The 230,686-nt window shown below is 38.9% G+C and carries 259 protein-coding genes, 2 tRNA genes, 2 pseudogenes and 2 riboswitches (1 of these 265 only partly in view); of the genes and pseudogenes, 224 read left to right on the forward strand and 39 right to left on the reverse strand.

Features of this window, described 5'->3' with window-relative positions:
* Positions 1–453: 453 nt before the first annotated feature.
* The 55 genes from BMW45_RS14980 to BMW45_RS15225 all read left to right on the forward strand — a co-directional run bounded on the left by BMW45_RS14980 (position 454) and on the right by BMW45_RS15225 (position 27,590).
* Positions 454–672, forward strand: a complete 219-nt coding sequence (locus BMW45_RS14980) for a hypothetical protein (protein WP_092245157.1) — start codon at positions 454–456, stop codon at positions 670–672.
* The gene (locus tag BMW45_RS14985; protein WP_092245160.1) at positions 669–923 is read left to right on the forward strand and encodes a type II toxin-antitoxin system RelE family toxin; all 255 of its coding nucleotides are present in this window, start codon (positions 669–671) and stop codon (positions 921–923) included. Before BMW45_RS14980 ends, BMW45_RS14985 begins: the two co-directional genes overlap by 4 nt.
* 389 nt (positions 924–1,312) lie before the next feature.
* The gene (locus BMW45_RS14990) at positions 1,313–1,573 is read left to right on the forward strand and encodes a helix-turn-helix domain-containing protein (RefSeq protein ID WP_025234114.1); all 261 of its coding nucleotides are present in this window, start codon (positions 1,313–1,315) and stop codon (positions 1,571–1,573) included.
* Positions 1,574–2,693: 1,120 nt separating this feature from the next.
* Positions 2,694–2,921: a hypothetical protein gene (locus BMW45_RS14995; protein WP_092245162.1), complete on the forward strand. Its 228-nt coding sequence runs from the start codon at positions 2,694–2,696 to the stop codon at positions 2,919–2,921.
* 109 nt (positions 2,922–3,030) lie between these two features.
* The gene (locus BMW45_RS15000) at positions 3,031–3,927 is read left to right on the forward strand and encodes a hypothetical protein (protein WP_242883045.1); all 897 of its coding nucleotides are present in this window, start codon (positions 3,031–3,033) and stop codon (positions 3,925–3,927) included.
* Between the two features lie 77 nt (positions 3,928–4,004).
* Positions 4,005–4,253 (forward strand): hypothetical protein, encoded by a 249-nt coding sequence (locus BMW45_RS27510; RefSeq protein WP_143057044.1) that lies wholly within the window; start codon positions 4,005–4,007, stop codon positions 4,251–4,253.
* Between the two features lie 34 nt (positions 4,254–4,287).
* A complete protein-coding gene (locus tag BMW45_RS27870; protein ID WP_166433365.1) occupies positions 4,288–4,440 on the forward strand; it encodes a hypothetical protein in 153 nt (50 codons plus the stop codon).
* Positions 4,441–4,467: 27 nt separating this feature from the next.
* Complete coding sequence (locus BMW45_RS15005) at positions 4,468–4,683, forward strand: hypothetical protein (protein WP_092245168.1); 216 nt, start codon at positions 4,468–4,470, stop codon at positions 4,681–4,683.
* Positions 4,684–4,711: 28 nt separating this feature from the next.
* Entirely contained in the window at positions 4,712–5,065 is a 354-nt protein-coding gene (locus BMW45_RS15010) for a hypothetical protein (protein WP_092245171.1), read from the forward strand.
* 95 nt (positions 5,066–5,160) lie between these two features.
* A complete protein-coding gene (locus tag BMW45_RS15015) occupies positions 5,161–6,831 on the forward strand; it encodes a DUF2786 domain-containing protein (protein WP_092245174.1) in 1,671 nt (556 codons plus the stop codon).
* A gap of 12 nt (positions 6,832–6,843) precedes the next feature.
* On the forward strand, positions 6,844–8,490 hold the full coding sequence (locus tag BMW45_RS15020; protein WP_092245177.1) for a class I SAM-dependent methyltransferase: 1,647 nt from the start codon (positions 6,844–6,846) through the stop codon (positions 8,488–8,490).
* A gap of 45 nt (positions 8,491–8,535) precedes the next feature.
* Positions 8,536–8,841 carry a hypothetical protein gene (locus BMW45_RS15025; protein WP_092245180.1) on the forward strand — a complete coding sequence of 102 codons (306 nt, stop codon included), beginning with the start codon at positions 8,536–8,538 and terminating at the stop codon, positions 8,839–8,841.
* Positions 8,842–8,855: 14 nt separating this feature from the next.
* Positions 8,856–9,332, forward strand: coding sequence for a hypothetical protein (locus tag BMW45_RS15030; RefSeq protein ID WP_092245183.1), 477 nt, complete (start codon positions 8,856–8,858; stop codon positions 9,330–9,332).
* A gap of 49 nt (positions 9,333–9,381) precedes the next feature.
* Entirely contained in the window at positions 9,382–9,666 is a 285-nt protein-coding gene (locus tag BMW45_RS15035; RefSeq protein ID WP_092245186.1) for a hypothetical protein, read from the forward strand.
* 32 nt (positions 9,667–9,698) lie between these two features.
* Positions 9,699–9,935: a hypothetical protein gene (locus tag BMW45_RS15040; RefSeq protein ID WP_143057045.1), complete on the forward strand. Its 237-nt coding sequence runs from the start codon at positions 9,699–9,701 to the stop codon at positions 9,933–9,935.
* An 85-nt stretch (positions 9,936–10,020) separates the two neighbouring features.
* A complete protein-coding gene (locus BMW45_RS15045; RefSeq protein WP_092245192.1) occupies positions 10,021–10,407 on the forward strand; it encodes a hypothetical protein in 387 nt (128 codons plus the stop codon).
* Positions 10,408–10,456: 49 nt separating this feature from the next.
* Complete coding sequence (locus BMW45_RS15050) at positions 10,457–10,657, forward strand: hypothetical protein (protein ID WP_092245195.1); 201 nt, start codon at positions 10,457–10,459, stop codon at positions 10,655–10,657.
* Positions 10,658–10,708: 51 nt separating this feature from the next.
* A complete protein-coding gene (locus BMW45_RS15055; RefSeq protein ID WP_092245198.1) occupies positions 10,709–10,912 on the forward strand; it encodes a hypothetical protein in 204 nt (67 codons plus the stop codon).
* Positions 10,913–11,272: 360 nt separating this feature from the next.
* Positions 11,273–11,503, forward strand: coding sequence for a hypothetical protein (locus tag BMW45_RS15060; RefSeq protein ID WP_092245200.1), 231 nt, complete (start codon positions 11,273–11,275; stop codon positions 11,501–11,503).
* Positions 11,503–11,853, forward strand: coding sequence for a hypothetical protein (locus BMW45_RS15065; protein WP_092245203.1), 351 nt, complete (start codon positions 11,503–11,505; stop codon positions 11,851–11,853). Before BMW45_RS15060 ends, BMW45_RS15065 begins: the two co-directional genes overlap by 1 nt.
* Positions 11,854–11,863: 10 nt before the next feature.
* A complete protein-coding gene (locus BMW45_RS15070; RefSeq protein WP_092245206.1) occupies positions 11,864–12,100 on the forward strand; it encodes a hypothetical protein in 237 nt (78 codons plus the stop codon).
* A gap of 288 nt (positions 12,101–12,388) precedes the next feature.
* A complete protein-coding gene (locus tag BMW45_RS15075; RefSeq protein WP_092245208.1) occupies positions 12,389–12,580 on the forward strand; it encodes a hypothetical protein in 192 nt (63 codons plus the stop codon).
* Positions 12,581–12,653: 73 nt separating this feature from the next.
* On the forward strand, positions 12,654–13,097 hold the full coding sequence (locus tag BMW45_RS15080) for a hypothetical protein (RefSeq protein WP_092245211.1): 444 nt from the start codon (positions 12,654–12,656) through the stop codon (positions 13,095–13,097).
* 68 nt (positions 13,098–13,165) lie between these two features.
* Positions 13,166–13,357 carry a hypothetical protein gene (locus tag BMW45_RS15085; RefSeq protein WP_092245214.1) on the forward strand — a complete coding sequence of 64 codons (192 nt, stop codon included), beginning with the start codon at positions 13,166–13,168 and terminating at the stop codon, positions 13,355–13,357.
* Positions 13,358–13,373: 16 nt separating this feature from the next.
* Positions 13,374–13,565 carry a hypothetical protein gene (locus BMW45_RS15090; RefSeq protein ID WP_092245217.1) on the forward strand — a complete coding sequence of 64 codons (192 nt, stop codon included), beginning with the start codon at positions 13,374–13,376 and terminating at the stop codon, positions 13,563–13,565.
* 284 nt (positions 13,566–13,849) lie between these two features.
* Positions 13,850–14,077, forward strand: coding sequence for a hypothetical protein (locus BMW45_RS15095; RefSeq protein ID WP_092245220.1), 228 nt, complete (start codon positions 13,850–13,852; stop codon positions 14,075–14,077).
* The gene (locus tag BMW45_RS15100; RefSeq protein WP_092245223.1) at positions 14,074–14,406 is read left to right on the forward strand and encodes a hypothetical protein; all 333 of its coding nucleotides are present in this window, start codon (positions 14,074–14,076) and stop codon (positions 14,404–14,406) included. Before BMW45_RS15095 ends, BMW45_RS15100 begins: the two co-directional genes overlap by 4 nt.
* Before the next feature lie 31 nt (positions 14,407–14,437).
* Positions 14,438–14,677: a hypothetical protein gene (locus BMW45_RS15105; RefSeq protein ID WP_025232876.1), complete on the forward strand. Its 240-nt coding sequence runs from the start codon at positions 14,438–14,440 to the stop codon at positions 14,675–14,677.
* 29 nt (positions 14,678–14,706) lie between these two features.
* On the forward strand, positions 14,707–14,850 hold the full coding sequence (locus BMW45_RS27875; protein ID WP_166433366.1) for a hypothetical protein: 144 nt from the start codon (positions 14,707–14,709) through the stop codon (positions 14,848–14,850).
* A gap of 36 nt (positions 14,851–14,886) precedes the next feature.
* On the forward strand, positions 14,887–15,915 hold the full coding sequence (locus BMW45_RS15110) for a tyrosine-type recombinase/integrase (protein ID WP_092245225.1): 1,029 nt from the start codon (positions 14,887–14,889) through the stop codon (positions 15,913–15,915).
* A gap of 33 nt (positions 15,916–15,948) precedes the next feature.
* Positions 15,949–16,086 (forward strand): hypothetical protein, encoded by a 138-nt coding sequence (locus BMW45_RS27880; protein WP_166433367.1) that lies wholly within the window; start codon positions 15,949–15,951, stop codon positions 16,084–16,086.
* Entirely contained in the window at positions 16,086–16,331 is a 246-nt protein-coding gene (locus BMW45_RS15115) for a hypothetical protein (protein WP_092245229.1), read from the forward strand. Before BMW45_RS27880 ends, BMW45_RS15115 begins: the two co-directional genes overlap by 1 nt.
* A gap of 79 nt (positions 16,332–16,410) precedes the next feature.
* A complete protein-coding gene (locus BMW45_RS15120; RefSeq protein WP_092245231.1) occupies positions 16,411–17,103 on the forward strand; it encodes a hypothetical protein in 693 nt (230 codons plus the stop codon).
* A gap of 22 nt (positions 17,104–17,125) precedes the next feature.
* Positions 17,126–17,290, forward strand: a complete 165-nt coding sequence (locus BMW45_RS27885; RefSeq protein ID WP_166433368.1) for a hypothetical protein — start codon at positions 17,126–17,128, stop codon at positions 17,288–17,290.
* A gap of 103 nt (positions 17,291–17,393) precedes the next feature.
* The gene (locus BMW45_RS15125; RefSeq protein ID WP_092245234.1) at positions 17,394–17,834 is read left to right on the forward strand and encodes a hypothetical protein; all 441 of its coding nucleotides are present in this window, start codon (positions 17,394–17,396) and stop codon (positions 17,832–17,834) included.
* A gap of 10 nt (positions 17,835–17,844) precedes the next feature.
* Positions 17,845–18,063 carry a hypothetical protein gene (locus BMW45_RS15130; RefSeq protein ID WP_092245238.1) on the forward strand — a complete coding sequence of 73 codons (219 nt, stop codon included), beginning with the start codon at positions 17,845–17,847 and terminating at the stop codon, positions 18,061–18,063.
* Positions 18,064–18,090: 27 nt separating this feature from the next.
* On the forward strand, positions 18,091–18,297 hold the full coding sequence (locus tag BMW45_RS15135) for a hypothetical protein (RefSeq protein ID WP_092245241.1): 207 nt from the start codon (positions 18,091–18,093) through the stop codon (positions 18,295–18,297).
* A 25-nt stretch (positions 18,298–18,322) separates the two neighbouring features.
* Positions 18,323–18,673 carry a hypothetical protein gene (locus BMW45_RS15140; protein WP_092245244.1) on the forward strand — a complete coding sequence of 117 codons (351 nt, stop codon included), beginning with the start codon at positions 18,323–18,325 and terminating at the stop codon, positions 18,671–18,673.
* A gap of 164 nt (positions 18,674–18,837) precedes the next feature.
* Positions 18,838–19,389, forward strand: a complete 552-nt coding sequence (locus BMW45_RS15145) for a type II toxin-antitoxin system PemK/MazF family toxin (RefSeq protein ID WP_092245247.1) — start codon at positions 18,838–18,840, stop codon at positions 19,387–19,389.
* Positions 19,364–20,323, forward strand: a complete 960-nt coding sequence (locus tag BMW45_RS15150; RefSeq protein WP_092245250.1) for a hypothetical protein — start codon at positions 19,364–19,366, stop codon at positions 20,321–20,323. Before BMW45_RS15145 ends, BMW45_RS15150 begins: the two co-directional genes overlap by 26 nt.
* 81 nt (positions 20,324–20,404) lie before the next feature.
* Positions 20,405–20,731 (forward strand): hypothetical protein, encoded by a 327-nt coding sequence (locus BMW45_RS15155; protein WP_092245252.1) that lies wholly within the window; start codon positions 20,405–20,407, stop codon positions 20,729–20,731.
* 56 nt (positions 20,732–20,787) lie between these two features.
* Complete coding sequence (locus BMW45_RS15160) at positions 20,788–21,111, forward strand: hypothetical protein (RefSeq protein ID WP_092245255.1); 324 nt, start codon at positions 20,788–20,790, stop codon at positions 21,109–21,111.
* Between the two features lie 81 nt (positions 21,112–21,192).
* Positions 21,193–21,432 (forward strand): hypothetical protein, encoded by a 240-nt coding sequence (locus BMW45_RS15165; RefSeq protein WP_143057046.1) that lies wholly within the window; start codon positions 21,193–21,195, stop codon positions 21,430–21,432.
* The gene (locus tag BMW45_RS15170) at positions 21,429–21,746 is read left to right on the forward strand and encodes a hypothetical protein (protein WP_092245261.1); all 318 of its coding nucleotides are present in this window, start codon (positions 21,429–21,431) and stop codon (positions 21,744–21,746) included. The genes BMW45_RS15165 and BMW45_RS15170 overlap by 4 nt, the downstream gene beginning before the upstream one ends.
* 36 nt (positions 21,747–21,782) lie before the next feature.
* Positions 21,783–22,079 (forward strand): hypothetical protein, encoded by a 297-nt coding sequence (locus BMW45_RS15175; protein WP_092245264.1) that lies wholly within the window; start codon positions 21,783–21,785, stop codon positions 22,077–22,079.
* The gene (locus BMW45_RS15180) at positions 22,076–22,318 is read left to right on the forward strand and encodes a hypothetical protein (protein ID WP_092245268.1); all 243 of its coding nucleotides are present in this window, start codon (positions 22,076–22,078) and stop codon (positions 22,316–22,318) included. The genes BMW45_RS15175 and BMW45_RS15180 overlap by 4 nt, the downstream gene beginning before the upstream one ends.
* 46 nt (positions 22,319–22,364) lie before the next feature.
* On the forward strand, positions 22,365–22,655 hold the full coding sequence (locus BMW45_RS15185; protein WP_092245271.1) for a hypothetical protein: 291 nt from the start codon (positions 22,365–22,367) through the stop codon (positions 22,653–22,655).
* A 274-nt stretch (positions 22,656–22,929) separates the two neighbouring features.
* Positions 22,930–23,109 carry a hypothetical protein gene (locus tag BMW45_RS15190; RefSeq protein WP_092245274.1) on the forward strand — a complete coding sequence of 60 codons (180 nt, stop codon included), beginning with the start codon at positions 22,930–22,932 and terminating at the stop codon, positions 23,107–23,109.
* A 44-nt stretch (positions 23,110–23,153) separates the two neighbouring features.
* On the forward strand, positions 23,154–23,633 hold the full coding sequence (locus BMW45_RS15195; protein WP_092245276.1) for a hypothetical protein: 480 nt from the start codon (positions 23,154–23,156) through the stop codon (positions 23,631–23,633).
* Positions 23,634–23,903, forward strand: coding sequence for a hypothetical protein (locus BMW45_RS15200; RefSeq protein WP_092245279.1), 270 nt, complete (start codon positions 23,634–23,636; stop codon positions 23,901–23,903). It abuts the gene before it with no gap.
* Between the two features lie 32 nt (positions 23,904–23,935).
* A complete protein-coding gene (locus BMW45_RS15205) occupies positions 23,936–24,145 on the forward strand; it encodes a hypothetical protein (RefSeq protein ID WP_092245282.1) in 210 nt (69 codons plus the stop codon).
* A 17-nt stretch (positions 24,146–24,162) separates the two neighbouring features.
* Positions 24,163–24,591, forward strand: a complete 429-nt coding sequence (locus BMW45_RS15210; protein WP_092245285.1) for a hypothetical protein — start codon at positions 24,163–24,165, stop codon at positions 24,589–24,591.
* 216 nt (positions 24,592–24,807) lie between these two features.
* Positions 24,808–26,436: a DNA cytosine methyltransferase gene (locus tag BMW45_RS15215; protein WP_092245288.1), complete on the forward strand. Its 1,629-nt coding sequence runs from the start codon at positions 24,808–24,810 to the stop codon at positions 26,434–26,436.
* 23 nt (positions 26,437–26,459) lie between these two features.
* A complete protein-coding gene (locus BMW45_RS15220) occupies positions 26,460–26,744 on the forward strand; it encodes a hypothetical protein (RefSeq protein ID WP_092245292.1) in 285 nt (94 codons plus the stop codon).
* A gap of 270 nt (positions 26,745–27,014) precedes the next feature.
* Positions 27,015–27,590 carry a hypothetical protein gene (locus tag BMW45_RS15225; RefSeq protein ID WP_092245295.1) on the forward strand — a complete coding sequence of 192 codons (576 nt, stop codon included), beginning with the start codon at positions 27,015–27,017 and terminating at the stop codon, positions 27,588–27,590.
* A gap of 144 nt (positions 27,591–27,734) precedes the next feature.
* Here the strand turns inward: BMW45_RS15225 and BMW45_RS15230 are convergent, their stop codons facing one another.
* A complete protein-coding gene (locus BMW45_RS15230) occupies positions 27,735–27,941 on the reverse strand; it encodes a hypothetical protein (RefSeq protein WP_092245298.1) in 207 nt (68 codons plus the stop codon).
* Positions 27,942–28,077: 136 nt separating this feature from the next.
* Between BMW45_RS15230 and BMW45_RS15235 the strand changes: the two genes are divergently transcribed.
* The 6 genes from BMW45_RS15235 to BMW45_RS15260 all read left to right on the forward strand — a co-directional run bounded on the left by BMW45_RS15235 (position 28,078) and on the right by BMW45_RS15260 (position 30,984).
* Complete coding sequence (locus BMW45_RS15235) at positions 28,078–28,368, forward strand: hypothetical protein (RefSeq protein ID WP_092245302.1); 291 nt, start codon at positions 28,078–28,080, stop codon at positions 28,366–28,368.
* A gap of 70 nt (positions 28,369–28,438) precedes the next feature.
* Positions 28,439–28,798, forward strand: a complete 360-nt coding sequence (locus BMW45_RS15240; protein WP_092245305.1) for a hypothetical protein — start codon at positions 28,439–28,441, stop codon at positions 28,796–28,798.
* Between the two features lie 176 nt (positions 28,799–28,974).
* Positions 28,975–30,060, forward strand: coding sequence for a phosphoadenosine phosphosulfate reductase domain-containing protein (locus BMW45_RS15245; RefSeq protein ID WP_207649073.1), 1,086 nt, complete (start codon positions 28,975–28,977; stop codon positions 30,058–30,060).
* A gap of 21 nt (positions 30,061–30,081) precedes the next feature.
* The gene (locus BMW45_RS15250; protein ID WP_092245310.1) at positions 30,082–30,312 is read left to right on the forward strand and encodes a hypothetical protein; all 231 of its coding nucleotides are present in this window, start codon (positions 30,082–30,084) and stop codon (positions 30,310–30,312) included.
* Between the two features lie 229 nt (positions 30,313–30,541).
* Positions 30,542–30,757 carry a hypothetical protein gene (locus BMW45_RS15255; protein ID WP_092245313.1) on the forward strand — a complete coding sequence of 72 codons (216 nt, stop codon included), beginning with the start codon at positions 30,542–30,544 and terminating at the stop codon, positions 30,755–30,757.
* On the forward strand, positions 30,754–30,984 hold the full coding sequence (locus BMW45_RS15260) for a hypothetical protein (RefSeq protein ID WP_092245316.1): 231 nt from the start codon (positions 30,754–30,756) through the stop codon (positions 30,982–30,984). The genes BMW45_RS15255 and BMW45_RS15260 overlap by 4 nt, the downstream gene beginning before the upstream one ends.
* Positions 30,985–31,003: 19 nt before the next feature.
* On the opposite strand, the gene BMW45_RS15265 is transcribed toward BMW45_RS15260, so the two are convergent.
* A complete protein-coding gene (locus BMW45_RS15265; protein WP_092245319.1) occupies positions 31,004–31,534 on the reverse strand; it encodes a hypothetical protein in 531 nt (176 codons plus the stop codon).
* Positions 31,535–32,058: 524 nt separating this feature from the next.
* On the opposite strand from BMW45_RS15265, the gene BMW45_RS15270 reads away from it, so the two are divergent.
* From BMW45_RS15270 to BMW45_RS15465, 41 genes are all read left to right on the forward strand, one after another.
* Positions 32,059–32,247: a hypothetical protein gene (locus tag BMW45_RS15270; protein WP_092245321.1), complete on the forward strand. Its 189-nt coding sequence runs from the start codon at positions 32,059–32,061 to the stop codon at positions 32,245–32,247.
* 44 nt (positions 32,248–32,291) lie between these two features.
* Positions 32,292–32,588: a hypothetical protein gene (locus BMW45_RS15275; RefSeq protein ID WP_092245323.1), complete on the forward strand. Its 297-nt coding sequence runs from the start codon at positions 32,292–32,294 to the stop codon at positions 32,586–32,588.
* A gap of 11 nt (positions 32,589–32,599) precedes the next feature.
* The gene (locus BMW45_RS15280; RefSeq protein WP_092245326.1) at positions 32,600–32,944 is read left to right on the forward strand and encodes a hypothetical protein; all 345 of its coding nucleotides are present in this window, start codon (positions 32,600–32,602) and stop codon (positions 32,942–32,944) included.
* Positions 32,945–33,189: 245 nt separating this feature from the next.
* Positions 33,190–33,588, forward strand: a complete 399-nt coding sequence (locus tag BMW45_RS15285; protein ID WP_092245329.1) for a hypothetical protein — start codon at positions 33,190–33,192, stop codon at positions 33,586–33,588.
* Positions 33,589–33,602: 14 nt separating this feature from the next.
* Positions 33,603–34,223: a Sak single strand annealing protein gene (locus BMW45_RS15290; protein ID WP_092245332.1), complete on the forward strand. Its 621-nt coding sequence runs from the start codon at positions 33,603–33,605 to the stop codon at positions 34,221–34,223.
* Positions 34,224–34,237: 14 nt separating this feature from the next.
* Entirely contained in the window at positions 34,238–34,648 is a 411-nt protein-coding gene (locus BMW45_RS15295; protein ID WP_092245335.1) for a hypothetical protein, read from the forward strand.
* A gap of 10 nt (positions 34,649–34,658) precedes the next feature.
* Positions 34,659–35,147, forward strand: a complete 489-nt coding sequence (locus tag BMW45_RS15300; RefSeq protein WP_092245338.1) for a hypothetical protein — start codon at positions 34,659–34,661, stop codon at positions 35,145–35,147.
* The gene (locus BMW45_RS15305; protein WP_092245342.1) at positions 35,147–36,493 is read left to right on the forward strand and encodes a DnaB-like helicase C-terminal domain-containing protein; all 1,347 of its coding nucleotides are present in this window, start codon (positions 35,147–35,149) and stop codon (positions 36,491–36,493) included. Before BMW45_RS15300 ends, BMW45_RS15305 begins: the two co-directional genes overlap by 1 nt.
* 12 nt (positions 36,494–36,505) lie before the next feature.
* Positions 36,506–37,522: a CHC2 zinc finger domain-containing protein gene (locus tag BMW45_RS15310; protein WP_092245345.1), complete on the forward strand. Its 1,017-nt coding sequence runs from the start codon at positions 36,506–36,508 to the stop codon at positions 37,520–37,522.
* Positions 37,523–37,534: 12 nt separating this feature from the next.
* The gene (locus BMW45_RS15315; RefSeq protein WP_092245348.1) at positions 37,535–38,347 is read left to right on the forward strand and encodes a RecB family exonuclease; all 813 of its coding nucleotides are present in this window, start codon (positions 37,535–37,537) and stop codon (positions 38,345–38,347) included.
* Entirely contained in the window at positions 38,348–41,809 is a 3,462-nt protein-coding gene (locus BMW45_RS15320; protein ID WP_092245351.1) for a PHP domain-containing protein, read from the forward strand.
* 4 nt (positions 41,810–41,813) lie between these two features.
* Complete coding sequence (locus BMW45_RS15325; protein WP_143057047.1) at positions 41,814–42,359, forward strand: ERCC4 domain-containing protein; 546 nt, start codon at positions 41,814–41,816, stop codon at positions 42,357–42,359.
* Between the two features lie 11 nt (positions 42,360–42,370).
* Entirely contained in the window at positions 42,371–43,102 is a 732-nt protein-coding gene (locus BMW45_RS15330) for an HD domain-containing protein (protein WP_092245357.1), read from the forward strand.
* Between the two features lie 59 nt (positions 43,103–43,161).
* Positions 43,162–43,326: a hypothetical protein gene (locus tag BMW45_RS27890; RefSeq protein ID WP_166433369.1), complete on the forward strand. Its 165-nt coding sequence runs from the start codon at positions 43,162–43,164 to the stop codon at positions 43,324–43,326.
* Positions 43,323–45,272 (forward strand): NAD-dependent DNA ligase LigA, encoded by a 1,950-nt coding sequence (ligA, locus tag BMW45_RS15335; protein ID WP_092245359.1) that lies wholly within the window; start codon positions 43,323–43,325, stop codon positions 45,270–45,272. Before BMW45_RS27890 ends, ligA begins: the two co-directional genes overlap by 4 nt.
* 111 nt (positions 45,273–45,383) lie before the next feature.
* Positions 45,384–45,454, forward strand: a tRNA-Gln gene (locus BMW45_RS15340).
* 29 nt (positions 45,455–45,483) lie between these two features.
* Positions 45,484–45,699, forward strand: a complete 216-nt coding sequence (locus BMW45_RS15345; protein WP_092245362.1) for a hypothetical protein — start codon at positions 45,484–45,486, stop codon at positions 45,697–45,699.
* Positions 45,699–45,872 (forward strand): hypothetical protein, encoded by a 174-nt coding sequence (locus BMW45_RS27895; protein ID WP_166433370.1) that lies wholly within the window; start codon positions 45,699–45,701, stop codon positions 45,870–45,872. Before BMW45_RS15345 ends, BMW45_RS27895 begins: the two co-directional genes overlap by 1 nt.
* Positions 45,859–46,017 carry a hypothetical protein gene (locus tag BMW45_RS27900; RefSeq protein WP_166433371.1) on the forward strand — a complete coding sequence of 53 codons (159 nt, stop codon included), beginning with the start codon at positions 45,859–45,861 and terminating at the stop codon, positions 46,015–46,017. Before BMW45_RS27895 ends, BMW45_RS27900 begins: the two co-directional genes overlap by 14 nt.
* 22 nt (positions 46,018–46,039) lie before the next feature.
* Positions 46,040–46,378, forward strand: coding sequence for a hypothetical protein (locus tag BMW45_RS15350; RefSeq protein ID WP_092245365.1), 339 nt, complete (start codon positions 46,040–46,042; stop codon positions 46,376–46,378).
* Between the two features lie 47 nt (positions 46,379–46,425).
* A complete protein-coding gene (locus BMW45_RS15355; RefSeq protein WP_242883047.1) occupies positions 46,426–47,049 on the forward strand; it encodes a hypothetical protein in 624 nt (207 codons plus the stop codon).
* An 11-nt stretch (positions 47,050–47,060) separates the two neighbouring features.
* The gene (locus tag BMW45_RS15360; RefSeq protein WP_092245368.1) at positions 47,061–47,291 is read left to right on the forward strand and encodes a hypothetical protein; all 231 of its coding nucleotides are present in this window, start codon (positions 47,061–47,063) and stop codon (positions 47,289–47,291) included.
* 230 nt (positions 47,292–47,521) lie between these two features.
* Positions 47,522–47,860, forward strand: coding sequence for a hypothetical protein (locus BMW45_RS15365; RefSeq protein ID WP_092245371.1), 339 nt, complete (start codon positions 47,522–47,524; stop codon positions 47,858–47,860).
* 262 nt (positions 47,861–48,122) lie between these two features.
* The gene (locus BMW45_RS15375; RefSeq protein ID WP_092245377.1) at positions 48,123–48,455 is read left to right on the forward strand and encodes a hypothetical protein; all 333 of its coding nucleotides are present in this window, start codon (positions 48,123–48,125) and stop codon (positions 48,453–48,455) included.
* A complete protein-coding gene (locus tag BMW45_RS15380; RefSeq protein WP_092245380.1) occupies positions 48,452–48,727 on the forward strand; it encodes a hypothetical protein in 276 nt (91 codons plus the stop codon). The genes BMW45_RS15375 and BMW45_RS15380 overlap by 4 nt, the downstream gene beginning before the upstream one ends.
* A 37-nt stretch (positions 48,728–48,764) precedes the next feature.
* Positions 48,765–49,241, forward strand: coding sequence for a hypothetical protein (locus BMW45_RS15385; RefSeq protein WP_092245382.1), 477 nt, complete (start codon positions 48,765–48,767; stop codon positions 49,239–49,241).
* Between the two features lie 43 nt (positions 49,242–49,284).
* Positions 49,285–49,632, forward strand: a complete 348-nt coding sequence (locus tag BMW45_RS15390) for a hypothetical protein (RefSeq protein WP_092245385.1) — start codon at positions 49,285–49,287, stop codon at positions 49,630–49,632.
* A gap of 28 nt (positions 49,633–49,660) precedes the next feature.
* Positions 49,661–50,086, forward strand: coding sequence for a hypothetical protein (locus BMW45_RS15395; RefSeq protein ID WP_092245388.1), 426 nt, complete (start codon positions 49,661–49,663; stop codon positions 50,084–50,086).
* Positions 50,087–50,094: 8 nt separating this feature from the next.
* Positions 50,095–50,385, forward strand: a complete 291-nt coding sequence (locus tag BMW45_RS15400; RefSeq protein WP_092245390.1) for a hypothetical protein — start codon at positions 50,095–50,097, stop codon at positions 50,383–50,385.
* 127 nt (positions 50,386–50,512) lie between these two features.
* A complete protein-coding gene (locus tag BMW45_RS15405) occupies positions 50,513–50,743 on the forward strand; it encodes a hypothetical protein (protein ID WP_092245393.1) in 231 nt (76 codons plus the stop codon).
* Positions 50,744–51,094: 351 nt separating this feature from the next.
* The gene (locus BMW45_RS15410) at positions 51,095–51,652 is read left to right on the forward strand and encodes a hypothetical protein (protein ID WP_092245396.1); all 558 of its coding nucleotides are present in this window, start codon (positions 51,095–51,097) and stop codon (positions 51,650–51,652) included.
* Positions 51,653–51,756: 104 nt separating this feature from the next.
* On the forward strand, positions 51,757–52,098 hold the full coding sequence (locus BMW45_RS15415) for a hypothetical protein (protein ID WP_092245399.1): 342 nt from the start codon (positions 51,757–51,759) through the stop codon (positions 52,096–52,098).
* 15 nt (positions 52,099–52,113) lie between these two features.
* Positions 52,114–52,353: a hypothetical protein gene (locus tag BMW45_RS15420; protein ID WP_092245402.1), complete on the forward strand. Its 240-nt coding sequence runs from the start codon at positions 52,114–52,116 to the stop codon at positions 52,351–52,353.
* 280 nt (positions 52,354–52,633) lie between these two features.
* Entirely contained in the window at positions 52,634–53,110 is a 477-nt protein-coding gene (locus BMW45_RS29100; RefSeq protein WP_416388664.1) for an HAD domain-containing protein, read from the forward strand.
* Positions 53,111–53,170: 60 nt separating this feature from the next.
* Positions 53,171–53,401 (forward strand): hypothetical protein, encoded by a 231-nt coding sequence (locus BMW45_RS15430; RefSeq protein WP_143057048.1) that lies wholly within the window; start codon positions 53,171–53,173, stop codon positions 53,399–53,401.
* A gap of 38 nt (positions 53,402–53,439) precedes the next feature.
* Positions 53,440–56,733, forward strand: a complete 3,294-nt coding sequence (gene nrdD / locus BMW45_RS27515; RefSeq protein WP_242883048.1) for an anaerobic ribonucleoside-triphosphate reductase — start codon at positions 53,440–53,442, stop codon at positions 56,731–56,733.
* Complete coding sequence (gene nrdG, locus BMW45_RS15445; protein ID WP_242883049.1) at positions 56,720–57,274, forward strand: anaerobic ribonucleoside-triphosphate reductase activating protein; 555 nt, start codon at positions 56,720–56,722, stop codon at positions 57,272–57,274. Before nrdD ends, nrdG begins: the two co-directional genes overlap by 14 nt.
* Entirely contained in the window at positions 57,262–57,450 is a 189-nt protein-coding gene (locus BMW45_RS15450) for a hypothetical protein (protein ID WP_092245411.1), read from the forward strand. Before nrdG ends, BMW45_RS15450 begins: the two co-directional genes overlap by 13 nt.
* A 140-nt stretch (positions 57,451–57,590) precedes the next feature.
* Entirely contained in the window at positions 57,591–58,184 is a 594-nt protein-coding gene (locus tag BMW45_RS15455; RefSeq protein WP_092245414.1) for a dCTP deaminase/dUTPase family protein, read from the forward strand.
* A gap of 97 nt (positions 58,185–58,281) precedes the next feature.
* Positions 58,282–58,968, forward strand: a complete 687-nt coding sequence (locus BMW45_RS15460) for a hypothetical protein (protein ID WP_092245417.1) — start codon at positions 58,282–58,284, stop codon at positions 58,966–58,968.
* A gap of 37 nt (positions 58,969–59,005) precedes the next feature.
* Positions 59,006–60,334 carry a tyrosine-type recombinase/integrase gene (locus BMW45_RS15465; protein ID WP_143057050.1) on the forward strand — a complete coding sequence of 443 codons (1,329 nt, stop codon included), beginning with the start codon at positions 59,006–59,008 and terminating at the stop codon, positions 60,332–60,334.
* Between the two features lie 13 nt (positions 60,335–60,347).
* Here BMW45_RS15465 and BMW45_RS15470 read toward each other — a convergent pair.
* A tRNA-Pro gene (locus tag BMW45_RS15470) sits at positions 60,348–60,421 on the reverse strand.
* Between the two features lie 129 nt (positions 60,422–60,550).
* On the opposite strand from BMW45_RS15470, the gene BMW45_RS15475 reads away from it, so the two are divergent.
* Genes BMW45_RS15475 through BMW45_RS15485 form a run of 3 tightly spaced genes read left to right on the forward strand, consistent with a single transcriptional unit; the run spans position 60,551 to position 64,562 of the window.
* Complete coding sequence (locus tag BMW45_RS15475) at positions 60,551–61,342, forward strand: Cof-type HAD-IIB family hydrolase (RefSeq protein ID WP_207649074.1); 792 nt, start codon at positions 60,551–60,553, stop codon at positions 61,340–61,342.
* Positions 61,343–61,344: 2 nt separating this feature from the next.
* Entirely contained in the window at positions 61,345–62,778 is a 1,434-nt protein-coding gene (gene lpdA, locus BMW45_RS15480; RefSeq protein ID WP_092245420.1) for a dihydrolipoyl dehydrogenase, read from the forward strand.
* Positions 62,775–64,562, forward strand: coding sequence for an aminopeptidase P family protein (locus BMW45_RS15485; protein ID WP_092245423.1), 1,788 nt, complete (start codon positions 62,775–62,777; stop codon positions 64,560–64,562). The genes lpdA and BMW45_RS15485 overlap by 4 nt, the downstream gene beginning before the upstream one ends.
* A 26-nt stretch (positions 64,563–64,588) precedes the next feature.
* Here BMW45_RS15485 and BMW45_RS15490 read toward each other — a convergent pair whose 3' ends face one another.
* Positions 64,589–64,927: a helix-turn-helix domain-containing protein gene (locus tag BMW45_RS15490; protein ID WP_025234006.1), complete on the reverse strand. Its 339-nt coding sequence runs from the start codon at positions 64,925–64,927 to the stop codon at positions 64,589–64,591.
* A 174-nt stretch (positions 64,928–65,101) separates the two neighbouring features.
* On the opposite strand from BMW45_RS15490, the gene BMW45_RS15495 reads away from it, so the two are divergent.
* On the forward strand, positions 65,102–65,989 hold the full coding sequence (locus BMW45_RS15495) for a GGDEF domain-containing protein (RefSeq protein WP_166433372.1): 888 nt from the start codon (positions 65,102–65,104) through the stop codon (positions 65,987–65,989).
* Positions 65,990–66,098: 109 nt separating this feature from the next.
* Here BMW45_RS15495 and BMW45_RS15500 read toward each other — a convergent pair whose 3' ends face one another.
* Positions 66,099–66,680, reverse strand: coding sequence for a prolyl-tRNA synthetase associated domain-containing protein (locus BMW45_RS15500; RefSeq protein WP_092245428.1), 582 nt, complete (start codon positions 66,678–66,680; stop codon positions 66,099–66,101).
* Positions 66,681–67,510: 830 nt separating this feature from the next.
* Here BMW45_RS15500 and rlmD point away from each other — a divergent pair.
* From rlmD to BMW45_RS15565, 13 genes are all read left to right on the forward strand, one after another.
* Positions 67,511–69,145 (forward strand): 23S rRNA (uracil(1939)-C(5))-methyltransferase RlmD, encoded by a 1,635-nt coding sequence (rlmD, locus tag BMW45_RS28510; protein ID WP_416388665.1) that lies wholly within the window; start codon positions 67,511–67,513, stop codon positions 69,143–69,145.
* 136 nt (positions 69,146–69,281) lie between these two features.
* Entirely contained in the window at positions 69,282–70,529 is a 1,248-nt protein-coding gene (locus BMW45_RS15515) for a recombinase family protein (RefSeq protein WP_330390760.1), read from the forward strand.
* A gap of 304 nt (positions 70,530–70,833) precedes the next feature.
* Positions 70,834–71,094 carry a single-stranded DNA-binding protein gene (locus tag BMW45_RS15520; RefSeq protein ID WP_092245434.1) on the forward strand — a complete coding sequence of 87 codons (261 nt, stop codon included), beginning with the start codon at positions 70,834–70,836 and terminating at the stop codon, positions 71,092–71,094.
* The gene (locus BMW45_RS15525) at positions 71,075–72,577 is read left to right on the forward strand and encodes an ABC-three component system protein (RefSeq protein ID WP_092245437.1); all 1,503 of its coding nucleotides are present in this window, start codon (positions 71,075–71,077) and stop codon (positions 72,575–72,577) included. Before BMW45_RS15520 ends, BMW45_RS15525 begins: the two co-directional genes overlap by 20 nt.
* Positions 72,574–73,377: an ABC-three component system middle component 1 gene (locus tag BMW45_RS15530; protein ID WP_092245440.1), complete on the forward strand. Its 804-nt coding sequence runs from the start codon at positions 72,574–72,576 to the stop codon at positions 73,375–73,377. The genes BMW45_RS15525 and BMW45_RS15530 overlap by 4 nt, the downstream gene beginning before the upstream one ends.
* Positions 73,377–75,785 carry an AAA family ATPase gene (locus BMW45_RS15535; RefSeq protein WP_166433373.1) on the forward strand — a complete coding sequence of 803 codons (2,409 nt, stop codon included), beginning with the start codon at positions 73,377–73,379 and terminating at the stop codon, positions 75,783–75,785. The genes BMW45_RS15530 and BMW45_RS15535 overlap by 1 nt, the downstream gene beginning before the upstream one ends.
* A gap of 773 nt (positions 75,786–76,558) precedes the next feature.
* Complete coding sequence (locus BMW45_RS15540) at positions 76,559–77,878, forward strand: AAA family ATPase (RefSeq protein WP_092245447.1); 1,320 nt, start codon at positions 76,559–76,561, stop codon at positions 77,876–77,878.
* Between the two features lie 218 nt (positions 77,879–78,096).
* Positions 78,097–80,109: an ATP-dependent nuclease gene (locus BMW45_RS15545; RefSeq protein ID WP_092245450.1), complete on the forward strand. Its 2,013-nt coding sequence runs from the start codon at positions 78,097–78,099 to the stop codon at positions 80,107–80,109.
* Positions 80,088–82,025: a UvrD-helicase domain-containing protein gene (locus BMW45_RS15550; protein WP_207649075.1), complete on the forward strand. Its 1,938-nt coding sequence runs from the start codon at positions 80,088–80,090 to the stop codon at positions 82,023–82,025. Before BMW45_RS15545 ends, BMW45_RS15550 begins: the two co-directional genes overlap by 22 nt.
* Positions 82,026–82,424: 399 nt before the next feature.
* A complete protein-coding gene (locus tag BMW45_RS15555) occupies positions 82,425–83,024 on the forward strand; it encodes a hypothetical protein (RefSeq protein WP_092245453.1) in 600 nt (199 codons plus the stop codon).
* 147 nt (positions 83,025–83,171) lie between these two features.
* Positions 83,172–83,333, forward strand: coding sequence for a hypothetical protein (locus tag BMW45_RS27910; RefSeq protein WP_166433374.1), 162 nt, complete (start codon positions 83,172–83,174; stop codon positions 83,331–83,333).
* A 116-nt stretch (positions 83,334–83,449) separates the two neighbouring features.
* Positions 83,450–84,367, forward strand: coding sequence for an ATP-dependent DNA helicase (locus tag BMW45_RS15560; RefSeq protein ID WP_242883050.1), 918 nt, complete (start codon positions 83,450–83,452; stop codon positions 84,365–84,367).
* Entirely contained in the window at positions 84,364–84,765 is a 402-nt protein-coding gene (locus tag BMW45_RS15565; protein ID WP_092245457.1) for a HEPN domain-containing protein, read from the forward strand. The genes BMW45_RS15560 and BMW45_RS15565 overlap by 4 nt, the downstream gene beginning before the upstream one ends.
* 10 nt (positions 84,766–84,775) lie before the next feature.
* Here the strand turns inward: BMW45_RS15565 and tnpC are convergent, their stop codons facing one another.
* From tnpC to tnpA, 3 genes are all read right to left on the reverse strand, one after another.
* The gene (gene tnpC, locus BMW45_RS15570) at positions 84,776–86,314 is read right to left on the reverse strand and encodes an IS66 family transposase (protein ID WP_092242818.1); all 1,539 of its coding nucleotides are present in this window, start codon (positions 86,312–86,314) and stop codon (positions 84,776–84,778) included.
* Positions 86,315–86,400: 86 nt separating this feature from the next.
* Positions 86,401–86,757 (reverse strand): IS66 family insertion sequence element accessory protein TnpB, encoded by a 357-nt coding sequence (gene tnpB, locus BMW45_RS15575; protein WP_092241062.1) that lies wholly within the window; start codon positions 86,755–86,757, stop codon positions 86,401–86,403.
* A complete protein-coding gene (tnpA, locus tag BMW45_RS15580) occupies positions 86,751–87,125 on the reverse strand; it encodes an IS66 family insertion sequence element accessory protein TnpA (protein ID WP_092242820.1) in 375 nt (124 codons plus the stop codon). Before tnpA ends, tnpB begins: the two co-directional genes overlap by 7 nt.
* Before the next feature lie 428 nt (positions 87,126–87,553).
* On the opposite strand from tnpA, the gene BMW45_RS15585 reads away from it, so the two are divergent.
* The gene (locus BMW45_RS15585; RefSeq protein WP_092245460.1) at positions 87,554–87,763 is read left to right on the forward strand and encodes a hypothetical protein; all 210 of its coding nucleotides are present in this window, start codon (positions 87,554–87,556) and stop codon (positions 87,761–87,763) included.
* Positions 87,764–88,199: 436 nt separating this feature from the next.
* Here BMW45_RS15585 and BMW45_RS15590 read toward each other — a convergent pair whose 3' ends face one another.
* Positions 88,200–89,525 carry a sensor histidine kinase gene (locus BMW45_RS15590; RefSeq protein WP_092245462.1) on the reverse strand — a complete coding sequence of 442 codons (1,326 nt, stop codon included), beginning with the start codon at positions 89,523–89,525 and terminating at the stop codon, positions 88,200–88,202.
* Positions 89,522–90,196: a response regulator transcription factor gene (locus BMW45_RS15595; protein WP_092245466.1), complete on the reverse strand. Its 675-nt coding sequence runs from the start codon at positions 90,194–90,196 to the stop codon at positions 89,522–89,524. Before BMW45_RS15595 ends, BMW45_RS15590 begins: the two co-directional genes overlap by 4 nt.
* A gap of 146 nt (positions 90,197–90,342) precedes the next feature.
* Here BMW45_RS15595 and BMW45_RS15600 point away from each other — a divergent pair, with 146 nt between their 5' ends.
* The 18 genes from BMW45_RS15600 (at position 90,343) to BMW45_RS15680 (ending at position 108,583) form a co-directional block, all read left to right on the forward strand.
* Positions 90,343–91,503 (forward strand): COG4705 family protein, encoded by a 1,161-nt coding sequence (locus BMW45_RS15600; protein ID WP_092245469.1) that lies wholly within the window; start codon positions 90,343–90,345, stop codon positions 91,501–91,503.
* Between the two features lie 188 nt (positions 91,504–91,691).
* Entirely contained in the window at positions 91,692–92,420 is a 729-nt protein-coding gene (locus tag BMW45_RS15605) for an ABC transporter ATP-binding protein (protein ID WP_092245472.1), read from the forward strand.
* Positions 92,421–92,425: 5 nt separating this feature from the next.
* Positions 92,426–93,340, forward strand: a complete 915-nt coding sequence (locus tag BMW45_RS15610; protein WP_242883119.1) for an ABC transporter permease — start codon at positions 92,426–92,428, stop codon at positions 93,338–93,340.
* Positions 93,337–93,831, forward strand: a complete 495-nt coding sequence (locus tag BMW45_RS15615) for a COG1470 family protein (protein WP_092245478.1) — start codon at positions 93,337–93,339, stop codon at positions 93,829–93,831. Before BMW45_RS15610 ends, BMW45_RS15615 begins: the two co-directional genes overlap by 4 nt.
* Positions 93,832–93,835: 4 nt before the next feature.
* Positions 93,836–94,795, forward strand: coding sequence for an ABC transporter permease (locus BMW45_RS15620; RefSeq protein ID WP_166433375.1), 960 nt, complete (start codon positions 93,836–93,838; stop codon positions 94,793–94,795).
* A gap of 15 nt (positions 94,796–94,810) precedes the next feature.
* Positions 94,811–95,518, forward strand: coding sequence for a thrombospondin type 3 repeat-containing protein (locus tag BMW45_RS15625; protein WP_092245483.1), 708 nt, complete (start codon positions 94,811–94,813; stop codon positions 95,516–95,518).
* Between the two features lie 71 nt (positions 95,519–95,589).
* Positions 95,590–95,676: riboswitch (cyclic di-GMP riboswitch) on the forward strand.
* Between the two features lie 676 nt (positions 95,677–96,352).
* Positions 96,353–97,213 carry an alpha/beta hydrolase gene (locus tag BMW45_RS15630; protein ID WP_092245486.1) on the forward strand — a complete coding sequence of 287 codons (861 nt, stop codon included), beginning with the start codon at positions 96,353–96,355 and terminating at the stop codon, positions 97,211–97,213.
* A gap of 521 nt (positions 97,214–97,734) precedes the next feature.
* On the forward strand, positions 97,735–99,807 hold the full coding sequence (abc-f, locus tag BMW45_RS15635) for a ribosomal protection-like ABC-F family protein (RefSeq protein WP_092245489.1): 2,073 nt from the start codon (positions 97,735–97,737) through the stop codon (positions 99,805–99,807).
* Between the two features lie 516 nt (positions 99,808–100,323).
* Positions 100,324–100,734 (forward strand): VOC family protein, encoded by a 411-nt coding sequence (locus BMW45_RS15640; protein ID WP_092246554.1) that lies wholly within the window; start codon positions 100,324–100,326, stop codon positions 100,732–100,734.
* A gap of 189 nt (positions 100,735–100,923) precedes the next feature.
* Positions 100,924–101,085, forward strand: a complete 162-nt coding sequence (locus BMW45_RS27915; RefSeq protein WP_156961205.1) for a hypothetical protein — start codon at positions 100,924–100,926, stop codon at positions 101,083–101,085.
* 117 nt (positions 101,086–101,202) lie between these two features.
* Positions 101,203–103,164: an ATP-dependent DNA helicase gene (locus tag BMW45_RS15645; RefSeq protein ID WP_092245493.1), complete on the forward strand. Its 1,962-nt coding sequence runs from the start codon at positions 101,203–101,205 to the stop codon at positions 103,162–103,164.
* Positions 103,165–103,214: 50 nt separating this feature from the next.
* Entirely contained in the window at positions 103,215–103,448 is a 234-nt protein-coding gene (locus tag BMW45_RS15650; protein ID WP_092245496.1) for a hypothetical protein, read from the forward strand.
* 19 nt (positions 103,449–103,467) lie between these two features.
* Positions 103,468–104,307 carry a GIY-YIG nuclease family protein gene (locus BMW45_RS15655; RefSeq protein WP_242883051.1) on the forward strand — a complete coding sequence of 280 codons (840 nt, stop codon included), beginning with the start codon at positions 103,468–103,470 and terminating at the stop codon, positions 104,305–104,307.
* A 261-nt stretch (positions 104,308–104,568) separates the two neighbouring features.
* Entirely contained in the window at positions 104,569–104,979 is a 411-nt protein-coding gene (locus BMW45_RS15660) for a peptide deformylase (RefSeq protein WP_092245499.1), read from the forward strand.
* A 98-nt stretch (positions 104,980–105,077) separates the two neighbouring features.
* A complete protein-coding gene (gene bcp / locus BMW45_RS15665; RefSeq protein ID WP_092245502.1) occupies positions 105,078–105,530 on the forward strand; it encodes a thioredoxin-dependent thiol peroxidase in 453 nt (150 codons plus the stop codon).
* 3 nt (positions 105,531–105,533) lie between these two features.
* The gene (gene yaaA, locus BMW45_RS15670) at positions 105,534–106,274 is read left to right on the forward strand and encodes a peroxide stress protein YaaA (RefSeq protein ID WP_092245504.1); all 741 of its coding nucleotides are present in this window, start codon (positions 105,534–105,536) and stop codon (positions 106,272–106,274) included.
* Positions 106,275–106,571: 297 nt separating this feature from the next.
* Complete coding sequence (locus BMW45_RS15675; RefSeq protein ID WP_092245507.1) at positions 106,572–107,219, forward strand: hypothetical protein; 648 nt, start codon at positions 106,572–106,574, stop codon at positions 107,217–107,219.
* Positions 107,220–107,470: 251 nt separating this feature from the next.
* Entirely contained in the window at positions 107,471–108,583 is a 1,113-nt protein-coding gene (locus BMW45_RS15680; RefSeq protein WP_092245510.1) for an aldo/keto reductase, read from the forward strand.
* A gap of 496 nt (positions 108,584–109,079) precedes the next feature.
* Here the strand turns inward: BMW45_RS15680 and BMW45_RS15685 are convergent, their stop codons facing one another.
* The 4 genes from BMW45_RS15685 to BMW45_RS15700 all read right to left on the reverse strand — a co-directional run bounded on the left by BMW45_RS15685 (position 109,080) and on the right by BMW45_RS15700 (position 111,523).
* Complete coding sequence (locus BMW45_RS15685) at positions 109,080–109,358, reverse strand: hypothetical protein (protein ID WP_092245513.1); 279 nt, start codon at positions 109,356–109,358, stop codon at positions 109,080–109,082.
* The gene (locus BMW45_RS15690) at positions 109,359–110,057 is read right to left on the reverse strand and encodes an ABC-2 family transporter permease (RefSeq protein WP_092245516.1); all 699 of its coding nucleotides are present in this window, start codon (positions 110,055–110,057) and stop codon (positions 109,359–109,361) included. It lies immediately after the preceding gene.
* Entirely contained in the window at positions 110,054–110,785 is a 732-nt protein-coding gene (locus BMW45_RS15695) for an ABC transporter ATP-binding protein (RefSeq protein WP_092245519.1), read from the reverse strand. The genes BMW45_RS15690 and BMW45_RS15695 overlap by 4 nt, the downstream gene beginning before the upstream one ends.
* 90 nt (positions 110,786–110,875) lie before the next feature.
* A complete protein-coding gene (locus tag BMW45_RS15700; RefSeq protein WP_092245522.1) occupies positions 110,876–111,523 on the reverse strand; it encodes a TetR/AcrR family transcriptional regulator in 648 nt (215 codons plus the stop codon).
* Positions 111,524–111,776: 253 nt separating this feature from the next.
* On the opposite strand from BMW45_RS15700, the gene BMW45_RS15705 reads away from it, so the two are divergent.
* The gene (locus BMW45_RS15705) at positions 111,777–114,728 is read left to right on the forward strand and encodes an Ig domain-containing protein (protein ID WP_092245525.1); all 2,952 of its coding nucleotides are present in this window, start codon (positions 111,777–111,779) and stop codon (positions 114,726–114,728) included.
* 136 nt (positions 114,729–114,864) lie between these two features.
* Here the strand turns inward: BMW45_RS15705 and BMW45_RS15710 are convergent, their stop codons facing one another.
* Positions 114,865–116,433, reverse strand: coding sequence for a PucR family transcriptional regulator (locus tag BMW45_RS15710; RefSeq protein WP_092245528.1), 1,569 nt, complete (start codon positions 116,431–116,433; stop codon positions 114,865–114,867).
* A 191-nt stretch (positions 116,434–116,624) separates the two neighbouring features.
* Between BMW45_RS15710 and BMW45_RS15715 the strand changes: the two genes are divergently transcribed.
* The gene (locus tag BMW45_RS15715) at positions 116,625–119,438 is read left to right on the forward strand and encodes an oxidoreductase (protein ID WP_092245531.1); all 2,814 of its coding nucleotides are present in this window, start codon (positions 116,625–116,627) and stop codon (positions 119,436–119,438) included.
* Positions 119,439–119,500: 62 nt separating this feature from the next.
* Positions 119,501–120,277, forward strand: coding sequence for an SDR family NAD(P)-dependent oxidoreductase (locus tag BMW45_RS15720; protein WP_092245534.1), 777 nt, complete (start codon positions 119,501–119,503; stop codon positions 120,275–120,277).
* Between the two features lie 177 nt (positions 120,278–120,454).
* On the opposite strand, the gene BMW45_RS15725 is transcribed toward BMW45_RS15720, so the two are convergent.
* Positions 120,455–122,230, reverse strand: a complete 1,776-nt coding sequence (locus tag BMW45_RS15725; protein ID WP_092245536.1) for an oleate hydratase — start codon at positions 122,228–122,230, stop codon at positions 120,455–120,457.
* Positions 122,231–122,356: 126 nt separating this feature from the next.
* Complete coding sequence (locus BMW45_RS15730) at positions 122,357–122,941, reverse strand: TetR/AcrR family transcriptional regulator (RefSeq protein ID WP_092245539.1); 585 nt, start codon at positions 122,939–122,941, stop codon at positions 122,357–122,359.
* Between the two features lie 518 nt (positions 122,942–123,459).
* Here BMW45_RS15730 and BMW45_RS15735 point away from each other — a divergent pair.
* The 11 genes from BMW45_RS15735 to BMW45_RS15780 all read left to right on the forward strand — a co-directional run bounded on the left by BMW45_RS15735 (position 123,460) and on the right by BMW45_RS15780 (position 133,008).
* Positions 123,460–125,214: an ATP-binding cassette domain-containing protein gene (locus tag BMW45_RS15735; RefSeq protein ID WP_092245542.1), complete on the forward strand. Its 1,755-nt coding sequence runs from the start codon at positions 123,460–123,462 to the stop codon at positions 125,212–125,214.
* 108 nt (positions 125,215–125,322) lie between these two features.
* On the forward strand, positions 125,323–125,748 hold the full coding sequence (locus BMW45_RS15740) for a VOC family protein (RefSeq protein WP_092245545.1): 426 nt from the start codon (positions 125,323–125,325) through the stop codon (positions 125,746–125,748).
* Between the two features lie 617 nt (positions 125,749–126,365).
* Positions 126,366–127,163: a phosphate ABC transporter ATP-binding protein PstB gene (pstB, locus tag BMW45_RS15745; protein WP_092245548.1), complete on the forward strand. Its 798-nt coding sequence runs from the start codon at positions 126,366–126,368 to the stop codon at positions 127,161–127,163.
* 114 nt (positions 127,164–127,277) lie between these two features.
* On the forward strand, positions 127,278–128,126 hold the full coding sequence (locus BMW45_RS15750) for a phosphate ABC transporter substrate-binding protein (protein WP_092246560.1): 849 nt from the start codon (positions 127,278–127,280) through the stop codon (positions 128,124–128,126).
* A complete protein-coding gene (gene pstC, locus BMW45_RS15755; RefSeq protein WP_025233987.1) occupies positions 128,123–128,968 on the forward strand; it encodes a phosphate ABC transporter permease subunit PstC in 846 nt (281 codons plus the stop codon). The genes BMW45_RS15750 and pstC overlap by 4 nt, the downstream gene beginning before the upstream one ends.
* A 7-nt stretch (positions 128,969–128,975) precedes the next feature.
* Positions 128,976–129,812 (forward strand): phosphate ABC transporter permease PstA, encoded by an 837-nt coding sequence (pstA, locus tag BMW45_RS15760; RefSeq protein WP_092245552.1) that lies wholly within the window; start codon positions 128,976–128,978, stop codon positions 129,810–129,812.
* Between the two features lie 10 nt (positions 129,813–129,822).
* Positions 129,823–130,584, forward strand: a complete 762-nt coding sequence (locus BMW45_RS15765; RefSeq protein WP_025233985.1) for a phosphate ABC transporter ATP-binding protein — start codon at positions 129,823–129,825, stop codon at positions 130,582–130,584.
* 35 nt (positions 130,585–130,619) lie between these two features.
* Positions 130,620–131,282 carry a phosphate signaling complex protein PhoU gene (gene phoU, locus BMW45_RS15770; protein ID WP_035286750.1) on the forward strand — a complete coding sequence of 221 codons (663 nt, stop codon included), beginning with the start codon at positions 130,620–130,622 and terminating at the stop codon, positions 131,280–131,282.
* 429 nt (positions 131,283–131,711) lie between these two features.
* Positions 131,712–132,494: a TIM barrel protein gene (locus BMW45_RS15775; RefSeq protein ID WP_330390784.1), complete on the forward strand. Its 783-nt coding sequence runs from the start codon at positions 131,712–131,714 to the stop codon at positions 132,492–132,494.
* Between the two features lie 14 nt (positions 132,495–132,508).
* Positions 132,509–132,655, forward strand: coding sequence for a hypothetical protein (locus BMW45_RS27525; RefSeq protein ID WP_242883055.1), 147 nt, complete (start codon positions 132,509–132,511; stop codon positions 132,653–132,655).
* A 2-nt stretch (positions 132,656–132,657) separates the two neighbouring features.
* Entirely contained in the window at positions 132,658–133,008 is a 351-nt protein-coding gene (locus BMW45_RS15780) for a DUF2200 domain-containing protein (RefSeq protein WP_092245555.1), read from the forward strand.
* Positions 133,009–133,215: 207 nt separating this feature from the next.
* On the opposite strand, the gene BMW45_RS15785 is transcribed toward BMW45_RS15780, so the two are convergent.
* Positions 133,216–135,000 (reverse strand): sigma-54-dependent transcriptional regulator, encoded by a 1,785-nt coding sequence (locus BMW45_RS15785; RefSeq protein ID WP_092245558.1) that lies wholly within the window; start codon positions 134,998–135,000, stop codon positions 133,216–133,218.
* 246 nt (positions 135,001–135,246) lie between these two features.
* On the opposite strand from BMW45_RS15785, the gene BMW45_RS15790 reads away from it, so the two are divergent.
* From BMW45_RS15790 to BMW45_RS15820, 7 genes are all read left to right on the forward strand, one after another.
* Positions 135,247–136,488, forward strand: a complete 1,242-nt coding sequence (locus BMW45_RS15790) for a four-carbon acid sugar kinase family protein (protein WP_092245561.1) — start codon at positions 135,247–135,249, stop codon at positions 136,486–136,488.
* 31 nt (positions 136,489–136,519) lie between these two features.
* Positions 136,520–137,683: a sialidase family protein gene (locus BMW45_RS15795; RefSeq protein WP_092245564.1), complete on the forward strand. Its 1,164-nt coding sequence runs from the start codon at positions 136,520–136,522 to the stop codon at positions 137,681–137,683.
* 55 nt (positions 137,684–137,738) lie between these two features.
* The gene (locus tag BMW45_RS15800) at positions 137,739–138,902 is read left to right on the forward strand and encodes an iron-containing alcohol dehydrogenase (RefSeq protein ID WP_092245567.1); all 1,164 of its coding nucleotides are present in this window, start codon (positions 137,739–137,741) and stop codon (positions 138,900–138,902) included.
* 32 nt (positions 138,903–138,934) lie between these two features.
* Complete coding sequence (dapA, locus tag BMW45_RS15805) at positions 138,935–139,843, forward strand: 4-hydroxy-tetrahydrodipicolinate synthase (protein WP_092245570.1); 909 nt, start codon at positions 138,935–138,937, stop codon at positions 139,841–139,843.
* Between the two features lie 7 nt (positions 139,844–139,850).
* Positions 139,851–140,939 carry a PdxA family dehydrogenase gene (locus tag BMW45_RS15810; protein ID WP_092246566.1) on the forward strand — a complete coding sequence of 363 codons (1,089 nt, stop codon included), beginning with the start codon at positions 139,851–139,853 and terminating at the stop codon, positions 140,937–140,939.
* A 111-nt stretch (positions 140,940–141,050) separates the two neighbouring features.
* Complete coding sequence (locus tag BMW45_RS15815; RefSeq protein WP_092245573.1) at positions 141,051–142,331, forward strand: SLC13 family permease; 1,281 nt, start codon at positions 141,051–141,053, stop codon at positions 142,329–142,331.
* A gap of 121 nt (positions 142,332–142,452) precedes the next feature.
* Positions 142,453–142,800 (forward strand): VOC family protein, encoded by a 348-nt coding sequence (locus tag BMW45_RS15820; RefSeq protein WP_025233971.1) that lies wholly within the window; start codon positions 142,453–142,455, stop codon positions 142,798–142,800.
* A gap of 228 nt (positions 142,801–143,028) precedes the next feature.
* Here BMW45_RS15820 and BMW45_RS15825 read toward each other — a convergent pair whose 3' ends face one another.
* On the reverse strand, positions 143,029–144,612 hold the full coding sequence (locus BMW45_RS15825; protein ID WP_092245576.1) for a ClC family H(+)/Cl(-) exchange transporter: 1,584 nt from the start codon (positions 144,610–144,612) through the stop codon (positions 143,029–143,031).
* A gap of 355 nt (positions 144,613–144,967) precedes the next feature.
* Here BMW45_RS15825 and BMW45_RS15830 point away from each other — a divergent pair, with 355 nt between their 5' ends.
* The 11 genes from BMW45_RS15830 (at position 144,968) to BMW45_RS15880 (ending at position 153,334) form a co-directional block, all read left to right on the forward strand.
* The gene (locus tag BMW45_RS15830; RefSeq protein WP_092245578.1) at positions 144,968–145,267 is read left to right on the forward strand and encodes an MGMT family protein; all 300 of its coding nucleotides are present in this window, start codon (positions 144,968–144,970) and stop codon (positions 145,265–145,267) included.
* A 176-nt stretch (positions 145,268–145,443) separates the two neighbouring features.
* On the forward strand, positions 145,444–146,214 hold the full coding sequence (gene ygiD / locus BMW45_RS15835) for a 4,5-DOPA-extradiol-dioxygenase (protein ID WP_092245581.1): 771 nt from the start codon (positions 145,444–145,446) through the stop codon (positions 146,212–146,214).
* 85 nt (positions 146,215–146,299) lie between these two features.
* On the forward strand, positions 146,300–147,340 hold the full coding sequence (locus tag BMW45_RS15840; RefSeq protein WP_092245584.1) for a helix-turn-helix domain-containing protein: 1,041 nt from the start codon (positions 146,300–146,302) through the stop codon (positions 147,338–147,340).
* A gap of 204 nt (positions 147,341–147,544) precedes the next feature.
* Positions 147,545–148,576 carry an ABC transporter substrate-binding protein gene (locus BMW45_RS15845; protein ID WP_092245587.1) on the forward strand — a complete coding sequence of 344 codons (1,032 nt, stop codon included), beginning with the start codon at positions 147,545–147,547 and terminating at the stop codon, positions 148,574–148,576.
* Positions 148,577–148,578: 2 nt separating this feature from the next.
* Positions 148,579–149,694: a FecCD family ABC transporter permease gene (locus BMW45_RS15850; RefSeq protein WP_092245590.1), complete on the forward strand. Its 1,116-nt coding sequence runs from the start codon at positions 148,579–148,581 to the stop codon at positions 149,692–149,694.
* Positions 149,695–150,471, forward strand: a complete 777-nt coding sequence (locus tag BMW45_RS15855; protein ID WP_092245593.1) for an ABC transporter ATP-binding protein — start codon at positions 149,695–149,697, stop codon at positions 150,469–150,471.
* A gap of 13 nt (positions 150,472–150,484) precedes the next feature.
* Positions 150,485–151,810, forward strand: a complete 1,326-nt coding sequence (locus BMW45_RS15860) for an MATE family efflux transporter (protein ID WP_092245596.1) — start codon at positions 150,485–150,487, stop codon at positions 151,808–151,810.
* Positions 151,811–152,082: 272 nt separating this feature from the next.
* On the forward strand, positions 152,083–152,379 hold the full coding sequence (locus BMW45_RS15865; protein ID WP_092245598.1) for a hypothetical protein: 297 nt from the start codon (positions 152,083–152,085) through the stop codon (positions 152,377–152,379).
* Between the two features lie 5 nt (positions 152,380–152,384).
* Positions 152,385–152,588, forward strand: a complete 204-nt coding sequence (locus tag BMW45_RS15870) for a helix-turn-helix transcriptional regulator (protein ID WP_092245601.1) — start codon at positions 152,385–152,387, stop codon at positions 152,586–152,588.
* 76 nt (positions 152,589–152,664) lie between these two features.
* A complete protein-coding gene (locus BMW45_RS15875) occupies positions 152,665–152,850 on the forward strand; it encodes a hypothetical protein (RefSeq protein ID WP_092245604.1) in 186 nt (61 codons plus the stop codon).
* Between the two features lie 85 nt (positions 152,851–152,935).
* A complete protein-coding gene (locus BMW45_RS15880) occupies positions 152,936–153,334 on the forward strand; it encodes a GNAT family N-acetyltransferase (protein ID WP_092245607.1) in 399 nt (132 codons plus the stop codon).
* A 325-nt stretch (positions 153,335–153,659) separates the two neighbouring features.
* Here BMW45_RS15880 and rsmH read toward each other — a convergent pair whose 3' ends face one another.
* Positions 153,660–154,709: a 16S rRNA (cytosine(1402)-N(4))-methyltransferase RsmH gene (gene rsmH, locus BMW45_RS15885; protein ID WP_092245611.1), complete on the reverse strand. Its 1,050-nt coding sequence runs from the start codon at positions 154,707–154,709 to the stop codon at positions 153,660–153,662.
* 262 nt (positions 154,710–154,971) lie between these two features.
* On the opposite strand from rsmH, the gene BMW45_RS15890 reads away from it, so the two are divergent.
* The 8 genes and pseudogenes from BMW45_RS15890 (at position 154,972) to BMW45_RS15920 (ending at position 162,049) form a co-directional block, all read left to right on the forward strand.
* On the forward strand, positions 154,972–156,423 hold the full coding sequence (locus BMW45_RS15890; protein ID WP_092245614.1) for a DEAD/DEAH box helicase: 1,452 nt from the start codon (positions 154,972–154,974) through the stop codon (positions 156,421–156,423).
* A 346-nt stretch (positions 156,424–156,769) separates the two neighbouring features.
* Positions 156,770–157,735: pseudogene (locus tag BMW45_RS29105) on the forward strand (collagen-binding domain-containing protein); the annotation flags it as partial.
* Between the two features lie 20 nt (positions 157,736–157,755).
* On the forward strand, positions 157,756–158,310 hold the full coding sequence (locus BMW45_RS28515) for a hypothetical protein (RefSeq protein ID WP_242883057.1): 555 nt from the start codon (positions 157,756–157,758) through the stop codon (positions 158,308–158,310).
* Between the two features lie 437 nt (positions 158,311–158,747).
* Entirely contained in the window at positions 158,748–159,137 is a 390-nt protein-coding gene (locus tag BMW45_RS15900; RefSeq protein ID WP_242883059.1) for a hypothetical protein, read from the forward strand.
* Entirely contained in the window at positions 159,137–159,274 is a 138-nt protein-coding gene (locus BMW45_RS28520; protein WP_242883062.1) for a YciI family protein, read from the forward strand. Before BMW45_RS15900 ends, BMW45_RS28520 begins: the two co-directional genes overlap by 1 nt.
* Before the next feature lie 399 nt (positions 159,275–159,673).
* Positions 159,674–160,228, forward strand: a complete 555-nt coding sequence (locus BMW45_RS15910) for a PadR family transcriptional regulator (protein WP_092245619.1) — start codon at positions 159,674–159,676, stop codon at positions 160,226–160,228.
* Positions 160,225–161,472 carry a flavodoxin family protein gene (locus BMW45_RS15915; RefSeq protein WP_092245622.1) on the forward strand — a complete coding sequence of 416 codons (1,248 nt, stop codon included), beginning with the start codon at positions 160,225–160,227 and terminating at the stop codon, positions 161,470–161,472. Before BMW45_RS15910 ends, BMW45_RS15915 begins: the two co-directional genes overlap by 4 nt.
* Before the next feature lie 43 nt (positions 161,473–161,515).
* On the forward strand, positions 161,516–162,049 hold the full coding sequence (locus BMW45_RS15920; RefSeq protein ID WP_092245625.1) for a GNAT family N-acetyltransferase: 534 nt from the start codon (positions 161,516–161,518) through the stop codon (positions 162,047–162,049).
* Between the two features lie 202 nt (positions 162,050–162,251).
* On the opposite strand, the gene BMW45_RS15925 is transcribed toward BMW45_RS15920, so the two are convergent.
* Positions 162,252–163,415 (reverse strand): epoxide hydrolase family protein, encoded by a 1,164-nt coding sequence (locus tag BMW45_RS15925; RefSeq protein ID WP_092245628.1) that lies wholly within the window; start codon positions 163,413–163,415, stop codon positions 162,252–162,254.
* 154 nt (positions 163,416–163,569) lie between these two features.
* On the opposite strand from BMW45_RS15925, the gene BMW45_RS15930 reads away from it, so the two are divergent.
* Complete coding sequence (locus BMW45_RS15930; RefSeq protein WP_092245631.1) at positions 163,570–164,424, forward strand: AraC family transcriptional regulator; 855 nt, start codon at positions 163,570–163,572, stop codon at positions 164,422–164,424.
* A gap of 17 nt (positions 164,425–164,441) precedes the next feature.
* Here the strand turns inward: BMW45_RS15930 and BMW45_RS15935 are convergent, their stop codons facing one another.
* Entirely contained in the window at positions 164,442–165,068 is a 627-nt protein-coding gene (locus BMW45_RS15935) for a GNAT family N-acetyltransferase (protein WP_092245634.1), read from the reverse strand.
* 102 nt (positions 165,069–165,170) lie between these two features.
* On the opposite strand from BMW45_RS15935, the gene BMW45_RS15940 reads away from it, so the two are divergent.
* From BMW45_RS15940 to BMW45_RS15980, 9 genes are all read left to right on the forward strand, one after another.
* Complete coding sequence (locus tag BMW45_RS15940) at positions 165,171–165,998, forward strand: MerR family DNA-binding transcriptional regulator (RefSeq protein WP_092245637.1); 828 nt, start codon at positions 165,171–165,173, stop codon at positions 165,996–165,998.
* 83 nt (positions 165,999–166,081) lie between these two features.
* A complete protein-coding gene (locus tag BMW45_RS15945) occupies positions 166,082–166,468 on the forward strand; it encodes a (deoxy)nucleoside triphosphate pyrophosphohydrolase (protein ID WP_166433376.1) in 387 nt (128 codons plus the stop codon).
* Positions 166,447–166,674, forward strand: a complete 228-nt coding sequence (locus BMW45_RS28990; RefSeq protein WP_278320792.1) for a GNAT family N-acetyltransferase — start codon at positions 166,447–166,449, stop codon at positions 166,672–166,674. Before BMW45_RS15945 ends, BMW45_RS28990 begins: the two co-directional genes overlap by 22 nt.
* A 60-nt stretch (positions 166,675–166,734) precedes the next feature.
* Positions 166,735–167,244: a GNAT family N-acetyltransferase gene (locus BMW45_RS15950; protein WP_092245642.1), complete on the forward strand. Its 510-nt coding sequence runs from the start codon at positions 166,735–166,737 to the stop codon at positions 167,242–167,244.
* Positions 167,245–167,291: 47 nt separating this feature from the next.
* Positions 167,292–168,575 carry a 4Fe-4S dicluster domain-containing protein gene (locus BMW45_RS15955; RefSeq protein WP_092245645.1) on the forward strand — a complete coding sequence of 428 codons (1,284 nt, stop codon included), beginning with the start codon at positions 167,292–167,294 and terminating at the stop codon, positions 168,573–168,575.
* Positions 168,576–169,074: 499 nt separating this feature from the next.
* Entirely contained in the window at positions 169,075–169,464 is a 390-nt protein-coding gene (locus tag BMW45_RS15960) for a DUF2089 domain-containing protein (RefSeq protein ID WP_025233947.1), read from the forward strand.
* A 19-nt stretch (positions 169,465–169,483) separates the two neighbouring features.
* Positions 169,484–169,927 (forward strand): SHOCT-like domain-containing protein, encoded by a 444-nt coding sequence (locus BMW45_RS15965; protein WP_025233946.1) that lies wholly within the window; start codon positions 169,484–169,486, stop codon positions 169,925–169,927.
* A gap of 326 nt (positions 169,928–170,253) precedes the next feature.
* Positions 170,254–170,595: a phage holin family protein gene (locus tag BMW45_RS15975; protein ID WP_092245649.1), complete on the forward strand. Its 342-nt coding sequence runs from the start codon at positions 170,254–170,256 to the stop codon at positions 170,593–170,595.
* Between the two features lie 428 nt (positions 170,596–171,023).
* Positions 171,024–172,382, forward strand: a complete 1,359-nt coding sequence (locus tag BMW45_RS15980; protein WP_092245652.1) for an 8-oxoguanine deaminase — start codon at positions 171,024–171,026, stop codon at positions 172,380–172,382.
* Positions 172,383–172,682: 300 nt separating this feature from the next.
* Here the strand turns inward: BMW45_RS15980 and BMW45_RS15985 are convergent, their stop codons facing one another.
* Complete coding sequence (locus tag BMW45_RS15985) at positions 172,683–173,186, reverse strand: cupin domain-containing protein (protein WP_025233942.1); 504 nt, start codon at positions 173,184–173,186, stop codon at positions 172,683–172,685.
* 321 nt (positions 173,187–173,507) lie between these two features.
* On the opposite strand from BMW45_RS15985, the gene BMW45_RS15990 reads away from it, so the two are divergent.
* Positions 173,508–174,029: a nitroreductase family protein gene (locus tag BMW45_RS15990; RefSeq protein WP_092245655.1), complete on the forward strand. Its 522-nt coding sequence runs from the start codon at positions 173,508–173,510 to the stop codon at positions 174,027–174,029.
* Between the two features lie 130 nt (positions 174,030–174,159).
* Here BMW45_RS15990 and BMW45_RS15995 read toward each other — a convergent pair whose 3' ends face one another.
* Positions 174,160–174,696, reverse strand: a complete 537-nt coding sequence (locus BMW45_RS15995; protein WP_025233940.1) for a flavin reductase family protein — start codon at positions 174,694–174,696, stop codon at positions 174,160–174,162.
* Between the two features lie 211 nt (positions 174,697–174,907).
* Between BMW45_RS15995 and BMW45_RS16000 the strand changes: the two genes are divergently transcribed.
* Positions 174,908–175,120: a winged helix-turn-helix transcriptional regulator gene (locus tag BMW45_RS16000; protein WP_330390763.1), complete on the forward strand. Its 213-nt coding sequence runs from the start codon at positions 174,908–174,910 to the stop codon at positions 175,118–175,120.
* Between the two features lie 57 nt (positions 175,121–175,177).
* Positions 175,178–175,627 (forward strand): GNAT family N-acetyltransferase, encoded by a 450-nt coding sequence (locus BMW45_RS16005; RefSeq protein WP_051515292.1) that lies wholly within the window; start codon positions 175,178–175,180, stop codon positions 175,625–175,627.
* A 186-nt stretch (positions 175,628–175,813) separates the two neighbouring features.
* Here the strand turns inward: BMW45_RS16005 and BMW45_RS16010 are convergent, their stop codons facing one another.
* Positions 175,814–176,767, reverse strand: coding sequence for a CatA-like O-acetyltransferase (locus BMW45_RS16010; protein ID WP_242883064.1), 954 nt, complete (start codon positions 176,765–176,767; stop codon positions 175,814–175,816).
* A gap of 228 nt (positions 176,768–176,995) precedes the next feature.
* Here BMW45_RS16010 and BMW45_RS16015 point away from each other — a divergent pair, with 228 nt between their 5' ends.
* From BMW45_RS16015 to BMW45_RS16030, 4 genes are all read left to right on the forward strand, one after another.
* Complete coding sequence (locus tag BMW45_RS16015) at positions 176,996–177,844, forward strand: sialate O-acetylesterase (RefSeq protein ID WP_092245662.1); 849 nt, start codon at positions 176,996–176,998, stop codon at positions 177,842–177,844.
* Between the two features lie 49 nt (positions 177,845–177,893).
* The gene (locus BMW45_RS16020; RefSeq protein WP_092245666.1) at positions 177,894–178,424 is read left to right on the forward strand and encodes a PadR family transcriptional regulator; all 531 of its coding nucleotides are present in this window, start codon (positions 177,894–177,896) and stop codon (positions 178,422–178,424) included.
* A 105-nt stretch (positions 178,425–178,529) separates the two neighbouring features.
* Entirely contained in the window at positions 178,530–179,018 is a 489-nt protein-coding gene (locus BMW45_RS16025; RefSeq protein ID WP_025233934.1) for a MarR family winged helix-turn-helix transcriptional regulator, read from the forward strand.
* Positions 179,019–179,158: 140 nt separating this feature from the next.
* Positions 179,159–180,436, forward strand: coding sequence for an MFS transporter (locus BMW45_RS16030; protein WP_092245669.1), 1,278 nt, complete (start codon positions 179,159–179,161; stop codon positions 180,434–180,436).
* On the opposite strand, the gene ribH is transcribed toward BMW45_RS16030, so the two are convergent.
* From ribH to ribD, 4 genes are read right to left on the reverse strand one after another with little or no spacing between them, the layout of a single operon-like run.
* Complete coding sequence (gene ribH, locus BMW45_RS16035; protein WP_092245672.1) at positions 180,411–180,881, reverse strand: 6,7-dimethyl-8-ribityllumazine synthase; 471 nt, start codon at positions 180,879–180,881, stop codon at positions 180,411–180,413. The two genes, BMW45_RS16030 and ribH, sit on opposite strands and share 26 nt — an antisense overlap.
* A 25-nt stretch (positions 180,882–180,906) precedes the next feature.
* The gene (locus BMW45_RS16040; protein WP_092245675.1) at positions 180,907–182,106 is read right to left on the reverse strand and encodes a bifunctional 3,4-dihydroxy-2-butanone-4-phosphate synthase/GTP cyclohydrolase II; all 1,200 of its coding nucleotides are present in this window, start codon (positions 182,104–182,106) and stop codon (positions 180,907–180,909) included.
* A gap of 11 nt (positions 182,107–182,117) precedes the next feature.
* Positions 182,118–182,756, reverse strand: coding sequence for a riboflavin synthase (locus BMW45_RS16045; protein ID WP_092245678.1), 639 nt, complete (start codon positions 182,754–182,756; stop codon positions 182,118–182,120).
* On the reverse strand, positions 182,738–183,838 hold the full coding sequence (gene ribD / locus BMW45_RS16050; protein WP_092245681.1) for a bifunctional diaminohydroxyphosphoribosylaminopyrimidine deaminase/5-amino-6-(5-phosphoribosylamino)uracil reductase RibD: 1,101 nt from the start codon (positions 183,836–183,838) through the stop codon (positions 182,738–182,740). The genes BMW45_RS16045 and ribD overlap by 19 nt, the downstream gene beginning before the upstream one ends.
* Positions 183,839–183,990: 152 nt before the next feature.
* Positions 183,991–184,105: riboswitch (FMN riboswitch) on the reverse strand.
* Between the two features lie 296 nt (positions 184,106–184,401).
* On the opposite strand from ribD, the gene BMW45_RS16055 reads away from it, so the two are divergent.
* The 5 genes from BMW45_RS16055 (at position 184,402) to BMW45_RS16075 (ending at position 192,269) form a co-directional block, all read left to right on the forward strand.
* Complete coding sequence (locus tag BMW45_RS16055) at positions 184,402–185,838, forward strand: ABC transporter substrate-binding protein (RefSeq protein ID WP_242883066.1); 1,437 nt, start codon at positions 184,402–184,404, stop codon at positions 185,836–185,838.
* A gap of 84 nt (positions 185,839–185,922) precedes the next feature.
* Positions 185,923–186,834, forward strand: a complete 912-nt coding sequence (locus tag BMW45_RS16060; protein ID WP_242883068.1) for a carbohydrate ABC transporter permease — start codon at positions 185,923–185,925, stop codon at positions 186,832–186,834.
* A gap of 11 nt (positions 186,835–186,845) precedes the next feature.
* Positions 186,846–187,724 (forward strand): carbohydrate ABC transporter permease, encoded by an 879-nt coding sequence (locus BMW45_RS16065; RefSeq protein ID WP_025233926.1) that lies wholly within the window; start codon positions 186,846–186,848, stop codon positions 187,722–187,724.
* 3 nt (positions 187,725–187,727) lie between these two features.
* Positions 187,728–190,022, forward strand: a complete 2,295-nt coding sequence (locus BMW45_RS16070; RefSeq protein WP_092245684.1) for a glycoside hydrolase family 65 protein — start codon at positions 187,728–187,730, stop codon at positions 190,020–190,022.
* 75 nt (positions 190,023–190,097) lie between these two features.
* Complete coding sequence (locus BMW45_RS16075; protein ID WP_092245686.1) at positions 190,098–192,269, forward strand: glycosyl hydrolase family 65 domain-containing protein; 2,172 nt, start codon at positions 190,098–190,100, stop codon at positions 192,267–192,269.
* Between the two features lie 45 nt (positions 192,270–192,314).
* Here the strand turns inward: BMW45_RS16075 and BMW45_RS16080 are convergent, their stop codons facing one another.
* Positions 192,315–193,325, reverse strand: coding sequence for a LacI family DNA-binding transcriptional regulator (locus tag BMW45_RS16080; RefSeq protein WP_092245689.1), 1,011 nt, complete (start codon positions 193,323–193,325; stop codon positions 192,315–192,317).
* A gap of 117 nt (positions 193,326–193,442) precedes the next feature.
* Between BMW45_RS16080 and pgmB the strand changes: the two genes are divergently transcribed.
* Entirely contained in the window at positions 193,443–194,099 is a 657-nt protein-coding gene (gene pgmB / locus BMW45_RS16085) for a beta-phosphoglucomutase (protein WP_092245692.1), read from the forward strand.
* A 120-nt stretch (positions 194,100–194,219) separates the two neighbouring features.
* On the opposite strand, the gene BMW45_RS28840 is transcribed toward pgmB, so the two are convergent.
* The 3 genes and pseudogenes from BMW45_RS28840 to BMW45_RS28845 form a co-directional block, all read right to left on the reverse strand.
* A complete protein-coding gene (locus tag BMW45_RS28840; protein WP_330390764.1) occupies positions 194,220–194,366 on the reverse strand; it encodes a hypothetical protein in 147 nt (48 codons plus the stop codon).
* A gap of 78 nt (positions 194,367–194,444) precedes the next feature.
* Positions 194,445–194,540: pseudogene (locus BMW45_RS28995) on the reverse strand (NAD(P)H-dependent oxidoreductase); the annotation flags it as partial.
* 31 nt (positions 194,541–194,571) lie between these two features.
* A complete protein-coding gene (locus BMW45_RS28845) occupies positions 194,572–194,754 on the reverse strand; it encodes a flavodoxin family protein (protein WP_330390765.1) in 183 nt (60 codons plus the stop codon).
* A 177-nt stretch (positions 194,755–194,931) separates the two neighbouring features.
* On the opposite strand from BMW45_RS28845, the gene BMW45_RS16095 reads away from it, so the two are divergent.
* The 6 genes from BMW45_RS16095 (at position 194,932) to BMW45_RS16120 (ending at position 199,278) form a co-directional block, all read left to right on the forward strand.
* Positions 194,932–195,270 (forward strand): winged helix-turn-helix transcriptional regulator, encoded by a 339-nt coding sequence (locus BMW45_RS16095; protein WP_025233921.1) that lies wholly within the window; start codon positions 194,932–194,934, stop codon positions 195,268–195,270.
* Between the two features lie 10 nt (positions 195,271–195,280).
* Positions 195,281–195,826: a GNAT family N-acetyltransferase gene (locus tag BMW45_RS16100; RefSeq protein ID WP_143057053.1), complete on the forward strand. Its 546-nt coding sequence runs from the start codon at positions 195,281–195,283 to the stop codon at positions 195,824–195,826.
* A gap of 138 nt (positions 195,827–195,964) precedes the next feature.
* On the forward strand, positions 195,965–197,134 hold the full coding sequence (locus tag BMW45_RS16105; RefSeq protein ID WP_207649076.1) for a GGDEF domain-containing protein: 1,170 nt from the start codon (positions 195,965–195,967) through the stop codon (positions 197,132–197,134).
* 41 nt (positions 197,135–197,175) lie between these two features.
* Positions 197,176–198,042, forward strand: a complete 867-nt coding sequence (locus BMW45_RS16110) for a DUF2785 domain-containing protein (protein ID WP_166433378.1) — start codon at positions 197,176–197,178, stop codon at positions 198,040–198,042.
* Between the two features lie 123 nt (positions 198,043–198,165).
* Positions 198,166–198,798, forward strand: a complete 633-nt coding sequence (locus BMW45_RS16115; RefSeq protein WP_092245704.1) for a type 1 glutamine amidotransferase family protein — start codon at positions 198,166–198,168, stop codon at positions 198,796–198,798.
* 63 nt (positions 198,799–198,861) lie between these two features.
* Entirely contained in the window at positions 198,862–199,278 is a 417-nt protein-coding gene (locus BMW45_RS16120) for a RidA family protein (RefSeq protein ID WP_092245707.1), read from the forward strand.
* Positions 199,279–199,363: 85 nt separating this feature from the next.
* On the opposite strand, the gene BMW45_RS16125 is transcribed toward BMW45_RS16120, so the two are convergent.
* The 3 genes from BMW45_RS16125 to BMW45_RS16135 all read right to left on the reverse strand — a co-directional run bounded on the left by BMW45_RS16125 (position 199,364) and on the right by BMW45_RS16135 (position 202,137).
* Positions 199,364–200,524 (reverse strand): uroporphyrinogen decarboxylase/cobalamine-independent methonine synthase family protein, encoded by a 1,161-nt coding sequence (locus tag BMW45_RS16125; protein ID WP_092245710.1) that lies wholly within the window; start codon positions 200,522–200,524, stop codon positions 199,364–199,366.
* Positions 200,525–200,630: 106 nt separating this feature from the next.
* Positions 200,631–201,560, reverse strand: a complete 930-nt coding sequence (locus tag BMW45_RS16130) for a LysR family transcriptional regulator (protein ID WP_025233914.1) — start codon at positions 201,558–201,560, stop codon at positions 200,631–200,633.
* Between the two features lie 13 nt (positions 201,561–201,573).
* Positions 201,574–202,137: a TetR/AcrR family transcriptional regulator gene (locus BMW45_RS16135; protein ID WP_025233913.1), complete on the reverse strand. Its 564-nt coding sequence runs from the start codon at positions 202,135–202,137 to the stop codon at positions 201,574–201,576.
* Positions 202,138–202,316: 179 nt separating this feature from the next.
* On the opposite strand from BMW45_RS16135, the gene BMW45_RS16140 reads away from it, so the two are divergent.
* The 5 genes from BMW45_RS16140 (at position 202,317) to BMW45_RS28525 (ending at position 214,489) form a co-directional block, all read left to right on the forward strand.
* Entirely contained in the window at positions 202,317–204,212 is a 1,896-nt protein-coding gene (locus BMW45_RS16140; protein WP_092245713.1) for a heavy metal translocating P-type ATPase, read from the forward strand.
* Between the two features lie 372 nt (positions 204,213–204,584).
* The gene (locus BMW45_RS16145) at positions 204,585–210,710 is read left to right on the forward strand and encodes a glucoamylase family protein (protein ID WP_092245716.1); all 6,126 of its coding nucleotides are present in this window, start codon (positions 204,585–204,587) and stop codon (positions 210,708–210,710) included.
* A gap of 19 nt (positions 210,711–210,729) precedes the next feature.
* Complete coding sequence (locus BMW45_RS16150) at positions 210,730–213,162, forward strand: glycoside hydrolase family 94 protein (protein WP_092245719.1); 2,433 nt, start codon at positions 210,730–210,732, stop codon at positions 213,160–213,162.
* A gap of 71 nt (positions 213,163–213,233) precedes the next feature.
* Entirely contained in the window at positions 213,234–214,157 is a 924-nt protein-coding gene (locus BMW45_RS16155) for a metallophosphoesterase (protein ID WP_092245722.1), read from the forward strand.
* A gap of 158 nt (positions 214,158–214,315) precedes the next feature.
* Complete coding sequence (locus tag BMW45_RS28525; RefSeq protein WP_242883071.1) at positions 214,316–214,489, forward strand: SDR family NAD(P)-dependent oxidoreductase; 174 nt, start codon at positions 214,316–214,318, stop codon at positions 214,487–214,489.
* A gap of 196 nt (positions 214,490–214,685) precedes the next feature.
* Here the strand turns inward: BMW45_RS28525 and BMW45_RS16165 are convergent, their stop codons facing one another.
* On the reverse strand, positions 214,686–214,925 hold the full coding sequence (locus BMW45_RS16165) for a hypothetical protein (protein ID WP_025233908.1): 240 nt from the start codon (positions 214,923–214,925) through the stop codon (positions 214,686–214,688).
* A gap of 29 nt (positions 214,926–214,954) precedes the next feature.
* Positions 214,955–215,104, reverse strand: a complete 150-nt coding sequence (locus tag BMW45_RS27925) for a hypothetical protein (RefSeq protein WP_166429703.1) — start codon at positions 215,102–215,104, stop codon at positions 214,955–214,957.
* A gap of 346 nt (positions 215,105–215,450) precedes the next feature.
* Here BMW45_RS27925 and BMW45_RS16170 point away from each other — a divergent pair, with 346 nt between their 5' ends.
* The 4 genes from BMW45_RS16170 (at position 215,451) to BMW45_RS16185 (ending at position 220,118) form a co-directional block, all read left to right on the forward strand.
* The gene (locus BMW45_RS16170; protein WP_092245725.1) at positions 215,451–216,623 is read left to right on the forward strand and encodes an NAD(P)-dependent malic enzyme; all 1,173 of its coding nucleotides are present in this window, start codon (positions 215,451–215,453) and stop codon (positions 216,621–216,623) included.
* A 74-nt stretch (positions 216,624–216,697) separates the two neighbouring features.
* Positions 216,698–217,681, forward strand: a complete 984-nt coding sequence (locus BMW45_RS16175; RefSeq protein WP_025233906.1) for a 2-keto-3-deoxygluconate permease — start codon at positions 216,698–216,700, stop codon at positions 217,679–217,681.
* A gap of 162 nt (positions 217,682–217,843) precedes the next feature.
* A complete protein-coding gene (locus BMW45_RS16180) occupies positions 217,844–219,472 on the forward strand; it encodes an ATP-binding protein (protein WP_092245727.1) in 1,629 nt (542 codons plus the stop codon).
* A complete protein-coding gene (locus BMW45_RS16185; RefSeq protein WP_092245730.1) occupies positions 219,444–220,118 on the forward strand; it encodes a response regulator in 675 nt (224 codons plus the stop codon). The genes BMW45_RS16180 and BMW45_RS16185 overlap by 29 nt, the downstream gene beginning before the upstream one ends.
* Before the next feature lie 88 nt (positions 220,119–220,206).
* Here the strand turns inward: BMW45_RS16185 and BMW45_RS16190 are convergent, their stop codons facing one another.
* Positions 220,207–221,286: a lactonase family protein gene (locus tag BMW45_RS16190; RefSeq protein ID WP_092245733.1), complete on the reverse strand. Its 1,080-nt coding sequence runs from the start codon at positions 221,284–221,286 to the stop codon at positions 220,207–220,209.
* A 296-nt stretch (positions 221,287–221,582) separates the two neighbouring features.
* On the opposite strand from BMW45_RS16190, the gene BMW45_RS16195 reads away from it, so the two are divergent.
* The 8 genes from BMW45_RS16195 to BMW45_RS16230 all read left to right on the forward strand — a co-directional run.
* Complete coding sequence (locus BMW45_RS16195; RefSeq protein ID WP_092245736.1) at positions 221,583–222,710, forward strand: cysteine desulfurase family protein; 1,128 nt, start codon at positions 221,583–221,585, stop codon at positions 222,708–222,710.
* A 95-nt stretch (positions 222,711–222,805) separates the two neighbouring features.
* Positions 222,806–223,777, forward strand: coding sequence for a helix-turn-helix domain-containing protein (locus BMW45_RS16200; protein ID WP_092245739.1), 972 nt, complete (start codon positions 222,806–222,808; stop codon positions 223,775–223,777).
* Between the two features lie 149 nt (positions 223,778–223,926).
* The gene (locus BMW45_RS16205) at positions 223,927–224,868 is read left to right on the forward strand and encodes an ABC transporter permease (RefSeq protein ID WP_092245742.1); all 942 of its coding nucleotides are present in this window, start codon (positions 223,927–223,929) and stop codon (positions 224,866–224,868) included.
* Positions 224,869–225,669, forward strand: coding sequence for an ABC transporter permease (locus tag BMW45_RS16210; protein ID WP_092245746.1), 801 nt, complete (start codon positions 224,869–224,871; stop codon positions 225,667–225,669).
* Positions 225,666–226,460, forward strand: a complete 795-nt coding sequence (locus BMW45_RS16215) for an ATP-binding cassette domain-containing protein (RefSeq protein WP_242883072.1) — start codon at positions 225,666–225,668, stop codon at positions 226,458–226,460. The genes BMW45_RS16210 and BMW45_RS16215 overlap by 4 nt, the downstream gene beginning before the upstream one ends.
* Positions 226,460–227,173 carry an ATP-binding cassette domain-containing protein gene (locus BMW45_RS16220; protein ID WP_242883073.1) on the forward strand — a complete coding sequence of 238 codons (714 nt, stop codon included), beginning with the start codon at positions 226,460–226,462 and terminating at the stop codon, positions 227,171–227,173. Before BMW45_RS16215 ends, BMW45_RS16220 begins: the two co-directional genes overlap by 1 nt.
* Position 227,174: 1 nt before the next feature.
* Complete coding sequence (locus BMW45_RS16225) at positions 227,175–228,815, forward strand: nickel ABC transporter substrate-binding protein (RefSeq protein WP_092245752.1); 1,641 nt, start codon at positions 227,175–227,177, stop codon at positions 228,813–228,815.
* Positions 228,816–228,953: 138 nt separating this feature from the next.
* Positions 228,954–230,686: the 5' portion of an ABC transporter ATP-binding protein gene (locus BMW45_RS16230; RefSeq protein ID WP_092245755.1), read on the forward strand. The gene runs 7 nt beyond the window's last position; 1,733 of the gene's 1,740 nt are visible here — the first part of the coding sequence; the start codon lies at positions 228,954–228,956; its stop codon lies beyond the right edge, outside the window.

The following is a 230,686-nucleotide window of genomic DNA, read 5'->3' on the forward strand; positions in this document are numbered from 1 at the left end:
TGCAAACTTTTGTACAATGCCACGACATAAAATTATTTAATAAAAATGTAAATAAAACTATTTACAAACATAAAGCAATGTGATATACTTGTATCAAGTTAAGAGAAATAAGAGAAATAATGAAAGCGAGATAATCACCTATGAAACATATTATCACATACTACAAAAACGAAAAGGCAGTTAAAACTTTAAATTATGAATGCAATCCAAACGCCACAAAATCTGAGATTAGCAGCAAATGTCTTCAGTTTGCAAAACAGAATAAGCCAGCAAATTATGATTATTACGAGATAGCACAAGTCTAAACGACAAGCGTTCCGTCGGGTGCAATTCCTGACTAGGCTCTCAACAAGTGATGATACTTGTTTCCATCAGTGGCACATTGATAATTTAATAGACTTTACACTATCGCATATGATATAATAGGACTATATCAGAAAAGGATGTGATAGCATGAGTAACAAAGAACGCATTATGCAGTTAATAGATGGTGTACCAGACAGCAAACTTGTATTTGTGGTTGACATGCTGGAATCACTAAAAGCATATGCAGGGGAATCCATAGAACCTGATAGCTGGGATTTACAAATGATTAAACAGGCAGAATTATTAAACGATGGCGAAACAGTAACGTTTGATGATTTATGCAACGAATTAGGCATTAATCTATGAGTGGTTACAAGACTATTTTTGAGAAAGCAGCTATAAAGTTTCTAAAAAAACAAACCCCTAAAATGCAAAGTATGATTCTGATGGCAATTTCAAAATTACCTGAAGGTACAGATATTAAGAAGTTGCAAGGTTATGAATTATATCGTATGCGTGTTGGAAATGTAAGAGTGATTTATTCAATTGATAATGACGTAAAAATCATTAACATAGAAAACATTGACAACCGAGGACAAATATACAAAAGATATTAAAATCCAAAGGGTGTAAAGTCTGTTAGATTATCAACGGCTTTGCACTCTTTTTCTTATGAAGTCTATCAGGGCGAGCCTGTAGCGTCAAAGCAAATAGACGGTTTAACAAGTGGATGATCACTTGCACCAAAATGGACGGAATAACCAAAAAGAGCCTGACTACTCGCAATAGTCAGACCCTTGGGGAACACACTTGAAAATGTGATCACGTTACTAGTTTCATATCATATCACATTTCTATGATTTATTCAAGTGTTAATTCCAAACGTGCAAACTGTACCTTGAAAAGTGAATAGAAATGTATTAGATCAATTATTTTCATTTAATATATTCTGTTGGATTTACCATGAATGTGGTACAATGTTACTGAAATGACAGGAGGTGTTAAAATGATAACATACTATAAATTACTTGATATGCTCAACCGACAAGGAATGACAAGGGAACAGCTTAAAAATGCCGCTGGTTTATCTTCGGCGACTATGACAAAAATATCTAAGCAAGAGTCGGTTACACTAAAAACTATCGATTCTATTTGTAGAGTAATGAAATGTCAGCCAGGAGATATATTGCAGTACAATGATATGACCTATGATGATTATGCTATATTGCAAAAAGAAAAACAACTAAAAAATAGAGAAAATCTTTAGAAAACAGTTGACATTGATTTGAAATCATGATATACTTGTATTATCAAAAGGAAATAGAAAAGGCGGTCACAGACACCGACCAAAGTATCAGACCACCTTTTCACACAACTTGATATACAAGCGTATAATCATTCTAATACATTTTTATTCGCTTTTCAAGTGCAATCGCACACAAATTTCCTTTAAGTAATATCTTTTCCAGTCGTGGAACTGGCCACAAAATGAACGGATCACGCAACAGAGACTGAAACGTCCACGGAGCTTGTGATGGACAGGCCGTAAGGCTATAGCGAACCCTGACAACGCACATATGTAATAACGGTTTTATCTGGAGCAATTGGAGTAGTGTAACCATGTTATAGGTGAATCAATTAAGGAGAAAATACTTTTATCCGAAATTGTTACCTTGACAATAGTTGCATGAGGGCAAAGGGATATGAGGACAGATAAATAATTCCTGAAAAATATGAAACTGCGCAATAGGTGTACCCTAACTATACGGTTTCTACCCTAGCTAACTAGTGAATGATGTCACATGGGAGAAACAAGCAGACCTGTGAGAAGGTGGTCATTGACGGGAGCGAATAAAGCGAATAACCCCACAGAGGAATCATAAGGGAGCATACACCACTTAATTATATTACTTCCAGATAAAGAGACTGGACAAGCAGAGGACGGAACAACGAGCCTATGAAGCAGTAGGCAACCAAAGAGAACGGAAAGCAAAATCCTATTTGTTATAGGTAATTCAAATTAGTACGGAATAACGCAATTAAGATTTATTTGTAGCCATTAAAACATCATTCAGGCATCACAATGACAAGCCCTGAAATATCGTTGATATGGCTATTTTGTTATAGGTTTTATCAGTTACACCACGCACGTAAACTAGGCACTATATATCGGTTCTTGGATTGTATACTCCTCAATCCTTATTACTGATTGCGTGTAGTCAAATATATTCAGAACGTATGAAATCAAGTTGAATATTGGAAGCTCTTGACAACTACCCATCACGGGAGGCTCTGCTAGACAATCTTTCATTGATTGACTTTTCTTATTTTGAAATCATTGGCTTTTGTGTGCGTTAGTATCTGATAAAAAACAGGAGGAAAAGGAAATGGAATATTACAATAGCTTGGTTGATCGTATGGTAAGGGAAGCTAGAAGGTTATTGAGTAATAAGGGGTTAAGTTCAGAAAATGAGGTTATGACGATCTTAAAAGCGGCGCAGATTATTATTGTAACAAATGAAGTATTTGAAACATCTTTCTTTGATGAAAAAGACGATATCATAGACGATATTTCCATTCTATATAAAGAACGATTAAATGAAGCCTTTGTATAAAACAAAATTTAGTATCTATTATGCAGATGATTATATGTATATTCTTACATTGTATCGCCTGTATAAGTACTTACTAAAGTGAGTAATATTGCAGAAAGGAAATAAACATATGAAGGAAAATGAATTATTAGAAAGCAAGGAATTACGGGAAAAATTAGTTGCTAAAGTGGAAATTTTGGATAAGGTCAAAAAGTTGCTCCTTATTCCTGGCACTGAATTAGCAAATGCGCAGCAAGTAGCGGATTTTTACGAGGTAGAGAAGAATACCATTGAAGTCCTTTATTCACGTAACAAAGATGAACTGGACGAAGACGGAACAGGACTTGTAAGTTATAAAGATTTTCTAAACTTACAAAATGTCAGTTTAGAGAAAAGCAGAGGTAAGACAACATTCACATTCCAAAGTGGTGAAATTCTTAATGTTCCAAACAGGGGATTAAAAGTTTTCCCTCGTCGTGCAATTCTCCGCATAGGAATGCTACTTAGAGATTCAGCCATAGCGAAGGAGATCCGCACTCAATTACTTAATATAGAAGAAAAGACTTCTAATGAAACAAAAACAATGGACATCACAGAGGAACAGACTCTTGCCTTATCCGTCGGCATGGCATACGCAAGTGGAAACCCTGATGCAATCATGATAGCTACCACTAAAATGATGGACTTTAAAAACCGTCACATAGCAAAACTGAACGAGTCAAACAATGCTCTGGCAAACGGTATCCTAGCGTGGGACGATAGGGGACGAATTAATTTTGCAGTCCGTAAGATGGCAGCATACGCACATATCACAGTAGGTAAAGCCTGGAGCGAGTTGTACAAGCAATTAAAGAACGGCTTTCATATTGATTTACAGAGCAGAGGAAAACAGCCATGGATACAACACGTAGATGAAAAAGAATGGCAATGCGTGATTAAAGCATTTTCTGCCTTATGCAAGTATTATGAATTGGAACCTAGCGACATGTTTCATGACTTAAAAATTGAAGAAGAGGTTAAAGCATAAGCCGAGGATTTGTAACCGTAAAAAGTTGCAGATCCATTTTTAGTTAGGAAAGAATATCTAGGAAAGAAGGTGTAATTTTGAAAGTAAACATATACACAATAGGCAAGAAAACGTTAATCGGAACTTACAATGTAAAATACGTTTATGATTCAAGTTTTTATTTTAGAGGTATGCCTACATTGTCAGCAAAAAGGTGTAGAGAAATACTAAACATCGTATCGCCAAATTTCAAAATCGAATCGGAAACTTTGGTTATTGAAAACGTAGAAACAGGACATACCGGAATACAAAAGATACACAGAGGCGGTACTATTTTAAACTTTTAACAAGCAAATATCCATTTCATAGGGAGGTAGAAATATGATAAACAAAATTAATAAAATATTAGAGGAAAAGGGAAGTAAATTCAGAACTAAGGACGGTTTTACAATTTGCATGTACATCGGTCATTTAACATTTTTAAAAAGAAGTTTTGAAACACAAGAAGAGTGTTTACAATTTGTAAGCAGATAAAACGATTATTTTCTAGGAGGTTTGCATATGAGCAGAGAGCGTAAAGAAAAATGGGCAGTATGCGGCGAATACGGCGGTAATTTTACGAACCTTAAAGACGCTAAACAGTGCGCAAAAGAAGCCAGTAAAACTCCAGAACATGACTATGAAGCAAGTGTTACATTGATTGAAGAAGGTGCCCATTACATTGATTATAAAAATGGAAAATGTACTCGTGATGGCTGGACTATAAAACACAAATAAAAACCGAATTTTAAAGGAGGACTCCATCATGAGAAAGCAGGAAAATTTGAAGTGTGAAAAATTACTGAAAAGAGCTATAAGAGTAGCCAAACAGGCAGAAGAAGATTTTTCTCTATCCGAGAAATATAATGTAATTAAAACTATTCATTCATTTGGAAATGGAGGATCGCAAAACATGGAAAAAGAAATACAAAAATTATTAGAGGAAAACAGTTATTCGGTATCCGATGCAGAGGAAGCTATAAATTTTGTAGCTGCCTTACTAACAATCAGATTGGAAGATATTAAAAAGAATGAATCATATGCAACTAACAGCATTGATAGGTTAGATAAAGCTGTAACAGAAGTAAATGATCTACTTTGGTTAGAGGATTTACAATAACATATTTTATTCCCAGTTTGAAGCCATTAGATCATGTGTCTAGTGGCTTTTATAGTGGGAATAAAATATTCAATAATTAAACGGAGGTAATTACAATGTCAAATTATTATAATTATAGGGAAGTTAAAGTGATGATCGCCCATAGGTTGATGGCACTTGATGGTTGGAAAGTATATGACTATTCACCGGATCAGTCAGACAGTATGACAGACTATTATTGTCCTGCCACTTGGGGCGGTGTTGCAGAAAAGAACGGATATGTCCTTTGTGTTGACGTTTACGGAGCAAGGGAACCACAGGAAATTAGAAAATACAATCATACAGATTTTTCATATGATAGAAACATAGCAGACAAAATCAAGAAGCTGGAGGCAATGACAGTTGAGCGAGGCGCATCTGAAGCAGAAGCGGAAAGTGCAATAGTAATGATTGAACGATTGCAGAAGAAATCAGAAGCAGCAACAGAGAATAAAGAGAAATATGTAGTTGTTGGTATGATACCAGGACACCAGGCACACCCGAATAAATGTAACTGGCACATAGAAAAAGATGGTATTATTATTGCAAAGGGTAACGGGATTCTGAAATATAGTGAAGTTGATTCATATTTCAGTCATGAAAATTACACCAAAGATATGCAGAACTTTAAAAAACAGTCCAAAGATGAGTATATAAAAAAGAATGTTGATGATTTAATTTATCATAGATATTATTCAGACATTGAAAAGGCTACTAAATCAGCAGAAAGCCACTATGACGACATGATAAATAAAAGCAAATTAGTGGATCAGTTTAATACATTTATTAATAAGCTAGATACCACTTGCGGAGGTCTTCTTGGAGAAGGTGACGGTACTATATATGAAAAAGTTATCGTTACAGAATACAAGAACGAAACAAAGGCCGTAGAAGTGGAGACTGGAGAAATTAAAGAGGGTCAATGTTTTATTCTAAAAACCAGTTTTATGTATGGAAAATATAAGGGTCTTGTTTACCGCATTCATGAAAGAAAAACGGAAAACGGATCTTATTTTTATGCTTATAAACTCAATGGAAAACTTACAAAAGAGTGTACCGGAAGCGCCTCAAGTAATAACAAATGGGGAAGTTTTGGAGAAAGGTTTTTAAAGTGGATTGAAACAGGAGCTATTTCATGGTGTGAACTTAAGGAAGTAAAAACACCATATGAAGTGGAAAAGGTGGTTAAAAAGTCCATTGGCAATAGCAAGGTGGAGACAAAGAAAAAAGAAACCGCAACTACTACCTCAGAAGGAGAAGAACAGAGGGTAACTATTTCAACTACGTATACCTATGATATCTCAGAAGACATTGACACAAGAGACAATTCTAATATTTGGGTTGTAAAGGTAAAAGAGTCATTAAGCAGAGAAGAGTATAAACAGCTTAACCAATCAATGAACGATATAGGCGGATATTATTCACGCTTTAAGCATGGATTTATATTTAAAGAAAATCCAGAAGTTTTGTTAAACGTTGAGACGGTTGCAAAGGCCGATGATCCAACAGAAAGTAACCAAGAAGAGAAGAAGGGACCAGAAAAACAGAAACCCGCCATTGAATACGATATTACGGAAGATAAAAGTCCATCAGGTAAAATCAACTATTTACTAAAAATCAAAAATGAATTATCTAAAGATGATTTTTCAGAAGTCAAGCGTAAATTTGCGAAGATACAAGGGTATCATAGCAGCCAAAAGGACGGTTTTATATTCAAGTACAATCCAGCAGAAAAATTGATTATATAGGAGTGAATGACAATGTTTATATCAAATGCAGATTTTTACCCAACGCCAGGGCATCTTATTGAAAAGATGCTCTTTTCTTTGGACTTTAACAGGATCAAAAGTATCTTGGAGCCAGAGGCCGGGAAAGGGGACATAGTAGAAAGATTAAAGGAAAAAGAAAAGTCTATGTCTGACCGTTGGCAGAAGGTTTCCTTTGACATCGATTGCGTAGAGCAAGACGAAAATTTACGTCATATTCTCAAAGGTAAAGGATATCGGCTTGTACACAATGATTTTTTAACCTATGAGACTATGAAAGAATATGACCTTATAATCATGAATCCTCCTTTCTCTAATGGCTGTAAGCACCTTTTAAAAGCCTTAGAAATGCAGAAACGGAACGGCGGTGCTATTGTTTGTTTACTTAATGCTGAAACGCTTAAAAATCAGTGTAATAATGATCGGATAATGCTTACTAGGCTGTTAGAGGAATACAATTCAGATATTGAGTATATAAAAAATGCATTTACCGATGCAGAGCGAAAGACAGGCGTTGAAGTTGCCTTAATAAAGGTGCAGCTTCCAGTGGTCAAAAGACAATCATTCATCTTTGACGGACTTAAAAGGGCACAGGAACAAAGAGAGTGTGAACAAGCAGAAAGCGCCTATTTGGCTGAAAATGATTTGTTTAAATCTATAGTGGGGCAATACAAATTAGAGGTAGAAGCAGGCATAAAACTGATAAAAGAATACTACGCTATGTATCCTTATATTATGACTTCTTTCGGTAAAGATGAAAAAACTGGCGAGACAGTTCAGAAGGGCGGATGTATCCTGGATCTTGATTTGTCAATAAATACTGACAAATACAAAAGTGGTTTGTCTGTAAATGGCTATATCCGGGAAGTACGTGGCAAATACTGGACAGCGTTATTCCAAAATGAAAAATTTATTGGGCAGCTCACCGGAAACTTGCGGCAAGATTTTTATAATAGACTTGAAGATTTAAAAGACTATGACTTCTCTTTGTATAATATTTATGAATTAAAAATTGAGATGCAGAAGAAAGTAGTGACCGGGATAGAAGATACTATTATAGCTTTATTTGATGAACTAAGCCATAAACACTATTGGGATAAAGATACTTCTAGCAACATTCACTATTATAACGGCTGGAAGACAAATAAAAGCTGGTTTATTAATGAAAAGGTTATTATTCCATTATCCGGTTGGGATTCAATATGGAACCAATTCAGGATTAACGATTATCAGATTGTAGAGAAGTTGCAAGATATTGAAAAATGTTTCAACTATCTTGACGGTGGATTAACTGAGGCCATAGATCTAAAGGAAACGTTGGAGTTTTCTCAAGAATATGGAGAAACAAGAAATATCACGTTGAAGTATTTCAACATAACATTTTACAAAAAGGGAACTTGTCACATTATATTTACCAATCCTGAACTTTTAAAAAAGTTCAATATTTTTGGATCACAGAAGAAAGGCTGGCTCCCTCCTTCTTATGGCAAGAAGAAATATAAAGACATGACAGCGGAAGAAAAAACCGTTGTGAACGAATTTGAGGGAGAAAAAGAGTATGCCAAGGTAATGAATAACACAAAGTATTATTTGTTTGATGGAGACAGAAGCATGAACTTGCTAGAAGATAAAACAGCATAAAGAAATGAAAAGTAAGTTTCATTTGAGGATTGGAGGCCCAATAATATGGAAGTAAACAACTTATCACAGTTAAAGAAAACAATCGCAGAGGGTAAAGAATTTATCATTAAAGACCATAGAATAAAGGAATTTATAGGACAGAGGCGTAAAGGCAACGTAATACAGACCAATGCAGTATATTTGGTTGTTCCTGGCGAACCTGACAACAAAGTGTCTCAGGCAAATGGAAAGCGTGGTAGCTTCCTAGAATATGGTAAAGCTTCAGCGTGGGAATTCAATAATAGTTTGTGTACACTTTATAACGGAGAACATAAACCGGAAAATCTGGTGATGTCCTTCGTTTTTGAATGATTGGAGGAATTAGAATGATAAAATATAAAATGACAATTAATACAGACAAATATGTTTGTAGAAGATGCAGTAAGAAGAATTGGGAACCAGGTACAAGGAACGATTATATGCTTGCCATTAATGGTATTACAAGAACATTAAACAGTATGAAAGAGGTAATGTGGCAATTAGAATTATTTCGCGGAAATTCGTTTCTTTCTTCTGAATATGACGAAGAAAAGAACAAAGAAGAGAACTTTCACTTGTCGGATAAATATGTTGCATTTTTGAAAAAGAATACAATAACATATCATGATAGATTGTGCGGATTTGATAGAACACAATATTTGTCAGGATACGGGTGGATGCAAGGCTATTTTTGCATAGGCAATGTTTTGAGGGAATTAAAAGAAAATGGATCAGTTAAAGTACCTTTTGAATGGCTTTATGATATGAGGCAGTACTATAAAGGTATGAATGGTTGTTATATGGAAATTAAAAGAGTCAGTTAAAAGACGAATCAGGTTAAAAACGCAATTTCAAGTGAAGATGGAGGAAAATATGGTTAATATGAATATGAAAATTTTAGATGTAACTCATGCTGTGTTAGATTACCGGGCATATATTATTTCTGATAACATAGTGACGAATAAAATTGATATGTCTAAATTCGATAAAGATAAATTGACATTTGAATATTATTGTTCTTTACCGCTTCCTGATGGGATGAATAAGAACCACTCTGATTTTCAGAGAATTTTAAACTATAAGAATTGGGAACGGCTTACAGAATTAGACAATACAGAAGAAAAGGACTTGTGTCGTTATGTTTGGAAAATTGAATGATGTCTTTCATTAGAAATCTGGAGGTTGATTTTATGAAAAGAAAAACATATAACAATGTCCTTAAAGCTGGAAATCTTATTCAGAAAAAAGGATATGACGAAAAAGAAGCATTGGAACTTGCAGTAAGATTATTTGATAATTTACCAAAAGGGAAGGACGTTGAATTTATAATTGATAAGGTAGCGACTAAAGAAAAGTGGTTAGATGATCAACGGAAATATGGATATTTATTTCAGGGTGGTATGAAAAGTTATCCATCTGGATATTAGGATGAAATGCACGTTTGATGGTGAGCGATCGAAGAATATTTAACCGGTTGCTTTTATTATGCTCAAAATCAAGAAGGAGATTGTAATGGAGAAGTTTACAAATAAAGATCTGGAAATTATCAGCAATGGTTTATTATGCCTTATTGGGAATGCAGCGAAGGCAAAGGAGCTTGTGCTTGATAGCGCTTCACTGAATAGCATTGATGAATATATGAGAACTTTACAGGTGCTTAATTCAAAGGTTTGCAGATTTGACAGAAGTGAAGGTTATGATAAAACTGAGAAAAATATGCTGAAACATGAGCATGAACCATTATGTTGCCTAAATTGTAGATTTTATGATAAGAACGATCAGATCAATGCTTTTGGTACATGTGAGCCACAAGATGAGGATTTTCATTGTACGTATGAGTGCAACTTATCTCAAGAGGAAATTAAAGAATTGGAAGGCCTCACGGGACACAGTAGATAACATGAAATACATGATTTAACGGTTTATAGACCAGAAGGGAATTGATAATATGAAAAAATTATGGGCTAGGCTAGGTGTGATTTTTGAAGTAAACGACGAGGACTACAAATTGATTGATAAGGCAATGAAAAATAAAGATAATATAAAAGTAAGGGAAATTTTATCAAACAGTAAAAACTATGTTGGTGGAGATAGTTATTTTCCGTCTGACTGTGAAGACAATCCAAACGAGGAAGAGTATGATTTCTAAAATCAAATTGTAAATCGATAGTCTTTTTAAAAAGCCAGAAAGAGGGTAATTATGAAAATAAATATTAGAGGTAAAGAAACAAGCAACGGTACATTGGAAAAGGTTAAATTTGACACAGAAAAGAAAGTATATATGACTGGTAAATATAATGTTATCGGTGGAGATATTCTCATACAGGCAACGTCAAATAAGGAAGTAAAGGACATTATAAAAGATTTAAAAATACAAGGTTTTCAATTAGTAGATGAATTGTAATAGCAAATCAAAAATAGAATTGAAGGGAGCACGGATTATAAGAAACAATATATCACTTATATCTGTGAAAAGTGTAATAAGGAATCTAGGAACGCAAACGATATAGAAGAGTGTGAAGCAGGACATTTAGGACTTACGATTGACGAAAAATTAAAGTATGATGCTCTACAAGAAATTGTTAGAAGACGAAGCTATACTGTTAGCGTAACCAAAAATGAAAAGACTGATAAAGAATTTGAAGATGCAATTATTGAAATCCTTGCGTTTGAAAGAAAGCATGGAATAATCAAGTAGCTACATGAAAGACAGGTTTCAATCCTATAGTTATCGGTAAGCTTAAACCGTTAGAGAGGTGAGAATATGGATAGTCATTTAGCAGTACATTTTTATTCATTGAAAACAGGGGCTTATTGCGGAGAGGGATTTTTAATGCCAAATATGGATTTTTTTGAAACAGTATATGTACCAAAACATTTTCCAGAAGCCATTAAAATAGATACCAATAAATACAAAATTGATGATGGACAATATATTTGTTGTGAACCATCATTTATGGCACACATTTTAAAGGCGAAAGAGAGGGAAATGTAATGATCAAATGCAGCTATAAATTAAATGATGTATATGTTGATGGTTATGGATATGAACACTATATATCAAATAAGGAATTACTTATAGAAAAGTGTTGTAATCTTGAAGTAGGGGAAGGCTTTGACTGGAATGAATTTGACGATGGCGAAGTATTAACTAGTTATAGGGTTGATAAAATCGAATGGCACGACTCAGTGGTTATATTAATTGGAGGATACGGAGGATTCACATTAAGTTGTTATTGTGAAAGTGAAAAATGTTGTGATAAATATGATATCACTGAAACGATTAAAGAATTTTTCGATAACAGAGTTATAGATAGTGATGAAATTATTTTAATTAGTAAATAAGGAGGATTCTATGGTAAATACAATCAATGACTATGATAATTCATACAGTTATCAGCGCCTGAAACGGCGTAAGCAACGTAGAAATACAATCATATGGCAGCGAGTCATGGGAAGCATTTTAATTGTGCTTTCTATTTTTATACCTTATTTACTATCAGACCAGGATGGAAACGGTGCTATTGCACTTATAGCGTTAATTATAAGCGTAGTATTATTTACACAAACGGGAGGATATGAGCACAAATGAAATTTTATTATGAACTAGATAAAGATGGGCAAATCAAAATGTCTATAAATGGAAAGTACATAGGTACATTCAGTAATTTCACAGAAATATATGCTTTACATACTCTTATTTGAAAAATACATAGCCTTGTCGGTGATCTGGAAGGATAGATCGTGCTGCAAAAGTAAACAAGGCATTCCCGGCAGTCTGAAAGTGATTGCTGCTTACCACAGATAATTAGTGGTTGACCTGGCGTAAGCCACTAACCGCACATAATTAGCGGTATATTATTTATAGGAGGTGTTTCGTATGGAATATAGAGAATTAGAGCAATGTGAGGATTTTGACAAGCTGGAAGCAGTGTTTGACGATAATATGCTTAACTATTATGAAAAGCAGCTAGAAGGCTATTTGAGCGGATCAGAGGAGCGGCCGGTGGTTGCTTGTTGGTGGGAAGGTGCCATGAGTACAGAGGACTTTATAGAAATGTATGTATCTTAATGGAAAAAATTGGTAGTTAATTGTTAAGGAATAGATTGTATAATTAAGAAAAAACTACCAAGGAGAAGGTGCTATGAGAGTAGTAAGAACACTTGAGTATATTTACAATAAAGATTTAAACAATTATCTAGCATTAAAATTTGCTTATGCTTCCAATAAGGGGATGGAAGTGGAAATTGAGCTTACAGAACCAATTATTGATCTACTTATTGAATTTAAGGATTATAAAAAAATCTTAGACAAGGCATTCAAGTATGCATTTAGAACAGTTAAAAAGTGTGATGAAAAGAAACTAGTTTTTTGCATGTTTTATAATTATGGTCATTTATATTTGGCTATAATTTATCCTGCTTTTACTAAAACGGATAGAATGGTATTTGCGAAAGATATTGAAAAAAAGATGTATCGAGTTATAAAAAAATATGAAAACGTTCATCAACATATTGTAAATGAGAAATCTAAAATTGCACATCAAATAGCAATAGCATGTAACGATCAGGATATAGTTTTTTATTAAAGAGGAACCTTTGGGCTCCTTTTTTAGTGGGTAAAATTAATATTTTGGTAAGAAGAGGAGAAAATGATATGAGCATTAAATCTAATAGTAAAAGAAAAGAAGTTATTCGTTTAATATTGCAGGAAGGTTTTCTTCCACTGAATATGCAAATTATAAGAGAAGATTCAGATTTCAGAGCAGCCATGTACGAGATGATAGCGGAAGGCACGTTAAGATTTAGGAATTGTGAGGGTGCTGCCGTTGAATTAAATGAGGCGTAGTTGAAAGGAGAAAATAATGAACAAATATAACGTGCAAGTAATATTAAGACCTGTAAGGACAGATTTGGGTAGAGGAAGTAGGCGATTAAATATTATATTTGATGCTAAATCAAAAGAAGAAGCAGAAGATTTTGGAAAACAATATTTTGAAGGATTTTTACGTGATGGCGTTGAAATTATAACTAACGCCACTATCACAACTGGGTAAGTGAGATGCTACTGAATCAAAAGATATTCAGTTAAAAGAGATATTTTATAGAAAGGATTAAAATATGTGCAAAGATTGTTATTTTGTGGATAAAGGGGAAGATGGAAGATTTCTCTGTACGTGTGAATCTAGCGAGAAACTTTATAAATACGTATCAGATATTTTTGTTTGTGATGAGTATGTAACAAAAATCGCACATGATTATAGGACAATGAATCCATTTGAATTTGCATCAAAGTATTATGGATAAAAACAAGATTTGATCTTGAAGAGAGGTGACTACAATGTCGTTTTATTTTCCGATGATATCAAGCGATATCGAGAGAAAAGAATATAAGCAGAGGGTAGATGAAAAACTAGAAGATCTTTATGAGGATCTAAAATGGTTGATACATTGGGAAGATACTTTTAATTCAGAGGTTAGTTTTTATAGAGATGAAAACATGGTATCTGATTATACATATTTAAAAAATGTAATTGATAAAATATTAAAAAGGAGAATAAAAAAATGAGCAAATTAAGAGTGTGGTGGATTCCACAGATAGGTATTAAAGAGACATTTTATATCCCAGTAAACACACCGGAGGAAGGGAAGAAATTTTTAGATGCCTTGGCTGCATATGACGCTTTTCAGTTGCAGAATAATGTAAAACCAGATTATTGCAACGTCGGAGGGCTACAGATGTTTGATGAAAGCGAACAGGAATGGAATGATTGGTGCCTAGAGTACTACGATGATGTAGATGATTATTGTGAATCAAAAGATTGTCAACTAAGAGAAGAGCTGACACGGTTTAATCAGGAATTATTTGAACAAATTGATTGGAACAGATGCAAATAAATCCACAATTTAAAGCAGGAAAGGATAACACATGAATAAGAAATTTTACGAATATTCAAATGCGTCTAGATATCCGACTGTAAATGAAGTTGTATCTCCTCATTGTCCTACTGGTGAAGACGATCCTGTTACATTTCTAGCATATGCAGAAGGTAGGAAAGCAGCTTTTTATCTGGCTATGGCTCATATTTACGATGGGAAGCCTCTACAAAGGTTCTATGGAGAATATAATGGTGAGAATTACCACGGAGAGGTATCGTGTGTAATGTAAATGAAATCAGGATTTTAAAGGAGGTTTAAATGAAAATTGGAAAAGTAGACTTATCACCGCTATATGACTACTTGAATGGAAGCCAAATCGAGGGAGAAAGAGTAGTAGTTTATGACAACAGCAACGCTAAACATGTGTGGAACTATAGGGGTGGTAAATATATAACCGAATAAACCGAGATTAGTCGGAATAAATACGGAGGTAAAACAATGACATATCACGAACAGAATGATATCCAGAATATAAAAAAACTTAGAAGTATTATATCCGCTTTGCCAGCTTATTGTGAAGACTTCTTTCGAGGAATCGAGCCGAGAACTTCTTCCAAGACAAGGATTGCTTATGCCGGTTATTTAAGGCTCTTCTTTGATTATTTAATTAGAAGCAGTAAAGCTACAAATATGGAGTCAATTACTCTTGATGTGTTGGAAAACCTGAAAGTCATTGATTTTGAAAAATATATGGAATGGCTAAAATGTTGGAGTGATGATTCAGGGAATGAAAATACAAACGGGGAATATAGCCTAAAGAGCAAAATATCGGCATTAAGAGCATTCTACAAATATCTTTATCAGAATGAGAGGATAAAGAATAACGTAGCGTCGCTTGTGCAGCTTCCCAAATTGCATGACAAAGAAATAGTACGTCTTGACAGTGACGAAATGAAAGCATTTATCCAGGTTGTAGAAACTGGTGAAGGTTTAGAAGGAAGAGAACGTGCCTTCTTTGAATTGACCCGGAAGCGAGACTTAGCAATAATTATGTTGCTGCTCACTACGGGAATCCGTGTTTCAGAATGTGTTGGTTTAGACATCAAAGATGCGGATTTCAAAAAAAGCGGGATTAGAATATACCGGAAGGGAGGAAAAGAAGAAACCGTATATTTTAGCGATGATGCCAGAGAAGTCTTAGAATCTTATATAGAAGAAAGAAAACAAGCAGAGGCAATCAAAGGGCATGAAAATGCTCTATTTTTATCTTTGCAGAACAAACGGATATCAACCAGAAGCGTAGAAGATTTAATTCCTAAGTATGCAAGGTTGGCAGGAATCCAGAAGAAGGTTACTCCTCATACACTACGTAGAAGCTATGGAACGGCCTTATATAACGCCACAGGGGACATTTACCTAGTCGCTGGTACATTGGGCCACGCAGATGTGAACACCGCCAAACGGCACTATGTGGCATTAGAAGACGAGAAAAAAAGAGAAAATAGGAACGCTGTTAAACTGAGATAGAAGACATGTTAAATGAGAATGGAGAAAAATAATATGAACAAGAATAATCAGCTGGTATTAGATCCGGGAGATAAGATAATTTGTAATGAAAACGATCCACATGTATGGTATGATAATATGAAAGAAGCACTTGAAAACGCAGGATTTACACTATCGAAGGAGGTGGCATAATGGCAGGACTTATTGTTATTATTTTAATGGTTGCATATTACAAATATGCAACTCGTAGGCCGAGATATGGCACTCAAGAGTATCTTGATTGGAAATATAAGAATTATCCAGGCGGTGGCGAGTATATGAAATCATTAGAAAAGAAGAATATGACATGCTCATATGGGGATATCCTGATGACACCATCTGAAAAAGCGGCCTATAATAAGCACGAAAAAGAAAATGGAAGACCTGGAATTGAATAATCTAAAATTGCAAGTAATCCTAGATTTTACTGTGTTGCATGGTTAAAAGGATTGTTTTATTGTAAAAGGAGTAAATATTATGAGCGAATATAAAAAAGAGCAAACAAAATTTGGTGAAAAGACAACTCATCCTGCGTACGGTATGTTATCATTTAGCAGAAGAACCGGTAGTAAAACTCCCTTGTTTGGTAGCAGCATAGAACACAGAGATACGATTGCTATGACGCTTACACATGGAGATATTACCAGAGGTTTAAACTCAGATTGGTATCATGGTAACGAAATTATTGCTGAAGTTGAAATGAGTTATTCTCAATTTGCAGAAGCAATCACATCTATGAATATGGGAAGTGGAGTTCCAGTTACTGTACGACGAACTGAAAAAGACGGTAGGATACCAGAATGTGATTTTGTAAATAAGAAGGAACAGTTTCAAGATGAATTAAAAGAAAGATTATCAAATGCAACAAAAATGTCTCGCTGTTTGATTAAAGAAGTCCAAACGCTTTTTGATGAAGAGAAAACGTTGACTAAGTCAGACAAAGCAGAAATTATTAATAAACTCACGAAAGTATCTTCTGAAATTAATGGCAATGTTAATTTTACTTACGAGATGTTTAATGAGCAGATGGATAAGACGGTTATGGAAGCTAAAGGTGAGATCGAAGCATTTTATCAGAATAAGATAAATTCGATTGCACAAGCTACTTTGGTAGAGCATAAAGATTACTTAGTTGGATTAGAAAATCCGGTTGAAGTTGACTTGAAATGATTATTTGATTGGGGGATAAAGAGTGAAAGATCAGTTAAGCAGGATCAATAATAAAGTACAAGTAACTGGGAGTCTTGATAGGTTAAGACTAGCTCTTCTGCTTAATGATGTTAAAGAAAACCCAGATAAATATCCGCGTGATACAAATGATTGGGTAGAGTGGTTAAATAGAAGACAGTTGGGATAGAGTTAATCGAACATATCATTGAATCGGATAAGTTATTAGATGGATTATATAAAGATGAAGATCAGTTAAAATAATAGTTTTAAATCTAACGTGGAGGATTTATATGAGTAACAATATATTTACGAAGCCAGAGCGTCCATTTCTGCTAATATATGAAGATGAGGAGCATAATGTAAGTTATTCTTGGCTTGAAACAGTAGAAGAATTACTAGAAGTTGCAAAAGAAATTAGAGGTAGTGATGGAAGAATCATAAATTCTATAGAAATTGGAAGTAGTCGAGAGGTTAATAGTGAAGATGTTATCCGAGATGCAGGAAATTTTGTCGAAAATGTTATTTCTACTTATCAAAGAGCATGTGAGCTGGGATTTGATAGCATTGTGATTGCAATAGATACAGATATCGAAAAAGCATATTATATTAATGATACCGAAAATGGATTCCAGTGCGATAATTTTGACTATTACTTTGATGATATAGATTCAATTGCAGAAGAACTGTTTAATGAAATACATGGAAATGTCACAGAGATAAGAATAGAGTAGGAGAAATGAAATGGCAAGATATAGGGTAGGGGCTTTAGTAAGTTCTATGATTTATGACGAATTTGATGCAGATAATGAAGAACAGGCAAAGGAAATGATGTGTGATAAATATGGAGATATGTCTATTACCTTGTGTGCACATTGCTCAACTAAAATTGATGGTTTGTCAGTAAGTGAAAATACTGAAGATTATGAAGTTGAAGAAATAAATAAGCAGGATGAAATTTGAGTTTGAATTAGAAAGGTTGTGATTTATTTGCAAGAACAATATAGACTTGTTAAAGACTTAAATACAGAAGATACATGGGAATTTGATAAAGGAAATGCCACTCTTAAAAAAGGACTCATGTGTTATTTAGACACTTGGGAAAGATGTCCGACTATTATGTATGATGGAAAGGCTATTTGTGATTTTGATAGTAAGATGGCTAACGAATGTTTTGAAAAGGTTAATGAAATCTAAGATTCATATGGAGAAGGGGCATAATATGTACATAATTAAAGATAGCAACGACAGGTATTTTGTACAGTGGATTGGTAGCATACCGGTTTTTAATGGGGATATATCTTCTGCAAAAGTACTTAATGAGAAAGATGCAAATAAGGCAATAAGATCGTTGAAAATGATAATTAAAGGTAATTACGAAAAAATATTGTGCGATGAGGAATTTATAAAAAGGATGAATAGGGATAATCCTGAGTGGTATCGTCAACAGATAGAAGAATTACTGAAGCAATATGAACAGAAATCAAAAGACACCTATAATTCCAATGGAGGAGCGTATTTGATATACAAACAAATTATTGACGATTTGGAAACGGTTTTATATAGTAATTAGGACTTTGGAGGTGAATGGTATCTCGTAGTAAGGGTCATAGTAAAGTTTTTACAAATAAATAAAGAAAACTGTTGACATGGTGTGAAATTAGTGATATAGTTACGTCAGATGGAAATAAAGAAAACCAAAAAAACAGATTGGTATGAAAAGGAGGATATGTATAAGTGTCAACAGTAAAAGTGATTGGAAATAATGTGTGTTTATTAAATAATGATAGGGTGGTTCACAGCAGGAGCATAGCGGAAACTATATATTGCGGAGAGGTGAGATATGCATATCTTCCCAAAATGCCTACTGTTGAGGGATTAAAGTTCCACATTCAAGAGAAAGCAAGACCTGTTTTGATCGTATCAAACAACGCTAACAATAGAGCCACCAACGGTAACGTCCAAGTTATTCCGTTTACATCAAAAGACAAGACCAGTTTGCCAACTCATTTATCATTCAAGGCAGGAGAATTTGGGCTTGCAGAAGATTCAATTTTGATGGCCGAGTGTGAGACGCAGATTCCAGCAATGTTTGTTTTTGAAAAAATCGGCGAAGTAAATGATAATAAAATTATTGAAGATATCGTCCAAACGATAATTATTCAGCATGGCTTGTTTGCAAAACTTATGAAAAAGAGATATAATAAGTCGAATGTGAACCGATCAGTGTCTGATTATAAGGTTATCGAAGGGAGAAAACATAATGACTTCGAAAGAAATATTGGATAATTTTTCGAAAATAGACTCAAAATCTACAGCAGCAGCAAAATACATCAATGGACAGAATCCTTTTCAATATGAGGAAGAGTTTGGAGCAGACTTTATTCACTTTACTGATAAGATGATATCAGATATGTTGCTTGAAAAGAAGAGGTATTATAGATTATTCTATTTATCGAAAGCAATAACATATTACCGTCAATTCTACGACTACTGTAGGAGTTGTGGATATATTAATAATAATCCTGTAAGCGATAATTCCATATATTTTACTTATTCATATATGTTGCAAAAAATTGTTAAACTCGGAAACGTAGAATTATATTCAAGAAATTATATTACAAGTAAATGCAACGGGTTTGACGAAAATACTCCATATTACAAATCAATTGCACTGTCCATCTATGAAGGTGTTAAAGACTTTAACTCTCTATCTAAAATCAAGTACAGCGATATTGATTTTGAAAAAGGTATTATTAAAGTAGCCGATGATCATATAAAAATATCAGAAGAATTGCTTCAGACATATAAAGATATGTATGATATGAATTCCTTTAAGAATATGTCAAGACAAGAATACTTTTTATTTGATGATTCTATTGATTCTTTAATAAGGCAGTTTCAGAAAAGAGGAGAAGGAAAATCAAGTAATGACTTGGTTAGATTTGCAAGATTTATGAGTTTAAAAATTGTCGAAACAGGCTTAGACTGTAATTTCATTTATGATTCTGGATTGATATTTAGGTTATCAGAAATTCTTGGAAAAGAAAGATTATTAGAAATTCTTGAATATGATAGTGGCTTAAGTAAAAAAGAAAAAATAGAAAATAATAAGGCTATGCAAGCTGCCCTTATAAAAGCAGGAAGCAATCTTCTGTGCAAAAACTTCTTGTTTGACTATAGAGTATATGGCGTTTGTTTGAAAAATAATTTAATAAAGTAATCCTTGAGTCTAAACGTCTATTAATGGCGTTTAAATTCAAGGGATTGAAATAAATAAAGAAAACCATAATGGAGGAATATAATGGCTGAAATCGTTGAAGAGATTTTAAACAATCAATCAAGAGGTTGTATAATTAGTATATTTACACCAACCGATAGCGATAAATACTATATGAGAAAATATTGTGCATCAATTGACTGTAATGGTATGCATTTAATATTAAAAGATGATAAAAATAATGATTTAAGTATTAGCATTTCTATCGGCAATATTAAACTTCTGAATAAAGAGGAACTTTTTGAAAATTCAATATTACTGGATTTTTTGACGGAAGATAATATTAGATATGAAATGTACATAGCCGATTCATTTTACTCATCGGACATGCGGATCAAGCGCCATAATTAATGGTGTATTTTTTAATAGCATACACGAAAATAAAGAAAACCAAAAGCGAGGGTTAAATGATTTCTTTCAAAGAACTAATAATGTCAAATCAATTAAAGGACATAGTTATTCATGTGGATTATATGTCAGGTGAATGTGTGGAAGTTGATATAAAAAAATATAAGCTTTTTAAATGCGAAGAACCAGGACAAGCACTGGTGGTGGGCGATACACCGATTCCATCAATTAGAATATTTACAGATAATGTGGAGCTGTTGAGTAAGGAAGAAATGCTGGGAAAAGTAATTGCAATAGAAGCCAGGCACAAAGATACATATTATAACTTTTACATACATAGTGGGCTTGACTTTACGAAAACAACAATTGAAGATGTTGCTTGAAAATGCGTATTTGCTAGTGAGATATAGCAATTAAAAACAGAATCTTATTTGAAATAAAAATCTAAATAGAGAAAGGATATTATGGAGAAAAAGTTAATGTGCATTGATGCACTTGGAAGCAATACACCGGATGATTTGATTCCGATAGTAGAGAAATATCACAAAAAATTAAATGAGTTTACAGATGAGTTTGTAGACGATTGTATTAAGGAGAATATTGAATATTGTTCTGCCTTTGGCTTTCTGTTTTCTCACTTAGATCATCTGTTAGCTATGAAGTATGCCAAAAGAAATTATGAAATAAAAAAGGGGAATGTATGAACGCAGAAGAATACATGAAGCAATATGAACCCAATGCATATATTAGATATCTGAATTATCGCAGAAAAGATAATATTCCTAAACCTGGCACCATTATAAAAACACTGAAGGGCGGATTCGGCTCTTTATATGAAGGAAGAATATTTGTAATATATGAAATAAATGAACGGTACATAGTTCTTGTCTCTCCTAATTGGGAAGACGAACTTGATGATTGGGACATTGAAGCTGGGATTAATGAACCACAAGATTGCTACTTGTCTGACATAAATGAGTGGTGGGAAGAACTTGAAATTTTATCTGAGAAGAACTGATGAGTTGAACCTTTTAATGAGAGATGGGAGAAAATAATGGGATATTACGGTAATAATGTAGAGCCAGAAAAGAAAATAGTAAAGATCAAGGTTGAATTTGAAGCCATACCAATTAGACATATGGCTGTGCAATGCTCAGACTGCAAAAATTGGTTTCATGGGAATGATATTTACAAAGATGGCTGTAGCTATAAGCATGATATTTTTTGGAACGAATGTGAATGTCCAAAATGCGGAAACCGTTTTATAGTATCAGAGAACAGCGATTTAGGTAGCGCTAATTTTCCTGAGTTTTATAAAGAATGTCTTCAGAAGAAGGAGGTTTGGGAATGACTTTAGAAAAAGTGAACGAACTGATGGTGCTTTGTGAATTAGAACAGTCAATCTTATGTTTGGGAAAAATTGAAGAGGCGAAAGAAGGCTACTTTGCTGATGAAATTGAAAATCCTCGGCTAGAAAGGTTCTATCAGCTACAAAACAAATACCATTATGGTTGGTACATAGCTCGTGACGATATAGATGAACAGATAGTTCAAATCAATAAGTTTAAGGAGTATATTCTTAAACAATAATTGCGAACAAACTCGTGTTTGATAGTAAATGAAAGGAAGGCTTAAAATGAAAAAGGAATATGAAACCGAGCAATTTATAAAAGGGGCAATTGCCATAAGAGTAGTGTCCGATGAACAATCGAGATTTTTAATAAAACTCTCAGTAGAGAATGGTTTTGAAAACGGCGATAGTAATGATTACATTACTGAGGACACCTATAAAAGATATCCATATTATTACATAGAAGATGACTATCAATTACAGGCATCGCAGTATAAAGAAACCGCCATAGAGGAGTGTGGTGAAGTAATGGAATTTGAAACTTGGTTTGGGCAGATTTTGGACAAGGATAAGTAGATAAAATCTTTGTTTGGTGAGGAGGTATAATGCTTATAGAAAAGCGAATTTGTGATATATGTAAGAAAAATGATCAAGTAGAAGTTTTAAAATAAAACAGAGCCTTAAGGGTCACTATGAAAGGACTGGATATGGAGGGCGATGGAATCCATTATCTTGGACATCATATGAAACTATTGATATCTGCGGAGACTGCGCCGAGAAAATACTTGGATTGTCGTACAGGGATAGTAATGGCTATGGCAAAAGCCCTGGGTTAAAATAGGAGGTAAGCATGAATATATATTTAAAGTTGATTAAGCCAATTTTGGGATTGGATTGTAATAATTTTGAGTTTAGAGATGTTGATTCAATTTCAAATGACACGCATTTGGAAATTATAGATAAAGCAAGTATGCAGCTTGAATTTAAATGTAGGTTGGATAATATTGATAGTCTTGTAAAGGAAGAATAATTTACTATAGAAGGATAATTTTATAAAAAGATGGAGGAATATGAATGGGGAGTTTTAGTTGGTTAAAAGCAGACAATTTAACTAAAGTGGCGAATGTATTAGAAGGAAAGCCTTTCAAGTTTTTGATTCCAAAAGAGTTTGGTGGAGGTTTTATTAAAGATTATTACCAGGATTATGGTTATCTGGGTTCTAAGAAAGACGGTAAACCAAAATATGATATGTATGAGGTATTGGCATTTTGGAATAGTGTGAGAAATGTTCCATTTGGGAAATTATCAATTAAAAAAGAATTAAAATATGACGAAGAATTTCCGTTAATGAAAGAAATAGACCAATATACGGGCGATAATAGGCACTTAGGAATTGACATTGGTTGCCATAAGGAAGAAATTGATAAATTAAAATATCCTCTTAAATTAGTTTCGGCCTCATATAGTGGCACATATGAAGAATGTGAAGGTAGGAGTTACGGAGATCCTAATCAGGGGTGGGCACCAGTGTACAGAAAAGAAGAGGTTGTTTAAGTGAAGAGATTGACAAGAAGAAGTAACGTTGGAGAAGGGCTTCCTGCAAGTCACTTGAATTTAATGGTTATGGACACTACAAGTCAAGATACACTCACAGAAATTCTGGAATTATTAGCGGCCTATGAAGATACTGGATTATCACCAGAAGAGATAGAAACTGCTAAGAGTGCGGCGAAGCTGTTTTATAAGGATTTTCCTAAAAATGTTGGGAAAGCAACTGATATGTTACCGACAGCACTTTTCAATGCTGATCTAAAAACTGATTAAAGGTGCATTTGATGAGGAATGGAGGCAGGTAAGTGAAAAGAGAAAACTATGACATAAAACAGGGGGCTAAAATAAATACTATAAAATTTGAAGGTCTGATTGCTCTTATAAAGGAAATAAATGATTCGGAGAACGTAGATGTCGTACATGTGATAAATTCTTTGCCTACAGAATTGGGAAGGAATCTTGCGAGATATATACTTGTGAAAATGAGAAATATGGATAGAATCGGAATTCTCTAAAGAAAGGAGAGTTGTTAATGGACGTTGTAGTTCAGTCAGATTATCAGGACATATATAGAATTACTGGCGGTGTCTTACTTGTGGTAAATAAGTTTAAACAGATGGAGATAGATGGAGTAAAATATCCAAGGGTGGACTACTGTAGAAGGAATAACTCAAGATTATATAAACAAGGCTGCCAGAATCATTTAAAGATGTTGACAAAAGAATACGTAAAAGAGAAATCCTGTTTCGGGCCAGCATGGAGTGTACCATCAGGAACAGTATGTTATTGCGACATACCAGTTGAAATTGCTTCAAAAGATGAATGGGAGTATCAGATCAAGACAAGTGGAGAGTCGTTTTCTGGAAGAGATGAAAATATGATTGAATTTTTGAGGGAGATTGAATTGATAATTAAAAAGACAGGTGAAGGAAGTTTGGTCGCCAACTCCACCTGTCAGTAAGCAACACCTAGCGGATAGCATAAGTGTTATTTCTAATATAACATTTCTAATGGCTTATTTCAAGCCGGTTATCCATCTATGAAAATTACAATGAAACTCCGCTTTTATTCGGTGGTTGCAAACACTGAGTTTAAGCGTAACAAATAAAAAATAAGAAAGGTAAAACAGTAAATTCTAGGATAAAGAGAATGCGCATTCCCTGTATATAGGGAAAATTTGAATACAGAAAATAAATGCGGAGCTTTAAATAAAGTAAGGTTAACTGGAAATATTTTATTTTCAGGAATTGGTGCTCAGGAACGAGGATTTGAAGACTCAGGATTGTTTGAAATAGAAGTATTAACTACATCTGACATTTGTAAGGAAGCAGTTCTATCTTACGCTGCTATCCATTGTGGATTGACATGTAAAATGGTTGAAAACTACCCTGATTATCCAACTAGGGAAGAAATGGCACAGCATTTAACAAATATCAACTTGGGATATGAACCAGACAAAAATAAGTATTACGATTGGTTCAAACTAATAAAGAAGAAAAATAAAGAACTTGAAAAGTATTGGTTGGCATGTAAATTAAGTAACAATCTTGGTGATATTAGTAAAATTGAGGAATTACCATATGCTGACTTTTGGACAGTAAGTTTCTGTTGCCAAGATATTTCGGTGGCTGGAAAAATGAAGGGGTTAAAGCCCGACAGTGGAACGAGGAGTAGTTTGCTTTGGGATAATATTAAGTTATTAGAGAGAGCAAAAAATAATAGTACTCTTCCAAAATACATTATGTTTGAAAATGTAAAGAATTTGGTAAGCAAGAAGTTTATTAATGATTTTAATGATTTAATTGATGTGCTTGGAGAACTTGGATTCAATACATATTGGAAAGTGATTAATGGAAAAGACTGTGGGATTCCTCAAAATCGTGAAAGAGTTTTTGTTATCGCAATTCGTAAAGATATTGATACTGAGAAATTTGAGTTTCCGACTCCATTTGATAATGGATTAAGGCTCAGAGATATTCTTGATACTGTTGTCGATGAGAGGTTTTATCTATCAGATGAAAAGGTAAAAGATATGATCTCTAATATGAGTCCTTGTTGCAAAAATAAAAACTCTGTTATTCGAATTGGTAAAATCAATTCATCTCAGGACGGACTGGTTGTTGACATCAATGGATTGTCTCCAACCCATACATCTGGGCATGGAAATTCACCTAAGATTATAACAGTTGGTAATGTTAATCCGTCTGGTAACGGAATGAATGGTAATGTATTTTCTGACAATGGTTTGGCACCCACATTAACTACTAATAAAGGTGAAGGGAATAAGATTCTAATCAATAAGGAGTCGAATGAACTTCAGCAGGTTGGCTCCATAAACAATTATAACGATGATGCTAATCGTGTTTATAGTGATAATCTTGCAAGAACGCTAAAAAGTGAAGCTGGTGGAGGGGGTGCTAAAACTGGCTGGTGTCAAACCAGCGTAGAATGTAACCACACAGAATTTCCTTGTATTTATGATGATAGGGATAAGGGGTTTGGAGTAAAAACGTCTGATTATTGTCCCACTCAAAGAGCTGAAAGATTTGGAATTAAGTGTATTGAAGTAACCAAGAGGGTGAGAAAACTTATTCCTAAAGAATGCTGGAGACTCATGGGGTTCAGAGACTCAGATTGCGAAGCAGCTTCGAATATTGGAGTAGCAGATTCACATTTATATAAGGAAGCTGGCAATTCTATTATAACAAACTGCGTCAGACTTCTGGCGGAGCATTTGTATAAGGCTCAATATGATAATACATATAAGTGTACCGATGAAAATTTTACACAACCACAGGTGGATTAAATTCTGCTTGTGGAGATCAACCAGTGTTATTAGGCGGAGTTGGAGAAATAAACTTTGGGAAGCAATACAGACAAGGGAATCGAATTTATGATTCAAATCATATTGCAATGTGTGTTCTGTCTCAACCAGTGGGAAATGCGGGGGGATATAGTTACTTATATGCAGTATATGAACCAATTTGTGCTGCTATGAGAGGCAGATACGATGAAGATGGCAAGATTCAACAGCAATTAGAACCGAGATATGATGGTTTAACCAACACAATTACAACGGTTACTAAGGACAATTTAATTGTAGAGAACAGATGAAATTAAAGTTTGCTTCAGAATGGAGGTAATTAAAATAAAGAAAGGTATCGTCGGTTTTATCAAAAGAATTATTGGATATTGTGACGGTTGCAGAGACTGTAAGAATAGATTTTTTAAATATCCTAAGAGGTTTCGTATGAGAACTATGTACGAAGATGAAGAATCAAATTACATAACGTGTTGTAAGGGATATTTCGAAAATGTTATTAAACCATATTGGGACGAAAGATGGGAAGAGTTTTATTCTTCCAGATTGTAGGGAGGAATTGATTGAAAACTGTAGCTAACTTTAGATGTAAAGAATGTGATGATATTTTTTGGGCGGAATCCGGCAAATGGACGAAGTGTAAATGTGGAAAGTGCGAAGTTGAACCGCTTGAAATGGGTAGCACGGCGTATAGGGGTAAACAGTGCTTCGAGAGGCTTAAAGATGGTGAAGACCACACATATTACGATGAAAGCGATTTTTATATTATGGAAGGGGAGGTGCTAGATTTATTTAATAAGATGAAGCAGATGTGCGAAGAACTAGACTTTCACATATACGAATCATTCAAGAAAAGCGAAGATGGAGATGAATATTTATCTTATATAAATTACACAAACTCAGACCTGATTAATCATAATGAGATGAACGAAGTACAATTTTGCGTAAGATTTGATAAGTATTTTAATGCAGGGGACTATATTGGCAGACTAAATTCCTTTTACGAATTTCTTTTATATTTAAAAAATAATCCGGAGCTTCTAAAAAAGCGAAAAGAATTATTGGACTATTCTTATAAAAATGATGTTGAGTGGGATAGGAAACAAGTAAAAGATTATGATTATACGTTTTATTTTTAGAATAGAAACAGAGTTTAATTGGAGGGAAGACGTAAACATTAGAAGACTTGGTTTTGAGAGAATTATGAAATGACGATTTCAATTGGTAAACCCATATTTAGCCGAGAAAAGTGCGAGGGAATAAAACTCCCTCGCAGGTGAAAACTATCGAACAATGCTATATTTTCTATTACAATTTGGACAACAAAGACCTACACTAGGCCAGTCCTGTTCGAGTTTGTCCTTCCAATATGTGATTGGAACACGACCGCTGCAATTTGAATAATGGCATTCAAAAGTATCATCTTCATTTTGAACAGTACTTAATGGCCCAGCAATTGAGCGTTCTTCTTCTACTAATATCTCATGCATAATACCACCTCCATATTTGATTCTTAAATTATACAGGTTTTTAGCGGTGGTGGCAATGCATTATGAGAAAGGGATGCTTTATATGACTGTACATTTATTGTAAGAGTGTAAATTTTTGAAAACGGAGAAGTAAATTATGGAAGTTACTATCGGGGATAAGATTTATATTTCAAATGAAAAGAAGCCGTATACCGTAAAAGCTAGAGACAATAGATACATCATTTGTACAAAACCATTCAATCCTCAAAGAACAGTCTTATATTTCATAATTGATTTAGAAGCAAAACGTAGAGCACCAGATGATAGAGTATTTTGTTCTGGGTATGAGACAGATGAACATTGTATGGCAAGATTAAGAGAATTACAGAGTGGCAAGATTGGATTGAGTTGGCGGAGAGGTATTCCACTGGACGTTGATGTGGAATAGAAATTGAGATATTGCCAATAGAAGTAACGATTCAACGGAGAATTAAATTATTGAAAGGTGGTGAAAAGTAGTGCATCCGAACAAATTTTTTAAGGAAGTATCCTGCAAGACAGGGTTAGATATTTTTGAAATATTCGATGAAGATATTAAATTGAAATTGCAGAATGTTCATCCTAAGAACTTCCTTAAAACAAAAATAACGTTACCTGTCTATAAGGTCACACTAGATTATTATACAGAAAATGATAATCACAAGATTGTCGAGCGATATATGGTTATGGATAGCCCTGGTGAAGAAGAATTTTCTGATTTTTGGGCAGATATTTATTGCCGCGATTATAACCAAGAGAATCCGGATAGGCAAATGAAAAATTTGACTATAAATGATGTTGTACATATATGTGACGCTGTGCTACCAATTGGTTGTTGATAGATGTCGATTGTATTTAGAACCTTTATTTATTAAAGGTTGTCACGAGGTTGCAAAAATGGATCGTTGATTTAAAGCAATCGAAAAAGGAATGTGATAGTGACGTAAAAAGACACTCACTAAGTATGGCTTTACCTCATAAAAAGCGAAATTGATTTTTATGAGGAGAATACATATTGACATTAGAACTAGGTGAGATTTTTAATACATTGCCTAAAGACGTAATAATAACCAACAATTTTATAAAGGCATGGAAAATAATAAATAACCCAGATTACGAAAAGATAGTTTGCTCTATTTCCGGTGGCTCAGATAGCGATGATATGTTAGATATTTGCTATAAATGCGACATAAATAAAAAGATTGATTATGTGTGGTTCAATACCGGCCTGGAATATGAAGCTACCAAAGAACACTTAAAATACTTGGAAGAAAAATATGATGTTGTTATCAAGGAAATTAAAGCAATAAAGCCAATTCCAGTATCTTGTAAAGAATACGGGCAGCCGTTCATTTCTAAGCAGGTTAGTGAATTTATCGGACGATTGCAAAAATACGGGTTTAAGTGGGAGGATAGAACTTTTGATGAATTACTTGTTAAATATTGTGTTGAAATTCCTGAATCCGAAGCAGTTAAAAACGGGAAGATTAAAAAAGGAATTGCAAAACATCAGGATAAGTATTGGAGAGGTTGCGTTTCAGCTCTAGAGTGGTGGTGTAATACTAAGAAGTCTAAGAAATTAGGAATTACACAAAACAAATGGTTAAAGGAATTTTTAATTGCCTATCCTCCGTTAGATATACCAATATCAAATAAGTGTTGCATAGGAGCTAAAAAGGCTGTCATTCATAAATTACTCAAAGAAGGAGGTTATGGACTTAGCATCGTCGGAATTAGGAAAGCAGAAGGTGGAGCAAGAGCAACTGCTTATAAGAATTGCTTTGACGAAAACGATGATTCTTGTGATAATTATAGGCCATTATTCTTTTATAAGAATGATACGAAAACTGTCTATGAAAATCATTTTAATATTTGCCATAGTAAATGTTATATGGAGTATGGTCTGAAAAGAACTGGTTGTGCCGGTTGCCCCTTTGGTAGAGATTTTGAGTTTGAACTAGAAGTAATACAGAAATATGAGCCAAAACTATTTGCGGCGGTAAATTACATATTCGGCAAAAGTTATGAGTACACAAGACGCTATAGAGAATTCTGTAAGATGATGAATGAGCAAGAGAAACAAAATAAACCAAGGAAATAATTCTTTGATTGGAGGATAGATTTGAAAACCAAAATATACCGTCTAAACTATGCGCACGAAGAAAACATTATGGGTAAAAGGATTGAAATAAAAGCAAGTGATTATCCAAATACCTTACATATACCAACAGAACAAGAGTTGGTATCAGTTGTAAAGAAAAATGGAGAGCCGTGTGTCATAGATAAAATCAATGAAATAATTGACTATATTAAATTACCTTGGTATAAGAAGTTATTTTATAAAAGCCAATGAAACAGTACTTTGCTTGGAGGTGATAAGGTGTCATGTGATTTTTGCAATGTAAAATGTAATACGTGTATCCATAAGGGAGAGGAGTATGATATCTCTGATTCATGGGAGGATTCTGGCCCAATAATGGTATCATACTGTAGTAATGATGAGAACTGCAACGATTACGAAAGAGACGGTAACTTTTGTAAGATGTGTGGAAAAAAATTAAATTTGAATATTCGGAGGAGATATGAACAGAGAAGACGAATTAAAATTAGAAGCAACAATCAAAGAAAACATGGAGAAGGTAAGATTTGAAGGATTGGCTGCTGGAGCAAAAGGGATTGCCGGTGCCATCTTGGAAATTTGCAATGATAAGAATATTAAGAACGATACTGTCAGGATCAATAAGATTAGAGATTTCTGTGTGACAGGACTTGGATTGAAGAAAGGAAACAATCAGTGAATCTAGTTGAATGTTATATTGAAAAAGTATTATCTGTTGAGGATAATACCTCAGAATTTACTACATACATGCAAACAGAAGGGGATCACCCAGAATTTATTGCAAACGAGCCATACTTAAATGTAATTTGTGTGGTAAATTGCTATGGGAGAAGATCAACAGAATTACATTTATGGAGAAAATCAGAGTATGAAAAGTATTTAGAGCAAGGATATTATCTTGCATAGTTACCATAAAAACATTCTTCTATACAATAATAGAACCTTTACTCTCCTCTGGGCATTTTGCAACTAAAGTTTTTTGACCTTTATTAGTCGTAAATTTTAATTTTATCCTGTTATTCTCATCAAAAATAGTAACACCTCTTTCAATAGGGAAAGATATAAAACCTATAAAACACTGGTTCCCAGTTAGTTGAATCGGAAGATTTTCAGAAAAGAAACGCTCAGTCCGTGGAATATCTGATTCTGGGAATTTTGGATAATAACGTTCACCTATCCACTTATGATTTACATAACAGGGATATTCCTTATCTGAGGTGACTATTGAGATTCTTGTAATTGCAAATGGACTTGTTGAGTGGTTAATGATACATAAAAGGAAGGTATATTCATCTCTCAGAGATATATCGCTAAATTCATAATTTTGAATGTCTATAGAGAAACGAGTGAGTTTCCTTAATGCCGTGTAAATTATCTGAGATATGGATAGAAATAAACTTAAAATAGCAATTGTAAGTGTAACTAAATCTTTATGAGAAACCAAATAATTAATCATTAATATTCTCCTTAGATTTTATACACTGATTATATCACATTATTAAAAAAACTAAAAGAATAAAATATCAATTTGCTATACGATATCAAGAACGTAGAGACAATTAGTGCCAGGAAAAAGAAAGTTAAGACAATAACAATATTTCAATAATCACAAGCAAAGTGTAGTTTTATAAACTTAGAAATAAATAAAGAAAACTGTTGACATGCACCGAGATAGGTGTTATCATTATGAATGTACAGATAAATAAAGAAAACCAAGAAGGAGGTAACAAGATGAAAGGTAGTAAAACAGAGTATGCAAAATTCAAAAGTATCATGAGCAAGGTAAAGAAGAACAGGCCAGAGGTTGCAGCCAACGGAAAGGTTAAATGGGGAGCTGGTAAGTAGAGAGGGGTATTACATAATGATGATTAGTTTATTTGATGGATTCTTTGCTTTTAACATTGATTGGAAGGCAGTGGTGGCAATGTCGGCAGCACTGGCCGTAATTACATTATGGAGTTAGAGAGAGGAAAGAAGTCAATGGTTGCTATAATATGTATTTTACTTGGAGTGGCATTAGAGATCATTAAGGCTAATAACTGGTTTATTGTTCCAGATGTTGCCACATATGTTGTGTTTGGACTTGGCGGATTCTTAGCTTTGGTCAATGTTATCACATGGATTGGAGCAAAAAGATCTGTGAACAAAGTAGCAAAGAGGTTCAGATAGAATTGTGATTTAATCCTAAAAAGATAATAAAAAGAAGGTGAAGCATGTACGAAGAAATGGAAGAGGAGTTTCAACAGTTTCTAATTGATATGGAAGAAACTGAAAACGCAATGGTATTCGCCCGATACATGGACGAATACGATTATGAAGACAGCTATGGAAACAATGAAATTTACGAATATCAAGAAAAATTCGCTGAAAAGGTTGAGGATTGGTTAAGAGAAAATAAGCCTGGTAAGTACATAGTAACCCGTGGATATTATATTGGGATCATGATACCAGATGAAGCAAGACAACGCAGAATGTCACAAAATACAATTGAAGAAATGATTATAAGATAGGAGGTATTGCATTGGCAATCAATATTAACGGAAACAATTTTACAGATATGAAAAAAGCAACAGAGTATTTTGAGAAGAAGTTGGCAGAAAACAAAACTCCATTAAATATCATCAATATGGAAACGGCGAAACGTACTTCTTTTGATAATATTAGGAACAACAAGTTAGCGCCCGTTCTCGAAGTTGTAGATGAAATGGTTCGTGAATCTATTACCAAAGGGGAATTCAATTGCTTCTTGAAAAATGATATTTTCTCTGATGAAAGCGATGATTCGAGAAACTTGATAGATATATTAGAATCATTAGGATACCATGTAATTCAAAGTTGTCAGGGATTAAAAATCAAATGGGATTAATTAGTAACTCGTCAACAAGTCAACTTACATAATGGAGGAATTTAATAGTAACGCAAAAAGTATGGATAATACCGTTTTTGGTAGGGTATTTCGGATACCTTATTATTTTTGCACCTTTTTTAAGGTTTAATATAGATTTTCCATAGAGTGAGGCTCATGTTATCGCCGGTGAGAGCTGGTGTTTACATAAAAAATAATTTAAGAAAGAGGTGTTTACCATAGGAGGAGAATTAGGAATTAAGGTAATGAAAGTTAATCCCGATCGTGACATTGTAAGGCCATATAAAGGTATTGGAGTTAAGAGCATGATGGATTTATCTCTATTTGGAGATGACAATCACTGGTTGCATATTTGCGGAGATAATGATTGGGGATATTTGTCGTTGGAAGTAATTAAACCGATCTTACAAGAAGCAAACAGCATTTATTGTGAAATTCTTAAGAATATTGATGACTGTAAACCAGAAGTCATACTTGTTGGAAGAAACGAATTTAGAATGCTGGACATTTTACATATAGCTAGAGACGGTGAAGAGGGTATTTCTATTATCAAGGGCATACCCGTTGTTAAAGGAAATTTCGATAATGGAACCAAGTATCTGGGAACTAAGAATGAAGAAGATTCAGAATTACCATTTAAATAATAAGGAGAAATTGAATGTCAGAAAATTATTTTAAGGAACTTTACAATGTTGATGTTAAGGAAAAGGTAAAACAGAAAAATGGATTGAATTATTTATCCTGGGCTGCTTGCTGGGCAGAGGTAAAAAAACTCCACCCTGACGCTACTTATCGAATTTATGAGGAAGTGCTTTCTTATGCTCCAGATGGAACTACTCCAATGAAAACTCGTCCCTGGTTTGATGATGGGAGAACTGGTTGGGTAAAGACAGGAGTTACAATCAACGGTATTGAGCATGTTGAGGAATTGCCTATAATGGATTTTAAAAATAATTCCATTTCTTCAGAAAATATTAAATCTTCAGAAGCAAACAAATCTATTCAGAGGTCATTAACAAAAGCCTGTGCTCGACATGGGTTGGGATTATACATATATGAAGGTGAGGATCTCCCGGAAGAGAGTAAAGAGTTAGAAAAACTCAGAACTGAATGTTACAAGCTGGTCACTGAAAGAGCCAAATTATCAGAGGCGGCAAAGAATAAAGTTGCTGATTTCTGCAAGTCTGCTGATGAAAAAGCAAACGGAGATCCAAGAATTATGGAAGATATTGACACATTAAAGACACTGAAAACGCAGCTTATGGGAATTAGAAAATAGGAGGAATTTAGAATATGGGACTTAGATCAGGGAATCAGTATGGAACCTTAGCAACGGTATGGAAAGTAAATGCTCCAAGCTCAAATGGTAAAACGGTTGATGTACAGATTACAACAAGTAAGAAGAATAGGCAAACAGACCAGTATGAAACGGATTTTAATGGGTATGTAAGGTTCTGTGGTGATAGAATGGTTGAATTTGCTTCCAAGTTAAAAGAGAAAGATAAGATTGATATTGAGGCATTTGATGTAACAAATAAATACGATAAAGAGAAGAAGATTACTTATTATAACGTATCGGTATTTGCTGCAAAAATGCACGAGTATGATAACCAGAACAATTCTTCTCCATCAAATTCGGCAACCGGAGATGGATTTATGAGTATTCCAGACGGAGTAGAAGATGAGGGACTTCCATTTAACTAAGAGGTGAATTATGTCAGATAAAACATACAAATGCGCCTTTAAGCATTGTAAACATGAGTCCTGCGAAATACCGCAGGACGAAGCTATAAAAGTTGGCAATAGATATATGCACCCTGACTGTGCAAAAATCAGTGAGAATATAGCAAAGGTTAGAGATTTTTACTATGAAAACATTAGCAAAACTGTTGTCATGAAGCAGTTGGTAAGTGTCATTAACAACCTTGTATTTACAAAAGAAATTGACTCCGAATATTTACTATTTGCATTGACTCATTCGGTATCAGCAAAGATTCCTGTTAAAAGTCCATATGGACTTCATTATCTAGTGGACAATCAGAGAATCAAGGATTTATGGAAAAAGAAAAAGGCTACAGAGATTGCCAATGAGATAAAAAAAACTGCTGACTCTGCTGAGATGGAGCCAGTTAAGTCCACTGGATTTAATTATAGTTCATCTGGCAAGGTTGGTTTTGGAGGTATATTGAAGGGAGGAAATTAGTGGATTTAAGCGAAATTTCTGACTATAAAGCAGAAGCCGGTGTGATATCAACTTTAGTGTATCACCCAGAATTCATTTTACATAGCAACTATTTACATGAAAAGTATTTTTACAACGTTGACAATGCCTGTATTTATTGGGCGATTAAGGAACTTTTTGCTCAAAAGATCACAAACATAACAGCTTTGAATATTGAACAAATGCTTGATTCTAATAAGGCTGTGAGAAAGAAAGTTCAGGAATACAATTTGCCAAGTATCCAAGAGTACATTGACCTTTGCTTTAATACGAAGAGAGATAGTGTTGAAGAGTATCTACTTCTTGTTAATCGTGTTGTGGAGTTGGCGTTTAAACGTTCTTTTTATAAAAAAGCAAGTGACTGGCAGAGAATGTGTTCTAACGAAGACATTCATTTAGACGATATGAGTAACACCGTTTATAAGGAACTCAATGAACTGACAACGAGTTTTGTAACTGATGGAGAGATAACAACTTTTGGCTCAAAAATTAAAGATATTTGGCAGAAGATAAAAGAAAAGAAAGAACGTGGAGAATCTTATGGGCTACCTTCATTTTTTCCTAGTATAAATGAATTTTTTACATATGAAGAAACTGAATTGGTTGTAATAGAAGCAAGAATGAAAAAAGGTAAGAGCTGGCTGGCAATGATTGAAGCTCTACATAAAGCAATGAACGGGGTCCCCACATTCGTTCAGGATAGTGAGATGAGCGACGAAAACTGGTACGTAAGAGTTTTGTCTTACTTAAGTGGTATATCAGTCTATCGGATTAAGAATTCTATTTTAACAGAGGAAGAAGAATTAAAGGCAGAAGAAACCAACAATTATATTGAGTCGTTACCTTTGTTTCATAATTTTGACCCATATATTACAAAAGAGAAATTTTACTCTATCTGTGCACAAAAGAAAAGTGAAATGGATTTGAAGTTTGTTGTGTGGGATTATATCAAGTGCGCCGACTCTATTCTTAATTCTGCTGAAAGAAGTGCTTATATGGCAGGTATTACTAACTGGCTAAAAAACATTATTGCCGGTGATTTAAAAATGTCTGTTCTAGCATTCTGCCAATTGAGCCGCCAAAACGAGGTTGCTGAATCAGATGGTATAGAAAAGTATTGCTCAGTAGCCTGTAAGTGGGAAGAAAAAACGAATGAAGAGTTGGTTGCAGATGGTAAAGAATGTGGGACCCATAAGTTTACAGTGAAATTAAATAGATTAGGAAAGCCACATTCGGGAAGCGGAGATTATATTGATATGATGTTTACCTCTGAAAAAGTCGGAATCAGAGAAGCCAAGCAGCATACTGAAAGCACACCATTTAGTTAGGAGGTGAGTCCCGTGGCTCTATATGATGAAGATATGCTAGAAGAAATTAATAGCAACGTTGATCTGCTTGATTATATTGGAAACACCATGGAGTTAAAACAACGAGGTAAAGATTATTTTGGGCATTGTACTTTACATATAGACCGCACCTCTTCATTTTCGTTAACTCCATCTAAAAACAAGTTCTTTTGCTTTAGTTGTGGAGCAGGCGGAGGAATTATCCAATATCTGATGCTTTATGAGAAGTTAGGTTTTGATGATGCAGTACAAAAAGCTTCACGGTTAGCTGATGTAGATTTAAAGGCGATGTGCCAATCGGAGACAGTTAAGCTCAACAAGGTTATACGAAAAATTCGTAACAACAAGACAGAGGATATTTCTTCTCATGAGATTTTAGATATAGAGAAATTACTTAAATACCAAGATGTTGAGATTCATGAGTGGATAGAAGAGGGGATAGATTCAAGCGTATTAAGACTGTTTGGAGTCAGACTTGATAATCGTGGAAATAGAATCGTATATCCTGTTTTCGATATGGACGGAAATCTGATCAACATTAAGGGAAGAACCTTATGCAAAGAATTTAAGTTTTTTGGTATTCAAAAGTACATAAATTACTACCCTGTGGGAACGGTTGACTATTTCCAAGGAATGAATATTACATTTCAACACATTAAAGAATCTGGCGAAATAAAGATTTTTGAAAGCATAAAGAGCGTTATGAAACTTTTCACCTGGGGAATTAAAGACAGTGCTTCCGCTGAAAAGCACACTTTAACTCCAGAGCAGATAAAGATCTTGATCTCTACAAGAGAAATTAAAAATGTTGTTTTTTGTTATGACTCTGACGTGTCTTATAAGGAACGGAAAGTTAAGGAGAATATTGATCTGTTAAAGCGTTTTGTAAATGTGTACGTGATTATTGATAGAGAAAATCTACTGGGAGGAGTAGGAGCAAAAAATGCTCCGGTAGATTTGGGTCGAGATATATGGGAGTCGCTTTATGCAACAAAAGTGAAAATCAAATAAAGGAGGATATGATTGGGAGAATATAGAGAGAAGATACAAGATATGAGGTTTTCGTTTAGTAGATGCCACTCATTCGAAGGGTGTAAGTATGAGTGGTACTTAAACTATCTTTTGAAAGACGAAAATGGGAAAAGAATATATGAGAACGAACAGAATTTTTATGCAGCATTTGGACATTTCTGCCATAGTATTTTAGAAAAGATTTCCCTGAATGAAATTGGATTAGCTGAAGCAGTTGAATACTATAAAGAAAAATATGATGAAGAAATTCAATGTTGGGATATCCCTGAATCTACAAGAGAAAAGTACTTTTTTCAGGGGCTAGATTATTTTGCAACATTGGAGATGGATTGGCTTGAAAAATATAAAATTCTCGGGGTAGAGAAAAAATGTGAGTTCTCAATAGGAATCAGGAGCTTCGTGGGATATATAGATTTATTACTTCAAGATAAAGAAACTGGGGGAATTGTAGTCTTGGATCACAAATCAAGCGAATATCCCATTGGTAAAAAAGGTAAGGTATTAAAGAAAAAAATAGCTGATTATGAAAGTTATAAGAAGCAGTTATACATATATAGCATTCAAGTATTCAATGAATATGGCGTATATCCAGAAAAAATTGTCTGGAACTATTTTAGAGATAAGGAATGGCTTGAACTTCCTTTTATAAAAGAGGAATATGAAGAATCTTTATCATGGGCGAACAATTTGATTGATCTGATAGAGGAAGAGGAGAATTTTGTCCCAACAATGGATTATTTTTACTGCCGCAATCTGTGTGGTTTTAGAAACTCCTGTGATTACAAGTTGATGGGAGGCGAGTAATTGTCTTTACTGGAAGATGCAAAAAAAGCAGTAGGAAGACTCAACTTTAAATTCCCATATGCTTTAGAAACATGGATTAACGATATGAATATGCTTATGGAAAATTATCATAAGCACACTACTTGGTCTGATTTGATACAGATTGATTCTGCGACTGACATTCATGAGTTTATGGAACATTCTAATTCGTATGGTTGTCAATGCTACTTTTCAGGAGAACATGGTTATCCAGGAGAATGGCTATATGTATATGACGTATGTAAAAATTCACAAGACGTAGAATATCGCAAAAAACATAAGTTATCGAAAGAAATTAAGTTCAGGTATTCTGCTGAAGTGTATTGGGTCAAAGACATAAATGAGATTAACCGAGAAGAATATGTTGATAAAAAGGGTAAGACACAAGTAAGTGAAAAACGAGATAAGACAAATTGCCATATGGTAATTGTTGCTCGAACATATCATGCTATGAGAAAACTGAATTACATAATCTCATGCGCTCATGGTGAAGGATTTTACGCAAAACCAAGGATAGACTTAAACATGTTATTCCAGCTTGATAAAGATGATGTTTATATCACCTCTGCATGTGTTGCAGGTTGGAAATATGAAAACGCAGAAGATATATGGCTAAAAATATGGGAGCATTTTGGAGACAATTTCTTTCTTGAATATCAGACCCATAATACCATGCCACAGAAATTATTGAATGACAGAATATATAAAATGTCTAAAAAATATGGCATTCAAACGATTGTAGGACTGGACACTCATTACATAAATGAGGAGGATCGGATTAAAAGAGAAAATCTTCTTCAACGAAAAGGGCAACATTACGATGATGAAGAAGGCTGGTATATGGATTTTCCTATCGGCAAGGAGACATATAGGAGGTTAATTGAACAAGCAGTTTTGCCTTCAGAAGAAATTGTTTATGCGATGATGAATACCCATGTTTTCATTGACGGTTGCGAAGAACTAACATACAAGACAAATTTTAAAATACCAATTGCCCCAATGTACGAACAATATAATTATGATGAAAGAGTAAAAATTCTCAAGGATATTTTATATGAGAAATATGGCGAGGAAGATATAGATCATAGGACTAAAGATAGAGAAGAGGGCATGTTATATGAGCATGGAGAAATTGAGTCTAGTGGAACTACCGATTACTTTTTAACCAACTACGAGCTTGTAAAACTGGCCGTTAACAAATATGGTGGGCAGCTGACAACTACATCAAGAGGGAGTGCGAGTTCATATTATTCAAGCAAGTTGCTAGGGTTTACCACAATGGATAGATTCGAATCTGAAGTTCCGATATATCCAGAACGTTTTATTACAAAAGATAGGATATTATCTTCCCATCAAATGCCAGATATAGACTTTAATGTTTCAAATCAGGAACCTTTTGTTTTTGCTGGGAGAGAACTGGTGGGAGAACATGGTTGCTATCCCCTGTTGGCAGTCGGTAAATTGGGTGAAAAGTCGGGTTTTAAGCTATATGCAGATATAAAAGGACTTGAACCCAGTGTGGCAAATGAGATCACTTCTTCTATTGACCAGTACAACGAGGCTCTGAAACAGGTAGATGACGAAGAAGATAAAAAAGATATTCACATAGAAGACTATATTACCAATAAAGAGCATTTAAAGATATTTAATGATAGTAAGCCGTACCAAGGAATTATTGAACAAGCAAAGGTTCATGCTTGTGGGTTCTTCTTATTCAATGGAAATCTTGAAGAACAAGATGTTATCGGATATGGAGATATTCGTTATGAGATAGGGTTAATAAGGTGTCATTCTGAAAGCACTGGAAAATCCACTGTTGTAGCGAATATCGAGGGAGGTTTGCTTGATTCATATGGTTATGTAAAAGATGATTTTCTTATCGTAGATGTCGTAGGGATTATTCATAAATTATATGAGAGTATCGGAAGAAAAGTGCCAACGGTTGCAGAGTTGCGGAAGATGGTTTCTGAAGATGAAAAGGTTTGGAAGCTATATGAAATCGGAGCTACTTGTTGTCTAAATCAGTGTGAGAAAGCAAGCACCACAAAGAAAGTAATGAAGTTCAAACCTAAGAATATCAAAGAATTGGCTGCATTTATTGCAGGTATTCGCCCGGGATTTAAGTCCCTAATTGATGGTTTCCTAAATAGGATTGATTATAGCAACGGAGAAAAAGCTATCGATAAACTCCTAGAAGATTGTTTTCACTATATGCTGTATCAAGAAGCAGTTATGAAAATCTTCTCTTATCTAGGTATTCCGATGAAGGATAGTTATGACACCATCAAGAAAATCAGTAAGAAGAAGTTAAAAGGCGAAGCACTTGCAAAAGTCGAGACTAGCCTAAAAGAACATTGGTTGCAAAATATCGGAAATCTGGATAATTTCGAGCCAGTGTATAAAGTTATCAAAGATAGTGCCAGATATAGTTTTAATGCTCCTCATGCTTTGGCTATGGCAAATGATTCTCTCTATGAAGCATGGCCTAAAGCTCATTATCTTTCTAAATTCTATGAAGTGACATTAAATCATTATCAGGATAAGGGGGATAAGAATAAAGTAGCTGCCTTAACAAAAGAAGCTATGACAATGTTTGGGTATACTATGGGAACATATGAGTATGGTAAAGACAACACTAAATTCACGGTTGATGATGAAAGCAAGATTATTTATCCTAATCTGTCCAGTGTTAAGGGGATAGGAGAAAAAGCCGTTCGTGCAATTATGGATATTTATGAACAGGGGGTAGATGATTTTGTTGATATTTACGTATCCATTAAAGGTACAAATATAAATGTGACGGTATTTAAAGACTTAGTAAAGATAGGTTATTTTAATAAATTCGGTTCTATTAAAAAACTTCTTACCATTACTGGAATAGTTGATTATTGGAAGGGAAGTGAAGGAAAGGGAAGAAAAACTGTAAAGAAGGCAGAAATTCCCGATCTCCATATTGACGAAGAAATAGTCAAAAAATATGCCACAGACAGATTGGCTTCTGGAAAAATTAGCGACGCACAATACAGTAACTTGAACTGGGTTGGGCTATGTAAGGAACTGGCGAGTTACATTGACGAGGAGGAGTTTGGTGTAATTCAGCTTGTGAAATTCCAGTATGAAGTGTTGGGTTACGTTGATTATGTAGATGATACTCTTGAATGGAGATATGTAGTAATTACAGATATAAACACGACATATTCGCCTAAATTCAACGCTTATAGTATTGGCAAAGGTAAGACCACCGAAATGAAGATACATAAGACCATAAACAAAAGAGATAAAGCAATAAAGACGAGTTTTAATGAAATACCTGTTCAAGATGGAGACATTATTTACATAAAGGATGTTAAAAAACAGCCTAAAAAACAAAAGGTTAATGACGAGTGGCAAATAGTCCCCGATGTTTACGAATGGTGGATTAAAGATTATATAAAAATGGCATAGGACGGTGAATCGTATTAAAAATTATTACACAGATAAGAAATACAAGGAACTTTTATCTCACATGGTTATACTCTGCGATACGAAAGAAAAGAGCAATGAAAATATAATAAAATATTTTGATGAAAATGGAATTGCGTATAAAAAACGTTCTCTTAAAACAGGCGATTATTCAATTATGGTAGAGGCTTGCCCGGAGTTGGGGTTTCTTATAGACACATATTTTACCGATGAATTGGTGATTGAGCGTAAAAACGGATTAAAGGAACTGGCTGGTAATTTGTCGAACAATCAAGATGATGACCGATTTATGAAGGAATTAAACAGAATGATTAATGTCTCAAACGTTTATCTTGTGGTAGAGAACGATAGACTGGACGATATTATGGAACACAATTACGATTCCAAATATAATGAAGATTCGTTTTTGAGAACATTACTAACATGGCAAAAGCGGAGCAATTTCTATCTGAATTTTGTTAATCGTGAGAACATGGGAAAATTCATTTATGAGATTTGCAAAAACTGTTTAGATAATAGCATTTTAAAATAGGAGGATAAAATTTGAAGAAAGAAATGTTTGAGAAAGAATTGGGATATATTGCAACAGAAGAAGTAAGAAAATTGGTCGAAGTTGGTTTAGAGAATTTGCCAGACTATTTCTTTTCAATGGCCGCTTCCACCACCGGAAAATATCATCCGTCATATGCTCTTGGAGAAGGTGGACTTGTTAGGCATACAAAAGCAGTTGCGTTATTTGCTAACTATATTTGCCAGCTAGAACAGACACAAAATGATCTTACTCAGGAAGAACGAGATTGTATGATTGCAGGTTCTATCTTGCACGATGGATTTAAAGAGGGGACTGGTGGGAGTAAATTCACCGTACATGACCACCCACAAATTTGTGCGAATTGGATATTAAGCAATGAGATTTTCAATGATTTCAATATGGACTACAGGAATAAAATTGCGGAAGTTATTTCCTCTCATATGGGACAGTGGAATGAAAATAAAAGAAGCAAGGTTGTTTTGCAGAAGCCAACAACGTCCATGCAGAAAATTGTTCATCTTTGTGATTATCTGGCATCAAGGAAAGATATTGAAATCCTATTTGATTCCAATGTGGAAGTGACAAAGCCAGACATTAATACATATACGTTTTCTTTCGGTAAGTATAAAGGACAGTTGATTACAGAAGTGGCAAAAGAGCATAAAGATTACTTAGAGTGGATGAATGGGAACATGACTATGAAAGAGCCGTTGAAAACATTTGTTTCCGAACTGCTTAAATGAAATGTGAATATATAGGTGGATTACCTTTTTATGAACCAAGCAATGAAAGGAGAATTGAGTTGAATATCGGAGAGGTTGTTGAAGAACTGATTAACTATAAAAGAGAATTTGGCATCTCATATCCTAGAGATGCAGCCATAAACGATGCTTGCAATATATTAAGCAGGTTGCCAAGAGATAAGAAAGCGGTAGACTGGATAATCGAAAATGGAGGAACCGAATGACGGATATTGAAAGAATCAAGGAGCTGACAAATCTCCTGAATCACCACAGAAATCAATATTATAACAAAAATAACTCTGAAATCAGCGACCAGGAGTACGATAAGCTGTTTGATGAGTTAAAAGAAAAAGAAGATAAAACAGGTTTTTGCTTGGCAAATTCACCGACGCAATCGGTAGGATATTTGGTGCAGAGCAAGCTTCAGAAGAGTATTCATGAGTATCCGATGTTATCCCTGGACAAAACAAAATCACCAGATGAGTTGTTGAAATTTATTGGGAAAAGAGACGCTGTTCTTATGCTTAAACTTGATGGGCTGACTGTATGTCTTACATACGATAATGGAGTGTTGCTTAAAGCAGAATCTCGCGGAGATGGTGCAGTCGGAGAGGATATTACCGAAAATGCGAAAACATTTTGCAATATTCCTCTTACAATACCATACAAGAATAAGCTTGTAGTATTTGGAGAAGCAATTATTGATTATAATACTTTCTACAAGATTAATAGTGAACTGCCCGACGAAAAGAATTATAAGAATCCACGTAATTTATGTAGCGGTACCGTAAGACAGTTAGATAGTAAGATATGTGCTGATAGAAAAGTGAAATTTATAGCATGGAGACTGGTTGAGGGGAGTGACGAAAACAACTTTTTCACAAGGTTAAATAAACTTGATGAATATGGCTTCGACGTTGTTCCATGGAGATTGATAGGTGAAGATATTCTAAATCAGTTGCAAAACATGAGAGTTACTGCCGAATCTTACGATTACCCCATTGATGGTTGCGTGGTGTCGTTTACTGATATTTCCTACATGGAATCGCTTGGAGCCACATCACATCATTTAAGAGGACAGCTTGCGTTTAAGTATGCAGAAGACCAGGAGTCTACTATATTAAGAGAAATCGAGTGGTCTATGGGTAAGACTGGTAATTTAACACCTGTTGCTATATTCGATCCGGTAGAACTTGCAGGAACTACAGTCAGCCGTGCATCCCTACATAATATCAGTATAATGAAGGATTTGGATATTAAAGTTGGTGCCAACGTGACGGTAGTTAAGAAGAACGAGATCATTCCGCAGATTATTGAATGTGACGCTGATGTAGCAGAGTTTGAAATTCCTGACACATGTCCAATATGTGGTGGTAAAACAGCGATAGTTAAAGTTAACGATACAGAGGTGCTTACATGTACTGACGCTGACTGCAAAGGAAAATTGCTTGGTAGGCTTACACATTATTCTAGTAAAAATGCATTGAATATTGACGGGTTATCTGAAGCCACGTTAGAAAAGTTCATGGAATTAGGTTGGCTAAATCAACTATCAGATATTTACACATTAGATTCCCATAAAGAAAAAATGGTCAAATTAGACGGTTTTGGCAAGAAATCAGCAGAGAAGTTATTAGCAGCAATTGAAAAATCAAAGAATACTACACTTGAACGATATCTCTATGGACTATCTATAGCCCTGATTGGCAAGACGGCCAGCAAAACTATCAGTAAGCAATTCAATGGAGATTATTCAAAATTCATCGAGGCGTTAGAAGATGGCTTTGACTTTACGCAACTTAACGATTTTGGAGCAACTATGAATAGTAGTATCTATGCATGGTACGAAAAATATAGCGATTCTGAGGACGCTTATATTCCAACGCTACTTGATTTTGAGAAGCCAAAAGCAGTTATAGTTGCTGATAATAATAAAGATTTATCAGGAATGGTATTTGTAATCACTGGTAACTTGACGCATTATTCCAATAGGAACGAATTGGTAGAAGAAATTGAGCGACTTGGTGGTAAAGTATCAGGTTCAGTGTCAGTGAAAACTACATACCTCATCAATAATAGCTTAGAAAGTAATTCTGGGAAAAATAAAAAGGCAAAAGAACTTGGAGTATCTATTATAACAGAAGAACAATTTATTTCCATGATTAAATAAACTTGATAGATATAAATAAAGAAAACCATTGACAAGAGATTGTTATGGTGATATCATTAATTCGTAGTAATAAATAAAGAAAACCGAAAGCGCATTAAGTTGTACTTTCTAGCGGTATAGTGAACAGGTTATCACGCTGGTCTTTGACACCAGAGAAGATGGTTCGATACCATCTACCGCCGTTACTTAATATAGAAGGAAGGAGAGAGTCATGTTAAAAGAATTGTTGGTTTACTTACATATTTTATGGGCTACAGAAAAAGAATTACGGTTGGAATTGTCACTCCTTAAACATCAATCCAAAATGGTAGATATCCATGAAAAGTATAAGGAATTTGAATTTAAGAACGGCGCGGCAAGAAATGAGTTTGATTATTTGCACACCGAGATCATGAACCGATTTTATCGTCGAAAGGAGGACGACTGATGATTTGTACATCATGTGGAAGCAATGCAGTTATACAGGTAACACATTTTGAGAAAGATAAACAAAGTAAATACTACAAGTGTAAGAATTGTAAAGCCAGAACTAACGAAAGCAAAACGTCATTTTATGAGATTTTAAAGAGGGAGGAGGAAAAGAGAGATGCCTACATATGAAATTAAATTTTACAGAGATAATGAAGAGATAGAGATTGATGAAATTCCAGAAGAATACTTGAACGGCATAATTCAGTCTTGTAGAAGTGAAATTGCCAGTAGAGAAAGATTTGAAAAAGTATTTAAGAGAATGGTAGGCAAGTAACTAAGGTTTCGAGGAGGTAAAAATGGAGAGACTCACGACGGTTCCACAAGCGTCCATGATCAAATGTTGTGGTTGCATAGAAGAATCCAATTGCTATAGTGATATATCATGTGATGAAATATTTGAGGGAATTAAAAAACTGAAAGCATATGAAGATACAGGATTGGAACCGGAAGAAATTGGATTCTTAGAACGAGATTTGGAGAAAAAAGTATGTACGGGATGTTGGCTTAAGGAGGGCAAAAAAATAGCTGAGAAGATATCTATGTTAAAGGAATTGCTTGAAGCGGCATCAGAAGAGATAGAAAATGTGTACGGTCATGATACAGAACTTATGGAGCGAATCAGGAATGCACTTTAATTCAGAAAACTGTGGTTTTATAGTGAAACGGGAAAAGGAGATAATATTTGGAAGATATTTTAGGAAGAGAATTACATGATGGAGATATTTGTGTTGGTAAAGGAACCGGTAGAAATGTAAGGGGAATGGACATAGGAGTATGGTCTGGTAAATCAATTGCATTCAAGGGTGGCAATAAGCGTTCCATGGGAGATGTATTTCTTGTGGTTAATCCTACAGAAGAGGAAATGGCAATTAAAAGAGATATTGAATCATCTCTTCAGAAAATAGAAAATAAGCGACAAGAACGAGATTCTATGAATACCATTCCATTATCCAAGCTTGAAGTTGGTGGAATTTACAAATGCACAAATGGACATTGCTATGTGTATCTTGGTAAGCGAAAAGTGACACTGAAAGATTTAGGTTATCACGAGAAAAAAGAAGATGTTCAGGAAGGTCATTGTTTCGTGTTTGTCTGCGAGAGCTATACAGACAAAGAGGTCAAAGAAGCTATTTTAAGTATTGGTACATATCATGGGAATCATTCGATTGCAGTGTTAAAAGGCGGTAAGAAACTTACGGATTTTGTAAGAAAGGCTGATTTACAATTTCCAATGGAGAATGAAGTAGAAAACCATTCCAGTTCAAGATACAGTTTCAGTTATCATTATAAATTAATTGTTGAGTAAGGAGAGCCTGAATGCGTTGGAATAGTAATACTACTGACGAAAATATTCTTGAAGATTTTATGTCTCACTTTCCATATGATTACGATAATATTAAACAACGAAAATTTGTATTTGAAAGTCTGATGTTTAAAAGGTATTTATTGGCAGTAAGATGGCAAATCCTGAAAGATGTCATTGAGGAAGATTTTGAAGAGATAAGATGTTTTGTATATAAAATTGTTAAGAAATTTTCGGAAATATGAAAGGAGTAAAATGAGTCATAATAAGGCATTAAGTTATCGAGAAAAGATAGAGAATTGGCGAAGAGTAAATCAGCCTGTTTTTGATGAATGGAACAGAAAAATATGTAAGTATTTCGAGGACAATCCAGAAGTAAAATCTATTACATTTACTATCGGAGACTCTGCACCGATAACAATTTGCCGTTAATATTCTTTAGCAAATTATTGTTTTATAAGGAGGAACGACGAGTTTGAGATTTTACTATGAAAACAACATGGGCGATTCAGGATTCTTTACATTAAAGAAATCAGAGATTGTAAAAGCAATTCAGTCTGCATGGAATATTGAGGCAAACCTATATATGGTCCCATCTGGAACAAATAATAAGAATCTTTTGAATCAATTTATTCATGGTAATATAAAACCTATTTTACTGCCAGATGAGGATAATGAGGTTATTAACGATTACCTAGAAGAATTTGGATTATATTTGATCGATGGTGATGAATATAGAGAGCTACGTTATATTAAATCAGGAGAATTAGCAATTGATCCTAATGACTATTCAGATATTTTGAGATTAAATTAGGTGGAGGTGATATATATTAAGACATTTTTAAAAGGATTATTGGCAACGGCAATTGGAATTTTATTGACTACATTAGAATTTGTACTGGTGATTTCATTTATAGCAGCCATTGTAGCAGCAATCATATTTCTGGTAAGTTTACTACCGTCAATCATTATCGGACTCAGGTTGATTGGAATAATAATTTTGTTACTGATATTACTGTTGTGGATTGCTGCGAATTCAGTAGATGCCTATAGAAATTTAAAAATGAGGGTTGAAAATGATTGATAAAAGCAAATTAAAAGAGGGAGATATTGTATGGGCATGTGCTTTCAATATTGACTTAGATAGACAATCTCATTTTGGAGGCAAGGTAGTTCATTCGAAACAGGAACCTATCAAGGGAATCATACATAATAAATATTTCCATGTCTTAAAGCAAGATGGTACTCCAAGAGCAAACGGTGTCAGTTTATATAGTAGGGATTTTGCTGAAACATACGAGGAATGCGTGGAGATTTACAATAAAAAGATTGGTGAAAAGATTAATAAGTTATGTAGAACAGTAAAGGAATTAAGGAAGGAATTGATTGAACGGGAGGAGAATATTTGAAAACAATTTCAAAGGTGATTTTTGAGAAGCACTATACAAGTCCTTCAAAATGGGGGCAGAAAATAGAAACCTACATTAAGATTGAACGACATTTTGATTTTAAGGAAGGAATCAAATATTCCGTTTGCACTCCAAATCATTCATGCTGTAAGAAGAAATTATTTGACGCTATGGTTTGGGCAATGGAACACGAAAGTATAAAAGGTATGAAGTATGAAGGACTTAAAGAGAAGATCTATAAACATAAATTATGGAACAAAATTGCTGAGTAAATGTCCATTTGGTTAAAATTATAGGAGGATAAATAAAATGGCGTATTTAAGTTATAACAATAAGTATATTGATATCAGCGATGAACTGGCTGAAAGATTAGAATTAGTAAATGATATTTGCAAGATACATAACGATGATATTCCTAAAGTAATCGAGTCTATGGCAAAAGAACCAAATTATATGATGGAGACATTGGAGGAAAATGTTTTAAAGTTGAAGCTATTCTCTAAAGATATTGCCAAGAAGTATAAGGAAGCAGTTGTTGAAGAAACAAATGCCTTATATGAAATCTGGGATAGCTGCGAAGAAAAACGAACTGCGGCCTATAACAAAGCAAAAGAAGTAAATGAGGTGCTTTATCAGACCTCCGATGTTATTACCAGTATTAAAAAATCATTAGATGGTTTCAACATATATGGGGCAGAAAAGGTATTGAGTTTACTTGAAAAGTTTAACTCTATGTCTGAGAAAGAAAAAAGTTTGTTTGAAAAATTATTGGAGGTTTCAAGATAAAATGATTCATTGGTTGCAATTTTAAAAGAAAGGATAGTACATAATGGCAAAAGTATATTTAGTAGAAGAATCGTGGGGAATATGCTCTGACTGTAGTACCGTAGCCGCATTTTTAGACGAAGCAAAGTGCGATAAATTTATTGAAGAACATATGATTCCAAGAAATGAAGAGATGGAACGACTAGAAACGTGTCGTAGGTGTAGATGCCATGATAAAGAGGATTTTAGTTACACTCATAAATATGACGAAATATTTTTATTAGAGAATGAATGTCCTCTTGCAAAAATTGGTGTTGATAGAAATGGTAAATATTGTGAAAACGAAAATGCCGATTATTATTTAATGAGTACGAATGACTATTCAAAATGGTCTATTGATATAACAGAATGAGAGGAGAATTAATTGAAGATCTTTGATTATGCGGATTTGGGTGGAAAAATTCTCTTGGGATTATTCAAGGCTTGGGATTACACCAGAATCAGACGGTATAACACCCATCGCTGAAACTAATAAATCCATAGAAATGGGTGATGTACTTGTTATTGACGATATGGCTTATACAGTTTCTTCCATGTCTGGTAGAGGTGATACATATTATGCGGCCTATGTTCAAAAACTGAAGAATCAAGATATTTTCGTCGGGAACAAAGAGCCAGCAAATCAGAACTATAAATCAGAAATTACCTGCCCTTACTGTGGCTGTGAAACCGAAAGCTGGGAAATGGACGACGAAGAAGATGATTATACATGTGGGAACTGTGGAAGTACATTTTCCTATCAGAGACATGTAACTGTTGAATATTGTAGTCAGCCTAAATATAAGGCTGAATCTAAGAGGTTGTGAGGTAAATAATGGAGAAAACCAAAGAATGGCATTATCTTGAAAATGAAAACAGGTGGTTACTATTATTTTGTCCATATTATAATGAGGAGATCGTTGCTCAATTACATAAAGATCAATGTGGAGATTGGTTACTTGATTCAATAGTTTTGAGATTAAAAGATGAATATATTGATAATTTCAATGACCACGAATGTCTGGAAGTAATACAAAGCAAGGTAGAAGAAAAGATTCATGAGCACTATCTAGAAGAGGCCAAGTATTATAAAGAATTGGCGGACAAATTTATGGAGGCGGAATGATGGATTTATATTTCAAATTTAAGTTTGCTTTTGAATATCTGTTGCCACTACTCCTTATTGGGATGACTACACTATATTTTATGTTTAAGCATTTTAAGAAACGTAAGTAGAAGAAATTGGAGAAGATATGAGTAAAAGAACAAAATCGAATCTTGTTGGAATAGGAACTGTTTCACTATTGTCGATGTGTTTTGCCTTATCATTTGCTGCTCTTGCTACTAATTCATTACTATTAGCATTGATTAGCTTCACCACCGCAATTGTTCGGTCAGAAATGAAGGAGTGGTATGGTAAGTGCAGAATGGAAGAGATTGATGAGTTATTTGACGATATTAATAGTTCGGATTTATATTTGTGATTTACCATAAAACAGATATTTTATAAAGAAAATTAACAAGAAAGGAGATGTAGAAAATAGATAAATTAAAAGACAAGTTCTTGATATTTTGCAATGAATGTAGCTGGAAAGAAAATACAATTGGTTTAAAATATGAATTTTGCCCGAAATGTGGGCATGTAAATATTGGATTCAGTAAGATCAAAGAAGCATTAAAAGAGTCTGAAAACTAGAAGCTGTTATTTTTGTACCCAAAATTAAAGATGATACACAATATATAGCATTTAAAAAATATTAAAACACAATATATAGTAATGAAAATACTAGCAAATGGCTCTTTTATGAGCTTTGGATAAGAAAGGAGAATAACTATTGATACTCCTCATTGGAAAGACCTGTTCGGGAAAAGACACAATATTAAATGAAATAGTAAAACTTGGCTACAAGAAAATAGTAACTTATACAACACGCCCCATGCGTCCAGGCGAAGTCGACGGTGTCAATTATCATTACATATCAAGAGAGAGCTTCTTAGCAAAAGAAACTAATGGGTTCTTTGCTGAAACCACAAGTTATAATGTTGCTACCGGAGACACATGGTATTATGGTTCCGCTATTGAGGATTACGATAATGACAAAGTGATGATTGTTAATCCAGATGGTATTAAGCAAATCGCTAAGATTAAATCGTTGAATCCGGTTGTATCTTATATTCAAGCAAATGAAGATATTATCAGAAAGAGATTGTCCGAAAGAGGAGACAATCCTTTGGAAGCTGATAGGAGAATCGAAGCAGATGATAAGGATTTCTTTGAAATTGAAAAATATGTGGATTATTATGTTGTGAACAATGGAGAATTTACGCCATTGGAATTAGCTAAAGATATTATTGGTATATATAAATTTGCAAAGGGAGGTATTTTTTCATAGAAAACTATTACGTATATCTCGCCGGGAGCATGACTGCTTTTGGTGTAGATAGATATCATTAAGGAAACCAATGGAGAAAAGAAGCAAAGAGAAAGCTGTTTCGGTTGGCTGACTTATATGGAGCAATTAAAAAACCGGTGACTATCAATCCTAACGATCACTTTTCTTTCCTAGATGATACTGCATATAAAAGTCAAAGGGAAATTAAAGAACTAGACTTACATAAGGCAAAGAATAGTGATTTGATTATTGTTAATTTCAATACTAATAACAGCATTGGCACATCAAAGGAGATTGCCATTTGCCACGATAAGGGGGTTCCTGTTATCGGCTTGAATGAGCAGAACTTAGAGCTGCACCCATGGGATATTGACGATTGCAACAGGATATTTGATGATATGGACGAAATGCTTGAATATGTAGCTAAGCATTATTTGATGGATTAGGAGGTAAATACAAAAATGAAATATTCAATAGAAACAATTAAAGGTGGCTGTGTCGAAACCATTATTTTAAGTGACGGAAGTACATATTTAAAGAAACATGTGAAAACAGATTTCGGATCTGAATGCTGTGATAAAGATTTTTCGGAACAGATGGAGAGCGATGGGATTTGTCCTGAAATACTTGAAAAAGTATATGATTCGTTTGACGGATTCCTTGCAAGCGACTTCATGAGTATTGGCGAGTTAGATTGCTAAAAGCTAAATAATCGGAGATTTTGTGATGATTATTTGAATTAAAAATAGGAGTATAAAAATGGATATGTTTAAAGATATGTGCGTAAAACAAGGTTATGTGCCACCTACCTGCTTATTGGAAGGTCAGCTTTGTTGGCTACTAGTTCAAAGCCAAGGAGACCCGTGTAAAGGCTGTAATTGTGACCGAGAAAAGTGTAATGGAAGAAATAGAGAGTAACTAAATCTTAAGATAGAAGGGTTATTTTATTAGGAATGAGAGAGGAGCGATCATATAAAAATTATATTTTTAGATATTGATGGGGTCTTGAATTGTCAATCTTCAAAGTCTAAGTGTAACGGACTAATTGGGATTGATAATGATAAGGTTAATAACCTTGCTGACATAGTAAAGCATACTGAAGCCAAAATAGTTCTTTGCTCTTCGTGGAAAGATTGTTGGGAGAGGGTAAATAAAGAAGATCAACATGTGTTAGGTAACTACTTGGATAAAAAACTAAGAAGAAAAAAACTGTTTATATTCGATAAGACAACTGACGACGGAAGCAATCGAGGAGATGGTATAACAAACTGGCTTAATAATGTCAAGGCTCATCACAAAGTAGAATCGTGGATTGTCATAGATGATGAAATCTTCAAAGACTATGACCACTATGGAATTATGAAGCATTTGGTTAAGACGGAGTTCTATAACAGTAGCGGAGGACTTCAATGTGAGCATGTAGGTAAGGCGATCCAATTATTAAATAATTGCGACTAAAGGAGATTTCTATTAGATAAATGAAAGGATTAAAGAGTGAATAATTTTTAGATGATGGTAATGATTGATGATTTACACGCAGAATTAGAGAGAATTATAAAGAGAGACGGACACGGGAAGACATGGATTCTGTGTGGCAGTGAAAATGTATCTGATAACAATGACAAAGTGATTGATCACATTGCAAGAAAACCAATCGGATTTGATGAAAGTAATAGTTTTTGCTATGTGTTATGTACAAAAGAAGCAGGTAAAGGCTGCATGAAATATACCCGTGAAAATTCACGTTGATATAGATATTACATAAATGAATGGAGGAGCTTTATAGATTGAAAATTATTAAAAGAGATGGTAGTAAGGTTGACTTTGACAAGAGTAAGATTAAGAAAGCAATTTTAAAAGCGTTTATTGATGTTGACGGAGAAGAAAGCCCTTATGCAAAAGAGAAGGCAAGAGATATTGCGAATTACATAGAATCCTTAAGTAAAGAAATGTCAGTAGAGAATATCCAGGATGTTGTTGAAGAAAAGCTCATGTCCAGCAACCGGAAAGATGTGGCAAGAGCATATATTCAGTATCGACTTAAAAGAAGTTTGATCAGAGAAAGTAACACTACCGATAAAAGCATTCTGGAGTTGCTTGATGGAAATAGCGAGTATTGGAATACGGAAAATTCAAATAAAAATGCCAGATTAAACACAACCATTAGAGATTATACGGCAGGGGTAGTAAGCAAGGATTTAACAGAAAGAATTTTGCTTCCAAAAGATATTGTTGAAGCTCATAATGCTGGAATTATTCATTTTCATGATGAAGATTACTATATGCAACGAATGCATAACTGTGATCTGGTGAATCTAGAAGATATGCTCCAAAACGGAACTGTGATATCTGAGACATTGATTGAGAAACCGCATAGTTTTTCTACGGCATGTAATATTGCAACGCAAATTATTGCACAGGTTGCAAGTTCGCAATATGGCGGTCAGAGTATTTCTCTTGCACATTTAGCACCTTTTGTTGACATTAGTAGAAAGTCTATCAGGAATGATGTAATAAAAGAACGTACAGTTACCGGCGACGATTTAGATGAAGAGAAAATTAACACAACTGTCAAGATGAGACTTGCTAAAGAGATAAAGAAGGGCATTCAAACTATTCAATATCAGGTAATCACGTTGATGACAACAAATGGACAGGCCCCATTTTTATCAGTCAATATGTATCTTAACGAAGTTAAAGATAGTCAGACAAAGGAAGATCTGGCATTAATTATTGAGGAAGTATTGAAACAAAGATTGCAAGGTGTAAAAAATGAGGTGGGCGTATGGATAACGCCAGCATTTCCAAAGCTATTATATTTTCTTGAAGAAGATAATGTCTGTGAAAACAGCCCTTATTGGTATTTGACGGAATTGGCTGCAAAATGTACTGCAAAAAGAATGGTTCCAGACTACATATCTGAAAAAATTATGTTGAGAAATAAAATTGATAAGAATGGAAATGGAAATGCGTATCCATGCATGGGCTGCGTAGAAAGTAATGAAATAATTACATACAAACACAAAGGTAAATTATATGTAGAATCTTTTAAAAGAATGTGGACGAGGCTTTCCGACAATTTCTGCGCAAAAAGACAGTTTGAAGATAGCGAGGACTATCTATATATAGACTTAGATGATGTGCAGATTTATGACACCGAAAAGGGTTTTGTAAATACGAAAAGAATTATTCGTAATAAAAGTGATAAGTGGGTGAATGTAAAATTATCACATGGCAGATCTCTTATATGCACCCCTGATCATCCATTCCATACAGAGAGGGGGAGAATAAGGGCTGATAGTTTAAAAAATACAGATACTGTTAATATTAATTCTTCTCAGTATTTTGAAGAATCGCAATTATTTGATGATGACAAGGCGTGGCTGTTAGGTTTTATTTTGTGTGACGGTTGTTATGACGGACATGTATCCTCATCTATTGCATTTGACAGCGAAAACGATATTGAAGCAGCTTATATAGAAAGAATGAAAAATTGTTTTGATTCTAAGGTGGAAGTTGTTGAAAGACATCGGGGGGTAAAAGGAAAATATAAAGACTTGTGTTCTATCGGCAACGTATCGGATATAATTGATTATTTATCAATTAAATTCGAAGGGTTAACAAAATTGAGAAGACATATACCCAATGAAGTTTTTTCATGGAATTATACTGCCAAACTAAGCTTTCTAGCAGGAATGGTCGACGCCGATGGATACATTAATCCGACCACTCATAATGGCTCAGTAGTACAGATAGGCTCTACAAATAAAGAGCTTGCTTTGCAGCAAGCGGCGTTAGCGAGAGCACTTGGTATGCCAGCAGCGGTATACCAAAATCATTATTCAAAGAAAAATCCTAATGCAATCAGATATAGAGTAGAATTCGCCCCGTCCGAAGAATTGCTCACATATATCGTATCAAATAAAAAAGTTGATAATTACATAGAAAATGGCACTGATTATCATTTTTATAAGTCAAAGGTAAATAGTGTAGAAATAATTAATGGTATGTCAGACTATAGTTATGATGTTACTACAGACAGTGATCACTTTGAGGTTAGCGGTATTTATAGTCACAATTGTAGAAGCTTCTTAACTCCATATGTTGATGAAAATGGAAATCCGAAATACTATGGTAGATTTAATCAGGGCGTTGTAACTATTTCGCTTCCGGATATCGCATTGTCATCAAATGGTGATGTTGAAACATTCTGGACGATTTTTGAGGAGAGAATGGAATTGTGCCACAAAGCATTGCGATGTAGACATGAAAGATTAATGGGTACAACGTCAGATGTTGCACCAATACTATGGCAAAATGGTGCGTTAGCCAGGCTTAATAAGGGAGAAAAAATAGATAAATTGCTCTACGGAGGATATTCGACTTTATCACTTGGGTACGGTGGATTATATGAATGCGTAAAATTCATGACCGAACATTCTCATACTGATAATGGAATTGGCAAGGAATTCGGATTAGAAGTAATGAGAGCACTTAATCAGAAATGTAATCAATGGAAAGCCGAAGAGGACATTGATTATAGCATCTACGGTTCTCCGATTGAATCTACTACATATAAATTTGCTAAATGTCTTAAAAAGAGATTTGGCATCATTGAAGGAATCACCGATCGTGATTACATAACAAATTCATATCATGTTCCAGTATTTGAAGCAATTGACCCATTTGAAAAGTTGGCATTAGAAAGTGAATTTCAGGCATTAAGTCCAGGAGGAGCAATTAGCTATATCGAATGCGCTGATCTAACAAATAACACACAAGCCGTTCTGGAAGTTATGAAATTTATTTATGATCACATTATGTATGCAGAATTAAATACAAAGAGTGATTATTGTCAGGTTTGTGGTTACAATGGAGAAATAAAAATAGTAGATATCGATGGTAGCTTAGATTGGGAGTGTCCTAATTGTGGAAATCGCGACCACTCTAAAATGAATGTATCAAGACGTACCTGTGGATACATTGGAACAAACTTCTGGAATCCTGGACGCACAGATGAGATGAGATCGAGATATGTTCATCTTGACGATCACGAATTAAAAGAAGGTGATTGCAATTAGATATGCAAGCATAAGGCCACTAGATATCAGCAACGGAGAGGGAGTAGGTGTTTCTCTCTTCGTGCAAGGTTGTCATTTTCATTGTGAAAATTGCTTCAATCAGTCTACATGGGATTTTAATGGTGGCAAAGAATGGACTGAAGACAATGAGAACAAATTCTTTAAATTAATAGACAGACCACATATAAAGCGTGTGAGTATCCTCGGAGGCGAACCATTGGCTGATGAAAACACGTCGGAAGTCCTAAAAATTTGCAAGCAAATTCGTCTTTTATTTGGAAACACAAAAACAATATGGCTATATACGGGCTACTCTTGGAATGAAGTCTTTGATAAAGTCGGCTGTATTTACCAACAAAATTTTAGTACTGATAAAATTATAAGAAGAGAAATAATAAAACATTGTGATGTATTAGTTGATGGTAGATACTTAGATGAATTAAAAGACCAGTCTTATCCATATGCAGGTAGCACCAATCAAAGAGTTATTGACGTAACGAAATCATTACAGAGGAGCCAGATAGTTTTATGGAACAAGTAGACACTAATCTTTTAGAACAAGCAAAAAGATACTTTAATGATGAAATATATCAAATTAATATTATGCTTGGAGGTAGACTGTATGATGACTACAAAGAATTTATTCTAAACAAAAAAGAATATTATCGAATCGCTAGTGAATTAATAGAAAGGCTGCTATATGAAGACGACAAGTGAATGTAGTAAATGTAAGCATTGCGAAATTGATGATTCAGATAAGAAAAAGTGGATTATCACTTGTAAACTGACTGATAAGAAATACGTGTATGGACAAAAAATTCCATGTGATGAAAAGATTGAACGATAAGGAGAATTTAATGACGGTAAACGATAACAAGTTGTTGTGGGCAAAAGTTAAACCGGATGCAATTATTCCAACAAAGAGAACTGAAGATGCTGGATATGATATTTATCCTTGCTTTGAAGAAGATTATATTATAGTTCCCACTCATGAAACGAGATTAATTCCAACAGGAATTGCGAGTGCGTTTTCAAATGATTATGTTGCCGTATTAAAAGAGAGGGGGTCTACGGGGACAAAAGGAATCGCTCAGAGATGCGGAATTTTAGATTCAGGGTTCCGCAATGAGTGGTTTGTGCCTATTACAAATGCCTCCAATAGAGAGTTGATTATTTCAAAACTTTCAATTGCTGAGTTAATTAATAAATATTCTATGTCAGATGATGAAGGAGATAAATATATTCTTGATGGAAAGGTGAGGGTTTATTTGGATTTTGGAGAATTTACCGAAGAAGAGGATCTTCCAACTATCTATTCATATTCTAAAGCAATTTGTCAGGCGCTAATTTTACCAGTTCCAAAGATGAACTCAAAAGAAATCTCATATGAGGAATTAAAATCAGTTACCAGCGAACGAGGTATGGGAATGCTTGGTAGCAGCAACAAATAATCAGCAAACGTCTATGGTTGCAAACATAGGCTTTACATAAATTAATAAAAACTATAGGATACCGGTATCCTTCAAATCAAAAATTTGGAGGATTGTAATGAGAAAATTAATAACAGTAGGCATGACATCATTCTGTCTAGCCTTTACGATGCCCATGGTAACATGGGCGAATAATATAGGTGAAACCGTTACCACGGCACAGTTTGAGAAAGTATTACCTTATGTAACAGATATGACACCTAAATACACGGCAGGAAATGTGAACATTCGTAAAGAACCGAATATCAACTCAGAAGTTTATGGACAAACAATACTTAATGGAACGGTAGATGTGGTGGTCGAACTTGGTGGTTGGAGCATGATATTTGCTGAAGATGCCGAAGATAATTTCGCGTACATAAATTCAGAATATCTGTCTGACGCGGAGATTACATATTCTCAGGAAGATTTATTAGTATTTGCAAAGACTGCTTGTGGAGAAGCACAGTCATGTGACGATCAAGAACAAAGATATGTACTATCAGTATTAAAGAATAGGATTAATCATAAGGATTATCCGAATACAGCTATTGAGGTCGCAAAGGATAAAAGATGGGGAATACAGTATTTGTCTTGGTATGACGGAAATGTAGAAAGGGAGATACAGCAGAGCAACTGGGATAATGCAAGATATATCTTGCAATATGGTAGTATGTTACCTGATTATGTGATTGGGCAATCTCAGTCAGTGCCAAAAGGAAAAACATTGTATTTAAAAACAAAGTATCATTGTTATTGGTATTAAATTATATCCGTCCTTCGGGGCGGTATTTTCTTACAGAATGGAGATGAAAGTATTTAACAAAGAAGTTAGTGATTCACAGTTGTTGAATTATTTATTGAAAAATAGTAATATAGATATCAACGATGTGCGAAACAGTATTGTTGATATGGAAAAACAAAAAATATTAGACTCTCACAAGTATGAAATTTGGCAAGGGAAGGACGGGTATTGGAGAACATATTTGCCGAAAGAGGGTAAAAGGGTATTAGTTAAGAAAAAAACATTGGAAAAAATTAATGAGAAAGTTGTCGAATTTTACCAACAAGAAGATGAAGGTAAAAACAGAGTCACTTTTAAAGTTGCATATGACAGTTGGTTACAATCCTATTCCGTTAGATTCACAACTGAAAATACTCTAAATAAATATGCAACTGACTATGATAGATATTTTAAAAATACTGATTTTGAAGAATTAGACATAGCTAAAATTAACGAAGAAGTAATCACCGAGTTTATAATTACAATAGTTAAACAAAAGAAATTATGTCAAAAGGCTTGTAAGACATTATGTGGCTATATTAGAAACACTCTAAAAAGTGCAAAAATAAACAAATTAATTAATGATAATCCGTTTGACAATCTTGAAACCAAAAGTTTTTATCCCTATTGTACAAGAAAGATTAAAACAATTGAGGAAAGAACTATATCAAATGAAGAATACAAGTTATTATATGAAAAGTTTGAAGAAGATCATTTGAAACAGCCAAATTATATCCCAACGTATGCTGTAGAATTTGCAAGTTTAACTGGATTTAGAGTTAGTGAAATTGCGGCTTTAAAGTGGAGTGATATACAAAATGGAATGATTGTAGTTAATAAATCGGAAAAATACGTTAGAGATAAGAAAGAGTATTTTATTGGTGAAACTAAAAATGGGAAAACAAGATATATGCCAATGACCGAAGAAATAACCAAACTTTTAATAAGGCTGAGAAGAGTTGAAGAAGAATACGGATATCTTGGTGAATTTATTTTTTCTAATGAAAACGGAAGAATACATGCTCCGATAATATCTGATTGTGCCAGAAACAAATGTATTCAAGTAGGGATTCCAAATAAGAGTATTCATGCCTATAGACGTACATTCTCATCTAAATTAAAATGTAATGGCATATCATCAACAATAGTAAGTTCGTTAATGGGACACACGGAAGATGTTAACGAGCAATACTATACTTATGATGTAAGCAGTATGCACGAAAAACAGGTATTCGTTCAGATGATTACTAAAGAAATAGCTATGTCAAGATTTGAAAACAACTCTAATGAAAAGGTAATCAATAGTAATCAATATGATCCGACTCATATTATGCTTGAAACCCTTTAAATATAAGGAAAAATCGGAGTAACAGGATTTGAACCTGCGACCTCTCGGCCCCCAGCCGAGCGCGCTACCAAGCTACGCCATACTCCGTTTTCTTGACACATATGGTATTATAGCAGAAAGTTTCCGATTGGTAAAGTATATTTCTTGAAAAAATTTCAAATTTAATATATTATGGTAAGGAGACAATTATTTAGGAAGAAAAATAGGTGAAGATAGATGAAGCCAATTGTAAGCTTTGATGTAGATATGACACTGCTGGACCATAAAGACTGGACAATTCCTGCCAGTGCCTTAGAAACCATAGAAAAGTTGAGAGAAAATTATACCATCGTACTGGCAACAGGCAGAGACATGGATTCTATTTTCAGCACTGCCATCCGGGATCAGGTAAGACCGGATGCGATCATCCATCTCAATGGGACGAAGGTAACTGTGGGGGATAAGGCCATTTATGAACATACCTTTGATAAGGTACTGCTGAGAAATATTCTGGCTTATACTGAGAAAACTCCATATAGCGTTGGAACTACAGTTGGGGAATGGGACTATTATGTTAATCCCGAAGTGGTAAAAAGGCATGATGCAACGCTTTGGGGAGAATGCGGAAGAAGATTTGAAGATCCTGGAAAGCTTGTGGAGCTTGAAGTGAGGACTATGGCCTATATTGGAGATGAGGCTGGAGCAAAAGCCATGGAGGAGGAATTTCCGGAAATCCATGTACATATGTTTGCTGATAAACGGGGAGCAGATGTGGTGGAACGGAAGGCTTCAAAAGCTATGGGCCTGATGAGGCTTTGCGAATATTATAAAATACCACTTACGGATACAATAGCATTTGGAGACAGCATGAATGACTACGATATCATTAAAATAGCAGGCAAGGGAATTGCCATGGGCAATGCCATGACTGAATTAAAGAAAGCAGCCGATTACGTCACGGATCCCATTGATCAAGAGGGAATTAAAAATGCCTGCCTCCATTTTGGAATGATCCGGCAGGAGGACTAAAAATGGCAGAACATTACGATATACTTGTGATCGGCGGAGGGCCAGGCGGATACACAGCTGCTTTAAAAGCCGCCGGTCTGGGACTTAAGACTGCCATTGTGGAGAAGGAAAGACTGGGAGGTACCTGTATTAACAAAGGCTGCATTCCTACAAAGGCCTTACTTCATGCCTCCAGTATATTTGAATCTCTTCAAAACAGCGATGAATTCGGGGTGTCCACAGATTTTATTTCTTTTGATTTTAAAAAGATGCAGAATTATAAAAAACGTTCTGTAAAAGCGTATCGCAAGGAAGTGGAGGAGCTTGTTAAAGCAGCAGGAATAGCTATCATCTGCGGGACAGCAACCATACGCCGGGGGCGGACTATAGAGGTGAACGGCCTGGAAGGCAAGGATTATTATGAAGCAGATCACATCATCATTGCCACCGGGGCAAAACCGGTGATGCTGAAGATTCCGGGAGCGGACCTTTCCGGGGTTCTGACCAGTGACCGCCTGTTAGCTTCTGATACGTGGAATTACGACCGCCTCACGATCATTGGAGGCGGGGTGATCGGAGTGGAATTTGCTACTATTTTCAGCGCCCTCTGTTCCCATGTGACTATATTAGAGAACAAAGCTCATTTACTAGGGCCTATGGATTCTGAAGTCTCCCAGGCCCTGGAAGAGGAGCTTAAAAGAAAAGGAATCGCGATCCATTGCAGGGCAAATGTTAAGGAAATCCGGGAGGAATCCAATCAGGGGCTGACTTGCATCTTTGAAGTAAATGGAGAGGAACAAACCATCCGTTCCGGGCAGGTCCTCATGGCAGCAGGACGGGCTCCTTATCTGGATGGACTGATGGGACCGGATGTGAATCTTGAGATGGAAAATGGCCGTCTGAAAGTAGATACAGAATTCAGAACCAGTGAGCCGGGGATTTATGCCATCGGCGATGTAGCGGCTGATATCAAGCTTGCCCATGTGGCGGCCGCACAGGGGACCTATGTAATAGAAAAGATTGCAGGAGTTGAACATACCACCCGGCTTTCTGTGGTGCCAAACGGTATGTTTGTCAAGCTTCCTGTGGTACCGAGCTGCATTTACACGGAACCGGAAATCGCCTCCGTAGGGCTTACCAGGGAGGCGGCTATCGCCTGCAGCATGAAGGTGAGATGCGGACGCTACTCCATGAGCGGAAACGGAAAATCCATTATAGCCAGAGAGCAAAATGGGTTTATCCATCTGGTATTTGAAGAATATTCCGGTACTCTCGTGGGAGCCCAGATCGTATGCCCCAGGGCAACCGATATGATCAGTGAGATGGCGACGGCAATTGCGAACGGCCTGACAGCAGAACAGCTTATGCTTGCCATGCGAGCCCATCCTACCTACAGTGAAGGAATTGGGTCTGCTATAGAAAATTATTATGAAACCAAAGGAGAGATAAAGCGATGATTCAGGAAAGACTGGAACAGTTAAGAATACTGATGGCTGAGCATCATATGGATGCTTACATGATTCCAACCTCGGATTTTCATGAATCCGAGTATGTGGGAGAATATTTTAAATGCAGAGAATTTATAACCGGATTCAGCGGTTCAGCTGGTACGGCTGTAATTACGAAGGATGACGCAGGTTTATGGACCGATGGCCGTTATTTTGTACAGGCAGGCAAGCAGCTTGAGGGGACCGGAATCACCCTGCAGAGAATGGGACAGCCTGGAGTTCCTGAGATAGGGGAATATCTGGATCAGGTACTTCCGGAAGGCGGCTGCCTGGGATTTGACGGACGGGTAGTAAACTGTCAGCTAGGGCAGGACTTAGAAAAGCTTTTGGCGGAAAAACATGTGACCTTGGCCTATCAGGAAGACCTGGTGGAGGTTTTATGGAAAGAACGTCCGAAACAGTCCGCGGAGCCGGTATGGATCCTTGAGGAAAAGTATAGCGGAAAATCTTCAGCACTGAAAATAGAAGAATTAAGAAGCCAGATGAAGAAGGAAAAGGCAACGATTCATATCCTGACATCTCTGGATGACATTGCATGGCTTTTAAATATCCGCGGAAATGATGTGGAATGCAATCCGGTAGTTCTTTCTTATGCAATGATAACCCTGGACCGTTTTTATCTATTCATCAACGAAAAAGTGTTAAAGGATGAAGTGAAAGCTTACTTTAAGGAGCTTTCCGTAACTATTTGCCCTTATAATGACATTTATACAGCAGTTTCACAGTTAAGAGATCAGAAGGTTCTTGTAGAAACAGGTAAGACTAACTATGCCATTGTAAAAAATCTTGACAGCTCCAACAGCATCATTGATAAAATGAATCCTACCGCCCTTTCAAAAGCCATGAAGAATCCGGTAGAAGTGGAAAATATGAGAAAAGCTCACATCAAGGATGGCGTAGCCATGGTAAAATTCATCTACTGGCTGAAGCAAAATGTGGGAAAAGAAACGATCACAGAGGTCAGCGCCCAGGAGTATCTGGATCATCTGCGTTCCGAACAGAAGGGGAATCTGGGACTGAGCTTTGATACGATTTCCGCCTATGGCGCCAATGCAGCGATGTGCCATTATAAGGCTACAGCGGAAAGTGATGTGAAGATAGAACCCAGGGGACTTTATCTGGTGGATTCAGGCGGACAGTATTATGAAGGAACGACTGACGTGACCAGGACCATTGCGGTAGGGCCGCTGACAGAGAAAGAGAGAGAGCATTTTACCCTTACTGTCATCAGCATGCTGCGCCTGGGAGCTGTGAAATTTCTTTACGGATGCCGGGGACTGACCCTGGACTATGTAGCAAGGGAGCCGTTCTGGAGCCGTGGCATTAATTATGACCATGGGACCGGTCATGGAGTAGGATACCTGCTTAATGTCCATGAGCGCCCCAATGGGATCCGGTGGCGCATGGTACCGGAGCGTCAGGATAATGGTGTTCTGGAGGAAGGCATGATTACTTCCGACGAGCCTGGAGTCTATATTGAGGGCAGCCACGGCGTCCGTACAGAGAATCTGATTGTTAGTAAGAAGGCAGAAGAGAATGAGTATGGACAATTTATGGAATTTGAATTCCTGACCATGGTTCCCATTGATCTGGAAGCCATTGATCAATCCATTATGACAGAACATGATGTGAAGCTGTTAAATGATTATCACAAAGCCGTTTATGAAGCTCTTTCCCCGTATGTTACAGGAGAGGAAGCACTGTGGCTGAAAGAGAATACAAGAACTATTTAAACAAAATAATTAGGCAGAACCGTAAATTATGGTTCTGCCTGTTTTTGATTGTCCGCGTTTGCTTTAAGCCGCAATAATATGGGAAAAACCGCTTCCAGATCTTCTTTGCTTAAGTTTCTCATCAACGCAGCGGCTTCCCTTAAAAGAGGCTGTTCTTTTCTTTCCGTTTTAAAAAATTCTATGGGAGTAATTTCAAGATAATCGCAGATTTCAAAAAATTGTTTCATAGATGGCATGGAACGTCCTGAAGAAATTCCCTGGATATAGCTCTTATTTTTTCCCAAATCCAGGCTCATTTGATATTCTGAGATATTTTTTTTCAAGCGAAGCTCCGTGATTCGATTCCTGACAAACTGTTCATCCAACATTATCACCTCTAGGTTAATCATAAAGGATATTCTGTGCAGATGCTACGTATTGTATGCGTAATAATGGCAGAAAAACAGGTTGCATATACGGATGAAAAGCGTTATCATATACCATATACGAATGGAAAAGAAGCGGGATGAATGATTCCGGCAGGTACAGGGGGAAGGATCATGGCAGGTAATTCAGGAAGGCGGTTCGAAAGGTGGAATTCGGTGAACGAGCATGAGTTCTTCCGTTATGATGAGACGGAGCAATTGTACAGAAACATAAACTTATTTAAAGATACGGTTTTATTTGAGTATTCTTATGTAGATGAGAGGTTATATCTGTCACCAAACGCCAAAGGACAGATAGATTTGTTGAATTTTGAACGTATTCTTATTAAGCATAGAAGCAATGCCCCCCAGGTTGGTGAAATCCGTTCGTTTGAATTTTGTCTGGGGAAATCAGGGGAACCATACCACTGGTGCAGTTGCAAGTTGACTGCCCAATGGGAGGATCAGACAGAAAGCCCGGTCAAGCTTATTGGAAAGCTTCAGGATATTACCGGACTGAAGGCGAGGGAAGAGCAGCTGCTACTCCAGTCCTTAAAGGATGGACTCACCGGTTTATACAATAAAATGGCCTTTAAATACCGGGTAGAAGAGAAATTAAAGTCCGGCGGATCGGGTTGGCTCTGCATGATAGATATAGATAATTTCAAGGAAATCAATGACTGCTTCGGCCATCTGGCCGGCGACCGGATCTTGATGCAGGTAGGCGGAATGCTCTGTGATATTTATCCGGATCCGGATCTGGTGGGCAGGGCAGGCGGAGATGAATTTGTTGTTTTTACAACAAAAGATGACGTCCAGGAAAGGGCGGACAATCTGTTGGATCGAGTAGAAAAGATCATACCGGAAGAAAAGTGGTCCATTTCTGTCAGCATTGGAATTGCTCCTAGCACCGGAAAGCGCGGAGAGGATTATCAAAAGCTGTTTTCCAAAGCAGACCAGGCCATGTATCAAGCAAAACAGGCTGGAAAAAACCGGATTGCTTTTTTTTATGATGATTGTTGATTGATGGTTGATAGTTGATGGTTTAGGGATTATGGTGGTGGATTATATAGAATGGAAAGGTAAAATGGGGCAGGAGATGTTAATCCTGTCCCATTTTATTTTTGATTTGTTATTCCTGCTCGGTGGGTAAATCTACCAGAGTGTATTCACATTGGATTGCCGGGAGAAACTTGTCCAGAAGATCCTCGGTTTTAAACTTTAGGCTGGAAGTATTGATGCAGGGATGGCAGCCAAAGAATTCTTGAGATAGCACATCCTTATCAATCAGCAGCCTGACACGGCGGTTTTTATCGTTCATAAGCCCAATGACCGAGACAGAGCCGGGAGTGATATCCAGGAATTCTTCCATGAATTCCGGTTCTGCAAAAGAGAGTCTGGCGGAACCGATTTGCTTAGAAAGGGCAGCAGTACGGAATTTCTTTCCGCCGGGCAGCAGCAGGAGATAGAAATCAGTTTTCTGGGCATTGCGGAGAAATAAATTTTTGCAGATTTCTATTTTTAACAGTGCATCAACCTCCCGGCAGGCTTCTATGGTGGGAAGTGGGGAGTGATCCACCCGTTGATAGGATATATTCAATTTTTCCAGTAGGTCATAGGTGCGGATTTCCTTGGGAAGACGCCCGGTTTGATCATTGGGACTCCCGTCATAAAGGGTTTTATCCAGGTAAAAGGTTTCGTTTGTATGAACCATGAGTTGCACTTCCTTTTGTCTTTTTATGATTTATTATATATGAGAGAGGAAATAATTCAAGTATTTCTTGAGTGAGTGAAAGTATTTAGTGGTATTGGCGGTGGAGATGTATTATAATAGGTGTGAATAAAAATGGAAGCTAAAGGCCCGGCGGAAAGGTAGGATTGGAAGTATTTTTTGAGGCGGCCGGGATTTTATTGTGTAAAGGGATTAAAATAGAAATGGATTAAAGAATTGAGAGAGTTTAATAATAAGAAGAGTTTAAAGATAGGTGAGTATATTAATAGGAAGGGTAGATTGCATAAATGATAGATAACCGATTGAAGAAAGAGAAATTTAGAAGTGATAGAATGGTAAAAGGCAGTGATAATAGGAAGATAGAGGGGCAAAAAGGGAAGGAAAGCGGCTGGAGCGGTAGTAAGAACGATAGTAGGAATGGCAGTAAGGGCGGTAATAGCATCGGTGGCAGGAGCGACAGTAAAAACGGTAGTAAGAACGATAGTAGAAATGGCAGTAGGAGCGATAGTAGCATCGGTGGCAGGAGCGACAGTAAAAACGATAGTAGGGCCGATAGTAGGAACGGTAGTAGGTATGGTAACAGCATCGGCAGCAGGAACGGTAGTAAGAACGATAGTAGGAATAGCGGTAGGAACGACAAGAGTACTGACAGCAGGAACTACAGTAAGACCGATAGTAGAGCAGGTAGTAGGGGCAGTAACAGCATCGGCAGCAGAAGCGGCAGAAAGGCCGATAGTGGGGCCGGTGGTAGGAGTAACAACAGCATTGACAGTAAGGCCGATAGTAGGAACGGTGGTAGGAGTAGCAACAGCATAGACAGCAGAAGCGGCAGAAAGGCCGATAGTAGGAACGGCGGTAGGAACAGCAACAACTTCGACAGCAGGAACAGCAACAATGCGGGCGGCAGGAGTGGCAGTAATACCGATAGCAGGAACAACGGTAGGTATGGCAATAGCTCCGGCAGCAGGAACAGCGGTAGGAATGACAATAGCACTGACAGCAGGAACAGCGGTAGGAATAGCAATAGCACTGACAGCAGGAACAGCGGAAGGAATGGCAATAGCACTGACAGCAGGAACAGCGGTAGGAATGGCAATAGCACTGACAGCAGGAACAGCGGTAGGAATGGCTATGGCGTTGACAGCAGGGACAGTGGTAGGAATGGCTATAGCTCTGACAGCAGGAACAGTGGCAGGAACGGCAATAGTGCCGACAGTAGGAACAACAGCAGGAATGACAGTAGTTTTGGCAATAAGAAAGGGCATAGTGAAGATATGCCTAATAGGACAAGCGGAAGAGAAAAAAAATCATTATCCAAATGTTCGGTATCACGTAAATGCGGAGGTTGTCAGCTTTTGGACATGCCTTATGAAAAACAGTTGGAACAGAAACAGAAATATCTGGAAAAATTGCTGAAGCCATATTGCCACGTTGCACCGATTATTGGTATGGAGAATCCTTATCATTATCGCAATAAGGTTCATGCAGTATTTGACCATGACAAAAAAGGCAATCCGGTCTCAGGCGTATATGAGGTGAACTCCCATAGAGTTGTTCCGGTAGAGAACTGTATGATCGAGGACCAGAAGGCGGATGAGATTATCGGGACTATTAGAGGTATGTTGAAATCATTTAAGATACTTACCTATGATGAGGATACCGGGTATGGATTATTGCGCCACGTACTGATACGAAGGGGATTTGCCACAGGAGAGATCATGGTTGTTCTGGTAACCGCCTCACCGATTTTTCCTTCTAAGAAAAATTTTGTGAAAGCGCTGAGAGAGAAGCATCCGGAGATCACTACAATTATACAGAATGTTAACGGCAGGGAAACAAGCATGGTGCTGGGAGATAAAGAACATGTGCTTTATGGGAAAGGATACATTGAGGACATTCTGTGTGGCTGCCGTTTCCATATTTCTTCTAAATCTTTTTATCAGGTAAATCCGGTGCAGACGGAGATTCTCTATAATAAGGCCATTGAGGCTGCAGGGCTTACTGGCAAGGAGCGGGTAGTTGATGCTTATTGCGGGATTGGTACCATAGGTATTGTTGCCAGCAAGTATGCAAAGGAAGTTATTGGGGTTGAGCTAAACCGGGATGCTGTAAGGGATGCAGTGGAAAATGCCAAGATCAACGGTATTAAGAATGTCAAGTTCTTCTGTAATGATGCGGGGAAATTTATGGTGAGTATGGCGGAAGACGGAGAGCATGTTGATGTAGTGTTTATGGATCCGCCTAGGAGTGGGAGCACGGAGGAATTTATTGATTCCATGGCGAAAATGAAACCGGAAAGGGTTGTTTATGTGTCTTGCGGGCCGGAGACGCTGGCAAGAGATTTGGAGTATTTTAGAAAGAAAGGGTATGAGGCGAAAATGGGCTGGGGGGTTGATTTGTTTCCGGCGACGGAGCATATGGAATCCATAGTCCTGTTGCAAAGGTAAAACATTTAAAAAATAGCGAATTTACAGAATTATAGATGGCGACATGTTTTGACGTGAAAGGAAACTTTCACGTCTTTTCTTTTGGATAGGATCTTAATGTGCCACTATATTTTATATAGATAATGAAGGAATGAAAATGAAAATGAAAATTGTTAGGGTCATACCAGCTTTACCTAAAGAGAATAAGCAGCTCAGAGTAGCTGCTTATTGTCGTGTCAGTACATCAAATAAAGCGCAACTACGCAGTTTGGACATTCAGATAAAAACTTACACAAAGATGATCCGAAGCAATACAGATTGGCTATTTGCTGGTGCGTTTTATGACATCGAAAGCGGGTTGCGTCGAAGCGGTCGAACTGAGCTGGATAAAATGCTTAGAAAGGCTGCGAAAGGAAAAATAGATTATATCATCACAAAATCAATCAGCAGAGTATCAAGAGATACTGTAGAGCTGTTGAAAATAATCAAATTCTTGAGAGAAAGGAGTATCAATATGCATTTTGAAAATGAAAATTTGGATTCTATCAGAATGGACAAGGAATTTGAGATTACGCTTAGAGGTATGCTGGCACAGGCTGAAAGCCGAAATATGAGTGGAAATATTCAATGGGGATTCCAGCGGAAGTTTGAAAATGGTGATATTTTTACAAAGTACAGGAATTTTATGGGGTATGGCTGCGTAGATGGCGAAATTGTTATTGTGCCAGAACAAGCTGAGATTTTGAGGACGATATTCAATTTATATTTGCAGGGACTGACATTTTATCAGATTAAGACTTATCTGGAGTCTATGAGAGTACGAACTGTTACTGGCAAGAAACATTGGGATACTACAACAATTCAGAAGATGCTGAAGAATGAAAAATACAAAGGTGATACTATGTTACAAAAGACTTTTATACAGGATTTTATGACGGGTAAGAAAGCAAAGAATGTAGGACAGCGTAATCGATACTATGTAAGAAATAGTCATCCAGCTATAATATCTGATGAAGTTTTTGATAAGGTACAGCAAGAAATGGCTAGACGGGCAAGGCTAGTTTACAAAGAAGATGGTACAGTGGAATCTGGCATCAGCAAGTATAACGGAAAATATTTTTGGGGTAATTTGCTTGTGTGCGGTGATTGTGGAGCCTCTTATCGGAGAAGAATGGAAAGAGGCGAGGTGGTTTGGAGATGTGCCACTAGAATTGAAAAGGGCAAAGACGAATGTGCTCTACCTACGCTAAATGAAAAGTGGTTAAAGGAAGAGCTCTCAGAGCTGATTTGTCACGGTATTTACGATGAAAGTGTAGTGAAGAGTAAGGTGGATAGAATTGAAGTGTATGATGGGCATATTTTAATTAAAGGATATGACGGGTCAAATGTGAAAGTTTGTTTATAGTGAAATAAGAACCTGGAGATACAGTTTCACTCAGGAATAGTGGCTAAACAAGAGGTGGATGACTATGAATAAACATTAAAATAGAAGCAGTGTGTCTTCTCTGCTCCTGTTGAATTTAAACTGCCAATAATAAAGTCCTTTAAGTGCTAAGGGCTTTATTATTGGCGGTTTCGCTATTATGATTCTAAATATTCTGCAAAATTGTGTATAATGTGACGTTTTGCTGTTGTAAAAACATAGGAAGAGATATACAATTATAATAACAATATTGTTTATATTATTATCTCGATTAGGAGGTATCACTTTGTCAACAGTAAATGAATTATTAGATATGGTAAAAAGAGAATTAGCTAACCTTAAATCAGGTGAAATTTTCTTGGCTCGTGATCTTTTTAAAGGCTACGAGTGGAATAGAGTATTACGAAGTGACCGACTCCTCCTTGGCACCTTATTTCTCAATTATATTAAAAGTGATGATTTAGGGATTATCCCGATTGAAAAAACTTCATCTGGGCAGCAGAGATATATAAAGGAGGATATATATAATGTTAATACCGCCTTTTAGTGCTATTCCATCTTGGGAAGGTTTCGAATATCAAGGCTATTGTGCGCTATATTTTGCTTTAAAGCAGATTTATGATTTAATTCAAAATAACAAAGTAGAAAGTATCAATTACTTTAAATTAGGTTTAGAGGGTGAAGATGATTTTTCTATTATACAAAATGATGAGTATCTTAGTTTGCACCAAGTAAAGTATGGCAGTTTCTCTTTAAAAAATAAAGATAAGCTTTGTTTTATATTATCAATTTTACAATATAAGGCAAAGTATGGCTATTTCCACGTTAGTAAGCCAAAGACTTTATCATTAGATTTCATTGCAACTACTCAAAATTTAATTGATGAACTATTAGAAGAACTGAAAAAAGAAATTAAGGCTAAAAATGAAATACTTCCAAATGAATATGACAAATATTTGCTGATAGAAGATATTACTGCAGATACGACAAAAGGTTCTGTCTACAGCATAATTAAATTTGTGAGTAAGAAGCCAATTGATAAAACCAACTTACTAGAAGCGAAAACTGATATAGAAAAAGAATTAATTTGTTACAAAAAAGACCTTTCTACTAAAGATGATAAAGATTTATGGGCTGTGAATGAGGAGATCTTTGCATCAACAAGGGATGTCAAGATTGCAACATATAAATTAATTGAGAAAATATTAGAAATTCAGTATCCAAACAGAAAAATGTACTTAGACAATTGTGAAGTAAGGTTGATTTGTGATCAAGCATTTTTATTTATAAAAGAAAACGTTCAGGACTCTAATACAAAGAAAAGAAAAAATAATTGTAAAATTAACTTTAAAGATATATACGATAAAGTTGTATTTGACTATAAGACAGACAGTTATACAGTAGACTTCCAATATTATAAACTGTTGGAGCGTATAGAAGATGTATTCAATAAGTATCCGACTAGCACTAACAATAATTGCGATTTTGATAAATGTGAAGAATGCGAAAAATGTAATCTTTATGAGCAAATAGAAAAAGTGTTTCAACTTACATCCGAAGAACAAAAAGAATTTTTATATAAACTACTACTAAAAACACCTAATCACGACTTACCTAATGAGTCTCTTGTAAATAGATTGATTATCACTCTATTACGTAAAATTAATGGTTTAAAACTTGAAGAGTCAAATGCAATTTTAATGCAAAGTAAAGGCAAGTTTTTCAGGTTAACATTAGATTCAAGTGGTGAAAACTATGAACTATGCGAACAATTAAACCAAGAACTACATAGAGCAGATGGTGATAAATTACTAATATACGAAACAGATGTACTTATAACCGATCAGTTGAGTGAAGAAAGCTTTTTACATGATGGAAATAAGTTTAATATTATAGGTGAAAAAGAGTTAAAAGATATTGCTCAAATAAGTTCTGATACTATTGAAAAGAAAAAAATAAACATTAATAAACCTAAAATCATGAGACTAATTAATCGTATAGATGCTGAAAAGGAGCTAAAGAATAAATGATAAATATTTTAGATAATATATTTGACTATTATAAATACCAAAAAATAAATATTTCTGATTTACAAAATCAAAATAATATCTTATTTTATAAGCATCAAGATACTTCAATAGCTAACTATTTTTTGGTGTATGAAATAGATTGTAGAGAATTCGAAGACGATGAACAGAAAGTAAAACTTGCTTTAGATGAACTTGAAAAATTATATGCCACAAAATCAAAAGATAGCTATACTTTAAGAAGCAAAATATTGGAACAATTTAAAAGCACACAAGAGGCTAGTCAGATAGATAAAAATACTTCTGCGATATATCTTCTACTATTTAACAATATTGAACAGTTGAACAAATATAGAAATGAAGTCTATTCTATAGAAGAATCACCTAATTACTTCAAAAGATACGTTTTGCCCTACACACTGAAGCAGTTGAATCAATTGAATGATGCACTATCTCAATTTCCAGATAGATCATTAGATGAGGCATTATGCCAAATTATAGATAATGAAGACAATTATTTTAGATTAGTTGAAGGAAAAGATCTGGAAAGTACTTATGGACTTGTAATTCGGATGTTTTCTAAACTTCCATTTTTGCAGTATAAATTTAAGACTGAATTAGCACCTGAACCCATAGAAAAACAGGTTGAACGTAATTTAAAAGAAGAGCAAATCAATTATCATCGAATTTTGAATAATGATGAAATTAATATCGAGGAGATACTTCTATTAGAAGATAGTCTTGTCATTGCTGAAGATGAGATAGATAAAGAAATCAAAAAAAGGATGAAAGGGGTAAAATAGTGAGTTATAAAATTGAAAGTCTAAAAGTCCGCAATTTTAAGTGTTTTGATTCTAAAAAATTTTATGAATTCTACTTTATACAGGATGCAAATCCTACTATTTTATCAGGACCCAATGGATTTGGTAAAACAACATTTTTTGATGCCATTGAGCTGATTTTTACAAAAAGAATAACACGTTTAAATTCAGAGATTGAAGATGGAAGAACTAATCTTGGAAAAAATATTCTGTTAAATACATCAGATGAATGCGGATATTTGATATTAACATTGATAAATGTAAGACATGAAAAGATAACTATTATTGCGGAGATAGATAATGGTCTTACAAAGCTATTTATCGATACAGCTATTAAATTTACTTGTATTGAAGGAACAATTGATACAAATAATTTTGATGAATTTTTGAGTGGCAATATAAATTGGAAGGACGATATTTCAGAATATGAAAATTTAAATTACATAAAAGAGCATTTTAATATCTACTATTACGTTTCTCAAGCGGAATCTGTTCATTTTCTAAAAAATAGTATTTCCAGTAGAAAAGACAGTATGACTAAACTTCTTCAAACAGAAAGTATGCAAGAGAAAATCGATAAGATAGAGAATAATTTAATTGGAGCTACAAGGGCAAGAACAGGAGTTTTAATTAATGATGAAATAAAAACAACAAAAAGTGAGTTAGATATTAAAATATCAAATTTTAAGATGAAATTGGATGCTACTGGTGGAGAATATAAAGAAATCAGTTATACACCATTGTTAATGTATTCGCAAGATTGTGAAATGAAAAAATGGGATTTTGAGAATTTAGAGTTAAAGGATATTTCAGAGAAACAACTGTCAGCATATATTGATGAAATAAATGGCATTTATAATTTATATCAAGATTTACCTGACTATAGGAAGTTCCTGAAAAATAATGAAATATTGATGTTTTCAAATAACAATGAAGCAATCTTAAGCTACATAAAATTCAGTGAATTTATGAACGGTAATAAGTTTAATCTTAAACAGGTTGAAGATGAAGTTACAAAATTAAACAGATTGCTGGATGTTTTTAAATACAGTGCTTTCTTCCGCAGTGAATTGGATATTTCAAAATATAAAAAAGAAGATATGATTTCTTTGCAAGAAATAGGAATGATTCCTGATACGTTAGTAATTGCTGACATAGATAATCTTGTTAACGAAATAAAAGTACTAAACTCCAAACTTGGAGAGAACCAAAAGAAGGCAAATGAACTGATACAAGCGAGAGAAAAGCTACATTCAGTTAGAGAAAATAATGCAAATTTAAATCGTTGTCCTTATTGTAATAGCCATTATGACAATCCTGAGTTATTGGAAGCAGCATATAGCTCTTTAAGTACTCAGTTGAAAAACTCACAAGATAATATTTCTATAGAACTAAAAGGTAAGAAGGCGAAACTATCTAATTATGCTAAATCAATAGTTGATTCAATAGAAGCATTGTTCGCGCGAAAAGATGACAACGAAATTGAACAAATTCGTACAATTGCTAGTGAATATTCTATGCTTCTTAAGTCAGAAAAGAAAATCAGTGATATTTCAAAAATTCATGGATTGGTTGGAGAAGTTAATTCGTGGAGAGAACTTGATAAGACAAGCAAAATTGTTGAACTGAAAAGAATTATTGAGTCGAATATTTCTGACTATGAAAATAAGAGTTTTTTAGAGAATTTAAAACACTATAATTATGACAATATATTTATGGAAAATGCTGGCCTATTATCGATTGAGCAATCAAATTTAAAAGACAAAACTGCTACAGATAATAAAATTATGTTTGTAAGATACCAAAATAGTCTTCTGAAAAATAATGAAATCGATCAGATCAAAAATGATATTAAGACATTAATCATCAAATTGAAGAAACTTGAAAAAATCAGAAATAACTTTGATAATCTAAAGAACTTGTATAATACTACAATAGACGAATATAAAAATTTAGTTTTAAAGAAGTTGCGAGTGCCTCTCCTAATATACACAGGGAAAATATTGCAGGACTATCAAAATGGTCTAGGTGTATTTATTAATAAAGACGAAATGAGATTTGTTTCAAATGGTGATGCAAAACATGACATACTCAATACATTTAGCTCAGGACAACTATCTGGGTTTATTCTATCTTTTTTGTTTGCAATGAATAAGCGATATATTTCAGAACAAACAGATGATATAGGATTTATTCTAATTGATGACCCAGTACAAACTATGGATGATATTAATATAGCATCATTTATAGAAGTGCTAAGGAACGATTTTCCAAACAAGCAGATTATTTTATCTACACATGAGACTGACAAAGAAAATTATATATTATACAAATTTTTAAAATATAATCTAATAGGCCAATCGTTTAATGTAAAGGATAATATGTATTAATTTATCTTAGAAAATTAAACTACTGAAATTTGCAAGAGAAGTATGATGAAAGGCTTTAATCTACTTTTAAGAAAAATACCCTGCAGCCAAGGGGGTGCCAGGCTCGATGGTCATCAGAATTGCAGCAACAAGGCATACGGAGGTGATTGTCGAAATTTGTCGAATGAAAGTGTGAGACTTATGATATACCTTTTTTATATAATGTGGTAAAATGATAATTGAATTTTACTATAGAAGATTTACTATTAACAGGATTAGTATTATTTGTAGATAGGTGTTAAAGGTCTTCAATAGCAATGTCGAGGACCTTTTCCAAAATTAAAAAAAGGTACCGCTTATCGAAAGAGTATTGGCTCCCAGATTTTATTGCAAATAATTCTGGGGGTTTATTTTATATCTAGTGTCCGGGAGGTTTAGAGTATCTATATCTGAAACTATATATATTAACACATAAGTATTTTTAATTGCTGGAATATAGAAATTTGCATTGATCACATGAATAATATTATCAATATATTTATTAACTTTGTTATAATATTTTAACAGCAAGATAAGAAAGGCATGTTAATAATTGAACGCGGAATTAATAAGAAAAGTGTAGGCGATGGGAGGAAATTTGTTTGAATAGGTATGTGTAAATTTTAAAAAAACATAGAACTTAGATGATGTTGTCTTAGATGTGATAGGAATACACATTTGATATATTTATAAGAATATATTTTGATTTATATTAGATAAAAACTATAGAGATATGTACATAGGAGAAGCAAATTATGATTTCTGTTTTTCTATCATATTGTCAAAAGGATAGTCGATATGCTGATGAGATAGATTTTCATTTTAGAAATACAAATATTACTATAAAAAGAGATATAAGAGAAATAAGTAGTTGGAAAAGTATTCGTGAATATATGAAAACTATTCGAAATATGGAATATGCAATATTGATTATCACGGAAAATTATTTAAAATCTTTTAATTGTATGTATGAAGTAATGGAATTAATGAAAGAAAAGAATTATCAGAATAGGATATTTCCTGTTTTATATACAATTGATATTTATGAAACGACAGGAAAAATTTTATATATTAAATATTGGGAAAACGAATATTGTTCCTTAAAACGCCAAATTAGGCAACTTAAAATGGAAAATGCTATTTCTGTTATCAATAAATTAAAAGAGATTCAAAGTATTCAATCTTCAATAGATGAATTCTTGAGTTTGGTTACTGACATGAATAATCCAGACGTAAAGAATGTTAATAAAGAAATAGAAAAGCACTTGAAGTTGCAAAATATTTTGAAAGAAGAAACTGAAAAAGGATTATACTCAGGTATTATTGCTATTGTAAATCCGGCAGGTGGAGTAGGAAAGTCTACAGTAGCAGGTGGATTATCATATGCACTAAGAAAGGTTCTGAATAAAAAAGTACTTTGTATAAGCCTGGGTTCTTTGGATAATGCACAATATATTTTAGGCTTACATGAAGAAAATGAAGATAGAGTTTTTGTATACGAACAAACATGTGTTCACCAAACCCCATGTGAAGTGGATTTTATATATAATAAAGAGATGAAAGAGTTCCGCCTAATGCAAGAGCTGCAATACGGTAAATCAAATTGGGATGGGATATTAAGCGAAATAATAAATCAGAAAATATATGATTTTATAATTATAGATTGCGGAAGAGGCAACGACGGATTTAACCAAATAGAGATTCTTAATTTAGCAGATAACATTATTATTCCATTGGGAGATAATATTCAATCTATTAATGGTGTTAAGAATGTTGCCAATATTGTTAAAAATGAAAAAAGGGTAAAAAATATTTGGCTGCTTAATTCAATTGGACATTTTATTGGAAAAGGAAAATTAAATGAGGATTTGCAGCGCATATTTACCAAAACTATAAATGTACTTCAGAAGGAAAATATAGTGATAAGTGAGTTCACCACAATAATACCTAGAATTAATAAAATGGTAGAAGTTACTTGGGAAAGAGGTATTTTAATTGAATCATGTAAAATACGAAAAGTAAAGCAGGCTTATATTAATTTAGCAAAAGAGGTGGAAGAGAACTTTTGTGATTAACTGAATTATCTAAAATTTTGCTTGGTCTATTTGTTGAAAAAAAGTAGAATGGAAAATAAAAAATCACATAGATATTATGCACTAATTGTAAAGTAAAATAGAGGCATAACAATTCGAGGATTTATAATTTTACTATGATTTATGTTAGTTGGTCAATTTATAAGATTTACTATGTATTATAAAATACGAATTTAACAAAATAGAGTGGAGGTTAGTCAATGTATATACAGAGGGTTTCAATAAAGAACTATCGGAATTATAAGGATTTTACCATGAAGTTTCATAAGGGACTTAATGTCATAATCGGCGCGAACAACTCTGGCAAGACAGGGCTGCTTACTGCTGTGAAATTGTTGCGTGAGCCTTCTGTTTGTGCCGATGATTTCAATAAAAATGAATTACTCGAATTTGGAACAAAATATCGCGAGGACGCTCCGCAGATTGCGATTGAATATACCATTTGTCATACTATTTCGGAGGAAGATACAGAGGATGAAAGCATTATCAGATTGTTGCCATTCTTGGGCATGAACGAACTTACTGAATTTCAACAGGAAGCTGATGGGACAACAAATTACAATATTACCGCTATCATCAAAGCCGTTTGCACTCTTGATGAAAAGGCTCTTAGCGATTATAAGAGGGAAGTTTCCAAGATAGCTGATAATGACTTTGGAAAATATATGACCATTCTAAAATCGTTTGAGAATAGCTATTCGTGGTCTTATTACAACGCATCCAGTAATACCGCTGCTGATAAGAAGGCCGCTACCGAAATATTTGATATTCGCTTTATTGGTGCGGAACGAACCAGTGATGATGTCCACAAGGAGACCAAGCGTGAAATTGATGCCTTTGCAAAAGATCAGGGAAATGCTACTGCGATTGCAGAGTTGCGAGATTCTGTAGCCATCGACATGAAAGCCATTCTTCAATCTGTATTAGATAAGTTAGAAAAGTTATTTGAGGGCGAAAATAATGATATTGGACTGTCGCGTGGCAATGTGTCCATTTCTCAAAATCTTCGTCCAAATGTATCCGTGGGAGATTCATACATCACAGAAGTAAGGGATACCAAGGCTGATTATATTGTTCCGCTTGCTTATAACGGATTGGGCTATAATAATCTGATTAATATTTATATGCTGATAAAACTGACGGAAATCCGTCCGGGCAGGGACTTTCGAATTTTACTCCTTGAAGAACCCGAAGCACATTTGCATCCCGCTTTGCAATACAAGCTATTCAAATATCTGCGTCAGTTAGATCAAGAAAACAGCCTGAATCAGCAGATATTTGTTACTACGCATTCAAGCAACATTTCAGCTGTAGCAGGCATAGATAATATGTTTATGATTGCCTATGATAGGGATGGCGATTGTGCTGATTGTAAAGAACAGAGCCTTTCTGTGCAGTTTACTGACAGTGAGGGTGCAGAAAAGCATAAAGAGAAAGCCAAAAAGCACTTAACGAAATTTCTTGATGTCACCCGTTCAGATATGCTGTTTGCTGATAAGGTGATACTGGTTGAAGGCATCGCAGAGAGGCTTTTAATGCCCTTGTTTATGGAGAAGTGTGGCTGCTCTTACGAAGATGAGCATATCGCCGTGGTTGAAATTGGTGGTAAGCATTTCGAGCATTTTGTGGAGTTGTTTAATGGAAACGCTGTTAATAAAAAAGTTCTGTGTATAACTGACTGTGATTTTAAGTGGATTGCAGACGGCAAGGCAGAAAAAATTGAGGCATATCAGACGACCGTGCCTGAACATATACAGAAACTTGAGAACCGCTTTCCGATTGATAATTTTCATATATCAACACAGTCGATTGGTGGACGCACATTTGAGGATGAGTTGCTACTTAGCAACTTTGATAATCCAGAGATTTTATTAAAGATTTTTAAGCTGCCAGCAAGTCAGGTTATATCTGATTTTGTTGATGAACATGGGTTTGACTTTGCAAAGTGGGAAACACACTTACCTGAATTAGACGCACGCTCACAACCTCTTGTAAAGAAACGACTGGATGCATATAAGCAAGCGATTCAGGACGATACTGCTCACAAGACTGAGTATGAGAACTTGTTTTTTGCCAACTTATTTTTACATTATGCTAAGGGGTGTAAAGGTGATGTTGCTCTTGATATACTTGTGGATGAAGGATTGACGAGGGAGTTAACCGTTCCCGCTTACATACAGGAGGGGGTGAAATGGCTATGTCTATCGGAATAAATTCAAGTGATTTGCTAACTCCGGAACAGCTAGATAGTCATATCAAGATATATGCCGGACCGGGTGCAGGAAAAACACATTTTCTCGTGGAAAATGTTAAGAATATTGTTACTACTTATCCCCTTGTTGTGCAAAGCAGAGCAAGGAAGGTTCTTTGTATTACCTACACCAATGCGGCAGTTGATGAAATTAAGCATCGTCTTGATAGGTTTTCTTCATCTGTTGAAGCCTATACAATTCATGGGTTTATTATTGAGCATATCATCAAGCCGTTCCAAGAAGATTTGCGACAAATTATGCAGGAGGACTTTGGCATTACCGTAAATGGAAAAAGTAAGATTACGTCACAAGTCGAAGGAATGGGAATCCTGCATGGCATCGATAAAACAGATATATTTGAGTTCATAAAATCAGCGGTCGGAGATACCGAAGAACTGTCTTACAGTAAGAAAATATTAGGTGAAGTTGAGGTCGACCTTGCGGCATACCTTGCTGACAAAGCGGCAAAATTACGGGCATCAAGGCAGATTAATAATAATCACATCATTCCTATAAAGCAATATACTTGGTCGAAGGTAAGAAAGCTGACTCATAATGAAATCCTTTACTTTGGCTATCGTATACTTCAGAACAACCATACTGCCCTTTATGCTACAAGAGTCAAGTTCCCATTCATTTTTGTTGATGAGTTTCAGGATACAAACCCTCTGCAGACTTTGCTAATCAAGTTAATAGGAAGCAAGTCAACCGTTATTGGAACGATTGGTGATGTTGCACAGTCCATATATAGCTTTCAAGGGGCAAGGCCATCGCAGTTTTTAGCCCTAAATATAGATGGTAATCGGGCTTCAAGCGAATACGCAATTAGCGGTAACAGACGATCAACCGCTAATGTAGTTAATCTATGTAATTTTCTGCGCAAAGCGGATTCAACTGTCACTCAGAATAGCGAAAAGTGCTATAACAGTGATAAGGAAAAGCAATCGGCAGAGAAGACGAAAATCCATATTATTTCTGGTGAAGACGCGGCTGCCAAGCAACTGATAAACTCCGCAATTGCTGATGGTGCTGTAGTGCTTACCCGCACTTGGGCAGCAGCATTTTCCTATATCCAGGACATAAACGGAGAACAAGAGAGATATTTAAAAGCAATTTATAATGCCTATTATACTTCACCGATTGATATACGAAGCGATATTGTCGAACATAACTATGTAACTTGGGTGCGGGCTTTCAAATTTATTTTCAGACTCTGGAATGGGTATAAAACGGGTGCGTTTGTTGAAGTAATCGCTGCACTTGCACTCATAACAGACTTTGACACGAAGAAATTAACACCAAAAATCCTTACGCAATTAAAGTGGTTGACAGATGAAGTGTTTGGGGATCTTTCTGTAGAAGATTTGACCGTTGATATAATCAATGGATTCAGTTCTCAACTAAACGAAGAAAAGTATACCGATCTTGTATCGGTTATTGGTGGGGAACAATTTACCGTTCCGATTTTTGACGATGAAGATAGAGATGAAATTAAAACTAATGTTTCTTTGCTCAGTTGGTACACAGCGCATAAGCTCTTTACAGAAGTTTTTTCTGAAGATAGCCGCTATATGACCGTCCATCAAGCGAAAGGACGTGAATGGGAAAAGGTTATTGTAAGTCTTGAACCCAATAGCCGTAGGGATAGAGATAATACTACGTTAACCAGTATGTTTTTAAACCCGCAACTTCTTAATGAGGAGAATGCAGAGGAATTTACGAGAATGTACTATGTTGCATGTAGTCGCGCAAAAGTAGATTTGTATATTCACTTGAAAAAAGCTTCAGATGTAACTGCGTTACAGTCAGCATTGGATAATTATAATCAAGTTCACGAGGATAATCGAAGAATTGATTATGAAATACTCCCATTGTGAGCAGGGAAATGCTGTAACAGACCAATTAATTGAGGAACACTTTAGTAAACAGAATAAAGAAATTCGTTTTTGATGATTTTAGTATAAGGCTAAAAGAGCGTATTCTTGAAGATGAAAATTATAGCGTATTATTAAGTCGGGGAGCAAGACTGAACACAAGATTAGGAATAACGCCGAGTCAAATTGTACCGAATAAATCATTCGAAGGAATATTATGCTTTGGATTGTAAGTGCGGAAGAGGGTATTGAATCTCAAAAATGGTTTGCAAAGGAGCAAGATTTCAGAAATGTATCCTGACGTCAAGGGGGTGCCAGGCTCGACGGCCATCAGAATCACAGCAACAAGGCATGTGGAGAGTATATGTCTGCTAAGAAAAAAAGAAAAGATTTGATGCTGTCATGAATCTTACTAAAATTACAACTGACAACTTAATAGATATTATTGGAACCATTCTGGTCATAATTACAATAGGCATCTCTATTTTTCAATTTTTTGAAAACATTAAACATTCGATTGTGGAAGCAAAACAACAAATGGCATTAGACCAAACAAGTCAACTTCCTCTAGACGTTGCACAGTTTTGTACATCCTCCAGTAATGTTGCCGCCGGAATTTTTCTTGGGCCAAATACGCTTGATGATGTATCAAGAGAAGAGTTTGAACAGTCAAAGATAAAGCAAGATGAGCTTCAAGTAAAAATAAAAGAACAAATTATTGCCTATGGCTCAAATGATGCAATCAAAATCCTTGATAGATTTGAGACCCTTGTGAGAAATCCAATTAACGGCCTTATCACTATTGAGGTCTATTATCTACTTCCTCTTCTGATGACACAGGTGAAAGCAGATGTCACGGGGGAAGTGATAAATCCAATTACATTGTTTCATTTGTTAATGCCACAATTCAAAAGCCATGATGATAGGGCAATACACTATATCAATAATGCGATTGCTGATTTGGGACTAGATAGCAAACTAACTGCTACTAAAACAGACTGATGTACAAAAGTTATCATAATCTCCCACCAAGGGCGTTTTGCGCCTTTTCACCATCAGAATTGCAGCAACAAGGCATGTGGAGACGGTATGTCTACTTTCTAAGCAAATGTAAAAAGTTGAATTAATAATTAAATGGAGGAATATAAAATGTCAATGAAAGATATGGATAAAATGAAACAATTATTAGAGGAGAAGAAATCTCAAAGTAATTTCTTCTATGGTGAAAAAAAGATTGGTGTCGGAAAAGTTCAACAGAGACATAAGAATATCGGGACTGATTCAGAAAGAACTAAGAAAATATCCCAATAGTGTTAAAAAAAATAATCCTCTATCTCCTTTTAACAGGGGGGATAGAGGAATAAGTTCGTTAAAGCGGGTAGTAATACAAAAAGGTATAAGTTTAGCATTATAGGAGAAAAAGAAACATGTGTGCATTGTGTACAATTAACACAAGGGTAAAAGAGCCCTTTGATTATAGTAATAGAGAAGATTTTCAAGTTAAATTAGTTGAATGGATTGGTGACGTTTTGTATGATATCCTTCCTGAGCTTGGATACGAAGTTCGCGACGAACAAATATTTACAGCTTTTCAGATAGCTGATGCTGTTTGCAGCAAAAAAGTTCACTTAGCGGAAGCAGGACTTGGAACAGGCAAAACATTCGCTTATTTATTATCAGCAATTCCCTATGCTAGGTTTAGTGGAAAACCTGTAGTGATTGCGTGTGCTAGTACAGCACTTCAAGAACAACTTGCTGGTGACGCGGGGGATATTAAAACCCTTTCTAGGTTACTTGGATTAGAGATAGATGCTAGGATGGCAAAAGACTCACGTCAGTATATATGCGATGTTCGAGTAAATGAAAATTTAGAAGAATTCGATATGATGTCGGATGAGATTAATCAGTGGTTAAATAAAACAAATTTAGGTGAACGCTCAGAAATATCTACCGTACCAGATCGTATTTGGAAGAGGATTGGTTGGAATGAGTCTATGTCGTGTGATATTTGCATGAACCGTGGATATTGCAAACTTGTTAAAGCAAGAGAATATTATATACTTGCGAGAGATTTAATTATTGTAGATCATGAAACATTTTTTAATGACTTATGGACAAGGGAAGAACGATTAGCGAATGGACAATTGCCGATACTTCCAAATTATTCTGCAGTTATTTTCGATGAAGGGCATAAAATACTGCTTCCATCAGCCATGCAAGCAGGACAACAAATAAACAAGGAGGAGATTGACAACATAATCTTCACCCTTGGGGAAATACAGGGAGCAAGAGATTCATTGGTTTCAGAAACAGCTGCGATGGAACAGGCTTTTATTATAGCTTGAATGATTGGCCGGAGTTTAATTTAGAAGATAACGAAATATTAAAACTAGAAGAATTTTATGAACTATATAAGAAAATTGACAAAAATAAAAAGATAATTGATAGAATGATTGATTTGTGGATGACATCAAGAAGAACGCCTTCTTTTGATATAAAATTCATCTTGCATGTAACAATTTTAGAAATGTTTATTAATGGTAATACTAAATTAAGTTATAGATTATCAAGAAGTATTGCAGTATTGCTAGGAAATTCGAGGGAAAACTCTAAAGAGATATACAATAACGTGAAAAAATTATATAACGCTAGATCTAGGTTTCTTCATGATGGAGAAGAGAATAAAAGTAAGCGTCAAATAAGTTGGTGTATAGAAAAACAGACAACCTCTGTTTATAATTGAAGGTTGTCTGTTAGCGACAAAGTTTTTGAACCATTGGATCCCATGGCATATATTCTTCCAGATATTCTGGATATTCAAGAAATGCAGTTCCGGGAATATCGCTGAGAATGAATTGGATATACTTCCATGGATTTAATCCATTGGCTTTGGCGGTTTCAATTAAAGTATAAATACCTGCACTTGCTTCTGCCCCTTTGGGACTTCCTGAGAACAGCCAGTTCTTGCGGCCGATTGTAAATGGCCGGATGCTGTTCTCCGCCAGATTGTTTGATATGCTGCAGTTACCATCAAGAAGATAATTCAACAGTCCATCTTTTTGGTTATTCGCGTACTGAAAGGCTTTGCCCAGTTTGGAACTCGGAAGTACTTTAGGTGAGATTTCTTTTACCCATGACCAAAAGGCATCCAGTACAGGTTTTTCCTGTAGTAGACGCTGTTCTTTCCGCCCTACGGGGGATAGGATTTCCAGTTTTTTCTCAATCTCAAAAAGTTGGTTGATATATTTGACTGCCTGAGCTGGAATGGTTGCTTCTGGGCTGTCTACATCTTTGGGGAGAGTTTCAACAAAGTATCTCCGTAGATGGGTCCAGCAGATGCACCGGATAATACCAGATACTTTTTCATATCCTTTGTAAGCATCGGTATGAATGAATCCATGGTATCCCTCCAGATATTCCTGAGGATATTTTCCGCTTCGCCCTGGTTGATATACGAACTGGCGAATTGGCTGCTCAAAGCCTTTGATAGAGCAGTATACCCACATATAAGAATCCGTTGTATTCTTTCGATTTGGTTCATTCATGACCTGTACGGGTGTTTCATCTATGTGAAGGTATTGCTGCTCTAATAGTTTTTTATGAAGGAGTCCAACAACCGGGGAAAGCCAGTCCCGATAACTGGTAAGAATCCAGTTTGACATCGTTGCACGGCTTAAGGCTACTCCGAGGCTTTCCCATTCCTTTTCCTGACGGTATAAAGGAACAGCAAGTTCATACTTTTGATGAATGACCCATGCAACCGCTCCGGGGGAAGCATAAGAGTGTTGGATTACCGGATAAGGCATTGGAGATTTCTCCATGTATTCTTTTCCCTCCTTACGGCACTTTCTGCATTCAAAGGTCTCACGGTAATAATCGATGACACGCACTTTAGCAGGAATAAATTCAATTTCAGTACGGACGAATTCCTCCCCAACAGATTCAAGTGGAGTGCCGCAGGTTTCGCAGAAGCGGTCTTCTTCCGCAAGAGTACAAAGTTTCTTTTCATGGGGGAGATCCTTCAACAGTTCTTCTTTTTGCCCTTTGTGTTTGCGGCGGCGATAAGACGCAACATCTTTCAAATCTGGCTCTGCCGCCTTCGGGTCCGAGGAGGTTTCAGCTTCATCAAAAAGAGACATCTGTCCCTCGAGTCCAAGAGATGATGTCTGCTCCGTAGTCCTGCCATAAAGTTTTCTGGTCAGAAAAACAACCTTTTCGTGAAGAAGAAGGTTTTCTTTTTCTAACTCAGCGATGCGGTTTTCGAGATTTTCAACCTGATTGTTATGCGCCATTGATGACAGTCCCTTTGCTTTTTAACTGTCATAATTATACCATAAAAGCGCCGTAAAATCCAGTAAATACGGCACTTTTCGGCACTTTATATAATCATTTCTGGATAGGATTTTTTCACTGCTTTTGGTTGGTTGATGGACAGCCCTTCCATGAGCCACCGGAACTCCTGCCCCGATATTAGCCTCACTTCAGCCTGTGTCCTGGGCCACTGGAAAGTTCCATTCTCAAGTCTCTTATAAAGTAAGACAAAACCATCGCCCTCCCAGAAGAGAGCTTTGATGCGGTTGCATTTACGGCCACAGAACAAAAACAGGCTGTTGGAAAAAGGATCAAGTTTGAAGTTCTGTTGTACAATGGCGGACAGGCTATCAATGGATTTGCGCATATCCGTATAACCGCAGGCAAGATAGATATGTTCTGCCTTTGAAATGTCGCCTAACATAGATGCCTAATGGTACGAAGAGTATTTTCGATTGTTTCCTGGTTTGCCCCATTTTGAATTTCCAGAGTCATATTTCCAAGTCTGATGATGACAGCGGTTGATGAGCTGGATTTGGCAACTGCATACGGAACTTCAGCAAACATGGAGGGATGGGAGACAACTGTTGAAACTTTAGGTTTTCTTTCAGCAGGAATCGTATCAAACGCTTCATGCTTGATTTTGCGAAGCCAGTAATAATAGGATTTTATACTGACATCATGAGCGGTACACCAATCAGACACTTTCTGATTGCTTGCCCTGCATTTTTGAATCCGCTCTATCCAAAGGCTAAGTTTTTGGGAATGAGTCGCTACTGTTAAGCTATCCATAGATAAATCTCCAATCCCTTAAGGTACTTAAGTTCCTTAAGACTTTTAGAATTAGAGCTATTATCTCACAACTAAAAGTAAAAAAATACACACCGACTTATTTGACGCTTACGAATAAAAAGAATGAGAATGAGATAAATGCTCAAAATTATGCGAGGAAATTAATTGTAGAATTAATTATGTTAAGCTCAGAGTATAAAAAGTCTATAGATGATATAAGGGCAGAAATCGATAAATTCGGTTTTGGAGATTACAAATTATTAGTTGCAAGTTTAAATGATAATATTACGTAAGTATAATTGTGAAATGCTTATGCAATGCAATATAATATAGTCATTTTATTGCTTGTTTGGCCTGACTGCCATGTGTATACTATGGATAAAAGGAGATAACCACTCACCATACCCATTGAAGGTGAGAAATCAGAAGTGATTGTAGAGTTCTCTAGAGTTAGCGCAAACGATGTAACAATAGAAACCTGTTTTTGCGATAGACGTGCCAGTATCGCTTTTGCTGCCACTGAAAAGGGGGTGCCAGATTTAGATGTAAATAGTGAACCAATGAAATTTGTCTATACTTACAAAGCCTTTATTTTAGAATGTTATAAGGAGGAAGTTTCTCATAAAGGTTTTCAGTAATGTTTAAAGAAAAGATCGCCTGATTTTTTCAGTTATCTCAAATGGTGAGGATAGAGTATCTCAATTACGTTTAAGAGAGTTAGAACCAATAAAATAGTATTTTGATTCAGAGATATTAGCTAGTACATACAACGGAAGTCTTTTGGTGAATCATAATGCTGCCGCCAAGGTACAACTACGCCTTCCAGAAATCATTATCACACCCTCAACACATATGGAATCCATAGTCCTGTTGCAACGGAAAACACCTGATAAATAGAGGATTTACAGAATTACAAATGGGAATATATTTTGACGTGAGAGGATACTTTCACGTCTTTTCTTTTGAATCTTTGTCAAACAAATGGTGGGGGTGGGATTGATTGGAATACCACCCCTGAGAAATAAACTTCCTGGTACTACATCGTTACTACACAACGTAGTGCATATTTCAACTTTACATCCGTATCAGAAATATCGAGCCTTGGTCTGGTGTGCTTTCCGCTTCAATCTTCCATCCATGCACATCTACAATCCATTTAACAATTGATAGCCCAAGCCCGCTTCCGCTGCGGTCACGGGACTTGTCGGCGCGGTAAAACCGGTCAAAGATAAAAGGCAGCTCCTCCGGCATAATACCGATACCATCATCCGAAACAGAAATAAGGCAGCAGTCACCCTCTTGCTCTGCGTTTACCCTAACATGGCCTCCCGGTTTGCCGTATTTGATTGCGTTGCTAACCAGATTTAACATCATCTGAGTAATGAGGCTTTGATCAGCTTGCACCGTAACATCCGCAGTTTCGTTGACAAGTGAGATTTCCTTGCTTGCGGCTTCTTCCTGAAGCTGTTCCAATACGGCATCCGTCACAACCGGCAGAGATACTTCTTCGAGTTGTATCTGGTATTTCCCCTCAATGCCTCTGGTAAGCATTAGAAGCTGAGAAATTACCGTGCTCATTCGATGGCTTTCCGACAATATGACGCCCGCGGCACTACTTGTGTCGGCATCTTGTGTTGTGGCCAATATCGCCTCTGCGTTTGCCATGATAACCGCTACCGGCGTTCGTAGTTCATGGGAAGAGTCGGACGAAAAGCGTTTTTCTTTTTCAAAAGATTTTTCCAGCGAATCCAACATTTCATTGAAAGTGTCAGCCAGTTCGCCTACTTCATCCATACTCTCTATGCCGGTGATCCGTTTTGACAGATCACCGTGCCCAATTGCGCTGGCCAAATCGGTGATTTCGCTGACAGGAAACAATGCCCGTTTTGCAATGAATAACCCACCGATTATCGTAATGAAGAAAAAGAGTGGGATTATAACCAACATCAGGAACAGTGTTTGTTGCAGGACTGTTTCCATCTTGTCAAGAGAGCCACAAATTCGGATTTTTACAACATGATTATTCTCCTGAATTGTCTTATCAAGCACCAACCAATCTTCATCGTTGTAATAAATTCGGTAAAGGTTTCCCTCCGTAAATTGAATTGTATAAAATAGATTTTTCTGCGTGTTTGCATGAATTACTTGACCGCTTTTGTCCCAAATAATAATGAACGTATTTGCAGGTGTTTTTAATTCATCTCCTATGGACAAGTGACCGTTATCAAATTCGATGGCAGACTCAGCGACTGACATGGTAGCTCTAATGTTGTTCTTTTCACTGTCGAGCAAGGTCGCAGCTATGGTGTGATATAATACCGGGAGGAAAATGGCTAACAACACACCAGTGAGCAGGGTATACCACAACATCATTTTTGTGCGAATTTTCAGCTTTTTCATTCCTTGCACCTCAATGAGTATCCAACTCCCCGTATTGTTTGGAGGAGTTTTAGTCCGTATGCTTTATCAATTTTATTTCTCAGGTAACGGATATACACATCCACGATGTTGGAATCATATTCAAACTCATTGTTCCATACATGATCGGAAAGCTGTGTCCGGGTAAGTACACGCCCCTGATTGCGCATGAGATATTCCAGCAGGGCATATTCCTTAGAGGTCAGCTCAATTCGCTTTCCGGCGCGGGTAACGGAATGTTCGTTCACATCCATTAATAAATCCTCCAGGGCTAGCAGATTGTCCCGACTCTCCCCCGTACGGCGCATGATGGTGCGTATACGAGCGAGTAGCTCCTCGAACGCAAAGGGCTTGACCAGATAATCGTCCGCCCCCGCATTCAATCCCGCCACGCGGTCTTCAATGCTGTCCTTCGCGGTAAGCAAAAGAATATTTGATTTATTTCCTTCTGAGCGTAGTCTTTTTAATACTTCAAGCCCGCTTAATTTTGGTAGCATAATATCAAGAATCACACAGTCATATTCAAGCCCGGAGGCATAGTCATAGCCACTTTCGCCATCGGTACAGGAATCTACCGTATAGCCCTCCGCTTTCAGCCTTTTTGCAATAATGTCCCGCAAAGAAGCATCGTCCTCAATCAATAAAAGACGCATCGTTACCAACCTCCATTCTACATATATATTATAGCAAAAAAATGAAAATCTGATGAGAAAAATTCATTTCTCATCAGATTTTCATTTTTCTAGAGTACCCTTATTTATGAAACCTAACGATTTACTAGTGAACTGGAGGAAATAAAATGAACGAGAAAACCAAATCAATGATAAGCAAGGTGCCTGCGGTAACTATTTTTTTCTGGATTATCAAGGTCTTATGTACAACAGTTGGAGAAACCGCATCCGACTTTCTGAATGTCAATCTTGGGATGGGGCTTGTTGGCACATCCATTGTTATGGGCATCTTATTTTTGATTGTACTGTTTTTGCAATTTCGGACTACAAAATATACACCGGGGATTTACTGGCTTACTGTAGTTCACATCAGCATATTCGGAACGCTTGTAACGGATAACCTGACTGACGGCATGGGTGTCCCGCTTGAGTTTTCCACCATTTTATTCAGTGTTTGTTTGGCACTGACTTTTGTCGTATGGTATTTCAGTGAGAAAGATTTGTCCATCCATTCGGTTTATACCGTGCGTAGGGAAGCGTTTTATTGGCTGGCTATTTTGTTCACATTCGCTCTGGGCACAGCTAGCGGTGATTTAATGGCGGAAGGGCTTGGTCTGGGATATTTGACAACAGGTCTTATCATCTGCGCTTGTATCATCTGTGTGGCGATTGCTTGGCGGGCAGGGATTGATCCCGTGCTGAGCTTCTGGATGATTTATATCATGACACGACCCTTGGGTGCTTCGCTGGGTGATTTCTTATCACAATCCAAGGCAAATGGAGGACTCGGTCTTGGGGCTACGATTACAAGTGTTATTTTCCTTGCCGCTATCCTCGCAACGGTAATATTCCTGACCATCACGAAGAAGGATTTGTCACAAAAAGGGACACAGCCGAAAACAGAACCAAGGCGGTCCCACACAATGCTACAAACAGTTGTTGTCGTAGGGTTAATCATCATACTTTCGGGAACGGGCTATTCTATTCGTCACGCAAGCCTCGCCGACAGTTCATCTGATCCCTGGGCAGATTTGTCCAGCTTCCGAATAATCGAGGAGGATGTTCAGATACTTGTTGAAAAAGGCGATTTAGCTGGAGGCAAGGCGCGTGTCAAGGATTTGGAAATTGCATGGGATAATGCGGCTGCATCCATGAAAGCAGCGGATCAGGGAAGATGGAAAGAGGCGGACACCGGGATTGATGCTGTCCTTAGTGAATTACGAGCTTCCAATCCGGATGCGGGGGCGTGTAAATCGGCGCTCGACGAGTCTCTCGCACAATTAAAGTGATGGTTAGTATTTCGTGGTTTTTATTCTCATGCAAATCTATCGTGCATTCTCATGGAATTTTCATTTTGGATAGATAGAATGAAAAAGGAACTTGTAACGACAATGAGGAAAACGACGAATCTAATTAGTAATAACGGCAGGCGGGAAGTTGTACAGCTTTCCCATCTACTGTTCTTAGGAGGTGCGCTATGTTAAACGTAGAGAATTTGACAAAACAGTATAAGACATTTACCGCAGTTGACAACATCAGCTTCACGGTAAAACAGGGTGTGATTTTTGGTTTTTTAGGGCATAACGGAGCGGGTAAAACAACGACGCTCTCAATGCTTACAACTTTGCTGCTGCCCACATCAGGACGTGCGACCATTGATGGGCTGGATATTCAGAAAGACAATCTCAAGGTGAGGAATTTAATCGGGTATCTGCCGGAAAATGTCAGGCTGTACGGAGAGTTGACCACACGACAAAACCTGCGCTTTTTTGGAGAATTGTCTGGTGTTTCAAATATCGATAAAAACATCGATGAGGTTTTGGAGCTTTTAAACTTTACCGAATGGGCAAATCAAAAGGTAAAAACTTTGTCAAAAGGAATGCGGCAGAGGGTCGGCATCGCACAGGCAATTCTTCATAAACCCAAGCTTCTGTTTTTAGATGAACCGACCTCCGGGCTTGACCCGCAGGGTACGCTCGATATTCGTAATATTCTGCTGAAAGTCAATGCCGAGTGGGGTGCTACTATTTTTATGAATACGCATCTGCTGTCGGAGGTAACAAAACTATGTACTGATATAGGAATCCTCAGCCACGGCAAGCTGCTAATTTCCGACACTTTGCAAAATTTGGAGCAAAAATTCAGCGACTGCAAATCACTGGAGGAAATTTACTTCCGCATTGAGTCAGGGGGTGGTGTACATTGAACAAGGTGCTTGTGATTGCTAAAAAGGAATTTACCGCAGCCTTCAAGGATAGAGTCCTTCTCTTGATGGTGATTCTTTTTCTTGCCATGTCCATTGTTTCGGTGTATGTCGGTTCAACGACTAAAAATGCAGAACTTAAGGCTTATGGGGATATCGTTGCGGCAGCGAACGCACAAGGAGCGGAAGTTCCGGAAGCACCGCTAATTTTCCCACTGGAAATTCTTCACAACATGACGGAGTATATCGTTATGATTGGTGCGGTACTTGCGATTTTTTTAGGCTTTGATGCTTTTTCCGGCGAACGGGAGGGCGGAACGCTGCGTGTAATCTTCGCACGACCCATCTCTAGATTTGAATTTATTGCAGGGAAGCTTCTTGGTGCGGGATTTATGATTGGAGCCTTACTCTTGGCTGCTTTTATCTTTAATCTGCTTTTGTTCGCGGTATTTACAGGGCTGTTCCCGAACACAAACGAAATTCTGCGTCTTATCTTGTTTATGATCACTGCATTTCTGTACATGATCGGTTTTTATATGTTTTCTTTTTTGGCCTCCATCCATTCCCGGAATCGGACATTCAGTTTCCTTGTGATGATGGCGGCATGGACCTGCATTAGCTTTGTTATTCCGCAACTTGCGGAGACACAACGCAACTTTGCGTTTGCAGTCAATAATGTTGCTGGAACCGTCACACAAATACCCGATGATACAGCCATTTCAAGACTCATTGATTGGTTTTCGCCTGCTGTCCAATTCAAACACATCGGGGACGATTTGCTGCAAGTTCATTCCGAAAGTGCGTTAATCAGTGCGGGGACGGCTTTTGCAAAACAAATCGGACAGTTTCTGTATATCCTGAGCATGGGTGTGCTTCCTTTTTGCCTGTCAGCATTGACAGTAAAGAAGGAGGGTGTGCTATGAGGAATAAAATTCGCATGATATGCGGGATTATGATTGCTTTGCTGATAGGTTCTGCCGGAAGTGCTTTTGCCGCCGGCCCTGAAACTCCGCTTACTCTATCCTGTGAAACAAATACGCTCCGGGTGACAAATGGGAAATCTGTTTCCCTCACAGTTAAGGTGGAAAACACAGGGGCATCCCAGGTTTCCGGTATTCGTCCTAAAGTGGAGCTTCCGTATAAATGGGTTGTCGAAAGTATGAAGCCGGAAAATTTAGATTTACGGCCTGGTGAATCGGGGTCGTTTGTTTTAACATTAGCAGCACCTCCCTCACAAAACGCCGGCACCCATGAAATAAAGCTGGTCTGTCAGAATGAAGACTTGGAGAGCAATTCACTTGTGATACCCGCTGCGGTTTCTACTGATATACGTTATTTGTGGGTTATTACCGCCGGTGTCGTGGTTGTAGCAATGGTTGCACTTGTATATTTCAAAAAGCATGGAAGGAGGTAGGCTTATGTTTATATTAGCAAAAAAAGAAATGACAGATGCGTTTCTCAACAAACTATTTATCACCTTGCTTTCCATGCTGCTTCTTCTGATTATCGTATCAGTGGTGCTAGGCTCCATTCAGGTAAAAATTAATGTGGAAAGCTATAACCAGTCGATTAGTATTCTGAAAAGTTTAGGGAAGACAGAACTGCCACCACCGCCGTCTTTTAACCCGCTTTCGGCCTCAAAGAATTTTGCAAATTATATCGGGCTTTTGGGTGCGTTGATGGCGATTGTGTTGGGTAACGCCTCCATCGTCAAGGAGCGGCGGGGAGGAACCATACGCCTTATCCTATCCCGTCAGATTTATCGGGACGGTTTTCTGAACGGTAAGGTGATTGGAAATCTTGTTCTGTTGATGCTGATATCCGTGTTTTCATTTGTAATTACACTGTTGGCTGTGGTTATAATCAGTCATGCCCCCATAACAGCCGACGATATAGCGAGGCAAGGCTTGTTTTTCATAATCTCGTTTCTATACATGGCATTTTTCCTCTTGCTCGGCATCTTTATGGCGATACTCGTCCGAGATGGAAATAAGGCGCTATTGATTACTGTGATGATTTGGCTGATTATTTCGTTCATCTTTCCGCAGATTGGCGATACGATGGATATGGATAATCAGCTTCCCGGAGGCTTTTTTGCCTCTATGGGCATGAACAAGGCAGATTCTCAAAAGGTACTGGATCGCTTTAAGTTTTATGAAACGATCCGGGATGGAATTGAGGAATGTTCGCCTACAAAGCATTACGAACGTTCCGGTTTTGCACTTTTGAATGTAAAACCGGGATTTGACAAGAATACAGCGTTGGAAGTTGTGGCTATCAAATGGTTTGATGTTGCCGCGCTTTTGGCTCCATGTATTATATTGTGGCTTTGCGCGACTATGATACTTCTTAGGCGTGAAGATATATTTGAAGAATAAACAGGAGGATTCCCCATGAAGAAGAAATTCTATTTATTACCCTTGTGTATACTTTGCACCGTGTTGGCTCTGGCCGGATGCAGCAAAAACACATCAAACGTGCCAAGTGCATCCGACACACCAAAGGCATCAAATGCTCAGAACACAAATCCATCCACAGCGGGAAACGAGAAGGATACTGACGGCGACGGAGTTCCGGATGCCGCAGAGAAAGTGTTAGGTACAAACCCCTATGCTTCAGACACCAACGGAAATGGAATAAGTGACAAAGACGACCAGAATCCACTCTTTACCGAAAATCCGATCAAAGAGACCAGCACCATCGCCTTGCCAATCGAAATAAAAGATATACGTGTGGAAGATAATGTCGGTGCCGATAAAAAAGACGCCCCGGATCATCTTGAAATCACCATGAAGAATACCAGCACCAAAGTGCTAGATAAGTTTGAGGTCTATATTACCATTACCGATAAAAAAGAAACGAACAAAGCCGAAGGCTATTATGTGAAATTGGAGGGTTTGACAGTTGGCGCCGGGGAAAATAAGACCATTCATTTTGATAACAAGGTATCCGAGTCAGGACATTACCTTGGCAATCCGAACGGGCTATATGGCACTTCGTACAACGGCTTGACATTTAAGCTTCAGCTTCATGCCAATGGATATAAGCCAATGGATTTCACGGTCGATAAGTCCGAAGGGACAGCCGAAGTTGCGGACTAAAAGGAATGCAATTGCCAATCCTGTGAGATGAAGAAGGTGGCATAGTTATACTTATAGCTACAGCACAATAATTGAATCAAGGGCAAATCCATCAAAGGGTGGGGGCACAAAGTAAGAATCTAAGGTGCTTCCTGCACTATGATAATCTGGCTGCAAAATCATACAGGGTCTGTCCTTTCACAGAGGGCAGGCTTTTGTTATATGGTTCTTCTGGATACAGAGCATAAACTTACCGTATTTACCACAACAGTAGTTGGAGTTTTCTCTATGTGGCAGGCCGATTGAAGAAGTATTGACTCCCAGAATTTTTACAGAATGTTCTGGGAGTCTGTTTTTTTAAGTTTTTATTATTTTATGAAAATATGTGTATGACCTCTGTGCACACATATTAACGTAACTGTGGAGTTTGGGAGGAAATATCTAACAGCGGGGAACTTTGAAGTAATCAAAGATGCTTTTTATATTTGTACTGTGGAAAAAATTCGAAATGGCACATTCTCTTTTAATCTTGGCTCATTCTTATTTCTCAATGATTTTTGAGGTATCTGATTGCATCTACCAGGTGGTATAATTTTCTTATCAAAAATATGGGAAGTGATACCTGTGGTAAAATAGGTTACTTAAAAGGTTAGAATAGAAAATAAATTAATTAACATCAATTAGAGATAAAGTTGTGTAGATTGGAGAATAATATGGAAATAAAAAGCATACCTTGCTTGAACTGCATGAAGCCTTATACAGCTTTAAGTCACATCGGCAATGTAGACCGTTATATGATATATCGCGAAAAGCCGGGGTCATCCGAGTCGCAGATTAAAATGGGAGGATAATATCTTGGGATTAAATGATATAAAACTTTGGAAAAAAAATGTTCCTGATGCCGACTTAATTTCTACTAATGGGGACTTGAATAACGAAGGGTTACCTACCCTAACCCCTTATTTATTAAAAGGGGAGAAACCCCGCCCTGCAATTATTGTTTGCCCGGGCGGATCATTTCAAATTAGAGCGTCTAATGAAGGAAAACCAATTGCAAAATGGCTAAATCAAATAGGAATAAATGCTTTTGTTTTAAATTATCGGGTTGCTCCTTTTACTCCATTTACGTCAACCAAAGATGCAGTACGAGCGGTTAGGTATATTCGGTATCATGCCCTAGAATTTAATATTGATCCGGAACGGATCGGCATGATAGGATTTTCAGCTGGCGGTTATCTCACTGCTTTTGTAGGAACTCGTTTTGATAATGGAATTACAGAACCGGATAGCCGAAATGCGCAAATTATGTCGATGCTTTTGGGAGAACCAGATTTTAACGATCCGATTGATCAAACGAGTTCTAAACTTAATGCGATCATTTTATGTTATGCTGAGACATCCCCATTTTCTAAGGAAAAATTGCCGCCAGATTCTCTATTAACAAAAGATATTACAGTGGATGAATTTATAGACTTTACTTCAAATCATAAATATGTTACAGCGAAGACACCACCGACTTTTCTATGGATTACAGCGACCGATCACTGGAATTTTCAGCGTCAAAACTTACTTTTTGCTCAAGCGCTAAATGAGCTAAATCTACCATTTGATTTACATATATTCTCCCAAGGTCCCCATGGTTTAGGATTAGGTGAGGATGAACCTACGGTAGCAATCTGGCCAAAACTTTGTGAAAATTGGCTTCAAGGATTATAGTATTCCGTTTATTAATTTCAAACTCGGAATGGTTAGTTCAAACAACAGAAATAGTATCACGGTGAGTCATTGGAGAATTAAGCGTGGGGGAATATGGAGTATCTTAATAGACTTTTGCTTTATATTTGTTTTATTAGTACCATATATTGCCCCCCATGTATAGAACAGAAAAAACCAGAAAAACACCTTGACGGGAAATGTGTTTTCGCTTATTATAAAGGAAATATAGTATTTTTAAACTAGGAAAGGTAATAACAAATATGAACTCGATACTTAAATGGGTAAAATTGGAATCTATTATGATCGCAATATTTCAAGTTAAGGCTAGAAGTGCGTCCAAATTTAATAGATTCAAAGTTAACCATATAAGGATTTTGGAGTATTCAGATTAATATCATTTGTTATTACGGTGATAATTAAAAATTAGCAACCCAAAGCTTATTGGCTTTGGGCTTTTTTTCGTTCATTTTTAAGTAAAGGGTAAAGTCAGAGTTTAATTATAAGAAAGGTCAGGTAGAGTCATGATAGAATTAAGCATTAATAATTTAACGAAATTTTATGGAGCGAACAAGATATTTGAAACGATATGCTTTGAGGTGAAAACTGGGGAGAGGATTGGGTTAATTGGTAAGAATGGGTGTGGGAAGACTACAATTATGAAGATTATTATGGGCAGGTTTAAGGAAAGTAACTTAAATTTACAAGGGTGGTTTGAGGATACCGGGCAAGTGCAGGTTGGGGAAGCTTCGTATGGGGAGGAGGTTTCAGAAGATTATCAGGCAGGAGAGGTAAATCTTCGTAAAGGGATTAAGGTAGGGTATTTAAATCAGATACCTGTTTACAGTGAGGATACCAGAGCGATTGATGTAATCCGCATGGCTTTTCAAAAAGTCTTTGATTTGAAGAGACGGTTATCAGAGCTTGAAGGGGTGTTTCAGACTTCTTCGGGTGAGAAGCTTGAAAAAGCACTGTTAAGTTACGGACGGCTCACGGAGGAGTATGAGATAGCCGGAGGATATGAGCTGGAAACGAAGATTAACAAGATTACAGAGGGACTTAAAATTAATGATATTTTAAAGCAACTGCCATTTCACAGTTTAAGCGGCGGAGAAAAAACCAGAGTGATTTTGGCGAAGATACTTCTTGAGGAGCCAGATATTCTGCTTCTTGACGAACCTACCAACCATTTGGACTTAGAAACCACAGAATGGCTGGAGGGCTTTTTAAAGGATTATAAAGGTTCTGTTCTGATTATATCCCATGACAGATATTTTCTGGATAATGTTGCTATGAAAATCGTGGAGTTAGAGTTTAGCCGGGCTAATATTTACATGGGGAATTATAGTTATTATGTACTGGAAAAAGAGAGACGGTTCTTAATTGACTATAGGAATTATATCAACCAGCAGAAAAAGATCGAACAGATGGAAAAACAGATTGAGCGTTACCGTATCTGGGGAAATATGAGAGACAGTGAAACGATGTTTAAACGGGCAAAAGAATTGGAAAAACGTCTGGAAAAGATTGAAGTATTGGATAAACCGGTCCTTGAAGGCAGGAAGGTGCGCCTTAATCAGGATAGCGCAAACCGTTCCGGAAAAATGGTATTAGAAACCAAACACTTAAGTAAAAGTTTTGGTGATACGGTATTACTAAAAGACATTGATATGAAAGTTTATTATCAGGATAGTGCCTGCATTATCGGGAAAAACGGCTGCGGCAAATCTACCCTGCTTAAGCTGATATTAGGAGAATTAAAACCAGATTACGGTACGGTAAAAATTGGTGCTCAGGTTAAAATCGGTTATCTGCCTCAACAGGTTGTTTTTGAAGATGAAGACCAGACCATACTTGAGTACTTTTCTGGTCTTCACAATATTACTTATGAAGCTGCCAGAAACCAGCTAGCAAGAGTATTATTCTTTAAAGACGATGTTCATAAGAAAATAAGATTCTTATCCGGTGGGGAGAAGAGCCGGTTAAGGTTATGTTCTTTAACCTTTGAAAAAGTGAATTTTATGATTCTGGATGAGCCTACCAATCACTTGGATATTGATTCCAGGGAAGTGCTGGAGGAAACTTTAACCGCATTTGAAGGAACCCTGTTATTTGTATCCCATGACCGGTATTTTATAAATAAAGTTGCAGGTAAAATCATGTCATTAGAAAATAACCATCTTATTACTTATCCGGGAGATTATACGTATTATCAGGAAGAATATCAAAAGGCGGGAAAATTTGAGGACCAGCCAAACGAAAAGGCTAGGGATCTAAGCAACCTGTTAAAGGTTTATGAAGATGATAAGCGTTATAAGAAGGAACAGCCCCAAAAGCCATATGAAAATAAGCCTTCCATTGGGGTAGAAGTGAATCAACACAGCAGAACGGATAACAAATCCAGGAAGTTGAATACGCAAAAGTCAGATATTCTTGAGAATGAGATTGAAGCCATAGAAGCTGCATTAAAAGCCTTGGAACAAGAGATAAATAATAATAATTCCAATTTCGAATATTTACAGGAACTATTCTTAAAAAAAGAAACTATGGAAAAAGAACTGGATTTCGCTTATAATAAATGGGAGAACTGTCAGTAATACAGAAAAATTATCACCTAATTCTCGGTGAAGGAAATATTAATTTACTTGAAAAGCTTAATATTGCCAGGCGCAAACATTGCAGGTGTGTGATTGAAACAAAAACAGTTGCATCTTTGCAGGAGTCATTAAATTGGTTGGTAACCCATTGGAGTAATAAGTAAATGCAAGTAGATAAGCTCAAGGCTGCAACGGGTACCTTTTTTCTATAAGTATTAGTCGATATAATGTCTACGCCAAGGGCAAAATGCGTTTTTTAAGAATTTGTATTACAGCATCAACACATGTTGAAACAGTGATTCTGCTGGAGTGGAAAGCCCAGGAAGTCAAAGGGATTCGGAAATTTGGGCAGGATATGTAGGTGTGTTTTTGTAGTGTATCAGAGTAAAATATGTTTCCGAGTACCGTGGTGGTGTAAGTAAAATGAATGTTTTGGCAAAGGGTTTGAATTCCGCAGAAAGTAAAATAATTTATCCTAAACAATTAATTATATGATTATAGAGGAGAGGGATGACATTGAACGGAAAAGATGTAAGAGTAGGCGCATGCCTATTAGCTGGCAACATGGACAGCATGGTTCGATTTTACAGAGATACATTGGGCTTTGATACTCAATGGAATGGTGGGGATTTCGCAGAGTTTGAAACGGCAAGCGGTGAACTATCCTTGTTCATGTATAGCAGGAAAGCATTCGTGCAGGCAATTGGGGAGAGCTACGTTCCTCCAAAAGGAATCAATCAGACATTTGAAATTGCCCTTTGGTTGCCCTGTTTTGCCGATGTGGATGCGGAATATGAGCGACTATTGAAGCTGGGCGTGCAATTTCCAACTGGAGAACCCATAACCTTTTCTTTCGGCATCCGCAACTTTTACGTTGCAGATCCGGAGGGGAACCTACTAGAGATAGGCAGTACGAGCGAAACGTAGATCGGAAATTCGCTCCATCACAAAGGAAGGTGGGGTAAAGCCAGACTATCGCTAAAATATACCTTGATGCCAAGGGGGTACATGCTCTATAGTCATCCGAATTACAGCAACGACGCATGTGGAGACGGTATGTCTACTTTCTAAGCAAATCTAAAAAATTGAATTAATAATTAAATGGAGGAATATAAAATGTCAATGAAAGATATGGATAAAATGAAACAATTAATAGAGGAGAAGAAATCTAAAAGTAATTTCTTCTATGGTGAAAAAAAGATTGGTGTCGGAAAAGTTCAACAGAGACATAAGAATATCGGGACTGATTCAGAAAGAACTAAGAAAATATCCCAATAGTGTTTAAAATAAATAATCCTCTATCTCCTTTTAACAGGGGGGATAGAGGATTAAGTTCGTTAAAGCGGGTAGTAATACAAAAAGGTATAAGTTTAGCATTATAGGAGAAAAAGAAACATGTGTGCATTGTTTACAATTAACACAAGGGTAAAAGATCCCTTTGATTATAGTAATAGAGAAGATTTTCAAGTTAAATTAGTTGAATGGATTGGTGACGTTTTGTATGATATCCTTCCTGAGCATGGATACGAAGTTCGGGACGAACAAATATTTACAGCTTTTCAGATAGCTGATGCTGTTTGCAGCAAAAAAGTTCACTTAGCGGAAGCAGGACTTGGAACAGGCAAAACATTCGCTTATTTATTATCAGCAATTCCCTATGCTAGGTTTAGTGGAAAACCTGTAGTGATTGCGTGTGCTAGTACAGCACTTCAAGAACAACTTGCTGGTGACACGGGGGATATTAAAACCCTTTCTAGGTTACTTGGATTAGAGATAGATGCTAGGATGGCAAAAGACTCACGTCAGTATATATGCGATGTTCGAGTAAATGAAAATTTAGTAGAATTCGATATGATGTCGGATGAGATTAATCAGTGGTTAAATAAAACAAAATTAGGTGAACGCTCAGAAATATCTACCGTACCAGATCGTATTTGGAAGAGGATTGGTTGGAATGAGTCTATGTCGTGTGATATTTGCATGAACCGTGGATATTGCAAACTTGTTAAGGCAAGAGAATATTATAGACTTGCGAGAGATTTAATTATTGTAGATCATGAAACATTTTTTAATGACTTATGGACAAGGGAAGAACGATTAGCGAATGGACAATTGCCGATACTTCCAAATTATTCTGCAGTTATTTTCGATGAAGGGCATAAAATAATGCTTCCAGCAGCCATGCAAGCAGGACAACAAATAAACAAGGTGGAGATTGACAATATAATCTTCACCCTTGGGGAAATGCAGGGGGCAAGAGATTCATTGGTTTCAGTAACAGCTGCGATGGAACAGACTTCTTATGACTTTTTTGAAGAATTAAATAGGTCTGTGATAATAGCAGAAAGTTCAGAAAGACTATCCATTCGGAAGAATGAGACGTTGCAAAAGACGGCTAAAGTATTTCGAAAGACATTAGATCACCTTCATCTAGAGATGCAGATTGAGCAAGAACTATATATAGAGTCATTATCCGCAAACCAAATGCAAGCATATGAAGGGCAAATTGAAAGAGCCATAATGGCACTAGACAGATTCTGTAGAAATAACAGTACAGATATGATAGCTTGGATTGATAGAGGGGATGGTAGTTTTTGGGTTGTTCCTAGGAATTTAAATGAGATGTTAAACCGACATTTATTTCAGAAGGAATTACCAGTGATATTTACCTCAGCAACGTTAAGTAATGAAGGGGATTTTGATTATTTTATACGAACGCTTGGATTAAAGGAACCTTCCAAATCTACGGTGGAAAGTCCTTTTGATTTAGAAAAACAAGTTGTTGTCTACTTACCACAGTCCTCACACAGTTTAGAAGAAAAATCTACCCACGACATTGAAAAATTAGTATCCATATTAAATAATAATGAGGGACGAGCTCTCGTACTTACCAATTCGATGGAGGAAGTTCGTAAAATCAGAAAGAGATTGGAAGGATATCAATTTCCATTTGATATTCTATGGGAAGATAAAGGGGAGAGAGGGCACCTTGTACGAAGGTTTAAAGAGGAGGAATTCTCGGTATTGATTGGTGCAAATTTTTGGGAAGGAATCGATGTACCAGGTGATGCATTAACCTTGCTAATCGTCTGGCAGCTGCCTTTCCCAGCTCTAGATCCTCTCATTGAAGTACAACGTAAAGAGGCAAGAGAACATGGATTAGATCCCGTCATAACAGTTGATTATCCTGAGATGGGACTTAAATTAAAACAAGGATGTGGACGGTTAATTAGAACAGAGGAAGATAAAGGAGCAATCGTTGTCTTAGATTCTGTTATAGGAACACCTTGGGAAAAAGTTGTGATGGGGGCACTGCCTTTTGGAGCGGAGATTAGAGGGATAGAAGGGCTGGAATGAGATATGATTGAAGAGAAACTAATAGTACTATTATTTTGAACACGGGATTTATGGGAACTGGTGTATATGAAGATGAAGAAGTTCTTTTTGAATTGCTAAGTGAAAAGAAAGATAATATTAAACCTGACTTTTTTATTTTGCGTGCCTATGGATATGCTGATATAATAGAAATTAAGCTTCCAAATATAAAATCTAATTCTATTGTAGAAAAGAATAAACGAGAGTATTTTAATTTTGAACTTAACACATATATAACACAAACCAGAGTGCATGCAACATTTTAATGGCAAAGGAGAAATGATTATGCGGGGAAAAACAATTCGTCAATTTTTAATAGATGGAGTCGCAGAGGGGAGATGGGTAAGTGAACTCTCTAATTGGACAGGAAAGGCTTATAAAATTCCACGTACATATGTAAGTGCTTGTGGAGATAGAGAAGACCTAAGCAATACAGGAGTTTATTTTCTGTTTGGAAATGATGATAATACAGATAGTAAACAAGTTTACATTGGAGAAGCTGAAAACATTATTAACCGCATTAAACAGCATGTTGCAGAAAAAGATTTTTGGACTGAATGCGTTGTTTTTATTAGTAAAGACAATAACCTTAACAAGGCCCATATAAAATATTTGGAAAATCATTTGTATTTGCTTGCTAAAAAAAGCAAAAGGTATGAAATCTTAAATTTAAATGTACCATCTGAATCATCCATATCTGAAATGGACCAAGCTGAGATGGAGGAGTTTATTGATAATATGCGTTTGATTTTGAGCGTATTTGGCCATAAGGTCTTAGAACCTTCTGTAGGAACCTTACAATGGAAAAGTGAACCAGTTTTTCTTTTACAAGATCGTTCTGGTATTAAAGCTTTTGGAAAACCAACATCCGATGGATTTGCTGTTTTAAAAGGTTCCACCATTGCGCAGTCAGTAGCTTCATCATTATCGCAATCAATCTTAAATAAGCGTCAACAATTATTAGATAAGAGTATTGTTGATCAAAATTTTACGTTCACACAAGATTGGTCATTTAGTAGTTCATCCTTAGCGGCAGCTATTGTGGTGGGATACAGCATTAACGGACGAATCGCCTGGAAAAGCAAAAAAGGAATTTCGCTAAAAGAAATAGAAACAAAAGTTTGACTATCAAGGACTAGCTGCGTCTTTCGGGAATCCTTTTTACAGCCTCAACACATGTTGAGGTAATAACTCTGTTGCAGAAAGCCAGAGGAAGAAGTGCAGTAAAGTTATGCCAATTTGAGATATTAAAACGGATAAGTAAATAATACAGTAAATAAAGATAGGCATTAGCGTAATTGTACCGTAGGGTAAATATGCGTTAATGTCTTGTGAGAAGAATGCTCTGAAATACAACTATCTTGAGCAAATGAAAGAAGGTTTGTAATGATTAGACCAATAATGAAGGATGTCGTTTTCCTGAATCTGAAGTCAGAACCAGCAACGGAAGCGGACAAGCAGGTGGTTCAGGATTTGCTTGATACTTTAAAAGCGAATGAAGCAGGCTGTGTAGGAATGGCGGCTAACATGATTGGTGTCAAGAAGAGAATAATAGCAGTGAGTATGGGTTTTGCTAATATTGCTATGATTAATCCAGTGATTGTAAAGAAGTCTGGTGCGTACGAGACGGAGGAAGGCTGTCTTTCTTTGATTGGAGTTCGCAAGACCACCAGGTATAAGGATATCGAGGTGGAGTTTCAGGATATGAATTTCAATAAACAGTGCCAGAAGTTTTCCGGATGGATTGCACAGATTATACAACATGAGATCGACCACTGCGATGGCATAGTGATATAGAAGTATAGGCATTGATGGAAGTTGTAATAGTGAAATGAATACTAGAAAAGTTGAATAGAAGGATTTTAAGCTTAATATAAGAATCGGGAGGTCAGATCATGGTAGAGACAGGAACAAAAGCACCAGCATTTTCATTGCCGGATCAGAATGGATTGATGCACACGTTGGAGGAGTACAAGGGCAGGAAGGTTATTTTATATTTCTATCCAAAGGACAATACTCCGGGCTGCACCAAGCAGGCTTGCAACTTTGGAGAGTTGTATCCGCAGTTTCAGGAAAAGGGAGCTGTGGTTCTTGGGGTGAGTAAGGACAGTGTGGCATCTCATAAAAAATTTGAGGAAAAGTATGGACTACCATTTACATTGCTTTCTGATACGGAACTTACCTGTATTCAGGCATATGATGTCTGGCAGGAAAAAATGAATTATGGTAAGGTTAGCATGGGAGTGGTTCGAACCACATATCTCATCGATGAAGATGGGGTAATTGTAAAAGCCTTTGGTAAAGTGAAGGCAGAGGAGAATCCGGCACAAATGCTGGCGCAGTTATAGGATATGAAGATAATAATTTCTCCGGCAAAGAAGATGAATGAGGATACGGATTCCATTGAGGTTACCGGAATGCCCGGATTTATTAATGATACTATAATATTGATGCATGAAATGCAGTCCTTGTCCTTAACAGAGGGAAAAGCATTGTGGAAATGCAATGATAAATTAGCAGAATTAAACTATAAGCGCTACAAAGATATGGCTTTGATGCGTAGACTGACCCCGGCAGTAATAGCATATGAGGGCTTGCAGTATCAGCATATGGCTCCGGAAGTGCTTACAACCAGGGCACTTTCGTACCTATCAGATCATTTGCGGATTCTGTCAGGCTTCTATGGAGTACTGAGGCCCTTTGACGGGGTAACGCCATATCGGCTAGAAATGCAGGCAAAGCTATCCGTGAATGATTGTAAAGATTTATATGATTTCTGGGGAGACCGGTTGTATCATAGTCTAGTGGACGATGACAGAATTATCATTAACTTGGCTTCGAAGGAATACTCACAATGCATCGAGAAATATATCACACCGAAGGATCGATTTATTACGATTGAGTTTGGTGAGCTAGTGGAAGGGAAAGTGAAGCAAAAGGGAACAATATCGAAGATGGCTCGCGGTAATATGGTGCGGTTCATGGCAGAGAATAATATTTCTGATCTGAATGGTCTCAAGGAATTTCAGGAGCTAGGATTTGCTTATTCCAAAGAGCTTTCCAGCAATTCAAAATATGTATTTATAATGTGAGATGAGAGGTTGTCATGAGAACATACCTGTTTGGGCTTCATTGGCACCCAATGATAATATACATTTTGGAAAAAATGATTTTGAACAAGGGGCTGAGTCAGTATTGTGTGATGAGTATTTTATAAATGAAGATATGTTGGCTGGCCCTTTGGATACCTATGGTAGATGTGTGGTTTCTGCTGGTATCAATATGCATTATATTCAAGAATATCTTAACCGAGCTTTAGGGTATTGCCCTGATATACAAAATATAGTTATGATAAGATGTTTTTGTAATCAGCAATACAGAACACATTTATGATTAAACATAATACGCTGACTTATAATAAAGCTTCATGCCCGATATATGGCGGTGATGGTCTGTGGAGTAAGGAAATCCCATACTTTGTTTTGCCTTCACAACCACCTAGCCTCTATAATCCTCAGCAAGCCGAGTTATATAGAAACAAAGATGAATATAGGGCAATTACCTATCATATGGATGGATATCTATGTACACTACTAGATGGACATCACAAAGTTGTGGCGGCGGCTTTAGACAAGAAAAAAGTCAAATCACTTGTAATTATACCTGCGAGCTTTGTATCGATGCCGTATGATAAGCAGAATTATAATAGTGGAATATCAATAAATGGTGTATTTTTAAATGAAAACGAGATGATTACCCCTGTAAAGGAAGTCTCTAAGTTAATGGAGCTAAATCAGCTGAAAAGAGATGTTACAGAACGATATCTGGCATTAAGGAATGAAGATTTTGATAAAAATTACGAGTGGCCAAAAGAGATATTAGATGCTGAAAAGATTTTCCCGGACGCTGTAACCGTTGCAAGACAGCAATGGGCGGGCGACATATCAGACGAAAGACTAAGCTGTATATTGATGAATCAAGAAGTTATATCAGATCAAGATGCTTTGAATATTTCAATAGATGTCTGTTTGGTATAAGATTTATGAGTTACTTGCAGAAATTAAAGATGAAGAGGTTGAGAATTTCTTTGTAGATTATCTTATTGAGGACGATAAGGAGCATCCGGAGATAAAGAAAATTATTGATAAATACTTTTTAGCTTGACTTGCAACCCCTTTTTTAAGGAGGCAGGATGGCATCTTTTCTGTTATCATACTATCATATTGACATATAATTAAACAAGGATATATGATGTCTATAAACGAAGCAAGAAAGGTATGGTGTTATTATGCAAAAACGGCCATTTGGTAACACAGGTTTACACACTTCAATTCTTGGATTTGGTGGATTTCATTTGCTGGAAATTCCAGTAAGCGAGGCGAACTATCTATTAAACCGATATCTGGACGAAGGGGGGAATTATATTGAGACAGCTGCCAGTTATGGGGATGGTGAGTCAGAAAGAAAGATAGGACAATGTGTATCGGGTAGAAGAAAGGATTTCATTCTGGCAACAAAGTCGGGAGAACGTTCCAAGGACGGATTGTTAGCCTCGTTAGAGCGTAGCTTACATAATCTTAATACGGATTATGTGGATCTTCTCATTATGCATGCTGTGGGAACCATGGAGGAGTTGGATCAGATCCTTGCTCCCGGCGGGGCATTGGAAGGTGCGTTGCAAGCGAAAGAGGAAGGTCGCATTCGTCATATAGGAATCTCAATGCATGGGCAACCCGATGTCTTAATCCGTGCATTAAAGAAATATCCTTTTGAGGCTGTGATGACGACCATTAATTATTATGATCATTTCAACTTCCCCGAGATACAAGAGGTATTGCTACCTTTAGCACACAAGAATAATACTGCGATTATTTTAATGAAACCGGTAGCAGACGGTCTATTGTGGCGCTCAGCTCCGCAGGCGTTCCGTTATGCCTTCAGTCAGCCGGTATCTATTGTCGTTGCCGGTATCAATAATAGAGAATTACTAGAGGCGGATTTACGTTATGCGAATGAATTCAAATCAATGTCAGAGGAAGAGATGGAGGATATATATACGAACTCTACTGAGCTTGGTACCTATGTATGCAGACAATGTGGGAAATGTATGGTTTGCCCAGAGAACATTCCCCTTACTGATATCTTCCTGTATGAGGGCTATTTTGACCGGCAAATGGCGGATGGTATCGTGACCAATGCATCCGATTACGCCTTAAAGGAACGGCTGCGTTTTTGGTTTGGCAATCGAGATATGGCTATGAACCTTTATTCCAAACTGGAGGTTAAGGCTGACAGATGCACCGATTGCGGCAAATGTACGCCGGAATGTCCTTACAACATTGATGTAAGACGTAAGTTAGCAATTGCAGATTATAAATTGGCAAAGAAGGCTATTTATTAACATTAACTAACCCATCATGTTTTTTGTATGAGGGAGGCAGCCAAAGTAAGAGCCATGATGTAGATGGCATGATAGAGAGTCAGCCGGTGAGGCATCATCCTCACCGGCTGATCGAGCAATTATATCATTAGGCGTCTATCAGTAAACTCTTTAGCTTTAAGCATTCCTGCACCCCTGGCACTCCCAAGGCTTATATACAAGCATCAAGCAAATCATGAGGTGTGCGTTCGCCTATATAGCCAGAACATCTCGTAGATGGGATAGACTTTTTTTATTTGCTGAAGTTTATGGTCGTTATAGAAAGAAAAATGGGCACAGCGATACCTCCTACGATAATCCCGTATGCACAGAAATCGGCTAAACTAATACACCTACTAAGTTCTTCTTTTGAAAAAACAGTGGCTTAGGTTTTATCTCTGCATCAATTTAATTTCATTTAGAAATAGCGAATAAACAGCAGTTTACTTTTTGGTAAAGAAATTAAAATTAGCTATTTTCAATTCTTCTTTCTGTAGTAACTAATAAAATTTGATATGATAGTAGTAGTACCTGCAGTTAATGATCCAAGAGCCCAAAAAGGTTTCCCTACAAGCACTTGTACAGCTCCAGTAAATAATAAACCAACACCAACACAAACACCGATTGCCGTTCCTATTTTATTGACTTTTTCCGATGGATTTCGTAATTTCTTAGAGTACTCCATCACTGAGTTTGTAAACTCTAAAGGTACTTCCACAGCTCTTCTTGTCGCTTCAAATATCTTATCTTCTTTCATTTATTCAACCTCCATGTAATTTATTTTATTTGATAATGTAAGTAAGACCAGCAAAATAATAACGAGTGAAATGCCCACAACTGGCAAGGCAATAGCATAATTTTCAGATGCACTAATGGCTGCATTGCCATAAATTCCTGATAATACAAATGCACTGATAAGCGTAATGGAAACTGACCTTTTTAAAAATCCAATTCCCATAGAAAGCAATCCGATTGCTATAATAGCTACCGAGGATTCAAAGGTCATCCTTAATGTTTTCATAAATAAATTATTGGTCATTGTATCTGATACGATTGGTGCAATAGACTCCGTTGCTGCAAATACCAATATAGATATAGACATGCATAACAACATGGAAGTCAATACGATAAAAGACACAATCAGTACTTTAGCTGTAAATATTTTTTTGCGGCTTATGGGGTAAGAAAAGAGCAGTGCCACTCGTTTTCCCGAATATTCTGCAATTACTAATTTAGCGTACATAGTGGCTGATAAGATACCAAAAAGCATGATGCCGATTGCACTGGTAAATCGGAAAATATTTGCGTATGTCATAAATTGCACTTCTTGCTCTATCTGTGCTACATAAGCAACAAAATAGGTAAATACCAATAAAACAATACCCATAACGGCACTACTGATAAAGTAAGGACGTAGATTAATACGCTGCAACTCTAATTTTATAAGTTTCATCATAACGGTTTTCCTCCACTCATTAGGTTAAAGAAATAATCTTCTAAACTACCCTTGGATTCAGTCTTTATTTGTGCCAATTTGGATTCACACAAAATCCGACCATCCACAATTATACCGACTTTATCTGCAACATGCTCTATTTCGCTAATGATATGACTGGATAATAAGATTGTCATACCATTTTGCTGTGTGAGATTCAAAAACAATTCTCTCATATCCTTAATTCCCATCGGATCAAGTCCATTGAGTGGTTCGTCTAAAATAAGAATTTGAGGTTGATGAATCAATGCTCTGGCAATGCCAAGGCGTTGCCTCATACCCAACGAAAATTTTGAGACAGCTTTTTCACCAGTATTAGATAACCCTACCAATTTCAAGACATTATCCGAACTAATACCGGGAACGCCCATATAAGCCAAGTGGATTTCTAAGTTCTTTTTAGCAGAAAGATGTTCGTAAAATGTTGGTGATTCAATTAAGCTCCCTATTTTGGAAAGTAACTTATCTCGATTTCTCAGCATATCAGAACCTAAAATTTCAATACTGCCGGTATCTGGTGTTAATAAACCTGTGAGCATTTTTAAAATAGTGGTTTTTCCTGCGCCATTCTCTCCAAGAAAACCATAGATAGTACCTTGCTCGACACGCATACTGCAATCTGTAATGACCTGATTAGAGCCAAAGGATTTAGCTAAGTGGTTGATTTGTATTGCTGTTTTTAAGTTCATAGTGTCCTCCTTATAAAAATCGACTGTCGGTCTTTATGCTTTGAAAAAAAAGGCTGTTACAAGAACAACCATTTTTTACTGTAAAATCTCTTAATAGGCGCCCATTTTTTCATATCCAGATAGAATAGCATTGATTAGATTGTCGTCAATAATATCCAAACCAAGTAAAGACATGACAGACTGTAAGTAGTGTAATCGTTCCTTTGTCTCTAAATCGTTGCGCCCAAACAAAGCGGGGTTTGCCCAATAGTTTAATAGCAACAAAAAAACTTCTGCACAAAAAGCTGGTTGTGTTGTTTTCAGAGAGCCGTCTTTGATACCTTCCTCAATCAATCTACATATAATTGGTGCATCCTGTTTTACGCAAGTTTGTAAACCGCTGACCACAAAATAAGGATTGTTTATTTGGGAGGTTAAAACCATATCAAGCGAGTGGGTTTCGAGGTCAGTTCCCAGATGGTAAAGAATTTTTTTTAATTTCTCTTTCGCATTTAAAGCTTTTGTACCTTGAATGATGTCATGAAGCATATCAGTGACATACTGTGCACGTTTTTGCATTACAGCTTCTAAAATTTCCTCTTTCGACTTAAAGTGGTGGTATAAACCGCCTTTTGAAAGATTAAGGGCATCCAGAATGTCCTGTATACTGGTTTGCTCATAGCCCTTTTCAATAAATAACTTTGTCGATATATCGAGTATCCTTTCAAAGGTTTGTTCTGGATATTTATTTCTTCCCATTTCTTCCTCCTTATAAACCGACGGTTGGTCTGTAAAGAGATTATAATAAATCTATATGTTTTTGTCAATCCTTTTCTCAGACATAAATTATTAAATTTGGATGAGATATTCAGGATTAATACGAAAGCGTAAAACACCTGGACATACGAAAGTGATTGTCGAAATTCTGTCTGTAAGAAGTGACTTTTTTCCAGTTTTACCTTATAATGGGAAGTGATATCTAAGGGTAATTACAAATCAGGGGGGACATAAGATGAAAAATGAGAGAATGCTTAAATCAATGATTGCCAAGTGCCTGGTGTTGGCAATGGGCATTAGTTTTGTGCCTGGGAATATTTGGGCACAATCACGAAACAGCCCAATGTTAAAGGATCAGGTAATTGCTACACCATCCAATGCTGACGAATTTATAGGGGAGGAAGAGGAAGTAGAAATCACGGACGATTATGATTTAGCGACGGATTCTGATGCCAAAGGAAAGATTCCGGTTGAAAATTTGGTTTTATTAACAAATCCTGTTCCTTTTGAAGAGATAACACTGGATGGACGAGAGTTTTCTACAATAGTTTCCGGTAATGCGGTTCCATACTATCACGTCATTAAGTATACTGTTCCTGAAGGTAAGGGTGGGCACTATACAATAGATGCTGAATATATCGATAGTAGTTATGGTTCATTTACCTTTTATATTTGTAACGAAGAACAATATGAAACAATATGTAATAAAATTGAAACGAAAGGATATCCGGTTTATGCATCAACACCAACGGAGTGTCTTGCTTACAAGAGCTATGGATCTCTTGGTTATCGGCTGGAGGAGGGGCAGGATTACTACTTTATTTCAGCCCAGAGAAATGATGATGATGATGATTATAATTTAGCCCTGACACGTGACATAGACGTGACTCTCGATTGTTCAGATGCCGCAAGTGCAGGAACACAGGCATTATATTCTAAAGGTAGTGAGTGGCATTATTCCAGCAACAGAGATTCATTTTATGGGGAGAGAAACATTACTCGTCCGGAAAAATCAGGGTATCGATTTGAAGGATATTATATGGAGGCGAATGGACATGGAATACAGGTGATTGATGACCAGGGTGAGATTTTGCCGGAAATGAGTGCACTGTCAGAAGATTGCACAGTGTATGCTCATTGGAAACCATTTAGTCCGGTTTCCTTTCAGGTGATCAAACTGGAGGGGCGAAGATTTTCCATGATTGTATCCGGCGGTGAACGCCCATATTATCAAGCTTTAAAATTTACAGTTCCCGAAGATGGCGGCGGCTCTTATTCATTTTATCAATCCCGTATAAAAGATGAGATTGATGCGTCCGGCTATATTTGCACGCCAGAGCAATATGAAAGGATGTGCCATAAAATTGAGCAAAATAAATGCTCTATTTTCTCACCGGCACAAACAGATTATCTGATATATGATTATTATTTCTATGGCATTGATTATAAATTAGAGGCTGGAAAGGATTATTACTTTATCTCGGCCGGTAACAGCGATAAAGAAGGTAATTATAAGGTAGTCTTTGAGCGTAATATCACGGTCACTTTCGTAGCGTCAGATGCAGATCAGCCTGGAACTGCTGCAGTTTATTCGAAAGGTGGCAAATGGATTGAGAGGGGCGGTTCGTATTCTAATTTTAAAAAAATAAGTCGTCCGCAAAAAGATGGCTTTAAATTTGCCGGATATTTTACAGCGGCGAATGGACTGGGGATAAAGGTCATCGATTATGATGGGGAGATTCTTGCGGAAATGTCAGAGTTGAACAATGATACAACAGTCTATGCCCACTGGGAACGCTTCAGTCCGGTTGAGTATGAAGATATTTTGCTGTCAGATGGCAGATATTCAGTCAATTGCATTGCAGAGAACGCACCGTACTATAAGGTACTTAGATTTAAAGTACCTGTAAATGGCGACGGATATTATACCTTCTATTATAGCAGTGATGAAGATGTGCATATGTATGGCTATTTGTGCAATTCTGACCAATATGAAGAATTATGCAGGAAGATAGAGGCTGATGGTTGTGCTCAGCGGTTTCCAAATCCGGAGGATTATTATGTTAGCTACAGTTCTAATTTGAATGTATGTCATCAATTGGAAAGTGGACAGGAATATTTTTTTGTTGCAGCCAGAGATTCAAAGGAGGTTGAAGGCGAATATCAATTATTGTTTAGACGTGACATTGAAGTGGCACTGGATGCGGGAGAGGCAGATTATCAGGGAACTTCAGTGTTATACTCAAGTGGCAATCGATGGAATAAGAATGATGATCGAGAGTGGGAGACTAATGACATAATAACCCCAAGGAGAGAAGGATATCTGTTTGCTGGTTATTTTACGGAAAAAAACGGCCGGGGAAATATGGTAATTGATCAGGATGGCTATATTTACCATGAAAATATGCATGAATTTAAAGATAATACCACGATCTATGCTTTGTGGGAAGATAAAAATCTTGAATTTAAAACAAGTTACCTGACCAATGGAATAAAAGGTGTTTTGTACAAGCATCAACTGGAAATTGCATCTAAAATGACTTTTTTATGGTGGGTAAGTGAAGGAGAACTTCCGGGAGGGCTTTACCTGGATTTCTTTAATGGCTTTATTATTGGACTGCCGACTGAAACCGGCACTAAAACGGTCGTAATAACAGCAGGCAATTCACAGATTAAATTGCACAAAAAATTTACAATCACCATTAATGAGCCGACCCATTCAGACAGTGACGAGGAACATCCGGGTACTTGGATCATGGATGAAAACGGCAATTGGCGCTACTACAGCAGCGGCAGCAATTATTATTCAAACGAATGGAAATACCTCGAATACAATGGTACGTCTCACTGGTATTACTTTGGCAGTGACGGCTATCTAATAACCGGTTGGTTTGCTGACAATACCGGAAAATGGTATTATTTAAATCCTGTTTCCAATGGCACCAGAGGAGCGATGCAGATCGGCTGGCTGACAGATCCACTGGACGGATACTGCTATTATCTCGATCCACAGACCGGGCAGATGGCAATGAGTTGGGTTAATGTTGATGGCATTTGGTATTACTTTACCGAGTCGGGAGGAGAATATTCCGGTTGGAAATGGGATGCGGTTGCCGGAGCATGGCAATATGAGAATATCGGAAAACGTCCAACGGGGGCACTGGAACCGGATATGAAGCGAAATTAGTAATCTGATTGGTACAAGACACTTGTATCTCAAAAGATAAAAAGATTTAGTTCAATAAGAAAGCAAGGCAAAGATAATAATCGGAACCTTGCTTTTTTATTGCGATTTTAATCTGGAAGATAAGAGATCTCATTCCTCACGAGTATTTTAAATTGTTTGGCATTATATTATTTTGATAGACTTCTAATTTATTATTTCGCTTATTATACCGGTCTATGAGAAAAGAAAGCCGAAGCAGAAAAAGCGTGTTAATGTCTGTAAGATCTACCCGGCATATTTCCGTGATACGATTTAACCGGTAGACAAGGGAATTTCGATGGATATACAGACTTTCTGAAGTTAATTTAATGTTACACCCCTTTTCTATGTAGACATATAAGGTCTTATACAGCTGCGAACCATTTTCGTGGTCATACTGATTGAGTACTGCCAGAGCAGGATGACAGTACCACCCTAATTTATCTGGATTCTTTACTTCCGAAAACAAATCATAAATCTGATAATCTTGATAGAGGTATACCAATTCTTCCGGGTTTAATTTATGGCCCAACTCTAATGCTGCATGTGCTTGTTCATAGTGGCTTACAAAGTTTTCAATGCAGGAAAAAGAGTTACTGATTCCCATTCGTATGTGTTCCTTTTTAGAAAAATATTTCAACATTTCCAGTAACTCTAAGCCTGTTTCAGTATCTTCTTTTAACGGAATAACCGCAACAATCCCGTTATTATGATAAGTAATATGGGTACCGGGAATCTGTTTTTTTAGATTCTTGCATATAAAATTTTTTAAGTACGGTTGTCCAGGATATCTTGAAGGATGAATGAATAGAACCAGCATTTTCGCAGGAAATTGAAGTTCTGTCAGTCTTGGCATGATATCCTTTGATGGCGTTCCGATCAGCATATCATATAATACTTCATGATAAATGCTGTTTTTTTCAAATAAGTCCGATTTATAGTATGAAATGGTGTAGCTGATAACATGGCTTATTGTACTTAACATTTCAAAATGGGAAGGAAGAAAGTTGTTCTCTCCTTCAATCATCAATAAAAATCCAATCTGGGTTTGGTTATGAAAAACTTTACTGCTTAACTTACGGAATGGGGATTTGTTGCAGGTGACTTCTATGGCGGCTGTAGTCTGGGAAGCGTTGCGTATGGATTTTAATTCTTTTACTTCATTGATAAATTCATAACAGCAGTATCCCTTCTTTGTATTTTCTATCCAAAGAGGATCGAGGACAGGGATAGATGTAGAATTGGCAATGATTTTAAAGTTCATATCACAGAACAGCAAAGAATTTCCAAGCCTTACAGAGGCAGCATCAATAACAGCTTCAATGTTATGGGTTTTATCAGCGATAGCAGTAAGTTCCTCAAAAATTCCTTTTTGAGTCGCTTCAATCAAAGCTTTTGCATCGTTGAATATGGTAAATAAAGAGTCTTCTGCTACCAAAGCGATATTACTACCCACAGTGGGAAGGGGAGTCGCTGCAGAATCCGTGCGTGCAATTATGCATTGAAATGGTATAGATACTGCATGTTCTAATTGTTTATCATAACCAAAGTAAAGAGTATTCCTAATCGTATTATCATGCTTGTTGTCAATCAAAGCAACATCCTGTATTTCTAAATCTTCTCCTTGTGATAGGATATCAATTGAATATTCTTCTGAGATTTTTTCTACAAACTTTGTAAATTTCATAGTTTCCCCCATTTTAGAAATGATCTGTTTATAAGATATTTTTACTATAGTGCACGATGAACAAATTGTCAAATTTTTATCATTCATGGTACACATTGTTAAATTGCTGATTTTAACGTATTCTTATGGCATTATGAAGGTTATCGTTTCATGCAGATAATCTTATAAAGGAACATAGTAGGAGGGGAAAAATGTATAACAAATTATTTGAAGAGGGAAGAATTGGAAAGGTAACGATTAAGAATCGTTTGGTCATGTCTCCGATGGGGTGCGGACTTGCCAACCTTGATGGAACGCCTTCTGAAGATATGATTGCTTTTTACGAAGCAAGAGCGGTTGGCGGTGCAGGAATCATCATACCAGAGATTACCCGTATCAATGATACGCATGGAGCAGGGCTTATGAGACAGCTGTCAGTCACAAAAGACAGGCATATCGGACCACTGGCTGAACTTGCGGAAGCAGTACATAAGCATGGCAGCAAGATATTGATACAGCTGCATCATCCTGGACGTGAAACGGTGTCTGCACTTATTGGCGGGCAGCCGGTAGTTGCACCGTCCCCGATTCCTTGCAAATTAGTAAAACAGGAGACACGTGCACTTACCATAGATGAAATACAACAATTGATTTTGCAGTTTATTGAAGGTGCTGTCAGAGTTCAAAAAGCAGGTTGTGACGGCGTGGAATTACACGCAGCACATGGATATCTGTTGCATCAGTTTTTGTCTCCTTATACAAATAAAAGGGAAGACGAATATGGCGGAAGTTTTGAAAATCGTCTAAGAATGATTATTGAAATTATCGATGGAATACGGAAAGAATGTGGTCCGGATTTCCCGATCGGTGTCCGGTTAAGTGTAGAAGAATTTCTGGATAAGACAGGTGTAACAGAAGAGTATATCCATATTCAAGATGGTATAAAGATTGCCATGGCCTTAGAGCAGGCGGGTATTGATTTTATTGATACCAGCTGTGGATTATATGAAACAGGCATGACCTGCATAGAACCTATTTCTTTCCCTCAGGGTTGGAGACATGACATGCTTTTGGCAGTAAAAAGTCATGTGAAAATTCCTGTAATCGGTGTATCGGTATTTAGAGAACCTGCAGTAGCGGAAAAATTCCTGGAAGAAGGGGTAGTAGATTTTATTTCCATGGGACGTACCTGGAATGCCGATGAAGAGTGGGGGAAAAAAGTACAGGAAGGAAGAGAAAGTGAGTTACGCAAATGCATCTCCTGTCTGCGCTGCTTTGAAAGTCTGAATGAATATAACGCTGCCGGTATACCGCCGGAATGCGCACTAAACCCCAGATATGCAAGAGAGCGGAAATATGGGAATCTTGTTCACGATACCAAAGGACATACTGCAATTGTTGTTGGCGGCGGACCGGCTGGAATGTGTGCAGCACAAACCCTTGCCCTTCGTGGTGTCAAAGTCACATTGCTTGACCGTCAGAGTGAACTTGGAGGAACCGTTAATCTGGCCAAGAAACCGCCGTTAAAGGACCGCATGCAGTGGATTGCCGATTACTATAACGGTGAATTGAAACGTCTTGGAGTAGAAGTAAAATTAAATACGGAAGCAACTGCAGATATGATTATGGAATATAAGCCGGATGCAGTCATTCTTGCCACAGGCTCTGCATCTATTATTCCAGGAAAAATCCCCGGAATAAAGGGTGACAACGTATTTGCGGTGGAATCGGTGCTGTCAGGAAATTCAGCATTAAAAGGGAAAAAAGTAGCTGTGATCGGTGCTGGGCTTACAGGACTTGAAACGGCAGAATATCTTTGTGAAGAGGGAAATCAGGTCACCATTATTGATATGCTTGATAAGCCTGCTCCAAATGCAAACCATACCAATGTGGCTGATGTCTGTGGACGGCTTGCCAAATCAGGTGCAGATTATTTGCTGGGACATTCCTTAAAAGAGATAAAAGATAACGGGATTGTACTGGAGAGGTTGGAAGATCATGCAGAAGTAAATGTATCTGCCGACGCAGTCGTACTTTCTATTGGATTCAGACCGGATCAATCTTTGGTTTCTGAATTAGAAGCAACGGGTGTAGAGGTGAAGGTAATAGGAAGTGCCATAAAAGATGGAACTATCGCACCTGCAGTACGTACAGGTTATGAGGCAGGAAGTGAATTATTTATGGAAAAACAAAAAGCTCCAAGCTTTCGGGTTTCCAAAGATGAAATACCAAACTTCGGCAAGATATCTCTAATGGATAATCAGGAGGGACTCTACATCAGCTATCTTACTGACCCGGCAGCAATTGCGCGGATACTTCCGCCGCCATTGAAACCATTTTCTATGCCGGTAGTTACCTTATCCATCTGCCATGTGAATAATCCAACATTTGCAGATGACTACTATGAAGCTATTTTGGGGGTTTATGCAACCTACGGTAAGACACTTGGTTTATATACGATGGGTCTGGTACTTGGCGGATCCGGAGCTGAAATGGCAGTACAATGCGGCCGTGATAATGGAAGTATTCCAAAGAAACTGGGAGGAGAATTTGTCATTAGAAGAAATGGTGACACGGTAACAGCAGGAGTAACGAGAAGAGGAACACAGATTATAGAAGCAACCATGAAATTAGGTGAATATAATAATCCTCTGACCGCGGCTCTCTATCAATTCCCGGCAGCAGGTAAGCAGACATTTGGAGGCGGGTTCTATTTCCATTTTGACCGGATGCCAGATGAAAACGGTGTTTCTCATTTCCTGAACGGAGCATTGCTTATGAATCAATGCGAATATAATTATCAATCATGGGAGCCGGGAATGGTTTCGCTCAATTTAAAATCAAGTATTGATGACCCATGGGCAGAACTTCCTGTTAACACCATAATAGGTGGTGCTTATTCAAAGAACAGTTTGTTAGTACATAAACTTAATTTAGTAGAAAAATTAGAAGCCGATGATGTAATTCCATATTTGTTAACCGGACGCTATGACCGTACGGCATTTATGGAAACAGGCCGTATTTAATTCGATTTTTGGGAATATTATTTGTGATCTCAATTGATAAAAGTGAAAGGATGTATATAAATATGGAAAATTTTTTTGATTTAACTGGAAAAGTAGCTGTAGTAACAGGAGCTAGTTCAGGGCTTGGTGCAGATGCCGCACTAGCCTATGCAAAAGCAGGAGCAGATGTTGCATTACTGGCAAGACGTATTGAAAAGTTAAACGAAGTAAAAGCAGAAATTGAGAAAATAGGCAGAAAGGTAGTAGCAGTTGGATGTGATGTTACAAATGAGGAAAGTGTAAAAACGGCAATGCAAACTGTGCTTGATACCTTCGGCCACATTGATATTTTGTTAAATAATGCAGGAGTTGCTGTTCATGGCGGTGTAGACAGCATGTCAGTGGAGGATTGGGATAAATCCTTTGATACGAATGTGAAGGGAATCTTTTTAGCAAGCAAATATGTACTTCCGCAGATGAAGGAAAGAGGCTATGGTAAAATTATTAATATTGCATCCGTAAATGCAGTTGTTGCAGATAAGTTTGATGTATTTATCAGACATTCCTATAATTCCTCCAAAGCTGCAGTGGTTGGCTTAACAAGAGGTATGGCAGCTTCCTATGCTAAATATGGTATCACAGTGAATGCCATTGGACCGGCTCTTTTTGAAAGTGAAATGACGAGTGAAAGTTTATTTAAGTCAGAAAATTTTCTGAACCAATATAATACATTGAACCCGGCAGGACGTCCAGGAAGAAAAGGGGAATTAAATGGTACAGTTCTCTATCTTTCCAGCGATAGTTCCAGTTATGTTCAGGGCCAGTTCATAATCGTAGATGGCGGCGGAGCCCTTGTATAGAATTAAGTGTTTTAACTGGCAGTAGTACAAAATATGGCAAATTACTTTCCAACGGACTCATCTTAAAAACACGTTCATAGTTTTGGATACAGACAAAACAGAACGTGTTTTTAATTTGGCATATTATATTGGAAAGCAACAATGCAATTCTACTTTGTTGTTGCTGTTGTTATATCACTAAATCAAGTGATATTCTCTGAGCAGTTTTTCAATATCTGTACCCGCAATCTTCTTCATAGCTTCATTGAATACAACTTTTATATTGGGATCAAGTTCTAAATCTGTAATCCTTCTACCATCTCCCAATTTTGAAGTGGCATTAAGCAGATCACGAACATCATACGTGCTTCCCCAGACTTCGGGTACGCCTCGGTCAATATCCAAAAGCGTATAGACACTTTCCATAGCGGTACGGACAGAGTATTCAATTGTAAAAATCGTATCACGTTTTGTCTCAGCAAATTGGCCAAGGAAAGCAAAGTTTACGCTGCCTGCCGGAATAACGTCAGGACGGTCACCTGCTTCTCGCGGCATAAAGAAAGCAGTAATATAAGGCATCATACAAGGTACCGTGTTAGCGCTGTGTTCGGCCATATCCTCAATTTCATTTTCCGGAACACCGATGTGATACAGCCACTCCATACAGATTTCCTTGCCTGTGCATTCACGCATAGGTTTTTTGACATAATTGCCGGGTTTGTCAGTAAATAAACCGTATATCCAGCCAACCAACTGATCCTTAGGCTGATTACGGAAATGAGGCTGACGGTTAAATGTCCAGCTGAGCAGCCAGTTGGAATCTTTAACGGTTACAATGCCACCGGTAACCACCTTGCCGCTAAATGGATCACGTTTACAAATTTTCTGGATGTAAGGAGGAATTCGGTTATCAAGCGTCGTCACGGTTGCAGACATCCAGTTACTTTGCTCTGCATCATAGCAGAATTTATCCGGGTGTCCAAAGGACGGATCCTGAGCCGCTATTTTGCGCCACAAATCCCAGCCGCCGCCCTGCTTGATTTCATGGTTGAAAGATGCAGGAGTGTTTTGGCTGCCGATAGAGGAGTTTTCAACGCAGCCACCGTTAGTGATAAATACCAAATCGTTTTCAGTCAGATCAATGTGCTCTTTCGCATTGTTCCGGGTAACTTCAATGCAGGTTGCAATTTTTTTATCTTCTTGGGTATCAAATAATATATTTTCTACCTTGGTGCCGTAATGGAATTGGACATCATGAGCTTCCAGATACTTGACTAAAGGCAGAATCATGGATTCATACTGGTTGAGCTTTGTGAACCGGACTGCCGTAAAATCAGGCATACCACCAATATGATGAATGAATCGTTTGATGTACAGTTTCATTTCCAGTGCGCTATGCCAATTTTCAAAAGCAAACATGGTACGCCAGTACAGCCAGAAATTCGAGTTCAGAACTTCGTCGCTGAACAATTCAGAAATACGCCGGTTATACAGAGCCTCGTCCGGTGTGAAGAATAGTCTCATGATCTCCTGCATGCCTTTGTCTGACAAGGTAAATTTGCCGTCAGTGTGGGCATCTTCGCCGCGATTAACTGTTGCACGCATGAGAGAACTGTTCGGGTCATGCTTATTGAGCCAGTAGAACTCATCAAGCACACTGGCACCTTCCTTTTCCAGCGATGGAACAGAATGGAATAAGTCCCATAAGCACTCATAGCGATTATCCACCTCGCGTCCGCCGCGAATCACAAAACCAACGTCGTCATATTTGTAACCATCGCAGGCGCCGCCCGCAAGAGAATCCTTTTCTAATATATGGATTCTTTTTCCATCCATCTGTCCGTCACGAACAAGAAAAGCCGCGGCAGCAAGTGAGGCAAGACCTGAACCAATGAGATAGGCTGATTTACCGTCAACACCTTTTGGTTTCTCTGGTCGAGCCAGTGATTCATAATTTCCTTTAGAATAATACATAGTAATTACCTCCATGATTATTAGATTGTCTCAACATCACCAGTATATTATTTATTGAATTTATTACAATCATCAATATAGCTGTTTTGTTAAGAATCGCATCATGCCGGCAATATTGTATAGTTTTTAATCATTTTGAGTAATTTGATTAGATTTGTTAAATTGATACCGGTTTAAGGCTCTAGATACATCTCCTTGAATCAAAGTGCTGACCTGATCAATAATTAATTGCGGGTCCTCACGCATGTCCTTTTTGATCCAATCCAAAAGTAAGCCCACAAAGGCAAAATTATAAAAGTTTGCGATGAACTTTTTATCTGATTCCGTAACAGACATGCCGACTGCTTTTTCCTCGACAACTCCGATCAACAAGTCAAAAGTAATTGCATAAAAATAGTCTTCGATCTTTTCTTTACTGATCGAATGATAAACATTTGAAATAAATGGTTTATTATCAAGAACCATTTGAAATGTTTGCAAAAAGCCTTGCTGCCAAGTCTCATATGTTTTTTTACCGTTAATTGCTCTTGCCGTTTCTTCATTACAAATCCATTCAATTAAATCATAAATATCTTTGAAATGATAATAAAAGGTCATTCGATTGATTCCGCAATCATTTGCAATGTCTGAAATGGTGATTTTATTAAGTGGTTTCTGTAATAAAAGATTTTTGAGCGAGGTTTCTAGAGCCCGCTTTGTTATCTGCGACATTCAAAAGGCCTCCTTAGCGTGATTTGGCTTTCATAAGATCTGTATAAGTGAAGTGAAAATACGAGTAGGTTTGGTATGCTGCTATTCTGATTTTTAGGCTTAATTATATCATATATTCCAAGAACGTGAAAGTTATGAAAAATACAGATTATTGATTAGAAAATAATACGGTTATTTAAACGACGCCCACACGTTTGATATAAAAAGTGCGGGCGTCTAATGTTGATATAAAAATTTTATTGCGGTAAAGCAGAGTTTACAAAAGAGAACAGTCATGAGATTACCAGCTATAACTTTGCGATGCCTGAATAGTGGTTATTTCAGCATATCTTGACGTTACACCAAAACGCCGATATAATAAAGTGATAAAAATGACAATGCAACAACTTAATAATCTTGTTTAATTAATAGTAGGCGGGGTAAAGTGGGATTTTGACACGAAGTATAAAAGAACGGTTGCATCACATTGTGAAGTTTGTGTCAAACTATATCGGAAATAAATACCATAGGAGGTAATCATGATTAAGGTTCAAAACTTGTCCTACTCATATCCACAAAAGGATTTATATAAAAAAGTTTCATTTACAATAGAAGATAATGTACATTGCGCATTGATTGGTACCAATGGTACAGGAAAAAGTACGTTACTCGATTTAATAATGCACTCCGAAGAGTATCTGTACGATGGGAAAATAGAAATTGACAATACAGGCAGAATCGGATATGTCAGTCAATTTTCGCAATTAGATCCAAAAGAAGATATGACCGTGTTTCAGTATATCAGCGATGAATTTGTAAAGCATGAGCAGAAAATATTTGACCTTTGTAAGGAAATGGAGACTGCTGTAGACCTGGAAGGTATATTCGAGGAATATCAAAAAGAGTTAGATGAATGGAATGCGATTGATGGAGAGTCTCACGAAATCAATATAAAGAAACAATTAAAACTAGCTAATCTGCAAAAGTTAGAAGAACAGAAAATCAGTAGTCTGAGTGGCGGAGAATTTAAGCTGGTCCAGGTAATCAGAGAGATGATGCTGAGTCCAAGATTTCTTATTATGGATGAACCGGATGTGTTTTTGGATTTTAATCATCTGAATGCTTTAAGAAATCTGATCAATGCCCACAAAGGAACGCTTCTTATTATCACACATAACCGGTACTTATTAAACCATTGCTTTAACAAGATACTTCACATGGAAAATATGGATGTTCAGGAATTTGATGGAACTTATACAGAATATAATTATGAACTTCTCGCTACGAAGATTGATTTAGAAGAAGCAGCAGCTGCAGACCAAGCAGAGATAGACCGTCAAAGTAGAATCTTACAAAAATCCAGAGCGAGAGCGTCGGAAATGGACAACCCATCCCTTGGGAGGGCCGTACATGCAAGACAGACCTTGGTGGACCGGCTGAAAGCTAGAAAAACAAAGGCTCCTTTCGTGGATATCAAACAGCCGGAAATATATTTTGATCTGGAAAACGAAGTGGCAGATGAAAATATTCTGGAATTGACGGATTATAGCGTTGCGTTTGATGAGCAGCTTTTAGAGCATGTGAATTTTGAAATGAAGCCTGGAGAGCATGTGGCAATTGTGGGGAGTAATGGAACAGGAAAAACAACAATGCTATGTGAAGTCTTTGAAAATAAGAAAGACACGATCAGGATTAGTGAAGGTGCAAAGGTTAGCATGTTTTCCCAGATTACTGGCTCATTATATGATGATACGAAAACGCTGCTTGAAATCTTCGAAGAAAAAGGCTTTGATAGAAAAAATGATATAGAGAACTATTTAAAAAAATATGGTTTTGAAGGAGAGACGCTTGGTCAGAAAGTGAGTGAATTATCTGGTGGAGAAAAGGATTTGTTTCAATTGGCGATGCTCTCATTAGAAAAAGCCAACTTCCTGCTGCTGGATGAACCGACGGGGCATTTGGATGTTTATGCGCAGATTGCATTAGAACAGGCGATTTCTGGGTACAAAGGTGCAATTCTTATGGTATCCCATGATTATTATACGGTGGCCAATTGTATGGACTATGTACTTTTGGTAGAAAACAACACGGTGCGCAGAATGAGCATCCGCAAATTCCGTCAGATGATTTATGCCAATCATTTTGACAAAGACTATCTGTTGCTGGAGCAAAAGAAAAAAGAGACAGAAACCAGAATACAACAACTGCTTCGGACGAACGAATTTGAAATGGCAAAGGTTCTTATGGAGTCATTAGAAGAGATTATTAAAAAAATGAAAATGTCAATGACATAATTTCAATAAGTTTCATTATGCAGTATAGAACTGGTTTCCCAGCATATATGGAGATGGTTGTACTTCTTTCCCATAAATAACAATTCTTTATTTGGAGGTATTCACGCTATGGATAATGAACTGAAAATCAAAATGTACTCATTTACGGTGGATTGCAAAGACCCTTATGAATTAGCAAAGTTTTATGCGGTGCTGCTTAAGTGGGAAATACCATTTTATAATGAAGATTGGGCATGTGTAGGTGCTCCGGGAACGGAGCAGGGGATGTATCCTGGAATAACCTTTCAACGGAATCCTGAGTATAAACCGCCTGTTTGGCCGGATAAGCCTGAAGCGCAACAGCAAATGGCGCATTTAGACTTCGCTGTTAACGATTTGGAAAAGGCAGTTGAATATGCAATTCATTGTGGAGCGACAATCGCAGATGAGCAATTTTCCGATGATTGGAGAGTCATGCTTGACCCTGCAGGACACCCTTTTTGCTTATGTCAGATGAAATCAGTTATAGAAAGTCCCCATTTTGCATTGTTATAAAAATCATAACTCAATAAAAACACCTGCGCCCTATTGGTTTAAGGCGAAGGGAGCAGAAGTGGAGGGAGTGTCAAGGATAATACGAGCGGCTACGCCGTCCTTGACACTCCCTCCATTGGATTCCTACACAACAAAACAGCGGTATGCACTTTATCAGGTGCATACCGCCTTTTGCTGTCATCAGCCCGTTTAACGTTATGCGTGCAGTTCCTTGCAAACTAGCCTAAAAACAGTATAAAAAACAAAAATTTGGGAATTTGAACAATATGAATATGAAAATATATTCCGAAATATGGACAAGATAGTTATAAAGGACAAAATGCTATTATGTTCGAAGAATTATTTACAAAAATGCTTCGGAAATATACTTGAAGTATATCGGTATCATATGAATCCCGCAGGTAGGATTTTATATTACCATACCTGTTGGTCTCCTTTTGGGGATGAAAATTTTACACAAATTTTACCTATAATTAACATAGATAATGCTTTAATTATCATTAATTATTGTATAATTAATATTTGTTGTGAAGAGAAAGATAGAAGTTTAAAATATTATAAAGGATAAGCGCTTCTTATTAAAGTTTTAATAAGGAGTCGATTAGCGAGGGTGACGAATGGATGATCAAATGTTAAAATCTGGGCAAAAAGCCAAGATAAAAACAGATGCGGTAAACCTATTTTATGGCAACTTCCAAGCGCTGAGAAATGTTACAATGGATATTACAGAATGTGCTATAACAGCCATAATTGGGCCGTCGGGATGCGGTAAATCTTCTCTTCTGCGTCTTTTTAATCGTATGAATGACCCGATACCAGGAGTTAGGGTAGAGGGAAAAATTTTGCTTGATGGTGTTTCTATCTATGATAAAAGTATGGATGTTGTTGCACTGAAAAAAAGAGTTGGTATGGTTTTTCAAAAACCTAATCCCTTTCCTATGTCTGTGTATGATAATATGGCTTTTGGTCCAAGGCATCATGGAATAAAACAAAGAGCCCGTCTTGATGAGATTGTGGAAAGGAACTTGAACCAGGTAGCTTTATGGGACGAAGTTAAGGACAAACTGAAAGAATCCGCTTTTGATCTTTCTCCGGGACAGCAGCAGCGTCTGTGTATAGCCCGTGCATTGGCTGTGGAGCCTGACGTTTTATTAATGGATGAATCATGCAGTGCTCTTGATCCGGAATCTACAATGCAAGTTGAGGGGTTAATGGAGGAACTGGCGCAAAAATATACGATCATTATTGTAACTCATAGTATGGAACAAGCAGCAAGGGTGTCTCATATGACTGCTTTTATGATGATGGATCATGATAGAGCGGGGACATTGGTCGAATATGCTCCAACAGCAGAAATTTTTGCTAATCCAAAGGATAAACGCACCGAGGACTATATTACAGGTCGGTTCGGATAAAAATTTTTAAAATGTGAACTTGCAGTTCTTTAATATATTCTGAGAAATGGAGGAAATCAAGCATTGGAGTTTTATCATAGTTGATGATTTTGATGTTTGATTTTTGTGAGAGACATGAGGAAAAAGATTGTAACGTGCAAATTATTAAGACGAATAAAAGGTACTGTCAGCGTAGTGATATTAACCCTTACTATGGGTATGCTGACTGCATGCAGCCAGGCACCTGGCTCAGCCACAATTGTTGCAGGCTCAACTTCCGTACAACCCTATGCTGAGATTCTGGCAGAAGAGTACATGGCTTTAAATCCAGACGCTGTGATTGATATCCAGGGTGGTGGATCTTCAGCCGGCATTACGGCAACCAAGACACACAGTGCCGATATTGGAATGTCCTCCCGTGCATTGAACGATGAGGAGAAAAATCTGTGGAATGTAGAAATTGCCAAGGATGGATTGGTATTAATAGTAAACCCCAGGAATCCGATACAAGACCTTACTTCAGATCAGATTCGCGATATTTACGCTGCTACAATTACCGACTGGAGCCAATTGGGAGGCACAAAGTCAAAGATCAATATCATAGCGCGTGAAGAAGGTTCAGGTACAAGAAGTGCCTTTGCGGAGCTGTTGATGGGTGAAGAAGAGATAACCCCGAAAGCTATCGTCCAGGACTCCAATGGGGCGGTACGGCAATTGGTTGCGGATGACCCCAATGCGATAGGATTTATCTCTTTGGGTTTGGTTACGGATGAAGTGAAAGCTTTACATTTAGATGGCATCGAAGCGACACGAGAAAATATAATGAATGGCAGCTACAAACTGTCCAGGCAGTTTTTATTTATCACTGACGGGGAACCGACCGGATTAAATAGGGAATTCATAGATTTTACCCTTTCTTCAGAAGGGCAAAAATTACTGAGCAATGAGGGACTTATTCCATCAGAAGAGGGGGCAGGAAAATGAAGAATTTTAAAGAAAAATTATCTGAGCGTGTGTTTCTTCTAATTGCTCTTTCGACTTTATCGGTGCTTGCGTTAATCACTGTGTTTATATTTATAAAAGGTATCCCTATTATTGCCAAGGTTGGTATAATAAACTTTGTCTTTGGGATGAAATGGGCTCCAAGCCAAGGTTACTATGGCATTTTCCCGATGATAGTGGGATCTGTATCGGTCACTTTAGGAGCAGCAATCCTGGGAGTTCCCATCGCCATTTGCTGCAGCATTTTTCTGGCTGAGTTTGCTCCTGCAAAACTTAGAAACATATTCAGACCCGCCATCCAGTTGCTGGCTGCCATACCTTCCGTGGTATATGGGTTCTGGGGAGTATTGTTCGTTGTACCAATGATACGTAACTACCTGGGAGGTCCGGGTTTAAGCATATTGGCCGGTTCCATCATTTTGGGTATTATGATCCTGCCAACGATCATCAGCATCACCGAAGTATCTCTCCTTGCGCTGCCGCGCCATTATAAGGATGGAGCGCTTGCATTAGGATTGACACAATGGCAAACGATACGTTCCTTGCTGTTACCTGCGGCCAAATCGGGTATCGTTGCCGCCGTAATTTTAGGTTTAGGCAGGGCAATTGGTGAGACTATGGCGGTGATTATGGTTCTGGGTAATGCTGTCGCACTTCCTGAATCAGTTCTTGACCCTGTCAGGACACTGACCACGAATATCGGTATTGAGATGGGATATGCATCAGGCGAACACCAGCAGGCGCTTTTCGCCACAGGTATTGTATTGTTTGTCATTATCATGATTTTAAATGCTTCTGCCCAATACATCACACGAAAGAGGTGAGGTCACTATGAGAATTAACGCGAAAGCTTCCGAAAAGATAGCAAAATTTTTGATTTGGACAGCTGCTCTTCTTGTTATTGCAATTCTTTTTTCTATTATTATCCATATACTAATCAAGGGCATACCTATGCTCAGTTGGCAGTTTTTAACAGATATTCCGCGGGATATGGGCCGTTCAGGGGGTATTTCTTCTTCCATTGTCGGTACTCTGATTGTGACGGCAGTAGCCGTAATTGTCGCAACACCATTCGGTATTGGAACAGCTATCTACCTTACGGAGTACACACGTGAGAGCAGAGTCACCCGCATTATCCGCTTCAGTGCCGAGTCTCTGGCAGGGATACCATCCATTGTTTATGGACTTTTTGGTTTTATCTTCTTTGTTATATACTTAAAAATTGGATGGTCAATTTTGTCCGGCGGATTAACCATGGCTATCATGATTCTGCCTACTATTATACGTACATCAGAAGAGGCGATTCGTACTGTGCCACAGCTATACCGGGAGGTAGGCTTCTCTTTGGGACTCACAAAGTGGCAGGCAATAACCAGGACGGTACTCCCATCAGCACTCCCCGGAATAGTAAATGGAGTAATTTTGAGCATAGGGAGATGTGTAGCTGAGACAGCTGCTGTTATTTTAACAGCCGGCTCTGCATTGCGCATGCCTACATCAATCTTCTCCCCAACTCGAACGATGGCAGTACATTTTTATATACTGGCGAGGGAGGGAATATCCATGGATAACGCTTATGGAACAGCAGCGCTCTTGATTATTCTTATTCTTCTGCTTAATGTTGGTTTCAATATGCTGGTCAATAGATTCATAGCTAAAGGCCGTTAAGAGGTGAAAAATGACACAGAAATCAAAAATAGAAATAAAAGGATTAAACTTCTATTATCAACAAAAGCAGGTTATTAAAGAACTTAACCTGGAGATACCTAAAAATCGGATTATGGCTGTTTTTGGTCCAGCCAATAGTGGTATAACAACACTGCTTCGCACATTGAACCGTCTGAGTGATTTGACTGTGGGAGCACGTCAGGAGGGTGAGATACTTTTAGATGGGAAAAACATCTTTGACCCGGACGTTAATGTGACAGAACTGCGCCGCAGGGTAGGGATGGTCTTTGATGTACCAACACCTCTGCCTATGTCCATCTTTGACAATGTCGCATTGGGCCCCCGTATGGGTGGAATGAAAACCAAGGCGGATGTGGCAGAGGAAGTGGAAAAAGCTCTGCGTATGTCTGCCCTGTGGGATGATGTCAAAGATAGGCTGGATACTCCTGCAGCCAGGTTATCCGGTGGTCAGCAGCAGCGCTTGTGTATTGCCAGGGTTTTGGCCCTTGAGCCGGAAGTTATTTTGCTGGACAGACCATGTTCAGCACTTGACCCAATATCAACGGCCAAAATTGAGGAATCCTTAATACAGCTTAAAGAGCAATACACCATTATCATTGCACCACATACCGTTCAGCAGGCTGGGCGTATCGCTGACCGGGTTGCATTCATGTTAATGGGAGATTTAATAGAACAAGGTTATACCCAAGAGGTCTTTTCATTCCCCAAGGATAATCGAACGAACGATTACCTTACCGGTAGATTTGGTTAAGATTCCGTATATTTTATAATTTTTAGTTAAAGGAGATGAGCATATTGGTTAGAGAACGTTTTACACAGAAGATACTTGAAGTTAAACAAAAGGTATTAAAAATGGGAGCTCTGGTTGAGAATATTATTGACACGTCAGTGACTGCTATGAAGACACAAGATCTTGATCTTGCAAGGAATGTTTTGAAGAAAGATGACGAAATAGATCAGTTAGAACTTGAAATTGAAAAGGATTGTATGATGCTTCTTGCCCTTCAGCAGCCTCTCGCCAAGGATTTAAGGACAATTGCATCGGTACTGAAAATCATAACAGATCTTGAGAGAATGGGAGATAATGCAGTAAACATTGCAGAGGTAATACTTGAGATCGGCGAAGAACCCATTTTGAATTCCCTAAAAGATATTCCAAGGATGGCAGATATTGCTCAGAAAATGTTAAAGATGAGCCTTGATGCCTTTGTAAATGAGGATATTGCCCTTGCACAAAAGGCAGCTGAGAGGGACGAAGATGTTGACAGGCTCTATGAAACCGTTATAAATGATTTCCTTAACATCATCGCAGAAAAAAGAGAACTTACAAAACAAGGTACTAAACTTTTATTTTTAGGAAGGTATCTTGAGAGAATCGCCGACCATTCTACTAATATTTGTGAAAGAACGATATACATGATTACAGGTGAGTTAAAGGAGATAAATTAGAGGCATGCCTCTAATTTATCTCCTTTCAGACTGTTCTGAAAAACTAAAACTAAAAAACTAAAACTAAAAAACACAGACTAAAAAGGCCCATGTAATAGTGGGCTTTTCCCATATCCATTCCGAAAAATGTTTTCTCCCCTTGGAAACTATTGGTTATCTTATATTATATGATAGCTTCTAGGTTATTTAGATACAAAGACGGATATAGAAGATTTAAGCGGACAGAATAACTAAATAATTATGTTTTCTTTTGTAGTGTCCATGTTGTCAATAAAAATTAATGAATCGTCTGGTAAGAGGTTAAACTCGCAAATTGAGTTATTCACTTGAACAATGAAAGGGGAATTCCGGGTTCCATTAATTTTGCAGGAATTTAGATGGCTGGTAAAAAGTATGAAAAAATTGTTATTTGGTATATCTGGTTTGCCGATGCATAACGGCACAAAGAAATATAATTATGCAAGTGCCATTCATTATTTAAAGTCTGTGGGATTGGATGCTATGGAACTTCTTTTTGTACGTAATGTCAATGTAACGGATCGCAATAAGGTGGCGATACTGGAGGCGAAGAATAAGGAGGATTTTTATCTATCCGCTCATGCGTCTCATTATTTGAATTTGAATGCTGATGATGTTGAAATACAGAATCAATCAGTAAAAAGAATAATTGATGCTGCCGGCGGGCTGAGAAAGGTCAACGGAAGGAGTTTGGTATTGCATCCAGGATACTATATGAAAGATTCAAAGAAAGAAACTTATGATACCATTAAGGACAATTTAAGGAAGCTGCCAGACTGCGGAGTCAATTATAGGCTTGAGACAACTGGAAAAGGAACGCAGTTTGGTACTTTGGAGGAACTGGTTGCTTTGTGTAAAGAGATTCCTACCTGTAAGCTTTGTATTGATTTTTCACATATCCATGCAAGAACGAACGGAGGACTCAGAAGGTATGATGATTTTGCGGATATTCTTGAATATGTCTGCAAGAATCTGGGCAGGAGCGCAATAGAGGATTTGCATATTCACATGGGAGGTATAAGGTATACCTCAAAGGGAGAAATAAGTCATGCTCCATTAATGGAAAGTGATTTTAACTATAGAGAATGTCTGAGAGCCATTAGGGATTTTAACGTTAAGGGGTGTATAATTGCTGAAGGTCCGTTACTGGAAAAGGATGCTCTGCTCCTGAAACAGACATATGAAAGATTGTAAAGGAGAATGATTGCATGAAAATTGAAATGACAAAGTATCATAGAGTGGTACTCCCTCCGACCGAGACCTTTTACAGCGTGTTCCACGCCGCAGTAACGGACAAGTTCGGTGTGAACTGGAATGTCGTTGCTGATAAAGCACCGAAGGAAATGGAGGGGTGAAAATGAATAACGAACGTGTATATAAAATGGAATTTTCTGGCGTCTACCCTCTGTATATTCAAAAAGCTGAGCGTAAAGGACGCACGAAGGCGGAAGTCGATACCGTCATCCAATGGTTGACTGGTTACGATGAACACGGATTACAGTCTCAAATCGAAAAAGATGTTGATTTTGAGACGTTCTTTGCCGGAGCCCCTCAAATCAATCCAAACGCTTCTAAAATCACCGGAGTAATCTGCGGGGTTCGCATCGAGGAAATCGAAGATCCGCTTATGCAGAAGGTACGCTGGTTAGACAAATTGGTGGATGAACTGGCAAAAGGTAAGCCGATGGAGAAGGTGTTGAGAGGCTAGTAGTCGCTTTTGAAAAGAACTATAAAATAAGATTTTTTGTTTCCGTATTGGGAATATTTAAAAATAAAATAAAAATAGAGCTAGGGCTTGTACCCTAGCTCCTTTGTTTGTAGTTTGAAGCTGGTAAACAATGTTTTACTAGCTTTTTTTGTCCCTCCCAGGTACTCATATGTTTAATTGACAGATACTTGTGTGCTTTATTGCGTATTATTTTTGCAACAGACGCCATAGGGTTGTACGGCTGATACCCAAGCGTTTGGCTGCAGCAGTGTGGTTGCCCTCGGTTTCGTTGACCACCCGGATAGCGATGTCCTGGCTGATCTCTGAAAGCGTACGGTTTAAATCCAGAGGAGTGGCGGCATTTTCTTTTAAGGAGGAGAAAGCACCAACGTGCCGCTCCTTGCGCAGTACCTGACGGACATTTTCGGCGGTGATGATTTGGCTGGTACCCGTTATTGCAAGTTCCCCAATTACCCGGCGGAACTGGGTGTAATTATGGGGCCAGTTGTAACTTTGCAGTAGAGACAGCGCTTCCGGATCGGCACCTAAAATCTGCCGGGGCATGTTGACGTTCATATGGCTCAGGCATAGATTCATCAGAGTGGGAATCTGATGGGAGAGTTGACGCAACGGGGGCAGATACAAGGAAAGACAGGAAAGCTTTTCTCGGAAAAGAGCACCTACTTTAGATATATATTCGCCGCTCTGGCAAACACAGGAAATCATTACCCTGTTTCGCTGGCACACATCCATTTCCTTTAGCACAGCGATAAGCTGGTACTGTCGTTCCAAAGATAATACATCCACATTTGCAAAGTATAGGGTGCTGCCTTCGTCTGCCAACGGAGAGTTGTGATGCTCCATAAGAAATGCCCAGCTACGGTCGTTCAGCAGGCTGCAGTTGATGGACACTAAGGGGTTGTTGTGCAGCGGGCCCCTGATGTAAAGCATGCTGACGATGGATTCCTTACCTGTTCCATCCTCGCCTGTGAAGATGACAGGGGCAGTGCTTTGGCTTATTTGATCAATTTCCTGCTGAGAACCTTGGAGATTCCCTGCAAAGCTGAAAATGCTGTTGTAGTAAGCTGCCTCTGCTTCCGCTCGACCGAAGAAACTGATACCCATCTGGGTTGAGGATACCGGCAATTTTCTTTCATCGAAGAAAAAAGCGGTGTATCGCAAAGAGCCGCTGGCAATTTGCCGAACACGAATGGAGTAGCGCATGCCTTTCAGTGAACGGCTGATTCGCTGATCCTCTTCCTGTCCGGATTGGGATAGTTCCTGACGCAGCAATTCCAATAATTCAGGCTTTATGTCTTCCAGCGTAGACAGAAACAAATTTCCCTGACTGTCAAAGACAATCGTATGCCCGATCTGTCCGCGAATAAGCTCTCGAAAAAACAAATTTTCATCCTGCAGGTATTGTTGGCTTTCGCATAGCAGCAATGCCTGGTTAAAAGCATTTCGGATACTGTCTATCCCGGAGGTGATCAGGAAGGAATTGATACCGAGCCGCTGGGCAGCGGTGTTAACAATCACGTCGCAGAGTATGGTCTCGCACTGTTTATCCTGAAGACTGCGCAGGGTCGGCTCCACCGCCTCAATAGAATCTACTGTATAGATATCAATGTCACATTCCAGCAATTCGCATAAGGGCAGCACATGGTTTCGAATATAGGCGAAGGAAATCATGGTAGTCTTTTTTTTCAGCCCGCCCGCCAGTTTGATGGCACAGAGAATATCGTACATAGAAATTTCAATTTCGATTACCGGAATGGTTAGCTGCTGCCGCAGCATCTGCGCCGTAGCACCACGTGATATTACCACATCGTAATCTCCATGAAAGTTATTCCGGGCGATGATAAGACCCTGCTCCATATCCCCCACATAGACTGTCAAATCAATCTGGGGATATTCTTTCGCCAGATTGAGCATCTGAATTTTCATTCCCTCATAGGGCGCAATGCCCAAAACACGAATATCATTCTTCATAGGCACCTCAATAATTCGTTTCATATTTGAACGTATTATACCAAATGCACAAAAATTAAGCAACAAATTTTTCGTATGTTTCAAAAGTAAACGATTTATAGACGAAAATAACTTGACGAAAGCAGTGGGTTTTATATAAAATGAATATAAATTTAAAGAAAAAGGGATTAACAATTTCCGTAATGTACAAAAAAAGGAATTAGCCCTTCTAAACTGTTTCAAAATGAAACAACAGGAGGTGAATGTATGGTAAAGCTTTTAATCATTGCAGATGACTTCACGGGCGCACTTGACACTGGGGTGCAGTTTGCAGCCAGGGGTGCTGCAACAGTCGTGGTCACAGATTTAAACTATGATTTCCGATCAATTGAAAAAACAGTAGAAGTTTTAGTTATGGTTGCAGAAACCCGGCATGTGCAGCCGGAGGAGGCCTATGAGATTGTGTACAGCATAGTGCATAGAGCATATCAAGCCGGAATTGCTTACATTTATAAAAAGACAGACTCCGCACTGCGGGGAAATATTGGCAGTGAATTGATGGCACTGATGGACGCAACAGGTATCGACATCATTCCGTTTCTCCCTGCTTTTCCCAAACTGGGCAGAGTCACACGGGAGGGGATTCACTATGTCGACGGTGTACCTGTGGACCAGAGCGTATTTGGCCAGGATCCTTTTGAACCGATTTTGGACTCGGCGGTGGCGGATATCCTTGGACAGCAAACAAATATGCCGGTGTTGATACACCCGCGAAAGGAAGCGCATAAGATTTCAAATCCCGGCATCCAGGTATTTGATGCTGAAACAGATGCAGATTTAAAACACATCGGCAGGGAACTGGGACTGGATCGGCTGCGATTCTGTGCAGGATGTGCCGGGTTTGCAGCAGTGCTTGCAGATATGCTGAATTTGAAGGGGCCTGCCCCTAAGATACCAAAGCTTGAAGATACCCTGTTTATAGCTTGTGGCAGTGTCAATCCAGTAACGATCAGCCAAATGAAGGCGGCACAGGAACACGGCTTTCCGCATGTAAATTTGAATCCTGTTCAAAAACTGGAAGATCGCTGGGCGGATAGTAAGGCAGCGGTCGGATGTGTTCGTCAATGGCTGGCACAGGCATATGCTAAAAAATGCTTTATTCTTGATGTGAATGACCCGGAAGGGTGTGAGGATACCGATATCTACGCACGGGAACATAACTTGACAATGGAACAGCTTCGGGTGCAAATTTCGGATAATCTGGCAGCTTTAATTAAGCGAATGCTTGACGGCGGTCTGAACGCTACTCTTTTGTGTACCGGCGGCGATACGCTGATGGCGTTAATGCAAGCGGTAGGCATTTCGGAGCTGACGCCAATTTGCGAAATGGCAACCGGAGTTGTTTTAACAGAATTTATTTACAAGAATAAAACATATCACATTATTTCAAAATCCGGTGGTTTTGGAGATCAGGATCTGCTTATTAAATTAGCAGAAAAGATTTCCTAGAAGATCAAAATATGAACTGGAGGTATAAATTATGAACTATCCTACTCTCGCCGGTTTGACTTTAGACGGTCGTATCTACCGCAACGAAGAAATGGGTACTGTGGAATCCATGGTACCTCCCGGCCCTTTTGCCACCTGTCATTCTCCTGCCATGCTGGAACTGCCAAACGGCGACATGCTGTGCTGCTGGTTTGCTGGAACTTATGAAGGAGAAGCCGACGTACATATTGTATGTGCCCGCCTTCCCAAGGGGGCCGAACGATGGAGGTCGCCGGTCTCCGTTTCCGGTGACCCAAAGCGCAGCGAGCAGAATCCATCTTTATTCAATGGCCCTGACGGTGCTGTTTGGTGTATGTACACCGCGCAGCTGGACCGCATTGAGGGCAAAGACAACATGCAGTTCACCTCTCAAATAAGATGCCAGAAGAGCTTTGATGGCGGCCTGACCTGGGGCGGATATGAAACCGTCTTCCAAAGAGAGGGCAGCTTTTGCCGCCAGCCGATTCAGATTCTGAAAAATGGCCGCTGGATTTTTGGCAACTGGCTGTGCACCGACTCTGAAGAAGGTTTGTCCGGTGACCCCAGTGTATTCCAGATTTCTGATGACCAGGGCAAATCCTGGCGTATGGTAGAGATGCCGGGCAGCCGTGGCCGTGTTCATCCTACCGTTGTGGAGCTTGATGTCGGGCACCTTGCAGCTTTCATGCGAAGCCGTGAGGCTGACAATGTCTACCGCAGCGAATCTCTGGACTGGGGCGAAACCTGGTCAGAGCCGAAAACGACTCCTCTGCCGAACAATAATTCCTCTATTAGTGCTATCCGTACCAAAAGCGGTCGTGTGGCTGTGGCATATAATCCCACATCCACTCCATCACCTGTTCCAGGCAAAGCTGCATGGCCGGGGCTGCGTTGCCCTGTTGCTGTGGCACTGTCAGAAGACGGCGGTCTTACTTTCCCATTAATCCGCTTGATGGAACGCGGCGAGGGATACATCGGTGAGGAGAATAAAACAAACAACAAGCAGTACGAGTACCCTTATCTGATTCAGAGTACCGATGGCAGACTGCATCTGACATACGCAGCGTACACCCGTAAGTGCATTAAATACGTTAGCTTCACCGAAGAAGATGTTATCGGCGCAAAGCGTGAGTTCGTCGGCGTGTACAACCCTACCTCCGGCGAGGGCACAAAATGAGTAACAGCCACAAGGAAGTCTTTTACTAAATGGTTACCAGAAGGAGTGATGTCAGATGCAGACTGTATACAATGTAAAATTGCCCCATGCCGTTTACGGCGGCGAAAACTCAATAGACAATATTACCGCAATCCTAAAGAATCATCAAGTTAAACGTGTAGCCATGTTTACTGACAAGGGAATACATGCCTCCGGACTGTTTGATTTGCCGGAAGCAGCAGTAAAGGCTGCGGGAGCAGATTACTATGTACTGGACGAGATTCCGCCAGAGCCGTCCTACATAGCGGTGCAGAATATTGTTGATCAATTCAAAGCAAGTAGCGCAGATATGATTATTGCCTGCGGCGGCGGCAGTGTTTTGGATGCTGCCAAGCTGGCCAGCGTGCTTGTAACCGATGAATACGGTGTAAAGGAACTACTGGATGAGCCGGGGCGTGCAAAAAGGTGTGTCCCAACAATTCTGATTCCCACCACCGCCGGCACCGGTGCGGAGGTAACTCCAAATGCCATTGTCGCAGTTCCGGAAAAAGAGCTGAAAGTTGGCATAGTAAATGAAAATATGATTGCCAATTATGTGATTTTAGATTCCCGCATGATTAAAAATTTACCTAGACCGATCGCTGCCGCTACCGGCGTGGATGCCTTAGCTCACGCCATTGAGTGCTACACCAGCAAAAAGGCTAATCCATTCTCAGACACCTTTGCCATGGAAGCGCTTGATCTGATTTTGAACAATATTATCTCTGCCTGTGATGATCCCGAGGCAATGGAAGCGAAGAGCAAGATGCAGATTGCTGCATTCTATGCCGGTATTGCAATCACAGCTTCCGGTACCACAGCGGTACACGCCCTAAGCTATCCTTTGGGTGGCAAGTATCACATTGCCCACGGCGTTTCCAATGCTATCTTACTGGCTCCGGTTATGCGTTTCAATGCACCTGTCTGTCAGGATCGTTTTGCTCAGGCCTATAACCGCTGCTGCCATGACACCAAAACTATCTGCCAGACAGCGAATGAAAAGGCAGAATGGATGATTGGGCAGCTTGAGCGAATTGTACGTCATTTAGAAATTCCAACCAGCTTAAAGGAATTTGGCGTTCCACCAGAGGATCTGGATGGTTTAGTAGAGGCTGGTATGCAAGTGCAGCGCTTGCTGGTAAATAATATGCGTCTTGTAACTGCAGAGGATGCAAGAAATCTGTACTTAGAAATCCTATAATTATTATGCAAATAAAAAAGGAGAGAGTTACTATGAAGAATGTTGAATTAAAAGGCATTATCCCACCGATTCTGACCCCGATGAATCCCGATGAATCGATCAATCTGAAGGAGCTGGGAAACCAGATTGAACGCATGTTGGAGGGCGGCGTCCATGGTCTGTTCCCGTTTGGAACCAACGGCGAAGGGTACATCCTAAGTGAAAATGAAAAAATTGAGGTTCTGGAAGCTACGATCGACCAAGTAAAGCATCGCGTTCCGGTGTACGCAGGTACCGGCTGCATTTCCACGGTTGATACCATTCGTATCAGCAGGAAAGCGCAGGAGCTTGGTGCCGACGTGCTATCCATTATCACCCCCAGCTTTGCACTTGCTTCTCAAAAAGAGCTTTACGACCATTACGTGGAAATTGCCAAGCATGTAGACATTCCAATTGTACTGTACAATATCCCTGCACGCACAGGCAACAAATTGCTTCCTGAAACCGTTGCAAAGCTGGCTAAAGATGTAGACATCATCATGGGTGCCAAAGACTCCAGCGGTGACTGGGATAACTTACTTGCCTACATCAACCTTACTAAGGACTTAGACAAAGACTTCCGTGTTTTGTCGGGAAACGATTCACTGATTCTGCCTTGCCTGGAGGCAGGAGGTGCAGGCGGCATCGCAGGATGTGCAAACGTATACCCTCATGTTCTTGCATCTATTTATGAACTGTTCAAGGCTGGTAAGCTTGAAGAGGCGAAAACCGCCCAAGACTCCATCGCCTCCTTCCGTGCCGTATTCAAATATGGTAATCCGAACACGGTTGTTAAAAAGGCTGTTTCTTTGCTTGGTTATCCTGTAGGCGACTGCCGCCGTCCATTCAACTACCTATGCGACGAAGGCGCCACCGCACTAAAACAAGTTTTGAAGGAAAACGCCGACAAAGGGATGTGTTAATATGAGTATGAAATTTAAACCTGTGATAGGCATTTCTATGGGAGACCCCTTTGGAAATGGTCCAGAAATAACTGTTCGTGCACTGGCAGATGAAGAAATCTACCAGCGTTGTAAACCCTTAGTAGTAGGCGACGAGACTTCCATGCGTTACGCTCTGAAGGTGGCCGGGATAGTTCACGGCATTCATCTGGAGCTGAATGTGGTATCCACACCCGCCGAAGGCAAGTATACCTATGGCACCATCGACTTAATGGATTTGAAGCTGATTCCTGCAGACGAAATTCCAGATACCTCCAGACTGGATGTACCTGAGCCTTTTGGCGTGGGAGCCTGTGCCCTGGGCGGAGAGGCAGCTTTCCAGTACGTTGTAAAAGTTATTCAGCTGGATCAGGATGGCCAGATCGATGCTACGGTTACCAATGCTCTGAGCAAGGAAGCCATAAACATGGCTGGCCACCACTACTCAGGCCATACCGAGATTTATGCAGATTACACGGACACCCCTAAGTACACCATGATGCTGGCTCACGGCGATCTGCGGGTCGTCCATGTTTCCACTCATGTGTCTTTACGAGAAGCTTGTGACCGTGTCAAGAAAGATCGTGTCCTGGATTGCATCCGCATTGCCAACGAAGGCTGCAAAGCACTGGGAATTAAAGAACCTAAAATTGGCGTTGCAGGGCTGAATCCCCATTGTGGTGAGAACGGCATGTTTGGCTGGGAGGAAGTCAAAGAAATCCAGCCTGCCATCGAGGCTGCCATGGCTGAGGGCATCATGATCCCTGAAAAGAAGCCTACTCCTCCCGATACCGTGTTCTCTAAGGCACTGGGCGGATGGTATGACATCGTTGTGGCCATGTACCACGATCAAGGTCATATCCCTTTAAAGGTGAAAGGCTTTGTTTATAACCGTGAGGAAAAGCACTGGGAGGCTGTCGAAGGTGTGAATGTAACCCTGGGTCTGCCTATCATTCGTGCCAGCGTGGACCATGGCACCGGCATCGACCTTGCAGGCAGCGGCCGTTCCAGCGAGCTGAGCCTGGTCAATGCCATAGATTATGCTATCCTTATGGTTCATGCCAGGAAAGAAGCCTGATATTGTATGGTATATACACTGTACACGCATTTTACCAAACAGAACGATTGAATTGATATAATGTCCCAAATGCAAAAAATAATCCTGTATAATAGAGAGGAGTTCAATCAAATGACTATCCCAATGATTATTGCCATTGCTATCACTGCATTCATGATTATTTTAATCATGACAGAAAAACTTCCGTTCGGCGCACCTCCAATTCTCGCATGTCTGCTAATGGTTCTTTTTGGAATAACCGATATCAAGACTGCTTTCGGCGGTTTTTCTAACGCTACCATTATTATGCTTGCCTCTTTCATGGCAATCGTGGCCGCTCTTCAAAAAACCAGCCTTATTGGTACTTTCAGAAAAACAATTTTGAATATGGCTAACAAAGGTGGATTTAAGGCATATATACTGTTATTTATTATCGTTATGTTGGCTAGCAGTATCTTTGGCACGGGCTCAACTGCATTCTATGTTCTTACTTTAGGTATATTATCTACTATACAGTATACTGACAAGTTACCACGTGGTAAAGTTATTGCTGCTGCTGGTTTCGCAGCTAACCATCCACTAATTCCTGTAAATGTTACATTACAATATGGGATTGTTATTGCTGTTTTAGGAGCTGCTGGTTCAGGTATTACCAGCGTTTCCTTAGCAAAATTCTCTATTGTAAATCTAATACTTTCATTAGCTTATGTAGTATGGGCTTTAATTGGTTATAAAGTTCTACCTAACAAAAATGTTGAAGATACAGAACTCGACGCTGATAAGTCTAAAGAAATAGTTTACGATTTACCAAAATGGAAAGAAAATACAACATATGCAGCCTTTATTGCAGCTGTTGTTGGTATGATTCTTCAAAGTAAAGTTGGCGATGCAGGATATATGATTCCAGGTTTATCTGCATGTCTGGTTTTAGCTATCGGTGTTCTGAATTTCGATGAAATTCGTAACAACATCGGTGCTCCGATTATTTTGATGTCTGCTGGCGTCATCGGTGTAGCTGATGCTCTAGGCAGTACAGGCTTAACTGCTTTAGTTGGCGAAACTGTAGCTAATATGCTTGGCACTAATATCAATCCTTTCATCCTGATCTTTGTTTTCTGCATGTTAACAAGTGTACTTGCAACCCTTACAGGATCCACTATAGGTACTGTGTATGTATTTGCACCTATGGCTATTGCTACCTGCATGAGCTTGGGCCTAAATCCAACAGCAGCTGCTGCTGCAATTGTAGTTTCGGGCTGGAATGGCCATTTCTTACCAATTGACGGTATGCCTGCTATGGTAATGGGAATTGGTAAGTACAATCTAATAGAGTTTTGGAAATACACAATTCCGATGTACTTTATCCGCCTGCTTGCTTTAACTGCCGGAGCTTTGCTATTGTTCCCAATGTAAGATTCTAAATTACTTAAATGAATGGCAAGCAGTGACCAAACGCATTCAATGTGTATCAAAAAAATATCCGACTTTATATGAAACGGATAATCAACCGACATTTTGAGAAAGAGGTATAATTATGAATAATAAATTTGAACTGGAGCATATCGGCATCAATACCCCAAATGCTGAGGAGGCAGAAAGACTGGCTCAGCTTCTGAGCATGATGTTTAACCTGGAGCCTCGTCATGGACAAAAGTCCGAATTCGGCGGTCCTTACTTTGAGTGTATGAAGGCTCCATTCCTGGGGGCAAACGGCCATATTGCTATGCGTACACCTGATTTGACCGCTGCCGCAGAAGAGTTGAAAGAAAAAGGCTTCTCTTTCAACATGGATACTGCCGCATATTCCGAGGAAGGCAAACTGAAGAACGTCTATTTAGACGGCGAGTTTGGCGGATTTGCCATCCATATTATGCAAAAGTAACGGCAAAACCAATTGAATCAATGCAACGAAATAAACCTCAGTTTTAACTGCACCCCAAAAGTTAGGCATGTGATAACATGTTAGGCGAAAGGGGTGCAATTTTTAATAGAGGTAACAATTTTCTCGTATATAGTCATCGAAAAAGGGTATAGGGCGTTGCGTGATGCGAATGAAAGATATTCTTTCGAAGGACGATGTGATTATTCGAAAAGTTATCAACAGCTTACTTTATTTTTGAGAAGATATTTTTACTGTTTGACACATTTCCTGCAGGACTCTGTGGATTTTCCCCTGAGCGGATTCGTCGCACAGGATTACAATTTTATCCCCGGCCGATAATGTTGTATTTCCCCGCGGAACAAACTCCGCTTCACCCCTCATAAGCGATACCAGCAGACAGGTCTGGGGCCAGTCGATCTCAGAAACTTTCTGTCCATCTGCATCACTTCCGTGAAATATCATTCCTTCTACCAGTACCTTTTCTCTGCTAAGAGAAGAGTGAATTTCCGGTTTCATCTTTGCCAGTAACCGGTGAAGAAGCTGGTCATAGACGGGAGCCGTATGAAACATATCAGGGATGATATAGGCCACCAGGGCAACCATGGACAGTGTCAGCAAATGAGAGAAACTGCCGGTCATCTCACTGATCAGAATGACCCCGGTGATGGGAGAGCGGACAATGGCAGAAAAACAACCTGCCATTCCCAAAATGATAAAATTATCCAGAAGTCCGTTTAAGGAACCGGTTACCAATCCAGCTGCATGGTAATAAATACTTCCGCTTAATGCTCCGATTACCAGAAGAGGAAGAAAGATTCCACCCGGTGCACCGCAGCCAAAGCTTAACATGGAAAAACTGAATTTAGCGATCAGAAGTACGATCAATGCCCCAAGTGCCATCTGGCTGCTGGTCAGTGTTTCCACCAGGGAATGACCTCCGCCTAGTACATATGGGTAGGTAAAACCGAAAATTCCAGCCAGTAAAAATGGAATCAGAACCCGGACCGCCTGAACCTGGATTCTCATATACAAATCCTGAGTCATGGAAAGGCAGTTGTTATAAAGAACTCCCATAGCTCCCAGGATTACCCCGAAGAGAATCACGTGGCCATATGTAGATAAAGGCATCATAGTGCTGATCTGAAAATTAAAAGCCGGCTGAAGACCAAACACATTTCTGGAAACGTAATCAGCCGTAATGGAGGAGGCCATAGTAGATAAAAGCAGTTCCGGTGAAAAATGCTTGTGAACCTCTTCCAAGGAGAATAGAACACCGGCAATGGGAGCATTAAATGCAGCAGAAAGTCCGGCGCTGGCCCCGCATGTAATTAGAAGCTTCTCCTCTGTTCTGGCTCTTTTGGTCAGGCGCGACAAGCCCTTTGCAGCCATTGCACCCAGCTGAATACTTGGTCCCTCCCTTCCCAGTGACAGACCGCACCCAATGGAAAGAAGACCTCCCCCCATCTTTGCGATCAGGACTCTCCACCAACAGGGGTCTAATTCCCCCATCATCTCACCTTCTACCTGGGGAATCCCACTTCCGGATATAAAGGATTCCCATTTCAACAGCATTGCAACAACAAAAGCTGCGGCTGCCAAAAAAACAAACCACACCGGTATCACCCATATGTGTTCTTTTCCATAGCTTAAAACTATATTAAGCAATTTCTCCGCATAGGTCAGGAGATACCGGAAAAGCACAACAATAACGCCTGAAATTGCACCAACAGCAATTCCTTCCAATATTAGAGCATAGCGAAAACTTCGGTAACGATTGATGGTATTCTTTACCGTGTGACATTCAGTCTGCATAATCATCCCTCCTGTAGCTGTATTTTGTTTCATCTGCAAACAATATAAAATTATAGTTCTTAAAATTTCTGTTTGCAAGTCAAATGCTGTATTTTTCTCTGTAATGGCTGTCTCATGGAAAATTTTATTAATACATCTGTATGCAATTGCAGTCTGGAGTTTTGTGGGATTTAGGTAATACAGTTGAGGGATGCATTTCATTAACTTGAAAAATATGATATAATTTGAGTGCCGGTAATAAACGCAGTTTATAGGTCATATTCATGAAATTGAAACAGAGGAAGATAAAAACATAGGCGAGGATACGTCCAGAGATACGGAAGGATATGCCAATTGATAAGGAGATTTGTTTGATATGACACAGTTTACTGAGGAAGTCCTAGTAATAATAAAGGGAATACCATATGGGAGAGTTATGAGCTACGGACGGGTTGCAAGACTTGCAGGAAATACTAGAGGTGCGAGGCAGGTAGTCAGGATACTTCATTCTATGTCTGAGAAGTACAACCTCCCTTGGCACCGGATCATTAACTCCAAAGGCAAAATATCAATCACGGATAAAAGAGATGCAGCTATTCAAAGAGAACTTCTTATATCGGAAGGAATAGAGGTGACTGAGGACGGATACATAGATATTTCTATATATGGAATATGAGATCAATGCTGCTGTAGCTTTTGGCGGCACCTATGTCACATTCGGTTCGTGTGAATAAGTCTACTAAGTCAGATTTAAAAGTTAAGTGGTCAGATTAGAATTTCAAATTAGAGCGCAACAATATTCATAAAATCAAATATCAATTGATTCATATAAAATGAAAGGGAGTTGACAATATGTCTAAAATGCCGATGATGTTTATAGGCCATGGCTCGCCTATGAACGCAATAGAAGATAACCGCTATACAAGGAACTGGAAGGAAATGGCCAAGAAAATACCTAAGCCTGAGTCAATAGTATCAATTTCGGCACATTGGTATACGAAAGGCACAAAGATTATGAATGAGGAAAATCCAAAGACAATTTATGATATGTACGGATTTCCTAAAGAGTTATATGAGATTCCATATAATGTTCCCGGCAATCCGAAACTTGCGGAAAATGTAAAAAGTTTAATCAGCAAACAAAGTGTATTTGATAATTCCTGGGGCATTGACCACGGCACCTGGTCTGTTTTGGTCCATATGTACCCCGAAAGAGATATCCCCGTTATTCAAATTAGCATAGATGCCTCCGCGCCGCCGGAAGTTCATTATCAGATAGGCAAGGAGTTAAAATCCTTAAGGCATCAAGGCGTTTTATTGTTTGGCACCGGAAATATTGTTCACAACCTACGAATGATTGATTGGGGGATAGAAGACAAAGGCTTTGATTGGGCATATAAGTTTGATGATTATATAAAAGAGAATATTGAAAATAGAAATCATGAGAATGTCATTAATTATCTGAGCTTGGGAGAAACAGCAAAATTAGCCGTACCTACGCCGGATCATTTTAATCCAATCTTATATATACTTGGCGCCTCCGATAAAGAAGATAAGATATCAACTTATAACAACAGCTGCATGATGGGGTCCTTGTCTATGACAAGCTATTTATTTACATAGATGGCAACACATATACCACATAACAAAACTATTGATCTGAAAAATATATAGTTTTTTGATAATAAGACAAGAAAGGAGCTTATAAATGGAGCATAAATTCTATATCAATTCAAATAATGGATATGCCGCTATGCTAGAGCAATATAGAGCCATGCATGAGCAAATAGGGGATGCTCGTTTCTTGCCTAACCACGATATGAGGAAAGGAATCGTTTATGATATAAAACCGGAGTATGGCAAGGGAACCATACAAATATATAATTTGCTCGGCAATGCTATGCTGCTCATCTATGATTTTGTGTTTAATAAGGATATTGTAACAGCATTTGATTTAACCCACAATTATTTCGAGATTGAATACTGTATAGACGGATGCATGTATATAGAAGAAGAAAAGGCAGGAGATACTTGCTTTAGCCAAAACAACTTATCCATCTCTTTATCACAGGATATGAAAGGTATTATCAAGCGTTGTGCAGGTCAAAAGTATCAGGGAGTTTCCATAACAGCCAACAGGCATGCACTTCCTTCTTATTTTGGAAGCACAGGAGTCGATGTATGGAATGATACGATAGAAAAACTGGAAGACCAGCTTCGCTCGGAGTATTATTTGGGTTTAGATACTCCCCTTGAAATCGCCGCTGCTTTTCTGCAGATATTTAATTGCCGCCTCCCTGCAAAAACCCGCACTTTATTTTACGAAAGTAAAGTTATGGAAATATTATCAATGATCGTATCTAACGAAATTATGAGGTATGATAAGTTTGAGCCAACAGCGCTCACCCCTTATGAATTACAAAAAATAAAGGAAATTCCACGAATTTTGCTTGAACAGCCTTTTGAATTACCAAGCATCCTTTCGCTATCTAAGAAGTTGGTCATTAATCCTAAAAAACTGACCAAAGGTTTCAAGCTTATTTATGGAGATACTATTTTCAGCTATCACAGGAAATTTTCGTTGCAACAGGCTTCTTCCATGCTGCTGAACACAGAGAAATCAGTTAATGAAATTGCCTATGATATTGGCTATTCAAGCTCCAGCAATTTCTGTGCAGCATTTAAAAAACAATATGGTATTACCCCATTAAAATATCGGGAATCCTCATTGCTGCGTAATGCAGAATAGGTTTTAGCTAAAATAATTTAAAAACATTGTTCTTAAACCACAAGTACATACTTGTGGTTTTTTGTTTTTTCCATATTCATTTATTGAAAGTCTTTTACTCAATATAAATCGGCATCGCAAGCAATATAGTTCATAAGCGTTTATGCGGTACAATATACTACTAGTTAGCCATAACTAACTAAATATAATACAGGAGGGATATACATGCTAAAAAAAACAACATCTATTCTAATGGCAATTATCTGTTGTACCGCATTGGCGGCTTGCTCACAACAGTCAACAAACGAAAATGAAGCTTCAAAACCAGTATCAACCAACCAGACCGGTACCCCACAACAGGGCGGTTATTATCCTTTAAAATTTACTATTTATGACAATAAAGGAAACAAAATTCAGCAAACTGTTAATGAGGAGCCAGAGAGAATTGTCGTAATTGGGCAGGGCCTTGCAGAGTTAATGATTCACTTTGGAGAAAAAGACAAGATTGCAGGACTGGCCTATTTAGACAATTCCTATTCCCAATATGAGGAGCAGATCAAACAGATTCCGCTGCTCACGGATACGTGGCCTTCTAAGGAATCTATTATCGCACTGGAGCCGGATTTAATTGTTGCCATGTCTTCGACGTTTACCGATGAACGCCTTGGTGACATTTCGTTTTGGAATGAAAGAGGAATTCCTGTTCTTACAGGTATTAACTATACTATGGGCCGTACAATTAACAGTGTTTTTGACGACATTAACAATTTGGGAATGGTATTAAATATTAAAGATAAAACAGATGCTTTTGTAGAGGATCAGAAAACTCGAATTAAAGTGATTCAGGACAAAGCCTCACAGTCGGCTAATAAGCCAAGGATTTTGCTTTTTGCTGGAGGTCAAAAGGATACTTATTACTATTACGGTCCTACCCTCTGTGTCATAGATGAAATGGTGGAAGGCGCAGGCGGTGAGTACATAAAAGTATCAGAGGATACCTATGTAGAGATGTCTACCGAATCCATCCTTTCTATTAACCCTGATAAAATCATTGTCACCGAGTTCCAGAAATCCGACAGCGACGCTGCAAAGCATTTATTACTTAATAATTCAAGCTTAAAAAATGTTACTGCTATTAAAACAGGGAGTGTAATGGTGGCTGATTATACAAATGCTATTCGTGGCAGCCTTAATCTTGCGGATTTATATGAGGATGTTGCAGAGTTTATTCATCCTGAATTGTTTAGGGAGGAATAAAGATGGTTTCAATACAAAAAGAAGAACAAAAGAATGCCTGGCAGACCTTTAAATGCAGCTTACATAAGCAATCTTCATTCTCAATAATTTTTATGATTTTACTCGTTGCTGTCGTTGCAACGGTTGTTATTTCAGTATCCATTGGTCAAGTATCGATACCCTTTCAGCAATCATTTAAGATATTGATACATCAATTGACTGGGGGCCAAATCGGTGATGAAAGTGAGTTGGTAAACAGAATGTTTGCAGATATTATCTGGCAAATTCGATTTCCCAGGGTTCTGTTGGCAATGATTGTGGGGGCTGGGCTGGCACTTTGCGGAGTAGTAATGCAGGCTTCCGTACAAAACCCTTTGGCTGACCCCTATATCTTAGGAATTTCATCTGGAGGTGCCTTAGGAGCAACCTTCTCAATTATGCTTGGATTTGGGGCAGGAGGAATGCTCGGAGAGTTCGGGGTTGCGACATGGGCATTTATTGGTGCACTGAGTGCTGCGGCACTTGTATTGGTGCTTGCCAGTATCGGAGGAAAAACATCTTCTGTCAAGCTGGTTTTAGCTGGAACTGTAATTAATGCTCTATGCAGTGCTTCTTCAAACTTTATCATTTATTTCGCGAAAAACTCGGAGGGTATACGTTCTGTATCCTTTTGGACAATGGGAAGTCTGGCATCAGCGGAATGGGATACTTTGCCTCTTGTGTCTGCAGTGGTAATAGCAGCAATAATCTTTTTCCTGTTCCAATCAAGAGTAATGAACACAATGCTAATGGGAGAAGAAACCGCGATCACCTTGGGTGTCAATTTGAATTTTTACAGACGGTTGTACATGGTGATTTCCTCCGTAGTAACAGGTGTTCTGGTTTCCAGCTGCGGAATTATTGGATTTGTAGGTCTTATCATTCCTCATATTGTACGTAGCATTGTGGGGTCAGATCATAAGCGGCTAGTCCCGGCGGCGATTCTTTTCGGAGGTTTGTTTATGATGTGGACAGATATTTTTGCCCGAACAGTAATTCCAAATGGAGAAATGCCGATAGGTATCGTCACTTCACTTTTTGGTGCACCTGTGTTTATGTATATACTGATTAGAAAAAGCTATGGATTCGGAGGAAGATAATTGAATTTAAAAGTAGATCACGTATCAGTCACCTTATCGGGTGCAGATATTGTAAAAGACATCAGCATGAAAGTGGATGATAAACAATTTGTTGGAATTATTGGACCAAATGGGTGTGGAAAATCCACCTTGCTGAAAAGTATTTATAAAGTTATCAAGCCGCAGAAAGGCATTGTCTTTTTAGGAGATAAGGATGTTTTAAAATCATCTGCACGTGCTATCTCTGAAGATATGGGGGTGGTAGGCCAATTTAATGAATTGAGCTTTGATTTTACTGTCCGCGAGATGGTGATGATGGGGAGAACACCGCACAAACATTTCATGGAATCTGACAATATGGAGGATTATAAAATTGCAGCCGATGCGTTAGAAAGAGTTAACCTGGCAAAGTATGCGGACAGAAGCTATTTAACATTATCCGGCGGCGAAAAACAACGGGTAATATTGGCCAGAGCAATTGCTCAAGAGCCGAAATTTCTAATCCTCGATGAGCCGACCAATCATCTGGATATTAAATATCAGCTTCAGATTCTATCTGTTGTCAAATCATTAAATATTGGTGTTCTTGCAGCCCTCCATGATCTTTCTATGGCATCTGTTTACTGCGACATTCTTTACGTAGTTAAAGACGGACAGATCATAGCTTCAGGAAATCCAAAAGCAGTGCTGACGAAAAATCTTATCAGGCAGGTTTTTGAAATAGATTGTGAGGTTTACTCCAATCCGATTACCGGTGATTTAGCAATCGCATACCTGCCCTCTACTAATAGGTGCTAGGAGGGAATTAAAGATGGAAATTGATATGACCAAAGGAAATCCATCACGGATTATTCTAAAATTTTTCATTCCGTTATTTATCGGAGATTTACTTCAACAATTTTACAGTATTATTGATGCAATTGTAATAGGGAAATTTGTAGGCACAGATGCATTTGCAGCAGTTGGTTCTTCAAGTGCTGTAACCGTGTTTATAACATCTATTTTGCTGGGACTTGCTATGGGTGCTTCGGCAATTTTTTCTCAGCTCTATGGAGGCGGGCAGTATGATGAACTGAAAAAAACGATTTCCACAGCCTTAATTTTTCTGTTTAGTGTAAGCGTATTGATTACGGTTGTAACATCAATTTTTTTACCACAGATTATCGCCCTTTATCAAATGCCAGAGAAGACAGCCGTCTATGCTGCAGATTATTTAAAATATGTTTTTTATGGTTTTATTTTTATCGGTATGTATAACGCATTCGCTTTTCTATTACGGTCATTTGGAGATTCAAAAACTCCATTATATTTTTTAATTGCCTCTTGTATATCAAATCTCATTTTAGATTTGATCTTTGTAGTGGTGTTTCACATGGGGACCGCAGGTGCAGCGATTGCCACGCTTCTTACACAGGGTTTCGCTGCTATAGGCTGCGGTATTTATACAATAAAACGAATGCAATTTCTGAATTTCAAGCGGGAGGACTTAATTTTCAGCAAGTCTGCATTTAATAAGATCGCTACTTTTTCCGTCTTGACAGCGCTGCAACAGTCAATTTCCAGCTTCGGAATGATGCTAATTCAGGGATTGGTTAATACCTTTGGTTCAACGGTTATGGCTGCATTTGCAGCTTGCTCTAAAATCGACTCTGTCGCCAATGCCCCTTTGCAAGATCTGGGTAATTCTTTTTCTACATATACTGCACAGAATGAAGGTGCTGGAGAAACAAAAAGAATCCGGGAGGGGTTTCATGCAACTTCAAGGATTATTATAATCCTGTCGGCAGTAATCAGCATTGTCGCATTTATCTTTGCCCCAAACTTGATCACTCTTTTCGTAAACAAAAATGCAACAGAGGTAATCGCTGTCGGTGTTGGCTATCTTAGAATTGTTTCCATATTTTATGTATTGCTTGGCTTTATTGTTATGTTTTATGGATTTTTCAGGGGCCTTGGAGCCATTAAAATATCAATTTTGATGACCATGGTATCACAGGGATTGAGAGTATTGCTGGCCTATTCATTAGCACCTGTCAGGGGCTTTTCGGGTGTTTGCTGGGCGATTGTTGCAGGATGGTTTTTGTCAGATTTATTAGGTTTTTATATGTACAAGAAAGTCATGCTGCAAAAAGGCTAGTTAGTTTAATCAATGATCTTTAGAAAATAGATGAAAGGTATACCCGTAAAATAAGAAAACATGAGTTTAGAGTGGGAAGGGCATGAAATTTTACATTTATCTATGTAGCAACATGTAATACGGAAGGAGAATGCAGGAAAATATTTGATAAGGTTAAAGATTTGCTAAAACTTTAAAGCGTTTCTTTTAAAAAATGTAAAATTCTCTTGACATTTTTACATATGAATAGTATTCTGTAAATGTAAAATACTTTTGACATTTTGGAGGCTTTTATGAGAAAGATGGATGAGATGGAATTAAAGATAAACCAGAAAGGAATTAAATGGAGTTGGGCCTTTTTGGTTTTTTCCCTCGTTATATGGGGGGGATTTAACTATGTTAAAAGTCAACAGACATCACTTCCGTTTATCCTGTTCGGGCTACAGTTTCTGGTTTACTTTTTTGTAACGGGCATTGAAAAGATAAAAGTTGACGACAAAAGTGGTATAAAACAAATTCTAATTTCTTTAGGTGTGATAATTCTACTTATTTTCTTTGGCGCAATCCTGTATTTTACTATTGGTCGTTGAGAATTATGAAAAATATCATACGAGAATTACGTAAAGAAAAAAAATATAGACAGGAAGACTTGGCTACGGCGTTAGGTGTCACACGACAAACTATAAATGCAATTGAAAACGACAAATATGACCCTACTCTGCTATTAGCCTTTAAGCTGGCAAATATACTGGGAACGACGGTGGATGAGCTTTTTGAACCTGACTCAACCACACTTTAATGAAAACTGCACGGCAGTATATTAAAGAAAGCGTAGAAGTTATTAAATCGGGAGATCAGAATTTAGAGGTAAAAGTTTGAGTAAAAAAGATGATAATGAAAAAAATTATATAGTACTGGGAATGTGTTTTGGTATGATGGTGGGTGCAGTAGCAATGTGTTTTAGCATTATATTTGGACATTTTATTTTTGGAGTGATGTGTTTAGGTTTCGGGTATATGGTAGGAATGTTAGTTGGCATGTGTATAAAAAAGAAAAATTAAAATTGTTTTCTTTCCGGGAACATTGACAAATGTAGATTGCTAGGTATTATTTGTAATTTATGAAAAATAAAGAGGTAATGATAAAATGGAAAGTTTTAATATTTTAATAAATTTAGAAATTAAAAATCATGAGGTTCCTGAACTTCGAGAAGCCGTAGGCTGGGAACGTAGAGATGCAGACTATCCCTCTTTATTTGAGCATTGTTTGTTTTGGGCAGGTTTACGGGATAAGAATAATAGTCTGATTGCATTTGGATGTATGGTAGGCCCAGGTATAGAACACGGATATCTTGAGGATATTATCGTTCATCCAAGTTACCAAGGAAAAGGTATTGGTAATGCACTTGTGAAAAAGTTGCTACAAGTAGCAGAAGTAAAAGAAATTTCAATTGTAACAGTAACATTTGAAGAAGCCAACTGCAACTTTTATGAAGAGTGCGGTTTTACTTCATGTCTTGGAGGCGTTTGGAGAAGAAATGAGTGAGCGAATATTCTTAAAAAGCGAATTTTAGCCTAGAATGATTTCGTTTAGTACGGGGTTATTGTTGACTAAGAAGAAAGAAGAATAAATAAGAGAAGAATGTATGCTTGTTGCAACGTGTTGATTAGTAAATAGAATAGAAATCAGAAAAAGACGTGAGTGAAAGTGAGCTCACGTCTATCCTTATTTAGAAAAGAGAATTAAGTGAAAAAACTTAAACTAATAGTGATTTTTCGCAGATCATTTTAGCCATTAGGTTACCAGAAAGTAAACCGGCTAAATAATCTGCTTCAAGCCCGATTATGTCCCCTTGGCTTATCTGTTCGTATTAAGCTTTAATAGCCCAACGCAATTTAGCGCATCGGGCGCGGCCATTGGAATTGCATTCGGCTGCCGATGGCCGAATAGCATCAGGAGCAATTTCTCTATAGATCCCTTCACGATAGAGGCGTTTAAATGATTTTTTAACAAGGCGGTCTTCGCCAGAATGAAAGGTAAGGATCGCAACACGCCCGCCCACAGCCATCGCATCAGGAAGTTTTTCTAAAAATGTATATAACACTTCAAATTCATTATTGACATCAATTCGCAGCGCCTGAAAGCATCTTTGACAGGATTTTTTTATTTCTTCGTTTCTATCCTTTTCCGGAATGAAATTCAATGCATCTTTGATGATTTGTTGAAGCTGACTAGTTGTTATAATTTCTTCTCCTTTTTTTATTGCAGTAACAATGGCACGAGAGATTTCAGCAGAATGTGGCTCATCCGCGTTTTCTAACAGCATTCCATTTAATTCGTCTTGTGAAATGGTTTTAAGGCGGTCCGCTGCAGAGATACCTTTCGATGGATTTAGCCGTAGGTCCAGCGGCCCCTCTGTTTTAAAAGAAAATCCTCTTTCAGGATTGTCTATTTGCATGGAAGAAACGCCCAAATCTGCCAATATAAAATCCAATGGTCCTGATTCGGAAGTAATCTGATCTATATTGGAGAAGTTTGTTTGCCTGACCGTTAAAATTTCCGGGCCAAAACCTAAGTGTTCCAAACGCTCCCTGGTTTTAGGTAATTCAATAGGATCTACATCAGTAGCATACAAATGCCCCTTTGAATCTAAGCATTTAAGCATCTCTAAAGTATGTCCGCCATAACCTAAAGTTGCATCTAATCCAGTTTGGCCAGGGGCGATTTGTAAAATTTCTAATATTTCTTTTACACAAATGGAGCGATGCATTCCAGCAGGAGTATTTCCCTTTTGAATGACCTTTGCCACAGCATCAGCATATAATTCTGGTTGCAGTTCCTTATATTTATCTTTAAAAGATCTTGGGTGAGTGCCTTTATATCTTGGGCGACGCTGATGTTTTTGCTTTTGATTATCCATTTTTGTTACCACCTTTTTAAATATCTATTTTTTATCTATGATCCAAAGCGTCCGGGAAGCGAACCGCTTTAAATATTCTTACACATTACATGATATCAAATGCATGTCATAATAGCAAATGCATAATATATGAATCTGTAGGAAAAATCAAGCCTACCTCGGATGGAAGTTAATAAAACAGTAGTTATTGCATTGAACGGTATTCTCATGTAAAATGGGTTAGCACGTAACTTACCCAAGATTGAGGAAAGAAAGGCTAGATATGGATGTTAGAAAGTTTCATAATTATATAATCAGTGAGGATATTGTAAAGGCGCTTAATGGTCTGGAGTATGATATACCTACGGAAGTTCAGGCTAGAGTCATTCCAGCCGCTTTGGAAAAAAATGATCTAATCGTCAAAGCCCAGACAGGCAGCGGTAAGACTGCCGCATACGTAATTCCGATATGTGAATTTATTGAATGGCTGGAAAATAAACCGCAAGCGCTTATTTTGACTCCAACAAGGGAGCTTGCTGTTCAAGTAAAAGAGGATTTTACTAATATAGGCAGATTTAAACGAATAAAAGCAGCAGCAATCTACGGAGGTCACCAGTTTTCTATTGAGAAAGCCGATTTGAAGCAAAAAACACATGTAGTTGTTGGCACACCAGGGCGTGTCATGGATCATATTAAGAAAGGTACGTTACCTTTAAATAAGATTAACTGCTTAGTCATTGATGAAGCTGACCGAATGCTGGATATGGGATTTATTGAACAGGTAGAAGAAATTATGAAAGAACTGCCCGAAGAACGGATGACAATGTTGTATTCTGCTACTATGTCCGATGAAGTAAAAAATTTATCATCAAATTATATGAGAGATCCTATCAATATAGATGTCAGCGAGGAAGGTATCGTGACGGCTGATATTAATCATGTTCTTTATATTACGGATGAAGAAGAAAAATTTGACTTACTGACCGATGTTATGATTATTGAAAATCCGGATAGCTGTATCATCTTTTGCAGTACAAAGGACCGAGTGGATATGGTTTGTGATCGTCTGAATGATTTAGGATATCCCTGTAATAAAATGCATGGCGGCATGGAACAAGACGATCGATTATCTGCAATCAAGCGTTTTAAAAGGGGAGAGTACCGATATTTAATAGCTACAGATGTAGCAGCAAGAGGGATAGATATAGAGAATATTTCTCTGGTTATTAACTATGACATCCCATTGGATGAAGAAAACTATGTTCATCGCACAGGAAGAACAGGGCGTGCAGGGCGAAAAGGAAAAGCCATCTCATTTGTTGTTCCGACTCAAACCAGATATCTGCACGAAATCGAAAATCTTATCGGGTTTATAATTCAGGAAAAAACGAAACCTTCCAAAGAGGAAGTATCCAATCAAAAACCTTCCTTTGATGATAAAATGAATACGGCCCCTAAGATTAAAAAGATGAAAAGTGATCAATTAAATAAGGATATAATGAAATTACGTTTCAACGGTGGAAAGAAAAAGAAACTCAGAGCAACTAATTTTGTCGGAGTCATATCCAATCTGGAAGGTGTGAAGGCAGAAGATATCGGAATAATAACCATACAAGATACCCTTACCTATATAGAAATATTAAACGGGAAAGGCCCATTGGTACTGGAAGCAATGAAAAATACAATGATTTGCGGTAAACAATTGAAGGTGACGAAGGCAGTGGATAAAATATAAAATGCTGCATTATGGAAAGAAATTTTGAGATGCCAGCTGGACTGAGCCCACTGTCCAGGTTTCAGTTCGTGTGAACCTCAGAGATTGACTGATTAATTGGTCAATCTCTTTTCTATTTTAGGCTTGATCACAGGAAAAATGGATTTATTGTCTTATACTTTTCATGTCCACATTTACATAAATTCCTATGAATTTCAGAAAATTAACATAAAAATTCGTCCAATTGCATAGAAAACTGCACAGAACCAATTCCTTTAGAATAAACTGAATTGAGAATGAAAATGCGTTGCAAATCGAGCAGCTTGCAGGAGTTTATATGGACAATATCAGCTATAGTGATGAAGCAATGACAAGTGCAGGATTACCTTATGATAATATAAATTGGTATAATATTGCGGGTCAGCCTTTTGGTACTGCCTCTAGATTTAATGTTATTGTATTTAATGATGCCAATAACATTATAGATATTGAAGGGCCTGTAGCAATAGGCGGAAGTTTTTACAGCCCCAGGGGTTTGAGTGTTGGCTTTGCCAATAAAGGTAACAAAGCAGTCAATTACTCACCGGATTTAGTACGCTTTTTAGTTGGCGGTAATGTATCTATGACCGGCCCTTTGGTTGTGATCGGTCATGTGGTTGTGGGCGGAGGATTCCGTGCAGCCAAGGGAAGCACCTATTTAATCGGAAAAGATGGAATGAATGATGGGATACAAGAACTGAAATTTTTGTACCAGGCCAATGGAGGCAGCCAATATTGGACACCATCAGATAAAGGTGATCACTATGTGGTTCCCAGTTATGACGTACCAAGATATATACCTGCAAGCAGGATAGGTGCTGACTTACCTAGATTTTTTAGTGATGCCAGGGAAAGCATCGGTTTCTACAAAGACTGTATTGAGTCTTTAACTCCAAATGGAAATGTAGTGGATAATAATTACGAGTGGATTTTAAGGGGCAATGATCCTGTACAGAATGTATTCCTTATCGATGTAAGACCAAATGGTTTAATCAATAAAGGAATTCGTGCAGAAGTTCCACAAGGAAGCAGAGTTATTGTAAGGCTGAGAACAGGAGCAAATGCCCATTTGCAATACGGTGTTTATGGGGAAAGAAGTAAGACTAATCAGACATTGTATGTGTTTGAGGATGCAACTAATATTTATATGGAAAAGTCTTCTGATATCTGGGGAAGTATATTGGCACCACAGGCTATGTTCCATGCTCATCCTACAGGCGGCCATGTAAGCGGCAATGCTGCCTTAGGATCTTTTGCCGTAAATGCTGAGAGCGGCTTTGAATTTCACTATTACCCATTTATTGGAGGAGTGATATGTCCAGCTGCAGCACCAGCTCCGGAAGTACCTCAGGTATCACCAGGACAGGAAGAACAGGTATGCCCACCTTGTCCGGCACCCACACCTTGTCCGACACCACAACCTTGTCCGACACCACCACCCTGTCCGGCACCAATCCCTTGTCCGACACCACCACCCTGTCCGGCACCACCACCTTGCCCCACCCCGGAACCCTGCCCAGCGTGTCCAGTACCGCCACCTTGTCCTACTCCGGAACCCTGCCCAGCATGTCCGGTACCACCACCATGCCCTACCCCGGAGCCCTGCCCAGCGTGCCCGGTACCAGAACCCTGTCCAGCGTGTCCGGTTTGTCCACCATGTCCGGTACCGCCACCATGTCCGGTACCAGAACCCTGTCCAGCGTGTCCGGTTTGTCCACCATGTCCGGTACCAGAACCATGCCCTGCATGTCCGGAATGCCCGATACCGGAGCCATGCCCAGCCTGCCCGGAACCGGAAACCATATTTGTTCCCATTCCAATACCAATACCTGCAGAGTGTCCGGAACCGAAACCCTGCCCTGTTTGTGAGGAATGCCTGATTAAACCCTGTATTATTGCGGGCTGTGTCTGGGGCTGTTACTGCAATAGTTTCCATGATTGGGATGTAAAGTTATATGAGAGATGCAAAGACATTGATACCTTACTGTGCTGCGTACAGATCAATGGTTGCGGCTGCTTTGAGTTTACAGTTCCTTTTGAAGGTTTTTATATCTTAAAAGTAAGAATGTCTGATAACTGCTGCAAGACATTCCGGTGTAAACCAATCATTACGTTGAATAATGTTGGCGTAGCCTGTTTTATGATTGATTAATTTTATTTCAATTTGCTGTTTATTATATTTTATCAGAGCTGCTGCATGCGGAGGTATACCTTAATTGCAGCAGCTTTTTTAATTTTGCCTTTAAAGGTTTGCCTTACTTTTGGAAATGGAAATGCTGCCAGTTCTCTGGCAGAAACTGGAAGGAATGAGTGAAGCTTTAGCAAAAGAAGCTGAACATTTCGGAGTGAAACTTACCATGGTTGAACCAGGAGGCTACTGGACAGATTTATACCTTTCGATGAGCTACAGCGATCCATTGGATTCATACGGGACACTTCGCGAAGAACTGGCCAAACAGTATTCCGAAGGTTCGGCAGATAGTGATCCTTCCTTGGCAGCGGAAGCCCTTATGAAATTAGCAGATAGTGATAATCCTCCCCTGCGGCTTATCCTAGGCAGCATGGTTTATGATTTGGCAATGGACGCATTAAAGAAACGTATGAATGCTTGGGAGGAATGGGAGGCAGTTAGCCGTGCATCGGAAAATGCGATCCCCGCACCTGAGGGATATGGAGTATTTAAGGAGGAAGAGTAATGACGTATATATATTTGATGAATAATGTAAAACCATTAAATAAGGAACTCATAAAGAGTCATGTGGATCATCTAAAAGAATTAAAGAATCAAGGCAGACTTGTATTTTGCGGGCCTTTTATCGATTACCCCGTTTAGCTGAAGATTTGGCAGAAGCAACGAAGATTGCGAAATCAGATCCTTTCATTGCTTCCGGATGTAAATCTTTTGAAATCAGAACGCTGGAACCAGCTAATGACGAAAACAATTACCTTTTGGGAGAATAAACTGGCATTCGGATCATTTTTGACGGATCAAAACATGGAACCCTTGGTATTGATTTCAAAAGTGTGCAGCTTTTAAAGTCTTGAAAATACTAGGGTTCACGGATACTGTATTATAAAAGTTAATATTTCGTCTTGTTTTTATCCCTCGATATGTGTTTATGAAAACATATCGAGGGATTTTAATATATTCTTGACAAAATATAGAAATTGGAGTAATGTTTTTATATGTCTAAACGACATATAACCTACAACTTTATAAAGGAGTAATTGCATGATAGAGTTAATTATTTTAGGATTTTTATCTTATAATAATCCTCTTACCTTATACGACATAAAAAAGGGAATGGAAAGAAGCACCGAATATTTTGCAAGTACAAGTCAAGGCGCAATCCATCCGGCTTTAGTGAAACTTGAGAAGAATGGATATATAACTTCAAAAGAGGAAGTTAAAAATAATAGGACAAAAAAGTTATACAGAATTACGGATTCTGGAAGAGAACGATTTAGCATGCTGATGAGACAGGATTTGGGTTTTGATAAGTATAAGTCCACACAATTGCTAAAGATGCTATTCTTTAATGAATTAAACAAAGAGGAACGGTTGGAATCGATTAGCATCCATATTAAGAACTTTAAAAATATGCAGAAAGACCTTGTAAACATTAGAGATGAAGGGAATTTGCGCCTTGAGGAAATGGGGGGATCTCTGGAAAACCACAGACCGGCAAAATATGAAAATGATGCTCTTGCGTTTGGCCTTGCGTATACCAGCTTTGTGATAAAGTGGTTTGAAGATTATTTTAAAAGGATAGAGGGGGAGTCATGAAAATATCAATTTTTGATTTAGGACAAAACAATAGAAATGAATCACTGGCTCAGGAAATTAAGAATTACTATCTGGAAACAAAAAAGGAAACAGAGGTAGTCATCTATCATTCTATGGATACCGAAATGAAGGATTGTATCGGTTGTTGGAGCTGCTGGTGGAAGACCCCTGGAAAATGTGCGTTGAACGATGATGCATTTAAATTGTATAAGGACTATATAAACAGTGATGAAGTAGTTATTTTGTTTCATACAGCAAATGGATTTATTGATGGAAAGGGAAAAACATTTCTGGATCGATTAATTCAACATTATCTACCCTACATTAAATTAAGAAATGGTGAATGCTGTCACTTGAAACGATATGATAAATATCCTGTTATGAACTTCTATTTTGAAAAGAGTGGGTTAAGTACAGAGGAAGTGAAAATCATAAAGGACTATCTCACCCGCATGGCATACCATTTCCAAAGCCCTTGTAAAGAAATATTGTATGAAAATGAAAGCATACAAACAGCTGACTTAGAAAGCACAAAGCTTATGGCTGAGGTTTTGTCAAAGGAAGTTATTGAAAGAAAACCAAGCGGCAAATGGGTGATTTATAATGGATCTCCAAGGGGGAATCATTCTAACAGTAAACTGATCATTGAAAAGATAATAATGGGAATGAAGGCACAGGGAGCAGAAAATATAGAAGTTAGGAATTTGATAAATATAAAAGAACAGAAAAATTGGGCTGAGAATTTCAGCTCCGTTGAAAATAATTTATTTGTATTTCCGCTTTATGTTCACGCTATGCCGGGATCAGTAATGAAATTCTTTGAACTACTAAAGCCAATTAACGATAAAGAGGTACATATGGCATTTTTAGTTCAGTCCGGTTTTCCAGAGACTAGTCAGTCGTACTATTTGAGACCTTATCTTGAACTAATTACAAAAAGGCTGGGGGTATCCTTTGACGGAACCATTATAAAAGGCGGTGTGGAAGGTATCCAAATGAAACCAGAAAATGCCAACAAAAAGTTCTTTGATCAAATGGAGTTAATAGGAAGAACATATGCCAGCAAAGGAATCATGGATTTAAACCTGAAAAAAGAATATGAAAAATCAGAGTATCTTTCAAAAGGGACTCAATTATTATTTTCTATATTCTCATTAACCGGATTAACGAACTACTATTGGGATTTCAATCTTAAGAAGAATGGTGCTTATGAAAAAAGATTTGCAAAACCATATACGGAATGAAAACAAGTGGGGAAGTTTTTTATAGTAAGGGAGGAATTGTACGATGCGAGAGTATTTTCTAAAAACAAACCGGATTGGTTTCTCGAAGTGGAGTGCTTCCGATTTGGATTTGGCTGCTCAGCTATGGGGAGATAAAGAGGTCACACAGTTTATTTGCGCTTCCGGAAAGTTTACACGTCAGGATATCGTTAACCGCCTGGATACTGAAATTCATAATGATGAGGAGTTTCATATACAGTATTGGCCTATTTTTGAGCTTGCTACAGATGAACTGATTGGCTGTTGCGGTATCCGCCCCTTTAAAACGGATACGCATTCCTATGAGTTTGGTTCTCATCTACGAAAAAAATACTGGGGCATGGGATATGCCTCTGAGGCAGCAAGAGCCGTCATAAATTACAGTTTTGATATTTTAAAGACAGTTAAATTGTATGCAGGACATCATCCGCAAAATAAGGCTTCAGAAAAGCTGCTCTTGAGACTGGGTTTTCAATATATTGGTTTGAATTTTTATGAACCGACGGGATTGTATCATCCGTCCTATGAAATCGGGGTGCCGGTTTCAATAGAAGATTAGAGGAATTCACAATTTAATTGTGCTTTATAAAAATCAATAGATTTTATTTGTATAGCCTGAGAGGAAAGTTATAATAGGTTTTATCAAGAATTCCAGATTTTACGGATTAAGGAAGATAAAACAAGCGCATTACGCCGAGCAGCCTCCATGCTGCTCGGCGTTAGTTCCTATTAACCCAAGAATTTATGAATCCGGGAATTTATTATTTCGTTGTATTTTTCGTTCTAAATGGTCTGAAGAATGCGCGAATATCATCGGCCATAACTTCGGGTTCCTCCATAGCAGTAAAATGTCCGCCGCGAGGCATTGAAGTCCAGCGGGTTATATTCAGATTTTGCTCAGCCCATTTTTTAGGTGGCAATAAGACATCAGCCGGGAAAAGGGCAATGCCTGTGGGAACCTCTATGCGCCCCATCAAAGGCAAAGAATGCACGTTTTCATAATACATATTAGCTGATGACCCTATAGTATTAGTAACCCAATAGATCATTATATTCGTGAGTAGTTCATCCTCGCTAAACCTTTGTCGAAGGTCGCCGTTACAATCGCTCCATGAACGGAATTTTTCAATAATCCAACCAGCCAAACCAACTGGTGAGTCGGAAAGTCCGTAGGAAATGGTTTGAGGTTTTGTGGATTGAATCGACATATAGGCTCCCTCATTGGAAATCCATTCCTGCGCATTTCTTTTGTACTGCAGCTCTTCTTCCGAAAGATCCTCTTGTTCTTTCGTATATACGAGACTTCTGATTATTCCGATGTCTGTCAGGTGAATACCGTATAGAAGCTCCGGATGGTTTAAGGCTAAATATCTCGTAACACCAGATCCCATATCTCCGCCTGCAGCAGCAAACTTTTCATAGCCGAGTTTTTCGGTCATTAGTTTAGACCAAAGCTCAGAAACCCGACAATTGTTCACACCGCCATGCTCAGGGCGACTGGAAAAACCAAATCCAGGTATGGAAGGGACGATTACATCGAAAGAGTCTTCCGGGTCACCGCCGTGACGAGCCGGATCAGTGAGAAGAGGGATAATCTTCCGGTAACGCAAATAACTGTCAGGCCAGCCGTGAGTAAGAATAATTGGCAAAGGGCACGGCCCCTTACCGCGTTCGTGAATGAAGTGCACATTGATACCATCGATATCACTTTGAAACTGAGAAAAGCGGTTTAATTCGGCTTCCTGTGCGCGCCAATCATACTGATCCCGCCAATACGTAATCAGAGATTTTAAGTAACCAATTTCAGTCCCTCGTTCCCAGCTGGTGTTTACAAATTGGTCTGGCCAGCGAACATGCTCCAGCCTGTATTTTAGGTCATCTAATGTTTCATTGGATATTTGGATATGAAAACGTTCAATGTCCATTATTTTTCTCCCTTCATTTATAGGTTCATGCAAATGTTTTACCATAATTTGATGAAAAATTAATTATATTTAAAGTGTACCATTTTAAAAATATGATACAATGAGAGAAATGTAGTTTCTAACTATACTATCTGCAGAGAGGGGGTAGACTGCTATGCCTCAATTTGACCGTCATAAAAACCGGACAGTAAAGATTGAATTTGTTACTGCCGAGGACTTTAAAACTCTTCCATATAAGGAGCGTTTTACAATTATTTTTATTACGGATGGAAGTATCACAGGGATATTGAATGACCGCCCAATGAAAATATCTGCACCAGGTGTTTTGTGTTTGTCGAAAGAAGATACAATAAAAATATCTGACAGTAACAAAGTATCAGCACAATCCTTCAGCTTTCATACGGATTTTTTAAACAGTACACGAATTTCTGAAAAGTTGGACAACGTTTCAACTAATTTAAGAATACAAACCGGTCTTTCACTTTTTCGCCGAGATCATACACAAACCGGGGTACCCCTTGTAACCGCTAAAGCATATCCGCAGTTATTTGAGTGGTTTTTTGTGCTTGGAACAGAAGTGTCTGCCCAAAGCGATGCACTTTGGGTATGCAGAATAAAAAAATACCTTATACAAATATTGGGTTTGCTTGAAAATCTAAGCCACCAGGCGGAACAATCACCAGTTGATGTAGTACTAGAATATATATACACGAATTATTCAAATAAAATTATATTGGAGGACTTAACCAGCTGTGCACACTTAAACCGGGTATCTTTAAATGAACTGTTTAAAGAAAGATGCGGTTGTACAGCAATGGGCTATTTGCAGTTGTACCGAATGCAGGTAGCAGGGGATCTTCTGATCCACACAGACATGAGTCTCAATGAAATTGCACGTTCAACAGGATTTGAATATGACACTTACTTTATAAAACAATTTACAGCTAAAAGAGGGCTATCCCCTACATCATATCGGAATTTTTGCCGTGAGCATGCCGCATCTTTATAAGAGGATTGCTCTCATATTCAATGCTTCTTTTTCAGTTCAGGATAAAAATTCTTCCGCATAAAAGTCCACTGACATGTTCCGACAAAAAATCCTTTTAAGGGGCTTTTTATCTTTTTTATTTCTTTAAATCCTAACATGGAATAAAGGTTTTTTGCAGAATTATCTTCAGCAACCGCTAATGACCAAGTAGCATGGCCCCGATCCAATAATGCCTGTTCGGCGTGTTGAAGCAGCAGCCTGCCAATTCCTTTCCCACGTAATGCCTCACTAACTGCGATGTGCTCTATATAGCATTCATTTGGCGTGTTAGCATCTAGCAGCAGCATTTTAAAAAACAGCAGTACGGTATTAATGACGCCGTACCTTTTGCATAAGGAAATGACCGGTATTCTTTTATTTCCTTTTTCTTTTTTACCGCAGAGTATTAATATCACTCCAACAATATTCTGATTTTGTCTTGCAACAAAATGGAGATAGGAGGGATCACCGGCTTTTAAATCCCAAGAAGCATATATAATATCTTTTATTTCGCTAACGCTTAAATTCTGACGATGGCAAAACTTGCTGTTAAAAGAATGAACTAATAAGGAAATTACGCTTTCGAAATCTTTGTCTTGATACTCTTCAATAATAATATGATCCATGACAGGCCTTCCTTTACAAACGATTATTTAGGTACTATACTTACCATAAACCCTTGAGCGGCTCAAGAGTCAATGGCTCAATTCAATTTTAAGGAGGGCAAGATGCACGGATTGTTACGTATAGGACAAGTAAGTAAATTGTATGGTATATCTTTGGATACTTTACGCCACTATGATCGAAAGGGGTTGCTTGAACCAATCGTTGATTCCCAAAGTGGTTACCGGTATTATTCTCTGGAACATCTGGATATTTTAGAAATGATTCTGGTAGGAAAATATACTGAAATCCCCCTGGATCAAATGAAGGAAAAAATAGATTCGGAAAGCATTAATGGATATTTGTCCATGATACAAGAACAGAGCAGCCGCATCTATGAAAAACAAAAGATATTAAACCAGCTTGGGCAATATACGGAGGGTATGCTGGAACTACTGAAAACGATCACTGAATTTAAAAATGATTACAGCTTTTCTACCGTTACCATTAATAAAGATATGAATTTGACTATTTACAACGTGGATTTGCAAACACTTCTAGGTGAAAATACAATCCTGCATCAAATAGATGGAATGGAATCTTTTGAGCAATGGTTTTCTTATCATGTTAAAGCAAACGGAACAATTGTAGAAAACGGCGAGACAATCGGACTTTCCGTTCTTGACAATATGATAAATACGAAGATATTGCAAAGGAGTTTAGAATTTGCATCTAAGTCTGATTTTGTATCGCGGCACCACGTAGCCGGTTGTTATGGAATCATTTCATTTTGGGGAACTCAAAAAGATTTAGTGGAATATCTATATGAATTATGCCGTCATTTTGATTTGCACGATACCGTTTTGTTAATTAAATTTCGATTTGCGTTGCCTCATAAAAGTATGGACCATGAGTATTTTGTAGAAATATACTTTCCCCATAACCCAGCATAATTCTGTTTATGTGTTAGAATCAGATTTTCCCGGGGTGGAAATAAATGGCAGGTATGTTGTATAATGAGCTTGAGGTGATTAGTATGAATAGAATTATAGCGGCAGCCATTGTAAAAGAAGGTAAGACTTTTATAGCGAGGCGCAATTACGGATCGCTGGCAGGCTATTGGGAATTTCCAGGTGGAAAAGTAGAAGGTAATGAAACAGATGCAGAATGCTTAAAGAGAGAAATTATGGAAGAATTATCTGTGAAACTCAAGATAGAAGAGTGTCTTGGTGAACAGCAGTTTTTTGTTGATAGAAAAGAATATATGATGGTTTTGTACAAGGCAGTTTTATTAGATGAAAACTTCCGACTCAGTGTGCATAGTGAAACTGCATGGGTGGAGAAGGAGCAGCTGCATAAGTATAAGCTGGCGCCAGTGGATGAATTATTGGTGCAGCAGGGGTGTTTGGAGGGACTCGTCTGAAAAAACAACACGATGATATACCAGAGGTTTCAATCTCTCTAAACAAAAAATATCGTGGGTTTGGTATTGGAACCGAATTGATGAAGCGAATGCTGAAGTTACTTAAATGCAAGGGATATAAAAAAGCATCACTTACGTACAAAAGGACAATTATGCGGTGCGTATGTATCATAAGGCAGGATTCAAAATTATTGATGAAACTATGAAGGAGTTCATAATGGAGTATCTTTTCTGAGATGAATTCCAGTTGGAAGGGAGATATATAAATGGAGTGTAAAATACGGGAATGGCAGATAGAGGATGCCGAAAATTTAGCATTAGTGATAAATAACAAAAAAATCCAGGATAACCTAAGAGATGGGCTGCCTTATCCCTATACCGTTGAAAATGCGAAAGAATACATTACTTCTATGTTATCGGCGGACAAGGATGAGACATATGCTTTTGCAATTACGGTAGATGATAAAGCGATCGGAAGCATTGGAGTGTTCCGCTGTAACAACATTCATTTCAGAAGTGCTGAAATGGGTTATTATATAGCAGAATCCTATTGGGGGAAAGGAATTGGCACAAGTGCAGTGGAACAGACCTGCAGGTATATTTTTGAAAATACGGATATTATCAGGATATTTGCAGAACCCTTTGCTTATAATAATGCATCTTGCCATATTCTTGAAAAGGCCGGTTTCCAATGTGAAGGTATCTTGAGAAAGAATGCAATAAAAAATGGGGTTATTCTCGATATGAAAATGTATGCACTGATTAAAGAAGATTGATAAATTATATATACACGATCCATACTTGATATTAGGAAGGTGAATCCATGGGACATATTACAAGCAAAGATGCCTATAAGAATTTAGAAGAAAGAATCAATTGGTTCACACAAGGGGCTCCGCCAACGGAAAGCCTATATAAAATTTTGCAGGTTCTATATACAGAAAAGGAAGCTAAATGGGTCGCATTATTGCCGGTTCGTCCATTTACAGCAAAAAAAGCAGCTAAAATATGGAACACCAGTGAATGGAAAGCAGAAGCTTTTTTAGAACATCTTTGCGAGAAAGCGTTACTTGTGGATTCATTTTATAATGGGGTACGTCAATTTGTTATGCCGCCGCCAATGGCAGGGTTCATTGAATTTGCATTGATGCGCACAAGAGGCGATATTGATCAGAAATATTTAAGTGAATTGTATTATCAATACATGAATGTAGAAGAAGATTTTGTTAAGGATTTATTTTTCGCAACAGAGACGTATCTTGGACGAGTCTATGTTCAGGAGCCGGTCCTGACAAGTGAAAACACAATTCATATTTTGGATTATGAAAGAGCCAGTCATATAATTGAAGATGCAGCTTATATAGGCCTTGGAACCTGTTATTGCAGGCATAAGATGCTGCATGCAGGCCATCCATGTGAAATAAATGCCCCGCTGGATGTTTGCCTCACCCTTGGAAATGTGGCCCGTTCTCTTGCAGAAAATGGACAGCATGCAAGATTAATTGATAAGAAAGAAGCAATGGATGTATTAGAACGTTCTTATGCAGCAAATCTTGTACAAATTGGCGAAAATGTTCGTGAAGCTCCGGCTTTTATCTGCAATTGCTGCGGTTGCTGTTGCGAAGCTTTGCAGGCAGCAAGAAAATTCAGTCCAATGCAGCCTGTGGCTACTACAAATTTTATACCTAAGATTTCGGAACAATGTATAGGATGTGGTAAATGTGCAAAGGTATGTCCGGTATTGGCTATTTCCATGCAAAAAAACAAAGAGGGGAAAGCTGCAGCTCAGGTGGACGAGGAGGTATGTCTTGGCTGTGGTGTATGTGTGCGGAGCTGTCCTAAAAATGCCATTGAATTAGTGCGAAGAGAGGTACAAGTCATTACACCGGTAAATAGTACTCATAGATTTGTGCTGCAAGCAATCGAAAAGGGAACCCTCCAAAATCTCATATTTGATAATCAGGCATTTAACAATCATCGTGCGATGGCAGCAGTACTTGGTGTTATACTTAAATTACCCCCATTAAAGCAGATGATGGCTAGCAAACAGTTTAAATCCATATATTTGGATAAATTGCTGTCAAATAAAAGCACAAAAAGGTCATAAAATGTATGCAGAAAAAATGAGGAGTAATTTCAAGATATAGCTTACAAAAAATCAAAAGGCTAAGTTTTTAGGTCAGCTTTAGGGACCTTTAAACTTAGCCTCTTTTTACAAAGATGCAGAAAGGATATCTAAAGTAGCATGAGCGAACATGTACAATAAAAGCATGTTGATTCCAGAAAACTTGATATTATGTTTAGGAAGGCTGTTAAAGGCAAGATTGACTGCATAATCACATAATCTAACAGTAGATTATCAAGTGATATCAGTAAGTTTAAAGAATAATAGAATTTTTAAGGAAAAAATGACACGAAAGAGCATATGGTGGATTTTTATTATCAAATGGGCAGGCTTTATTAATATTCTTAAAAGACTGATTTAATATATTTGACATTTGAATCAACTATTTTAATAATAATATTAATATTATTGATTTATATATTGACATATTTAATTTACGGTTGTATATTATAATCAAATACTACATCAGAAAGGTGAAAATATGAAATACAAAGCTCCGGGTAAATGTCCCGTATGTGGTGAGAAGCTTTCCATAACCAAGCTAAGCTGTCCCAGGTGTTCTACAGCCATTGAAGGCGATTTCCAGCCTTGTGAATTCTGCCGTCTTCCAGAAGAGGATCTCGAGTTTGTCAAGGTATTCATAAGATGCCGCGGTAATATCAAGGATGTTGAGAAAGAACTGGGCATCTCTTATCCCACGGTCCGGGGTAAACTGGATTCGGTCATAAGAGGCCTTGGGTATGAAGTATCATCAAAAGAATCAATGAAGGAGAATGAAGATAAGGCAACCGCCAGGAATGAAATTCTTGACCAATTATCAAAAGGTGAAATCTCCCCAAAGGAAGCAACGGAACGAATTAAAAATCTATAATTAATAGGAGGGTCAGTCCATGAGTGAACAACAAAAAATACTGGAAATGATAGAAAAAGGGCAGATTACCGCTGCAGAAGGCATGGAGCTTTTGGAAGCTCTGAATGTGACTAAGGGAACGGAAGCAATCCAAAGGGTTGAAACTGTAACAGCTGCAAGACGAAACTATAAGTTCCTTAAAGTAAAAGTAACGTCGGATGACAATTCCGTTAATGTTAACGTAAATATACCGTTACGATTGCTGACTACGATCAGTGAAATCGCTGATAAGATGACTACTATGGTTCCTGCTGATGCCAGAAGAGAGATGGAAGCAAAGGGGATCGATATTTCCAGCATCGATTTTGCAAAGATAATCGAAGAGATCATAAACGGCACCTTGGATGATCCGAATATCGTTGATGTGGAAGCCTGGGATGAAAGCCATAAAGCAATGGTAAAGGTGAAAGTATATGTCGATTAAGGGCTGTCATTTTTTGCGGATCAAGCTCCAGATTGAGAACAGAAGGTTCATAAGAATTCCCTTTCCCATTCCCCTGTATATTTTTCAGGAATTATTGGACTGTTTTCAGGATTTACTGACTGTCGCATGTTTCTTTGTACCGAAAGTGCCTGATCCCGGCTCATCCTCCTCAATCACCATCCATTCAGTGAAAGTGCTCAATATTGCAGCCATGAAGCTGCTGGATTCATTATCCGAGGATGAACCATATAATCTTGTCGATGTCACAACAGACAAAGTCAAAGTATTAATTAAAATCAGGTAAAGCATGTCTATTGGAGGTAAAAATGACGAAGCCGTTCATAAAATATATATCAATCGTATTAACCATATATCTGATGTCATATGTATCACACTCGGTTTATATTGGCAGCATCCCGGCACTTCTTATTATGGGATTGGTACTGTTGGTAGTAAACTTTATATTAAAGCCGATTCTGCTGTTGTTTACACTGCCGGTCAACTTACTGACCTTAGGATTATTCAGTTTTATTGTGAATGCCTGGACGATTATGATTGCAGATCAATTTGTAGCAGACATAAGCATGGGCGGCTTTCTTAATTCACTTCTGGCTGCCTTTATCATTGCTATCTTTAATCATCTGCTCAGGGATATGAATAAGGGATAAATTGATAGGTTACAGGTGTAAGAGGCATATGGTAATATTAAAATCGAAGAAAAGAAGAGGATAGTCCGGAAATGATTTTGGAGTATCCTCTTCTTTATTACGTTCTGCAACTAAAGTCGGTGGGAGAAGACTGCAATAAACTGAATAATTGTGATTTTTACACAAAAATAATTCTAATAATTATTATATAATTAACATTGAATAATAAAAAGAAAACCAATATAATAACAGAGTATCAATTGTTCTTTGAAAAAATCATATCTATATAGCTGTTTAAAACGTAGCTGGGAACACGCGGCATACTGCTGGTATCATATATACCGATTAGCGTATGAGGGTGTTTCGTGGCCACCCGAACCGCCGGCAGTACACCAGTCATATAGTCTATGAAACAAAGCTTGTTATGTATTTAATACCAGGAGGTAATGATGAAAGGAACCCTGCTTGTAAAGAATGTAAAACATCTTGTGACATGTGACGCTGATGACAGACTGCTGGAGGGAGTGAATGTGCTGATAAAGAACGGTGTAATAGCCGAAGTCGGCAGCAATGAACAAACAGCTGATGATGTGATCGACGCATCTAATATGGTGATGTATCCGGGACTTATTAATACTCACCATCATTTATATCAAACCTTCAGCCGTAATTTGCCTCAGGTTCAGAGGATGGAATTATTCCCGTGGTTAAAAACTTTATATGAAATCTGGAAGCACGTAGATGAGAACGTGGTTTATTACAGTTCCCTTACAGGACTTGGGGAGCTGTTAAAAACAGGGTGTACCACCTGTTTGGACCATCATTACGTGTTCCCAAAGCATGCTGGAACAGGGCTATTGGATGCCCAGTTTTCTGCAGCGGAGGCGCTTGGCATCCGTTTTCACGCCACAAGAGGCAGTATGGACTTGAGTGTGAAGGACGGCGGTTTGCCGCCGGATTCCGTTGTCCAGACAGTGGATGAGATTTTAAAGGATTCCGAAGCTGCTGTGAAAAAATTCCATGATGGCAGCCCTTATTCCATGCGCCAGGTGGCATTGGCTCCCTGTTCCCCCTTCAGTGTGACCGGGGAACTTTTGAAGGAATCGGCAAAGTTGGCCAGAAAGCTGGGGGTAAGACTACACACTCATTTGGCAGAGACAAAGGATGAAGAACAATTTACCCTTTCTCACTTCGGTATGCGGCCTTTAGCATATATGGAAAGCCTGGGCTGGGTCGGCCCTGATGTATGGTATGCCCACGGGATTCATTTTAACGAGGATGAACTGGAGCTTTTGGCCAGAACTCAGACAGGTGTAGCTCATTGTCCCATCTCCAACATGAAGCTGTCTTCAGGCATTGCTTCCATCCCGGAAATGCTTAATCTGGATGTCCCTGTAGGCTTGGCTGTGGACGGATCAGCCAGCAACGACGGCTCCAATCTTCTGGAAGAAATGAGAGTGGGCTACCTTCTCCACAGGCTAAATGACAGCCGGAAGGCACCTAGCGGATATGATATGCTGAAAATCGCAACCAAGGGAAGTGCTAGAGTGCTGGGCCGGGAAAATTTAGGAGAAATTTCTGCAGGTATGGCGGCGGATTTTTTCCTGGTCGATTTAAACCGTATTGATATGATAGGCGCTCAGTTTGATCCAATGTCGATTTTGAGCACGGTAGGGCTTAAGGGCAGTGTGGACTATACGGTTGTAAATGGCAATATTGTTGTGAAAGAAGGCCGGCTGGTGCGAATGGACGAAGAGAATTTGGTTCGGAAAGCAAATGAGGCCGTAGCTGACTATTTAAATAACTGAAACATTTCCTGCATCACTGAACAGATTTGTTCGCCATGATTGCCAAGGAAGAACTGATTGTAGGGGCTGCCTTTAGGTTGTTTTGTCCGCAGCCCTTACAATAGGCAAAATACTGGAGAATCGTATAGAACAGTCAAGTAAATCTTTGCTATAATAAGAGCTGCAGAATAAACCAAGATGTAATTTTATGCGCTCAGGGAGTACCAAAAGAAGAAGTATTACGGATCTTAAGTCTGATTTTTAAGGCCCAAAGTTTCGGACGCTTTAAAACCCAATAAATATGATCATCGAAGTCAACATTTATTCATTGGAAGTCAGTTTAAGAATGATCTGCTGATGCTGAGGATATTTTTCTATCAACTCACTTCTTTTGAATAACTCAAAGTCTTTAAATTCAAATCCTGGCGATACCATACAGCCCACTAATGCATATCCTTTATTATTCATAGCGGAACCAAATATATAATCCTTTGGCACCAATACTTGAGGTTTTTCATTATTTTCAATATCAAGTCCCAGCTGTTCGGTGAAAAACTCTCCCTTTGGGCTGATCATATAAATCGTCAGGGGAGAACCCGAATGATAGTACCACATTTCATCTGATTTTAGTCTGTGAAAATTAGATACTTCTCCGTCCCTGAGTAAAAAATAGATACTTGTCCAAAGTATTCGTGAACCTTCAAAGTCAACCTTTAACTCTTTTGATGTTATAGTTTCTTCCGACGCATAAATTTCTTTGTAAAACCCACCTTCCGGATGTGCTGTCATGTTCAAGTTTTTAATAAAATAATCTGCTGTATGCATAGTGATACTCCTTTCAATTTTTTCTTATTTTATTATATCTTATTATTTGGATATGTAAATTTAATTCTACAAATGATACATTTAAAATAAGATGTAGAGGAGATGAAAAAAACTCGGTATGGAAGAGCCTGTATTGCAGCAGTTAAAAATTGTAATGGATTCCATACTAAATACAATGAAATAATATCTGTGCATTGATAAAGATAAGAATACCTCCTGACTGCAGATGGCAGTATAAGGTGTTTGTATCATTGACTTTCTTCATATGTAGGGATAAAATTAATAAGGTAATAAACGCAAAGCACATAGAAAGGACAATTTATGCTATTTGACATTTTAAAATCCAGGAGAAGCATTAGAAAGTTTCAAAATAAGGAAGTTGAAAAAGAAAAAATTAATGTGATTCTTAAAAGTGCCCTGCTGTCTCCGTCATCCCGGTCCATCAGACCCTGGCATTTTATCGCCGTCACCGATGCGGATCTGATCCGCCAGCTCTCTCTTTGCAGAGACCCTGGTTCTCAGTTTTTAGCAGGTGCTCCTTTGGCAATAGCAGTATTAGCGGATAAAGGTTCAAGTGACGTATGGATTGAGGATACGTCCATAGCGGCAGCGATTATTCAATTGACGGCACAGGATTTAGATCTTGGGTCGTGTTGGATTCAAGTAAGAGAGAGATTCCATACAGAACAGAAGACAGCAGGAGATTATATAAGAGAAGTACTGGAAATACCTGAGCAATATAGTGTTGAATGTATGATTGCCATTGGCTATCCTGCAGAGGAGAAAAAGCCATATGAAGAACGTACGCTGCCATATCAAAAGCTTCATTACAACAAATTTTAAATCTAATAAGATGGATATTGCCCCAAAAGACCTCTTGTCGTAGGATTAGAATACGACAGGAGGTTTTAGTCATGCCTGAAAGCTATATAATATTGGCCGCATACGCACAAAAACAGGCCTGATATTGATATTATTCGATCATATATGCACTTAGAATCTCTCCGTAATAAGCGGTATGAAAATCTTTGTTTGCACCGTGGAATGAACTGTCTACATCCTGCGGGTAAAATGCGTTTCTGTATTCTTCGGTAATTTCATGCTCATCTTGCTTTTGCTTATATACAACCCTGCACTCAAGCGTTAAAGGAAGTTCCTTAATACCAGGAACAGAAATGGTATTGGGTGTTTCAAGCGTCAGGTTAAGTTCTTTGATTTTATCAGTGGAATGACCGGATTTTGTCCCGCAAACCCCTAAGATTTTTTTGTCAAAATCGCCATATGGTATATTTATCGTGAACTCAGGATTTTTTTCCAGTTGAAATTTTGTAAAACGATTCTCTCTAACGAAAACAGTAAAGATCGGCCTTGACCATTCAATTCCCAGGGTACCCCAGGAAATTGTCATAGAATTCACTTTGTCATCAGCCTTTGTGGTTAACAAAACACCTGTTTTTAGTGCTTTCATAATCTCATTGGTATAATCAAATACTTCAATTTCTTTTTTCATTGTGTGATCCTCCTTGTCATTTTATAATTATTATATTATGATAGGATAATTATATTAGCAAGTATGCACTTTTAGGTTAGATACTATGAAAAAGGAGAGTTAGAATGGATCAACAAGAAGAGGTCTATTCCAAGCCATTTGAATATACATTGTCTTTAGTGGGGGAAAATGGAAAATGCATATTCTATTCTGGCTATGGCACCGTAAAGTGATGAGGTATAGTGAGATAAAAAAGGTTCTCAAAAATATCACCCATAAAATGCTCAGTAATCAATTAAAGGAACTTGAAGCTGATGGATTAATCATTCGGAAAGAATATCCACAGGTACCGCCTAAGGTAGAATACCAGCTGACGGATAAAGGGGAGTCCCTTATGCCGGTGCTAGACGCAATGTGTAAATGGGGACATCAGTTTGTGGAATAATATAATACGTAAAAACTATATGAACATATAAATCAGGACATACGACGGAGATTATAAATGAAAGATAATATTTTAATTTTAGAAGCCAAACAATCAAATCATGAGGAATTGCGAGAGTTATTTTTTACGGTACGTAAAGATACTTTTCACTGGATAGAACCAAAAGAGCTGAAATTGTCAGATTATGATGAAAGCACTAAAGATGAGCTAATATTGGCTGCATTTATAAATAATAAATTAGTTGGGTTTGTATCAATTTGGGTACCAGATAAATTTATTCATAATTTATTTGTACTTCAAGACTTTCAAGGCAAAGGTGTTGGAACAGCTCTTATTAATGAAGCCGCTAAAAGGGTAGGACTGCCATTAACTTTAAAATGTGTGAAAGAAAATACTAAGGCCTTCGATTACTATAAAGCGCATAATTGGAAAAATGAAAAAGAAGAAATGGGTAATGAGGGGTTATATTTTTTAATGAAGTATAGTAGTCCCTATAATGAGGAGTGAAAATCAGGAATTGGAAAAGTAAAAATAACAGATCGTAAATAATAGCGGGTCTGTGACATTTGCCATAGGCCCGCCTGTTTTGGTAATACACATCTTTTTAGTTACCTGCATACCCATTGATTTGCATATTTTTTTGTTGCTGTTGCCAATTCACCATTCACAATCGCATTAATATAATTGCAGTAACTACAACCAGCTTTCGGGGGCAGCGATACCAGTCTTGAACTTTTCTAGAAATAACCCCACATGATATCCGTCAGCCACAGCATGGTGAACGGTAATGGAAAGAGGCATGATTTTTTTTCCTTCTCTATCAAAAAATTGCCCTGCCTGTATTACCGGAAAGTAATTATTGATATCGGCATAAGGTACCGGTGTATAACTTGTAAACTTTATCCATGGCAGCATACCTATCATAAAGCTATTCTGGGGTGGATTATCAGGCTTTGCCAATATCCCATGGTTATCTGCATATTTTTTTTGATCTTCCATGTAATTATGATAGAAAGTCTCAAAATTGGGGTCATACTTCGTCCACATATTTGACATCGTCTTGTCGTCTTCATGGAAGCATGCATAAGAGGGATGTAAAACCTCATAATATCCCAGCTGATCATTTAAATTGGAGATACGAAACTCCTGCTGCTCAGCGATTAGTTTTGAAGCCAGATATAAATAAGCAGGGAAGAACTTTTTGTTTTGCTTTTTTATCATGTTAAAGGTGTTGGTGATGTCTACATCAACACTAATGGAAAAACCGGTAGGTAACATCTTAGTAAAATAATAAAAATATTGTTTCCTGTCCCAATTATCAAAATCAATAGGATGAAAGGCAGTATTTAATCGTAATTCTTTATCTGTTTTATTCAGCAGATCGGTTTTGGGTTTCCAATAACGTGATCCGTTTGGCTCACGGCATAATAAACCATTGTCAATCAGTTCCCGCCTGAGTATGAAATAATCCCCGAACGTATGCCAATCTTCACAGATGGAGTTTACTTCTTTTTCTGTATAATTGCGGTCTGATTCAAATTTTTCCGCCAGATAACAGAGCGTTGCAGCTCTGGTGGATTGCTTTTGTGGTAATTGCGTAATTTTACCTTGATCATCAAGAAATTTATCTATTTTAATTTTATCCAAATTCATTTTCTCCTTTTCAATTCATTTTCGTATCATCTATATTAAATGTAATGATCTCCCCACGAACTATTGTAACCCCTGATATTTGGTTTTTCAATAAACGCTCCGTAGAGTTCTTCCATCATTGCAATAGAAGTTGACAAGATAGTCTAATTAGACTAAGATAAAAATATATAGTCTAATCAGATCACATGACTATAGTACGATATTGAAAAAGAGGGTAAAAAAATGGTTAAATCATTTTTAATGTTAGGACAGTCTAATATGGCTGGTCGGGGATTTATTCACGAAGTATCCCCTATTTTTAATGAAAGGATACAGATGCTGCGCAATGGCAGATGGCAGATGATGACGGAACCCATCAACTATGACCGTCCTGTTTCGGGAATAAGCCTTGCAGCATCCTTTGCAGACGCATGGTGCCAGGTAAATGAGAAGGATACCATTGGATTGATTCCTTGTGCTGAGGGCGGAAGCACTCTTGATGAATGGGCTACCGATGAGGTGCTTTTTAAACATGCAGTGAATGAAGCTAAATTTGCAGTCCAGAATAGTGAGCTGACAGGAATTTTATGGCATCAGGGGGAAAGTGATAGTACCAATGGAAATTATAAAGTTTATTATAAAAAATTACTTTCAATCATTGAAACTCTTAGGAAAGAATTGAATTCTCCCAATATTCCTCTGATCATTGGCGGGTTAGGAGATTTCTTAGGTAAAGAAGGGTTTGGAAAAAGCTGCTCGGAATATAATTATATCAATCAAGAATTGCAGAAATTTGCCCTTGAGCAAGACAATTGTTACTTCGTTACCGCTGCAGGTTTAACTTCTAATCCAGATGGGATCCATATTAATGCAGTTTCCCAAAGAAAATTTGGTTTAAGATATTTTGAAGCGTTTGATAAAAGGCAGCATATAATGGAGCCATTAGTGAATGAAAATGAACTGATAAAACGTAACGACACCAGAACTCATACAAAAATTGAAAAGATCTATATCATAAGCAAGGATTTTGCATCAGGAAAAATGTCGTTTGAGGAATTCCAATCTCAACTCACACAAATCAGCAATGATTAACCTTTTAATGAAAAGGCTGTCAGTATGTTATAAGCAAAGGAGGTAACTCTTGATACCGCTATTAATATTAGGCTTATTGAAGCAAAATCCAGGTTCTTATGGTTACGAATTATTAGCTCTAATGGAAGAAAATCATTACAAATATATAGTGAACTTTACAAAAGGATCCTTTTATTACAATCTTCAACAATTAGAAGAAAAACAACTTATTAAAAAAGTGGAAGTTGACAAGAGCGACCGCACCAGGGAAACGCACAATTATATCATTACTGAATTGGGAAATAAAGAATTTGAGAAATTAATGTATCAGTATGGTTCGAAGACAGAGTATGTAAATTTATCATTTTATACAACCATGTTGTTTGCCAATGAATATAAAACAGAGGATTTTATTCAATTATTAAACATGCAAATCATGCAAACCAGAGAGAAGATTACTCTACTAGAAAAATCCCTTGAACAAGATGATAGGAATCCTGCCTATTTTAAACACATGTTGAATAATTCACTTGCTCACCATTTAGTAAATGTTGAATGGTTTGAAGGACTGTTAAATGAAATAAGATCCAAAGATGTATAAATGCAAGGGCTTTTTTATTTATAAATCAATTCCTTTATGATGTTGAAATAGAAACATATTTTCAGTATAATATTGTTAATACACCAATGGGTGGGAGGATAGGCCATGAAAAAAGAAGAGCAGGTCATAGCTGGTTTCTGGGACTTATTTAGCAAGAAGATCTGGCTTGATGGGTATAAGATGAAAGAGAGCCTTAAGGATTATAAGCCTTCTGAAATACATTGCATTGAATACATCGGAAAAAGTGAAGATTCCAACGTGACAAAGCTTGCAGAGACCTTTTATATGACCAGAAGCGGCATAAGTAAAATAACGAAAAAACTCATAGAAAAAGGCCTTATCGAAAGCTATCAGAGGCCTGATAACAAGAAAGAAATTTATTTTAAGCTTACGGAACAAGGGAAAGCAATTTACAAAGTCCACGAGGAACTGCACAAAGAGTTCCAAGAACGGGATAAGGCCGTATTTGATCATGTAACTGAGAAACAATTAGACAGCATGATTGGTTTTGCTGAAAAATATAATAAGCATTTGGATGCGGAAATAAAAAAACTAGGTGTAGATATTAAGACGGAATGCTATGATAAACTATAGTTATGTGAAACCACAGGCAGCCCGGCTCTATAGAGAGCGGGCTGCTTTTTTGTCACTATTATTGTTGACAAGGACCCAAAAAAGTGATAAAGTATGTTTCCGAGGACACAAAAGGTGCCGCGAAAGGAGAATAAATAATTATGCAAACGATAGCGATATTATCAAAAGATTTTATACTTGTTGCAATCGGTCAGGTCATTTCCTTGTTTGGTAATCAGATTTTAAGATATGCCCTACCTCTTTACTTGTTAAATCAAACGGGTTCGTCTGTTTTGTTTGGGACAATTCTGGCCTGCTCTTTTATTCCGATGCTATTCCTGTTTCCTGTAGGAGGAATCATTGCTGACCGTGTGAACAAGAGAAACATCATGGTGATTCTGGATTTTAGCACAGCATTACTTATTTCCCTGTTTTGTCTGATGGTAGGGAAAATAGATGTTGTTCCGCTTATGACAATAACAATGATAATCCTGTACGGTATACAGGGTGCATATCAGCCGGCAGTAAAGGCAAGCGTACCTGTTCTGGTAGATACAGAAAATATCATGCAGGCTAATTCCATTGTTGATTTAATAAGCTCACTGGCCGGTATGGTTGGGCCGGTTATTGGCGGTATATTATTTTCCATTGTTGGGTTAGTGCCGATTCTATATGTAAGTATCGGCTGCTTTTTCCTGGCTGCCGTAATGGAGATTTTTATTCATATTCCATTTGAAAAAAGGCAGGCAGAAGGAAATATAATCATTACCGGCTTCAACGACTTAAAAGAAAGTTTTGGTTTTATGTTTAAGGAGCAGCCGATTTTGTGGAAGCTGTCATTAATATTTGCTTCTATCAATCTTTTTTTGACTTCTCTGGTTTTAATAGGAGTTCCAGTTCTAATTACTCAGCGTTTGGGGTTTGCCCCTAATACTGCCAATCGGTTATATGGATTTGCGCAAGGTACCATCGCTGCCGGATGCATATTAGGTGGTCTGCTCGCCGGAGTATTTTCTAAGAAACTAAAATCAAAGACAAGTCCATTTCTCTTAATGGGATGTGCGCTTTCCATTCTTTTAGGAGGGGCTGCACTTCAGGTTCTAAAAGGGCCAATGGAGATTTATATTGTTTTGCTTATGGGGTGTTCTCTGATGTTGGTATTGTCAACATTATTCCAAATACAGGTAATGACATATCTTCAGATATTAACGCCAAAAGAATTAACAGGGAAAGTCATTTCCTGTGTTATGTGTATTTGCATGTGTACGAATCCTCTTGGACAGTTCCTCTATGGTATTGTGTTTGAAAAGATCGGAAGCAGTACATACCTTCCTTTTTATATGGCTGCCTTGATCATGTTAGGAATTAGTGTCTTTACCCGCCCCATGTTTTATGGAATGGATCAGAGTGGCCTTAACGGGCATCAATCTCACGGATGAGGTTGACCATTTCAATGGCTCCGACCGCACAGTCAAAGCCTTTGTTGCCGGCCTTGGTGCCGGCACGCTCAATGGCCTGCTCAATGTTTTCTGTGGTCAGCACACCAAACATAACAGGAATATCACTGCTTAAGGATATACTGGCAATGCCTTTGGACACCTCGTTGCACACATAATCGTAGTGAGATGTGCTGCCGCGAATGACTGCACCAAGGCAGATCACCGCATCATATTTCCCGCTTTTTGCCATTTTAGAGGTAATCAGCGGAATTTCAAAGGCTCCGGGAACCCATGCGATGTCTATGCTGTCATCACTGACCTCATGGCGCTTTAGTCCATCCAAGGCACCGCTTAGTAATTTTCCAGTTATAAATTCATTGAAACGTGCAGCAACAATGCCGATTTTAATATCCTTTGATACGAGTTTTCCTTCAAATGTTTTCATTCTAAGCTCTCCTTTAAAAAATATATTAATAATTCAAAATATGTCCCATCTTTTCCTGCTTGGTTTTTAGATAAAACAGATCATTAGCGTTAGCATCCATCTGGATGGGAATTCTCTCTGTAATCTCTATCCCAAAGCCGGAAAGCTGATAGACTTTGTCCGGGTTGTTTGTGAGCAGACGCAATGTTTTTACCCCAAGGTCACGCAGAATCTGCGCACCGATAAAATATTCCCGCATATCCCCATCAAAACCAAGGGCGAGATTTGCTTCCAGAGTATCCATACCCTTATCCTGAAGGGCATAGGCCCGCAGTTTATTGATCAATCCAATTCCGCGGCCTTCCTGGCGCATATATAGTAGAATTCCGCGGCCTTCCTTCTCTATTTGTGTCATTGCCGCAGCAAACTGCTGTCCGCAATCACAGCGCTCAGAGCCGAACGCGTCGCCGGTAAGGCACTCGGAATGAACACGGCATAAAAGATTTAGGCCATCACCGATCTCACCCTTTACTAGCGCCACATGATGCTCACCGTTTAGCTTATTGATGTACCCATAAACCTTGAAATCACCGTATTTTGTGGGAAGATCCGCGCAGGTAGCCTGTTCAACGAGTTTATCTTTTCTTTTGCGGTACTCCTGTAAGGCTTTTATGGTAATTATTTTTAGCCCCCACGTTTCTGCCAGTGTTATTAATTCCGGCGTGCGCATCATGGTTCCGTCCTCCCGCATGATCTCGCAGCACAGACCGCATTCCTTTAATCCGGCCAGCCGCATGAGATCCACCGTAGCTTCGGTATGTCCGTTACGCTCCAAAACGCCATTTTTTCTTGCAAGAAGAGGGAACATATGACCGGGCCGGCGGAAATCTTCCGGCCTTACGTTGTCCTCCACGCATTTCATGGCAGTAAGACTGCGTTCTGCTGCTGAAATTCCGGTGGTGGTACCGACATGATCGATGGATACAGTAAAGGCCGTTTCGTGGTTATCATTATTATCAGAGACCATCTGAGGGAGCTTCAGCTTTTTACATAACTCTGCGCTCATTGGCATGCAAATGAGACCTTTGCCATGGATTGCCATAAAATTCACATGGTCCGTGGTAGCAAATTCAGCGGCACAAATAAAATCTCCTTCGTTTTCCCGGTTTTCATCGTCTGTCACCAGAACAATTTTTCCTTGCCGCAGATCCTCCAGTGCTTCTTCTATGGTGTTAAATTGAACCATTTTAATTCCTCCTAAAATCCATATTTTGTAAGAAATTCGGCGGTGATATTATGTTTGGATTGCTGTATGCCCATCAGCCGTTCCACATATTTACCGATGCAGTCGTTCTCAAGATTGACCCTGTCGCCAACGCGTCTATGTGACAAAGTAGTTATTGATGCAGTATGGGGTATGATAGAAACGCGGAAGTAGTCTCTTCCTACGTTTGCAACGGTAAGACTGATTCCGTCTATCGCAACAGATCCCTTTTCAATGATATACCGCAGAATGCCAGGGGTGGTTTTGATCGTATACCAGACGGCATTATCGTCTTTTTCAATGGCAGAAACCGTTCCGGTACCATCAATATGGCCTGAAACAATATGCCCCCCAAATCTTCCGTTAGCCGGCATTGCACGTTCCAGATTGACAGGACTACCCGTTGGTAAACTTCCGAGAGAGGAGCGGTTAAAGGTTTCGTGCATAACATCGGCAGTAAATCCGCTCTGAGAAAATATTGTAACCGTGAGACACACGCCGTTGACAGCGATACTGTCCCCAATGCGGACCTCCTGCATGATTTTCTTTGCCTGAACAGAGATAGAAGAGGACTCTGCACCTTTGCGGACGGTTTGTATTCTGCCGATTTCTTCTATAATTCCTGTGAACACCTGATTACCTCGCTTTCCAATAAAAGATCCTCCTCCACCCATGAGATGACCGGCTTGCTTAGATGAAACGCCTGGTTCGGGCTGTCTACTCCAAGGCCCATTACCGGGGTTTTCCCGCTGCCTCCAAACAGCTTAGGGGCGATGTAGGTCTGTACTTTGTTGACGATTCCGCATTGCAGGGCAGACCAGTTTAAAGTACCGCCTCCTTCCAGTAATACACTGTCAATTTTTCTTTCGCCCAGAGCTTTCATAAGGCAGTTTAGATCAATATGCCCTTCCTTTTCAGGAAGTACCAAAATGTTACAGCCTGCTTCCAGATATGGCCGATGCTTGTCAAGATCCGTGTCTGCCGTAGCAAGGAGGGTAGCGGTCATGCCTGCTGTAGTAACAAGCTTTGCGCTTAGGGGCGTTTTAAGATGGGTGTCACAGATGATGCGGAGCGGGTTTCTACTGTTCTCCAGCCGGCTGGTCAGCAGCGGATCATCTGCAAGGACGGTGCCAACCCCTGTCATAATGGCAGAATAGCGGTGCCGGTCCTCATGAACACGATGCCGTGCCGCTTCACCGGTGATCCATTGGGATTTTCCAGTACGTGTCGCAATCTTCCCATCCAGAGTCATGGCGTACTTCATGATCACATAAGGTGTTTTGTTTTGGATGTAGTGAAAGAAGCTTTGGTTTAATGCGTCACATTCATCTTTTAAAATTCCTTTTGTGACTTCGATTCCACTGGAACACAACAGCTCAATGCCTTTCCCCCCTACCAGCGGGTTCGGGTCACAAGAGCCGATTACTACACGCCGGATACCACTTTCCAGGATCGCGTCGGTGCAGGGGGGTGTTTTTCCAGTATGGCAGCAAGGCTCCAGTGTCACATACATGGTTGCCCCCGCCGGCGATGTCTCGCAGCTGGCCAGGGCGTTGCGTTCCGCATGAAGGCCCCCGTACTTCTGGTGATATCCCTGACCAATCATCTTACCGTCCTTTACAATCACTGCCCCCACCATGGGATTTGGATTTGTCCAACCACATCCTTTCTTTGCAAGCTGTAAAGCTAATCGCATGTATTCTGTATCAGTCATACAACACCTCCAAAAAACAAAATGCCTTGAACAAAGTCGTTCAAGGCATATAAAAATCACGTGTACAGAAGGGTATATACTAAAATAAAAAAACTCTGGAACAAAAAACTAGTTCCAGAGCAAATTTACATATACACAGAGATACTGTGACTTATCATCTTCTTTTATCCAGACTATACTGTCGGCTTCGGAATTACACCGAATCATGCCTTGCGGCTCGTGGGCTTTACCACCGGTAGGGAATTGAACCCTGCCCTGAAGATATTATTCAATTAAAACTCATTATACTATGTGTTTTTCATTTGTCAACTAGAAATATATATGCTATTTTGCATTAAGTGCTTGAATAAGCCAAAAGCAGCAGTATGAAACCTATGGTATCAGTTCAAATATTATGTCGTTTAATGCAATATATACAATAATAAATAATAATTAAAACTCATTGACAACAAAATTCACAACTGCTATAATAGGTTTAACGTTAAATCAACAATACATAACATACTGCGATGCAAGTTTAACGTAAAACTACATAAAAGCATTTCAAAGGAAGGGGAAGATTTATGAAAAAAATGAAAAGGCTTGTCAGTATGCTTATGTGCTTACTGCTGGTCGCAACAACGTTAGTTGGATGCAAAAAAAACGAAACGTCTGCAGTGGCAGCATCTACAGAGGGAGCAGCAGCGGGGGCGCCTGTTGAGAAGTTCCAGATCAAGCTTGGTATCTGGCCTGAAGATACATTAACTGATGATGTTAAGCTTCATGAAGGATATGTAAAAACCTTCAATGCGGCTCACCCTAATGTAGAAGTGATTCCTGCATATTACAAATACGCAACGGATACGTTCGTATCCTTAGCAGAGTCAGGGAATCTGCCTACTATTTTTGATACTTGGTTTACAGAGCCCCAGAAGTTAATTAATGGAGGCTTTGTGGCTGATATTACAGATGAATTAAAAGCCAGGGGCTGGGATGCAGCAATGAATCCTTCTATCCGTGATATGCTTTCCAAAGACGGCAGGATCTATGGACTTCCCCGTGATGGATACGCACTTGGTCTGATGCTTAATGTTGAGCTTTTTGAAGAAGCCGGCTTAGTTGATGCAAACGGATATCCCCAGTATCCAAAGACTTGGGATGAACTAGCTAAAACAGCTAAGATAATCAAAGATAAGACTGGTCAGGCAGGTTTTTGCCTCTTAGCGAAAGATGGTGCAGGCGGGTGGCACTTCAGCAACATTGCCTGGGGATTTGGGGCAACATTTACACTTTTAAAAGACGGAAAATATGCTGCTAATGTAAATAGTCCTGAGGCGATTGCAGCTATGGAATATGTGAAATCGTTAAAATGGGATTATGACGTACTTACTGCTGATCCAACCAATGAAGACTGGGGGACTGGTTTCGGTGCGTTAGGAACCGGAACAGCTGCTATGTATATGGCTGCTAACGATGCCGTAAACCAGCCGACACAGGTTAACGGTCTTCCTGTTGATAAGTTATCGATCGTTCCCATTCCGGCAGGACCGAAAGGACAATACTCCTTATCTGGGGGTACACCTTATATGTTTTCAAAGGATGCAACACCGGAACAGATTAATGCTGCTCTTGATTACCTTGAGATTATGGGGAAAGCACCTGTTGCAACAGATGTAGCGATTGCCGGCATGAAAGCGGATGATCAGAACAAAGTTAATAACAATGTACCTGTAATTCCCCGTTTCCCCTGCTGGGTCGATCAGAAAGTTTTAGATGCGGAAACGGCAGTAACGGAAGAATATAGTAACGTTGATATGAAGCTTTACAACGACTACTTTAATATTATCAAAACGAATGGCAACTTAAGAGCCGAAGAGCCCGGTTCCGCACAGGATTTATATGCGGAACTCACAAAAGTTCTTCAGGCAGTCATCACAGATAAGAATGCGGATATTCCATCACTTATGAAAACAGCAAACGATAACTATCAGGAGATGTTAGACCAAAAAGTTAACAAATAAATATAGCAATCAGGCTGATGGGGATCTTTTGCAAGATGCCCATCAGCTTTGATAAGACATTAAAACATAAGGAGGGCAGATAACGTGGCTGAAATAAAACATAAACTGGCAAATAAGAAACCTTGGACGGGGCTAAAAAGAAGAGATCTGACGGGATGGTTTATCATGCTGCCTACAATCCTGTTATTTGCATTTTTTGTGTGGGAGCCATTGATTGAAAGTATCCGACTCTCTCTTTATACAGCGAAAGGAATTCGTCTTCAGGAGTTTGTGGGCCTTCAGAATTATGCGAAAGTTTTGAAACACCCGGACTTTCTTGCGGCGTTTTCCAATACATTTGTCTATATTTTATGGTCCTTGATCATCGGGTTCTTTGTACCTATCGTACTGGCAATTCTCATAACAGAAACAACGTGTTTAAAGAGCTTTTTCCGTGTTGGAATATATTTCCCTAATGTTATGCCGGGTCTTGCCATGGTTTTGATGTGGGGCTTCTTTTTCCGCCCCGGCAATACCGGTGTTTTAAACATTCTTTTGGATAAAATCGGGGCAGCACCGCAGATATGGCTTACTAATCCTAAGTGGACGATTCCTTTAATTGTAGCTGTGATGACCTGGAAAGGTGCCGGTTCTACTGCATTTATCTATATGGCAGGCATATCCAACATCAATCCTGAGCTTTATGAGGCAGCCACCATAGATGGTGCAGGAATTATAAACAGGATGCGTTATATTACCATTCCAAATATTTTTGCTCTTGGTAAGACATTACTGATTCTTCAAATTATTGCAGTCTTCCAGATTATTTATGAACCGCTTGTTATGACCAATGGCGGGCCTAATAATGCAAGTATTTCGATTATGCAATTGGTATATAATTACGCCTTCAGGGATTTTAATTATCCCATTGCGGCTGCATTATCCGTAATGATGAGCATTGTTTTAATTATTCTAAGCGGTTTGTATTTTAAATTCACCGCGTCAAAAGAAGATTAGGGGGGATTTGAATGTTATTTGACAGTTATAGAAAAAAAGAAGACGGAGTCGTCCGTTTTTATGACCTTCATTCCAAACGCACCAGAACTTTGCTTATCGTTATCTATTTGTTATGCATTGGCATAGTCATCGCTTCTTTGTTTCCTCTTTTATGGGTATTCTTAGCGAGCTTTAAGGATATTAAGGAGTTTAGAAGAAGCGCAACACTTCTGCCTTCCAATTTTGATTTTGGTACATATATAAAGACCTGGAATGATTTAAAGTTCGGTAAGTTTTATATAAACTCTTTTACTTCTGTGTTAGGCAGTGTTGTAAGTGCTGTTATTTTTAATGGTCTTATTGCTTATGTACTTGGCATTATAAAGCCAAAGGGACATAAAATCGTTTTCGGACTGGTTATGTGGAGTCTTTTGATTCCCGCCACAACCAGTGTTGTAGCTTTATTTGTCAACATTAACAGAATCGGATTGAATCAATCCTTTTTACCACTTTGGCTTTCATTTGGAGCCAATGCATTTTATGTAATATTGTTTAAACAGTTCTTTGAAAGTCTGCCCCAGGAATTAATTGAAGCAGCTAAGTTAGACGGATGCAGTTATTTAAAGACGTTTGCCAGAATCGTGCTTCCCCTGTCAAAGTCCATTGTTGTGGTAGTGGTTATCTTTGCAATTAATGCTGCCTGGTCTGATTTCCTTCTTCCCTATCTGGTTCTTAATGGTTCCGGTAAGGAAACGGTTATGGTAAGACTGTTTATGTTCCGCACTTCCAATGCAACGGACGTAGAGATATTAAGAGCGGTAGCATTCTCAATAATACCTCCTATCGTATTATTTACTTTATTCCAAAAACAAATAACAGAAGGTGCAGCAGCAGGAGCATTAAAGGGGTAGAATATGGCAAAATCAGCAGATTTTTATTATAAGGTACATCCGTGGAAAATTACCGAAGAGGGATTTAACAAGGACTATGCCTTGGTTTCTGAATCTATTTTTTCACTGGGTAATGAATACATGGGCACCAGAGGCAGTTTTGAGGAAGGGTATTCCGGCGACAGTCTTATGGGGTATTATTTTAACGGCATTTATGAAAGGACGCAGCTTGAAAAATCAAGTTACAAAGGTATTGTAGACGAAACAGAGTTCATTGTAAATTCTGCAGACTGGTTATACACCCGAATAGAAGCAGACGGAGAATTATTAGATTTAAACACGGTACAGTTTAAAGACTTCTACAGGGAATTAGATTTAAAAAGTGGCATTCTGACCAGATCCTATCTATGGATATTAACAAGCGGCAAGGAAATAAGACTTGAATTCATACGCTTCCTGTCTATGAAAGAAGCTGAGTCTGCAGCGCAGAAGATAATCATAACTCCTCTTAACTTTTCAGGAGAAATAACGCTTCATTCCGGCATTAATTTTACCGGGATTCATCAAATGACTGGACGCAATATGTGGAATGTCGTGTCTAAGTCAGCAGATGAAAATACAATCAGTATGCTTGGAACTACCATTGGTACAGATCAGTCTCTTTTCGTTAGCTGTAAATTCCTCTGCGATTATGTAAACAGGGAAGATGAACAGGAAGAGAAACGATACGTCAGAAAATTCACACTTTCTCTTGAAGAAAGTAAAGAATTGGAATTCACCAAGATTATCAGAAATATCAGCAGGAAGGGTACAACAGAGTCTGATAAGAAAGCTTTTAAAAAGAAATGTGAAGAGAATGCAGCAGTTTTAAATGCATTTACTTATAACAAATTGAAAGAGGATACACTTGCATGGTGGGATGCAGCCTGGCAGGAATCTGATATAGAGATAAAAGGAGATGAGCGGAACCAGCAGGGGATCAGATACTGTATCTTCCAGCTGCATCAGACGTATCACGGTGCGGATCAGGGAACGATCATCGGTGCGAAAGGATTAACAGGAGAAGCTTACAGCGGCAATACATTCTGGGATACAGAAGCGTACTGTCTGCCATTTTATATCTTTAACAATCCACAGGCAGCGAAGCATTTGCTGGAGTTCCGTTATCTGACTCTTTCAGAAGCCATGGACAGGGCGAAAGAACTTGACTGTGAAGGGGCCTTCTATCCTATTGCTACCATAACAGGAAGGGAATGCTGTTCTCTCTGGCAGCATGCAAGCCTTCAGCTGCAGGCATCCACAGCAGTCGCTTATGGTTACTGGCATTATGAGAATATTACAGGTGACAACGGATTTATTTTTGAAAAGGGTCTTCCGATTCTGATTGAGGTCAGCCGAATGCTGGCTTCCAGAGGGAATTGGAGCGGTGACGGTACCCGGTACGGATTCTATGGAGTCATGGGACCGGATGAGTTCCAGATGATGGTAAATAATAACTGCTATACCAATTATATGGGGAAGAAAACCCTGGAATATACTTTGAATGTATTAAAGAGATGCTCTGAAACGGCACCTGACATCTATGGTGCTGTCACTAAGGACAGGGACCTGACAGAGAAAGAAATTGAGAACTTTCGTAAGATAGCAGAAAATATGTACATTCCTTATGAGAAAGAAACAGGAATTTTTGAACAGCATGAGGGATATTTTAATCTTCCTCAGATTGACGTTGATAAAATACCTGTGGAAGAATTTCCTCTTTACCACCATTGGAGCTATGACAGGATATACCGCAATAACATGTTAAAGCAGCCGGATGTCTTAATGCTGATGCTTCTTTACAACAAAGATTTTACCAGGGATCAGTTGGAGAGTAACTATAACTACTATGAACCCAGATGTATCCATGAAAGCTCACTTTCCCCATCGGTCCACTCTATTTTGGCTTCTCAGCTTAAAAAAGAGGAGGAAGCATATAAATTCTTTGGTTTTGCAACCAGAATGGATCTTGATAATTATAACAGAAATACCGGGGAAGGACTGCATACTACTTCCATTGCAGCCGCTTGGATGAATATTGTATACGGATTCGGAGGAATGAGATCTGACGGGAAAGAATTGACCTTTGCTCCTTCTTTGCCGAAGCAGTGGGAAGGATACTCCTTTCGGGTGCATTTGAAAGGAGATATCTTATTCGTTGCCATTGACAAGGATCAAATGAGAATATCCTCTAAGAAAGGAAGCAGCATTAAGGTTCTGATTTATGAAAAAGAATATGCCATAGGTCAGGAAGAAGTGGTAATCCCTATAATCCGTTAGGTAATGAGCCGCCCTATGGCGGCTCATTCCATTAGATTTTATGCTGTTTAAGCGGCAGAATGAGAGGAATGATACATGATTAGCTGGAAGATCGAAGAGAATGGATATGATCCCCGGAAAGCAACGAATCTGGGAAATAAATTTCTAACCGGCAATGGTTATATGGGAATCAGGGGAACCCTGGAGGAGTACACAAAAGAACAGTTTCCCGCGATAAATCTTGCAGGTATTTATGATCGGGCAAATGGATGGAGAGAACCTTTAAATGCTCCCAATGGCCTATATACCAGACTTCTGGTCGAAGGGGAAGAATATAGCCTGCTAAAAAAGGAGTGGCTGTCCCATAAGATGAGTCTGAACTACAGACATGGACTATTTAGCCGTGAGACTATATTTCAGACGAAAAAAGGATGCATATCGTTACAGACGGAAAGATTTGCAAGTATGGAAGAAAAACACCTGATCGCCTTAATGGTAACGCTTACTCCTTCCTTTGACGGAGAGGCTGAGATTATAACAGGTATTGACGGTGATGTTTGGGATATTAACGGTCCCCATTATGACAGCATAGATACCGGTTCTTTGAATGAATGCCTGTATACATTTGGTACTACACACGAGAATCAGGATCATGTGGCCGTGATTGAGGCCATTGGGCTTCCTGAGAAGACAGATCAGATGGTCAGCAATGGTGACAGAAAAGTAATGCGGCGCATCAGTATCCCTTTAAAAGCCGGTGGGCAGTATAGATTTTATAAATACATAGCTGTTTATACCAGCAAAGACGGTGAGAACTATCAGTCAGAAGCAGAAAAGCTTTCACTGAAAGCAAAGGAAGCTGGATATGAAAAGCTGCTGTCAGACCATAAAAACAACTGGGAAGAGAAATGGAAGGTATCAGAAGTATCAATTGAAGGAGACGATGAGGCAATGGAAGCTCTTAACTATTCTCTTTACCATCTCCACAGCATTGCGCCAAGACACTCTGAAAGCCTGTCCATCGCAGCCAGAGGGCTATCAGGTCAGACCTATAAGGGAGCGGTATTCTGGGATACTGAGATGTTTATGCTGGATTTTTTCCTCTTTACAGAGCCACAAATAGCGAAAACGCTGTTAAAATACCGGATTGATACGCTGCCCGGTGCCCAAAAGAAAGCTGAAAGCTACGGGTTTGACGGTGCTTTTTACCCGTGGGAGAGTCAGGAGGGTGGATATGATGCCTGCTCTGATTACAATGTAACTGATGTATTTACCGGCCGTCCCATGAGAACTTATTTTAAGGATAAGCAGATCCATATATCGGCAGCAGTGGTTTACGGTATTATGCGTTATACCTTATTTACCGGAAAAAGAGATTTGCTGTCAGAGGGCGGGGCAGAAGTAATATTGGAATGTGCGAAGTTCTATTACAGCCTTTTGATCAAGAGAATCAAAGATGAGCGTTATGAACTTTGGGATGTAATCGGTCCAGATGAGTATCATGAGAGAGTAAACAATAATGCTTATACAAACCGAATGGCTAAGTATACCTTTGATGCAGCAGTTGAAGTTCTAATAGAAGAAATGAAAGAAGCAAATAAAGATTCATTACAGAAGAAAGAGCTGTTAGAGAGACTGCAGGATGCAGCAGAACATCTTTACATCCCAGCGCCCGACGAAAAATCCGGTATTATTGAACAGTTTGACGGCTACGAGCAACTGGAGGAAGTTTCAATCGCTGAGATTAAGGAAAGGCTTCTTCACGAAAAAGAATACTGGGGAGGAGCTTATGGCGTGGCATCCCATACCAAGATCATAAAGCAGGCGGATGTTGTAACCATGATCAATCTATTCTCCGACGAATATGATGCTGAAACACGTTATAAAAACTGGACTTATTATGAACCCAGGACGGAACACGGTTCTTCCTTAAGTGCCTGCATGTATTCCATGCTTGCCTGCAAATGCGGTATGGCGGATAAAGCCTATCCCTTCTTTATCAAGTCAGCCGGAGCAGATCTTGGAGACGGCGGAAAGCAATGGGCCGGACTTATCTATATCGGCGGCACCCATCCAGCAGCCAGCGGCGGAGCGTATATGACTGCAGTGGAAGGGTTTGCCGGTCTGCGGATCGAGGACGGAAAGCTAAAAGTATCCTCCCGGCTTCCGGCCGCCTGGATCAGATTAAGCTTTAAGGTTTATTATCTGGGAGATTTGTATCAGATTACTGTAACTAAGGATGAAGCGCAGGTAGAAAAAATCAGATAAAAATAAGGAGAGGGAATGCGTTTTAACATTCCCTTCTTACTAAGATCAGAGTGATATCACACTTTCTCTTTCAACAAGATGAATTGGAAGAATGATCTCATTGTCTGTTATCGGTTTGTTATCAAGCTTATCCATGAGGAAGTAAACAGCCAGTTTGCCCTTTAAAGGAGCATCCTGATGAATAGTGGTAAGTGTTGGTGATGTAAGCTGACACAGGTTAATATCATCAAAACCCATGACAGAAAAATCTTCAGGGACCCTTTTACCGGCTTGTTTAAGACCTGCCATGATTCCCGCGGCCAAAATATCCGCTGTAGCAAATATGGCTGTTATATCTTTTCTGGCTGCTAATTGTGTGCCAAGGGTTATAGTTGTTGCCGTATCAAGCTCCTGTTCAAAAACCAGATTTTTACGAAAAGGAATGGAAGCATCCGCCAGAGCGTTTTTATAACCCTGAAAACGTTCGTCAACAACGCCCTTCTTTTTGATGGGAGGAGAGGCAAATGCAATATTTTTATGACCTTTGTCTATGAGATATTTGGTGGCGGTATATCCACCGTTATAGTCCTGAAGGCCCACATTGCAGATATTCGGATGAGCTACATAGCTATCGATTAATACCACGGGTATTTTAAGTTTGGTAAGTGCTTCAAAAAATTCATCCTGAAAAACACCGGTACAAAAAAGACCGTCAACATTCCAGTTATGAAGAAAATTCATTAAATCGGAAGTGGTTTCCACGGTACGGAGCATTAGATAATAACCGTTTTCCCTTAAGGTTTTTTCAATGGAACCTATAAAGGCAGAATGAAAGGGATCTTCTACGATACTTTCTTTTTTATTTGAAGTCAGGTGACTGATCATCCCGATGACTTTAGAGGAGCTAGACACAAGAGCACGGGCGGACATATTTGGAACATAACCCAATTGATCGATGGCTTCATTAATAAGGGTAATGGTCTCTGTTGATACACGCCCGGCCCTTCCATGAATCACATTGGAGACGGTGGTGCAGCTTACCCCTACAGCCTGTGCAATATCTTTTATTGTGGCCATTTTATGCTCCTTTCTTCCGTAAGTTTAATGTTAAACTGAATTAGTAATAGTTTAGCATAATTGAAAGAGATTGTACAGATGAAATGAGTGACCCCAAAAATATAAGGAGAGATAATTATGATTCTCGGAGTGATTTTTGATTTAGATGGAGTATTGGTTTCTACGGATGAATTGCACTTTAAAGCATGGAAGATACTGGCAGAGGAACTTGGAATTGATACATTCACAAAGGAAGATAACAAGAAGCAAAAAGGTGTTAGCAGAATGGAATCTCTTGAAGTGGTGCTGGGAAAGGGTAGTAAGATTTATACCCGGGATGAGAAAGAGGAGTTTGCTGAGAGGAAAAATAATTATTATAAAGAACTCTTAGAGAAGCTGGATGAGCAGGCGATCCTTCCTGGGGCTATCGAGTGTTTAAAAATGATAAAAAATAAAGGCTTATTAATCGGTGTAGGTTCAGTGAGCAGAAATGCACCTCTCATTCTTAAAAGAACAGGACTTCTTTCTCACATTGATAAGGTAAGCTGCGGACTTGATATTACAAGGTCGAAACCGGATCCTGAAGTTTTTGAAGTTGCTGCAAATAAATTGGGTTTAAAAAATGAGGATTGCCTTGTAGTAGAGGATTCCATGGCCGGTATTGCAGCCGCAAAAGCAGTACATATGAAAACCCTGGGAGTCGGGCCAGAGCATGCACAGCTGCAGGCAGATTATGCAGTACCCGGTCTTGCGGCAGATATTGACTGGATAGGGATTTTAGGAGATATCTACTAGATTAAGTATAGTCAAACCTCCAAACTGATGTAAGAGAGAATTACTCAGTTTGGAGGTTTTTTTATGGCAGGAATTTGCCTGGCTGGGATAGAATCATCTTTCTGACTTAGAACTTATCTGCTATGCTATGGCCTGTTCCAACCCATTTGTCTTGTAAATATCCCCAGGTGCAGCAACCGATGGCACCAAAACCTCACCCACGGACTTCCATTGAAGTAAATCAGTGGTTTGCTTGTAAGAAAAGCGGATTCCGTCAAACATTGGCATATCTTTATCTTCGCAACAGACAATGAGAGCACATTCCTTATTGCCGACCCCTCTCTTGCCTACTAAAAATGCATAAAATTTGTCAATTACGGCTTTTAATTTTGCCGGGTATGAATACCAATACAGAGGTGTGGCAAAAACAATTACATCAGCTTCTAAAAGCTCAGGAGCTATTTTATTAAAATCGTCATCAAAACTGCAAGCCTTACCTGTTAAAACAGGTTTCGCAAGCGGTACATCCCTTAATAGTCATATCAGCTGCATCAAAGCGTGTGACACTGTGCCCTTTCTTTTCTGCCTCCTTGGTAAATGCTTCCGCCATAGCAATGCTATTGCCGGTTTTTCGAGGACTTCCGGTAAGTATAACGATTTTTTTGCTTTTTTTCATATAATCTACCTTTCTGCTTAGATTGATGACAAAACCGGGCGGTGTTTATTACAAAGAATGTTGACACCAACCAGTATGTCTGCTTTAATTATATTGTAAACTAGCTATTATTCAAGTACGCACATAAATGTTCAATACTGGTATTAAGGTGTAGTACTTACAAAAAGGAGAGTGTAAATGAGTTTTTCGTGTATTTCAAAAGCTGAAGATTTAGAGAATACAGGATTTAGCTATACCTTATCTCTGATCAACGGAAAATATAAAATGGTAATATTGTATTGTTTGAAGGAGTTTGAAGTAGTAAGATATAATGAAATGAGAAAATATATCAAAACGATATCATATAAGACTTTGAGTACAATGCTGAAAGAATTAGAAGCAGACGGGCTTGTCCATCGGGAGGAATATCCGCAAATTCCGCCTAAGGTTGAATACAGCTTAACCGAACGGGGTAAATCCCTGATTCCGATTCTTGATATCATGTGTAATTGGGGGAATACCAACCGAACGACGTAACAAGGAACATTTGGTTGATTTCAATAAGAACGATGAAATAGTTTCAGATATCTGGGGAGGGGCGAGTGTGGACATACAATTTAGAAAAGGAACGGAAGAATATTTAGATAGTTGTATAAAAGCGATGGAACATTCATCAATGTGTACGGCTTATTTTCAATCGGAAGAGAGCAGAGCGAATGCAGTAATGGAAGGTATACATAGAGGAACTTTGTATGTGGTTCTGTGCAGCGGTGAATGCGCCGGATTTGCATATTTTATTCCAGAAGGTGCCTTTCACGCATTTCATTACCTGCATCTCATTGCTATTAAAGAGGAATACAGGGGAAAAGGGATAGGAAAGAAATTACTGGAGTTTATAGAAAATATACTTTTTAAAAGCAGAGATAAAATATTCTTATTGGTTGGTGATTACAATCCAGATGCAAAGATTTTTTATGAGAAATCAGGATATAAGTACCTGGCAACAATTCCAAGCCTTTATCGTAAAGAGATAGACGAATTTTTAATGATGAAGGTATATGATGGGGAGAGTAATTCAGGCAGAATCTCATGACATGTGGAAGCTGTAACGCTCAGTATTTATAGATTATAATGGTAATAGTTCAGTAGGCTTTAGGTCCGGCTTGCTTGAGAAGGTTAATTGTTTATAATTTCAGCTTGGAATTTCAACATGAAGGTGGGGAGCAATAAAATGAGTTTAGACTTCAGCATCAAAACTCTTATATTTACAATTGTGATAGGACATCTTTTTTCTGGAATTTTAGGTATCGCCTACATGATCCAACATAAAAAGGATTCTTCTTTATATATCTTTTTATTTGCAAGACTGTTTGATACCTTTGCATGGGTTCTTCTTGGGTTAAGGGACGTTATCAATCTATCTATTTCAGTATCCTTTGGTAATTCCTTTTTAATTATTGCTCAGACCACGCAGATTATTGCGTTCTTGATTATAAAGAAACGCTGTAACAGATTGATAAAACGGGTATATGTCATTGCTTCCGTCATTTCGATTGCGGTGATCCATCTGGCCTTATTGCTGCAATATGCGGAGGGTGTGCGGATTTCAATTATGTCCGTCAGTATGATTATACTTTGGTGCTTCCCGATTTATGTGTTTTTAAAGGATAAAAATTCATCGGTTTTACAAAAGACAGTCGCTTTCATTTATTTAACAGGATTTATTTTGCTTATTCTAAGAGCTTTTATGGGAATCAGATTAAGTGAATCCGTGTCTTTGATGTCGAATAATATTTACAATGTTTTGTTTTTCATTTGCTTATATCTGATTATGCTGATCGGGAATATTGGTTTTATCCTTATGGCAAAGGAAAAGTCGGATTTGGAATTGACTAAGGTTGCTACATATGACGAACTGACGGATATATTCAACCGAAGAGCATTTTTACTGCGGGCAAAAGAGAACATCTCCTTATTCTCAAGAAGAAAGGAGCCTATATCATTCTTTCTTATTGATCTGGATAATTTTAAAAAAATCAATGATGTTTATGGCCATTTTGCAGGAGATATGGTACTAAAAGATTTTGCAGTGAAAATAAAAAATCAATTACGGGATTATGATCTGTTTGGCAGAATTGGCGGCGAAGAGTTTACAGTACTGCTTCCTGGAACGAATGAAAAGGAGGCTTTAGAAGTTGCAGAAAGATTAAGAAGGATTGCAGAGAAAGCTTCTGTCAACGTTGGCAGAGATTATATTATAAAATATACGATAAGTATAGGAATCGTCACCGTTATTCCAGATGAACACACTTCTATAAACACACTGTATAAAATAAATGATGATGCTTTGTATGCGGCAAAAAGGAATGGACGGAATCGGATTGAAGTAGTTAAATCATGATTTATGGATCATGGGGGATTAATGCTAAAGGAGTAGAGCGATTGAACAATACAAGAGAACAACTTATATTAGAATTAAGAAAGATCCAGGAAAATCAATATATGGTAGCAGGAGAGCAGGATCCGTGGGATTATGTATTGCAGATGCTTGACCATATCGGTGATACGGATTCCGAGTTTCGTGATGAGTTAATATATAATACCTTCAGTGAGTGGATAGAAGAGAAGGAATTTTTCAACGAAGAGCAGCTTAAATATATTCTTACCATCCTTATGGATAAGGAACATCTATTTTATCAAATAGGCAGCGACGGAAATGACAGCGTTTTTACCAGGACGTTTTCAGCGCTGGTCATAGTTCTGGTTTTAAATAGGCATAGAAAAAAGGCATTGTTAAGTATTGATGAGTTTATTGATATCAAGAACAAAGTGATAGAATACTACACTTCGGAAAAGGACTTAAGGGGATATGTTCAGAAATCAGAATGGGCACATGCAGCAGCGCATGGCGCAGATGTAATGGATGAGTTGGTACAATGCCGTGAATGCAGCGAGGATATAATGAAAGAAATTTTAAATGCCTTTAAGAAAATCTTGCATAATGGAACCTATATTTTTCATACAGAAGAAGACGAGCGTATCTGCCGTGTTGTTTTTAGAATCATGAAAGGGAATCTGATATCAAACCAAGGGATTATCAATTGGATCGAAGAGCTAAGTGAATGTGCGGGCTGGCAGAATAACCGGATGCAGTATATTGCAAGAGTCAATTCAAAGAACTTCATAAGGTGCCTGTATTTCAAAACAATGCATTACGACAGTACATTGGATTTTATAAATGTACTATTCCATGCAGAAGAAAAATTAAACCGTTTCCATAAAATAGATCGGGAATTAATAGAAAATTAATTTTAACAGCTTCACTGACAGTAGTTGTCAGTGAAGTTGTTTTATTATAAAGATAACATCGTTTTCTCTCGCGGCCAATTGTTTGATCCGCGCTTGGAAAATAAAAAAATGGAGGATGTGTGTATGAATAAAAACGTTGTATATCTTTATGTTTTTGATACAATGGCTGATTGGGAAATAGGTTATTTAACTGCGGAACTGAATTCCGGAAGATATTATAAGAAAGGCTTAGCCCCATCAAAAATCGTTACGGTCGGAACTAGTAAGACTCCTGTTATAACAATGGGAGGCCTGAGCATATTACCGGATATAGAACTTCATGAGTGTACCATGGAAAACGCAGACGCCTTGATTTTACCTGGCGGAAATACATGGACAGAACAGGTTCACGATCCCATTTTATCTATGGCAGAGCAGTTTTTAAAGGGAGGTATTATTGTGGCAGCTATTTGCGGAGCTACAATAGGTCTTGCCCGGAAAGGATTGCTGGATTCCAGCCGGCATACGAGCAATGATCTGGGATATCTTAAGATGATCTGCCCAGGCTATGAGGGGGAACAGTACTATAAGCAGGAACCTGCCGTAGCTGACGGGAACTTGATAACTGCTTCCGGAATAGCTCCCCTGGAATTTTCCCTCCATATCCTGAAAGCTCTGGATGTATTTTCTGCAAAAACATTAGATTCCTGGTATCATCTTTATAAGACACATAAAGCGGAATATTTCTATGAGTTGATGGATTCAATTCAATCATGAGGGGATAAGCGTTAAGGTTTCAATGGAGTGATAAGATCTGGTTTATTGAAAGGAGAAGAAATTATGAGCGAATTTAAAGTGGACTATAAGAATCCGGAGGGTTTATTCGTATCAAAAGCATTTAGTCAGGCGATTACCGTAAGCGGTAAGGCAAAAACAATTTATATAGGCGGACAAAATGCGACTAATTCAAAAGGAGAGCTTGTAGGGGCCGGTGATTTGGAATTACAGACAAAGCAGGTGCTTCATAATATTGCAGCCATATTAGCTTCTGAACATGCAAGCTTTGCCAATCTGATTAAACTCAATATTTATTTACAAAATGGATGCGACCCGCAAGTTGGCTACAAAGCGTTTCAGGAAATGGCTGGTTTATCAGATAATCCGCCGTTAGTCACTGTTTTATTTGTTTCAGGAGTCGGGCGTCCAGGGTGCTTACTTGAAGTGGACGGAATTGCTGTCATTGAGGATAAAGACTAAAATGGCTGGGATTCAGGGAATCAGAATACTAAATACCGGCAGGTTTTCCTGCCGGTATTTGTCATGCTTATTAAGCTGAACAAACTCATTCTCCCCAGTATGACAGTGCGATTCTCTGCCCCTGATCAATTTTTGCCCACTGTTCTTCTTCCGTCAGCTCGTTGCCGCCGTCACAGGAAGCAAATCCGCACTGGTGAGAGAGGAGCAGGCGGTCTTTTGGGATGATTTCAGATGCCTCGTTAAGCAACCGGATCACACGGGCTTCGTCATCCAGCGTATTGGTTTTTGATGACAATAAGCCCAGAACAATCTCGGTATCCGGCCTATCCTGAAAAACTTTTAGCGCCTCTAGGGATCCCGCACGGTCGTCATCCCATTCCAGGAAAAAGCGGTCATATTTTAACTGTTTTAAAAACAGATTGGCAATCTTTGCATAGGATCCGCCGCCCATATTCCGTGAATCGTAGTTGCCGCGGCAGTTGTGGGTCCACATAGCAAGCCCCAGGCTGTGGCCGAAATCAATCACTGTATTATTGATTTCGATAAATTCAGCCGCAAGTGCCTTAACTTCATCCTGGTTGATGTGTTCGCCCGTGTAGGGGGAATTGGGATTATCGTCTGCAAAAAGCTCCCAAAGACAGTCATCTAACTGCAGGATTTTTCCGCCGGCAGAAGCGTATTCCTCTACAAATTCTATGTACGCCTGGGTCAGTCCTGCTTTCAGCTCCTGCGGGTTATTGTAAACAGAGCCATTTCCGCCGATGTTATCTGACCATAACAGTTCTCCAAAGATATGGGATGGGGATGGGATGCAAAGCTTTGTTTCCTTATCTCCGGCAATGGATTTAAGCTGCTCAAAGACTTTGATGAAATGGTGATTCCTGCCGCATAGCGGTTCCGTGATTTTAAGACCGATGTCCCGGCGGGTTTCGTATTTACGGATATCATCTTTGTCACGGAAAAAGTAGCCGTGTTCCGCAATGTAACGGCTGACGCCGTGAAATCCCCAAACAAAGTCCAGATGCCACATGGACTTGGAATACTCGCCATCGGTAATGACTGTTAATCCATGTTCGATTTGTTTTGCGACGACATCTTTCGTAGACTCTGCTTCACACTGCTTATAGCCTTCAAAATCGTTGTAGAACGGGTAGGTAATATCATCCTGCTTCTCTATCTGGTTCTTGTATTTCAGCAAAGCTGCCGGGCGCAGCAGACTGCCTACTGTCTGGAATTTTTTGCTCATAGAAAAATCCTCCTTTATCAGGTACATCAATTTAGTAAACTGATTGTACCATCCAGGGAGGACTTATTGGTAACATGAAAAAAATATGTCAAGTTATAGCTCCAGGCTATAACTCATTTTTAATATCAACGCCATATTCGGCCACAACTGCTTTCAATTCCTCAAGGTACATTGCCGCCTGCCGTGACAACTGAATATCTTTGTGGGAAATCCAGCCAACCTCTATCGAATCGTTGACGCGAAGAGGCACTGCCGTGATATTATCCCCGTTTAAGTCTGCGCTCACAATTCCTGTAGAAATTGTATAGCCGTTAAGCCCTATCATAAGGTTAAAAATAGTGGCTCTGTCACCGACATGAATATCTTTCCTGGCGTATTCCGTGCTGAGTATTTCTTCTGAGAAATAAAAGGAGTTGTAATCCCCCTGCTCAAACGACAATCGGGGGTAATCAGCCAGGTCTTCAAGAGTCACATATTTTTTCCTGGCAAGGGGATTGGAGGTGCTTATAAAAACATGAGGAACAGCGGCAAACAGCGGATGAAACGTCAGATTGTTTTCCCGCAGCAGCTTTTCTAACACCTGGCGGTTAAAATTGTTCATGTATAGGATACCGAGTTCGCTTCGCAGGTTTTTCACATCCTCCACAATCTCAAAAGTCCTTGCTTCCCGCAGTGTGTACTCATATTCTTCTGCATCGGTTTTTTTTACCATATTGACAAATGCATTCACAGCAAAGGCATAGTGCTGGGTGGATATGGAGCACAGCCGCCGTGACGGTTTCTTATTCAGCCACCGTTGTTCTAAGAGACTCGCTTGTTCCACGACCTGCCGGGCGTAGCCCAGAAACTCAGCTCCGTCAGTGGTTAAAGATATGCCTCTGGGAGTCCGGGTGAGAAGTTCGTGTCCGATTTCTGTTTCTAATTCGCGAAGAGCATTTGAAAGGCTTGGCTGGGCAATAAACAATCGTTCGGCGGCTTTGTTGATGGAACCGCAGTTTGCCACTTCAATAAAATATTTTAACTGTTGTAATGTCATCTTTTTTTCTCCCTTACACAACCGGCTGTATTACAGCCCAAAAGTAGTCTGCGATTTCCTCCGGCGGCTGCTTCATATGATTTTTCAGCCACCACCGCACCAGATTAACAAAGCTCCCTGATATATGATCGATGAGAAAGTCTTCCGGTACAATGGTATTCTTACGGGTGCTTCCGCTAAATATGTGCAGCGTAACAAGCTCATGGAAGTATTGATGAAAGTAACGCTGGAACAGTTCCCCGTTTTCACAGGTCAAAAGGATAATCATCGTCCGCCCATGCTCTCTTAAGTGGTATAGAATATGGGTCACTATCGCCTTTGGATCGCCGGTTGCCATTGAAAAGTCATGAGTCGGTTCTGCTTCTGGCTTATGAGAGAAAACATGCTCAAACAGTTCGGCACACATTTCCCGCAAAAGATCGTCCTTTGTTGGAAAATGGGCATAAAAGGTTGTCCGGCCTACGTTGGCCTCATCAATGATTTCCTGTACGGTGATTTGCGAATAGCTGTTATGAATCAGCAGTTTGCTGAATGCATCGAAAATAGCTTCCCTGGTTTTTCTTTGTCGTCTGTCCATATACCTCTCCATTTTGAACAATTTTGCAGATTTGTTCGGTATCGTACATTTTGAAAAAATCGTTTCTTGTATCGCTTAAATGCCATTGTTATACTATTTAAAGAACAATATGTTCTGTTACGAACTTATTGTACTGAAAAATGATGAAAGAATCAAGGGATAATTTTGGAGGACAGATCATGTTGAAAAAAATAAGCGACTTATTCGCTGGTCTTACTATGACGATTATTTCCGGTGCGTTTCTGGTGCTCAGCCTGATACTGCTGCTAACGGGGAAGGAGGTCCCTTTAAATCCGGCATGTATAACTATTCTTTTATCCGGATACCCGCTTATTTATCTTGCAGTCACCCGATTGGTATATGAAAAATGGATCTCTTCCGCATTGCTGATCTCTATTGCGATGGCTGCCTCAGTTGCCATCGGTGAGTTCTTTGCTGCCGGTGAGGTTGCCTTTATCATGGCAATTGGTGCAATTTTAGAGGAAAAGACGGTCGAACGATCAAAAAGAGGATTAAAGCAGTTAATCAGTCTTACCCCCATGATGGGAAGAAGAATTCTTACTGATGCATCTGGAAGCCGGGAAGAAACAATCCCCCTGGAACAGATCCTGCCGGGCGATATTCTTCGGATACTGCCTGGGGAAACGATCCCCGTAGACGGCGAAATAACGGAAGGTAACACTTCAATCGACCAATCAGTCATAACCAGAGAATCACTCCCGGTGGATAAAAGTGTAGGAGATCAGGTTTTCTGCGGAACCATCAACCGTTACGGCTCGATTGAGGTTGTTACTGCCAGGGCGAATGAGGATTCTTCCCTGCAAAAACTGATCCGAATGGTTCAGGAAGCTGAAAATAAAAAAGCACCTATGCAGCGTATTGCGGATCAATGGGCAACCTGGCTTGTGCCGGTGGCATTAGGGATTTCTGTGGCTGCATTTGGTATCACATGGGCCCTTGGATATGAAATCATGGAAGCCTTAAACCGCGCCGTTACCGTCCTTGTGGTTTTCTGTCCATGTGCATTGGCTCTGGCCACCCCCACCTCTATTATGGCGGCCATCGGACAGGCAACAAAGCACGGAGTTATCATTAAATCCGGTGAAACATTGGAAAACATGGGAAAAGTGGACTGCATTGCCTTTGATAAAACCGGGACACTGACCAGCGGCAATCTGGTGGTCGCAGATGTGGTTCCTTTGAAAGAAGAAGTAGGGGAAGAACAGCTTTTAAGACTGACGGCCTCTGCAGAAGCCTATTCAGAACATCCCTTGGCCAAAGCGATTATCTCTCATGCGAAAGAATTGCAGATGACAATAGAACCTGCAGAGAATTTTCAGATGCTGCCGGGTAAAGGCATCTCGGCAACGGTCAACGGACAGACCCTGCTATGCGGAACCGTAAGCTTTTTAAAAGAAAAGCAGATACTTGTGGATGAATTGGTGTCCATCAAATTAGAGAAGTATCGTGCACAGGGAAAAGCGATGATACTTGTAGCAAGAGAAAGGTCATTGATCGGAGCGATTACCCTTTCCGATACGCTGCGGGATACCGCTTATGGTGTGGTAAAGGAACTCCATGGCATGAATACCCAGGTTGTGCTTCTGACTGGAGACCATATTCAAGCGGCAGGATATTTTGCTGAGAAGACCGGCATTACGACGGTAAAAGCCGGGCTGCTTCCTGAGGATAAGGTCAGTAATATCGCAGAGCTTAAAAAACAAGGGAAAAGGGTGTGCATGATCGGGGATGGTGTCAATGACGCACCTGCGCTTAAACTCGCAGATGTAGGAGTGGCTATGGGGAGTATGGGAAGTGATATCGCTATCGAAGCGGCGGACATTACTTTGACAAGAGACGATATTTCAATGATTCCATATTTGAAAAAGCTGTCCAATTCCACGGTTCACACCATAAAATTCAACATTACTGTGTCAATGGCAATTAATTTTGCCGCCATACTTTTATCGATAACAGGCGTACTAAATCCGGTCACCGGTGCATTGGTACATAATGCTGGTTCTGTACTGGTGGTACTGAATGCGGCGCTGCTCTATGACCGGAAGTTTACGTAATGCGGAATAATTGTGGCGTTATGAGTGCAAAATTCTTTGGATGCATCATAGGATTCAGGAAAAATCCATCAACCAGGTACGGACTTCTATGGCGATTTGAAAAATAAAATTTATAAATAAATAGAGGAAAGAGCATCCTTTCATGTATGGGGATGCTCTTTCTTTTCCATTATTTATTGATTATCAACTCATTTACGTATCCAAAGGAACACGGAGTTCGTTTAAATTTTATAAATCTGACAGGAAATTAATAAAAAAACATAAAAAGTGCTACAATATAATACTGCGCTATTTTTTATAGAAAAACAGACAAACTATCTGTAAAAAGATTTGTTATGCCGGAAGGATTTCTTAAATAAGGAGGAGCTTCAATTGCAGAGCTTTTTGGAAAAAATTAAGTTTTATATAAATTCACCGTTTCTGCTGAATATTCTATTGCTGCTGGCTGCGTCGATCTGCCTTGTACTATTCATTTTGTATTACCGGCGTTATCATTTTAGTAAGAACGTGCATTTCCCGGACTGCTTCCAGGGAGAAGAAAATAAACTTGACCCAAGCGAGTGGGAGAAGCAGATGCTTGTTCTTGCAGAAGGTCATGGCCAGGTCAGGCTGGTGGGACGCAGCTTTGTTCTTAATGATTATAATCAGGCTGCTTATAAAAAACTGAATAAAATAAGAGACAGCATCTCTGCCGTATCTACGGATATCATTTCCCTGATACCGGCAGCACGCTGGCTCTTTGACAATTTCCAGATGCTGTACCGGGAAATTAAAAAGGTCCGTACATCAGGAACCAGCTATGCCGTTTTGCCGGTTCTGGAGGGAAAGGAATACCGGAACTTCCCCCGTATCTATGTTGTGGCAAAAAAAATGGTGGCTCTTTCCGGCGGGCACTTAAGTGAAGAAAACATTTCTGTGATGTTAAAGGCTTATCAGCAGAAGATCCCCCTTACAGACAAGGAAATCTGGGTTTTGCCGGAAGTGCTGGCTTTTTGTATACTTGAAGAAATCATTGTAATTGCGGAAGAAATTCTTCATATGATTGATGTGAAATCAAAGGCAGAAAAGTTTCTCCGTGATAAGCTGGCAGATAAAAAGGGACCGGCCGATATATCCGCGCTGCTTTGCAAAACAGAGGATAACTTAAGGCTTAATTACTCTTTCCATGCCCATGTAATACACCTGCTGAAGAACCTGTCTTTTGATGAGGCTTCCATTCAAAAATACCTGGAACATCACTTTTCTTCCCTGGAGAGACAGGTAAAGACCTCCGGCATATTCATGGAGGAAGGAAAGATTGAATCATTTCTTGAGACAAATATCCGGACCTTGATTGTCAGCCTGAGGGATATCAATGAAGTTGATGAAGAAAAGTTCTTTGAGGAATATTCCTATTTGGAGCAGATTTTATCACAGGATCCGGATGGGGTATATCCAAAGATGGATTTGGAATCCAGGGGCATGTACCGTGGGGTAATCGTTATATTATCGCACCGTTACCGGCTGTTGGAGGAAAAGATAGCGGGAGACTGTCTGGAGCTGGCGGTTCAGGGCAGAGAGGACCTGCATTGTTCCCATCATGTGGGTTCCTATCTTTTGGGTAAGGGGTATCCGATTTTAAAAGCAAAGGCGTTAGGAAAGCCGATTCCTCAAAATATTAAAAAAAGGATGAATGTAAGCGGCTTCCTTTATTTCCTAACCATGTTCCTTATTATTCCGATACTTTGTGCCTGTCTGCTTTATGCCTTTTGGAACCTTGGGGGGCTTAGGAATATCAGCCGGCTAGTCATTCTCTTTTTATCGGTAATGCCGCTGTTAATGGGTATTTCCATAGAGCTTACAAATTTTATTTTTACTAGAAGAATTAAAGTAAAGAAGATTCCTTCTCTGAACTATCTGGAGGAAATACCAGAGGATGCAAAAACTTTTGTGGTTATGCCGGTTATTGTCTCCTCTAAGGAACAGGGCCTGGGGTACATGGAACGTCTTCAAAAGCATTATCTGGCAAACAGTCAGTCCAATCTTTACTTTGCATTGCTGCTTGATTTTGCGGATTCCCCGGACGAGTTCATGGAAAATGACAAGGTGATTGAGAACGCCCTTGCTGCACGTATGAAGGAGTTAAATGAGCTCTATCCGTCGGAACAGCAGCGCTTTTCCTTATTCTTCCGCTGCCGCAAATGGAATAAAGCGGAGAACTGTTATATGGGCTGGGAGCGTAAAAGAGGAAAGCTGGAAGAGTTTAATAACCTTTTAAATGGAGAAGAAAAGGAGAATACCACCTTTTCCTCTATTTACTGCGACGAAAAGCTCCTTTCCACCTTCCGGTATGTAATCACGCTGGATGCGGATACCAATCTGCTTCGTGACAATGCCGCAAAACTGGTCGGTCTGATTGATCATCCTTTAAATAAGCCGATTCTTGACCCGGCAGGCCAAAAGGTAGAAGAAGGCTATGTCATCATTCAACCTTCAGTAAGAAACCATATTGTGGATAAGAACGGCAGCAGGTTTGCGAAAATCTTCGGTGGGGAATCGGGCCTGGCTCATTACGGAACCGTAATATCAGATATTTACCAGGATATTTTTAATAAGGGAATCTATACCGGAAAGGGCATCTACGATCGGGAGGCCTTTCACAAGGTGCTTCAGAACAAGGTACCGGAAAACAGGATTCTCAGTCATGACCTTTTTGAGAGCTGCTATGCAAGGACGGCTTTTTCCAGTACAGTCAAGATTATGGACAATTTTCCAACCAGTGTTTTATCCTTTACCAAAAGGGAACACCGATGGCTGCGCGGGGACTGGCAGCTGCTGCCCTGGCTGTTTTTAAGAAAAACCCAGGATGGTAAAAACTTATGTGCGCTGTCAAAATGGAAGATCTTTGACAACTTAAGAAGAAGCATGGTTCCTTTAAGTAAGACGTTATTTGTATTGTTTAATCTGGCATGGATGCCTAAGGCATATTATCTTTGGTTACCCATTGTATTCTTTAATGATATATTTACTCTGGTGATTCTTTTGCTTGCAGTTATCACCCAGAAGCTGATACGTCCAAAACTTGCCCTTGTTTATAAATGCTTTTTTAGAGAACTTGCTGCAATGCTTTATCGGGCACTCCTGGAGTTTACAATTACTCCTTACCGAGCTTATGTCGCAACGGATGCAATGATCAGAACCATGTACCGGATCTTTATCAGCAAAAAAAATCTGCTTCGCTGGAATACGGCGGAAGCAGTGGACGCCTCCATAGTCAATACCAGAAGGGGATATTTTATCACTATGTGGAGTTCTCTTCTTCCGGCGGCTGCCCTTTTAATAATCTTATTTATGGGACATTTAAACCCGGCCGGAATGATTTTGACAGCAATCGTAATTGCCGACTGGTGCTTTGCCTCCCAAATCGCCTACGGGATCAGTCAGCCGGATAAAAAGCTTCAACTTAAGAATATAGCACAGAACAATGAACTGCTCCTGGATACTGCACGCAGAACCTGGCAGTTTTTTAAGGAGCTTTCCACGAAGGAAAATAACTGGCTCTGTCCGGATAATTACCAGATTTCAATGGTGGAAAAAGTCAGCGATAAAACATCGCCGACCAATATGGGACTTCAGTTTCTGGCAATCCTGTCAGCCAGGGATTTTGGTTTCGAAACGTTAAGCTCTACGGTTGAAGTGGTGGAAAATCTGATGGAAACGATTCAGAAAATGCCCAAATTTAATGGGCATCTTTATAACTGGTATCATATCGGGACCCTGGAGGTATTAAACCCTGCCTATATATCAACCGTTGACAGCGGCAATTTCCTGGGTCATCTGGTGGCGCTGAAAAATGGACTTCTGGAACAGATAGACAGGCCGGTATATCCGGAGAATTTTCTGTCCGAGCTCAGGATTGCGGTTCATAACTGCAATGGAGAACTTCGGATAAGAAAAGGCAGCCCTGCCGGACATGAACTGAAACCAAGGTATCAAAGGATAGGGGAGCTGATAGACGATATTGCGCAAATCAGGGAAGATTTAAACCATAGGGAGCTTTCATCGCCGGAAGACTACCCCTGGACCAGACAGTTAATGAATCTCATTGACAGCACTGTAAAAGAAGCTGAAGCTTTAAAACTGAAGGAGAAGACCTATTTTTCTTATCCTTCCCTTCGCATTATTACATCGGAGGACAATAAATTTGCGGATAGCATGATAGAACGGATCAGAGCGCTCAGCAATAAAATAGACGGCATTTTAACAAATGTAGATTTCCGTTTTCTATTTAACGAAAAGAGAATGCTGTTCCACATCGGGTATCATGTTTCCTCCCACACGCTAGATGAAGGCTGCTATGACCTTATGGCGTCTGAATCGGCGCTTACAAGCCTTCTTGCCATAGCCATGGGAGAAGTGCCGTTAAAGCATTGGAATAAACTGGGAAGACCGCTGACCATTGTGGGAGGCATTCCCTGCTTTGTGTCCTGGAGCGGTACGATGTTTGAATATCTGATGCCAAATCTCGTATTCAAAGAATATGAAGACTCCGTCTATGCACAGACTTCCAGGGCGGCGGTGCTCCAGCATATGAAGTATGCAAAAGAGGCGGAAATACCCTGGGGAATATCGGAATCCCAGTATTACCGGTTCGATTTAAACTCGAATTACCAGTACAAAGCCTTCGGTGTTCCGAAGATAAGGCTTCAGCCGGTCCGTAAGAATTCCATGGTGGTTGCTCCCTATGCGACGATGCTGGCACTGGATATTGCAGAAGAAGAGTGTATGGAAAACTTAAAACGTCTGAAGGAATTAGGCGCTTACGGCACTTACGGTTTCTATGAATCCGTAGATTTTAATGTGCCGAATTCTGTGGAACTGACCCCTTATTGCATTGTAAAATCCTATATGGCCCATCATCAGGGGATGAATCTGGCTGCAATTAATAATTACCTGAATGGGGGAATCCTTCGGGAGAGGTTTCACGGGGAGATGATGATAAAAGCCACAGAAGTTCTGCTGGAAGAAAAACGTCAGTCCTATTTGATTTCCATTGCAAAGCAGGGATATACCATAAAGATCGGAAAGCCTCTTTTTAAAGAAGACATTTACAGCAACCGGTATGTCAACCGTACCGGCATGAATCCGCCGGTTGTGAATTATTTATCAAATGGTAATTATTCACTGATGATAACCACCGATGGGGATGGCTTCAGTAAATATGAAGACCGGATGCTTTACCGTTTCCGGTCGGATATTTATGCGAATACAGGTAATTATATCTATATCAAAGATATGAAGCGGGGGAAGGTCTGGAGTGCCGCTTATCATCCGACCAGAAAGACACCGGATGCTTACCAGGTAATTTTCAGCCCGCACCAGGCCGAATTTAAACGCAGGGATGGAGATATCTCATCGCACATGATTGTCAGCTTAAATGCGGACCAAAACTATGAGATACGTAAAGTCATCTTCACCAATCACGGGAATGAGGAAAAACACTTGGAGGTGACCAGCTATTTAGAGGTGGTGGATGATACCCATCTGGCAGAAATAAGCCATCCTGCATTCAATAAACTTTTCCTGGAGAGTGAGTACCTGGAAGAGCAGGACATCTTTCTGGCAAAAAGACGGCGGAAGGATAATGATGATGATGATAATTCTTATATGATGCACATGGTTAGAACCGGAACAAAGCTATGCAAAAAACTGGAATATGAAAATGATAGAAAACGCTTTATCGGAAGAAACAACACCCTGGAAAATCCAGATTCAGTGGTTAATAGCATTGCCTTTTTAAATAATTCAGGCTTTTGCAATGACCCAATCATGAGCCTGCGGGCACAGATCTGCATAGGGGCAGGTGAAACCGCCTGCATTTCATTTATTACCGGAGTGTGCGGAAGTAAAGAGGAAGCAATAAAAATCGCAGGGGAATTAAATGTAAGCTACCGGATCGATGATATCCTGGAAAAATTCCGGCTTCAAACGAACCTGGAGTTAAAGTATCTGGAGATTACCAGAGCCCAGTTAAACGCTTTTCAGGACTTAATCAGCCCTGTCTTCTATCCTTCGGGCATTTACCGGGGGCCGGCTGAAAATATAAGGCGGAACTTTATGAATCAAAGCTTCCTGTGGAAATTCGGTGTGTCAGGGGATAACCCCATTCTGCTTTTAATGGTCCGCTCCATGAAAGAGGAAAGAATCGTAAAGGATGCATTAAAGGCTTACGAATATTTAAGAATTAACCGTGTTATGGTGGATTTAATTATCCTGATTGATTCCAAGCATGGGTATCATCAGGAGGTGGATGAATTAATCAACGATATGACAAGCTCTCTTCGAATCTATGATTCCAGAAGCGAGAAGCCAAGCTTCTTTACGCTGCATACGTATGAGATGAAACCGGCGGAGCTTGATTTGCTGTATACGGTAGCACGGGTCGTATTTTCAGAGAAAACTGGGATCTATTTTACCAATGGCAAAGAACAACAGTATGAATTGCTTGAAGAATATTAGGCTTTAAGGAGGAAGGGTTTTGGACACAGCATATGCACCTATAACACAGGAGAAAGAAACAGAGAATTATGAATTTTTTAACGGCTTCGGGGCATTTGCCTGTGAAGGCAGGGAATATGAAATTCTGCTGGAGGGTAATAACCGGCCGCCGGCACCCTGGATTAATGTTGTCTCAAATAAAAACTTTGGATTCCAGATATCGGAGTCTGGTGCCGGATTTACCTGGAGTATCAACAGCAGGGAGAATAAGCTGACTCCATGGTCCAATGACCCAGTCAGTGACAGAGCCTCTGAGGCAATCTATATTCTGGATGAAATATCCGGTGAGGTAATGACTCCCATGTCCTTAGGAAGGTCTGACCGGGGCACTTACCGGGTAAGGCATGGCTTTGGATACAGCAGGTTCCTTCATGAGGAAGCTCTTATTAATCAGGAGCTGACTGTTTTTACTCCTTTGGATGAGTCATTAAAGCTATGGAGCCTTACGCTTACCAACCGCTCGGATAAAGTGAAATATTTAAGCCTGACCTATTATGTGGAATGGGTTTTGGGAACCCAGGGAGAGCAAACCAATCCCTATATACTGACCTCCTATAACAATGAGCATGAATGTTTATATTCAAAGAACATTTATACCATGAACTTTCAAAACACCTATTCCTACCTGTTTTCCAGTGAAACCATCATCGGTTATACCGGGGACAGGAAGGAGTTTCTGGGGCAAAAGGGCAGTGTCCGGGAGCCGCGGGGAGCGGAGGTCAAGCTATCCTGCAATACGGGGGTATGCTATGATCCCTGCGGAGCTATTCAGGTATCCGTTGCATTACAGCCGCAAGAGAGCAAGACAGTGTTGTTTGGCCTGGGGCAGAGCACCAGCCTTGAAGAGATATACAAAATCAGAAATAAGTACAGGGAAACCGCCGCTTCTGAAAAGGAGCTTGAAAGGGTGAGAACCTATTGGGACGGTTTATTAGGGACGGTTAAAGTCAAAACAAAGGACAGGGCAGTGGACATCCTGGTGAATGGCTGGCTGCTTTATCAGACGGTATCCTGCCGCATTCAGGCAAGAGCAGGCTTTTATCAGTGTGGAGGAGCCTATGGATACCGGGACCAGCTGCAGGATACCCTTTCCCTTCTCTTTGCGGATTCCAGTATTTTGCGCAGGCAAATTCTTATTGCCTGCAGCAGGCAGTTTGAAGAGGGCGATGTCCAGCACTGGTGGCATCCTCCTATGGGGATCGGTGTGAGAACGAGAATCACCGATGATTTGCTGTGGCTGCCTTATTGCACCGCTGCTTATATCCGAAGTACCGGAGATACTACAATTTTAAAAGAGCAGGTCCCTTATATCAAGGGTCCGTTGCTTAAGGAGGGGGAGCACGATATGATGTTTACCCCGGATATATCCCAAAGCTTTGAAAGTGTTTATGAACATTGCAAAAAAGCCATCGGCCGGACAAACTTCGGAGAGCATGGACTTCCTCTCATGGGGGGCGGCGACTGGAATGACGGTATGAATGAGGTAGGAATAGAGGGAAAGGGAGAGAGTGTCTGGCTGGCATGGTTTTTCTATACGGTGCTGGGGGATTTCATTCCTTTGTGCAGTCAGGAGAATGATGAGGCTTACGGCCGGGAACTGGAGCAGAAACGGGAAGGCCTGCTTCAAAGCATCGAAGAACACACCTGGGATGGGGAGTGGTATCTTCGTGCCTTTTACGACGACGGCTCGAAGCTGGGATCCAAGGAAAATGATGAGTGCCGGATCGATTCCATCAGTCAGTCCTGGAGCGTGATATCAAAGGGAGCAAAAGAGGATCGGGCAAAAACGGCAATGCAGTCGGCATGGCGTTATCTCCTAAGAGAGGAAGAGGCTATTTCCCTGCTTTTGACGCCGCCCTTTAATAAAACAAGCAAAAACCCAGGTTATATCAAAAATTACATCCCAGGTATGCGGGAAAACGGAGGCCAGTATACCCATGCGGCGGTTTGGCTGGCGATTGCCACGTCAATGCTCCGTGACTATCACATGGCACAAACTCTGTTCACCATACTTAATCCGATTCACGTGACGCAAACCAGGAAGGATGTGCTCAGGTACGAGAAGGAGCCTTATGTCATGACGGCGGATATCTCCTTAAGCCCTCCTTATACCGGAAGAGGCGGATGGAGCTGGTATACCGGATCCGCAGGCTGGATGTACCAGGGATTATTAAGCTGGTTTCTTGGCATTCGGAAAGAGGTAAATGAACTGGTCATTGATCCGGCCACGCCGGCAAGCTTCGGCGATTTTTCCATTGAGTATAAGTATGGCAGGTCTATCTATGAAATCAGAGTCGAAAGCAGAAGCAAGGGAACGCTGACAACGGAAGCAATCACTGTAGATGACAAGCTCATAAAAGGGAATAGGGTTTTGCTTGTGGATGACGGAGAAAAGCATCTGGTTATCGTATAGTACCTTGTTTTGCTGTTCCTGGGAGACAGATTCCCAAAGCAACAGGAATGGGAAATCGGAAAGGAGGTAACATGAAGACTGACAGACGATTGAATCATGCATATAAAAATGCTGATGTTGTGTATTTTGATGATAATTCAAAATATATATTTTTTAGTGATATCCACAGAGGGGATGACAGCATCTCAGATGAATTTACCAGAAATCAGAATGTTTTTTTGCATGCATTAAATTACTATTATAAAGAAGGATATGAATATATAGAAGTTGGAGATGGAGATGAGCTTTGGGAATACAAGAATTTTAGTGTTATCCGTTTAGCCCACAGCGATGTTTTTACAGTAATCAAAAAGTTTTATGATGAAGGCCGCTTTATCATGTTATATGGGAATCATAATATTTATTTAAAGTCAAAGCTATTTATCAGAGAAAATTATTATCAATATTATGATGAATACAATCAAATGCGAGTGGACTTATACAGGGGACTGAAGCCGAAGGAGGCAATCATTCTTAAACACAAGAAAACCAAACAGAAGATTTTTGTGCTTCATGGGCATCAGGGTGACATTATGAATGATCAGCTATGGCTTTTTTCCATGTTATTACTTCGATACTTTTGGAGGTATCTGCATATCGTTGGATTCGGCAATCCAACCAGCCCGGCCCGTAATTTATTTAAAAGACATAAAGTTGAGAAGGTTTATGACAGATGGATAGAAAAAAATAAAATGATGCTGATCTGTGGACATACTCACAGACCAAAGTTTCCGAAAGAAGATGACCTTCCATACTTTAATACTGGCTGCTGCACACGTACCCGTGGGATTAATGGGATTGAGATTATAAATGGCATGATACAAATGGTTGACTGGAGAATTGCTGCCAATGAAAAAGGAGAATTGCGTGTTCACAGGACAGTAGTTAGAGGACCGGTAGCCCTTGAAAAATATGATTATAAAAATAATCCTTTTTCAACTCATTATAATAACTAAAATGGAGTTGAACCCCTAAACTGTCGTAAAGGCCGGAACACTTGCTTTGATTACCGTTCAGGGGTTTTTCCAGAACTAAAGAATCTCTTGACATTAATGATAACTCTAATGTTATATTGTCTTTATCATCAATATGTTGTTATAAAAAGGAGGATATCATGAATAGAGGAATTGTTGTTACCGGTGGCTCACATGGGATAGGAAAACAGATATGCCTGGACTTTATTGAGGCGGGCGATCAAGTGTGCTTTCTTGATATAGATGAAAAGAGATCTGCTGAATTTGCAGAAGAAAATCCAAATCTGTTTTACTTTGGTGTTGTTTTTATGTGAACAAGATTTTATTACAGGGGAGACCATCACCGTGGATGGGGGAATGAATAAACGGATGATTTATCATGGAGATTGGAACTGGCATTATAACGCTGACTGAGAGAAAGGATCTTTACAAACGAAAGTACTTATACTGAAATTTAATGAAAACCGCAATCCTTTAAAAAGGACTGCGGTTTTCATTTGCAGACTAAAGTTACTTCCAATCAGAAAGCCATGACTTGTCATTTGCAATTGCATTTACGATCTCTTCCCCTGATTTGAAATTATCAAAGGTGCCTCTGTTAATTTCACTAATGGCTTTGCCCAGCAAGTTTTCATAGTACGCTTCCGGTGTTATTTCGGTTGTGGTCTGGTGGAAATGCTGCTGGGATTCAGACGAGGCTATTCGTGCATATTCGTCTTTTACTTGGGATATGAGCTTATCACGGTTCATACAATTTACTCCTTTGCATAAAAAATTAATTATTTATCATTACCGGGTTTGTGACGGCTGCCGGACTGCTTCTTAGTATTTCGGCTTTCTCCATCTAATGCGCTCTCAGCCATGGTAGGGCCACCATTGGCTTTTTTCTTACGGATTGATTTTGGGTCAAGTTGTGAATCTTTTGCCATAATTATTCTCCTTAATATTAATAAGGTTATTATCTACAGGTAAAAGGATATTATTCGCTTTCGGATTTTGTATTCGGACTTGATTCTTACTGATACAGCCAGGACTGGAGCAGCGCCTCATTGATGCATAGCAGCGTTTGTTCCAGTAGCAGGAAAGTGTGTTGGGTGAACTATTGTTTGGAGTATATAAAAACTCTATTAAAAGCGTTTAATATTTAACAAATTATACAATATGAACAATATGTTTTCTTTATGTTAATAATATTTTCATCATAATTCGTTTGTGTTATCCTCGGTTTGTGGCAAAAACAACCAAAGGAAGTGTTGGAAGGGAAGGGGATTCATAATGAATTATTTTGAAGAGAGCTTAAAATTGCATGAACGCCATGCAGGAAAAATCGAAATCAGATCTAAGGTTCCTGTAGTTACCAGAGAGGACTTAAGCCTTGCTTATACCCCTGGAGTAGCGGAGCCATGCCGGAAAATTCATGCCAATGAGGAAGATGTATATAAGTATACCTCGAAAGGAAATCTGGTCGCAGTCGTAACTGACGGAACCGCAGTGCTTGGGCTTGGAGACATCGGACCAAAAGCAGGTCTTCCGGTTATGGAAGGAAAGGCGATTTTATTTAAAGAATTTGCGGATGTCAATGCGATTCCGATTTGCCTGGATACCAAAGATACGGATGAAATTGTAACAGCAGTTAAATGGATTGCACCGGGATTTGGAGGCATCAATCTGGAGGATATTTCAGCACCAAGGTGCTTTGAGGTAGAAGAACGGTTAAAAAAAGAGCTTGATATTCCCGTGTTCCACGATGATCAGCACGGAACCGCTATTGTGGTGCTGGCAGGAATTATCAATGCGTTAAAGGTAGTGGGCAAAGATATTAGAGAAATTAAAGTTGTGGTAAACGGTGCAGGAGCAGCGGGTACCGCCATTGCTAAGCTACTGCTTGCCTGCGGCGTTTCAAAACTGATTGTCTGTGATAAAGTAGGCATTCTTTATCAGGGAATAGAAGGTGTTGACTATGCCAAGCAGGCGCTGGCGAAAATAACAAATCCGGATCAGTTAAAAGGAGATTTAAGCGATGCATTAAAGGGTGCAGATGTGTTTATCGGAGTTTCTGCTCCTGACATTGTAAGCAGGGAAATGGTAAGCTCCATGAACCAGGATGCCATCCTCTTTGCCATGGCAAATCCCACTCCTGAAATTATGCCGGAGAAGGCAAGAGAAGCAGGCGCCAGAGTCATTGGAACCGGCCGTTCGGATTTCCCAAATCAGGTAAACAATGTTCTTGCTTTTCCGGGAATCTTCAAAGGCGCATTGGAGGTAAGGGCCAGGGAAATCAATGAGGAAATGAAGCTTGCGGCAGCCTATGCCATTGCTTCCATGGTTTCCGATGAGGAGTTAAATGAGGAATGCGTCATTCCGAATGCATTGGATAAAAAGGTTTCTGAAAACGTGGCGGAAGCAGTAAAAAAGGCGGCAAGAGAGAGCGGTGCAGCCAGAATATAACAGAAGGATTCAAATTACCTGCAGCAGTCACAAAGCAGATAAGAATAGGCTTTATAAAATAGGAGGATTGAAATATGCAGATTCCAATCAAAAAAACACTGGATAAAATTCCGGGAGGAATGATGGTGGTTCCCTTGTTTTTAGGGGTTCTGGTCAACACCTTTTTCCCTCAGTTTTTGGAAATGGGAGGCTTTACCACCGCCTTATTCAGTAAAACTGCGTCCACGCCGATTTTAGCATGTTTTATGTTTCTGATCGGTTCACAGATTCATTTTAAACTGGCTCCAAAGGCAATAAAAAAGGGGGCTTTATTGATCACAGGTAAATTTATCGTAGGAGCGGGACTTGGTATTTTCGTCGGAAAGGTCTTTGGCTCTGCCGGTGTGCTTGGACTTTCCCCGTTAGCCATTCTTGCGGGATTAACCAACTGCAACGGAGGCCTTTATGCTTCACTTGCCTCACAGTATGGGGATGAGACTGATGTGGGAGCGTATGCTCTGCTGTCAATTAAGGATGGTCCGTTCTTTACCCTGGTGGCACTTGGAGCTTCTGGTCTGGCACAGGTTCCTTTTAAAGCATTGCTGGCAGTGATGATCCCCATTGTCATCGGAATGATCTTGGGAAATCTGGATTCCGATATGAGAGCTTTCTTAGGCAGCAGTAAATTACTGTTGATTCCGTTCTTTTCCTTCCCTCTGGGAGCTGGAATGAACCTGGAAACAATCGTAAAAGCAGGAGGTCCTGGTATTTTGCTTGGGATTGTGGCATCATTTACCGGTATAGGGGCATACATACTCCTTAAGCTGTTTAAAGAAGAACCCATCATCGGCCTGGCGACCGGTTCTACGGCAGGGAATGCGGTGGCAACGCCTGAGGCGGTTGCAGCAGCCGACCCGACTCTTGCCGTAGTTGCAGCCGCAGCAACTGCACAAGTAGCCGCAGCCTGCGTGGTATCGGCAATCATCTGTCCGTTTATTGTTTCCTTTGTATTTAAAAAGCTTAGACAGAATCAGTCGAATGCGGTTAAACATAATGACAGGGCTGAGGCGGCTGGATAAAAACGGTTTAAGAAACCAATAGCGAATACGATGCTCCCACGGAGGCAGACTAGAAAATAACATGTTTGCGCCCCGTGGGAGTATTCTTTTGCGTAAGAGAAAGGACATTGTGATCCGCCGGATTATTTGGTAAAATAGAGGGAGAAAGGACAACTGTGCGCTATGGAAAGAAAAAAACCAATGAAGCTGCAGACCATGCTGAGTTTATTCGTCATTGCAGTTGTTTTTGTTTCAATTGCCATCATTATTTCTTTTGTTGCTTCATGGATGACCAGGAGTATCGAAAAGGAAGCGAAGACCAATGTCATGAACGTGGCGGAGCTTGTTGCACATTCCAGCGAGGTGATCGGTGCGCTGGGAAAAAAGGATACTCTGGTAATTGCTTCTTATGTTGACATGCAGCTTAAGAATCTGGAGCTGGTGGATTATATTACAGTGGCGGATAACCAGGGAATCCGTTATTCCCATCCCAATCCTCAAATGATCGGAAAAGCGTTTGAGGGCGGAGATGAGTACCGTGTGGTGCGCCTGGGAGAGACTTATGTATCCGAAGCAACCGGAACTATGGGGAAATCCCTGCGTGCCTTTGCACCGATTTATGATGAGCACCATCAAGAGATCGGTTTTGTCTCTGTCGGTACGCTGATTGCGCGGATCGAAAAGGCGAAGCACGTGGCTGTTTTCTATATCATGTTAATCGGTTTTGGAGGGCTGTCGGCAGGAAGCGTGGGAGCCTTTCTTCTGGCGAAACATATCAAAAAGATGCTGCTGGGATTAGAGCCCGATGAGATCGCAAAGCTTTATCATGAGAAGATGGGAATACTGGATGCCATTCATGAAGGTCTGGTAGCCATTGACCAGGAAGGCCGGATCACATTGATGAACGATTCGGCGTTACAGATTCTTGGATTTAATAAAGATGAAATGAAGGATCAGGTAATTGGACGCGGTATTGAAGAGATAATCCCCAATACCCGTATGACAAATATATTAAGCACGAAACAGGCAGAATTTGATGATGAACAAAGGCTTCATGATACTTTGATTGTCACCAACCGGATTCCTATCATGAATCGGGGACAGGTGATCGGGGTCATAGCCAGCTTCCGGGACAAAACAGAGATAACCAAACTGGCGGAGGAGCTGACCGGAGTAAAAAAACTGGCCTGGTCTTTACGGGCACAGAATCATGAATTTATGAATAAGCTTCATACCATTGCCGGTCTCATACAGCTTGAGGAGTATGAAGAAGCCCTGCAGTTTATATCCGATGTTGCCAGGATAAGAACGGAAATGAGCCACATTCTCACGGATCATATCAAGGATTCAGCCGTGTCCGCTCTTCTTTTGTCCAAGTATAATAAAGCGGAGGAATGCAGAATTAAGTTAACCATAGATGAAAGCTCCAGACTGAACAAACTGCCCTGTGGCATGAATTCCCAGGATCTGGGTTCGGTCATCGGAAATCTGATCGAAAATTCACTGGATGAAGTGAAAAATGACGGGACTGGCAGGATCGATATCAAAATTGCTGAGGAGAAGCAGTTTCTTACGGTCCGGATCAAGGATAATGGAAAAGGAATCCCTCCAGAGCTTCACGAAAAGATATTTGAACAGGGCTTTTCTACCAAAGAGGGGCAGCGTGGATGCGGATTGTTCATTGTGAAAAAGATCATTGAGGAATACGGGGGATCAATTCACTTAACATCAGAAGAAGGAGCACAATGGGATATTACAATTCCTATGGAAAGGAGGGAAGAATTTGATTGGAGTCATGATTGTGGAAGATGATCCAATGGTTCTGGAAATCAACTCGAAGTTTTTAAGAAGAGTGGAAGGATTTATTCTATACAAAGGGGTATCAAATCTGGAGGAAGCAAAAAAGGCGATGCTTTCCAAAAAGCCGGATTTGATTCTGCTTGATGTGTATCTTCCCAATGAAAATGGAATGGATTTTTTAAAATGGATCCGAAGCCAGGAAATGAATGCAGATATCATTTTAATTACAGCAGATAAATCCATAGAACGAATCCAGGAGGCATTTCGGTATGGGGTGGTAGATTATCTGATTAAGCCTTTTCGCTTTGAGCGCTTTAAGGAAGCCTTACTGCAGTTTAAGGACCGGTATGACAGCTTTAAAAACAGCGAAATGATTGAGCAGAAGGATCTGGACCGGTACTTATCCGGCCAGATTGCTGCCCAGAGCGAAGCGGATTTTACCAAGGGCTTTAATAAGTACACCTATCATGCCATCTGGGAAAAAATTGAGCAGGGCAGAGAAGCGTATTATACAGCGGAAAATCTTGCAGAAATGCTGCAGATCGCAAGAGTCACGGTAAGAAGATATCTGGAGCTTATGGAAAAGGAAGAAAAGATATATAAATTAGTGGAATACGGAAAGGTTGGAAGACCGCAGCACAAATATAGAAAGATGTAATAATGTTCGGAGCAATCACAATTTGCCTGACAGGATTGTGTAAATGATATCAGGCAAATTGAGATTAAAATGATTTATAAGCTATTATTTAATATCTCTTTGGCAAGCATAGGATTGCCAAACCTTGTGAACCTAAATTCGGTAACGGTGTATCGCGGATCACCTCTGTCCGGATTAGTCTGCCATTCCGGTCAGTAAAGAAAACACTGATGGAGCCCTCATTTCCGTTGAGTACATACAAGTTATTGGAACAAATACCGCTGTCAATTGGTGCACCAGATCCATCATTCGTACTATAGGTAATATTTGTAACTCTAAGACGTCCGTTACGTTCAACTTCATACGTCGTTATTGTGTGGCCGCCAGCATTGGAAGTATAAGCAAATCGTCCGTTTTCAGATAGTGAGACCCAACAGGTAGCTGATTGAAAATTCAATACAGATGGACTAATGACTGAAAGTGTTCCGTCATGATTAATTTTGTAGGAAGATAATGCATTTATTCCAACTTCCGTAACCAGCAAGATATCATTTGTTAAGAATACAGAGCCAAAAGGTCCGGGACCGCTGGAGTTGCTGAGAATAGGGCCAGTGAGGGATCCATCTTGTTGAACGGTAAATACACTGATTAGGTTTGTGTTCTGCTCGGAAACAGCTATTTTTTTGCCGTTATAATTGATGACAATGCAGGTTGGCTTGGCATTTACTGAACTTAATGGTTTAGCAGAGCCAATGATTTCGGTAAGCATGCCGTTTTCGTCTATATGAAAACCGGTAACATTGGATGCAATACTGCTTCCATTGCCTGCATTTGCCACATAGAGAAGATTACGGTGAGTTGTCAGGCTTATTGGAAGGAAACCACCGGACGGCTTCACGTCTGCAAGAATCAAGGCTCCCGATCTGGTGATTTTGAAGCTGGAGATATTGTTGCTGCCAGCATTCACGACAAAAAGGAAATGTCCGTCATCGGATATTACAATTGATCCCTGTGAACCAAGAGGATCAACAATGGGGGTTCCTGTGCCTTGACCGCCTGTCTTGTAAGCCTTTATAAATGTAAAATCATCGTTGAATTTCTGACGAATCGCTATTATTTCATTTTCATCAGCGTTATTTGTCATAGAGTAAACGGCATATCCATGCCTGCAGTTTGTTATATCGTACATTTATTTATCACTCCTTATACGAAATATTATTAATAGGAATGTGCGTAATATGGTGTTTACGCTAATATTAATATATGCTATATTTATTTAAATGCGATTATAGACTGTCATAAGAAAGTATTTTGCTGTCAAACCTAGCATGTAATGAAACAGCATGTTGAATCTTTGCATATTGCTCACAGGATTGTTTTTTTATTATTAGAAAAAGGCAATGAGATGAATAATAAAATTAACATAAATATGTTCTATGTTGGTTTATTAAATGCGGAATATTATCTGTTTAAGGAGGATAATTTATGATTTATCTAGACTATAATGCCACGACCCCTATCGACAAAAAGGTATATCATGCCATGCTTCCCTATCTGGAGTCAGAGTTTGGAAACCCATCCAACGGTTATGAATTGGGACTGCTTGCGAAAGGTGCAGTTGAGAAGGCCAGGAAACAGGTCTCGGAATTGCTGGGTGCCAAAAGCAGCGAGATTTTATTCACAAGCTGCGGCAGTGAATCCAATAATGCCGTAATCAAGGGAGTCGCCTACACTTTTAGGAATAAGGGAAAGCATATTATTACTTCTTGCATCGAACATCCTTCCATCATGGAACCACTCTCGTTTTTAAAGAAAAACGGTTATAAAGTTACCTATCTTCCAGTAAACCGGCAAGGATCTGTGAATCCTCAGGATTTAAGAAATGCCATCTGTGAGGAAACGATTTTGGTTAGTATTATGCATTCCAATAATGAGGTTGGTACCTTGCAGCCAATCAGGGAGTTGGGGGGGATTTGCAGAGAACGAGATGTTTTGTTTCACACAGATGCATCTCAGTCCATTGGAAAGGTGGATATTAACGTTTCCCGGTTACCAGTGGATTTTCTGACTCTTGCCGGTCATAAACTCTATGCTCCAAAAGGAATTGGCGCATTGTTTATTCGTGATGGAGTTGAAATAGAATCATTTCTGCATGGCGCAAGCCAGGAGAATGGCAGGCGTGCCGGTACGGAAAATGTGCCTTATATTGTAGCTTTGGGAGAGGCAGCGGTACAGGCGAGGAACCATTTGGATCAAAATGATTTGATGCCGATAAGAGATTATTTTTATAATCAGCTAAAGGAAGTGTTCGGCAGTAATATTCACCTCAACGGTGACCCGGTTCATCGCTTGCCAAATACTCTTAATGTCAGCTTTGTGGGAGAAAATGGCGCCCAGATATTGGCGGCGCTGCCTGAACTGTGTGCCTCAACCGGCTCTGCCTGCCATTCTGGTTCAAAAACCATTTCTCCTGTTTTAGCTGCTATGGGTGTTGAAGAGGAAATTGCATTTGGTGCTGTACGCTTTAGTGTGGGCAGATATACCACTAAGCAAGAGATTGATTATGCAATGAAATTGTTAAAAGGATACGGGTTTTCCATTGCAGACTGCTGAAAAACTTCATTTATTCTGGACGGTAAGCTTGAAAACTGATATGATATTATCGGTTAGTCGTACCTAATTAAAAAAAGTAAAGGCGATGTCATATCATGAATAATAAGAATTTCACGGATTTTTTTGATCCGGAGGTGCAAAAGACAGCAAGTGAAGCAGGCTGTTCGATATACAGGATGCAAAACGAAACTGGAGAGGGTGTTATTACCCGGTATCAAATCTTACCTGGCATCGAACTGTTTTATAATGATTTTCATATGCGGGATGGGCAAAATAAGAATAAGCTTCCCCATCCAGATGTATTTGAGATCAATCACTGCAGGGAAGGCCGGTTTGAGTGCGTGTTCGGTAATGGTGATTGTCAATATGTGGGAGCCGGCGATCTTTCCATCAATCGGCTTACCAATGAAACCACATCGACCACGTTCCCGTTATCCCACTATCATGGGATTTCCATTACGATCGATTTGAATGAGGCAGCGGAAACAATGAAGCTGGTGGAACATGTACTGGGCGGGCTGCATATTGATTTACACCAGATAACAGAGCGCCTTTGCAGAAAAGATACTTGCTTTGTCCTGCGGGGGCATAGCAATATTGAACATATTTTCTCTGAGTTGTATAAGGTTACGCCCAAAATGGCAGCACGCTATTTAAAAGTGAAAGTATTAGAATTGTTCATGTTCTTAAATGATGTCCAGGTTGACGAATATCCGGAAGAACGGCGGTACTTTTCAAAAAATCAGGTTCAGGTGATCAAGAAAATGCAGAAATACATGACTTCTGACTTACAAATCCATCATACCCTGCAGGAGCTGTCAAAAAAATTCGATATTCCTCTTACATCGATGAAAGTGTGTTTTAAGGGAATTTACGGCTGTTCTATTTATTCTTATATGAAATCTTACCGTATGCAGGCAGCCAAAATTTTACTGAGGGATACAACGGCAAGCATAACAGAGATCGCCATGAAAATGGGATATGATAACCCAAGTAAGTTTTCTGAGGTTTTTAAAAAGGAATTTGGGGAACTGCCGTCCGAATTCAGAAAGACGTTGTCCAAATAGAGGGGATTTGGTCTTTTTGGAGTGGTGCAAAAAAATAGAATACGATATACTGCCAACTGTGTGGGCAGATGATTTGAGGGCGCTGCAAGGCGCTCTTTTTTCAGGGCTTTAGTTAGCCAAGCCTAACTAAAACAAAGGAGTGGACGTGCATGAAACAGGATATGAGAAAATACATCCTGGGAAAATTGATTGAGCTAATAATTACTTTGCTGTTTGTAACACTGCTATCGTTTCTCCTTATGCGGCTGTCTGCTGTAGATCCGGCTACCGCATATGCAAAACGAATGATTGGAAATCCTACACCGGAACAGATTGAAAAAATCCGGGTACAGTTAGGATTTGACAAGCCTCTGATTGTGCAGTATGGGCGCTGGGCAGCAGACCTGCTTCATTTCGATCTTGGAACCTCCCTGGCAAACGGACATGATGTCTGGACCGATATTGCAACAGCCTTTCCTAAAACCCTGGGAATCGTTTTTCTGGCTTCCGTCTTTCAAATTATTTTTATTACAGTCATAAGCTGTTCTGCTTTTTTATTGCCGTGGCAGATCCCTAAGTCGGGGGTAAGGGCCATCTGTATTTTAGGAGTATCCATTCCTTCCTTTTATTTGGCCACTGTGTATCTGGACTATTTTGCTGTCCAAAAATCGCTGATTTCTGTGGCGGGTAATACAACCTTTCTAAGCTATCTCTCGCCCGCAATTTGTATTGGTGTATTTGGTGCATCTTTTTATACACCGATGCTGATGGATGCCCTGGAGCATGAAAGCAATGAGGATTATGCGTTCTATACCCGATGCCGCGGTCTTTCAGAACGCAGGCTTTTGTTCTTTCACCTTCTTCCGCGCGCAGCGGTAGGGCTGATCCCCAATTTCCTTCAAAGCATAGGACTGGCACTGGCGAATGCAACCATAGTTGAGCAGATTTTCTCCATTCCCGGATTTGGATACTTAATAGTCAATCATGTACTGGACCGTGATACACCAATGATACACGCGGAAGTGTTCTTCCTCGCTCTGGCAATAGCCCTATGCAATATTGGGGCAGATTTGATACAGTGGGGAATCGGACGGAAAAAGGAGGTGGCGTAAATGCATATGCGAAAGATGATGCGCCTGCTTTCTATTGCGATTCCTTTCCTGATAATTGCTTTTTTCTTTATTGGATTCCTGTTTGCACAGAACGATCCAATGGATGCGGATCTTTTGAACAGGTATCAGAAACCAGGCGAGGGATATCCATTGGGGACCGATGGATTAGGCCGCTGTATATTATCGCGGATTCTCTATGGCGGCTGGACAACACTTGGAATTGTGCTTGGCGGTTCCCTGATCGTTTTTTTCACAGGAACTGTCCTTGGTATGATGACCAGCCGGGTAATTATGAAAGAGAATGCTTTCGTTGATGGCCTTATCAATGCGGTTACAGCAATTCCCCCGATTGCCTATTTGATTGTATTCATCGGTGCCTGGGGAAGCGGTGCGAGAACCACCCTGTTTGCATTGACGGTGTCTTATGTACTGCGTTACATAAAACTGGTTCGTACCCGTACTGATATGGAAATGGGAAAAGCCTATGTCATGTGCGGGATTGCAGCGGGAGCTTCTAAACTCAGAATATTGACTGTTCATATTTTCCCTAACCTGATTGCTGAGATGATCCGTTTCTTATGCCTGTCCTGCGCAGATATGATATTGGCGATTACAGGATTTTCCTTCATTGGATTGGGGCTGGGCGATAATGTGGTTGATTGGGGCAGCATGATTTTGGAGGCGCGTGGAGCGCTGGTTCTTCATCCTGCCATGATTTTGTATCCAATCGGTGCTGTGATCCTATCGACACTCTGTTTTAATATTCTGGGCAGACGATTGACGGAGAGGGGGGAGGCATGATGCTGACAGTCAGCCAATTAAGTGTAAAAGAAAAAACCGGCCGCCTTTTGCTAAATGAAGTGTCCATAAAAATAATGCCGGGGCGGGTGGTTGGGCTCACGGGACACAGCGGTTCAGGAAAAACCACATTATTGAGAAGTGTTTTCGGTATGCTCCATAGAGACTGTCAGATCAGCAGCGGTGAAATCTTATTGAATGACAAGGAGATATCCAGACTTTCACAGAAAGAGCATCGGGAACTGTGCGGAAAAACAATCTCCTATATCCCTCAGGCGCCTATGACCGCATTTGACAGCCGGCTGAAGATTGGCTGTCAAATACAAGAAACCTTCCGGAAACGGCTGAAGCTGGATAAAACGGCCGCCTCCCAGCTGGCAAAAGACATGCTTTCTTTGGTCAATTTAAAAGATACCCATAGGATTTTAAACGCGTATCCGGTAGAACTATCAGGAGGAATGCTTCAAAGGGTAGCAGCTGCGATCCTGCTTGGAATGTCGCCGGACTATATTCTTGCAGACGAACCAACGGCGGCTCTTGATGAAGAAAACCGCAATCTACTGTTAGAGGTAATGCGGACACAGATGCGGGATAAGGGGATTCTGCTAGTATCTCACGACGTGGAAGCGCTTCGGGGACTTTGCGATACCGTATATGTGCTTGGTGCCGGAACGATCATTGAGCAGGGCTCCATGGAGCAGTTGCTATCGGCGCCGAAGACAGAATGGATGAAGCATTTTTCAGGATTAAATAAAAAAGAAAGCAGGGGAGAGTGGAAGTGGGAGAAATTGTAATGCAGAAGGTAAATCAGGTTTATCATGACGATTCCCTTGGGGATTTCCATGCATTATCCGAAATTAGCCTGCGGATTGAAAAAGGTAAAAATCTGGCAATAGAAGGAGAAAGCGGTTCCGGTAAAAGCACCTTGGCAAGACTGCTGATCGGTCTTGTAAAGCCCGTTTCCGGAAAAATCCTTATGGATGGGCAAGATATTACACGTTGGAACTATGGTACATGGAAAAGCCATCGAAGAAAGATACAAGCTGTGTTTCAGGATACCTCGGGCACATTAAATCCGGCAAGATCGGCCTTTGCCAATGTTGAAGAAGCACTGGTAAATCTGACGGACTATAACAGCGGGGAGCGAAAGCAGCGTATCTGCGATTTGATGGATGCGGTTCATATGGATCACAAACTGCTTCATACCCCTGTGCGTCAGCTCTCAGGCGGTGAACAGCGCCGCCTTTCGCTGCTTCGTGCCATTGCCGTCCAGCCGGATTACTTAATTATGGACGAAGTGACAAGCGGTCTAGATTTAATTTCGGCCGATGCCGTACTAACTTTAGTGGAGAACACTGCAAAGCTTTACTGTTGCTCCTGCATCTTTATTACCCATAGCCGGAAGGAAGCTATGCGGATTTCTGACAAGATCATAATCATGCAAAAAGGCAGGATTGTGGAACAGGGTCATCGAATCAATCAATTTAAAAAAGAAAGGATATTGTAATATGAAAAACACCTGTAAGAAACTCATCTCGGCATCCTTAAGCTGCGCGTTCCTGGCGCTTTGCCTGACCGGTTGCAGCAAGAATGCCTCTGCTACCGATAACAGTCCATCAGGGGTGCCAGAGACTCAAATCTCTGATGCAGGCCCCGGCAAGGTTCTAACCATAGTTACTGCAAAAGAGTTGGATAATTTAACCACCCTGACCATGAACAAAGAAAACAACATTGCCTGCGGGCTTTTATATGAAACGCTGGTAAGCTATGAGAACGGCAACATAATACCGGCACTGGCAGAGGACTGGAGCTGGGACAAATCGAGCACCGTCCTCACCTTCCGGCTCCGTCAGGGCGTTACATTCACTGACGGAACCGCTTTTCATGCAGAAAGCGTAAAAGCGATATTGGAATTTGACAGGTCTAATCCCAATTTCAGCGGGATTAAAGGAATTCATAACATTCAGAAGGTTGAGATCGTAGATGAATATACGGTTGCCGTTCATTATGACGCGCCCTGCTTCTCTTACTTAAATGACTTTTGCTTCCAGAACGTTGCAGGCATGATGTCCCCCAATGTGTTCGAGGCGGAAAATTTTCAGACCTTTAAAGATTTTGTAGGAACAGGCCCTTATGTGCGGAAGGAAATGATATCCGGAGACTGCACCCGGTTTGTGCGGAATGAAAATTATTGGGGCGAGGCTCCATACTACGATGAGGTTGTTGTCAAATACATTCCGGAGGCATCTTCCCGTCTCCAGGCTTTGCAGACCGGCGAAGTTGATTTGATTTATGGTGCGGACTTAATTACCTATGATGATTATAATCAGGGGGTTACACTAAAGGGCATTGCAGGAGAAATCAATGAGGGCAATACCCTTACCCGGAATCTGGTGTTAAATGCAGCCGGTTCTATGCTGAATGATAGGAAGGTACGGGAAGCCGTTGCCTATGCGGTCAACAAACAAGAAATTACCCAGGGCCTTACCTACGGCTATGAGACTCCGGCGGCTGCCCTGTTCAGCAAAGGCGCGCCTTATATCGACATTGCTAATCATACCGTAAGGGAATTTGATCTGGACAAGGCCAACGCCCTTCTTAATGAAGCCGGCTGGACAATGAATAAGAATACCGGTTTCCGGGAAAAAGACGGCAAGACCCTGACACTTAACTACACCTACTGGACAGACCTTTCTCTGGCAAAGGAAATGGCTCTTGCCATAAAAGCCCAGCTAGCCAAAGCAGGTATCCATGTGGAGACCACAGGCCAGGATCAGATGACCTGGTGGACGGAGGGTGTTGCCGGAAACTATGATATTACCACTTGGAATACGGAGGGCTCTTATACGGAACCTCATAAATACCTTCAGGAATCTCTTGGAGCGGATCCCCACGCCGTCTCCCTGCAGGCGCTGGATGAATTTGAGGAATATTCTGCTGCTGTCAAGCTGTTTTCCACTACGGCTGACCCGGTGGTTGTGAAAGAGGCAATCGCTGCAGCACTTCATATTTCCAATGACAATGGAATTGATCTGCCCATTTCCTACTCTAAGGATCTGGTTTTGTATAATTCTGCTAAGGTTGCAGGATATACTTTTACCAGTGTCCCCCAGTTCTTTGATATTAACAATGTGCAGCCTGCCCGGTAAGAATGAACATCCATTGTCCAAATGGGGGAGTAACCACCTAATCAGAGTAGCAGGAATAATATGAAACACTATAATAGAGGTTGGTTCGTTAGTTTTAGCTAACCAACCTCTATTTTTATAGCAAAGGAGTAATGTATCATGGATAAAGAACAAAGTCCTATGTCCAGACTGTTGGAATTTGCTGCTCCATACAAGAGTAAATATGTTCTATCAGTCATTTTAGCAATCCTGGGTGTTGCCGCAGGATTCGTACCATTTTATGCTGTTTCTCAAATCGCGCTGCTGCTGATGAAAGGGGAAACCTCTGTTTCTGCCTATATGGGGTATTGTGCGACAGCCGGTATCGGTTTTCTGGCGAAAGTTTGCTTTTCCAATCTTTCCACTTTTGTTTCCCATACCGCGACCTTTGAAACTCTGGCCGAAATCCGCCTTAGTCTTGCAGACAAACTCACCAGGGTTCCCATGGGTTATATGATGAATACCCCTTCCGGTCACCTTAAAAACATTTTGGTAGACCGAGTGGAAGGGATGGAGACGACTCTCGCCCATTTGATTCCTGAACTGACAGCAAATCTTTGTGTTCCCGTTTGTATTTTGATTTACCTGCTATTCCTTGACTGGAGAATGGCACTTGCTTCCCTGGTGACATTTCCAATTGGAGTGCTCTGTTATAAAGGAATGGCAAAGGGCTATGAGGAAAAATTCCAGGGACTTATGATGCGTGGGCGCAAGATGTCAAATACGGTTGTGGAATACATCGGAGGAATCGAAGTTATTAAAGCCTTCAATCAATCCGCAAATTCCTATCAGAAATATTCTGACGCGGTAGAGGACAATGCCGCTTATGCTGTAAACTGGATGAAAAGTGTCCAGCTCTATAAGTCCATGCTCTTTACAATCTGGCCCAGCGTGTTAGTCAGCATTCTTCCCATCGGCTGTATCCTGTACCGAAACGGAAGTCTCAGCGTTCCGGTTTTTGTCACCTGCATGATCTTGTCGCTGGGTATTATTACCCCGGTCCTTAATGCAATGAATTTTACTGACAGCATAGCCCAGATGAAATCTGTAGTAGGAGAAATCTGCTCCGTTCTGGATGAAAAGGAATTGGAGCGGCCTGAAAGGCCTGCCATGATTCATTCATCAGATATCTCAATGGATAATGTCAGTTTTACCTATGAGGAAGGAACCTCTCTTCTTAAGGAGATAAACTTATCTATTCCGGAAAAGACCATCACTGCATTTGTCGGCCCAAGCGGAGGAGGAAAGTCTACCATTACGAAACTAATCGCCGGTTTTTGGGATGTGACATCCGGGGCAGTCAGGATTGACGGCATCGACATCCGCAAAATACCTTTGGAGCAGTTAATGGATCAGATTGCCTATATTTCCCAGGACAATTATCTGTTTGATGAAACGGTTCTTGAAAATATCCGAATGGGCAAACCTTCAGCAACCGATGAAGAGGTGTATCAGGCGACAAAGGATTGCGGCTGTTATGAGTTTATCCTGAAGCTGGAAAAGGGCTTCCAGACTGTTGTGGGAAGTTCCGGAGGCCATCTTTCCGGCGGTGAGCGCCAGCGAATTGCCATTGCCAGGGCTGTCTTAAAAAATGCCCCTATCGTCATACTGGACGAGGCTACCGCCTACATTGATGCAGAGAATGAAGCGCTGATCCAGGAGGCTATGGCAAAGGTCATTGCCGGGAAAACGGTTCTTATGATAGCGCACCGGTTATCGACAATCACCGATGCGGACAAAATTGTAGTGGTAAAGAATGGACACATTGAAGCGGAAGGCACTCATGAAGAACTGCTTGCATCCTGTGCCTTGTATCAGAACATGTGGAGAGCACATTTAGATACCAAGGATGC

This window comes from Lacrimispora sphenoides (assembly GCF_900105215.1).
Lineage (GTDB): Bacteria > Bacillota > Clostridia > Lachnospirales > Lachnospiraceae > Lacrimispora > Lacrimispora sphenoides_A.

Bases quoted from the DNA above. Each gene is read 5' to 3' on its own strand.
- BMW45_RS14980 (WP_092245157.1), top strand. From the start codon at position 454: ATGAGTAACAAAGAACGCATTATGCAGTTAATAGATGGTGTACCAGAC.
- BMW45_RS14985 (WP_092245160.1), top strand. From the start codon at position 669: ATGAGTGGTTACAAGACTATTTTTGAGAAAGCAGCTATAAAGTTTCTA.
- BMW45_RS14990 (WP_025234114.1), top strand. From the start codon at position 1,313: ATGATAACATACTATAAATTACTTGATATGCTCAACCGACAAGGAATG.
- BMW45_RS14995 (WP_092245162.1), top strand. From the start codon at position 2,694: ATGGAATATTACAATAGCTTGGTTGATCGTATGGTAAGGGAAGCTAGA.
- BMW45_RS15000 (WP_242883045.1), top strand. From the start codon at position 3,031: ATGAAGGAAAATGAATTATTAGAAAGCAAGGAATTACGGGAAAAATTA.
- BMW45_RS27870 (WP_166433365.1), top strand. From the start codon at position 4,288: ATGATAAACAAAATTAATAAAATATTAGAGGAAAAGGGAAGTAAATTC.
- BMW45_RS15005 (WP_092245168.1), top strand. From the start codon at position 4,468: ATGAGCAGAGAGCGTAAAGAAAAATGGGCAGTATGCGGCGAATACGGC.
- BMW45_RS15010 (WP_092245171.1), top strand. From the start codon at position 4,712: ATGAGAAAGCAGGAAAATTTGAAGTGTGAAAAATTACTGAAAAGAGCT.
- BMW45_RS15015 (WP_092245174.1), top strand. From the start codon at position 5,161: ATGTCAAATTATTATAATTATAGGGAAGTTAAAGTGATGATCGCCCAT.
- BMW45_RS15020 (WP_092245177.1), top strand. From the start codon at position 6,844: ATGTTTATATCAAATGCAGATTTTTACCCAACGCCAGGGCATCTTATT.
- BMW45_RS15025 (WP_092245180.1), top strand. From the start codon at position 8,536: ATGGAAGTAAACAACTTATCACAGTTAAAGAAAACAATCGCAGAGGGT.
- BMW45_RS15030 (WP_092245183.1), top strand. From the start codon at position 8,856: ATGATAAAATATAAAATGACAATTAATACAGACAAATATGTTTGTAGA.
- BMW45_RS15035 (WP_092245186.1), top strand. From the start codon at position 9,382: ATGGTTAATATGAATATGAAAATTTTAGATGTAACTCATGCTGTGTTA.
- BMW45_RS15040 (WP_143057045.1), top strand. From the start codon at position 9,699: ATGAAAAGAAAAACATATAACAATGTCCTTAAAGCTGGAAATCTTATT.
- BMW45_RS15045 (WP_092245192.1), top strand. From the start codon at position 10,021: ATGGAGAAGTTTACAAATAAAGATCTGGAAATTATCAGCAATGGTTTA.
- BMW45_RS15050 (WP_092245195.1), top strand. From the start codon at position 10,457: ATGAAAAAATTATGGGCTAGGCTAGGTGTGATTTTTGAAGTAAACGAC.
- BMW45_RS15055 (WP_092245198.1), top strand. From the start codon at position 10,709: ATGAAAATAAATATTAGAGGTAAAGAAACAAGCAACGGTACATTGGAA.
- BMW45_RS15060 (WP_092245200.1), top strand. From the start codon at position 11,273: ATGGATAGTCATTTAGCAGTACATTTTTATTCATTGAAAACAGGGGCT.
- BMW45_RS15065 (WP_092245203.1), top strand. From the start codon at position 11,503: ATGATCAAATGCAGCTATAAATTAAATGATGTATATGTTGATGGTTAT.
- BMW45_RS15070 (WP_092245206.1), top strand. From the start codon at position 11,864: ATGGTAAATACAATCAATGACTATGATAATTCATACAGTTATCAGCGC.
- BMW45_RS15075 (WP_092245208.1), top strand. From the start codon at position 12,389: ATGGAATATAGAGAATTAGAGCAATGTGAGGATTTTGACAAGCTGGAA.
- BMW45_RS15080 (WP_092245211.1), top strand. From the start codon at position 12,654: ATGAGAGTAGTAAGAACACTTGAGTATATTTACAATAAAGATTTAAAC.
- BMW45_RS15085 (WP_092245214.1), top strand. From the start codon at position 13,166: ATGAGCATTAAATCTAATAGTAAAAGAAAAGAAGTTATTCGTTTAATA.
- BMW45_RS15090 (WP_092245217.1), top strand. From the start codon at position 13,374: ATGAACAAATATAACGTGCAAGTAATATTAAGACCTGTAAGGACAGAT.
- BMW45_RS15095 (WP_092245220.1), top strand. From the start codon at position 13,850: ATGTCGTTTTATTTTCCGATGATATCAAGCGATATCGAGAGAAAAGAA.
- BMW45_RS15100 (WP_092245223.1), top strand. From the start codon at position 14,074: ATGAGCAAATTAAGAGTGTGGTGGATTCCACAGATAGGTATTAAAGAG.
- BMW45_RS15105 (WP_025232876.1), top strand. From the start codon at position 14,438: ATGAATAAGAAATTTTACGAATATTCAAATGCGTCTAGATATCCGACT.
- BMW45_RS27875 (WP_166433366.1), top strand. From the start codon at position 14,707: ATGAAAATTGGAAAAGTAGACTTATCACCGCTATATGACTACTTGAAT.
- BMW45_RS15110 (WP_092245225.1), top strand. From the start codon at position 14,887: ATGACATATCACGAACAGAATGATATCCAGAATATAAAAAAACTTAGA.
- BMW45_RS27880 (WP_166433367.1), top strand. From the start codon at position 15,949: ATGAACAAGAATAATCAGCTGGTATTAGATCCGGGAGATAAGATAATT.
- BMW45_RS15115 (WP_092245229.1), top strand. From the start codon at position 16,086: ATGGCAGGACTTATTGTTATTATTTTAATGGTTGCATATTACAAATAT.
- BMW45_RS15120 (WP_092245231.1), top strand. From the start codon at position 16,411: ATGAGCGAATATAAAAAAGAGCAAACAAAATTTGGTGAAAAGACAACT.
- BMW45_RS15125 (WP_092245234.1), top strand. From the start codon at position 17,394: ATGAGTAACAATATATTTACGAAGCCAGAGCGTCCATTTCTGCTAATA.
- BMW45_RS15130 (WP_092245238.1), top strand. From the start codon at position 17,845: ATGGCAAGATATAGGGTAGGGGCTTTAGTAAGTTCTATGATTTATGAC.
- BMW45_RS15140 (WP_092245244.1), top strand. From the start codon at position 18,323: ATGTACATAATTAAAGATAGCAACGACAGGTATTTTGTACAGTGGATT.
- BMW45_RS15150 (WP_092245250.1), top strand. From the start codon at position 19,364: ATGACTTCGAAAGAAATATTGGATAATTTTTCGAAAATAGACTCAAAA.
- BMW45_RS15155 (WP_092245252.1), top strand. From the start codon at position 20,405: ATGGCTGAAATCGTTGAAGAGATTTTAAACAATCAATCAAGAGGTTGT.
- BMW45_RS15160 (WP_092245255.1), top strand. From the start codon at position 20,788: ATGATTTCTTTCAAAGAACTAATAATGTCAAATCAATTAAAGGACATA.
- BMW45_RS15165 (WP_143057046.1), top strand. From the start codon at position 21,193: ATGGAGAAAAAGTTAATGTGCATTGATGCACTTGGAAGCAATACACCG.
- BMW45_RS15170 (WP_092245261.1), top strand. From the start codon at position 21,429: ATGAACGCAGAAGAATACATGAAGCAATATGAACCCAATGCATATATT.
- BMW45_RS15175 (WP_092245264.1), top strand. From the start codon at position 21,783: ATGGGATATTACGGTAATAATGTAGAGCCAGAAAAGAAAATAGTAAAG.
- BMW45_RS15180 (WP_092245268.1), top strand. From the start codon at position 22,076: ATGACTTTAGAAAAAGTGAACGAACTGATGGTGCTTTGTGAATTAGAA.
- BMW45_RS15185 (WP_092245271.1), top strand. From the start codon at position 22,365: ATGAAAAAGGAATATGAAACCGAGCAATTTATAAAAGGGGCAATTGCC.
- BMW45_RS15190 (WP_092245274.1), top strand. From the start codon at position 22,930: ATGAATATATATTTAAAGTTGATTAAGCCAATTTTGGGATTGGATTGT.
- BMW45_RS15195 (WP_092245276.1), top strand. From the start codon at position 23,154: ATGGGGAGTTTTAGTTGGTTAAAAGCAGACAATTTAACTAAAGTGGCG.
- BMW45_RS15210 (WP_092245285.1), top strand. From the start codon at position 24,163: ATGGACGTTGTAGTTCAGTCAGATTATCAGGACATATATAGAATTACT.
- BMW45_RS15230 (WP_092245298.1), bottom strand. From the start codon at position 27,941: ATGCATGAGATATTAGTAGAAGAAGAACGCTCAATTGCTGGGCCATTA.
- BMW45_RS15235 (WP_092245302.1), top strand. From the start codon at position 28,078: ATGGAAGTTACTATCGGGGATAAGATTTATATTTCAAATGAAAAGAAG.
- BMW45_RS15255 (WP_092245313.1), top strand. From the start codon at position 30,542: ATGAACAGAGAAGACGAATTAAAATTAGAAGCAACAATCAAAGAAAAC.
- BMW45_RS15265 (WP_092245319.1), bottom strand. From the start codon at position 31,534: ATGATTAATTATTTGGTTTCTCATAAAGATTTAGTTACACTTACAATT.
- BMW45_RS15270 (WP_092245321.1), top strand. From the start codon at position 32,059: ATGGTTGCTATAATATGTATTTTACTTGGAGTGGCATTAGAGATCATT.
- BMW45_RS15275 (WP_092245323.1), top strand. From the start codon at position 32,292: ATGTACGAAGAAATGGAAGAGGAGTTTCAACAGTTTCTAATTGATATG.
- BMW45_RS15285 (WP_092245329.1), top strand. From the start codon at position 33,190: ATGAAAGTTAATCCCGATCGTGACATTGTAAGGCCATATAAAGGTATT.
- BMW45_RS15290 (WP_092245332.1), top strand. From the start codon at position 33,603: ATGTCAGAAAATTATTTTAAGGAACTTTACAATGTTGATGTTAAGGAA.
- BMW45_RS15295 (WP_092245335.1), top strand. From the start codon at position 34,238: ATGGGACTTAGATCAGGGAATCAGTATGGAACCTTAGCAACGGTATGG.
- BMW45_RS15300 (WP_092245338.1), top strand. From the start codon at position 34,659: ATGTCAGATAAAACATACAAATGCGCCTTTAAGCATTGTAAACATGAG.
- ligA (WP_092245359.1), top strand. From the start codon at position 43,323: ATGACGGATATTGAAAGAATCAAGGAGCTGACAAATCTCCTGAATCAC.
- BMW45_RS15345 (WP_092245362.1), top strand. From the start codon at position 45,484: ATGTTAAAAGAATTGTTGGTTTACTTACATATTTTATGGGCTACAGAA.
- BMW45_RS27895 (WP_166433370.1), top strand. From the start codon at position 45,699: ATGATTTGTACATCATGTGGAAGCAATGCAGTTATACAGGTAACACAT.
- BMW45_RS27900 (WP_166433371.1), top strand. From the start codon at position 45,859: ATGCCTACATATGAAATTAAATTTTACAGAGATAATGAAGAGATAGAG.
- BMW45_RS15350 (WP_092245365.1), top strand. From the start codon at position 46,040: ATGGAGAGACTCACGACGGTTCCACAAGCGTCCATGATCAAATGTTGT.
- BMW45_RS15360 (WP_092245368.1), top strand. From the start codon at position 47,061: ATGCGTTGGAATAGTAATACTACTGACGAAAATATTCTTGAAGATTTT.
- BMW45_RS15375 (WP_092245377.1), top strand. From the start codon at position 48,123: ATGATTGATAAAAGCAAATTAAAAGAGGGAGATATTGTATGGGCATGT.
- BMW45_RS15385 (WP_092245382.1), top strand. From the start codon at position 48,765: ATGGCGTATTTAAGTTATAACAATAAGTATATTGATATCAGCGATGAA.
- BMW45_RS15390 (WP_092245385.1), top strand. From the start codon at position 49,285: ATGGCAAAAGTATATTTAGTAGAAGAATCGTGGGGAATATGCTCTGAC.
- BMW45_RS15395 (WP_092245388.1), top strand. From the start codon at position 49,661: ATGCGGATTTGGGTGGAAAAATTCTCTTGGGATTATTCAAGGCTTGGG.
- BMW45_RS15400 (WP_092245390.1), top strand. From the start codon at position 50,095: ATGGAGAAAACCAAAGAATGGCATTATCTTGAAAATGAAAACAGGTGG.
- BMW45_RS15405 (WP_092245393.1), top strand. From the start codon at position 50,513: ATGAGTAAAAGAACAAAATCGAATCTTGTTGGAATAGGAACTGTTTCA.
- BMW45_RS15420 (WP_092245402.1), top strand. From the start codon at position 52,114: ATGAAATATTCAATAGAAACAATTAAAGGTGGCTGTGTCGAAACCATT.
- BMW45_RS15430 (WP_143057048.1), top strand. From the start codon at position 53,171: ATGATTGATGATTTACACGCAGAATTAGAGAGAATTATAAAGAGAGAC.
- BMW45_RS15450 (WP_092245411.1), top strand. From the start codon at position 57,262: ATGGAACAAGTAGACACTAATCTTTTAGAACAAGCAAAAAGATACTTT.
- BMW45_RS15455 (WP_092245414.1), top strand. From the start codon at position 57,591: ATGACGGTAAACGATAACAAGTTGTTGTGGGCAAAAGTTAAACCGGAT.
- BMW45_RS15460 (WP_092245417.1), top strand. From the start codon at position 58,282: ATGAGAAAATTAATAACAGTAGGCATGACATCATTCTGTCTAGCCTTT.
- BMW45_RS15465 (WP_143057050.1), top strand. From the start codon at position 59,006: ATGGAGATGAAAGTATTTAACAAAGAAGTTAGTGATTCACAGTTGTTG.
- BMW45_RS15475 (WP_207649074.1), top strand. From the start codon at position 60,551: ATGAAGCCAATTGTAAGCTTTGATGTAGATATGACACTGCTGGACCAT.
- lpdA (WP_092245420.1), top strand. From the start codon at position 61,345: ATGGCAGAACATTACGATATACTTGTGATCGGCGGAGGGCCAGGCGGA.
- BMW45_RS15485 (WP_092245423.1), top strand. From the start codon at position 62,775: ATGATTCAGGAAAGACTGGAACAGTTAAGAATACTGATGGCTGAGCAT.
- BMW45_RS15495 (WP_166433372.1), top strand. From the start codon at position 65,102: ATGGCAGGTAATTCAGGAAGGCGGTTCGAAAGGTGGAATTCGGTGAAC.
- BMW45_RS15500 (WP_092245428.1), bottom strand. From the start codon at position 66,680: ATGGTTCATACAAACGAAACCTTTTACCTGGATAAAACCCTTTATGAC.
- BMW45_RS15515 (WP_330390760.1), top strand. From the start codon at position 69,282: ATGAAAATGAAAATTGTTAGGGTCATACCAGCTTTACCTAAAGAGAAT.
- BMW45_RS15525 (WP_092245437.1), top strand. From the start codon at position 71,075: ATGTTAATACCGCCTTTTAGTGCTATTCCATCTTGGGAAGGTTTCGAA.
- BMW45_RS15530 (WP_092245440.1), top strand. From the start codon at position 72,574: ATGATAAATATTTTAGATAATATATTTGACTATTATAAATACCAAAAA.
- BMW45_RS15540 (WP_092245447.1), top strand. From the start codon at position 76,559: ATGATTTCTGTTTTTCTATCATATTGTCAAAAGGATAGTCGATATGCT.
- BMW45_RS15545 (WP_092245450.1), top strand. From the start codon at position 78,097: ATGTATATACAGAGGGTTTCAATAAAGAACTATCGGAATTATAAGGAT.
- BMW45_RS15550 (WP_207649075.1), top strand. From the start codon at position 80,088: ATGGCTATGTCTATCGGAATAAATTCAAGTGATTTGCTAACTCCGGAA.
- BMW45_RS15555 (WP_092245453.1), top strand. From the start codon at position 82,425: ATGAATCTTACTAAAATTACAACTGACAACTTAATAGATATTATTGGA.
- BMW45_RS27910 (WP_166433374.1), top strand. From the start codon at position 83,172: ATGTCAATGAAAGATATGGATAAAATGAAACAATTATTAGAGGAGAAG.
- BMW45_RS15560 (WP_242883050.1), top strand. From the start codon at position 83,450: ATGTGTGCATTGTGTACAATTAACACAAGGGTAAAAGAGCCCTTTGAT.
- tnpC (WP_092242818.1), bottom strand. From the start codon at position 86,314: ATGGCGCATAACAATCAGGTTGAAAATCTCGAAAACCGCATCGCTGAG.
- tnpB (WP_092241062.1), bottom strand. From the start codon at position 86,757: ATGTTAGGCGACATTTCAAAGGCAGAACATATCTATCTTGCCTGCGGT.
- tnpA (WP_092242820.1), bottom strand. From the start codon at position 87,125: ATGGATAGCTTAACAGTAGCGACTCATTCCCAAAAACTTAGCCTTTGG.
- BMW45_RS15590 (WP_092245462.1), bottom strand. From the start codon at position 89,525: ATGAAAAAGCTGAAAATTCGCACAAAAATGATGTTGTGGTATACCCTG.
- BMW45_RS15595 (WP_092245466.1), bottom strand. From the start codon at position 90,196: ATGCGTCTTTTATTGATTGAGGACGATGCTTCTTTGCGGGACATTATT.
- BMW45_RS15600 (WP_092245469.1), top strand. From the start codon at position 90,343: ATGAACGAGAAAACCAAATCAATGATAAGCAAGGTGCCTGCGGTAACT.
- BMW45_RS15605 (WP_092245472.1), top strand. From the start codon at position 91,692: ATGTTAAACGTAGAGAATTTGACAAAACAGTATAAGACATTTACCGCA.
- BMW45_RS15615 (WP_092245478.1), top strand. From the start codon at position 93,337: ATGAGGAATAAAATTCGCATGATATGCGGGATTATGATTGCTTTGCTG.
- BMW45_RS15620 (WP_166433375.1), top strand. From the start codon at position 93,836: ATGTTTATATTAGCAAAAAAAGAAATGACAGATGCGTTTCTCAACAAA.
- BMW45_RS15625 (WP_092245483.1), top strand. From the start codon at position 94,811: ATGAAGAAGAAATTCTATTTATTACCCTTGTGTATACTTTGCACCGTG.
- abc-f (WP_092245489.1), top strand. From the start codon at position 97,735: ATGATAGAATTAAGCATTAATAATTTAACGAAATTTTATGGAGCGAAC.
- BMW45_RS27915 (WP_156961205.1), top strand. From the start codon at position 100,924: ATGTCAATGAAAGATATGGATAAAATGAAACAATTAATAGAGGAGAAG.
- BMW45_RS15645 (WP_092245493.1), top strand. From the start codon at position 101,203: ATGTGTGCATTGTTTACAATTAACACAAGGGTAAAAGATCCCTTTGAT.
- BMW45_RS15650 (WP_092245496.1), top strand. From the start codon at position 103,215: ATGGGAACTGGTGTATATGAAGATGAAGAAGTTCTTTTTGAATTGCTA.
- BMW45_RS15655 (WP_242883051.1), top strand. From the start codon at position 103,468: ATGCGGGGAAAAACAATTCGTCAATTTTTAATAGATGGAGTCGCAGAG.
- BMW45_RS15660 (WP_092245499.1), top strand. From the start codon at position 104,569: ATGATTAGACCAATAATGAAGGATGTCGTTTTCCTGAATCTGAAGTCA.
- bcp (WP_092245502.1), top strand. From the start codon at position 105,078: ATGGTAGAGACAGGAACAAAAGCACCAGCATTTTCATTGCCGGATCAG.
- yaaA (WP_092245504.1), top strand. From the start codon at position 105,534: ATGAAGATAATAATTTCTCCGGCAAAGAAGATGAATGAGGATACGGAT.
- BMW45_RS15675 (WP_092245507.1), top strand. From the start codon at position 106,572: ATGATTAAACATAATACGCTGACTTATAATAAAGCTTCATGCCCGATA.
- BMW45_RS15680 (WP_092245510.1), top strand. From the start codon at position 107,471: ATGCAAAAACGGCCATTTGGTAACACAGGTTTACACACTTCAATTCTT.
- BMW45_RS15685 (WP_092245513.1), bottom strand. From the start codon at position 109,358: ATGAAAGAAGATAAGATATTTGAAGCGACAAGAAGAGCTGTGGAAGTA.
- BMW45_RS15690 (WP_092245516.1), bottom strand. From the start codon at position 110,057: ATGATGAAACTTATAAAATTAGAGTTGCAGCGTATTAATCTACGTCCT.
- BMW45_RS15695 (WP_092245519.1), bottom strand. From the start codon at position 110,785: ATGAACTTAAAAACAGCAATACAAATCAACCACTTAGCTAAATCCTTT.
- BMW45_RS15700 (WP_092245522.1), bottom strand. From the start codon at position 111,523: ATGGGAAGAAATAAATATCCAGAACAAACCTTTGAAAGGATACTCGAT.
- BMW45_RS15705 (WP_092245525.1), top strand. From the start codon at position 111,777: ATGAAAAATGAGAGAATGCTTAAATCAATGATTGCCAAGTGCCTGGTG.
- BMW45_RS15710 (WP_092245528.1), bottom strand. From the start codon at position 116,433: ATGAAATTTACAAAGTTTGTAGAAAAAATCTCAGAAGAATATTCAATT.
- BMW45_RS15715 (WP_092245531.1), top strand. From the start codon at position 116,625: ATGTATAACAAATTATTTGAAGAGGGAAGAATTGGAAAGGTAACGATT.
- BMW45_RS15720 (WP_092245534.1), top strand. From the start codon at position 119,501: ATGGAAAATTTTTTTGATTTAACTGGAAAAGTAGCTGTAGTAACAGGA.
- BMW45_RS15725 (WP_092245536.1), bottom strand. From the start codon at position 122,230: ATGTATTATTCTAAAGGAAATTATGAATCACTGGCTCGACCAGAGAAA.
- BMW45_RS15730 (WP_092245539.1), bottom strand. From the start codon at position 122,941: ATGTCGCAGATAACAAAGCGGGCTCTAGAAACCTCGCTCAAAAATCTT.
- BMW45_RS15735 (WP_092245542.1), top strand. From the start codon at position 123,460: ATGATTAAGGTTCAAAACTTGTCCTACTCATATCCACAAAAGGATTTA.
- BMW45_RS15740 (WP_092245545.1), top strand. From the start codon at position 125,323: ATGGATAATGAACTGAAAATCAAAATGTACTCATTTACGGTGGATTGC.
- pstB (WP_092245548.1), top strand. From the start codon at position 126,366: ATGGATGATCAAATGTTAAAATCTGGGCAAAAAGCCAAGATAAAAACA.
- BMW45_RS15750 (WP_092246560.1), top strand. From the start codon at position 127,278: ATGAGGAAAAAGATTGTAACGTGCAAATTATTAAGACGAATAAAAGGT.
- pstC (WP_025233987.1), top strand. From the start codon at position 128,123: ATGAAGAATTTTAAAGAAAAATTATCTGAGCGTGTGTTTCTTCTAATT.
- pstA (WP_092245552.1), top strand. From the start codon at position 128,976: ATGAGAATTAACGCGAAAGCTTCCGAAAAGATAGCAAAATTTTTGATT.
- BMW45_RS15765 (WP_025233985.1), top strand. From the start codon at position 129,823: ATGACACAGAAATCAAAAATAGAAATAAAAGGATTAAACTTCTATTAT.
- phoU (WP_035286750.1), top strand. From the start codon at position 130,620: ATGAGCATATTGGTTAGAGAACGTTTTACACAGAAGATACTTGAAGTT.
- BMW45_RS15775 (WP_330390784.1), top strand. From the start codon at position 131,712: ATGCATAACGGCACAAAGAAATATAATTATGCAAGTGCCATTCATTAT.
- BMW45_RS27525 (WP_242883055.1), top strand. From the start codon at position 132,509: ATGAAAATTGAAATGACAAAGTATCATAGAGTGGTACTCCCTCCGACC.
- BMW45_RS15780 (WP_092245555.1), top strand. From the start codon at position 132,658: ATGAATAACGAACGTGTATATAAAATGGAATTTTCTGGCGTCTACCCT.
- BMW45_RS15785 (WP_092245558.1), bottom strand. From the start codon at position 135,000: ATGAAGAATGATATTCGTGTTTTGGGCATTGCGCCCTATGAGGGAATG.
- BMW45_RS15790 (WP_092245561.1), top strand. From the start codon at position 135,247: ATGGTAAAGCTTTTAATCATTGCAGATGACTTCACGGGCGCACTTGAC.
- BMW45_RS15795 (WP_092245564.1), top strand. From the start codon at position 136,520: ATGAACTATCCTACTCTCGCCGGTTTGACTTTAGACGGTCGTATCTAC.
- BMW45_RS15800 (WP_092245567.1), top strand. From the start codon at position 137,739: ATGCAGACTGTATACAATGTAAAATTGCCCCATGCCGTTTACGGCGGC.
- dapA (WP_092245570.1), top strand. From the start codon at position 138,935: ATGAAGAATGTTGAATTAAAAGGCATTATCCCACCGATTCTGACCCCG.
- BMW45_RS15810 (WP_092246566.1), top strand. From the start codon at position 139,851: ATGAAATTTAAACCTGTGATAGGCATTTCTATGGGAGACCCCTTTGGA.
- BMW45_RS15815 (WP_092245573.1), top strand. From the start codon at position 141,051: ATGACTATCCCAATGATTATTGCCATTGCTATCACTGCATTCATGATT.
- BMW45_RS15820 (WP_025233971.1), top strand. From the start codon at position 142,453: ATGAATAATAAATTTGAACTGGAGCATATCGGCATCAATACCCCAAAT.
- BMW45_RS15825 (WP_092245576.1), bottom strand. From the start codon at position 144,612: ATGCAGACTGAATGTCACACGGTAAAGAATACCATCAATCGTTACCGA.
- BMW45_RS15830 (WP_092245578.1), top strand. From the start codon at position 144,968: ATGACACAGTTTACTGAGGAAGTCCTAGTAATAATAAAGGGAATACCA.
- ygiD (WP_092245581.1), top strand. From the start codon at position 145,444: ATGTCTAAAATGCCGATGATGTTTATAGGCCATGGCTCGCCTATGAAC.
- BMW45_RS15840 (WP_092245584.1), top strand. From the start codon at position 146,300: ATGGAGCATAAATTCTATATCAATTCAAATAATGGATATGCCGCTATG.
- BMW45_RS15845 (WP_092245587.1), top strand. From the start codon at position 147,545: ATGCTAAAAAAAACAACATCTATTCTAATGGCAATTATCTGTTGTACC.
- BMW45_RS15850 (WP_092245590.1), top strand. From the start codon at position 148,579: ATGGTTTCAATACAAAAAGAAGAACAAAAGAATGCCTGGCAGACCTTT.
- BMW45_RS15860 (WP_092245596.1), top strand. From the start codon at position 150,485: ATGGAAATTGATATGACCAAAGGAAATCCATCACGGATTATTCTAAAA.
- BMW45_RS15865 (WP_092245598.1), top strand. From the start codon at position 152,083: ATGAGAAAGATGGATGAGATGGAATTAAAGATAAACCAGAAAGGAATT.
- BMW45_RS15870 (WP_092245601.1), top strand. From the start codon at position 152,385: ATGAAAAATATCATACGAGAATTACGTAAAGAAAAAAAATATAGACAG.
- BMW45_RS15880 (WP_092245607.1), top strand. From the start codon at position 152,936: ATGGAAAGTTTTAATATTTTAATAAATTTAGAAATTAAAAATCATGAG.
- rsmH (WP_092245611.1), bottom strand. From the start codon at position 154,709: ATGGATAATCAAAAGCAAAAACATCAGCGTCGCCCAAGATATAAAGGC.
- BMW45_RS15890 (WP_092245614.1), top strand. From the start codon at position 154,972: ATGGATGTTAGAAAGTTTCATAATTATATAATCAGTGAGGATATTGTA.
- BMW45_RS28515 (WP_242883057.1), top strand. From the start codon at position 157,756: ATGTCCAGCTGCAGCACCAGCTCCGGAAGTACCTCAGGTATCACCAGG.
- BMW45_RS15900 (WP_242883059.1), top strand. From the start codon at position 158,748: ATGAGTGAAGCTTTAGCAAAAGAAGCTGAACATTTCGGAGTGAAACTT.
- BMW45_RS28520 (WP_242883062.1), top strand. From the start codon at position 159,137: ATGACGTATATATATTTGATGAATAATGTAAAACCATTAAATAAGGAA.
- BMW45_RS15910 (WP_092245619.1), top strand. From the start codon at position 159,674: ATGATAGAGTTAATTATTTTAGGATTTTTATCTTATAATAATCCTCTT.
- BMW45_RS15915 (WP_092245622.1), top strand. From the start codon at position 160,225: ATGAAAATATCAATTTTTGATTTAGGACAAAACAATAGAAATGAATCA.
- BMW45_RS15920 (WP_092245625.1), top strand. From the start codon at position 161,516: ATGCGAGAGTATTTTCTAAAAACAAACCGGATTGGTTTCTCGAAGTGG.
- BMW45_RS15925 (WP_092245628.1), bottom strand. From the start codon at position 163,415: ATGGACATTGAACGTTTTCATATCCAAATATCCAATGAAACATTAGAT.
- BMW45_RS15930 (WP_092245631.1), top strand. From the start codon at position 163,570: ATGCCTCAATTTGACCGTCATAAAAACCGGACAGTAAAGATTGAATTT.
- BMW45_RS15935 (WP_092245634.1), bottom strand. From the start codon at position 165,068: ATGGATCATATTATTATTGAAGAGTATCAAGACAAAGATTTCGAAAGC.
- BMW45_RS15940 (WP_092245637.1), top strand. From the start codon at position 165,171: ATGCACGGATTGTTACGTATAGGACAAGTAAGTAAATTGTATGGTATA.
- BMW45_RS15945 (WP_166433376.1), top strand. From the start codon at position 166,082: ATGAATAGAATTATAGCGGCAGCCATTGTAAAAGAAGGTAAGACTTTT.
- BMW45_RS15950 (WP_092245642.1), top strand. From the start codon at position 166,735: ATGGAGTGTAAAATACGGGAATGGCAGATAGAGGATGCCGAAAATTTA.
- BMW45_RS15955 (WP_092245645.1), top strand. From the start codon at position 167,292: ATGGGACATATTACAAGCAAAGATGCCTATAAGAATTTAGAAGAAAGA.
- BMW45_RS15960 (WP_025233947.1), top strand. From the start codon at position 169,075: ATGAAATACAAAGCTCCGGGTAAATGTCCCGTATGTGGTGAGAAGCTT.
- BMW45_RS15965 (WP_025233946.1), top strand. From the start codon at position 169,484: ATGAGTGAACAACAAAAAATACTGGAAATGATAGAAAAAGGGCAGATT.
- BMW45_RS15975 (WP_092245649.1), top strand. From the start codon at position 170,254: ATGACGAAGCCGTTCATAAAATATATATCAATCGTATTAACCATATAT.
- BMW45_RS15980 (WP_092245652.1), top strand. From the start codon at position 171,024: ATGAAAGGAACCCTGCTTGTAAAGAATGTAAAACATCTTGTGACATGT.
- BMW45_RS15985 (WP_025233942.1), bottom strand. From the start codon at position 173,186: ATGCATACAGCAGATTATTTTATTAAAAACTTGAACATGACAGCACAT.
- BMW45_RS15990 (WP_092245655.1), top strand. From the start codon at position 173,508: ATGCTATTTGACATTTTAAAATCCAGGAGAAGCATTAGAAAGTTTCAA.
- BMW45_RS15995 (WP_025233940.1), bottom strand. From the start codon at position 174,696: ATGAAAAAAGAAATTGAAGTATTTGATTATACCAATGAGATTATGAAA.
- BMW45_RS16000 (WP_330390763.1), top strand. From the start codon at position 174,908: ATGAGGTATAGTGAGATAAAAAAGGTTCTCAAAAATATCACCCATAAA.
- BMW45_RS16005 (WP_051515292.1), top strand. From the start codon at position 175,178: ATGAAAGATAATATTTTAATTTTAGAAGCCAAACAATCAAATCATGAG.
- BMW45_RS16015 (WP_092245662.1), top strand. From the start codon at position 176,996: ATGGTTAAATCATTTTTAATGTTAGGACAGTCTAATATGGCTGGTCGG.
- BMW45_RS16025 (WP_025233934.1), top strand. From the start codon at position 178,530: ATGAAAAAAGAAGAGCAGGTCATAGCTGGTTTCTGGGACTTATTTAGC.
- BMW45_RS16030 (WP_092245669.1), top strand. From the start codon at position 179,159: ATGCAAACGATAGCGATATTATCAAAAGATTTTATACTTGTTGCAATC.
- ribH (WP_092245672.1), bottom strand. From the start codon at position 180,881: ATGAAAACATTTGAAGGAAAACTCGTATCAAAGGATATTAAAATCGGC.
- BMW45_RS16040 (WP_092245675.1), bottom strand. From the start codon at position 182,106: ATGGTTCAATTTAACACCATAGAAGAAGCACTGGAGGATCTGCGGCAA.
- ribD (WP_092245681.1), bottom strand. From the start codon at position 183,838: ATGACTGATACAGAATACATGCGATTAGCTTTACAGCTTGCAAAGAAA.
- BMW45_RS16055 (WP_242883066.1), top strand. From the start codon at position 184,402: ATGAAAAAAATGAAAAGGCTTGTCAGTATGCTTATGTGCTTACTGCTG.
- BMW45_RS16065 (WP_025233926.1), top strand. From the start codon at position 186,846: ATGTTATTTGACAGTTATAGAAAAAAAGAAGACGGAGTCGTCCGTTTT.
- BMW45_RS16070 (WP_092245684.1), top strand. From the start codon at position 187,728: ATGGCAAAATCAGCAGATTTTTATTATAAGGTACATCCGTGGAAAATT.
- BMW45_RS16075 (WP_092245686.1), top strand. From the start codon at position 190,098: ATGATTAGCTGGAAGATCGAAGAGAATGGATATGATCCCCGGAAAGCA.
- BMW45_RS16080 (WP_092245689.1), bottom strand. From the start codon at position 193,325: ATGGCCACAATAAAAGATATTGCACAGGCTGTAGGGGTAAGCTGCACC.
- pgmB (WP_092245692.1), top strand. From the start codon at position 193,443: ATGATTCTCGGAGTGATTTTTGATTTAGATGGAGTATTGGTTTCTACG.
- BMW45_RS28840 (WP_330390764.1), bottom strand. From the start codon at position 194,366: ATGCCAATGTTTGACGGAATCCGCTTTTCTTACAAGCAAACCACTGAT.
- BMW45_RS28845 (WP_330390765.1), bottom strand. From the start codon at position 194,754: ATGAAAAAAAGCAAAAAAATCGTTATACTTACCGGAAGTCCTCGAAAA.
- BMW45_RS16095 (WP_025233921.1), top strand. From the start codon at position 194,932: ATGAGTTTTTCGTGTATTTCAAAAGCTGAAGATTTAGAGAATACAGGA.
- BMW45_RS16105 (WP_207649076.1), top strand. From the start codon at position 195,965: ATGAGTTTAGACTTCAGCATCAAAACTCTTATATTTACAATTGTGATA.
- BMW45_RS16115 (WP_092245704.1), top strand. From the start codon at position 198,166: ATGAATAAAAACGTTGTATATCTTTATGTTTTTGATACAATGGCTGAT.
- BMW45_RS16120 (WP_092245707.1), top strand. From the start codon at position 198,862: ATGAGCGAATTTAAAGTGGACTATAAGAATCCGGAGGGTTTATTCGTA.
- BMW45_RS16125 (WP_092245710.1), bottom strand. From the start codon at position 200,524: ATGAGCAAAAAATTCCAGACAGTAGGCAGTCTGCTGCGCCCGGCAGCT.
- BMW45_RS16130 (WP_025233914.1), bottom strand. From the start codon at position 201,560: ATGACATTACAACAGTTAAAATATTTTATTGAAGTGGCAAACTGCGGT.
- BMW45_RS16135 (WP_025233913.1), bottom strand. From the start codon at position 202,137: ATGGACAGACGACAAAGAAAAACCAGGGAAGCTATTTTCGATGCATTC.
- BMW45_RS16140 (WP_092245713.1), top strand. From the start codon at position 202,317: ATGTTGAAAAAAATAAGCGACTTATTCGCTGGTCTTACTATGACGATT.
- BMW45_RS16155 (WP_092245722.1), top strand. From the start codon at position 213,234: ATGAAGACTGACAGACGATTGAATCATGCATATAAAAATGCTGATGTT.
- BMW45_RS28525 (WP_242883071.1), top strand. From the start codon at position 214,316: ATGAATAGAGGAATTGTTGTTACCGGTGGCTCACATGGGATAGGAAAA.
- BMW45_RS16165 (WP_025233908.1), bottom strand. From the start codon at position 214,925: ATGAACCGTGATAAGCTCATATCCCAAGTAAAAGACGAATATGCACGA.
- BMW45_RS27925 (WP_166429703.1), bottom strand. From the start codon at position 215,104: ATGGCAAAAGATTCACAACTTGACCCAAAATCAATCCGTAAGAAAAAA.
- BMW45_RS16170 (WP_092245725.1), top strand. From the start codon at position 215,451: ATGAATTATTTTGAAGAGAGCTTAAAATTGCATGAACGCCATGCAGGA.
- BMW45_RS16175 (WP_025233906.1), top strand. From the start codon at position 216,698: ATGCAGATTCCAATCAAAAAAACACTGGATAAAATTCCGGGAGGAATG.
- BMW45_RS16180 (WP_092245727.1), top strand. From the start codon at position 217,844: ATGGAAAGAAAAAAACCAATGAAGCTGCAGACCATGCTGAGTTTATTC.
- BMW45_RS16190 (WP_092245733.1), bottom strand. From the start codon at position 221,286: ATGTACGATATAACAAACTGCAGGCATGGATATGCCGTTTACTCTATG.
- BMW45_RS16195 (WP_092245736.1), top strand. From the start codon at position 221,583: ATGATTTATCTAGACTATAATGCCACGACCCCTATCGACAAAAAGGTA.
- BMW45_RS16200 (WP_092245739.1), top strand. From the start codon at position 222,806: ATGAATAATAAGAATTTCACGGATTTTTTTGATCCGGAGGTGCAAAAG.
- BMW45_RS16205 (WP_092245742.1), top strand. From the start codon at position 223,927: ATGAAACAGGATATGAGAAAATACATCCTGGGAAAATTGATTGAGCTA.
- BMW45_RS16210 (WP_092245746.1), top strand. From the start codon at position 224,869: ATGCATATGCGAAAGATGATGCGCCTGCTTTCTATTGCGATTCCTTTC.
- BMW45_RS16215 (WP_242883072.1), top strand. From the start codon at position 225,666: ATGATGCTGACAGTCAGCCAATTAAGTGTAAAAGAAAAAACCGGCCGC.
- BMW45_RS16220 (WP_242883073.1), top strand. From the start codon at position 226,460: ATGCAGAAGGTAAATCAGGTTTATCATGACGATTCCCTTGGGGATTTC.
- BMW45_RS16225 (WP_092245752.1), top strand. From the start codon at position 227,175: ATGAAAAACACCTGTAAGAAACTCATCTCGGCATCCTTAAGCTGCGCG.